Raw genomic sequence first — 230686 nt, forward strand, 5'->3', positions numbered from 1 at the left:
TAACCGTCTGAGAGGAACTGATTTTTCCCCGAAAAACGGAAAAAAGTTGTACTTGTTACCGTAAATTCTCCAATGTGTTGTATGCTGAACAATGAGGATTAACATCCCTACCATTCTGGGTCATACAACAAACAAATGAGTATCAGTGAGATGGCGGCAACAATGCACTTCTCGACGGAATCCCGTCTTGTTGCTCCTCCTGCGACTCAAGCCGATCCCAACTCGATCCGCCACCTCAACGACCTGATCTTCTATCTGGGTCAACAGGCATCGAGTTTTCGACTTCCCCCTGATTTAACGGTTCTGTCTCAATTTCCCCCCGGCGTACAGCAAGAGGTTAAAAACACCTTTGGCAGTTACGGGAGACTCTGCGAGGTTGTCCGTGAAATGATCTTACACCTGAGTCAACCCCACGCGATCGCCGATTACTGTCTGTCGAGTAAGATTGGTAAAAAGCTCCCCAACGCCCTCTACGTTCACGTTAGCGCCCTCCATCAACTCGATCCAGCACTGCGCCTCTACGAGTCTTGGAGTCGGCAAATTTTAGGCAGTCTCGACGGAATCACCCTGGTCAAATTTCATCTTCACAAATCGGTTGTTTCCTACCTATCCTACCCCAACTTTGACGACGATCCCCATCCGGCGTTAACGGCGAGTTTGTTGGTGAACATCCAAACCAACCATCTCAAAAGTCACGACTATTGCGATAGCGATAACCCCCCCATTCTTCACCGCAAAGAAACCTTTGTCACCCGAGACTATCCTCACTATAAAAAATTTGCCCGGTTGACGCAAGCCGAAGAACAACTCGGACTGTTAACCAAACTGAATTTATCTGAAAACTTATCGGACACCGAAGCCTCATTTTCACGCGAAGAAAGACGGATCTATCGCACCATTGGCACCCGGGAAGGATGGAGACAACATCTGGCCCGACAGGGGGTAGAAATTCGCGATCATCGCATTGTTTCCCTGGAAAGAAATCAAGAAAATTCATTAGAATCTTTCCCCATTCCCAAGATCGAACGCCACAAAGCGGCCTTAGTTCGTCGTTCCCTTTCCCGTCCGGTGAAGTTGGCGTTAGAAGCGGGTTTATTCTCAGAAAATACAACTTTTTTTGATTATGGCTGCGGCTACGGAGGGGACATTCAACGCATGGGAGAACTGGGCTATGAAAGTTCGGGTTGGGACCCTTACTATTCGCCCGATACACCTTTAAAAAAAGCCGAGATTGTCAACCTGGGTTATATCATTAATGTGATCGAATGTCAACAGGAGCGACGCCAAGCATTGGTGAAAGCCTGGGAGCTAACGGAAGGGGTTTTGATTGTGGCGGCTCAAATTTTAATTGACGATCGCGATCGGGGAATTGTTGCCTATGGAGATGGAATTATTACCAATCGGAATACCTTTCAGAAATATTATGAACAAGAAGAACTGAAAACCTATATCGATCAGGTGTTGGAGGTCGATGCTATCCCCATTGATGTCGGGATTTATTTTGTTTTCCGGGACGAAACTCAAGCGGAAAGTTTCCGGGCTTCTCGGTTTCGGTCGCGGTTAACTTCTCCAAAAATTTGTACGCCGATTAAACGGTTTGAAGACTATGAAAACTTATTGCAACCGCTGATTAAATTTGTTAGCGATCGCGGACGACTGCCGGTGGCGGGTGAACTTTTAGGCGAAGGGGAAATTCTGGGGGAATTTGGGACATTTAAAAAAGCATTTAAGGTGATTTTGCAGGCGACCGATCCCGAAGAATGGGAAAAAGTAGCCGATCGGCGTCGCCAGGATTTTCTAGTCTATTTAGCTTTGAGTCAGTTTAGTCGCCGTCCGAAACTTTCGCAACTTTCAGAAGTCGTCCGCAATGACATTAAAGGATTGTTTGGCAGTTACAAGAAAGCTTGTGTTTTAGCAGATGTTATGTTATATAGTATGGGAAAGGAAGAAGTGATCGCCGACTGTTGTTCAAATAGTCCGATCGGTCAAAAGTATTCTCACTCTCTCTGGGTCCATCTTTCCGCCTTGGAAAAACTCGATCCCCTGCTGCGATTATATGAAGGGTGTGCAAACCGAACTCTAGGTCGGCCGGCCGGAGCAACTTTAGTTAAGTTTCACATCAAAACACCTAAAATTACCTACCTTTTTTATCCGGATTTTGATACCGATCCCCATCCGGCATTGCACACTCAAATGGAAATCGACTTACGCGATCTCCATGTGACCTATCAGAGTTATGATGGGCCTAATCCACCCATTTTGCATTGCAAGCAAGCCTATGTAACGCCGGACTATCGGGGTTACGAAAAGTTTGCCAAACTGACTCGTCAAGAGCAAGACTGGGGACTATTAGATGATTTTCGGGCGATTCAAACCCGCCAAGGGTGGCTGAAATGCCTGGAGGAACACTGTGCAGAAATTAAAGGTCATCGGGTTTACTGGCGTAGCGATGCCGATCCTTACCGTCGGAAATTAATAGAATCTGCCCGTCGCGCCCGTCGAAAACCGCACTGATCAATCATATATTTTACCGAAAAAAGAGGTGATGGATTCGTCAGAATTGAGACGGAAATGTTTTCAGTGGAACTGTAAGATTCTATAGCAGGTTCTCCTGAATCGAATCTTAATTTCAAAATTTTACTCATTCCTCAAACAAAATTATCATGGAAACTCAAACACTTCTCGCTCACTACGCCCACGGTAAGAGAGATTTCCAGGAGGCTTTTCTAATTGGAATTAAACTCGTTGGCATCAATTTAAGCGGATCGAACCTGAGTGGCGCAAACCTGATCAGTGCCGATCTTTCCAATGCCAACTTGAGCCAAACCAACCTCATCGGTATCAATCTAACGAATTCTACCCTGAGTCAAGCCAACCTGATCGGTGCCGATCTCACAGACGCTTACCTCAGCGAAGCCAACCTCACCCGCGCGGATCTCAGCGACGCCAAACTCCTGAATGCTTACCTGAAAGACGCCAACTTCACCCACGCTCAACTGGTGAATACCAACCTGACCCACGCCAACCTCAGCGGTGCCAAACTGACCCACGCCAACCTCAGCGGCGCCAACCTGTTGAATACGGTGTTAACGGGAGTAAACCTGACCGGTGCCAACCTGAGCGGAGCCAACCTGACCGGCGTAGAACTGTGTGAAGTCAACCTCAGCGGCACCCAAATTGACGATACCACCCAACTGAGCGAAAAATGGCGTTTGGTGCAGAAAATTGTCACCCAAGGCGCGAAGGGGTGGGATTTGAGTCATGTAGACTTAAGCTGTGCGAGCTTAGTCGGCGTTAACTTCACCGATGCCGATCTGACCGGCGCGAACCTCGCCGGAACCCATCTCAGGAGCGTCGATCTCAGCAATGCTAAGGTCAAAGATGCCAGCTTCATCGCCTGTACGGGCTTATCAAAATCAACAAAATTGGCTCTCAAAGAACAAGGCGCCCTTGTAGACGATGATTTTACCCCCGTCAATCTCAAAGTTAGCTAAACCCGGTCTGCAAGGCTTGTAAGTCCCGCCAAGCCCGAATCACATTTCCCTGCATCAAAGCAGAAATTCCCCTTAACGCTCGGAATTCACTTTGATCGGGGTTTAATTTAATTGCGGTTTGAATGGCTTTTTCAGCCCTCTGGGGATGGATTGCATACAGATGCACAAAAGCCAGATAAGCATAGCCGTTGGGATTTTGGGGATCGAGTTGGGTGACTTTTTCTAAGGCGGCGATCGCACCGGGTGCATCTTGCTGTAAAACATTTGCTAAGGCCAAAGCATAGGCATAATCTATATTTTCCGGTGAGGTTTGTAAGCGATAACTTAAGGCTTTTTCGGCTTGGACGGTATAATCTTGGATCGGATCGTATTGGTTAATGCGTCCAACTTCATCGAACACGGGTTCGAGTCCGGGTATTCCTTGAGGTAAATTCAACGCCAACTGACGCAGTTGAGAAACTAAATCCAATTCTGGGGCGGGTAAAATCGCGGCTAGGGGGTCGATTTCAATCGTCACGGGTGGGGAAGCGATCGCATAGGTTTCCCCGGTTTCTCGGTTCAAATAGGTGGCTTCGAGACGATAAACTCCGGGTATAATATCTGTCGGCGGTAACATTCCCATGCGTTCAAGAACTTGAAAGCCGGTTTGTTGTTGCTTGTCTGTGACTGTACCCGGATGCAACGTCCCCATTGCGATCGCGTGATCGTGCAACCACTCAGACGAACCCTTTACCGTTGTAGGGGTTTGCAATTTCCAAGTTAAGATCACCAACCCCGACTGAAGCTGTTGCCAAGATCCAGACCAAACATAAATAATCGGGATGGGTGCATTTGGCGGCACCTTTGGCGATACAATCACTTGAGAGAGTTTAACCTTTTCTGTAGCATCGGGTTGGGGAGAAACTTCAATATAAGGCGTCTGACGATGATAAAGATTTAAAACGGTATTATCGGGTAATAGCCAGCGCTTGTGTAACTGAAATTGTCGCCCCTGTTCAACTTCGCGAACAATAGCAACTTGCGCTTCATTGATGCGTTCAACCATCCCCTGTTTACCGGTTTTGGTGACAAACCAAGACAGCGATAAGGAGTCCTGACCGACGTGTTCGACGCGGGTTCCAACTTGGCGCCCGTAAACCTGTTCATCCCGCAGAGCGCCGTAATAATTGAGATTATGTTGGTTGACGTCTGGTGTTGAGGGTAACACGCCTAGAGTAGATTGTAAATAGGGTTCGGTTTGTATAATTTCATCGATGACTTGTTCGTGGGGAAATGGCAAACCCAAATGAGCAATGCGATCGCCTCCGGGACTGAGAAAAGCCGCCATTCGCCTTCCCCAAACGCCACCAATCGGCCACAAATTCAGTATCATTAAAATAATGGCTAAACTGAGGGTAATTCTTCTGACTATTTTTCCCCAACGTTGGGGCCATAACGTTAAACCGTAGGCGAGAAAAATCGCAGAAACGGGTAATAAAGGTAAACTGTAGCGAAAGTCTTTGTTGATATTGAGCGAACACAAAAAATAGCCCCCGATCCAAAAGACCGCCAACCAACGCAAGGCGGATAAGTTGAGCGGTTTTGAGTAAAATTTTGGATAGAAAAGATAGAGGAGAAACCCAACCGTTGGAATAATTAACCACAGCCAAGAGATATGATAGGGGAGTAAATTCCAGTAATAGATCCAAGCGTCTAAGGTATTTAAAGCCGGATCGCCTTCCGCTATAGCAGAGTCAAGGGTTGCACGTTTTCCCGAAGTTAGCATTAATAACCAGTTGGTTGTCGCCCAAGGGGTTAAAATGAGAACGGATAATAATAAGCTAACGCTCAACTGAATTAAGCTTTTCCAACGTTTATGTTTGAGACTCTCTACACTCACCCAAACCAGGGGAACAAACAGGAAAAATAACGCCGTTTGTTTGACCAATAGCGCCAAGCCAAAGGATACCCCAAAAGCGATCGCCCAAAACCATTTTTTTTGGCTATATTTCCACTGAGTTAGACAACAAAAACTCAAGGCTACCATGACGGTAGTTGGATAGTCGGTTAAGTATTGCAGACGATAAACGTAGAGTCCGGGTAACAATGCGGCTATTATACAGGCCCAGAGTGCAATTTGTCGGTTAAACAGTCGAACGGCGATCGCGTAGACCGAAGCGAGTAAAATACCGCTAAAGAGTAAATGGACGAGAGTACCTTCTGCGGTACCGGTTCCAAACAGGTTGTAGAAGGGTACCGTCAGAATGTAGGTTAGGGGGGGAACTTTCGGAGATAGCATCCACAACTGTTCCCACCACCCGGAAGAAAACCACTGAGGATGTTGTAGCGCCCGCCAATAGTTTAACGAATTTGTCAGGTAGTCCGCCTGATCCCAAGCCGGAACCGAGCGATCGAAAGCAAACCAAAGGCGATCGCTTATTCCAGTTAACAGCCAAATGAGCAATAATGCGACTAAGCTGCTGAATTTGTTTTTGTCTGTCACCAACTCTCACCTCTATCGGTTATTTCTCAGATGCTACACTTTAGCTGAATTCATCGTCTAGTCTGGGGTGGCGTCGGGATGATCGCAGAGGGAAAAAAATTTTTTGTCAAACTACTTGCATAATTCCAAAATGATCTGCTATTCTAGTTAGGCAGTGAAAGAAAGCCGGGATAGCTCAGTTGGTAGAGCAGAGGACTGAAAATCCTTGTGTCGGGAGTTCAAATCTCCCTCCTGGCATTAAATCTATTACCTAATCCTAACCGGGTTTAAAGCTAAAAACTCAAGCTTGAGTTATTCACTTTTACCCATTTGTTACCCACTCTCAACCCAAGTAGAGAAATGGGTGAAAACCAAAAAACCCCTAGAAGTTTATGCCTCTAGGGGTTGAATTTATGACTTACTAAAGTTAGTTCAATCTCTATGGAATCCTTTTTCTAAAAGAATTGGAAACAATTTTAAGATGAACTCGAAAAAATTTGACGGAGGCGATCGCAAGCTTGTTCAATTTTTTCAAGACTACCCGGATTAATTAAACCGTAGTAGTCAAACGAATAAACTTGTTTATTGGTCGTCGCTTGCAATTTTCCCCAAAACGGATCGTTTTGAAACTGTTCTAAAATGCCCTCATTCGCCGGATCGATCACCAAAATTACATCGGGATTGACTTGCAGTAGCTTTTCGGCAGAAAGCGTAACATACCCGCCAATTGGACTGGTTCCCTGTAAATCTGCGGTCAAATTGTTAATATTAAACTGTTGCAAAAAATCTCCCGCCCAACTTTGTTTATTCGGAGAAAGAATGGGCTGACGGCTGACCAAAACTAAAGCGGTTTTTTCTGATTTTGGGGTGGGAGACAGACAAGATTGATACCGTTGCAGTAAAGGCTGAGGATCGGCATTTAAACGCTTGGCTAAATCTTGAGTAATCTCTTGCAAAGATTGCCAGCTATTAACCTCAACTAAGCGGGTCGAAATCCCTATTTCTTCGAGTCGTTTCCCGACCTGATCGTGGAACCCAACCGCCCCTAAAACCAAGTCGGGTTTAAGGGCAATAACTTTTTCTAAATTTGGGGGAGTGCGGCCGCTGCTGACGGTTTCTAAGTCCTGAAAATCTGGGTTTTGACTCAACAATTGACTTCCGGGAATTCCCACTAATTTTTCCGGCGATAACTTGTGAGTAACGTCGGCCATCAGCGAAGAAAGAGCGACCACCCGTTCCGCCGAATTTGGCGATGAATTAGCATCTGAAACCGGAGGATTATTGGCGGACGTACAGGCGATTAAAATTAAGCAGAAAACCCAAATTAATCCTTGTTTAAAAACTCTTGTCAACATCGGAATTTTTATGGTATTGTAGAAGTAATTTGAGCAGAAAGGGGACAAATTTGCAGGCCGACGGGCGTTTCTAAGATTGTCACCTCGACCTCAAAAGCCGACCTTAAATTAGCCGGAGTCAGAATGTCTTCCGGTGTTCCAACCGCCAAAAGTTCACCGCCACGCAAGAGCGCAAGGCGATCGCTGTATCGGGCGGCTAAATTAATATCGTGGAGTACGGTAATAATGGCTAAATTTTGCTTTTGGTTGAGGGATTTCAGCAAATCCAAAAGTTGAAGTTGATAGTGAATATCCAGATAAGTTGTCGGTTCATCCAACAGTAAAACTTTGGGATTTTGAGCCAAAGCCAACGCCAAAAATACCCGCTGTTTTTCCCCTCCAGATAACTCTGAAACCGGACGGTTTCTAAAGGAAATTATCCCCGTTTCCGCCATCGCAATTTCAACTTTTTCTTTCCCGGTTGCATCGAGTTCCCATTCCCACCAATTTTGATAGGGCGCACGTCCCAAACTGACCAATTGATAGACCGTTAAACCGGGAGGAACGGTTTGCTGTTGGGGTAATATTGCCAGTTGACGGGCAACAGCTTGAATGGGTTGATGATGAATGGCTTTCCCATCCAGTAAAACCACCCCCTGTTGGGGCAATAAAATCCGACTCATCAGCCGCAATAGGGTCGATTTTCCCGAACCATTTGCCCCCAATAAACTGAGCCATTCTCCCTGTTCCAAAGCGAGATTAACCGCTTTAACAATCAGACTTTTGCCATATCCGCCCGATAGATTTTCTATTTTTAATGGCACGGGTTAAACTCCTCCCATTCCCGAACGGCGATAAAGCAACCAAATAAACACGGGAGACCCCAAAAAAGCGGTAACAATTCCCACCGGAAGTTCAACCGTTCCCAAACGAGATAATAAATCTGCAAAAGCCAAAACAAACGCTCCGCCAACCGCAGAAAACGGCAGTACAACTCGGTAGTCGGTGCCAACCAATAACCTGACCCCGTGAGGCACAATTAACCCCACAAAACCAATTAACCCCGCCATGCTCACCGCTCCTGCGGCTAACAACGCGGCAGTTGCTCCAATTAAAGCTCTAGCCCGCAGGGGAGAAAGACCCAAACCAACGGATAAATCATCCCCCAAATTGAGCAAATTAATCGAAGAAGCCAGCAAACAACTAAAAATTAGGGCAATTAAAACATAAGGTCCGGCAATTTGAACTTCTTGCCATCCCCGTCCGTTTAAACTCCCCACCAGCCAAGTTAACGCCGACTGAACCCGACCATCGTCGCTAATTAATAATAAAGCAGATTGAAGCGCTCCAAATAAAGCGCTGACCGCCACACCGCCCAAAAGCAAACGTTCGACGGAAAGGGTTGAACCTTGGCGGGCCAGCAAATAAACAAATAAGGTGGTCAGCATCGCCCCCAACCAAGCGCCCAGAGGAACCCATTGCTGCCAAAACCCCAAACTCAACAGAGTAACGGCCACCAACCCCGCCCCGGCCGAAATTCCCAACAGAAAGGGACTCGCCAAACCGTTGCGTAACATTCCCTGCATCAAGGCGCCGGATGCTCCCAAAGCCGCACCCACAACCAAGGCGGCAATGACGCGGGGTAAACGCAACTCCCAGATAATGGTTTGATTGACTTCGCTACCCCGATGGAGAATGGCTTGCCAGAGTTCGGGGCCATTGATGCTGACGCTTCCCTGAGACAGAGATAAGCCAATGATAGCGACCAAAGCCAGACTCATTAACAAAGCAGTCCACCCGGTTCGGCGGCTGAAAAATCCTTGAGGAGATGGTTTTACTGTTCTCGGTTGCCAATCATCCACAGAATACAGTCCCTTAAATCTAGTAACTCTTATTCTGACGAACATTCTACCCTGGCGGAGGCAAGTCAAGGACTTTTTTGAGGGGTAGAATCGTTGGCAGGCGATCGCGGAACTTAACACGAATTTGCCGCATGGATAGTGACGATCGCGCCAAATAAGAATATCTTGGAATTTGATATCTAAAAAACTATCAATTCCCAAGGATAAAGCCAGATTACGGGTGCGCGAACGGCTTGGCAAAAAGGCAAACCGATAGAGGTTGAGGGTACGACGAAACCCTTTTCCCCTTTCCCTTTCCCCAAAAATTCACGAGGTTGTCATGGCTGGTTTAAGTGATTGGCACCGGAGAAATAATCAATATTTGGCGGCGGCGCTGAAATGGCTGCGGTTGCGTTTGGTTGGGTTGGCGGAATCGGTGAAGGGGAATGTTGACGATAGCCAACAGAATTTTAACTGGCGCGAAGAAATAGAGCAAGCCCAGACAGAAATGGAAGCGGCGGCGGGGAAGTTGACGCCGGCTTTGATATTATTGAGTCAACGGTTGGGATTGTCGGAATTTGAGCAGTGGGTGTTGCTGCTGTGTGCGGCGATGGAGTTTGATACCCGCATTCCCCAACTTTGCGCCGAGGCTCAAGATAACCCCCACCGACCTTATCCGACGTTGGCGCTGGCGATGGCTTGCTTTGAGAACCCGGAATGGGGTGCGGTTTTGCCGGAACGTCCCCTGCGCTACTGGCGGTTGATCGAGATTCATCAGGTGGGGAATCAACCCCTGACGGCGAGCGCTTTGCGAGCAGATGAGCGGATTGTTAACTATTTGAAAGGATTGAATTATCTCGATGACCGCTTGGCGGCGTTGGTGTCTCCCGTCGAACCGAGTCAGGGAGGAACGGGAGAGGGGATTTTACCCTTGCCGGCTTCCGGGCGCGAGGTGGTCGAGGCGATCGCGTGGCAGATTAAAACGGCCGTCGAGGAGGGGGAGTTTCCGGTTTGGCAGTTGACGGGAATTGACAAGCAAAGTAAGATTAGCATAGTTTTGGAAATTTGTCAAGGGTTGGGGCTGCGTTTGTACCGGTTGCCGTTGGAGTTGTTGCCGACGCAGGGGACGGAGTTGGAAACGTTGGCGCGGCTTTGGCAGCGGGAAAGTTTGTTGTTGCCTTTGGCTTTGTATGTGGACGTGCAGGGGTGGGATGAGGCGAATCCGGGGGGAATGGCGGCGTTGCGGCGGTTTTTGAGTCGCAGTCAGGGGATTTTCTTTTTGGACGTGCGGGAGAGTGGGTTGGCGCTGGAACGGCGGACGGTGACGTTTGAGGTGGCGAAGCCGACGCCTGGGGAGCAGCGGGAGGCTTGGGAGCGGGTTTTGGAAGAGGGGGAAGGGGGAAAGGGGAAAGGGGAAAGGGAAGAGGTGCGGGGGATTGCGAGGCAACTGGCGAGTCAATTTAACTTGAATTTGGTGGATATTTGGCAGATAGCAGGAAAAGGGGAAAGGGGAAAGGGGAAGGGGGAAAGGGAAGGGTTGACAGAGCGATTGTGGGAGGGGTGTTTGGCTTGTACTCGTCCGCAGTTGGATGCGCTGGCGCAACGGTTGGAGGTGAAGGCGAGTTGGGATGATATTGTGTTGCCGGAGGAGGAGTTGGGGTTGCTGCGACAAATTGCGGACCAGGTGCGGCATCGGGGGGTGGTGTATGACGAGTGGGGGTTTCGGGAACGGATGAATCGGGGGTTGGGGGTGACGGCGTTGTTTGCGGGGGAAAGCGGGACGGGGAAGACGATGGCGGCGGAGGTGATAGCGAAGGATTTGCGGTTGAATTTGTACCGGATTGATTTGTCGGGGGTGGTGAGCAAGTATATCGGGGAAACGGAGAAGAATTTACGCAGGTTGTTTGATGCGGCGGAAGATGGGGGGGCGATTTTGTTTTTTGATGAGGCGGATGCGTTATTTGGGAAGCGGAGTGAGGTGAAGGACAGCCATGACCGCTATGCCAATATTGAGATTAATTATTTGTTGCAGCGGTTGGAAGCGTTTCGCGGGTTGGCGATTTTGGCGACCAATATTAAGAGCGCTTTGGATGGGGCGTTTGTGCGGCGGTTGCGGTTTATGGTGGATTTTCCCTTTCCGGGGGTGAAGGAACGCCTGCGGATGTGGGAGAAGGTGTTTCCGCAACGAGCGCCGATAGAGGAATTGGATTGGAATCGATTGGCTCAGTTTAATTTAACGGGGGCGAATATCCATAATATCGCGTTGAATGCGGCGTTTTTGGCGGCGAAGGCGGGGACTCCGGTAACGATGGAGTGGGTGTTGGCGGCGGCGAGGACGGAGTTTCGCAAGATGGGGAGGATGATTAATGAGGCGGATTTTCGGGTTTCGGCGGAGACGGGGGGGAGGGGATGAAATTAGAAATTCAGATTGAACGGTTGATTTTGTCGGGTGTGGATGTATCATCGAGTCAAAGGGTGAAGTTACAGGCGGCGATAGAGGCGGAGTTGGCCCGGTTGGTGAGGGTCAACGGGTTGCCCGAGCATCTACAAACGGGCGGGACGATTCCCCAGTTGCCTGCGAACTTGAGTTTGACGAATTCTAGCAATCCGATGCAGTTGGGGCGGGAAATTGCCCAAGCGATTTATGGAGGGATGAGTTTATGAGTGGTCGGCAAGTGGGTCGGGTTAATGGGCAGTCGAAGGGTGAGACTCCTTTGAGTAGTGGGGTTTTACAGCGTGCGGCGGTGCGTGCGGTGGCACAGAAGGAGGAGGAAGCGACTCAGGAGGTGGAGTCGGGAGGGTTGAACCCGTCGCGGTTTGTGCATGATTTTAGTATGGTGCCGATTGATAGAGCGGGTTTGCCAAAGGAAGTATCACAAACTCCCAACCAAACCGGATTACCCGATGATCTCAAAGCAGGAGTCGAAAATCTATCGGGGTATTCTTTAGATAATGTCAGAGTTCATTATAATTCGCCCAAACCAGCCCAATTACAGGCTTTAGCTTATACGCAAGGGACAGAGATTCATGTCGCACCCGGACAAGAGAAACATTTACCCCATGAAGCATGGCACGTTGTTCAGCAGATGCAGGGAAGGGTGAAACCGACGATGCAAATGAAGGGGGTACAGGTTAATGATGATCAGGGGTTGGAGAAGGAAGCGAATGTGATAGGAGCAAAAGTCGCACATTGTACTTCTGGAGATATTTCTTCGATAAGTAATTCTGCACAATTGTTTGGCATGAATCTGGCTGATAATGAAAGTATGGTTGTTCAACGACATACAATAATGCAGCCCGGGTATGCCACTGGAGATATGTTTGGAATTGTTGCTGCTTTAATTGATGATGATAATGCTCATGTCGTGATTGCAGGTGGCCGTGGTCCAGTTCATGACCCTACAGATAAAGCCCTATCAATTCAAGAATTTTATTTAGATTCCGGAATAGATGGAGCAAGAATCCATTTAATTCAAGTTGATGATGTACGGAGCGCAGGAGCAGATTTGAGAAAAGAAGCGTTAAGAATTGAGCAACAAGTTCTTGGCAACTCAAAATCAACTAGCAAAATCAAAAAAGAAGATATCAAATCAGTAACAGGTGGGACAGATTACGTTGCAGAAAAATTCTCGGATAAAATGCGTCAAAAATTAAAAAAAGCATGGGATATAAACGAATCTAAGGATAATGAAATAGAAATATGGTTGACGGAGAAGGGAGTACCGACGAAAGGGAGTAATGTAGCTGTCTTATGGTCTCGATTTAGCGGTAAAAAAGGAGATATTCACCTAGAACATGATTCCAGCTATACAGGTATTGAACAAATTGCAGTAGAAGCTGCTCAAAAATATGATGCGGTTATCATAGCAGGGGATAGGGGCTACACACCGGGAAAAGGGCAAAAATATGATGGAATTGCTAACAAGATTAACACCAAACTTAATGCCGGAAAGGTCTTCAACCTTACAGAGTTCTGGACAGAAGATTCGGATGCTTTGCGGGCATGGGGAGGAAACACCCGTTTTGGACAATTCAAGCTTTATGATTTTCTCCACCGAAACTTTCAGGAAGTAAAACACCTAGGATTTAGAAGCGGGAACCTGGAAGCAATGGCTATGTTAGGTTATCAAGTCAGGTATATGGAAGAACCAGATAGCGAAGGAGGTGAAAGAATGACTGCTTGGCATCATCATGCTCAAGGTAGAACAAAAGCAGGTGGAAAGGCAAGCGGGTATGAACGACTAGGAGTATTTGAACCACCAACAAGATCAGGGAAACACTTAAAAAAACAACCACAATTCGATAGGAGACCTGATTGGGCTCCTGGAAGAAAACTAGGTGTTGATAAGCCAATAGAAATCAGTTCTCTTCCAAAAGGTTTTAATGAAAGGGATCTCCAAGCAATACTAGAGTATTTAAGGCCTGAGAAGGAGAAAGGAATTGTCTCGACAATAGAACCGTCACGAGAACCACTTCTCAAAGCACCTGAAATACGGAGAGCAATTGCTAATGCCTTGAATTTCATGGGACTTCCCTTAACGAAGGGTTCACTTAAAGATGTGGATAAAACCTTTAAAAAACTGGCTCTTGAATATCATCCCGATAAACCCGGTGGTGATCAAGACAAATTTGTTTTACTCAATCAAGCTAAAAGTATTCTTAAAGGTGACTTTTCATCTATTTCAGGATTCAATACAAAAATCTTGGCAATTACTAATTGAAGTGCGATCGCCTGATCTTGTAGTTTGATCGCCCGATCTTGTAGGTTGGGTAGAAGAACGAAACCCAACATTATATACTCCCATCAAATATGTTGATTTGTTGGGTTTCACTATCGTTCTACCCAACCTACCCTTTATTCCTTGCCAATATCGTCATTAAAAATTAACCTTTCCTCAGCCCCCCACATCAAATCATAAACTCCCTGCTTCCACATAACGGTGAAAACTCGAATATTGCCAATCTTTCGGCGCAAAAACTAATCCATGATGGACGGGATTATAGTAAGTATATTCCAAATGATTGACAAAATCTCGCTCATCACAAATTTGATGCTCCCAAAATCGACGTTGCCAAATCGCTTTTTCTCCCTTTTGTTGTCGAGATGAGGTCATTTTTCCTTGATAAAAAACATGACATTTACGACTAAAATAGCTTTTGATTAACCGCCAACGAGTTGAAAAATTGGCGTCATTTTCGGGTAACGTCCAATACAATGGAGATGCTCTGGCAGAATGGCGATCGCATCAATTTTAAAGGGATGTTGTTTCATCACATACCGAAAAGCTTCCCTGAGTCAATCTATATTTTCAGATACACCCAAAATCGGACGACGGTGGTGGGAAACAAGGGTAAAAAAATAAGTTTCCCCAGGTTTTTTTGCCCGACGATATTGCATAATCTTTTGATTGGGTAGCACCGAAGATAGAATGCGATCGCCATCTTTAACCCACTGCATAACGAGAAAATTGGCGTTTAAAAGCGGAATGAAAACCGAGAACAATATCTGTTGTTGGTACACCCATCTCAACTAATCTTTCTGCAACCAAATCTTCCGTACCGTTATATTGAATCCAGATTTTGCCCTCTTGAATATCAAAGTGCATCACGGGGCCAAAAACCCGCTTATCTCCTTGCCAACCCACATAGGCGAGTTGATAATGGTCACGTTCGGTATCAAATATTAACTCCGCTTTGACTGTATCAGTAGGGGTAGCAATTTGGGCGTGTTCGGTCAAAATTTGCTGAATAAATTGTCGATACTGTTCTACTTTATCCATTGCTTTATCTCCTCCTGTTTAGGATCGTAAATCATCAGCTTGACTTGGAAACGTTTCAGAGAACGTTGAATAAAGGAAAGCTGAAAAAAATCCTGATAGGTTTCCACAGGAATGGCTAAATAAACAATTCTATCGGGTTCTTGTTCTTCAATTGCTTGGCAATAGTTAAGATATTGCCCCAATGCAGTATGAAAGGCACTAATATCTGAGTCTCCAATAAAGCTTTTAATTTCTACAGCTATTTTTTCTGACTCCCGTTCGGCTGCGATCATACTTTCTGCTGCCAAATCAATTTGTAATTTGACAGCTTCACTAATCCGAATCGTTAGAGGATCATGGGTAATATTCCATCTGTCTTTAATTAAAGCATTTTTAACTTGTTGATGGAAAACATCTTTAGCCATTGTCAACCTCTTTTACTGGACTGGCGCACTAGCACAGGCTTCGCTGCCGATAGAAAAGGTAATTGTAATTCTAGCTGACGAGCGGTGGATTACGACAAGGTTAACACACCCTACTGAACCGACACACCTTAAATGGTGGATTGCTAGATTGCCATAACAGCCTGGGTTTTAGCCGCCTAACTCACCCTACACGAAAGCACATTTTTAGCCGTGTCGGTCCACTACAGTTAATCGGTTTGTTATGCGATCGCCAACCTATTCTACTATTGGTGCGTTATGCAATGCCTTCACACCCAACGGCTACGGCGATCGCGAGTTCCCCATCCCAAAAATAACCCAAAAAACCGTAATTTTCTGTAAACTTCAACCCGGAACCCGCCGGCGTGTTAGATAATAAAAAGTAGATTTTGGAAAATCGCCCTATGTTGCTGAAAATCTTTGTCTATGTCGTTGTTATTCCCGCCATCTTCGCCTTTATTTTGGGCCTGCTGGCTAACGTTTTTAAAACTATAGAAAATGGCAGCACCCTGAAAAAAACTCAAACTGCTGATTCGACTAATTCAGGAAACGCTTAGTTTTTGAACGGCACCCCAACCCCTATCAAAAAAACAGCCTGACTTGCTACCAACTCTTGAGAACCCATCATTGATTTGATTGAGTTTCTTCAGCAGAAGGCTGTTCCTGAGACTTTAGTAAAAAAGGAAACCGATTTCCCAACGGAATTTGTAACTGCTTTTCAACGATTTTAAGAAGGTTAATTTGATCCGGAAAGGATTCCGGTAATAAATTCGCCCGTTTCAGCAATTTTTGCGCCCAGTTGAATAACAGCACAAATGGAGTTACTAGGCTGATAATCAAACCGTAGGAAACTCCCGCCGCGATTTGCGACTCCGTTTTAGTACGATTAGCCCATACCCAATCCCAAAGACCCCATCCATTTCGGAAGCTAACGATCCAGATCCAGACTACCAGGCTGGCACCCAAAAGTCCGAGTAGAATAAAAAGCCAAATTAATTTCGCAACCAGTGAAAAGAATTGGCCAATTGAATAGGCATAAACGGTGGTTTCATCTACGGTTAAGTAACGCCCTAGACTGCTTGTTGAACAGTAAGAAGTAAGAGTGTTTGATTTGTTTGTCATAGGTGGTGAATTGTTCTCTCATTCTTTTTATCAAAGTTTAACATCAAGAAAGGGATTTCATGCAATTCTTAAAGCCAAGTCCGCAATTATTAAAAAGTGTAAATAAATTATAAATACCCTTCATAATTAACCCACCTCAGCTTTTAACGTAGTATCATTCATAAGCATAGAAATCAGGAATTGCATCGCCTCGTCATCCGATAATCTGGCCATAAATTAATACTTGAGTTGAGGATAACAAGACATCCTCAAGGAGGCCTTTGTTTTGACATCTTTTCCGGGTTCGCCCAAATCACTGAAGGGAGCAATTGTTGCGGTCGATTTAACCACTCGGCAAATGGTTAGTTCAATTGCCTTCCAGTACAATCCAGATACGATTACACGCTCCCTCGACCCCCAAATGTCAGAAGGAAACGGGGCAAAAGCGGAGGCGTTATACATCAAAGGAGCGCCTAGAGAAAGCATTCAACTCGATATCGAACTTGATGCCACCGACCAACTTGAAAAAGGAGAGAAAACAGCGGTCGAATTCGGCATTTATCCCCAACTATCGGCTTTGGAATGTTTGGTTTATCCCACAAGCATTCAGATGGTGACTAATCTGTTGCAAGCTAAGATTGGCCGGATCGAAATTGGGTTTCCAGAGGCACCTTTAACTTTGCTCGTTTGGGGTTATAAAAGGGTGCTACCCGTTCAGTTAACTAATTACAGTATTACTGAAGAAGCTTACGACGTTAACCTCAATCCGATTATGGCTAAAGTCTCTTTAAGCTTGCGAGTTCTAAACTATAGTGATTTGCCGTGGAATAGGGGTGCCAAGCTGTTCCTCGCCCATCATATCACTAAAGAACTTATGGCAAATAAAGCGACTCTTAGCAGTCTCGGTTCATTGGGCGGATCGCTAATCAATTGACATCTTAATTGTTTGCTGTTATGTTCGATTCAAACAGTCGCTATTACAATCTAGAAACGGCCGATTACATCGCCGCCGACGGACGAAAAATTTCCTACATACGCCGTCGCTTTCTTCCCCAAGGAAAAACAATGCCATTGGCGCAAGAAGTTACCTTTGTAGAAGGTGATCGCTTAGACTTAATTGCCTATAAAACCCTCGGCGATTCCGAGGAATTTTGGCAAATTTGTGATGCCAACAACACCATGAACCCCACCGAACTCACTTCGGAAATCGGGGAAACGATCCGGATTCCCATCCCGCAGGTTTAAAGGAATTACCATGCCTTTTGGAATTACCCTAACCTTATTAATCGGTAAAAACACGCCCCGCCCCGCTCCCGGTTATCTGATGGAAGCGTTCAAAAGTGTGGAAGTCACCCACAGCGATGAGGGATATTCGGGTTTTCAAATTACTTTCCAAGTCGGCAGGGCAGGTAAGGAGAGTTTGCTAGATTATAAACTGATTAAAGATCCCCTGTTTGCCGTTTTTAACCGGGTTATTTTAATCGTGAATTTGGGCGCAAAAGCAAAAGTTTTGATGGATGGGATCATTACCCACCAGGAGTTTTCACCCAGCTTTACACCGGGAAATTCAACCTTTACAATTACGGGTGAAGATGTTAGCGTGATGATGGATTTAGAAGAAAAATCCGTTGAACATACTGCCCAAGATGAAGCGACTATTGCCCGGGTGATTATTGGAAATTATTCTAAATTCGGTTTAATTCCTAAAGTGACTAAACCACCTTTTCGAGATCAACCCACTAAAAACGAACGCATTCCATCCCAACAGGGTACGGATTTAGAATATCTCAAAACGATTGCACGGCGCTTTGCTTACGTTTTTTATGTGACTCCGGGGCCGGCATCGGGTCAAAATACAGCCTATTGGGGACCACCGCAACGGAAAGATAAACCGCAAAAAGCGTTAACCGTAAATATGGAGTCTTTTACCAATGTAGATTCGATTAGTTTTCAGAACAATGCTTTATCTGCAACTGCGGTTAAAGGAAGCGTTCAGGATCGCAAAACCAACAAAATCCGACCTTTACAAGAAAATAGCAGCGATCGCCCTTCTTTGGCCGCCCAACCTTCCCTAAGCAAACAAGCTTATCGACGAATACAAATGTATCGCGAAACCGGTCGGGAAACGGCACAAGCAGATGCACGAATTCAAGCGCTCGCCGACCGATCAGTAGACAAGGTAATAACAGTCACAGGAGAATTAAATACCCTGCGTTACGGCGCTCTTTTACAAGCTAGAAAATTAGTCGGTTTGCGGGGTGTTGGTGCGACTTATGACGGTCTTTATTACGTCAAAAGCGTTACCCATAAAATCAGTCAGGGGGAATACACACAAAACTTCACCATCACCCGCGATGGTATCGGAACAACCGTACAAATACTACCAGTATGACAGAATTTTTCGGCAAATATCGGGGCAAAGTTACGGGCAATAAAGACCCTTTAAATTTGGGTCGAATTCAGGTCAGCGTTCCGGCAATTTTTGGTGAGGGTCGCCAAAGTTGGGCGATGCCTTGCACGCCTTATGCGGGTAAAGATGTGGGTTTTTTTACGATTCCGCCGCTTGATACTAATGTTTGGGTAGAATTTGAAGGCGGCGATCCGGATTATCCCATCTGGAGCGGTTGTTTTTGGGGCGAAAACGAACTCCCTCAAAATGCTAAAGTTGACGAACCTGCCAAGGTGCAAGTTTTTAAAACGGATGGAATTACGATTACTTTGAGCAATTTGGGCGGCAACAAAGGATTAACCGTTGAAGTGAATAAACCCGTCGTGGATAAACCGTTAAAAATGGTTTTTAATGCGGACGGTATTGAACTCAATAATAATAATAAAACCGTTGCCAAACTGATGGCGGAAACGATAGAATTAAAAAGCGGACAATCATCGACCGTAACGATTGCTTCCGATAGTATTCAACTTAAAGAAAGTTCGATAGAAATCAAACTCACCGCCAATAGTATCGAAATGAATTGCAATCCGGCAACCTTGAAGTTATCAACGTCTTCGGGAGTTGAAATCGCCAATTCTCCGGCGACGGCGAAGGTGAGTTCTTCCGGCGTTGAATTGAGCAGTACCCCCGGCAAGATCAAGATTGCACCATCGGGAATTGAACTCAATTATCCGATCGCAAATATTAAACTTTCTCCGGTGGGTGTGAATGTAAATAACGGGGCTTTAGAAGTAACTTAAGGAGAAATAAATGCCAGGTTTTTTATTAAATATTGGTTCTACTGTGATTTGCGCTCACGGGGGACAGGCAAAACCGACGGTACCCAATCCCAGAGTGAGAGTCATGGGAATGCCCGTGACCACCCAAGGCCCACCTTATGCGATCGCCGGTTGCGTCAATCCTCCCCCACCCGCGAACGTTGGCCCTTGCATCCTCGGCAATTGGATCGTCGCAGCAATGCGAGTAAAAGTGATGGGAATGCCCGTATTACTGCAAGATAGTCAAGCCATTTGCGTCCCCACCGGAACGCCGCTAACCGTACTTCTAGCCCAACTTCGGGTTAAGGGAATGTAATGGATATTAACTACCCCTTCCGAATTGATGGACGCGGACGAATTGCAGAAGCCGATAGCGAAATGCACATTCGTCAATTAATCGAACAGGTACTCCTGACATCGCCAGGGGAAAGAGTTAATCGCCCGGATTTTGGCAGCGGGTTGCAACAACTTTTATTTTCACCCAATAACAGCGAATTAGCAGCAGCAACTCAGTTTTTAGTACAGGGTGCATTGGAGGAATGGTTGGGCGATTTGATCGAGGTAGAAGCCATCGATATTGAACCTGTAGAATCGAAATTAGAAGTAACAGTTCAATACGTTGTGCGACGCAACCAGCAACGACAAATAGCGCAGTTCTCCCGTGAGGTTTGAGCCATGAATGTGCAGTACCGTTGTCAAAATGAACGCCGACGAAAACTGATCCAAAATCGGCCCAACGGATTCCCCCGCTTGAATGGGATTGATTACCTTGAAATCGGTGGCGATCGCCAAACGTTAATCGTTTATTTTATCCATCCTCCGGCAGATTTAAAAGCAGAAAATATTCTGATAACTGGGGGAACTCGCTTGGAAAATCTGCAAGTTGAATCTGTTAGTTATTCTGAGAATGAATTAACGGTGCGAGTGGATAGGGCGGGCGATTATTCCACCTATACTCTACGTTTGGTGAAATCTTCCCCATCGCCAACTCCGCCGGCAGGTTTTGACCCGCTACTTTCTCAAATTGATTTTTCTTTTTGGGCGGATGAAATCAGCGAATTTGACTGCAAAGAACCCGAACCATTACCGGAAAAAGAACTGCCTCCACCCGTTATTGATTACTTGGCAAAAGATTATGCGAGTTTCCGGCGATTAATGTTGGACCGACTGGCGGTAACGATACCCCAATGGCAGGAACGGAATCCGGCAGATTTAGGGATTATGCTGGTAGAAATATTGGCTCACGCTGCCGATTATTTGAGTTATTATCAAGATGCAGTCGCAACGGAAGCTTATTTAGGAACTGCACGGAAACGGGTTTCTGTGCGTCGTCACGCTCGCTTGCTGGACTACTTAATGCACGAGGGTTGCAATGCCCGTGCTTGGGTAGCACTTGAAGTTGAAAATAATAAAAATAATGATCTAGACGGAGTTAAATTATTAGGGGCTTGCCCGGAAGAAAATCGTCCGGGAGTGCAATTTTTAACCCAAACAAATTTTTCCAATAGCGTAGTTGATCGCGAACAATTTAACGCCGCTTTAAACGCCGGCGCACAAGTATTTGAATCCCTGCATGATATTACCCTTTATCACTGTTTAAATACGATTCACTTCTACACTTGGGATAGCAAGCAATTCTGTTTGTTGCGGGGTTCAACTCAAGCGACTTTACAGGATACAACAGAACAAGATACAACAGAACAATTCGTTTCAAAATGGCTAAAACCCGGCAATATACTGGTGTTTGAAGAAGTGCTGGGAAGGGAGACAGGCAAAAAAAGAGATGCTAACCCAAACAATCGCCATGCCGTGCGTTTAACCAAAGTAGAAAGCGCTATAGATCCTTTGAATAACAAAAAAATCGTTGAGATAACATGGCACGTTGCAGACGCTTTACCCTTCGATTTATATATTTCTAATATCAACTCGGAAGATCAAGTAATTGAGAAGATCAGTGTGGCGAGGGGTAATGTGGTTTTGGTGGATGCGGGGCGATCGCTTCCCCCGGAAAATCTCCTCGAAAATCCGGGTTGGGAACGGTTAAGACCCCGCTTAAAAAAAGGCGCTTTAACTCAACAAGGTTACGTGCAGAATCGTCAAAGACAATGGATGATTTTCGATCCGAATGCTTCTGCAAGTGAGGCGATGCAATGGCAACTGAGAAATGCGCGTCCGGCGATCGCACTTTGGGAAAATCAACCCCCAAATATTGATCGAGAAGCGGGCGTTAGTTGGCAATATCAAGGGGATTTATTAGTTAGCGATCGCTTTGCCCGCGATTTTGTCGTAGAAACGGAAGATGACGGGCGGGTTTACCTTCGTTTTGGGGATGGTATTTTAGGCAAAAAACCGCAACAAAATCATCCTTTATACGCTTGTTATCGGGTCGGAAATGGACGTGGGGGTAATGTGGGTGCAGATGCGATCGTCAGCATTTTTATTCAACCTGAAAATCTCAAAACAGAAGATCGCCCCAAGATTATAAATGTTCAAAAAGCAATTAAAACTGTTCGTAATCCAATACCTGCAAAAGGCGGAACTGAACCCGAATCAATTGAACAAGTTCGCCTTTATGCACCGCAAGCATTTCGAGAACAAAAACGCGCCGTTACAGAAGCGGACTATGCTGCTGCTGCCGAACAGTATCCCGGCGTACAAAAAGCCATAGCAACCCGACGCTGGACGGGCAGTTGGCACACGATTTTTATCACTGTAGACCGAGAGGGAGGACGGGCAGTTGATGAAGAATTTAAACGCAATTTACTCGACTTTTTAGAACAATTTCGACTCGCCGGACACGATCTTGAAATTGATAGCCCTCGCTTCGTTCCTTTGGATATGGCGATGACGGTACAAGTTCAACCCAATTATTTCCGCAGTAACGTTAAAAAAGCGCTGTTAGATGCTTTCAGCAATCGAGTTTTAGCCAACGATCAATTAGGATTTTTTAATAGCGATCGCTTGAGTTTCGGCGAATCGATTTATGTCAGTCAAGTGATTGCAGCCGCCGTGCAAGTCTCGGGAGTGGAATCGGTAAAAGTCACCCGTTTTCAACGGTGGGGCGAACCCTCTAACCGGGAAGTAGAAATCGGAAAAATACAGTTTGAACGGTTAGAAATTGCCCGCTTATACAATATTCCCAATCAACCCGAAAACGGCAGAATAGAATTCAATTTGGAGGGCGGTTTATGAACCCTGGAAATAATACCCCGAAAAAACCAGAAAATCGCCCCGGCTTGCCAGAAATCGCTTATCGAATTTCTAATTATGCAAGTTTTCGCCGTCGGTTGCTGAGTCTTTTACCGAGTATATTGCCTTCTCAGGAAACATCAAAATCGGCACCTTTGGCGAAGCTAACCACGCGGTTAGATGACGATCCGGCGATCGCACTTTTGGATGCTTGGGCAATCGTTGCGGAGGTGTTAACTTTTTATCAAGAACGAATTGCCAATGAGGGCTATTTACGCACAGCAACCGAACGATTATCGGTGCTAGAATTGGCAAGGGCGATCGGTTATGAACTCAAACCCGGTGTAGCAGCCAGCACATTTCTTACCTTTACTGTTGAAGATGCGCCCGGTTCTCCCAAAGAAGCAACAATTCCCAAAGGTACGCAAATAATGAGCGTTCCCGGTAAAGATGAGTTACCCCAAACTTTTGAAACAACTGAAGAATTCACCGCACACGTCGATTGGAATATCATAAAACCCCGTCCCAGTCGCCCCCAAAATATTACTATTAATACTCGTCAACTTTATCTCAATGGTATTAGTAATCAGTTGAAAGCCGGGGATTATTTACTGTTAGTTGATGAAGAGCCGGAAATTCACACTTATCTGCTGCCTATAACCGATGTCAAAGAAGATACCCAAGCGGGATATACCCTGGTAAAATGGGAAGAATATCTAAATCCTCCAGAAACTCCGCTACGCAATCCAAAAGTATTTGCATTTCGGCAAAAAGCCAATCTTTTCGGTTACAATGCGCCGGCTTGGGAAGACATGACTGCTGAGGTGAAATTGGCTGCAATTGAAGCCAAAAATGTCTCGGTTCAATGGGGTGTTTTTAAGTCCTCAGACAATGGCACAGAATGGCAGTCTGTTAGTAAAGGTTTACCAAATGCAGACATCCTTTGTTTGACAATTTGGGATGGTATTCTCTTTGCTGGTACTGCGGGTAAAGGAATTTATCGATCTAAAGATAACGGTAATAATTGGGAACCCGTCAATAATGGTTTAACAAATCTGAATATTCAAACGCTTTATACAAATCCTGAAAATTCGAGAAATCCTTTGTTTGCGGGTACTCCTGGGGGCGGTGTTTTTCGTTCCAAAGATGGCGGAGAAACTTGGGTTCCAATTAATATTGGTTCCGTTAAAATCCAGCAAATAACACCTCAAACTAATGAAAATTCACAGGCAAACTTAGTATCCATTAATACAAGTTTACCCAACACGATTGTCCGTTCAGTGCTTACTTATAATGACTATATATTTGTCGGCACAGATGACGGTATTTTTCTCTCAACCAATCAGGGAAAAGATTGGGAAGCAAAAAATTTATCTAACAGAACAGTCTATTCTCTCCTAATTGAACCTGATTGTTTTATAGGAACAGCTAAAATCAAAAGCTCTTCCGAAGCTACAATCACCGTATCCGATACAAAATTCAGTCGTTCTCCGCAAGTTGGTGATGTTATTAGAGCAGGCAAAAAAGTTAGAAAGATTGTTGAGATATCTGGTACTGATAAATACTCATTTATACTTGATGCCGAGTTTGATTCTTCCGTAACCGTGGGAACAACTATTTTTTATTTAGGAAAGCGTCTCTTTGCTGGAACAGATAGAGGTGTTTATTGTAGTCCAGATTTTGGAAATAGCTGGAATGAATGTAAAAATACTGCTCTCGATCAAAAAACTGTTTATTCATTAGTTAGTTATCGCTCAAATGCAAATAAAAATTTTATCTTTGCCGGAACGAATACAGGTGTTTATCGTTCGTTAAACTGCGGAGACAGTTGGGAAGTTATCAACGATAGTACGCTGTCAGGCTGTACTGTTTATTCACTAGCAACCTATGAATATTCTGGTAATCGTTATCTCTTTGCTGCCACCAATAAAGGCATCTTTTTCTCAACCAACAGTAATGCTGAAAGTGGCGTTAATTGGACTTTAGTTGATCGGAATCTATCAACACAAAATTTCACCGCTCTTGCTTTGAAAACATTGCCAACCCAGAAAAAAATATTTGCAGGTAGTAAGTTTGCTGGTTTTATATCATCAGCAGTCACAACCGATGATACAACAGATGGAATTGAAAGAAGGAGAAGAGAAGAAATAAGAGACTGGCCCGGCTTTCAAATTACCGATCCGAAACTGATCGATTTTGATACCCTATATCCCCAAGTTCTAAAAGATAGTTGGTTTGTAGTCTTTGATGATCGCAATTCTGAATCCGATCAAAAGAAAGACACCCCCAAGTTTTTTGCTTCCAAAGTTGAGAATATTTCAACGATTTCGCGCCGGGATTTTGGCTTGAATGCAAAAATTACTCGTATTCAACTAAATACGCCTGTTAATCCAAAATATTTTGGGCTACGAAGTGCGATCGCCCTGGTTCGTAGCGAGGAATTAGAGTTAGCTAAAGAATTGCTTACCGTAAGCGATCGCCAACAGGAAATTTTTCAAGATCCAATTCAAGACAAAACGATTTTACTCAACGATTTTGTGCAAGGATTGCAACCCAATCAAACGTTAATTGTCAGTGGTCAACGCATTAGAATTCAGTTAAGGAAAGATTTAGAGCTTGTCAATGATTTTAGTAACAAATCAGTAAAGGGGGGAGAGGTGCTGCAACTGTTGGAACCCCCTTTAGTACAAGACTCACAAACCCGGTGGAAGCTGATGGACAAAGATGGCTTTCAAGGAGATTTAACAACAGTATCTTCCGAAGATATAACCTTACTTTCAGCGGGTGAAGATAGTGAGTTTGTCGGCGAAGTTGTTCAAATTCAATCTCCTCCCACCGACCAACAAAAACCCGTTTTAACTCTGCAAGAACCGCTCAAAAATGCCTACGACCCAACAACAGTAAAAATTTATGCCAATGTAGTACAAGCAACTCACGGCGAAACCATTGAAGAAGTGCTGGGAAGTGGAGATGGTAATATAACCAATCAACGTTTTACCCTGAAAAAACCTCCCCTGACTTATGTTTCGAGAAAAACCGCAAGCGGAGCGGATAGCACTTTAGAAGTGCGAGTTAACGGCGTACTTTGGCAAGAAGTCCCCTCCCTCTATTCCCTAACTGCACAAGACCAAAGTTATATGATCCGAATAGAAAATGATGGTACAACAAGTGTTACTTTTGGTGATGGAATTCAAGGTTCCCGACTGCCAACCGGTGAGGAAAATATCACCGCAACCTATCGCAGTGGTATCGGTCTTGATGGCAATTTGGGTGTCGATCGCTTAAGCCTGCTGAAAACCCGTCCCCTGGGAATTCTAGAGGTAACAAATCCCGTTCCCGCGACGGGAGCATCTGCACCGGAATCACTAGAGGAAGCTCGCACTAAAGCGCCTTCAACCGTGCGAACATTAGATCGAATTGTATCGCTGTCAGACTTTGAAGATTTTGTGCGGGGTTTTGCGGGAATTGGAAAAGCTCAAGCGGTTGAACTTTGGCACGAAGAAACGCAGTTAGTACACATTACAATCGCGGCTGTAAATGGTGCGGAAGTTCTCCGAGAATCCAATCTTTACACCAACTTAATAGAAGCGATAGACTTGGCTAGAGATCCCCTACAAAAAGTGCAGGTTGATTCCTACGATCGCCTATTGTTCAACTTAGAAGCTAAATTGCTGCTAGACCGTCGCTACGAAGCAGAAGCGATTAAAAACAAAGTACATACCGCTCTCAACAGCAATTTTGCCTTTGATCGGCGACAATTTGCACAAGCAGTAACAGCATCAGAAGTTGTTGCAATTATTCAAAATATTGAAGGGATAGTTGCAGTCGATCTCGATGCACTTTATCAAGTGGGCAGCAGCAAGGCTTTAGAACAATCCCTGACGGCTTTACCGGCCCGTTCCGATCCTCTAAACAATCAGGTGCATCCGGCTCAATTATTATTGCTTAATCCTGCTGGTATCCAACTTACAATAGTTCCTACTTTATGAACTCTTCTTCTAGCGATCGCTTATATAAATTACTACCCGCAATTTATCAGTTGCGAGATACAGCAGAAGGCGAACCTTTGCGGATGTTACTCGCTTTGATCGAGCAAGAATTTTTGACGATAGAAGGCGATATTTCCGATTTATATGAGAATTGGTTTATTGAAACTTGTTCCGAGTGGGCGGTTCCTTACATTGGCGATTTGCTAGATGTACATCAATTTTATGCCGATCATTCCCAAGTTTACGGACAGCAAGAACGACGCGCTTATGTTGCCAATACCATAGCCTATCGACGACGAAAAGGAACAACTCCGGTATTGGAACAATTAACCCAAGATGTAACCGGATGGCGATCGCGTGCGGTAGAATTTGCTCGATTAGTTGCAACCACCCAAAACATAAATCATATTCGTTTTAACAGCACAACCGTCAATTTACGAGCGAATAATCAATTGGAACAAATTGGCACTCCTTTTGAACAACAAGCTGCTTACACAACAGATATTCGTGTCGCCAGTCAGGGGGGGCGTTATAACGTTGCCAATATTGGTTTGTTTATCTATAGATTGCGAAGTTATCCAATTAATCGCAGCACAGCCCGTGCTATTTTTCAATCTGAGACTAATTTAACCAGACGTTGCTACACATTTAATCCTTTGGGTTTGGATGCGCCATTATTTAACCAACCCCGAAGAAAGACGGATATCTTAACCCTGGCTGAAGAAATTAATTTACCGGGAATATTGCGGCGCGTTCCACTGGCAAACGAACTCAAACAACGCCGTCAATATCGCTTACAAGGAAAATTATTAGAAGGAATTCGCTATTTTGATAACGACCCCGTATTTCAAATCTTTGTTAACGGTCAGCCCGAGCCAATTCCCCCGGAAGAAATCCTCATTTGCAGTTTAGAAAATCAAGAGGAAAATCAAGCTTGGAACATTCCCGTTCAGGAATTTGATCGGAATAATGATGACCCTCCGTTACCTGCAAAAGTTGTCGCAGTAGACCCCGAGTTAGGTCGAATCGCTTTTCTGAATCAACCCGAACCGGATCGGGTAGAAGTGAGCTATTGTTATGGGTTTATTGACGATATTGGTGGCGGTTATTACGGGCGAAATAATCTGAGTATTTCTACATCAAATCCGGAAAATAATTCCGCTTTATTTGGGGAGATTAAACCAGGCAATTTAGCCGGGGCTAATCCTTTGGAAACTGCGATTGAAACCTGGAACAAAACCGTTGAAGCGTGGCAAAAACTGAAGGAATTGACTCATATTCCTTTGGCTAAAATTCGGATTCCAAGCGTCCAAGTTTTACGGCGAGATTCAGAAAAAAAACGCCCCGAATTTCAGCCGGGTATTATTAGCGGTTTGAGAGCGATTGTTCAATCGGGAGGCTTAAAAGTTATTGTTACCCCCGGTCGGGCTGTCGATCGCCAAGGAAGGCTGATTCTTTTGGAAAAAAACTATACAGTTAATCTCCAAAAATTCAACCTCGCCCAAGATGTGAAAGGATGGTTAGTGATTTTTTATCGTCCCCCTTCTGAGAAGCAAGTAACCGAACCGGAGCAAGTACCAATTGAGTTTATTTCGGAAAGTGCCTTCGAGGAATTCCCTCGCGGAACGTTTATTCCGCTGATTCATATTGCGCTAAATCCTCAACAGCAAAAACCACAGTTTGACGAGAAGATTCGCCAATGTTTTCAATTTCAGCCGGGAATTTTGCAGGGATTAGAAGTTAAGCTAAAACCCGGAAAATTAGAAGCGATAATTACAGCAGGAACGGTTGTCGATGAACGGGGGCGATCGCTAACTATTCCCAACAACTTTTCGATTAATTTAAGTTTGGCTCGCGGTCAAACTCAACACCTGGTTTTTCAGAAAACAACACGCCGGAAAAAGCGGTGGGAAGTTGAGGCGTTTAACGGGGAAGATTCCCCAAGAGAATTTCACTCAAATTGCTTTTATTTGGAAACTGTAGAACTTGTCAAAAATTCCGATGAAAAAACTCATATTCAGTCGCAGTTAAAGGAAGTAAACGGGAAAAAAATTTCAGACCGGATTACAATCAACGGTTTAAACGTTAGGTTGGTGAATGCCGAAGGATCTATCATTGCTGTTTCTCCCGGAATGTTGCTCAATAAATGGGGAAAAACAATCTGTTTAGAAAAAGAAATTCAGTTCGATCTCAGCGCCTATTCGGGTCAAACGCTAATTTTATTTATTTCCGACCAAAGCCAACCCGGATTACCTCTTTCTCCTGTTAATCCAAAAGGGCGAGGATGGCAACATTTAGGAATTGTGCCTGAAGAACCTGACACCAAAACGGCTACTATTTTAATCGCAGATAACTGCACCTACGAAGGGGATTTGTCTATTATCGTACCCGATGAAAAACACCTTCAGATTATCGCTGCTGATGGTTGTCGTCCTCATTTACAGGGTAATTTATCAGTGCGGGGAATTGCGATATCTGACGATACAAAACCGGGCGAACTAACTTTAAATGGACTATTACTAGAAGGTAAAATTACAGTTTTGGCGGGGAATTTGAAACGGTTAAATATTAAACATTGTACTCTTGTTCCAGAGGATGGCGGGCTTTATGTAGAACCCGGATCGCTTCCTTCCGTTGATGCTAACATCGGGGAAGGGTTCGATGCGATCGCCCTGACCAAATATTCCTTAAATTGGGTTTGGCAGTCCATTCGCCGGGATGTGGGGTTAAGCAATATTTCCCCAGAATTTAACCCAACTCAACTGCTACAACCTGCGACTCAACAACTACAAAATCGAGTTTCGCAGGTTTGGCAAAGCCTCCAGCGTTGGCGGTGTCCCCAAAAATTAGAACCGGCAACCGTTGGAGAAATTACTACAACTCAATGGGATAACGCCTGTTTAGAAATTGTACTCGATCAGAGTATTTGCGGCCCCATTTTCCTCAACAATAGGGTTCCAAAATTGACAATTACTAACAGCATTATCGACAAAGAATTAACCAAATCGGAAGAACAAGAACCGCAAGTTATTTTAGCTCCCGGTAGCGAAGTTGAAATTAAAACTAGCACAGTTTTTGGCATGATAACCGTTCGCAATTTAGAAGCCAGCAACAGTATCTTTACCGACAAAGTAATTGTATTGCGGCATCAAAATGGCTGCATTCGCTTTTCATATCTGCCCGACAAATCCGACACGCCACGCCGCTATCGATGCCAACCCGATATGGCGTTAAAAGGTGAAAGTTTGATATCAATTAATCGAGGACAGCCGAATCTTGCAGAAACAGGGCTGATTCTAGAGCGCTTAAAACCGAAGTTTACTTCAACGATATACGGTCAGCCAAACTATGCCCAACTTAGTCAAACTACTGCCGAAGAAATTCGTACAGGTGCAGAAGATGAAGCCGAAATGGGAGTATTTAATTCTCTAAAACAGCCCCAACGAGAGGCCAATTTACGGGCGAGTCTAGAAGACAATTTACGATTGGGTTTAAAAGCCGAAATTTTTTATATTAATTAAGGAGAAACTTAAATGAAAGGCGATTTTACTAGATTCACATTTCAACCGGAAAAGCATTATACAAGCGTCCGAATGCAGCAAGGTCGCCTGCAACTTGATTCCGATTGGAATGAACAGGTCGATATTCAAAATCATTTACGCCAAACTCAAACCGTTGATTTTATTGGTACAGATAGTGGTGTTCCGACCAGTCAGGGAGATTCAAAAAATCCCTATCGAGATAGCTTCAAGATTACTGTTATAAGAAGTGATAGTGAAAGTGATAGTGAAAGTGATAGTGATAATGATTTAGCGCTCGCTCCCGGACGACTCTATGTTAGTGGTACTCTATGCGAATTAGAAGGAACATTATTCGACTTCAACATTGTGCCAGAAAATTCTGATTCTTGCAATAAAATTAAAGTATCTACTCTGAAGGTTGATGGTCGAAATCTAGAAAAAGACCAGTGGGTTGCAATTGATACAAATCCTAAAAATTTTTTCAGAATTACCAATGTTGATCTTGAAAAGTTGGAGTTGCAGCTAAGTAGCAAAATAACAGAGTCGTCTGGAAAAATGCGTCGTATATTAACTTACAAGACTCAACCCGATTATCCTAATCCCGATAATGGTAGAGCCTTAGAAAATGGTATTTATCTGGCTTACATTGATGTTTGGCAACGAAATATCACAACGATTGAAGATCCTAAACTTCGGGAAGTTGCGTTAATTAACACCCCAGACACAACAACTCGCACCCAGACTGTTTGGCAGTTGAAACTTTATGATCCTATTGAAAAATATTTTGAGCAACTAATTGAAGGTGTCGTCATCACGTTAGAAGAGAGAGAAAAACTATTATTAGCCTTGAAAAAAATGATCGTAACCCGGTCAAAAAATACTGTCAATGGTGGGCAACTTTTGGAGCTATTTAACCCCGAAAAATTTCAAACAAACGGGGGTAAAGATCGAGTCTTAAAAAAGTGGACTTTGTTGCTCAAAAAAATAACGGATTACCAGAATGACTCGGCTTCTTTCATTAAGGAAGAATGGGCAAATTTTCTAGCCGAACACAAAAGTCGTCTAGCCTACATGAATGCCTGTGCTGGATTATGTGGTTCTGCTGGTGCCACATCTAATGACAGAGGTTATCAACGGTTAGAAAATCAACTATATCGGGTTGAAATTCACGATTCTGGTAAAGTCGCTGGAGAGAACAATACTGAAAAAACAGCTACATTTAAATGGTCTCGTGAAAACGGCAGTATTGTCAGCGCTATTGAAAAGATCGAGGGTAACATCATCACAATTCCCAAGTCTAACCAAGATGCTTGGACGAATTCTCAAACCGGACAATGGCTTGAAATAACTAATGAAGAAATGGAATTGAAGGGAAAACCCGGTGTGATGGTTCGCCTGTTAAGCGCCTCTTATACCAAGATTGAATTCGACCGCTCTAGTATTACGAATGATCGGGACTCGATTCTGTTAAATCCTACTCAATTAAAAGTGCGACGGTGGGAAAATATAACCAAAGAACCTGCGATTTCTACCAAAGCTGACTGGATTATTCTAGAAGCTGGAATCATGGTTAAATTCAATCCCAAATCATACTACGAAACGGGTGACTATTGGCTAATTCCCGCAAGATCTGCAACCAATGATATTGAATGGCCTAATGATCAAGCTGATAAAAAAATACGCCAACCTCTAGAGCAACTTCGCCAAGGAATTCACCATGATTACTGTCCCCTAGCAATAGTGGAAGTTAAAGGAGGTAAATTTGAGTTAAAAGAAGATTTGCGGGTGATTTTTCCGCCATTGATGCGTTGTGCTGACAAGTCCGAAGTTGAAAGTCAATTTTCTGCTGTTAACTCCACTTTAGAAACTAAAGCCAATCAATCGGAAGTTGAAAGTCAATTTTCTGCGGTTAACTCCACTTTGGAAACTAAAGCCAATCAATCGGAAGTTGAAAGTCAATTTTCTGCGGTTAACTCCACTTTAGAAACTAAAGCCAATCGAAACGAGGTTGAGAATCGATTTTCTGCTGTTGAATCCACTTTGGAAACTAAAGCCAATCAATCGGAAGTTGACCGTCAATTTTCTGCTGTTAACTCCACTTTAGAAACTAAAGCCAATCAATCGGAAGTTGACCGTCAATTTTCTGCTGTTAACTCCACTTTAGAAACTAAAGCCAATCAATCGGAAGTTGACCGTCAATTTTCTGCTGTTAACTCCACTTTAGAAACCAAAGCCAATCAATCGGAAGTTGAGAGTCAATTTTCTGCTGTTAACTCCACTCTAGAAACCAAAGCCAATCAATCGGAAGTTGAGAGTCAATTTTCTGATGTTAACTCCATTCTGGAAACCAAAGCCAATCAAAATGGCGATCCTCAACAGGACTTTAACGCCAAAATTATCACGGCCCAAGAAATTAAAGTTAATAAATTAACTCAAAATTCATCAAATACACTCAAAGAAGATATTCAAGACTTATCTAGTCAAGAAGTAGCAGCCATCCTCAGATCTCTAAATCCAGTTAAATTTATCTACAAAGAAGATGAAACACAAACAATTAATGCTGGTTTTATTGCGGACAATACACCCGACTTACTAACGGCTAATGACAAACAAGCGATTAAAGTTGTTGATATTGTTGCCGTTCTTACCAAGGCCGTTCAAGATAACCGAAAAACATTGGCAGATTTGGTAAAAATTGTCAAAAAACAGCAAGCTGAAATCGCTACTTTGAAGCAAAAAATAAAAACCTTAGAGGAGAAAACTGAGCAATGATCAAAAGATACCGAATTCACCGTTCTCCCATTCAAGGGTGCTGTTATTAGCAAATCCATTAACTTTCAAATTCAATACGAAGTTTTCATTCTGACCGCCCTTGACCCGTCTAAACTCGCGCTAAAACAAGGAGTTAATAATGCCGATCACGCCTACTTATCCCGGTGTTTACATTGAAGAAATTCCCAGTGGTGTTCGCACGATTACTGGTGTTGCAACCTCTATTACTGCTTTTATTGGTCGCGCTCTCAAAGGCAAGGTAGATGAACCGATACGCATTCAAAACTTTGGGGATTTCGTGCGTCAATTTGGGGGATTGTGGAATAAAAGCACCATGAGTTATGCGGTGCAACAGTATTTTATTAATGGCGGTCAAGATGCCATTATTGTTCGCGTTCATAAGGATGCAAAAAGTGCAAAAATCAGCTTCAAACCCGTTCCAGCCAGTGGTGGATCTAACGCTAGTAATCAAACGCCAAATCTAGAACTAGAAGCAGCTAGTCCGGGTCAATGGGGTAATGCGCTACGAGCAAAGGTTGACCATAACACTCGCAAAAGTGGCAATAATGAAGAAGATGCTAAATTATTTAACTTAACGGTTCAGCAATTAGAAGCGCCCGGTTCCGATCAAGTTGCTGCGGTTGAAACTCTCCGTAATCTTTCCATCGATCCCGATTCTGCCCGCTTTTACAAAAAAGTAATTGAACAAGAATCAAACTTAGTTAATGTTCCAGAAGACGCTTCAGATATCACCGCTCGTCCTAATGAAACTGACGACTTTGTTAATGCTAGCAATAATACAGGTAGTGACGGTGAAGATATCACCGATGCGGAGATTTCTGATGAGGGGTTGAAAGCCGATCGCAAAGGACTTTATGCCTTAGATAAAGCTGATTTATTTAATCTACTCTGCATTCCTCCGCTAACGCGATCGCAGGATATTGGACTTGATACAACTGTGGCAAAGGCAGCGAAATATTGCAAGGATAAGCGGGCTTTTTTGATTGTAGACCCACCTTCAACTTGGAATAAAATTCCCGATGCTGTCGCCGGTGTCGATAGTCTTCGCAGTGCGATCGGAGCCGATCTTTCCACCAATGCAGCAGTTTATTTCCCCCGCTTAAAAATGGCCGATTTGCTCAAGGAAAACCGCACGGAGGAGTTTGTTCCCTGCGGCGCAATTGCTGGAATTTTTGCTCGCACTGACTCCCAACGAGGAGTTTGGAAAGCGCCTGCCGGCATAGAAGCATCGGTTGTAGGAGTACGAGAACTTTCCTACAAAATGACTGATGGTGAAAACGGTCAATTAAATCCTTTAGGGGTGAATTGTATCAGAAATTTCCCTGTCTACGGCAACGTTACTTGGGGATCTAGAACGTTAGCAGGTGCCGATCAACTTGCTTCCGAGTGGAAGTATGTTCCCGTTCGTCGCTTGGCGCTTTACTTGGAAGAAAGCCTTTATCGCGGCACTCAATGGGTCGTATTCGAGCCAAATGACGAGCCTTTATGGTCACAAATTCGGCTCAATATTGGCGCCTTTATGAACAACCTCTTTAAGCAGGGAGCATTTCAAGGCAAAACTCCCAAAGAAGCTTACTTTGTTAAATGCGATAGCGAAACCACGACTCAATATGACATTGATCGGGGTATCGTCAATATCGTCATTGGTTTTGCTCCGCTAAAACCCGCCGAATTTGTTATTCTCAAATTCCAACAAATGACCCGCGAAAGTGCCGCTTAATCTTTGAATAAAAACGAATTAAAACAACTACAATCGGGAGAAAATTATGGCTCAATTTAGCGTAAATGCACAGCGTTTCGACCCCTACAAAAACTTTAAATTTCGGGTCAAATGGGATGGCAAGTATGTCGCCGGTGTCAGCAAAGTAGGCGCCTTGAAACGCACAACCGAAGTCGTCAGTCATCGCGAAGGCGGAGATCCCAGCAGCCAGCGCCACTCGCCCGGCGCCACGAAATATGAACCGATCATGCTCGAACGAGGCGTTACCCACGATAAAGAGTTTGAACAATGGGCGAATAAAGTTTGGAATTATGGCTCGGGTTTGGGCGCCGAGGTGTCCTTGAAAGACTTTCGCAAAGACATTATTATTGAACTGATGAACGAAGCCGGACAGGTGGCGATCGCTTACAAAGTTTATCGCTGTTGGGTATCTGAATTTACCGCCATGCCCGAACTCGATGCCAATGCCAATGCGGTTGCTATCCAGAGTATTCAACTGCAAAATGAAGGTTGGGAACGCGACTATGACGTAACCGAACCCACAGAACCGAGTTTCCTAGAACCGAGCTAATTTATGCGTCCCTTATCTGCCGATCGCATTCTGCAAATCTGGGAAATTGGTCAGAGTCAGCATCCTGTCCATCGGGCGCTGACTCTCCTGGCTTTTGCTTGCCCGGATCGAACCGCCAAAGAATTGGCATCCCTCAGTATTGGACAGCGAGATGCGTATCTGTTGACTCTGCGAGAAATGACTTTCGGTTCCAAGCTCAATGCTTTTGCCGAGTGTCCCCAGTGCGGCGAACAATTAGAATTTACCATGAATGTGGCCGATATTCGCATTGTTGAACCCCTAAAACCGCAAGTTCAGCAATATTCTCTGATCGCCGAAGGAGTTGAGTTGCTCTTTCGTTTACCCAACAGCAGCGATCTGGCTACCATTTTGGAATATCAAGATGTCGATGCAGCCAACTTGCAGCTTATACAACGCTGTCTGTTACAAATGAGTCGCGAGGGAGTTGCTGTTGATTATAGCGAATTGCCATCGGGTGCGATCGAACAACTCGCATCGAAAATGGCAGAGTGCGACCCCCAAGCCGAAGTGTTATTCGACCTCAACTGTCCGGCTTGCAGTCATTCCTGGCAGGTGCTTTTCGATATCGTTACATTTTTCTGGAAAGAATTGAGTGTGGAAGCCAAACGTTTACTTCGGGAAGTTCACCAACTGGCAAGGTTTTATGGGTGGCGAGAAGCCGATATTTTATCGATGAGTGCAGTTCGACGACAATTTTATTTGGATATGGTTTCCGATGGATAACTTTATCACTCGACTGGTAAAACGCACTTTGGGGTTAACGCCTGTGGTGCAACCGATGATCGCCTCTCTGTTTGCTCCAACAGAGGTCGTTTTAGATAGCTATTCATCAGGATTTGAGGTTGAAAATAACACGAAATATCTTTTCTCGGGCGGGGAAAGTTCGTCAAGTTTATCGCCCGATAATCTGCCCGTCCGCTCGCCAATTTCTCTCTCAGAATCAACATCAAGCTTCTCTGAAAATAGAATATATTCTCTATCAACTTTGGAGCAAGTTGTTGAAGCCGGTAAAAATCAGGAAACGGTCGATTTTCAGGCGTTCAACATCAATCAATCCGATGCAAATCTATCAATTGTTGCCCCAAGCGATCGCCAGATAAACTCTACCCAGAATCAACTTAATGTTGACGAAATTACCGATAAAAAAAATGTAGAATTTGAAACGGCATCATCTCCCGATTCTTCCCTATCTCCAGAAGTAATCTCATCTCAAATTTCGCCCAAATCCTTATCAAAACAGACCGATATAGGGGAAGTCAAACAGAGCGATAAAGCAAACAATTCCCCCGCCGATGGATTTGATATCGAGTTGACCTCGAACTTTAATCAAAACCCATCTAAGTTTTCCCCAAACCCCAACCCAACATTATCTAATAGACAGCCAAATGCTTTTAATGTTGTTTCTTCAAGTGATTTAAAACCCGCAACGCCAAATCAAATAAACTCCGAAAAAATATTGGAGCGAGTTGAACCTTTAGTTAAGCAGGAAATAGAAATTAAACCCCAAATATCTCCCGATCCTCCCCTATCCCAAGAAATTATATCATCTCCAATTTTACCCGAATCCTTATCAAAACAGACCGATATAGGGGAAATAAGACGAAGCGATCAAGCCAACAATTCCCCCGCAGATGGATTTGAGATCGAGTTGACCTCGAACTTTAATCAAAACCCATCTAAGTTTTCTCCAAACCCCAACCCAACATTATCTAATAAACAGGAAAATGCTTTTAATATTGTTCGTTCAAATGATTTAGAACCCGCAACGCCAAATCAAATCAACTCCGAAAACATATTGGAGCGAGTTGAACCTTTAGTTCTGGAAAAAATTGAAACCAAACCTAAAATTACAACTCATTCATCGAATGTAAAAATAGGGGAATCGCAGTTAGAAACTAATCCTCAAAACAAAAATATCCCCGCCGAAACCCACAGCAATAATTTATCCCAAAGACAAAACCCGCTCGGTCGAATAAAATCCCTAGTTGTTCGCATTTTTCAGACGCAACAGCCGGGAAACAATATTCTATCATCGCCACAGGATCGAGTAGAACTTCCAACAAATTCATTGCCATCAAACCTTAACGAACAAAGCAAATTAAGCGATACACCGGCTCAAGTTTATCCCGTGCAACCCCCAGAATATGGGGCAATTAAAGCCGATAAAAATATCGAAGAATCAACCCGAGAAACTGGGCGCTTAAAATCTAATAATTCCGTTAATGTATCCCCGGATATTTCTCCCGTTGTTTATCAAGATAATCCCGATATAAACGAACAAGTAAAAAGACGAAACATATTTAATCCACAAATAACAGAACTGCCCCTGGTGGATTCTGAAGCCGTGAAAAAAGTTCGGCATTATGAAAATTTTGGACTCAATCCAGTTGAATCTATAAACGATAATGAAGTCAGATCATCAGCCGAATCAATAGGACAGACTCCCAATATAAATCGGGATAAAAATCATGCAAATGCCAATAAATTAATTATTAATAACCCGGATAATATCATTGTACCCCCAACCAACTCAAATCCCGATAAAATTCAGATATCCTCAGAAAATCGGTTAGACAATAAAGGTATTTTACACCAACAAAAAACTCCATTATTTACACCGCAATCAAATCAAATTTGGAATGAATCTCAATCTATTGAACGTCAAAAAAATAACCCGACTCCCGTTTCATCTACTCCTCAGTTAGACCAACCTTTAACTTTACCATCAAAGCAACGGCATTTGATAAAATTAGGGGAAAATGTCAGTTCAGAGCAACAGGAAAATCAAACTGTAGAGAATAAAGAAAGACCAGAAATTAAACCGGATGTCAACCGTATTGCAAATCAGTCTATCTCTCGGATAACTCCTATGATAGTTAATTCAAAGCCAAGAGTTAATCGGCGCTTGGAATCGGAACCCCAAATCAGTTCTGAACTGTTAAAATTGGATGATAGACGAGAACAAAATCGGGAATTAATTTCTCTCACCAGGCGAGTGCTTTCAGTCTTATCTGAGTCTTCCTCCAAACAATTAAGCGTTGAGCCGAGCGCCAATAAGTTGGGAGAATTTAGGCAATTAAACTCGGGAAATCGGCGAGAAATTTTCAACTCAGATCGAACCGCTTTGCAAAAGATATCGGACACAGAAATGACAATTCAAATAACCATTGGTCGCCTTGAAGTGAGAGCCAAAAATCCAGCAGCTTCCCCGAATTCTCGGAGTAAATCAACTCAACGGGAGCCAAAACTTTCTCTACAAGATTATCTAAAACAACGTCAGGGGGAAAAGTGATGAGTAACTCATTAGCGATCGCAGCAGTAACGCAGACCCTACGCAACCTAATCTTCAGAGGAATTGCCTCGGAATTGGGCAGTGGTAGCGTGACAGCACGTCCGCCAGATAAGGCGCGGGATAATGGCGACAGTGGGAATCAAATTAATATTTTTCTCTACCAAACTTCTCCGAATGCAGCTTGGCGGAATCAAGATTTAAGAAATCGGGTAAAACCGGGCGAAACAGGTCAACCCCCGCTGGCATTAAATCTTTATTATTTAATTACGGCTTACGGACAAGATAATGAGGATATTTTAAGTCATCGCTTGTTAGGAACGGCAATGCGAGTATTGCACGACCATTGTATTCTGAATCCGGGCGAGATTAAAAATGCTTTGGAAACCAGCGATTTGCAAAATCAAATTGAGCGGGTTCGGATCACTCCCATAACATTATCTTTGGAAGAATTATCTAAGTTGTGGAGTTGTTTTCAAACTCAGTATCGCATTTCTGCGGCTTATGAAGTTTCTGTTATTTTGATTGAAAGCGATCGGCCGGTGAAAGCACCTTTGCCGGTGTTAACTCGCGGCAGTGAAGATCAGGGAATTATTGCACAAACAAATCTTACTCCTCCTTTTCCGACGTTAGAAACAGTCGAACCTCCCGATCGGCAACCCGGGGTGCGTTTGGGTGAAGTTTTAACACTGAGGGGGCATCATTTGGATAGCGAAGATAACAAAGTCTATGTTATTTTTATGCAAGCACGTTTTGCCGAATCCATTAAAGTCGAATTATCGGCAGGGACAGCAACCGAATTAAAGATTTTTATATCCGATCAAGCCGGTATCTGGCCGCCAGGAAAAGAACCCAGTAGTTGGCCAATTGGAATTTATACAATAGCGGTGCAAGTCAAGCGAGATGAAAAAGAATATACCAGTAATGCCTTACCATTCTCGCTGGTACCTCGTATTAATTTAGATAACTTAGCCCTTGATAAAAATTTATTGACGCTAACTTCTCAACCCCCAGTGCAGTCCGGACAGAAGGTCGTATTATTGCTTGGCGATCGCGAACTTTTTCCCCAGTTTGATGAAGATCCCAATCTCGCGAATAAAATGAAGTTTAATATTAAAGGAATTCCCGCCGGCGAGTATTTTTTACGTCTGCGTGTAGATGGGATAGACAGTTTATTAATAGACAGATCTAAGACATTACCTGTTTTTGACAAAAGTCAAAAGGTGAAAATCCCAGAATCTTTATAGCCAGCAGTTAATGAAACAATTTTCCCTCAACTTAGAACTGAACCGTGGCGGGAATTCTCATAATGTCTATGATTGGTTCGTTTTTTGATCTAAAAATAATTCTTCTGATCTTTGAGGGATGCTGGTGGTAGATTTGTGGTTTTTATCCACTTTAGCCGCCAGTTATTAAGTGCTTTCAAATCAATTTTTTCCGAATTTTCCTGCTTCATTTTGCAAATGAATAAAAAAATCGCTCACCTGAATGAGCGACGAAAAAACATTAATTAGTTTTTTTATTAATTTTTTTTGAGTCCAGGGGAGAAAGGCACGAATAACCTGCATTTTTTGGGAGTTAATCGAATGGAATTCAATGGAAATCAATCTCTGCTAAACCTTCACCTTTGATAAGGTGGTAAAATATTGTTTAGCAATAATTTCAGGAGTCAACTTGGCTTCTAAATATTGACGGCCAGCATCACCCATTCGGTGAGCTAATTCAGGTTCAGAAGCGAGTAAACGAATAAACTGAGCCAGTTGAGTTCCCTCTCCATTATCAAATGCAACGCCACATTTTGCTTCGGCAAGCAGTTGACGTAAATAGGAATGAGACTCACAAACTACGGCTACCGGAGAGCCGGCCGCTAAAATGCCATAAAATTTACTCGGCGCAACAATTCCTTCCATTCCGGCAGTTACACTCACTAAAGACAGGTCACAAGCGGTTAGAGAATAGGGAAGAACTGCTTTGTCTTGATAGGGCAAGAATACACAGTTATTTAATCCTAATTCTCGCACTTTCTTGATGCAACTTTCTCGCTTTGCTCCGCCACCGATGAAGACAAATTGAATGGGTTCATCTCGCAATTCGATAGCAGCTTCCATAATGGTATTCATGTCATGGCATCGGCCCATATTACCGGAATAAAGGACTGTAAATTTTTCCAGTAAGTTAAATTCACGGGCGAACCAATTCTCATTTTTATCGAGGGGTTTAATAAAGTTGGGATCTGCCCAGTTTTGAATGACAGTTATTTTCTCCTCGATTTCCGGAGATTTAGCTGCAATTCTGTCTTTCATCGTTGAACTAAGAACGATAATGGCATCGGCTTTTTTCCAAACTTTACAGTTAATCCAATCCCAAAATTTTACCAAGGGATTTTGGCGGGAAACCACACCTAATTCAACGGCGACATCGGGATATAAGTCATACAATAAACAAATGTAACGCTGACCAAAACAGAGATGGGCTAGATAACCCAAAATGGTTAAATACGGGGGTGCTGTTGTCAGCACTAAAATTTGAGAACGGTTAACACTTCTGAGCAAATGTAAACCGGCTCTAAAACAAAAAAACAATCCATTTAAAGCTTTACCTCTAATTCTTTTCGACCAAATCTGTGTGGTTCGGGTTCGTTGAATATGTACTCCTTTATCAATTTGTTTTTGAGGAGCCTTGTTATTTTTAAATGCGTATCCGGGCTGTCCAGTAAATATTTTTACTTGCATTCCTAAGGATTGCAATTGAGCGGCAAGTTCTGCAATAAGCTGGCCTGTTGCTGCATAATCGGGAGGATAAAACTGAGTAATAATTGACAGTTCACTCAGTTGAGGGTTAGGAAAAATTGTAGATGTTTCTGAGGATGTATACTGTTCAACTGATACAGTTTCTACTTTTCCCAGATGTGTATTAGGCATTGCAGCTTCCTTTAGCATAACTAAAATTCCAGATAGATTGAGCTAATTTGATGGCATTCAATCGTTAATCCTTTTTACAAAAGCTTTAAATAACATCCGGAATTTTAAAGGTGTTATGAAGTTTTTTTTCGGAATAATTTTAAACGGCACAAAATCAGCTTTATGTAAACTGTGGATAAAGCTGAAAGTTAGATCTTAAATCTGTTGGTTTTTAGGTGAGCATCCCCGAAAATATTAAGAGTTGAAATAAATTCCTATCCCCGGAGAGAAACTTAATCTTTATCTCATAATTTTGACATCGAGATCGGACCGGAAAAACACAACTGTAATTCGGCCTAAGGATAGGGACTGTAAATTTTTGATCTGGTAATTCCTCCCCCGTAAATTTGAACAGAAAAGTGGTTGAACCGATAATTAATCATCTGAATTTACCGTTTGTTCTAGTTGTAGCAAACGGCGATTAAAAATGTGAGGAAAGATAGAATACCCCGGTCAAATAGATAGCTATTTCATCAATTTGTGCCATGCTTGGAATGAGACTGCGTTCACTCAGTTAAATCACAAGCCCAAGCAATTGTTTTGACTTGGGACGATCATAGTATTTTTTCTGGAAAAAGTAACGGGGATTTTTGTAAAATTTACCGGGTTTTCTGTAAAGTAGTTGTAAAACCCGGTGATCATATACAAAAAAAACCTCTAACCTCATTTTTAGGGGTTGGCGGTGTCTGAGGAGGATATCTGTAGCAATAATTCAGTAAAATTCTTAAATCAAAGTGAAATATAAATGCTTAGAACCAACTGAACTTAGCCTTTATGTTCTGCTATATATCGACTCATATAAACCAGTAATCCGGTTGATCCTATCCCTGAAAATAGCTGGGGTCTGGGTTCCCTGGGTGTATGGATTTAAACCTCGGAGTCACTGCTACCCGAGGATTAAGGCTCGCTCCAGTTCGCCCTGTCACCACCCACAGAATCGAACGTCCCACATCCCGCCAGATCCGCAAGGAAGACTCTTTTTGTTGTCTAGAAGCGACGGCTACCGGGGTAAAGGTGATTCCTTGACTCCCGAGGACGATGGTGGCGATCGCCTGGGAGCGAGGGAGATGAAAATCTGAAGTAATCAAATAAATATGTTGGATATTCCGTTGTTTGAACTCACCGACCATCGAGGTAAAATTTGTTACCGTATCCACCGCTAAGTAATCGAGGTGAACCCGACGCTCGGGGATTTTCGCGGCCCGAAAGATATCCATTGCCGGTTCAGGGGGGATTCCAGACGATACCCAAATGTCTAAGTCGGGGTGGTTTTTAGCGAATTGAGCGGTAAACAGTTCTCGATCGGAACCCCCGCCCAAAGTGAAAATTGCTTGAGGTTGTGGGGCTTGATAGTGAGCGATCGCGAGTTGGACTGGAATAATGCTGATCGGAAACAGAAGTAGAATTGAGCCGGCCCAGATCATCCAATGGTTGGGTAATTTTTTGCGCTGAAACCAGTTCATAGATTGTAAATTTTACTATTATAGTAACCGATGTTAAGTTAGATTGGGGAGTTACACAGATTCAGGGTTCGGTATCTGTCGATCAGGAGAGGACAAATTTATCTGATCTGAGTTAAATTTTGGACTTGACTTTGAAAATAAGGAGGTTTTTTAAAGCCAGTTTATTATTTTTTTACAAAAATAATAAGATTACGTAAAATTGCCTGGATTTGTCCTGAGAACCCTTTCAATTGCTGTAAACTGAACTAGACGAACTTGAGTGCAGGATTGAATCTATACTCATCAAAAGAGAGAGCATGGATGTTCTCAACAAATCCAAATTGATCTGTAGGACATAAGACTCTCCCCCTCCTTCTGAGTCACCCCAAAAGAATTTCTTTTGGAAAGCTCCAAAGTTTGGATTCAACTCATGGAGAAATCAATTTCATGTTCAATCCCATAGCCCATATCTATAACTCAAAACTCATCCCAGGGCTGGCTAGTTTTTTGATCACTGCCACCCTGTTTGGATTGGAGAGTTCGGCTCAAGCTATCGTCCTGAATGGTGGTTTTGAGAGCGGTGATTTCTCTGGTGGATGGATTCCCATTGGCAACAGTAGCATTGTTACAAATGCCTATGGTGTAACGCCCACTGAGGGAGAGTTTCAGGCTTTAATTACAACTAAAAGCGGCTCCGTTTCTGATACCTGCTCACAATTTAATCTCGTCTGTTTGGAAAGGTTTCTAGACTTGCCATCCGGGAGTTTAGACACCTTAGTACCGGAAGGAGTAGTGGAAGGTTCAGCTATCAAACGTTCCTTGACCGTTCGAGCAGGAGAAACCCTAAGTTTTTCTTGGAATTTTCTTTCCAATGAAACTTTATTTGATGACGATCCCACTACATATAATGACTTGGCTTTTATCTCAATTGGTACGGTCGAAAAAATCGCTGATACTTTTGACTTAGTACGGTCATCGAACACCCGTTTTGACACGGAAAGTGGATATCGAAGCTTTTCCTACACCTTTACCCAAGGGGGAACCTATCTGTTAGGAATAGGGGTTCTCGATGCGGAGGATAGTAATGATTTTTTCCCCTCCGGCTTGCTGGTTGACAATGTAGAAATTCAATCTGTTCCTGAACCGATGACGATTTGGGGTTCTCTAGTTGCATTAGGAGTCGGCGCACTTCTTAAAAAGCGGCATTCTCAAGACGAAAACTCTGATTAAATGTCATCGATCCAAGAATAGTTTTCCCGAAGCGATCGCTTTGATTGTCCAACGGTTGAAGCGATCGTTCTTTTTGGAATAAAATCCAGCTTTACAAAACCCCCCCTTTTGTAAAGCCAAAGGCCAGAGTCTCTTTATAAATCCCCTAGAAATGTAAAAATCAAAGGTTGATTTCTAAAGATTTTTGAAAGCCTTGTCAATGCAAGTCACTGAAGTGACAGTTGATGGCACTTGAGTCACCCCCCGGCGAAAAGTATTATTTGAAACAACAAACATCTCAGTATGCCCGGGGGGATCGTCCTAGACCCGGAATGGCAGGTTGTTACTCGGGCCGTCGGACCGGCCATCAGGACTTTGATTGCAGGACTAGACTTCAATGAATTTCTATCCATTTCCAAGTTCCCCATAATTATTAAAAATATATTTAGATTGAAAATCACCCCAGCGTCAAATCAAACAAATACACAATTCCTCAAACTTTACAAAAGGGGGGGTTTTTTAAAGTTATACCTGACTTCAGTAGAAAAAACATGAAGATTCTGTAAAGCCACTGGGGAAAATCCGGAGAAGTATTCAGAGTTTGGAAAAGGGGAGTAATGATTTGGCTCCGTAAATATACGGTTAAGTTGAATCAGCAACTTGACCTCTGACTCTCAGAAGTATTCAGAGTTTGAAAAAGAGGAGTAATGATCTGGCTCGGTGAGTACACGGTAGGGTAGAGCCATAAACACAACAAGTTAAGGATTAAGTTGACTACTGGAGCCAGTCATCACAAGTTTTTGAAAAAAAGGGAACACTACCGAAGTTTGAGCCTTGAAACCCAGCCCGATTTGAAATCACAAAAAAAAGTCGTGATTTCATCGATGATATCGTTATTGTGATTGCCCTTTCTATTGTCCAAAAGCATTTCCTGGGGAATTCGTGTTATGACAATTACATCTGTTCTAAAAACATTATCAGTCGCCACTACAGCAGCCATTGCCATCGCTTTTTCTGTGGGAGAAGCAGCACAGGCTGTTTTTTTCGACTTTACACGTCCCGGCGAACCTGTTAATTTCTTGAGTGAGCTAACGTTTTCATCTCCAACAGGAATAACAGTAACAGCAACTGGCGCTACTCTAGGCGGGAATTCAAGAAATATTAATCAAAGCCAGTTCGGTTTGGGAGTTGGAAATCTAAGTCCAATTGAGGTGAATGGTAGTTTAGGAATCGCCAACGACGAGATTTTACGTCTTGACTTTGATTCATCTAAAATCAAGGTCAATGAAGTTCTGTTTAGTTTAGTGAGTGGGGATGATAACGCCTCTTTCCGTTTAGATGAGGATAATAGTAAAGTATTACTCGAACAACTGCTAGATACTTCTGGTATTTTTAGCTTTTCTGGAACCGCTCTCGAAAATATATTTGCTAATGTCGTTGAGATTGGCGCTTTAGAACCTACTGATTCCTTCTTTGTTGCTGGAATTGATGTTTCACCTATTCCCGAACCCTTTACCATCTTCGGTTCATTGTCTGCTCTCGGTGTTGGAACTCTGATGAAAAAACAACACGACAAGCGTCAAAAAAAAGTCAAATCTGATGCCTAGTTGATTGTCGAAATCACCTTGAATAACCCCTTCATTCTCTCTCAATGAGGGGGTTTTCTTGACCTAACTGCCGAAGGCTATGAACGCAATTTCTCCTGTTTTATTCCAACGCATCAAAACCTCTCCGTTCTGGCTTTTAACCATTGGTTCCGGCTTGATGGCGATTCATTTGACGTTAGTGTGGAGAGCAGACAATCCCAATACACTCGGCACCAGCATATTATTTTGGTCTGCTGTCGCTTCAATGATTTGGCAAAGGCGCTATGACTTGAAACTCGAAAGCGGAATGTTGGCGAGTCTGATTGGTTTTTTGCTAATTGCTGTCATTTTGATTAGAATTTATTCTATTCCTTTGGGTGGAAATTTCTTTGATTTAATTCCGGTTTTGTCTGGTTTAGGATTGGGGTTACTCGCCTCGGGATTTAGGGGATTAAAACAATATTGGACGGAGTTAGTCGCCCTGTTTTTTATCGGCGCTCCTCGCCTGTTAGAACCCTGGATAGTTGATATTTCACCAATTACAGCAAAATTTTCGGCGTTTGTGTTGTGGTACTCTGGTTTTGATGCCAAACTCAACGGAGTATATATCAGCTTACCGACAGGAACGGTGGAAGTATATCCGGGTTGTTCGGGTATCGAAACCATGATTCATTTGTTGGGTTTAGCACTGCTATTTCTGTTGATGTTTCCGACCCATTGGATACAGAAAATTTTGGTGCCAATTGTGGCTTTTAGTCTGGGATTTATTGTCAATGGTTTTCGGGTGATGTTATTGGCTATTTTAGTGGCACAAAACAATACAGAAGCCTTTGACTATTGGCATCATCGAGATGGTTCCTTTGTTTTTTCCATTGTGGCGGTGTTGCTGTTTGGGCTGTTTTGCTGGTTTTTATTACAACAGAATGACCGCGAACCCCAACAGACAATGGAGGGTTATGAGTTATGAAGATGTGGCATCAACTGCGAACTCCTTTGTTAGCTTTTACGGGTAGCTTTGTCATTGTAGTTTTAGCCCGAGTTGTGCTTGCATCTTCTACTCAAACTCTCAGCAAAACAACGATTGATTTACCCGACTCAGTACCGTTATCTGAGTGGAATAGCGCGAGTTATACTCTTGAAAAACCCGAGGAAGAATCCTTATTTAAGCCGCCAGACCAACGCTATCAATATATTCAGAATGATCTTCTGACTCTGAATATTGAAATGCGCTATCTTCCCGGAGGAGATGTAGAGAGGCTTGTTGAAAAATACCAGCTTTCCCCATCATTTCCTCTAGTACGTCAACAAGAAAACGTTGGTTTTTATGGGCTGTTCGTTGCTGAAAAACGAGCTTATCTCAGCGCTTGTATTAACCCCAAGGGAATTAGTACCTTTACCCGCAAACAATACAGTCAAAATCAGTCGATTTATACTCTAGAATGGAATCGCTTGCTTCCCTGGTTTTTGGGACAAAAACAACTGCGACAACGGGGTTGTTTGTGGGCGAATTTATCTATTCCTCTAGAAGAGGATTCTCCAGAAGCAGCTTATCAAGTCTTAGAGAAAGCTTGGTTTTCTTGGTATGGTTGGTGGTCTGCTAATTTTCCCCGTTTAAATTGAGATTGTTTATCATCTCATTTAGTCAACTTTTGATTTAATTTATTTTGACTAGCCATGACTCAAGTTGATAGTTCTTCTTCTCATCAATCTGTAGAAGTATTACGGCGTTTTAATATCAGTCTTCTACGTTCAATTAATCTCGTGCGATGGGTCGGATATGGATTTTTAGTTTTGAGTTTATTTGACTTAATTGATATCTTGTATCCGCCTGACTTTATGAATCCGTCTTGGGAATTGCAAACGATGGGACAGTTAGTTGAACGAGTGGCGGTTCCTCTCCTGGCTTTTGTCTTAATCTTTTTTGGTGAACGCAATTCCCGAGATCGTTGGGAAATTCCGGTTTTAAATTTTTTATCTTGGTTTGCTTTAGTCTATGGAATTATATTTTTATTATTGATTCCACTTGGGCTATTTAATACCTTGAGAATTGATCGCCAAGCTAATCAACAACTCTCGACTCAGGTGAATCAAGTTAAAACTCAGATTCAACAGGTTCAAGACCAACTGAAAACGGTGAATAATCCGGCAGAAATGGAAGATTTATTAAGTCGGATTAATCCTCAAGCTGGTACACCAGAGATTGAAAGTTTTCAGCAATTTGAAGACATCAAAACTCGTCTATCAACGGTGGTCGCCAATAGCGATCAACAAATTACAACCCGAGCGAAAGAAGCCCGTAGCACCCAACGTCAAAATCTGCTTAAACGTTCGATTAAATGGAATTTAGGTGCTTTGATTACCAGCGCTTTATTTATTACGATTTGGAAAGGGACAGTCTGGGCTAGACAAAAATGGTAAGTTCAAGATTTAAGGACAATAAAATTGACTAAGTTTTAGATTTTGTCCGCTGGTTTTTAGAAAATTAATCTCGACGCTCAAACAACTGTATCAGTTTTTAAGCAGGTAGCGATCGCCATCAGTTTAGATGGGGATTGCTACCCTTGATAAAGTCGATAAAACTTCAAGATTATTGGCGATTTTCCAATAACCGAATTGAAAGCCAAAGTTCGGCTAAAGTCCGCTGAAAAGCATAATAAAAACCAGCCCGACCCTCGAAAATACCCCCTTTGAAAATTAAGCAATAAAAAAGGACAATAAAGGGAGCAAAAATTATTTTTTGTCGGATGCGGTCGCTCAAACTTAATTCTGATGCAGGTGTTTCTAAAAGTTTTTTTGCTTCGATAATCATGTAGCGATCTTGCGCCCATAACCAACGACTCAGAGATTTGCGATCGTCGTGATCGATACAAGAAGATAACATTCCTGAGTTTCCCTTGACTTGCAATAATTGCGTGTGTCCATCATCAATATAGATGGCTTTTTCTCGTTTAAATAAAACCTCACGAGGGGGAAGTATTGTTCCCCGTAACGGTTGACCAAAAACACAGTATCTAAACCGTACAAAATAACTATCGAATTGAGTATTAACAGGTATTTTTTTGAGTTCCTCTATCAGTTCATCTGTTAACCGATAGTCAGCATCGAGAGACAATACCCATTCTGATGTGACTTTTTCCAAGCCATAGTTCCATTGATTAGTATGAGTATCAAACTCCCGTTGAAATATCTCAACTTGAGGATAAGACTTGAAAATTTCTAAGGTTGAGTCGGTACTGTAGCTGTCAATAACTACAATTCGTTTCGCCCAAGTCAATTGTTTAAGTGTGCGATAGATGTTGGGAGATTCGTTGTAAGTGAGAATCAAAGGTGTTATTTTTTCTAGCATAAACTTGTGCCTAAATTTAGGTTATTTGTTTAAAATATGTGACGGGAAAATTAGATCATTTAAAAAAGCAAAGCTAAACCTTTATATTGTTTAGTAATTGTGCAAAATCATCAAGATAGATATTTGCAATCTTTTCATAGCTATAATTCTGTGCTTTTTGAGCCACATTTAACCCAATTTCAAGCGTTTTTTCCCAATCGGTAATAGCTGCGGTGAATGTTTCCGCGAGATTTTCAACGGCTCGATCGCTACGATGATCGAAAAAATAGCCATCAATCCCTTCTTGAATATAGTCTTCAAAACAAGCAAGATTAGAAACAACAGGAACTAAACCTGTCGCCATAGCTTCGAGAGGAGCAACGGGAAAAGCTTCTCCTTTTTCCGCGAGGGAAGGGTAGCAAAATAAGTCGGCAGAACGATAAGTATCAGCGAGTTTATAAGGATCAAAAATCGCATCTAAAAAATCAATCGGTAAACCTTCAGCTTTGGTCTTAAGTATGCGGAAATATTCTTCTCCTCCGCCTCCTTGAGTTCCTTTGAACGGGCCGACGATTTTTAAGCGAACTTGGGGAATTTTCTCAACTAAAATTTTGAAAGCATCTATAAGAAGATGAATTCCTTTTTCGGGATGAACTCGACCCACATATAAAATTGTTTTTTCCTCTCGATGAACTTGGGGAGAAGTCGGAGGCGAAAAAATAGAAGTATCAATCGGATTTGGAATAATTCGCATTCGTGGAATAGCAGCAGGATCTTCTTGGGAAATTCCCTCTTGAATAACCCGAGATAAAGCCACAAACCGAGTTACACCCGCATACAAACCCAAGCGATATTGACCTTTGGGAAAGCGACCCGCATGAATGACAATTTTACCCGCATCGGGACGAAAAACCGAGGCAAAAAAAGGCAACCAAAAATCATTAATAATTAAAATATCTGCCGAGGGTAAAGTTGGAAATGTGGTCAGACCATAAGCAAAATCTTTAACTAAATCTAGGTAAATATTGGTGCTTTGAGGAAGCCCGCCTCGACGAATATAGGTGACTTTATTCCTGATTTCGTGATTCGGTTGACCCGGATAGGATCGACAGAGAATTTTAACTTGATGACCTTGAGTTGCAAAAGATTCTGCTAAACCTTGCCAAATTCTTCCTGTTGAACCGCCTTGTAGGGGAGGAACAGGAAGCCAAGGGCCTGTAACAATATTAATTCGCATGAAATTTGGTCAGTTTAGGATAACTTGAAATCGCGGAAATCTTCATGTTATAATCCCTTCTTCCAGCGTTAGATTTAATATCCGGAACGATTGATGATTTAATGTTAATAAAAATCAACGCTACTCGGACGATCCCCCTCCCCTAATATCCAGTGATAAACTTTTGACATTTCCTCAGCAATTACACCCCAAGAATATTTTTGTTCGACCATTATTCGTCCTCGAAATCCCATTTCTTGACGTTCGCGATCCGACAATTGAATTGCTTCGATTAGAGCTTCTTTTAAAGCATTTTGGTGATCGTCAATCCACCAACCACAACGATATTCAACTAAATCTTTCCAAGGCGCACCTTTAGTTGTAATGGCAGGAACACCATAAGCAAGGGACTCAGCGATAGCAATTCCAAAGTTTTCTGAATGAGTGGGGAGGACAAATAAATCAGATTGACTGAGAGCGGCGACTTTCAATTCCCCTGAAAGCATTCCGGTAAATGTCACCTGTTTTGTTAATCCTAATTGACTGGTTAAAGATTGAAGTTTTGCCCGGTAGCCAATTAAATCAGGCCCGGCAATAATCAGATGCCATTGGGGAAATTGATTGATTAATGATTGCCAAACATACAGGAGATTATCTATTCCTTTTTTGGGATGGAGTCGCGATAAAAAGAGTAATATTTTTTTATCTTCTAGTTCGGGAAAGGCTTGATTTAAGACTTGGCGATCGGGTAAATTATACAAGGATGGAATGGTGATTCCATTGGGAATTAATGCGATGGGTTGTTTATAACCGAGTCGGCGAATTGACCGAACTTCTTCCTCGGAAGTAGCATGAAAAGCTGTAGCACTGTTGAGATTTTTTCGTTCATATAAAATCAAAGCTAACCATTTTTTATACCAACTATTTCTCAGCGACCATGACTCTAACATTCCTCGGGGAGAAATCACTAAAGGTAATCGATTGACAAGAGCAGCTTTACGAGCATAAATATTTGGAAACATCCATAAACCATGATTATGAATTAGATCAATTTCAGTAGAAGCAAGTTGTTCAAGATGTTGGTAAGCACTGGGTTGAAAACCTCGTAGATATCGAGCAATTACAGTGGCATTGTAGCTATGTAGTTGAACTCCATTTGTAGTCACTTGCTCCCCGACTTTTTGATAGTTTAAGGTGAACAAGTGAGGAAATATTTGCTTTTCGGATAAGGCTTGAGTGAGATGGGTTACTGAATAAGCTGGCCCTCCAACTTCTTCATTAATACTGGCAACAACATGACAGATATGAGGATAACGGTTTTGAGGTTTGATCGCTAGTTTTTGAGACATTTAAGACGCTCCTGTATTTATCTAGGGTTACAAAAATTATTTATCGATTGATTTAAGCGGGCTTTAAACTGCTCAAATCCGTATATTTCAATGACTCTCTTTCGTAAATTTTCGGGTTGATACATCAGGGAAAGTGGATAGGTGCGCTGTAAAATTTTAACTAATGTTTGAGCAATTTCTTTGCTATCATCGGGATTAACTAAAGCCCCTAATTCACCCTGACATAAAGCATCAGTTGCACCATCTAAATTTCCTCCGATAACGGGTTTACCACAGGCTAAAGCTTCTAAAAAAACAATACCAAATCCTTCAAGTTTGCTCGGCATTGCAAACACATCACAAAGATTATAATGATCGCAAAGTTCTGAATCGGGAACGAATCCGGCTAGGGTAACACAATCTTGAAGCTGTTTTTGAGCAATTGCTTTTTCTAATCGAGGTCGGTCGTCTCCTTTTCCCGCAATAATATAATGAATGTTAGGTATAACTTGACGGATTTGCGGTAAGATTTCTAGAATTTTGTCATATCCTCGATAGGATTCCTGACTGACTAAACGATTAACAGTTAATAGAATTGGCTGTTCGGGTTGGAGTTGGTATCGCTCTAATAGATAGGAAGGTTTGCTGGAAATTTTAAATCGATTGCTGTCGAATGTATTCGGTAAAAGTGATAGTTTTTTAGGGTTTAAATTTTGTTCTTGAATTAAGCGGTCGCGTGTATAGTTACTAACACAGAGAATTTTATCGGCATTATGGAGTGCTTTTTGTAGGGAAGGACGTTGAATATTCCATGCTTCTATTCCGTGTGCGATCGCCCAATAGGGAATACCTGTTAGTTGTTTTAAATAGTCAGCAGCTACGGTAAAATTTAGATGGGTGCTAATAATCAGATCGGGATGTTTTAAAATTCCACCTGCAAGTATTTGACTGCCAAAAATAGCAGTTCGCACTTTTACTGGCCATTTGCCGGCAAAGTGAAACTGAGTATTGCTCAGAGGAGTAAATCCAGTAGAAATCTGAGTGTCATGTTTTAAAAAGAGATCATATTTAACTGAATTTTTAATCTGTTGTAAGGCTTCTAAAAAAAAGGATGAGTAAACTTGAATCCCTCCTTTGAATTCAAACATATTCGGCAACCACAGATGAATTTTATTAAGACCAAGGACTTTTGACATAGTTTTTTGGTATTTTAACGGTAATAATTTAGCTGTTGTTGATCAACTTGTAGGATCTAAAAATGTATACAATTTGGAGGATCATATCCTCGAAAAATCCACTGATAGACTTGAGACATTTGTTGAGCAATTGAGTCCCAAGAATATTTAGTTTTTACTAAATCTCTTCCTCTTAAACCCATTGCTTCACGTTCTCGATCGGACAGTTGCATCGCCTCAGTTAAAGCGCCTGCAAGTTGAGATCGCGTGTTTTCAATCCACCAACCACAGTCATAGGTTAATAAGTCTTCCCAGGGCGCACCTTTAGTTGTAATGACTGGAACTCCATAGGCTAAAGCTTCAGCGATCGCAATACCAAAATTTTCAGAATAGGTTGGTAATACGAATAAATTAGCATTAGATAATGCAATCTTTTTTTTCTGTGCAGAGAGCATACCTGTAAATGTTACGCGCTCCTGAAGACACAACTCTGCGGCTAAGATTTCTAACTTTTTTTGATATCCTAATGTATCGGGGCCGGCGATAACTAAATGCCAATCGTCGAATATTCCTGAAATTATTTTCCAAGTTAATATCAAATTTTCTAAGCCTTTTTTCGGATGAATTCTGGACATAAAAAGCAACCATTTTTTATCTTTCAATTCAGAAAAATCTTGAACGAGTCTTTCTCGCTCAGATTTAAGTATTTGATTTTCTACTTCGACTCCATTGGGAATAATAGCAATAGGTTGTTTGAAGCCCAAACTGCGAATTGCTAAAAATTCTTCAAAAGAGGTTGCATGAAAAACGGTAGCACTTGACAAATTTTTCGATTCATACAATAACCAAGCTATACATTTCTTGAAATGATTAAATTTTAAAGACCAAGAATTCAGCATTCCATGAGTTGAAATGACCAGGGGTAAATGATATTTAAGAGCAGATTGACGTGCATAAAGATTGGGAAACATCCATAAACCATGATTGTGAATTAAATCCAATTCGCTTGCAGCTAATTCCCCCAGCGCCCGACTCGCTAAAGGATGAAATCCTCGAATATAGCGAGTAATTCGGTTAGCATGATAGCTATGAAGTTTAACTCCCGAGGCTGTAACTTGTTGACCACATTCCTGATAATCTAGGGTAAATAAGTAAGAACAGATTCCCTGATTGGCAAGAACTTCAGCGAGGCTAGTGACCGCAAAAGCAGGGCCGCCTGTATGCTCGTTAATACTTGCAACAACTTGACAAATCCGCAGTGGGTTTGTATGACTTGAAATAAATGGCGATCCACAGTTAATATTATAAAAAAAGGTCATACAAGTTTCAGCAACACTGCACAAGATCGGTAAAGAGTAGATAGTTATAAAATACAGAATTTATTTGATTTTTCCGGAATCAAAACGTTTAGGTGAGGAGATCTTTATATTGGAATTTTTAATATTAACTTTTGTTAATTTTAGCTCAACGTTTGTTATCAATGACTTTTTGATAAATGGTGAGATAATCTCGAATCATATTTTCGGTTGTAAATCTTTGAGCATTAATTAAACCTTGAATAATTATTTGTTGCCGTTTAGGTAGATGAAAAATAATTTGTTCGGGCCGCTTGTTGATGATGAGTGGGATCGATGTATATTGCTGCTTGACCTCCTATTTCGTTGAGAGGAGGACGATTGGATGTAAATACCGGACAACCACAGGCTTGAGCTTCTATAATTGGCCAGCCAAAACCTTCTTGTAAGGAGGGAAAAACTAAAGCGATCGCGCCCGAATAGATCGCACGTAAATCTTCAGGATTGATGTCAACAAGTTCAATGATATTTTGACTTAAGTTATGAGTTTTAATAAATTCCCGCATTTCAGGGGTGAAAGGTTTACCCACCATAACTAAATGAAGTTTTGATAATTTATACTGGGGTAATAACTTCTCAAAAATTGAAAGGACACCCAATCGATTTTTATACCAATGATTCGCCCCGACGTGTAAAATATACTGGGTGTTTTTAGGAATTCCTAAACGTTCTAAATAATATTCAACCTGGGAAGATTGCATTGGGCTGTAGGGATAGTTTAAACCCTGGTAAATTAGGGAAACTGCCTCGGGTTTAATTGAGCAAAGACGTAATAAGTCGCTTTGAGTTTTCTGAGAAACACAAACGACGCTTTGAGCTTGATTCAATCCCTTCAGAATCATTTGCTGTAATTTCTTACCTGTCCAGCGAGTTTTATATTCAGGAAATTCTCCAAAACCCGAACGAATTGCTAATAAATCATGGCAAGTTACGACATGAGGAATATGTTGTAAATATTGGGTGTATATAGCATTTCCATGATCGCAAATATGCACGATATCAGGCCAAGATAAAGCTTGATAAAGTTGTGAGGGAAATAGAACTATTTTATCAATGTAGCCCAACCATTTTTGAATCGGTTTTAAAGTGGATTGAAAGCTTCCTAAGTAGGGTTGAGGACGTAAAACTCGCACCTGATGACCAAATTTAGGTAGAGTGGTAGCCAGCACATTCAAAAATATCTCCATGCTGATAATCGCATCCGGTTGATAGTTTCCAATGAGTAAAATTTTCATTCTGACTCTTTAATTTTTGTCCGGTTAATTTGCTTTTTTTTTAAGTTCCACAGCAGCCGCTTGATTTGAATAATCGCTTCACCTGGTAATAAATTTAGAGCGAAGTTTTTAGCGATTGCTTGGAGCGTTAAAGGTAATAATTTACGCTGTAAAGTGATAATATCTTGAGTGGTCATCGTGGCAACTGATGTATTGGGAAAAGCCGGATAATCAGTTTTGTAACCGAATCCTAAATAATTCATAATTTCGGGAGTCAGACGATCAATAAATTCTGTATTCACTAAGTTTGTTTCCCCATGTCCGATGTTGTTTGCACCAACTTGATCGACTTGAAAGAGTAGAGTTTCTCGACTATAATTGTTATCTTTAAAAGGTTCGGCTCGATGAACAGCATGAATATTACACAGAATTAAACTTCCTTTTTTTAAGGGAAAGCTGATAATATCTTGTTTATAGTTTTCTTGGACAAAATGATCGCTGAGATAAATTTCAGAATCATGTTTATGCGACCAGAGATGAGAGTCTTTAACCAATTGAAAAGGGTTTTTACTGACATCAGAAAGATAAAATAAAAACAGTAGTCCTGGCATATTATGCTTGCTTGATAATTGTCTGCCTGTTTGTCGATTATTGTCCGTATGCCAGGGGCATATGAGATATTTTTTGAGTTTGATAAATACGATGATTGATTAATACATATCTATCTTGAAAGTAGTTTTTACAAATCTCTAAAATTTGAGGTGAGGTGATCAAATCGTAAGCTTTTTTAGATTTTGCCAGACAATGGGTTAAAAATCTCTGATTTTTGGCGAGAACAACACCGACATCGTTTGTATTGATCAAAACTTGATCGAAGTTTACTTCTTGCAGTAATTCATTAATATACTGTTCTGTAAGGGCTTCTTCAAAAACAAAGAAACCTTTTTGTTGGAGAGAGTCAACGATTTCATCTGTCGTGATTTTTTGGAAAGCAGAGGTATACATAGCGTCTCATCTTTAAAACTAGAACATGGAATTTTTTTGGAGTCTACTTAGAGATTAAGTCTTGAGAGAATTGATCGCATCTTTCAGTCCTTGTGTCGCTTGGACATAGCTATAGTTACTGATGATTTTGCGGCTTTCTTCTCCCCAATTTTTTAGAGTTTCACGGTTAGAAAAGGCTTGTTGCAGACAAGTTTTTAAAGCGGAAATATTGCCAGCCTGAAAAATTAATCCGTTGCGGTTGGGGTGAATTAAATCTTGGGCGCATCCAACATGATTGCTAACAAGAACTGGACGGGAAAGACACATGGCTTCATTAATCGCCAGTCCCCAGGTTTCCCAAGCGCCATAACTGGGTAAAACGACGAGATCGGCTACTGCATAGGTTCGCGGCATTTGACTTTGATTTTGAAAAGGGGCAAAATAGATTGATGGGTGATTTGCGGCTTGCGATCGCAATTCATTTTCTAAGGAACCCGCCCCAACAAATAAGAGTGAAACCTGGGGTAAATTAGACTGTATAAAAGCCTGAAGTAAATCAAGCGGTCGTTTTTTGCTTTCAAATTTTCCCGCAAATAAAATAACAGCATGATCTTCGGGAATTTGAAGTTCCTGTTGCCAGAGTTTAGCCTGTTTAAAGGCTTCTTGAGTTTGAGAAAAGAAACGATCATTATCAACTGCATGGGGAGAAAAAAACAAATTTTCTGCTGAAACTCCATGATAAGAGTAGTAGTTATAATTAGCTTTACCTACATATAAACAAGCAGAAAAACGGCGATAGATGAGAGAAATTAATTGACGACGCGCCCATTCTTTAAGGCCTGTTCTGGGTAATATTCTATGGGAGTCACCCCTAAAAATGAGGGGAATTTTACGAGTATCCCAACGGAAAATAAAATTATAAATACTGGCGTAATTATAGCACATTAGCAGTACAATATTCGGCTGATAGCTTTGAACCTTGGTTAAGAGAGAGGGGTTTTTAAATCCCCAAAAATGATGGGTTCCCGGATTGGGACTGTGGTTAGGAACAAATTCATAATTGTATCCTGACAATAAGGGAATGTCCCACTTAATTGATTGTTGAAATCCTTGGTCAATCTGTTGAGTAATGCCAAAAGTCCACAGGTAAAAAACTTTTATTGAAATGTCATTTTCCTGAGCCAAGTAACGAAACCAAGGTGCATAGTATTGAATCGGATGAGTTGTAATAATGGCAATTTTATTCATGTTCAACCTCGTAATCATGATTAGATTCCATCAATTCAAAAACAGGATGTTCGCGATTGGGAATAACTTTCATAAATACAAATGTGATTCCGACTAAAACCATACTTGATTGAAACAGAGAAGCGACATAAACACTAGCTGACCATTCACTTTGAGCAGCAAAACTAATAATTAGAATCGAAAAAAGCGATCGTACTGAGAGAATTGAGGTGTTCATACTCCAGCGAGAAATTTTACCATAAGCCGTTCCGAGAATCATTCCGAGTCCAGCAGTACCAATTAACCCAAAGTTTGCATAAGCTTCCGCTAAAAGCCCCCAAGCGATGGTAGTTCTATAGGTATCTTGATAACTTTGTAGTCCGTAATAAACACTTAAAATATAAGTTCCTTCGTGACTCCGAGGCTTGTTAGGATAGATAACTCTGGGGAGTATCATCTGAGGTAAAATTAGATATGTTTTTCCCATTAAATAGGGATATTCTTCGGGAGATTTTTTCTGAGCTAAAAGCAACATTTGAATTATACTTGAGCGCTCAGAAGGTGAACTTTCTTTTGATCCTTCTTCTTCCTGTTCTTCATGGTTTAAGTTTTCAAAAGAATAACCGATCCACTCGCTGTACCAGGCTGGATACTGCCAGGGTTGTAATGTAAATCCTCCTCGATCAAACCAATATTTTCCTCGCATTTCACCCTTACCATAATGGAGAACAGTTAGACAAGCTAAAACCATCACAATTGTAATTAATGGTATGCGACGACTTCCCAAAATATAAGCAATAAAAGCAACAGAAAAAACCCCAACATTATCTCTGAGAACTAATCCAGCCGCACTACTAATAAAATAGGAAATCATTAAAACAATATAGATTTGTGATTGAACACCTGTTAACTTTTTTTCCCCTTGGCGATAAGATAAAATAAAAACAGCTAATACACTGAGTCCTAAAATTCCTCCTCGAACCAATGCAAATAATCCCCCGCTCAGAGCAAACCATTTCCCCCTAGCATACATTTGAAAGAAAACTGCACCCGCTAGAATTAATAAGAAAAAGTTTTCTCCTTTGTTATCAACAAGAGCGCGATAAGATAGAGGTGGAGGGGGACTCGATTTAACCTGTTTTAACCAAAAAAAAGTTCCGACTGCCAGATGAATAGTAACTGTAATTCCGGCATAAAATTGGCTTTCTGGAGGATAAGTAACGACTAGAGGATGGTTGCTGAGTAGAGGGATTGCATTTGTGTTTAAATGGGTTAAAGCAAAGAAGGGAAAAATGGGCATTCCTAAGGCTTTTCCGGAACACCAAAGATACATCGGATATAGGGATGCAATACTAACGAAAATTGCAGCCAGACTAACGAGGGGATTATTGGTTTGTAAAGACTGAGCATTTTGAACAAAAAATACACCAACCCCAATCCAAAAAGTCTGAAGTAAACGTCGTCTTTCCCAGCGAATGAGTTGGGATTGAGCTTTTTGATAAATATCGATAACTTGATGATATAAGCTCATGGGAATTAAGATGCTGAAAAATCACGTAACACTCGATCAAATACAGCACATTGCTGTCGAGTCATTTCTTGCGCTGTGTAGGGTTTAAAAGCCAACCAATTCGTTTCAGGTTGATATTTTTTTGGAGTCGAAATTAACCAATTTAATTGCTCGGTAACTTGCGGAATTAAATCGCCCGCACCGTGTTGAGAATCAAAAGTAACAACTCGACCTGCTTGACAATTTTTGATAATATCTACAACGGAACTTTGTTGGTGAAATAGAGCTAAAATCGGTTTGCGAGCTAAGATACAAGGATATAATTTAGAAGCCGTATAATCGGGATTATTTGAACCAATCAGTATAATTCCATCGCTATCTACTAAAAGTTGTAATGCTTCAAAATAAGGAATGCGATGAGGATGTTCTTCAACTAAATCATTCACTCCAAATTCTTCTGCTATGGGTTCAACGGTTTTAGTCGCTCGTTCTCCCGAAGCGTAACTGGTGCCAACAAAATGTAACTTGATGGAATTCCAATATTCCGGATGGCGATCGCGTTCGGATTTAACTCCTAAAAATAAAGCTCGTAACGCCAACGCCATATCGCTTCCGCCACGACCAACATAAAGCCAATGACGTTTACCATCATGGGAATTAAAAACAGTTTGCTTAACGTTTAACTGAGGAAGAAACTCAAAATCTTTTTCCGGCGCACCAAAGGGTAAAACCGTAAATTGATCTTCTTTCAGCCACGAATATCGCTCAAGTAACGTTTGGGGATATGCGGGAGAAACGCTAATAATATGGCTGACTTTACCCATCGCAAACGGCTCTAAAGTTTCCGCTAGTCGTTGAGCAAAAGCATACTTAAATTGACCGCCAGGAGGTCGATGGTATCCATATTTTTTCCCATAGTCATTTAACCAAGGATCTTGAAAATCGAGGAGATAAGGAACTTGAAAACGGCGAAACCACAACGGGGCTAATGCCATTGTTATAAAGACCGTTGTAGAGAAATAAATTAAATCTATTTTTTGTGTGCTTAGGATTCGCTGACCTGCGGCAAATAAATAGGGAAGACACCGCCAACCAATATTATTTAATCCTAGCCGACGAGTCTGTTCAACAGGTAACGCATTAATGGGTGTAATTGATAGATTTTCAGGTAGAGTTTGAGTGAGTAGCGGGTCTATAATTCCCTCTACACAGTCGGGGCGTACTGTCAAAATTAGAGGTTCCCAGCCGAATTTTTGAAAATAGGGTAATCCCATTCTAACCCGTTGATGATCGGGCGCATTAATGGGGGGAAAATGAGGACTGATAATCAAAACTTTACGGTTCAAGGCTAATTCCTCTTAAATTTATTTAAAATTTATCCGAGTGAAAGTTTTGATAGAAACTCTCTACGACAGATCACAAAGACTTGCCAATATCTCCGGAAAACTTCATAAATGTTTATATTTTAAATCAGCAATCCATCAGAGTTTGTTCTAAACTTGTACCCACTAAACTGTGATAAAGTTGCTCATATTGGTCTACAATTTTGGAAGCAGAAAAACATTTTTGGGCGCGTTGACGACAATTATAACGGTCAATTTTCGTCAGGTTTTCTACTGCCATACAAGCTTCTTCTATATTGTTAATAAGATAGCCATCAATTCCCGGACGAATAATTTCAGGTAATGCACCTCTCGGACAAGAAATCACAGGTGTTCCACAGGCGAGCGCTTCTGCAAATACAATGCCAAAAGGTTCTTCCCATTCTATCGGAACAATCATCGCCGCCGCCTGACCTAAAAGTTCGTTTTTTTGCTCATCATTGACGGTGCCAACGTATTCAATTCCATTTTTTCCAAGATGGGGGAGAATTTCGTTTTCCCAATAGCTTCCTGCTTCCCCGATGGTGCTGTAGTTTCCTGCAATTAACAGGTTTCGTCCGGTTTTCTGTGCAACTTTGATAGCGGTATGTGCGCCTTTTATCCGTTCAATTCGACTTAGAAATACTAACGGCGCATCGTCAGCAACATGAGGTTTAAAGGTGTATTTTTCAGTTTCAACACAATTGTAAATGGTATGCCAAACGCCTCCGCCTGATCGTCCCTGGCGACAAATATAATCGCTGCAACCTGTAAAAGTAAGATAATTTTCTGCGAGTTTAGCTGCCCATTTAACGGACGATCCTCCTGTAGCCCGTTGATAAGACATGATTTTCGGGAGAGGATATTTTAGCAGGGGTAATAAGTAAAGAACGCGAGAAAAACTATGAAGAATATCGGGTTTAAATTGTTGAACGGCTGACCATAATGTTAGTGTATTTTTTAGGGAATCAAATTTATCTTGAGAACGCAATCCTGGCCAGGGAAAATGATAATGAGCGGGTGAGGTTGAGTTGTGATGAGCTACTAACCCAATGCTATAACCCCGCGATCGCAATTCAGTAATTAATAAATCAATAATGCGTTCAATTCCTCCATAAAGTTTCGGAGGAACCGGAAGTTCGGGATCGGCGCTTATAAGGATTTTCATCAGATTTAATCTTTGAATCCATCAACTAAAATTTACAATAGTTTTTAAGAAAGCCAGTTAAACTCCTTTTATTTTGCTTGAAGAAAGGTTTCCCAGGCTGACAACTTAATATCTGCATAACCTCTCTGTTCTAGAGGAACTTTACCTTGTAAAATTGAATGTTGAATTTGAGGTAATAACTCTAGATAACGGGGAGATTTCGTGGTTGGATGCAGTAACCAAGCGTTCTTTGAGTTCAGATTCAATCTCCAACCTCCAGCCCGACCAACACGCTGAAATATCATAATTTCTGGCGATCTTGGATAACCCCGCTTCAGATATTTTCGGAGTAAAGTTTCTGCTAAAATCTTACCTTGAATTAAGGGTAAGTAAGTCGATAGTTTTTCTATATCAATCAAGTAACAGCGAGTGCTAAACCAGTCATTTTTCCAGCCTCCTGCAACCGGAGTAAATGGTCTACCTTCGTGAAGACTAGGTGCATCTGGAAGTTTTTTTTCTGTACTAAAAGGTGGACTAATTCTAGGGCTAGCTGCGACAGCGTTTGGCGCTTTTTCTATTAAAGAAATCGCTTCAATAGGCCAATCATAATTTAAGGATTGATAGAGCAACATATCTGCATCATAATGCAGTAGATAGCGAGTTTTGCTCATCTCAAAAGCCGCCAGATAAGACATCAGGGCGCAACCCCCGTAGTCATGGGTTTCATTTACCCAGTTTCCTAAATATTTAAGAGCTAGAATGGGTTGCAAAGAATTCCCAGGTTTTAAGTAAACAATTCGATCTATATAGCCCTGAGTTTTAAGTTCTTCAACAATTGCACAAATTTTTTCGACTCGCTGAGAAAATCCGGGTTCAGGAAAACGTCGATTTGGATCAACAATTTTCGTTTTTTGAGGTTTACAACAATCCACAATTGCCAGTATTTCATCTACGTTAGCTCGATGAAATTTAGCGAGAACTGGAACCGTTACGCCCGCATAAGCAACATCACCTGGAGATAAATTGATTTGTAAAGTTAGATTATGCACGATTCTATTTGTACTCAGTCACAATCTTGGATAATTCTAATATCAAGCATAAACTTCAGAATCCGGAAAAATTTTACTCTAATTTTTTCGCTCTCTGAATTCGAGAAAGTTCCGATCTTTGTAAGAGCAAGTTAACTTGTTTTTCCCAACCCAATTTATTTTCATAGGCTTGCAGTGACGCCGCTTTAGCTCTAGCTAACTTTTCCGGATTTTGCAGTAAGTTTTCAATCGCTTCAGCTAAGAGAGTAGGATGATTATCTGTGAGTAACTGACCAATTTCAGGACAGTCCTGAAAAATCTCTTTTTGTCCTGCTGTGTCCGTAGCAATGACAGCTAAACCTGCTTGTAAATATTGAAAAAGTTTATTAGTAATGGTAAGATTTCGGCTAGGAATATCGGCTTGTTCTAGTGCCAAACCAATATCATGTTCAGCAATGCGAGATAATAACTCGGAATTGGGAACAGTTGGATGAATAAAAATGCGATCGCGCCACTCGTCAGTTACTTGCTGTTGTAGCCATTGCTGTGCTGTTTTGGGATAGTCACCCCGCAAATGAATTTCAACAGGGGTTTGCAGATAGGGTAAAGCTTTAAACAAAATTTCTAAGCCTCGTCCCGGCCCTATTGTTTGAGAAAACCAATGCAAAGAAGGAAGTTTTGAGTTGATTTTATCGAGCGTTTTTCCATCGATATAGAAGCGTTCTTTTGCCGGAAATGTATTGTAAATTACTGTCGGTTTGGGTACTTGATAAGCCTCAGAAAAAGCCTCGGCGAGAGCATGAGAAGTGGTCAAACAGTAAATACAGTTTCTAGCTAGACGATGTTCAAATGTTTTTAATTGATGAATGGGTCGAGTTGCACGGGCTGAGGGAAGCAAATCTTCTGAAAACCAATCTTCAAAATCAACTCCCACACAAAAACCTTCATTTAAAAGTTGATTTCCTACCCAAAGTCCACCTTCAGAATGAACGATAGTTAAGTCGGCTTGAGTGTGACGAGCGACTTGCAGCATGGCAGTTGCACCATAGCCTAATAACTCCGGTGAAAATGTGCCAAATCGTTTATATTTTTCTTTGGCAATTCTCGCCTTTATTCTAACTATAATATTCTTGATTTTATGAGTGGGTTGAAAGTCAATAATGGGTAAAAATTGCCATGTTTTTGTAGCTAAAATCAGGCGATCGCGTTCTACCAGTTCGGGATCAAACCAGAAACCTCTCACAGTGACTTCATGTCCGACTGCGGCTAAAGCGTCTGCTTCTTTTTGAGGGCGAGGTGCGGTGCAAAGATGACCACCAATTAAAATTAAAATTTTAGCCATAATTTTTTTTTGAAATAGCTAGATAACACATTGGTTAAGACTAAATTTTTAATCCGAGTTTATTGATAATTTTATCAACTGTTTGACCGACAGTATGCTGTGAAAATACTCGTTTCTGAGCTTGAAAACGCATTTTTTTTCGTCGTTCTGGTTCGGCTTCTAACTTGTGAATTTTATCGACCATTTCTTCAGCAGTACGATAGGTTTCAATTTCTTCACCTAGCTCATAAAGATGTTCTAATCCTTCTGTCCATTCTGTCAAGTAACAAGCTCCCATCATCGGGGCTTCAATATCTCGCATTCGAGAATAAGTATCTGGTTTTGAAAAGGGATATTGATAGCTAGGATAGCGATTAATCCCCAAAGTTATACAACTTTGTTGGATAATCTTGACATATTCCTGAGGATCAGGTTTCGGTTTTACTGCATCTTTAAAATAATCATCAGGTATTCTCCTTTGACGTTTATAGGTTGCTTTTGCATACCAAGCATTGATTCCATTTTTCGTCAAAAAATTGACCTGGTTTACCAGAGTTTTGTAAATGGTTTTTTCCGGTTTTATAACTGTTGAACTCAGAGTTTCAGCTTTATTCCAGGCTGCTCCTCGAATTTCTAAAGAAATACCCAAATTCAAGACTTGAGCTAATAATGCTTCTCGCTGAATATCTCGCGAACCAATGAAACTGACACCGTAGTGTTCTGGATGATCCCACGTTCTTTGTTCGGGTGGAATCCAGACAGGCATAGGAGCATAAACATAGTTTTGTTTGGCTTTTTGATACATTTTTATCGCTTTAAATTCTGGAACCCAGTGTAAATTAAAGTTATAAAATACTTCGGGTATTTTGGTAAACTCTCGAATATTATCACAGAAAAAGTTAACGCAAGGAATTCCTAATTTTTGAATTTCTTTAAGGGCCGTAGGTTCAACTTGTTTCGGAAACAGATAGCTCATAAATAGGTTGATCGGTTTTTTACGATGCTCTTTTTTAATTGCGGAAAGGGTTAAAGACCAAGTGCGATCGCGCCATTTGTTTAAGGCTTTTTTATCTAAATATACTAAACCTTCAGCCCAATCAACGTTTTGAGCTTCAACCCATTCATGTCCCGCTTCTTCTATTCCTTTTTTAAAGTAGTCTTCCCAAAACTGGTAAGCTGGAACTAAGTGATTTTTAAGAGACTGTTGACAGACTAAAAAGATTCGCATTCTAATTCTTTTATCCTATTTTAAGGGTTAATATAAATATCCGAGATGACGATTTTTTTTATCTTATCTTGATAAATACTATCTGTTTATCTTGATGTTTTGAGTTAAAATATTTGTTTTAAATCATTGAAAACTAATTGAATCTTTTTGGCTGATTTCCAACCTACTATTTCAGCTAATATCTGAAACCGAGGCCCGCCAATGGGTTTAATCTCCGATCCTCCTAAAAATTTAACTTTCTCCTCTGCTTTACGAATTAAATCCCGTACATTATTGACATAGTTATTGTAAATAAAACGTTGAAAAGCAGTAGCACAAGCATGACGTGTATAAGAACTATTTTCTATTGCTAAAAGATAGCTGGTGCGAAGTTCTAGAGAGTGAAAAGCTGATTCCCATGCGGTTCGAGATTTAGAAGCGCTTAGACTCCCTGAAATACCAGATCTGTAAAAAACTTTAGCACCTTGACAAAACCTAACGCCCTGACTCGCTAAAACAACCCGACAAAAGTATTCACCATCATCATCTAGAGATAAATTTTCATTCCAAAAACCCGCTTTCTCTGCAATATTACGAGGTACAAGCCACGCTCCAGGGTGCATCATCCACTCTCCTTCCCAAGCACAAACTAACCAGTCAATGGGTGACATATTCTTCCAAAGAGGTTGAGATTTAAACACAGCTTCAGAAGGTGTTTTATAAAATCTTGCCCATTCTCCAGTTGCTACAAATTCAGAGTTGCTATCTCCTAAAAGTTGAATTTGACGCTCTATTTTGTCAGATGCTAAAAGGTCATCAGCATCGAGGTATTGAATAAAATCTCCTTGACTTTCGTGAAACGCTTGATTTCTTGCCGCACTCGCCCCCCTATTTTGCTGATGAATAACTTTAAGATTTTCCGATTCAAAACTCCGCGCAATTGCTAAACTGTTATCTGTTGAACCATCATCAACAATGATAATTTCTAAGTTTTTCCAAGTCTGCGCTAAAGCTGATTCTAAAGTTTCAGCTAGCCATTTTTCGCAGTTATAGCAAGGAATGAGTATAGAGACCAGTGGTTTCATAATGAATCCTCAACATAGAGTTTAAAGTTCACTTATTAGGGATTTTTTTGCTGAAAATTAGTTTCCAAGCGTGGCGAAAATACCAAGGTTTTGAGTCGGCTACATAATGATGTAAAATTCCTTTTTGACTAACAACTTCTTCTTTTGTTGGCTTCACAATGTAGTCTTTCGGGGGAGCAATATCACAAGGTTTACCTGCCATAATCATTGCAGTAAGAGCCTGTTCTTGGTAATAATGAGTTCCTTCTTTTTCAATCAAAATTCGACACCAATATTCTAGCTGTTCCCAGTCAATTTCATCACTCTTTAAGCCACAAATTCCAACGTTCAAGCGTTGAGGAATTTCAGCTTCGGCTAAAGATTTCATTAAAGACTCTGAATAACCGTAGGAAGTCTCTACATCGACCATATGACAGGGTTTATTGGGAGAGTTCAACCAGTCAATTAGAAAGGTTGGAGTTCGGAAGAAAAGCATATCTGAGTCCAACACTAACTTCCACCCAGAAGAACCAATATGAATATCAGTGAGCTTTCGCATATTTGGATAATTTGCACGGCGTTCTCTAAGATAAGGAAATTTACTGATAGGTAAATATTGGTCTAGGCGTTCTTCTATCTCCTTTAAAAAAACTATTTTTGTTATAGGAAATATTCGCTTAATTTGTTCAATATACTTGTTTGCTAAAGTTCCATCATCATAAATGATTGGCCGGATATTACTCGGAGAATAAAGAGCCATTGAGTAAGCACAAAAACAAGTTTGATACCAAAACTTTCGACCGGTTAAAAAGTGAATGTTTAGAGGTGAATCAGGACTCTGTATTTCAATGGGTTGAAGTTGATAAGCTGCTGCTTCCATCTGTTGACGTGCTTGCTCATCTATCGCACGTCTAATTGGATCTCGACGTATATATTTCTGCATCAAACCTTTGGGAGCGTAATAAAGCCGATAAGCGACAACTCCTAAGTGCAGAGATTTAGCAAATTGCTTGAGTGATTTATTCATATATTCCTGATAATTATATTGTTACTAACCGATTGACTAACTCTTTCAATTCAGATTCACTAACTGTTTTAATTTTTGAATAGTTGGGTCTTTGAATCCATCTTAAAATACGTGCAGCATTTTCAACACCCACAACTTTAGCAAGTCGCTGAAAATTTCTTCCACCCAGTCTTGAACATGAAGTTTTAGGTGAATTTATCCAAATATTTAACATCATATTTTCAAAGGTTTGATTAAAGTGAGTTGGTAATCTTCGCCAAGACATAAAAGCACATTCACCAACCTGTTCGCGTACTTTTAGAGTATCTTCAGTTTTTGGACAATTTTTGATAAACACTGACATTAAAGCCAAGGATGCTATTCCTAACTTTTCCCAGTGTTGTGTAAATCTCTCCTCATTATGTTGAGTTCCAATTGTATAATAGCCATCAACCTTAATAATTTTTGCGGGATAAAGTGCTAAATTATAGTAAATCCAAACATCTCCAACTGAGTCAAAAATTTGATGTTCAGGAACCAATGGATTTTCTAAATGCTTTTGAATATAGGAGCGTCGATAAATTGGACTGTGAGGCATTGGCTGCACTTTTAAGTAAAATTCAGTAGCATCTTTCACTGTCGGTAAGGTTCCATGGGGTTGAAAAACTAATGAATCATAGGAACCTATTAATGTTGTAACAGCCTTGTCAGTATAAGAAACATCAGCTTCTTGATTCCGCATTTGACTAATTTGAGAAACAAGTTTATCTGGGTGAATCAGATCATCTGAATCTAGAAATAAGATATACTCTCCATTGGCTTGCTTTAAACCCGTTTTTCTGGCTATAATTGAGCCTTGATTTTCTTGACGAATAAAGTTGATTTGCAAGTGATTAAAGTCGGTTAATTGTTTCGCTAAGGGTTGTTCTGAACCGTCATCAACCACTAAAATTTCAACCTGTAAATTTTGGATTCCTCTGGCTACACTTTCTAATGTATATCTCAATAAATCTACTCGGTTGTAGGCGGGAATAATAATCGATAAGTCTAAAGACATAAAAACGGACTCCTCTAAAATAATAATTTGGCGATCAGTTGACTGATTTATGATTTGTTAACTCACCCAATCCTTCAAAGGTTCCACAAGCACCTTGCCATCGAATGTATGAAGCTGGATCTTTCCAGGGTTTATAACGGAAAAAGGCTTTAATTTTTCGGGGTAAAACTGTCCAACGAGGGATTTTTAGCCAAGGTCGAATTTTATGTGTATCTAATACTTGAATCCAAGAACGTGACATGGCTCGATTTAACTTGGCAAGATAGTTTTTTGAGAGGCGACTGGAGGGAATTAAATGAGTTAATTGAAGTTGAGGAAAATAACCCACACCCCAACCGGCTTCTAAAACTGTTAAAACAATGTCATTATCTTCGCCTGAAATTAGTTTTTTTCCGGTGCGACCTAGTGCAAGTCTGGTTTGACTTTCCGTCACTTGTTGAGCATAAAATTCTGCTGCTTCTCGTCGCAATACCAGTCCCGCACCAATGGGAGAAAAATCAGGATATTGTTTCAATTGCTTTGAGGATTTTAGAGACTGAATTGATGTTTCTTCCCAGTAGCATACTTGAAAGCCATTTCCTAAATCACGCAGCCCTAAAAGTCCGCTAATTTCGGATATCCAAGGCTCGGGTTTAATTTCATATTCGGGTATTGTTCTGCCCCCCCCATGCTCCTAATTTGGGATAATTTGTAAAAATATCAAGTACATTTTTTAGATAATCTGGACTCAGAACATTATCATCATCTGCAAAGACAAATAATTCTGTAAGCGCTTCTTTAAATCCTCGCAATCGAGCAGTTGTTAAGCCTAACTTTTCTTCTCGAACGTGTCTAGCATTTGGATGCCAACTTAAATCAATTTCTGATGAAAGTAGTTGATGACTCGCATTATCAACGAGTAAGAGTTCCCATTGCTCTATCGGTAATGTTTGATATTTTAATGCCTCCAACACTCTACTAATATAATCAGGTCGAGGATTATGTGTACAGATAATTACACTGATAATTGGGTTCATGGCAAAATCACCGAGTAATTTTTAATTGTTTGTTTAGCCATTTGTTCTCGACTAAAAAGCCGTTCAACTCGCAGACGACCCTGTTGACCCATCTGATGACGCAAATCAGCATCACCAGCAAGTTTTAAAATCTTTTCAGCCAAGTCTTTTGAATCACCGGGTTGAGCGAGTAAGCCTGTTACTTTTTCCTCTATCACTTCGGGAATACCTCCTGTTTTACAGCCAATCACAGGTTTTCCATAACTCATGGCTTCCACATAAATTAAACCAAAAGATTCATAACGCGAGGGAGCAACAAATAAGTCACATTCTTGATACATATGATGTAAAGTTTGCGAGTTTACTGTTCCAATAAAATTTACACGATCATTAAAATTTTTACCCCATTTATTTTGCAATTTATGTTGATAATTATAATCTTTATCTTGGCCGACAAGGGTAAAATAAATCTTATTCATTTTTTCTAAAACTAGGGGAATTGCTTCTAGCAAAACATCTATCCCCTTACGATATTCAAAACGGCCTACATAGAGAACATTAATCTTTTTTAAGGGTTGATATGATTTCTCAAACGTTATCTTTTCTGGGAGTTTAATCCCATGAGGAATAATCTTAAATCTATCTTGATTAATTTTAAAGTCATTACAAATTTCATCTCGATGGGCGAGAGTATGAGTGGTTAAGCAATCGCTAAAACGAATCATTAACCCTTCTAAAGCAGATGCTATTTTTATCGCTCTAGAAACAAATTCATAATGATCTCTATTAATTTGTTTGAGTGTTGTTGAAACCCTCGTTACAATTAGGGGACGATTACGTTTGAACAAGTAAGCCAGACAAAGAAAATCATAACTTGTTGTTTCAATCACATCGATATCATGTTTTTTAACAAGTTGGCTTAAAAATTTTTTTGTATGCAGAATCGTCCAAACTTTTTTCAGGATTAATATTTGCGCCCATCTACCTTTAAACCCGGTTTCAATCCAGTTGGGTAACTTAATTGAAATGGGATGAAGATAGATTTTTACCTTCTGGTTTTCTGAAACTTCTGCTAGGATATCATCCTCTGTTAAATTTTGATCGCTGACAAATAAAACATGAACCTGATGACCAAGCTGACTTAATCCATTTGCCAATTCATAAAAATGATTAGCAATTCCACTATTAACTAGATGTCGAGTTGGATAGTGAGGAGTGACAATGCAAATATTGATTACAGAATCACTCTTAAAAGCTTTACCAGTCGTTGTTTTCTTCATAGCCAAGCTGAACTAAAAGTGAACCGTATTTGTCTTTAAAAAACTGTTTATGTTCTTCTTGAAAGTGATTCTTCCAATCTCCAGCAACTCCTTTTCGATTATGAGATTTGACATCTTCTTCTCCGGGTTTTCTGCCTCTTGCATAGCGAGAAAAATCATGTTCATAGACAATATTTAATGCTTGCCAAGCATAAATTTTTGAATTAAAACTCATCTTATTTTTATGAGAAGGATTTATTTTTTTTAAGCCTCGATTGAGAGTTTCGCTAACTAAATAGGATGACATAGATTTAACGGAAATATACGGAGAGTCATCCAGCAAGTCTAAAAATTGCAGAAGGTCTAGAAACTTGTTATAAGGGTTTGCAATCATTTCTTCAAACTTAATTTCTAGGATATTTGGGAGATTATAGTTCCATTCCTGCATTTCTCCAAAGATGTTTAATTCCACTCCATTTACCTTCATATAGGAGAGGTAGTCTATCACAAAAAGTAAGCCTTTTTCCTTGGGTAAGTGTTCTAATTCCTGACGATAATCATTCAACTCCGGCCAATAATGGGTAGAGTGACTATATCGATGAGAGAAATATGCAGAAACAACAATATCTCTAGGATCTCGAATAACGTGAAAGCCTTTTATCTTTTCTAAGATAGGTTTTATAAAGTGAATATTCGCGTTTGTATAACAGATAAAATCTATATTTTCGTTTTGAAGATAGCTATCCAAATCAAAATCGAATAGCTGAGGATTGCTAGCAATCTGACATTTGAGATTAACGAGATAACAAACTTGTTTAATTAAGGTTTCAATCCAAGTTGATCCCGACTTATGATGACCAAAATATGCCAATTTCATGGTATGATTTACTCCGGTTTAGCCGACTTGTAACTAACTTTTTGAATTTGCTGGTTTACCCCTATTCTTAAACCTATTTTTCAAAAAAGACAACCTTTTAAAAATTTTAGGGGGAACCCATTTTTTGAAAAGGGTATAACTACGATATTGAACAAGCAATAAATCAGTGTAAAAATCCGCCTGCTTTTTAAAGGATGAATTAAAATTTATATCCTCGGAAACTGGAATTTCTAAAAAGCTGAGAACATCAACAATATTCTTCTGTTTATTTTGAGCAAGTTCTTCGTAGATAATTATTTGTGGTTCAATATTATTATTTTCAAAGAACTGAAACCACGCCTTCTCATCTTTCTCTATCTGAGAGAGGTAAACCTCTACCGTTCCAGGGCTGATATAAGGATAAGGATTTTTCGGTGAGTTGGAAATATTATCGTATCGATTAAATGAGATTTTGCCCGGATTTTGACTATCCTGATATTTATTCCATCGCTTTGTTTTAATTGAACGAGCTAAGGATATGGCTTGGCGAACTTTGTTCCGGCGAGAAATGAAAATAAACTTGAGATTGGGAAAAACTTCTTTCAACAATTCTAAATCAGACTTTGATGTAGTCTCAGAAGTTTCATGCAATCTTTGCAGAACTTCTTGACAGTTACACCACATTAACTTAACACCACTGACACCATTAGAAGATGCAAATGACTCCAGGGTTTTTTGAAGATATTCTGGATAGTTACTAGAGTCTAACTTACTTTTTTTCTCCCATTCGGCTAGAAAAAACTCTTGAGGCTGACCTACTAATTTGGTATGGCTTAGGAGATCGCAGAGTAGAGTGCTTCCACTTCTCATTGTCGAGCAAATTATGTAAGTTTTTTTCAGATTCATAAGTTTTTACCTGTTCATTATCTTGCTGTCTTTAATTGAACTTAAAATGAGGCTAACCGATCAAGGAAAATTAGATTTAATTATCTGTTCAATTTCGCCAAGATTAACCTCAAAATTAGTATCTTTCTCTTTTTCTTGAGCGCACCAATACAAGTAAGAATGTTTCCGAGACTTTGATAAGTAGTAATAGTGGGGAAAAATAGATTGCATAGGATGTAATTCTAAAAGTTTAATTTTTTCTGAGAAAATGATATTAGTCAATCCCGCACCGTGAACACCGACAACAAACTCTGCATTATAAAACAAATCAATTTGTTCTTCTATTGAGAGGGTTTCAAGTACATATTTTTTGAATCCATATTTTTTTAAAACACTAAAAAATTCATCTTCATTAAGAATGCAGCGTGTAGATTTATCCGTGATTTTTTTTCGCGATATAAAAATGCGATTCTTTTTTTCTCTAAGTTTGTTTGGTCTAACTTTTTCTAGAAACCAATCCAGGTAAGTTGAAGGCAAAAAACCAGCAAAGCGACGGCTTAAATATCCCAAGAAAATCAACCGATCTAATGAGTAGAGCTTCGATTGGTCTACCCAAGTCATTCTAGCATTTTTGGGGAGTAATTTTTCAAGAAAAAAGTTTTCAACTTTTGTTAATTCTGAGTTACATAAAACTTTGATTTCCTTAAGGCTCTGATAACTCTTGTGGTGCAGTGTATAAAGTCTGGGAATATGATCGATTAAAGTGTGATAATAGTTACTACCATTGGCAAAGGTGTGAAACACGGTACAATCACCTTCAATTGTTTCGGGATTGCTGAAATATAGCTTTCTGATATTGACTGACTTCGCAATTTTTTCCTTGGTTTTTACCGTGCTACTAGAATCTACAATTATTTTTTTATACGAACTAAATAATAAATTACTAGCCGGACAATACATGACATTTTTCAAATCAGTTTTATAAACCGTCGGTGTCACGTAATAATTTTGTTTTAAGCCCTGAGATAAATCGTATAAAGGCATCTTTAAAATTTCTGATGTCTCTACTTTCTCGGGCGGTAATACTATTGGACAAGTATTCAAATTTTTCTCTAATTTATCTACAGATGTTAGAGAAATGAAATAAGGGCGTATAGCTTGTTTAAAAGTTGTTAGCATTTGGCTTAGTTACTTGCAACTATAAGAAAATTGAACGGGTAACGGGACAAATCCATTCTGACGCCAGGAAAAATAATTTCCTGAACCATAGATATCTACGGGTGGAATATTAATGATTGCAGCATCTTCTAATTTAAAGATCACTCCCCTTCCCGGCAGACTAACCATGATATTAATCAAATAATCACCTCCCCCTAAATATCGAGTAATATCTTGATATTTAAAAACACAATTCCAGTCCCCTTGAATATTATCTAAAAATGAGTTAGCCATCCTCGGCCAAATATTAGAAACAAGAACTCCATCAGAAGTCGTTATCCGAACGGCTACTGCTAAACGAGAGATTTGTTTTTGAGCATAACCTTTGACTTCTACTTTGAGTGTTGATGTGGTTTCATCATCTTCGATAAAAGCATCAATACTGTGAAGTTCAAGCCCATATTCCTGATTAACAATCTTGCCATTTAACTGAGAGCTAGCCCGACTAATCATCTGGTTTTCATAGGAATCAATAACGTCATCAACTGCTCCGGTTTCCCGTATTTTTCCCCGTTCTAGCCAATAAGCCACATTACACAACTTGCGAACTGCCGCCATTTGGTGGCTAACAAATAATACCGTTCTGCCTTCATTTTCGGTGATGTTTTCCATCTTTCCGAGACACTTATTTTGAAAGGCAATATCCCCAACAGCCAAGACTTCATCAACGATTAAAATCTCGGGTTCTAAATGGGCGGCGACTGCAAAAGCCAGACGAACTCGCATTCCTGAAGAATATTTTTTTACGGGTGTATCGATGTATTTATCAACTTCAGAAAAGGCGACAATTTCATCAAATTTTCGTTTAATTTCTGCCTTGCTCATTCCCAAGATTGCCCCGTTAAGGAAGATATTCTCTCGCCCGGTTAACTCTTGATGAAATCCCGTCCCGACTTCTAATAAACTGGCAACTCTGCCGGAAATTTTTATTCTTCCTGTTGTCGGTTCTGTAATTCGACTCAAAATTTTTAACAGGGTTGATTTCCCCGCCCCGTTATGACCGATAACTCCAACTCTATCCCCTTGTTTGATCTCAAACGAGACATCTTTTAACGCCCAGTATTCTTCACGAATTGGATCGGATTTTTTATTGATAAAAGGGTTAATAACTTTTTGGGCTAAAGACTTGGCTCCCTTTTCCATCTGATCTCGCAGGGTTGCATAAGACTCCTGTTTTTGATGACCGATGATGTATTTTTTGCCCAATTTTTCTACCTGAATAATTGTCTCATACATATGTTTTTAACATGACGATTTTCTAAAATTTTTAGCAAATTAAATGACATCGGCAAAAGTTCGCTCTGTTTTTCGGAAATACCAAACTCCCGTAGCAAATATTAGTAAAACCAATCCAATAGAAAAACTAAATCCCAACCCATAAATTTGAGTTTCTCCGCCAATAATTGCCCAACGAAATCCATCAATCACACCAACTAAAGGATTGAGATAATAATAAAACTTCAAGTCTTCGGGAACAATCGTGCTACTAAATCCGACGGGGGAAATATACTGACCAAACTGAACGACAAACGGCACAACATAGCGAAAATCACGATATTTTACATTTAATGATGCAAACCATAGCCCGCCTCCCACAGCAGCCAAAAATGCAATCAAAATAAATAACGGTAGTGTCAGAATTCGCCAGCTTGGAATAAAGTTATACCAAGCCATTAATCCTAATAAAATAATTCCGGAAACTAAAAAATCAACAAAACTAACAACCACCGCACTCACTGGAACAATCAATCGCGGAAAATAAACCTTAGAAATTAAATTAGCATTCCCGATTAAACTATTACTACAGTTGGTTAGGGAATTGGCAAAAAATTGCCAAGGAAGCATTGCAGCAAAGACTAAAATCGGGTATGGAACGCCTTCCGAGGGTAGTTTTGCGATTTTACCAAACACAATCGTAAATACAACCATCCCTAAGAAAGGTCGAATTAACGCCCAAGCAATCCCGATAACTGTTTGCTTGTAACGGACTAAAATATCCCGCCAAGATAGAAAGTAAAACAACTCTCGGTATCGCCACAAATCTTGCCAATATTGGCGTTCTACACGACCAGACTCAATAATTAACTCGGTAGATTTTTGCGTCATAAAGACTGAGTTAATGAAGATAAACTAAACCGGATTTTCCCAAAAAAACGGGTTTTGTTTCCACTCCTTTTTTCAGAGGAAAACTTGACTATCCGGACTCATCCGGTATAATTTAAGAAATGTAAAAATCTTTTTAATCTATTCAGCTAACTCTTTTCGGCATTCCCGATTATTTAGGGAATGATTAGTAACGGGCAAATTTTGATTCTGAACCTTTCAGGGGAGAGGGAGAAACTTTAATATCGTGCATAACGTCTGACGATTCGCTGTAAGATTCAACCAGTTTTTTTAACAAACTTGGCATCTGTTCAATTTCCTCCTCGGATTCTTCAATGATAGATTCTGAAGCGCTATCAAACTCCGGCTCAACCGCAACAATAATTTCCGCTTTATCTTTTAACGAATTAGCCGCTATCTCCGCATCAATTTGATTATTTTCAGGGGTATAACTTGGCGGATAAACTTCCTCATCTGCCATCACTTCCGACGGGAATTGATACGGTTCAACTAATTTTTGCAGTAACTTCGGTTTGGAATTGATCGCCGAGGGTTGAGAATTAACCCCAGATGCAACCGTTGTTTGAGGGGAATTATCTCTCGAATTGATATAAACTATCGGATTTGAAGATTCGAGATGATTTACCTCGGAAATTTGCCCGGATTGTTCCGCCGGAAAAACCGCCATCACTCGGCGAGGTTCCACCACATATTGAGCCGCCAATTTTGCCGAATTTGCCACCGAAAATTCTGGCATTTTAGCTGATAAATTCTCTCTCGCCTGCGGCAACTGAGGACTCACCCGGATCATCGACTGAGGTTCAACAATATACTGACTCAAAGAAGGATTGATCGCTCGATCTGGGCGATCAATATTATTTCGAGAAATTCCCTCAAAACTATTGCTAATTATCGCATCAGGTGCAATAATATATTCGGAGGCGATCGCTTCACCTTCAAACAAAGGAGGCGGAGCGGGAACCGGCACTAACCCCGATGGAAAATCAGAAACAGACATCGGTTTACGGGTAATTTCTGGCTCCGGTAATTTTTCCATCGCCATCTCCAGGGGTTCGGGCGGCGATCCCTGTTGATCAAAGTTGAGATAGTCGGGGAAATACTCATCGCTGAAATTCCCCATCGGCTTGACATTGAGCCGTTCTGTCCGGGGAAGCGGGCGAGCCTCAGCCACCAAGTTACCAATGTCCAACGGCGACCGTTGCCAAATTTCAGGCTGCTTCGGGACAAAGTTGGAAACATCATCGGCCTTCACCGAAGGGGTCAAATCTTGGGTGAACATCTGTTCCGGGGGAGCAACCGACGGTTCCACGCCATCTGAGGCGGCAATCATTAAATCCTCAGCGTTCATCAGGGGATTTTCTTGGATGCCCAGTTTAATCGGGCCGGTGGTCTGGTTGGGCGGGTTGAGATGCTCGTTGACGGCCATCCCGGTCAGCGTACAGCCGACAGCGGTAGCAACACAGCTTAGGGCGGAATTATTGATCGGACTCATAATCAATTCAATATTTCTATCATCGAAGTAGCAACATTAAGCCCCCCAACTCGAAAATATACGGAAGTTCACTTCCGCACGCTGTCCCAATATACGAGTTATGCTGTCGCGATCCGGATCGATAAACAGTAAATTTTCTCAATCTCCTGATCGGCCACAAACACTTCGTAGATCTACATAGTCTTTCTTGATAATTTTTGATGTTTTAGGGGTGATATCATGTGAGCAAAATCCGCTTTTATTCCCCTTTTTAATTCCCATTTTTTACAGATTTTTTCTTTGTTCAGTCAAGCATCCAAACAACGTTCATGCGGGTTTCTATCCTGACTGTTTTAACTTTGGCAATTTTAACCTCTGAAAGTTCGGGTGTTTATGCCTCCGGTTTAAAAGGGGGTCATCCTCTTTTATTTGCCGCCAAATCTAACCCTTTGCTTTTGCGGAATTATTCGGACTTTCAATCGCAACTCAATTCAACCGGATCAATTCATCACTCAAACTCAATTTTCCTCCATTCTACAAAACCCTTTCGGCGTTAATCCTCTACAACCGGATACCGATGATTAATGGTTTATTTTAACAGTTTATCCTATGGCTACTCCATCCAACTCCGAAAAAATACTTTCATCAAAATCTCAAAAATCCCTAACGCCTCTCCCCTCCCTTTATCAAAATCAAATCAGTTCATCCCCGGAATCAGAAGGAAATGATTTTGGTCAAATTTTGGCAATTATTCAGCGCAGAATTCTGTTAATTACCAGTATTGCTTTTGCGGTGGCGTCGGGGATGACATGGCAAGCCCTTAGAAAACCAGTCGTGTATCAATCCGGTTTTCAACTGTTAGTCGAACCCGTAAAAAGTTCGGATAAACTCGCCGGACTGACAACGAATAGTTACGGCGGTAAAGTTAAAGAAACTTCTTTAGATTATGAGACTCAAATCCAAATTTTAAAAAGTCCCCAACTGATTAATCGAATTATTGAAAATGGCATTTTTCAACAATATCCCGGATTAACTTACGGAGCAATTGTCAGCAGGTTATCAATTTTTAGACAGGGCGAAACCAAAATATTAACCGTTCGTTATCAAGATTCAAATCCGGATCGGGTGAAATTTGTACTCGATCAGTTGGCCGTTGGTTATTTAAGATATTCTCTACAAGAACAACAAACAAATCTCCGCCAAGGGCTGCAATTTGTCGATGAACAATTACCCGAATTAATTAACAGAGTTGACACCCTACAAGCCCGACTCGAAACCTTTCGACAGCAATATAATTTTATCGATCCCAAAACTCAAGCCCAAAAATTATCCGCCCAAGCTGAAAGTTTATCCGCCGAAAAATTTGCAATTCAAAAACAATTGGTTGAAGTTCAAACCCGCTATTCTATTTTACAACAAGAGGAAGGCGCGATCGCCGCTTTAAATGCTTCGGCAAATTATCAACAATTAATCGGTCAAATTCGGCAAATCGAAACTTTAATTGCTTTAGAATCAACCCAGTATCGTTCCAACAGCCCCCCCATTCAAAACTTACTCAATCAACGTCAAAATTTAATGCCCTTATTGCGTCAAGAAGTCCAACAAGTTTTAGGATCTCAAGTCGCCGCCGTCACCAACGAATTATTATTATTACAAGTTCGTTTAAATGCCATCTCTCAAGCCGAAGCCCAAGTCAACCGCCAACTCGAACAAATGCCCACCTTAGACCGTCAATATACCGATTTACAGCGAGATTTAACCATCGCAACCAACAGCCTCAACCGCTTTTTAGAAAAACGAGAATCCCTACAAATAGAAGGCGCTCAAACCGAAGTTCCTTGGCAAGTTTTATCCCCTCCCGCTCGTCCCGGAGCGCCCGCCTCTAACTTAATTAATCAAATAATGACCGGAATTTTTGGCGGTTTGGCTGCGGGGATTGCTTTTGCCTTTTTACTCGAACGTTTCGACAATGTATTCTACTCCGATGAAGACATCAAAGACAAAACCAAATTGCCGATTTTGGGCGTAATTCCCCACAACAAAAAACTCAAAGCTTGGGAGCAAATCCAAAGCGAACAGCAAATGCAGGGCGAACAGTTTAACGCCGATGTCGGGGAATTGAACGAAGCCGAAATTCCCTTTGTTTTGGGCTACAATTTCCTTCCCTTTCTCGAAGCCTTTCGCACCCTTTGTACAAATATTGGTTTTCTCAGTTCCGATACGCCCATTAAATCTTTTACCATCAGTTCTCCGTCTCAAAGTGATGGTAAATCAACCGTAGCCGTGCATTTTGCCCAAGCTGCTGCGGCAATGGGAAATCGCGTTTTATTAGTCGATGCTAACTTACGATTGCCTGAAGTTCACGAACAATTTAATTTAACCAATGAATTCGGACTCAGCAATTTGATTAATACCGATGTCGATGCCGATGAAGTGATACAAAAAGTCCCCCGGTTTGAGAATTTATTTGTGTTAACCGCAGGTCAAATTCCCCCCGATCCCACCAAGTTACTTTCTTCCAATAAAATGAGAAGCTTGATGAAGGTTTTTTGTGCAAACTACGATTGGGTAATTTACGACACCCCGCCCTGTACCGATGTGGTTGATAGTAAAATTTTAGCCCCCCATACCGATGGATTATTGATGGTGGTTCGTTTGAAAAAAACCGATAAAAATTTGCTCAATCAAGCCCTAGAATCTCTCAAATTGTCCCGACATAATGTTTTAGGAGTGGTGGTGAATTCGGCAAAACCCCAACAGAATTTATCCGGTTACTATGCCGCTTCCCCTCAAAAAGAAGCTTGGACGAAAGCCGCTCTCGAACCGGCGACAGAGACTCACACCCCTGAAACGACGGGTAATGGCTAGCGTCGGCCTGCAAATTTCCAAGATGGTTTGAGATCAATCGAAAAATAGCGACTTCATTTGCTACAATCAACAGGGTTGTCTTGCTATTTGATAAGAATATCCTTGAGTCAATCCATCGATCTGCCTAGAGTAGATGAATTTCTAGAAGAACTCGCAGCCATCCAGCAAACAGGTTCTAAGCGAATTGCTGTGCTGGGATCTCGTCATGTTCCCCTAACTCATCAGAACCTCATCGAACTGATGAGCTATGCGCTCGCGTTGGGGGGAAATCACATTATTACATCGGGGGCCACAGGTACAAATTCCGCCGCCATCCGAGGAGCCATGCGAGCCGATCCGAATTTGTTGACGGTCATTTTACCTCAAAGTATGGAACGTCAGCCCAGAGAGTCGCGCCTACAACTTGAACAGGTGATCCATTTGGTGGAAAATCCTAAAGGGGATACTTTATCTCTGGCCGAAGCGAGCGCCTTGTGCAATCAAGAGATTGTTTCTCGATGTCAACAGTTAATTTGTTTTGCGTTTCACGATAGTCACACCTTGCTCACCACCTGTGAGGAAGCAGAAAATCAACGCAAAATTGTGACATTGTTCTATTTTGACTAGACTTTGATGAGATGAGGAAATACGATCAATGGGGATTTTGGAACTGCCAACATCGGCAATTCTAGTTGATGCAATTTTTGTTGCTTTCGTGCTAGTTTATCTGCCATTTTTATTGGTGGCTTACGGTCGATTACAAGCGGGCTACGATATGAGCGCACCTCGCGCTATGTTTGATAAACTGCCCCCCTTTGCTCAACGGGCGACTTGGGCGCACCAAAACTCTTTTGAGGCGTTTATGCTGTTTTCTGCGGCCGCCTTATGCGCCTATGTTACGGGACAAGATTCACAATTAGCAGCCGTCTGTGCGATCGCTTTTGTTGTCGCGAGGCTTCTCTATTCTGTGTTTTATATTTTAAATATTCCCTTAGCCCGTTCCCTCATGTTTGCTGTGGGTTCAACTTGTATCACGATTTTATTTGTTCTCAGTTTGCTCGCGGTTAATCAGTTGGGTTAGTTGGGTTATCGTTATTTCCATTAACCTCACGTTTCTTGATAGACATTCAGTTCAAGGTCTGATTTTTTTGTTCGTTATCAACAATAGATAGTTATGGCTTCTACTTCATCTTTTGATATCGTTAGCGATTTTGACCGTCAAGAATTGGTCAATGCAATTGATCAAGCCATGCGGGAAATTAACAGTCGCTACGACCTCAAAGATACCAATACTACTCTAGAATTGGGTGAGGATGCGATTACCGTTAATACCAGCAGCGAGTTTACTTTGGATGCGGTTCATACGGTTTTACAAACTAAAACTGCCAAACGGAATCTCTCCCTGAAAATCTTTGATTATGGTAAAGTTGAATCGGCCAGTGGAAACCGGGTTCGACAAGAAATTAAGCTGAAACGGGGAATTGATAAAGATATCGCCAAACAAATTACCAAATTGATTAAGGATGAATTTAAAAAGGTTCAGCCTTCTATTCAAGGGGATGCGGTGCGAGTTTCTGCTAAGTCTAAGGATGAATTGCAGGAAATTATTCAGCGGTTGAAGCAAGAAGATTTGCCGGTGGCTTTGCAGTTTACCAATTATCGCTAAATTGTTGAGAAGTTTGGCGGGTTTTGAGGCAATATTTTAATTAATATTCAAGATGAATTCTGCTCATTAACCCGCCCTACTCCACCCGATCCGGCCCGTTATATTCCCAAATCGATTCGTTTTCTTGCTGGTCTAACAGTTCGTTTCCCATCGCGATCGCCAGTTCTCCGAAGGGTTGCCATTGCACGACAGAAACGGCTTTTTCTCCCAGTAATAATAGCGACGGTGCTAATTCATAATTGGGCTGAGATGCTGTTAGTTCTCGCCGCTTGTATTCCCCCAACCAATTCACCCAAATTTCCGGTTTTCCCTGTTCGCCCAACTTCTCAAAAAACTGTTCAATTTCCGCACCTTCCCAACCCAAACTCACCCCTTCTAACACCTGTTGAAAGACTTGTTGATATTCGGCATCACTCAAAGCACGGGTCGGTTTTTCTTGTAGAGTTTCTCCCCATTCTGCGGCAATTTCGCTAACATCTCCACAATCCATTTGACCTAGTTTAATCATTCGTTCAGCCAGTTGTTTTTGAGGTAAAGGAGACTCGATTAATTTTCGCCCAAACCGCTGCAACCAAGACTTAAAAAAACGGTCATTCATCCGGTTTCCCAGATAGTCTAAAACTTGAGTCCGTTCCCATCCTTGCTCAACCCCATCTAACAGGTGCAAAAACAACGCTTCATAACCCGTATCGCTGAGGGGATTAACCGGGGTTGGCGGTTCAACCTCAGACGGTTCGCGGCTTCTAGACCGGGAAGTTCTTCCTCTCAGTCGAGCCAACCAACTTTTTAGCGATCGCCAAATTTTACCGAACATAATACATTTTTCAAAGATTTCTTAGATCACAAAAACCCGATTTCTCCTGCGAAACCGGGTTTTCATTCCCCACTCAAAAGCCTAGAGGTTTGACATCACCTCTTGAGCCGCAGTTAACGTTTTATCGATGTCATCATCGGTGTGAGCCAGAGAAGTAAACCCGGCTTCAAACTGCGAAGGCGCCAGGTAAATTCCATGTTCGAGCATTCCCCGATGGAAGCGGCTAAACTTCGTTAAGTCCGACTTCTTGGCATCCTCGTAGTTATGAACCGGGGCCGGAGGTAAAGAAAAACCCAAACATCCCGCTAATTTGGCCGCCGCAAGCCTCGTGACCCGTTTCTTGGGCAATTTGCAGCAACCCATCGGATAATCTCTTGGTGATGCTGTCGAGATATTCGTAAGTTCCCGGTTTTTGCAACAATTCCAGGGTTTTAATTCCGGCCGTCATCGCCAACGGGTTTCCCGACAGCGTACCCGCTTGATACATCGGCCCCGAAGGCGCCACCAGAGACAGAATATCCCGACGTCCGCCGTAGGCTCCGACCGGCAAACCGCCCCCGATAATTTTACCCAAGGTGGTCAAGTCCGGCGTTACCCCGAAGCGTTCTTGAGCGCCGCCGTAAGCAATGCGGAAACCCGTCATCACTTCGTCAAACACCAATAGGGCATCATTTTCTTGGGTGAGTAGCCGCAACCCTTCCAAAAAGCCGACATCAGGAACAATGAACCCAGAGTTGCCCACAACCGGTTCTAGGATGATTCCCGCAATTTCGCCCGGATTCTCCGCAAACAGTTTTTTCACCGCTTCTAGGTCATTGTAGGGAGCGGTGAGCGTGTTTACGGTCACGGATTTGGGAACCCCCGGAGAGTCCGGTAAACCCAGAGTCGCCACCCCAGAACCCGCTTTCACCAGGAACATATCGGCGTGACCGTGATAGCAGCCCTCGAACTTAATGATTTTTTCCCGCCCGGTAAAGGCTCTCATTAGCCGCAACACCGACATACAGGCTTCGGTTCCCGAGTTGACAAACCGCACCATTTCAATGCTCGGAACCGCTTCGATCACCATCTCGGCTAACACGTTTTCTAAGACGCAAGGCGCCCCGAAACTGGTGCCGTTATCTAAGGCGGCTTTTAAAGCTGAAATTACTTCCGGGTGAGCGTGGCCGCAGATCGCAGGCCCCCAAGTGCCAACATAGTCAATGTATTCGTTCCCGTCGATATCCCAAACGTGGGAACCCAACACGCGATCGAATACAATGGGTTGTCCACCCACAGATTTAAATGCCCTGACCGGAGAACTAACGCCCCCTGGCATGAGCTTCTGAGCGGCTGTAAAAATTTCTTCCGACTTTGTTGTTCTCAATGGAGTTGTTACCACTGTTTATATCTCCTTAAACTCCGGTGTTCGGGTTCTGTAGATGCAACGATTGCAAAGATAGAGGATAATCCTAAATCACAGATAGATTTGACGACAAAATGATATTTTATACAGGTTAGGTGTTCTTCGTTACACTTGCTCTATTTATGTCTGCGTCAAAATCCCTTTCACTGAGCCAGTTGATCCCAATTGATAAAATTCGTTACAACCCACAAGGATTGATCCCCGCCATTATCCAAGATGGTTTGGAGGGTCGGGTCCTCACGTTGGTCTGGATGAGTCCCGACTCTTTACAGAAGACTTGGGACGATCAACGAGTTTATGATTATCAGGGTTCTGTTGTTGAACTTGGATCGGATCTGGCGATCGCCGGATTGCGATATGACCCGGTTAGTGAATCTTTATTAATTTTAGTCGAGTCTGAGTCGATTGCAGAACAATCCGGCTTTGATGCAATACCGGGTAATCTTTTGTCAGAGGTTTTTCAGGTGATTTGCGATCGCCGCGATCATCCCAAAGAAGATTCTTACACTTGCAAGCTGTTATCGGGGGGAGATAATAAAATTCTGAAAAAAATCGGGGAAGAATCGGCAGAAGTCGTGATGGCGTGTAAGGATAATGATACAGAGGCGATCGCTTCGGAAGTGGCGGATTTGTTTTATCACACTTTAGTTGCAATTGCTTATCACCGAGCCGATCTGCGTGATGTTTACCGCAAGTTAGCTCAACGTCGTCGATAGGTTTTTCTTCGGTTTGGGTGTCGGGAGTGTCAATCTACTTCAAAAGGCAGTTATGCAGGAGCCAGGAGGCTTGAAGAAATCCCCGAATACAATTGTTGATTTGCGTAACCCTTCATCAAGGAATTTTGAGATGATCAATGAGATCCCCGAATCTCGCTCCGTTCGTCTGACCATTCGCTATATTAACGGGCAATCGGATTGTTTTGAGTTTGATTCTCCCCAAGAGGAAAAAGCCCGGTTAGCCAGTTATATTGAACGGGTTTTGAGTTCAAAAGAATTGATGTTAGAACTCGGCGATCGCTTGTTGGTGATTCCGATGGAAAATGTACAAATCATAGAATTATCTCCGGTGCCTTTAAAATTACCGGACACTGTAATTCGCCATGTTCGTCAAGTCAATTTTTAAACAAGGCAGAAGATTGAGGGCAGAGGGCAGAAGTTTAGGAGAAGTTGTTTTTCCTTGAAGTTCTCTGCCTGTTGAATAGCTGCCTGACAAGGGTTTTCCCTTGTTCAAACTCCAGAAAATAGTTTCTTCCTGTACGCTCCGCCTTCTTGAAGGGTACTTGTTTACTCCTAAACACCTGATGATGGATAATCTCAATTGGTTGAATAATATTGATGAACTTCCCGAACAGGGTTGGGGTCTAAAAATTCTCTTTCCCATCGCCGATGAGTTGAGTTACACTCGCACTCCCGATGACCGTCAAAACTGTTTAAAACTGGTCAAAAATTATGACTCATCCTCGGAAACATCATCCGATAAAAACAATGGTGTTCCGATTGGGGAACGCTTAACTGAACCGATTAAGCAATTGAAAAATAGCTTATTATCCGCCTCCGAAAAATCGGAACGTTCCCCCAAGGCTTTGAAAACAATTAAACTACAAGTTAATAGCGATCTCGCTGTTTTAGAAGAGGTTTTAGCCTGGTATCAACAGTTAGAAAATCAACCCATTCCCAAACCCATTTGGTGCCAGTGTCAAATCGCTTTAGCCGAAGGATTTACCAATGCTGTTAATCACGCTCATAAAAATCTACCCTGTACCACTCCCATTAATTTACAAGTGACTCTCTTTAACGAATCTCTGGAAATTTATATTTGGGATTATGGTCCCCCCTTTGATTTACAAGCAGAATTCAACAAAACTACGCCGAATTAAATTCATAATCTCGGCTCAAAAAATGCAAGTTTCTTTGTTGTTGTCTCCAACAGTTCAAAAGAGACTTGCATCACCTGGGTTTGTTATTTGAAGTGAGTTCTAAAGATGAATACAGCCTCAATCATAAAAAATGTTGAAACGGTTAATTTAAAACTACAAAATAACTCGACTTGGACAAGCCTCAACAACACACCAACCCATCGGTTAGTTTTTTACAAGCACCAAGAGTACAGGTGACTTCTCCCCTACCCTAAGTTAACAGTTGAGCGTTGTCTTTCAGACAAAAAATCGTCATAGGGATTATTGGTAATTGAAAGTTTAGATGATAATCAATTGAAAATGTTAGCGGAATTTCAATCCCTCATAGGGATTATTGCCAATTGGAAGGTGGAAAGCTTTGTGAATTTTTTATCGTACTTGTCGGAGATCGTTTCAATCCCTCATAGGGATTATTGATAATTGGAAGTTAAAGAAGCGCCAGATTGACACCAATTCTAAGCCGGTTTCAATCCCTCATAGGGATTATTGATAATTGGAAGAAGAGGAAAACTAATGGCAACAAAAATTCAGTGGTTTCAATCCCTCATAGGGATTATTGATAATTGGAAGTTAATAGTAGCCATCCCTCTCTTTCTGCTGCTTCTGTTTCAATCCCTCATAGGGATTATTGATAATTGGAAGGCGGTATTTTTTAAGATTAGTTGTTTGGGGAATTTTGTTTCAATCCCTCATAGGGATTATTGATAATTGGAAGTATTCATCAAATCCCAGAGTGTGTAGAATTGGGTGAATTCAAGTTTCAATCCCTCATAGGGATTATTGATAATTGGAAGTAATCAAATATAGGTTACAATAGATTAAACAAGTTTCAATCCCTCATAGGGATTATTGATAATTGGAAGCAAAAAAAGGGGGGAGCCAACCTTGATTTACCCCTGAGTTTCAATCCCTCATAGGGATTATTGATAATTGGAAGCGCACATATCGTTTCACCGATTGTGCTGTCTCCAAGTCAACCTGTTTCAATCCCTCATAGGGATTATTGATAATTGGAAGTAATTCAGAGCGTCAATAGAATCATCGAATTCTTTGTTTCAATCCCTCATAGGGATTATTGATAATTGGAAGCTATATCGGGTTCTGAAAGCCAAGAATCGACAACCGGTTTCAATCCCTCATAGGGATTATTGATAATTGGAAGTTGACATCCCTTCTTGCCCGGTTGACCGGGTAGTTAATCGTTTCAATCCCTCATAGGGATTATTGATAATTGGAAGCCTTTTCAAATCTCAAAAGCTACTACGAGCGGCTATCGTTTCAATCCCTCATAGGGATTATTGATAATTGGAAGTTAGAAACTGTTGGGCGATCGCTAACTCGGAGTTTGTTTCAATCCCTCATAGGGATTATTGATAATTGGAAGTTGCATCGGCCTGTTCGTCTGGCATACGCGACTAGACTTTTGTTTCAATCCCTCATAGGGATTATTGATAATTGGAAGCAAACAGTTGACTAACTTCTCTTAACTCGGCCTGTTCGGTTTCAATCCCTCATAGGGATTATTGATAATTGGAAGTCTTACCAAAAGACCAGGCAACCACCAATAGGCTAGTTTCAATCCCTCATAGGGATTATTGATAATTGGAAGACCCGGACGCTTTTCGATATTTGTGTGCGTTACTTGTTTCAATCCCTCATAGGGATTATTGATAATTGGAAGAACGGGACAGAGGTCATAAAAGTTCATAATCTGGTTTCAATCCCTCATAGGGATTATTGATAATTGGAAGTCTTAAGATTGGGTTATATCAATGGATATCAGGAGTTTCAATCCCTCATAGGGATTATTGATAATTGGAAGGATGATGTTTCTCCTGATTTTGATGGCTGTGCCATTGCGTTTCAATCCCTCATAGGGATTATTGATAATTGGAAGGGAAAGAATCGAATCTTCATCAACATCGTGAGTTTCAATCCCTCATAGGGATTATTGATAATTGGAAGGTTTCTTGGGAGATCGACTCCTGTTTCTTTGACCGGTTTCAATCCCTCATAGGGATTATTGATAATTGGAAGCCGGGTCTGCCGATGGTTGAGGTTCAAGGTTTTGTTTCAATCCCTCATAGGGATTATTGATAATTGGAAGTATTGTTGTTAACGAATATCAGGATGAAAGCTTCGTTTCAATCCCTCATAGGGATTATTGATAATTGGAAGTGATAACGCGATCGCATTCATCCATGATCTCGGAGTTTCAATCCCTCATAGGGATTATTGATAATTGGAAGGTTTATGCTCCTGATGTTGATTCAGGAGTTTTAAGTTTCAATCCCTCATAGGGATTATTGATAATTGGAAGTCATTACTTTTTGACCTCCTTATACTGTTTGCAAGTTTCAATCCCTCATAGGGATTATTGATAATTGGAAGTTTTAGGCGATCGCCATGTGAACTAAAAGCCTGCCGGTTTCAATCCCTCATAGGGATTATTGATAATTGGAAGTCGAAGAGGGATTCGAGTTCGAGGATGAACTTTTCTTGTTTCAATCCCTCATAGGGATTATTGATAATTGGAAGAAAAAATTCAAATGTTTGAATTCAAGCAAATGCGGTTTCAATCCCTCATAGGGATTATTGATAATTGGAAGGGTTTCTCTCATCTGGTCAACTCAGGCAGGTAGCGTTTCAATCCCTCATAGGGATTATTGATAATTGGAAGGAGAGGCAACGGGTAGATTCAGAGATTAATATTCTGTTTCAATCCCTCATAGGGATTATTGATAATTGGAAGTCAGTTCACGAAGGCGTGAACACTGTACATTGAAGTTTCAATCCCTCATAGGGATTATTGATAATTGGAAGATATACCCCACCCAAATACGGGTTACTATTTCCCAGTCCGTTTCAATCCCTCATAGGGATTATTGATAATTGGAAGGATATGCTTTGAGTTGATCAAACAACCTGCTTGTTTCAATCCCTCATAGGGATTATTGATAATTGGAAGAAGGCTCATTTAACTGTTGAAAGTTACTCATTCTGTTTCAATCCCTCATAGGGATTATTGATAATTGGAAGCCGAAGTGATGGAACTTTGCAGAGTTCCATCGGTGTTTCAATCCCTCATAGGGATTATTGATAATTGGAAGGCGGTCGCCCAAGAAGATCACGTTAATTACTGGGTTTCAATCCCTCATAGGGATTATTGATAATTGGAAGGTATCCTTCAGAGTCCGTGTCCTCGGATAGCAGGTTTCAATCCCTCATAGGGATTATTGATAATTGGAAGTAGACCGTAATCCTAATGATATTGTTATCAACTTTGAAGTTTCAATCCCTCATAGGGATTATTGATAATTGGAAGAGGGGGGCTTGTTTTGCACGGAACCTGTCATTAGTTTCAATCCCTCATAGGGATTATTGATAATTGGAAGTCAGTGAATCTACACCTTTTGTTCAAATTGTCCGTTTCAATCCCTCATAGGGATTATTGATAATTGGAAGCTATTTTATCTAAGTTTTGATAGCGTTATAAGTGTTTCAATCCCTCATAGGGATTATTGATAATTGGAAGAAGGAACTATTGAAGATGTTCTTGAGAAGCTGGTTTCAATCCCTCATAGGGATTATTGATAATTGGAAGAGCGAACGGTTGTTGATTTTCCGCCTTGAGAAGTTTCAATCCCTCATAGGGATTATTGATAATTGGAAGCAGCAGCTAAACAGTCAATAAATAGGCTATCTATGTTTCAATCCCTCATAGGGATTATTGATAATTGGAAGCTTTGATGAGATGCTTTGCGATCGCTATGGTCGCCCCGTTTCAATCCCTCATAGGGATTATTGATAATTGGAAGATGCCACAATACCACATTCCTCCGTCCTGGGTTTCGTTTCAATCCCTCATAGGGATTATTGATAATTGGAAGACGGCATTCTTCCCTGGTATGATGGTTGGTGTAGGTTTCAATCCCTCATAGGGATTATTGATAATTGGAAGACCTGATCCTCCTAGTAACCCATGTCAAAGTAGCGTTTCAATCCCTCATAGGGATTATTGATAATTGGAAGTTACATCCTTCATTGCCTGTAGGGTTGCAGCGTTTCAATCCCTCATAGGGATTATTGATAATTGGAAGAGGTGATGAGTCTTGGATTAATGAAGAAGACTATGTTTCAATCCCTCATAGGGATTATTGATAATTGGAAGTTGGAAGGCTCTAGCCAAACAGATGGGGATTTCAATGTCGGGTTTCAATCCCTCATAGGGATTATTGATAATTGGAAGCTTTGGATCGGAGCTATTTACAGTATAGTTCGAAGTTTCAATCCCTCATAGGGATTATTGATAATTGGAAGCTTTTAGTTAAAGTTGGGGGCTTATAATCCGTCGGTTTCAATCCCTCATAGGGATTATTGATAATTGGAAGTTAAAGCTTATGCTTCCACGGCCGGGGCGATCTGGTTTCAATCCCTCATAGGGATTATTGATAATTGGAAGTGCAATAGAACAAGGCGTTATCCCAAGCTTACAAGTTTCAATCCCTCATAGGGATTATTGATAATTGGAAGAAAAGCGTCATTGTCACACCTACATTTTAACTCCTCAGTTTCAATCCCTCATAGGGATTATTGATAATTGGAAGGGTTAGAATCTCAGCGTCTTCTGGGCTTATTGCATTGTTTCAATCCCTCATAGGGATTATTGATAATTGGAAGTTTCGAGTATTTCAATGAGGTTTGGGCATTGGGTCGTTTCAATCCCTCATAGGGATTATTGATAATTGGAAGCAAGCAGCTAACACCGCCCCTCCGATTTCCAATGTTTCAATCCCTCATAGGGATTATTGATAATTGGAAGAAAAACCACAGATTAAATTGTCTAAGATGAGGTTCCGTTTCAATCCCTCATAGGGATTATTGATAATTGGAAGATCATCGGTTAACTCGCTAAGTTTTGACTTGCCAGTTTCAATCCCTCATAGGGATTATTGATAATTGGAAGGTGATGGAAATTCTATCTATATTATTGGCATTCGTGTTTCAATCCCTCATAGGGATTATTGATAATTGGAAGCCTCGATGTCTTCTTCGGAGTAATCGCCGATCAAGTTTCAATCCCTCATAGGGATTATTGATAATTGGAAGTTGATTTCCGAAAGTAGGCGCTCGTTGGTACGGATCGTTTCAATCCCTCATAGGGATTATTGATAATTGGAAGATTAGAAAAGGTATTTTGTAATGGCTAAGAAAAAACCACGTTTCAATCCCTCATAGGGATTATTGATAATTGGAAGTTCATCCAGATGTACTTAAAGCCATGCAGCTTGTGTTTCAATCCCTCATAGGGATTATTGATAATTGGAAGACCACTGTGACATAATCTCCATCGGAATTCCGATGTTTCAATCCCTCATAGGGATTATTGATAATTGGAAGTTAACCACTCTGGAGTCTACGGCATTCTCGGCTCGTTTCAATCCCTCATAGGGATTATTGATAATTGGAAGTTGATCCGTGATTAAATCCCCATCCCCGGTTCGCCCGTTTCAATCCCTCATAGGGATTATTGATAATTGGAAGCGAGCATCTGCTGTTGCCAGTCGGTCGTGTCGAGTTTCAATCCCTCATAGGGATTATTGATAATTGGAAGTCCTTGGCTCTCAACCGCCGCAGATTTCCAAGGGCGTTTCAATCCCTCATAGGGATTATTGATAATTGGAAGAGGAGTAACTGTTTACGGTACTGTGGCAACGTCGTCTGTTTCAATCCCTCATAGGGATTATTGATAATTGGAAGTTGAATGAAAAGTTAGCTGATCGTCCTAAGCTTTTGTTTCAATCCCTCATAGGGATTATTGATAATTGGAAGCGAACCCGCCGAAGATATGACAGATCAAGAAGAGTTTCAATCCCTCATAGGGATTATTGATAATTGGAAGTTTCTCGGATTTGCCCAAAAATTGAACTTGCTGTGTTTCAATCCCTCATAGGGATTATTGATAATTGGAAGTTTTTAAGAAGGAAGGGCGGGTTGACAAAAGTATTGGTTTCAATCCCTCATAGGGATTATTGATAATTGGAAGCGCCTTTGCCTTTAGCCTAAATATGATTGCAGATGTTTCAATCCCTCATAGGGATTATTGATAATTGGAAGACGATGCGGCGAATGGCGGACAGTTTTTGGCAGGAGGGTTTCAATCCCTCATAGGGATTATTGATAATTGGAAGCAAAAGCAATGGCTAAATCAACATCAACAGAAATGTTTCAATCCCTCATAGGGATTATTGATAATTGGAAGAAGATTTTCTCTTCTGTTTGATCTAGCAGTAATTCAATTGGGTTTCAATCCCTCATAGGGATTATTGATAATTGGAAGTATTTTGTCTTCTCAAAGAATTGGAAAAGGTTAGTTTCAATCCCTCATAGGGATTATTGATAATTGGAAGGAGTAGCGATCGCACATTCTCAAACTCCCGCCCCGTTTCAATCCCTCATAGGGATTATTGATAATTGGAAGCATAAACTGTTTGTCCTCGGGGTCGGGATAGAATATTACGTTTCAATCCCTCATAGGGATTATTGATAATTGGAAGCAGATAAAGCGAACTTTTAACGAAACTACTGGCGTTTCAATCCCTCATAGGGATTATTGATAATTGGAAGTATGGTTGTTTGTTTAACCTGTTGCAACCCTGTAGTTTCAATCCCTCATAGGGATTATTGATAATTGGAAGTTTGTCAAAGACTAGGCGATCTTTTAGCCAACTCTCCAATTTTGTTTCAATCCCTCATAGGGATTATTGATAATTGGAAGAAGGATGATCTGCACAGTTCAGGGCTGACCAGTTTCAATCCCTCATAGGGATTATTGATAATTGGAAGGTCCGCATTTGGTTGTGGGAGATCAACCACAATCAAGTTTCAATCCCTCATAGGGATTATTGATAATTGGAAGGCCCGTAGTGAGCCGTTCAAAGTCCGCTCGTGAGTTTCAATCCCTCATAGGGATTATTGATAATTGGAAGTCTCTATTAGCAAAAGGCAAATACAGCGACACATTTTGTTTCAATCCCTCATAGGGATTATTGATAATTGGAAGTCAACCACCTTGATGCTTGGCTTGAATCAATTTGTTTCAATCCCTCATAGGGATTATTGATAATTGGAAGTTGATTTAAATGATGAAGATTCAACTGAATCTCTTTTAGGTTTCAATCCCTCATAGGGATTATTGATAATTGGAAGCCCTTTGCCCGTGTTGATTGCTGTTTTATTTAAAAGTTTCAATCCCTCATAGGGATTATTGATAATTGGAAGCAGCAAAAACTTCAACCGAATTGCTACTCGAAAAATCGTTTCAATCCCTCATAGGGATTATTGATAATTGGAAGTACCTTGGGGAGTCCATGTATCCCCGCCATGAATGTTTCAATCCCTCATAGGGATTATTGATAATTGGAAGCCAAAGGCTTTTTCTTGCTGTTCGCTTGCCATGATTAGTTTCAATCCCTCATAGGGATTATTGATAATTGGAAGGAGAGAATAAGAAAAAGTCGCCTGTAAGGGAAGCCAAGAAGTTTCAATCCCTCATAGGGATTATTGATAATTGGAAGGCGCCTAGCCCTCGAATTACATTTGGAATTGATTTGTTTCAATCCCTCATAGGGATTATTGATAATTGGAAGCGCCCAGATTGATCCGATTAGTGCGATCGCAAAACATGTTTCAATCCCTCATAGGGATTATTGATAATTGGAAGCTTCACCAAAAATCAAGGCATTAAACAATGAACGTTTCAATCCCTCATAGGGATTATTGATAATTGGAAGGTGAATATCTTTCAAGTATCTAAGGGTTTCTTTACGTTTCAATCCCTCATAGGGATTATTGATAATTGGAAGGTAATTGCGGTTGACACCGGATTGATTGATGCTGTTTCAATCCCTCATAGGGATTATTGATAATTGGAAGTTAGATTGGTCGCTTCAAATAGAGTATATACAATGCAACGTTTCAATCCCTCATAGGGATTATTGATAATTGGAAGGACTCTCAAATAGTGACCTAGACTGGCTTAGAGGTTTCAATCCCTCATAGGGATTATTGATAATTGGAAGACGGTTTACTCTTCCCCAGTCCGAAAAATCCAGTTTCAATCCCTCATAGGGATTATTGATAATTGGAAGTTAAGCTGGGGTCAGCTTTGGCTTGAAAGTTACAGTTTCAATCCCTCATAGGGATTATTGATAATTGGAAGGATGATCGTTCCGGTGATCCACTCTCCCTCTACAAGTTTCAATCCCTCATAGGGATTATTGATAATTGGAAGTAGGACGTGTACGGGTTCGGGTAGGTTATGCTGTGTTTCAATCCCTCATAGGGATTATTGATAATTGGAAGTATAAAATTTATCCTTCTACAGCCGGAGCAATCTGGTTTCAATCCCTCATAGGGATTATTGATAATTGGAAGCAATGAATGCTTATCGAAATGCACAGGAAACATGGAACGCTGCAAGTTTCAATCCCTCATAGGGATTATTGATAATTGGAAGACATGAATCACTGTCTGCGCTGCAAGAATATCTTGGTTTCAATCCCTCATAGGGATTATTGATAATTGGAAGAAATTTTAAAAACGATCTTGTTTTCTTTAGGGATGTTTCAATCCCTCATAGGGATTATTGATAATTGGAAGCTGCAATCTGTTTGAGCGCTGCGGTGGCGTTCGCAAATTCGTTTCAATCCCTCATAGGGATTATTGATAATTGGAAGCTTTGGTTTTCGTTTTTTGAATACGAATTTTTAGTTTCAATCCCTCATAGGGATTATTGATAATTGGAAGCGTGGGGTTGGCAGGTTAAGAGGGATTATTATGGCTGTTTCAATCCCTCATAGGGATTATTGATAATTGGAAGCCGAACGATTGGCAGATTCTCTTTACTGAAAGCGACTTTGTTTCAATCCCTCATAGGGATTATTGATAATTGGAAGTGATGTACTCTCCGTATCCCAGGGTTGAGACGGTCCTACTGGTTTCAATCCCTCATAGGGATTATTGATAATTGGAAGCTTTTCCCTTCCACTGGAATCAATTCCAAGTAGTGTTTCAATCCCTCATAGGGATTATTGATAATTGGAAGAAGCTTTTGAGGCTTTCATGGAAGAAAGTTTTGAGTTTCAATCCCTCATAGGGATTATTGATAATTGGAAGATTTTTCCCAATCGAGGTTAGCCTGCATATTGGCACCGGCGTTTCAATCCCTCATAGGGATTATTGATAATTGGAAGACTTTAGAACTGGGTACAAATTGGCAAGTCTTGTAAGCTTGTTTCAATCCCTCATAGGGATTATTGATAATTGGAAGCCCAGGTAGTCGGTGAATGTATTCTCTGATAGTCTGTTTCAATCCCTCATAGGGATTATTGATAATTGGAAGTTCAACTGATTGACCTTTTCTCGCCGCAGTTGGGTTTCAATCCCTCATAGGGATTATTGATAATTGGAAGCTTTGTCGTAATGAGCGGATATTATTTTGATCTTGTTTCAATCCCTCATAGGGATTATTGATAATTGGAAGCAATCAACTCGCCTCTCTTCTCTCTCTGGGCTTTGTTTCAATCCCTCATAGGGATTATTGATAATTGGAAGATTTACTGTCGTCCCCCCTCACCCCATCTTTTTGTTTCAATCCCTCATAGGGATTATTGATAATTGGAAGTTGAATGCCAATAATTGGTAAAGCGGTAGACCATGTTTCAATCCCTCATAGGGATTATTGATAATTGGAAGCTGATAGATATTTCAATCGATTTAAAGGCAGCCAATGTTTCAATCCCTCATAGGGATTATTGATAATTGGAAGATTTTTATTTAAAAGAAAAATTGATAGTTACTCAGTTTCAATCCCTCATAGGGATTATTGATAATTGGAAGAAGAACGCAGTCCCAATGAAGTTTTACCCCATCATGTTTCAATCCCTCATAGGGATTATTGATAATTGGAAGTTTCAACATAAAATGCAAACTGGCTGGCAGAAATTGATGGGACTAGTTTCAATCCCTCATAGGGATTATTGATAATTGGAAGTGTTGACTTATAACGCAAGTCACCATGTTCTGAGTTTCAATCCCTCATAGGGATTATTGATAATTGGAAGCCCGATTATCTGCGTGATGTTTTCTTCTCAGTTGTAGAAGAGTTTCAATCCCTCATAGGGATTATTGATAATTGGAAGTTGGAGCGACTTTGAGCGGTGCCCACAAAATCCTGTTTCAATCCCTCATAGGGATTATTGATAATTGGAAGTATTTTTGCGAACGTTATAACCTTCGCAGTTTACTAGTTTCAATCCCTCATAGGGATTATTGATAATTGGAAGTTAAATAGAATTTGTCGTGCAGCTTCCAACCCTGTTTCAATCCCTCATAGGGATTATTGATAATTGGAAGTTCACATCTACATTCCATTTCCGAGAGCAGTCGGAACTTTTGTTTCAATCCCTCATAGGGATTATTGATAATTGGAAGTGCTTTTGTTCCCTGAGTTTAACCGAGTCCGGCTAGTTTCAATCCCTCATAGGGATTATTGATAATTGGAAGGTTAAGTTCTTCAACTTGTTGCTGTAATTTACCTGTTTCAATCCCTCATAGGGATTATTGATAATTGGAAGGGCAGTTGGCTGAAACCATTGACATATTAGGTTTTCGAGGTTCGTTTGCGCCCAGGTAGGCACAATATCATTATAAACTGCCTGTTCGATCTTGTCAAAAACGCTGAAACCCTTACCAGATGGGGTGCGCCCGCCTTTAGAATTACGAGCGCCGTTCAAATCGTTAGCAGATAGCACTTGTAGCCGTTTTTTCAACTCGCCCCATTTTCACACCCACCCTCGGGCGCACTAAACAAAGAAAATCGAACAATCCCGAGGAGCTTCACCGCCAATGCGTTCAATCTTACCATGACAGCACTCGCAGAGGAAATAAAAGAGAATGCTGTCCGTCTCCGCATCAATTTGTTTATTAAGACGATGGCGCAACTTAGCGTACTGAGTTTTGGTAAGATCGCACTGAAACACACTATACTGAACCCACTGGCCGTAAGACTTCAGAATATTATGAATTTTGGTGCGGCGTTTATCTTCCGAGATATCGTAAGTAATCACAACAAACACAAAACTTTCCTCAACCCAAATCATTAATCAGCAACATCAAAACTTATTTCAAAATCAAAGGCGGATACTTATCGGTTTCTTCCATCAAATATTTAGCCAACAATCGCGCTTGAATTTCAAAAGACTCTTGATAAGTACATTGTTTTTTCAGAACGGGATGCTTGAACTTTGACTGTTTCTTCTGCTCGTATAACCGCAAAAAAGTTTTAAGACCCTCATAAGTTAGAGACACGGCATTACTCAAGGGTTCGGTTACAAAATCGTTCAAACCAAGCAACTTATTATTAATCGCATTAAACACCACCGCATCAACAACAATTGGGCGAAATTCCTCCATTAAATCCAAAGCCAGGGACGGGCGACCGTAGCGTTCGACATGGAGATAGCCAAGATAAGGGTCAAATCCCACAATATTAACCGCACTCTGCACATCATGGCGAAGTAAAGAATAACCCAAACTCAATAGAGAATTAACCGGATCGGTTGGCGGACGGCGATTGCGGAATTGGAAACTAAAGCCAGAATTACTATTGATTAATTCGTTAAAGCAGCCAAAATAAGCCGCACTTCCCGCCCCTTCTAACCCCCGCAAAGAATTAATAGAATCTGTCGAATCTATGGGGGCGATTGCCCGTTCCAACTTGTCAATACTATTCTGTAAATTTAACTCGGTATTTTTCCGACTACGCCGCATTAAAAGATTACGGTAATTCTTCAATTTTCCCCGAACAAAACCCCGAACAACATGAACGGCGTGCGTTGATTCTCCCGACGCAGCCCACTGAGATTTTCGCACAAAAATATTCTTGGTAGATTCCGGTTCCAAACGTCCCAAATACTTCCCCGTTTTCTTCAAAAAACTCAGGGGTATTTTTCGATCCAAAAGTTCGATAACCAGCGCCGGAGAAACCGTAGCGCGACCCAAAATAACGATTCCTTCCACCTTCAGCAAAGGAACATCAATCATTTTTTCCTTACCGACTTTTACAATTAAACGTTCGTCGGTTTTGCCAACAAAAGCATCCTCTTGAATAATGTAAACGGTTCCCATCATTTTTAGCTCCTTATTCTTGTTAAATTTGCTGAAAAATTGGCGTTGAATTAATCTTAAATTCAATTAATCACTTTCTCGATAACCTCCAACTTTTTGAGAAGCTTGGGGTAAACAGCGAGAATAAAGACTACAGCCTTTGCAGCGGGGTTTATAAACAGGTTTTGGCATTATTGCCGTGTTAAATAAAAATTGAACCGCTTCTATGGTGGTGATTGCATTTTCTCGCAAACTTGCAGAAATTTCGACGGGTTGGCGCTGATGGGAATGGGCATAATAAATATAACCAAGGTCTATCGTTTTCCCCGTCATTTCCTCCAAACAAAGCGCCTGGGCGCACACTTGCAACTCGTCATTATCCCATTCTCCCCGCTTTCCGCGTTTGTATTCAACCGGGTAAATTTCTCCCGATTCTAACTCAATTAAATCCGCTTTTCCGATAAGCTGATAGCGTTCATATTTGAGCCAAATCGCTCTAATTTGCCAGGTTTCATCCTTCATATTATCGCTCAAAGTATGAACCCGCTCGTGCAAACTCGTTCCTTCTATCGTATATTCATTCTCCTCAAATTCACCCGCGCAAAACATCCGCCAGCAACGGTGAGGACAATAAGCATATTGGTTGAGTGAAGCAATAGGAATGTAATCTTGATTTGGAAAAGATAAGTTGTTCATCATTTTTATAACTTAAGTAAATTAACTGGACTTTCTATTTTCTATGCCCTGCAACCTCCTTAACATTCCCATCCCCATAGGCGTTTTTCGCCCAACTCCACAATAAAAAGCAAAGTCGGCGAGGGTATTAATTTTTTGAACAATCTCTGGTTCAACATCCCCAAAAAGTCGATAATTAATTTTGCCAACGCAGCCAATAAATTTACTGCGGGAATCGGCAACCATTTCGGTTTTGATGTTAAAATAACTGGGGAAAATCGAAGTAAAATTAAGTTCTCTAAATTCAATCCCACTGTACTTATTCCAGCGATTTAGAAGGCTATTAAAAACTGATTCAGCGGTGGGAAGGGAGGTGTCAAATTTTCCCTGGCGAAAAGCGGCGGGAGTAACAAAAATCAGCGTCATTGAGCGATCGCGATGGTCGGCTTGCTGGTATAATTGAGAGTAGGAACAAGTATTCGCCCAAGGTTGGGTTGATTGGGGCGTTGCCAAAACGCTGGTAATTTTTAAATCGGCCGCTCCCAAATGCCAGGGCTGTTCGGGATTGAGGTTTAACCAAAGGTGAGTTAGCTTACTAAATAAACTCTCATCCAGCAAAGAAATACGCCACCAACAAGCCGTTCCCGCAGAAATGGGTTGAGAATGTTCCCACTGCAAACTTTGTCCGACTCGGCGGTTTTTTGAGCAGGTTTGTAGGGGACTGAGAGTGAAAGATTTTTCGCTTTGAGAGTCATGTAAATAATCCCCCAATTGTTTATCAACCGAACTCACCAGCGTTAGAAATAAGGCGTGTAAATGTCTTCCACTCAGATATTTGGGAGAGATGGGAGACAGGGGAACCAGGTTCAAAACTAAACTGTAAGGCATGGTTTAAGTTTTTAGGTGAACGTGTTAAAATTCAAGCGTCAAACAACATAAAAATCTTCGTCATCAGGAAGTTTGATTCTCACACCATACATGGCAATTGCAACAATTCCTCCTAATCCGGGAAAAAATGTATAATTTTTTTCAGAATCATTGCAAGACACAGAAATTGGGTAAGAACTAATTCCCTGTTTTCTGAGTTGAATAATAATACCTTGATTGGGTGCTGTAGCAATGACTACTCCCGGTAAAAATTGTTTTTCAAGGCACTTCAGCAGGGGAGTTGGACGAATAGCATCGTTCAATCTTCTTTCAATACGGCAATTGGGAAAAGCTGTTAATTTATTGAGTTCAGTATTGTTGAAATATTCTAAACTTTCACGATAGCGAAGATGAAAACTAATTTCATAGCTTGGTTCTGCCCAGTTTGTTAGTTCAATGTAATCATTTTGTTCGACAAATTCATAGAATCGGAATAAATGAAACGGATCTAAAACAGTTTCCTTTGACTCATCTACTAAAAATCCTTTAGGATCGTGAATATTAAGAGATTCAAATAGGCTATTCCTAAATTGAAATACGGGATCATAACAAGCTTTCCAAAACTGAGCAAATTCTTTCAATTCTTCTACAGATTCAGAATGTTCTTGAAAAAAATCTTTGTACTCTTCTATTGTTTTACGTTTTGCTTCCAAGTCTTCCCACTCGTCGGGTGCTGCTAATTTAATATAAGTCTTGACCAATGCTTTACCCCCTTTGATATATTGCCATTTCTTCTGAATATCTTTGAGAGAAGACTTGGCTATATTTTCTGCACCTTGTAAGGCTTTCATCCGATAGCGATAATAATTCCAGTTGTGCTTTCCTCCCAAAATTTGCTGCATGGTTTGATAGAGTTCTTCAATCACTCTAATTTCTGGAAGTTGCCATAATTTGTCCTCTAACTCTAATAAAGGACGAGCAATTTCTAAAAAAGCTTCTGAACGCCAATAGATTTCTAAGAATGGACGTTCTAAACAAGAAAGACTTTCGAGGGTTTGAGTTAAAGCTAGACGCCCTCCAGAACCGTCCAGATTCGTTATTCCTTGTTCCCAAGCTTTATCGGGTAAATAGGCGATGGCTTCCGAAGAAATATCGGTTTGAGATTTTCCAAGAACTCGCCCAACTCGCCCGATTCTTTGCCAAAACGAAAAGCGATCTTTTGCTGAAAAAATTAGCCAATCTAAGTTTTGTCGAGTGGGTGCAGGATCGCGTTCAAAGTTAAACCCTACATCAACCGTACTGGTGGCGAGAATCACTTGTTTTTGTGCCGCAATTTTCCGTTCTTCCTGGGGGGTAGAGCCTGTAATTCTACCAAATTTATTTTGCAAACCTTGAGCTTTTAACCGATTGGCTAAACGGTTGATTAAGTGTTTAGAATCTAAAATTACCGCTCCGTTTTTGTCGGGCTGGTTTTGAAGACGCTGTACAATTTCTTCTGTTAATTCATCAATCCATTGTTCTTGGTCAGGCTGAGGTTTAATTTCCAAATGAACCCGGGTTTGTGAAGGGAGTAAATTAGACTGACTTTCTTCTCCGTTAATTCGCTTAATTCTTACCCCTTGACTTTCGAGGGTTTGCAACGCCATTTCACAGGCTTTTTCTGGAGTGGCGGTCAATAATACTACTTTTCTTCCTTTTTTAAAGAAGCCGAAAATATGGGAGAGTGCAAGATAAAATAGCAAACTCACCAACTGTTTTGCATCATACAAGTGAAACTCGTCAAAAATAATGGTTGCAAACTTGCTGTAAAATTGACTGGCGATATTATTGCGATCTAAAGGATTATAAGCAAAGAAGGTAGCGTAGTAAAAAATATCGGGATTTGTCACCAACAAAATCGGTCTGTTTGCTCCCACTTCGGGGAAAATTGTTGCCGGGTTCCGAAGCAGATTGTAAATTTTTTTTCCAGAACGTTTTCCGACTTGATTGTTGTTCCATGCTTTAATTTCCTTTGCTGAAGCCGACTTAACAACATGAGGTAAACCCGCATCTGCAACAAATTTTTCTAATGCTGCTTTTTGCTGATTAATTAAAGCATTTGTTGGGGCAATATACACGGCGCTTTTGTTCGGTTGATGAAGAAGAACGCTTGAACCAGCATTGGTTTTTCCCGTACCTGTCGGCGCCAAATCAAGAATAATATCACAGTTTCGGGACTGCTCAAATACATCCACTTGATGTTGTAATGCTCGACCCATAAATTGTAATTCTTGAGGCAAGGCCGAACAAGCAGAAATACTTTTGGGTTCGAGGGTAATTGTGAGTTTTTGGCTATCCATTGTTGATGTCTCCGCCGCAAAATTGTGTGTTAGCCGGAACGATGTATTCTCCCGCCTGCCAAGCTTCGCCGTGGAACTGGAGATTTTTAATCAGAGAAGCGGGGGGCATTGCAATTAAATCAAACACAAGTAAACTGATATTTCTGGGAAGGTCTGCCGCATTCAAGTAAGCTTTTGTTTGGTAATTATCGGCGGGTAAATTAACAACCTCCAGCGCTTTCAAAGGGTTAACCCGAACTTTACTCATAAACTTACCCAAACGAATATATTCGGGTAGTTTGCACTCGCCAAATATCAGCGTATGAAAGCGGTTTCCCCGTTCGATCATCCGCAGGCGTCCCGTTTGAGGAAAGTTGCTAGCCCGATAGGTATTGGGTTTTTTTCCTGTACGTTTTAAGGGCAAATCTTCGCGGGCTGTTGCAACTCGGTTATTGGTCATTGCATACCAATAAGAATCAGAAAGTGCGTTGAACCGTTCAAACCGAAATGTTACTTTTTCTTGAGCCGGCCAAGCGGGTAAAATATAACATTGGTTAGCCAAAGGAACCAAGTCTTCTCGATAAGTGGGTCGCCCGGTTTCTTGACCCGTTAAACGGTAAGAAGACTTTGCCAAACCCATCGCATAAGCCAAAGCGTAGTTGCCAATTACACCTTCTGTATAGTAGGTGTCCGACAGTTCTCTAGAGGCAAAAAATACGGGTTCTGCACACCAAATTTCAACCAGTTGAGCCTTTTTAAATGTCGGTTTTTTTTCCAGATTTAACGACAATTCTAGTTGTTTAGCCATCAATTAACTCTCCAAATTTTTCGCAGCTTTTGCTTTTTTTCCGGTACTTTTTTGGGTTTTATTTTCGGTCACGGTTTTACGGAAAGGTTCGTAGGACTGGTCTAACCGTTTTAGAAACTGTTCTTGTTGGTCGATTGACCAGTGTTGATCGACATCTGCAATTAATTCCGTCAATTCTTCCTCGGACAGTTGTATGGAAATTCCCCGCTTATTTACCCAGGTTGAAATCACTTGTTTTGTCATCTTAATTAAATTTCCGGTTTGAACAGGATGCTCGATGGATTCGTTAGAATATTCTTGCATTAAATCATAAATATTTTGAACCAGTTCTAAGGAACTCGGCAGTTCTGTCATCCCTCCAAAAATGCCTAAAATTTCATTTTCCATGCGACCAACTCGACTTGAAACGGCACCATAACGGCTGGTCAAAAGAATATTACCCACGAGATAACGAAATTCATCGGCAGTTACATCTTTGAGGGTTACAATATCTAGAAAATGAACGCCGGGTTTGATGTATTCGCTCGTATTTAAAGCCGTTGATGCTTTACCATTTTCATCGCGCATGGTACCATTTTCATAAATTGCGTTAATCGTGCGATCGCCAATTAATTCTGTACTGGGTAACACGCTAAACGCATCTTCTGTCCAAATTCGACTTTTCTGGGCGCCTTCTCCGCCTGCGGCAAAACCGTAGAGAAAACAATCGATACACATTTCACAAGGTGCGTTTGTATTGAGAGAACAGAAGGAACCGTCTTTATTGGTATGTAGAAGTTCGTACAGTCGCAAAGATTCCCGTCCTTTTCGGCGTTCCGGTGCAATTTGTTTCCGTTTTGTCATCACCAAACGCGAAATAATGCTTGTATTTTTTACGCCGGCTTGAACAAATTCATTACACATCGGTTCCCCCGATCCTTCCGTGCGAAAAATTGTTTCCGATTGAGTTGTTCGCAACACAATTAAACCAATTGTACGCCCTTTAGGAAAGTTTTCGTAAGCGGGAGCAAAAAAAGGATTCAGTTTTTCAATAGACGACATGGTAGTTTTCTCCTATTTGTTAGTTGTTTCAGTTTGATTGGATTGTTTTTCGGGCTGTTGTTTGAGTTCCTGGCGAGCTTCCTGTAAGAAAAACAAGTAAGCCGCTTCCAAGGTTTTTCGATCCGCTAAAATTCGTTCGGGTCGCGAACAATAAATTTCATCAAATATTTTCCGAAGAACATCGTAATATTGTTTTACTTTTTCGTACTTGGTCGCACCAACACCATGTTCTCGAATTCGATCTAAACGTGTATGATATTGTTGAACCAGTGAGGCAAAAACGACATCCCACGATAAATGGGATTTGCGAGAACGAATTGCTGCTATAAATTCTGTAAAAGGTTCAGCCTGTGCTGTTCTGCGAAAAGAACTTCCTCTCAGTTTGGCTTCTTCTGCAATTTTGGCCGCTTCTTTAAGGTATCGAGTTAGACTTTCTTCTTCTGGCATAAGACTCTCCAATAAATCTTTTAAAGGTTGGCGAATTCGATTCCAATTTGATTCTAGGTTGGGTTCATCTTGTTCGCGCAAAATCCAGCGGAGTAAAACATAATATAAATTCAGAGGGCGCTGGGCTGCACGAGCCAAATCATACAGGCAATCATCTCGTTTTTTTGGGCTGGATACGAAAAAGGCAAGCTCTCCTACACACCGCAAACGTTTTAAAATTTCTTCGGCTTTTTCTTGGGGTTGCAGTTCATTTTTCTGAGCGTGACCTTCGCGTTTATACTGTCCATTTCCTAACAAAGATTGCAAGGCTGATGGAATTCCTTCGACCCGGGCATAAATATTATTCCAAGGTTCGATTTCTAAGTTTCCGCTCAATGTAAAAGGAAAATTTAACCCCAAAGATAATTCTAAAGCGAGTCGGAGAGATTTCAACAAAGCAAGAGAAGCATTTACATCGCCCCAAACTAGCGGAATTACAACTGTTGAGTGAATAAAATCGAGACGCTTTGGAAATGCAAAACCCACAACTTTATTCGACTTAAATTCTTTAATATTATCTCGATAAAGTTGCGCTTCGTCAACCGTAACCGTTCCGCCCTCTGGATTGGTTGCAGCCGTTTCCTTTAGAAATTCCCGCCAAATTCTGAGAAGTTCGGGGCTAGAACCTTCAGGGAGAGCAAAATGCAAGTAGAGAGGATCTTGTTTATTTACGTTTGGAAAATTTGCCCCAAGAGCCATTAATTGATAGCTGCGAGCGGCGAGAGAATCCGCCTTTCTTTTGGGTTCGGCGCTAATTCCTCCCGGCAAACGATTAGAGAAAGATTGAACTTTTGTTCCGGGCGGCATATTGTTAGAAATTAAATCTTGAACTTGGTTGGTTGTCGCTCCCAACGAGCAGCGCTTGCGAGGATTGGCATTAATGTAAAAATTCAATTCTTTTGAACCTTCCCAAGTTGTTTTTAGGGGTAAGTTTAGAATCCGATGAACCGCTACAATCATTTCCTCTGGAACGTCGGTTTTTAAATTTTTTGGCTGTTCTCCAACTCGCAACTCGAATGAGTCTTGAATGATATTTGTTACGGCTTCCATCCCTTTTGTAACGGCTTTTGCTGCAAATAAACAGCGTCCATACTGAGGGTTAAACGGTTCGAGTGCCGATCTTTGTGACTCGGAAAGTTCAATTTTACTCCCGATTCTATCCCAAACTTCTTTGGGGGTCAGTCCGGTTTCTCGATAGCTGAGATAGGCGGCTTTTAACCCTTCTGAAATGGCAAATTCTTCGGCGTTGGTAACGGGTAACAGTCCGACAGCAGCAGCTTGATTAACCGCTTCGGTTCCGGCCGCATCGCCATATTTTCTAACGTCGGTGCTGACTTTATCTGTTTTAAAACCTGCTTTTTTCTTTTCGAGTAAAGCTTGAACTTGAATTAATGCTTCGTCTGGGTTCTGCTGAAGGGCTTGATGATTAACTTTGATGCCGTCTTTTGTCGGATGAATTAACTGTTCAATATTGCCTGCAAAAACGCGATTAATTTTTTGATTCCATCGGCAAGCTATTTCTTCTGTAATATCTTTTTCGGGCCATGATTCTCCTTCAAATAACTCTCCATCGGGATAAATGGCAAGGGGATGTAAACCCTGTTCTTGTAAAACTTCCTCGCAGGCGCTTAACAACAGCGCAGTTATATAACCCCGATCTTCTGAAATGCTGACTCGGAATAAACAACTGGGACGAGCAAAAGCAACGGTTAATTCCTTTTGAATCTTACCAATTCGTTGTGCTTCTGGAATTCCCAAATCAAACAAATCGGCTCCAATTAACATGGCCGCATATTTTTCAATCTCCTCATCTTCGGGAAAAAATCGCAAACCATCGCTGGTATTATGACCCGAATGACGTTCAATTAATCGACGGACTAACTCCAAATCTTCTGCCGTTTTTACCAGGCTATCAACGCAAGCTAATTTAAGCTGTTGTTTGAGAAATTCTGGGTCTCTGGCTAATGTTTTTACATTTCGTCCCGCCCGATCTAATTTATTAAGATCGTGAACTGAAGTGGCGGCTAAAATTAGCGATCGCTTGTCTTCTGGAACGTCGGCAATGTGAGTGACTGTTAGTACAAATTGACAAGCTGAGTCTAAGTGTTCTGCCAGGGTTCTACCCGCACGACTACCCCACTGATAATGGGTTGCATGATGTTCGTACAACTTAGGACGAATTTGACTAAAATATTTCTCATCTAGTGTTTCGGGTTTTTTAGATAAAAGCCCAATTGGTTTGATAATCATTCATTTTTCCCCGTTTGAAATTGATTTATTTCACATCTTATTTAACTGTTTCAATCATCTTTTCAATACTGCAAAAATTGCTACTCCAATTATACGGACGCTTGGAAATCCCCTATTCCAGTTCCCCCGCTCCCATCGACTGGGAACTTCGGGACGAGCAACAGAACCTCGCCCCGCTAGGATATACTTATAATTGCACATAAAAATCGATCAGGCAAGTATTTGTAAGTATATTTTGGAAATGGCACGCAAAAAAGAGACGATTACACTGTCAATTCCACCCGGAACCAAGGAAAAGCTAGAGGCGATCGCCCGTCGTTTCCAGATCATGTGGGGCAAAAGTCCCAGTCCATCGGGGCTAATCACGGCGATCGCAGAAGGAGAACTGGAAGTCGGAGAACCTTTTACGCTCAACTCATCCCAGGCGATCGCAGTTCAACAGGCGGTGAAGTTGCTCAAAGATTCGGGTTATCCGGGAGAAGCGCAAGTTCTTTTAAGTTTGTTACTGGCGCGGGGAAACCTGGAAACTCCCCTCCGCCAATCGATTCTACAAGAGGTTGGAACGCCGGAAACTCAAACCTGGCGGGCGTTAGTCGATCATTACAGCGGCATCAAACAGCCGTTTATCATTCTCTACCGCAACGCGACCGGAACCGATTTGGAGTTCACGGTTCGTTACGCCCAGATCTCCTTTCACGAAAAGCGCTATTACTTAGAAATTTGGTGCGACGAGACAGAAGATATCAAAGATACCCCTTTCCCCGAACTCATTCACAATCGCTGTCTTCGCCTAGATCGGATTCAGTCCATCGTTAGAACTCAGGGACAGTGGCGAGAAGAAGGGCTGGATTCGCTAAAAGTGTACTTACACTTTTTCGGGGGAATGGTCAAAGCCTATGAATCTAGGGAAAACGACATCAGCAATGAACTTGTCGGGGAAGTACGGCAAGTGGTACGCCGTGTGTCCAATCCTTTCTGGTTGATTCGGGAAGTATTGCGCTATGGAAAAGATTGTGTTGTGGTTTCCCCCGAAAATGTCCGCCAGCTTGTCAGAAAAGAACTGAAGTTAATGTCTCAAAAGTATGATTCGGACTAAATGGTAAGTTCTCAAAATTCAATGCAATCGGGTCACTATTTCTCCATCAAATGAAGAGAGTTCCATCAAGTTGGAAAAACCGAAAAAACTCTCTCGAAAAACTCAAGGAAGTCATCGGTACACCGCCTTTAAAAGGCGGCGCCTGCATACTGCCTTCCCGAGTCAATCGAGAGGAGTCCAGAAAATTGGTGGCTAAAGTTTACAAGAAAAATGAAAATTTCCGTCAGGATTTATTGCACAATTGGCTTGACTTCTTTGGTTAAACGAGCGCCAATTTTCAACAGGATTCCAGTACACATGACACCAATACTCCTTTTTATGCTTTATACAAACGTGAACTAAGACGGGTCTTTCCTGGCGATCGCAGTTTCTAATAGGATGGGTGCGATGCGGGAATAAATATAGCTTGTTTCAATGTTCCAAAATTAATTCCCTGTTGATCAAAAGTGTATTTTAAGCGACGACGAAATTCACGAGCTACAGCCCATTGAAAATTCGGCTTAGTTTTAATCCAAATTACTAATTCTACACCTAAATCCGTGATGTTGTTAACACCCATTAAGACAACCGGAGTAAAAATAGAGTTTTTCCAGTCGGGTTCATTAGACATTTCTTCGTCCGGCTCAAATACTTTGGGGAACTCATCAAGTAATTCTAACTGGGTTTTAACCCCTGAAACTCTTAATTTTGTCGTGATAAAAACAACAACGTTCCGACTTCAATATTCTCCTCAACTGTGACAATTCCAACCAAACCCTCACGAGATTGAAAGATAGCTTTTCCCGATGAATTGGGTTGAGAATTCACAACACTTAAGACGGTTCCTGGCTTTAATTGGGCTTTTTCTTCGGTTGTTAATCCTCCCAACCAGACTTGGGCTTTATTTCCTTGTATTTCCGTAATCACCGCATTTGCAACGGGACTCGGATTTTCGATAAAATACAGGGGTTGATTTTCGTATCCGCTATCAATTTTAGCTTCATAAAGTGGATTTTGAGTCAATTTTCGCGGAATAATTTCGTTGGTATGGGCGATAATATCTTTCGGCGTTCCCGTGTTTTGCCAGAGATATTGAGTTAATAAATAACTAAAAATACCCACGTGAAAATCAAGAATTTTGACATCTTTAGCCGTTTGACTGGGTTGGGCGGAAGCGAGAACTACACCCTTAGCAACGCCTTTTTGATATCCTTGTACAAACTCTTCGGGAGACATATCAAGACGGGAAAGCCACTGTTCTTGATAGGCTTTTTCTTTGGGCGAAATTTCTATTTTTTCTCCCCCATCTCGCGAACGAACTTGAAAATCTCTAGTTTTTAATCCCGAAAAACAGCTATCAAGAACTGCGGTAAAATATTCGGTTTGTATTGCGGACATCAACAAAAATAAAGTGTGTCCCATAATATCATCAACGGTGCCGCCAACATTCCGATAACCCGCAGGAAGGGAACTATCAACCGGAACAAAAGTTCCATTTAAACCCGTACCGTCAACAATCGGACTTTTCAAAGGAATGGGATTGGGATCGAGAACGCGAGAACCGTGTCCCGAGTAATGAAAAACTGCAACATCACCCGGTTTTGCTTGTTTAATTAAATGTTCTTCAAACGCTTCTAAAATTCCTTGACGGGTTGCTTGTTTATCGGTTAAAATTAAAATATCTTGGGGATTAAATCCGAAACGGTGAATGAGTAAAAGTTGCTGCATTCTTACATCGTTAACGCAGCCGTTTAACGGATCTTTTTGGTATTGATTTATCCCGACTAATAAAGCCAGTTTCCGAGGGGTACTTTGGGCTAATACTTTACCGTAACGGTCGAATTTGGGAAGTAAATTAACAGAATTGAGTCCGAGGGTGGCAAGGGTTGAACCCGCAAATTCAATGAAACGCCGACGAGAAGTCAAAGACATTTTTAAATGTTGTGTTTAAAGATATAGTTAATCCTTTATAAATGAGTTTAGCATAATATTCGCTTAAACACCTCAAATTTAACAGCTTAAAAACAACGATTCACTCCTACTAATTCTCTGTGAAATTGAATTGCTTTGATCCCTCCGCCTGCGGCACCTCCCTTTTTAAGGGAGGCAAGGAATGTGTTGAAAGTCCCCCTTTTACCCCCATTATCAAAGCCCCCAAAATTGGGGGTTTGGGGGCTTTGATAATGGGGGATAAATCACCGGGTTGAAAGTCCGGTTTTCCACTCTCCCTGAAACACAAACGGCGCCCAAAAGAAAGGTGCATTATAATTATCAGACTGAATCATTTCTAACTGAACTTCTCGCATCGCTGTAGCGGGATTTGAACCTGTTTCTAATATTTTTCGATAATAATTTTGCATAAATTATGAAGTTGAATTATCGGCAACCGCCCACAAACTCACGACAATTCGTTCCGCGCCGGCATACATAAATCCCCTCGTTAAACTCACCAATCCTTCGCCGCGAATATCCTGACCAACTCCCGTTTGACAGGCACTTAATACAACCAAATCTGCGGAAAGGGTTAAGTTAAAGATATCATTTAATTGTAAAAATCTGGGTTTTTCTGTTCCCTGTTCATCGTACAGAGAAAACACCAATCCTGATAATTCCGGTTGGGTTTCATTTAACAGTCCGTGAGTCGCAAAGTGAACGATTTGATATTGAGATAAATTAGAATCGGTTGCGGTTTTACGGTTAGCATTAAAATCTAGTGCTAATCGTTCTAAATTATCAGGAACTAACGCTAAAATCGCTTCGGCTTCTTGGCGAGTGTGTTGTAAACGACCAAAAGATTTACCCAGAAAATTTTCTAGGGATTGTCTTAATACGATTTTATTAACATCATTGGTTTCAGTTTTTGTTGATGATGCAATTTGAAAACGGGGGTCATTTTGTTCAAAAACGGGGTCAGCAATAACGGCAACTTTTTTGGGGGCGGGTGTTCGTCCTTGAACTTGTTCTCGGAGAATTGCTAAACTGGAAGCGGAAGGTAAATTCACAATTTCATGTTGAACAATTAACGGTGTATAACTCGCATTTTGACTTACTTTTATCCCCCCTTCCCCCCTTAAAAAGGGGGGTGAGAAAGAGGTTGGGGGAGAGGTCGAATTACCCCCCTCAATCCCCCCTAAAAGGAGGGAAGAATTATCATTTTGACCCCCCTCAATCCCCCCTAAAAGGAGGGAAGAATTATCATTTTGACCCCCCTCAATCCCCCCTGAAAGGAGGGAAGAATTATCGGTTTTCTGACTCCCCTGACTTTCGCTTGAGGTCAGTTTAGCCCCCCTAGCCCCCCAAATTTGGGGGGAACTAATCTTTTCAAAGTCCCCCAGAATACCCCCATTACCCCCATTATTGGGGGTCACGGGTGCCGGGGGATTTAGGGGGCGATAAGTCTTTAACTGAGGGTTGATAGCCCCCCTAGCCCCCCAACTTTGGGGGGAATTAACCTTTTTAAAGTTTTCAAAGTCTCCCATCTTTCCAAGTCCCCCATCTATGAAAGCCCCCATTATTGGGGGTTTGGGGGCCGGGGGATTTAGGGGGCGATAAGTCTTTAACTGAGGGTTGATAGCCCCCCTAGCCCCCCAAATTTGGGGGGAACTAATCTTTTCAAAGTTGTTGAAAGTTCCCTCAATATTAGAAGTTACGGATGCTACTTTTACAGTCTGGAGTGAAGATTCAAAGTCCCCCATTTTTCCAAGTCCCCCATCTATGAAAGCCCCCAGAATTGGGGGTTTGGGGGCATTTAGTGGGCTAGAAACAGGGCTAGAAATCGGTAACGCCGCAAACGGAACGGTTTGTAAAATCCCATCCCCAACGACAACTAACCGTTTATTTCCTAACTGATTCAAAACGGGAGATAATAAAATTTGACTCAACTTTTCACCCGTTGGCGGGACGACAGCCAAAGATTGAATTTCTTGTAAAAAAGATGTTGCTAACGGTTCTATTTCTGAACGTTTGGGGAGTTGATAACTTTTCACTTCCGTTGTACTCACCAACCATAAAAAACTACGTTCAGTTCCCAACGAATAAACTAACAAAACCGTCTCCTCATCGAGAACTTTTTGCTGAATTTCCGAGGCGGTTAACGGTTCGGGATATTGTAAGTTGGCATATTGGGGACTATTGCGTTTGATTTCAACTTCTAGGGTTTGTAACTCCCGCCGAACCGTTTCTATTTCCTGCTTTAATTCCTCAATATCTCTTTCCCCTGGATTCAATTGTCGAGATTGGTCTAATGCATTCAGTCGTTGCAATAACTTCTGTTCTTCTGCCAACAATTGCGGGTCAACCCCTTCTTTAATATTCGCCCCCGACTCCGCCAAAATATCTAATAGACTTCTCGCCCGACCTCGTTCACTGGCGTGTAATGCTTTGGTATCATACCCTTGATTCTGGTTTTGTTCGTGCAACTCCATCAACAAATCGATATAAAATTGATAATAACCATAAACGGTAGAAAAGTAAGAGGTTCGTAAGTCTTGACTAATAATTTTGGTGCGGAGTTCTTCAATAATATTAATCGCTGATTCCATATCGGTTAAGGCTTCGGTGAGGTTGCCTTGACTGCGTTTGAGGAAGGCAAAATTACCGAGAGTGGCCGCTTCCCCCGCTTTATTCCCCACCTGTCGCTGTAGGGGAAGGGATTGGTTGAGGTAATCGAGCGCCCGTTGTTTGTCTCCCAAATAAAAGTAGACACCGCCAATATTATTGAGAGTAGCGCCTTCCCCCACTTTATTCTCTACCTCTCGTGATAGAGGAAGGGATTGGTTGTAGAATTCGAGCGCCTGCTGAGAGTCTCCTAATAAATCAGAAATTCTACCCAGTCCTAACAAACTATTAGCTTGTCCTCTCAAGTTTCCGGCTTGCTGATAAAGTTGTAGCGCCTTTTCCCAAACACCAATTGCCTGTTTATAAGATTCGGCCGTCCCTTGCCGAAACAGTTCAAGTCCCTGTCTATATAATCTTAATGCTTCTACATTGGGGTCTGTTTGGGCGATAACTTCTCCGCGATGCAGGGTTGTGGGTAGAGTTAACAAAGGGAAACCCAAGTTCAACAGAAAAATGCTGTTAACGCTGAGAACCGATAGCCACTGTTGGGGTAGACGCATCAATTGGATTTCCTCACCGCAAGAACCACTCATCTCAAAGTATGTCTGATGTTCGGGAGGTTATGCAAATAGAGACTGGGAACTTTGAGTTTTTGCTCCTCCAAAGTTGGGGGCTGGGGGGCTTGAAACACCTTTCATAATTCTGATGTTCGCGAAGTTATGCAATTGAGTTGTTATGAATTTAGGTTGTGAATTTAGAGCCTATCAACCATTTCATCGTTACTCAAAACCCGACCTCTCAACTTGACTTGTATTACACCCTTGACAGCTTGTAGTCTTATTATGTAGTATGTATACAACAAAAGAATACAAAACGGTGACAGCCCCCAGACTCACCTGCATCTTGAAAATTGCAGAGAATGTGTTTGGCGAGGGTGCAAGACCGCCGTCTCCAAATTTTCATTTTTCAACTTGCACGAAGTGATTTTTCAACTTTTCATAGAACTTTCAAAACCTAATTTACGAGGTGATTTCAATGAGATTATTCAGTTCAAAACCTAAACACATTAACAGCAAACAATTAATCCGAAAAAAGTTTTTTAAAAATCCCAAGTATGAGCGAACATCGTTTGAATGAAATTGTGATTGAACGTTCTCGCAGTGGAACGAGAATCAGCCCGAAAAAAATGACAGGTTTCAAAAAAGAATTAAATAAAATTACTCAAGAAGCCAGTCAGGATGGGCTACTGAGTCCCTATCGAATCAAGTCCAGAAATAGATATAAAACCAAATTCCTCTCGGATCATCTCGGGCCGCTACGTCGATTTCTGCGCTCCAAAGTGGGGCAACCCTGGAATCAGGTTTATAGCGAACTGTGCCAGCGTCTAGACAGCAACAGCATGACGGGGCAGCACGTTTTACACCATGTGTGGGACTACGTTGAACGGCACGTTGAGTTGATCGATGGCGTTCCTTGCCGAACGTCTGGCCGCAGATGGGGTCAACCGCTAGACAGCCGTTGGAGAGATGATTTGTACGTGCATCCAGAGACAGGAATTCTGTGCTTGGCTGAGATCAAACCCTGGAAACGACGGCAACCGAAACCCGAAACCGATGTAGTTATCCTAGATGATTTTCGTCAGTATCACAATATCAAAAACATCTGGTATTTGATTACGTTCAAAGCGTTTCCATGCTCATCTGAAGCATCTGTGAGGGATGTTCTTCGGGGAGTAATTACGGATAGATATGCAACAACCATCAAGGGACAAAGGGTTTATGCTGCTGAAAAAAAGCAGTGCAGTAAAAAAGAAATAAAATTCATTTTTAGTCAGCTTCGTTAATCCTTTTTTGAACGGTTTATGAACTTTAATTTCTCACCCGAATTCTCACTTGATGCCCGAATGGATGAAGCTTACATACTCGCTCAACGGTAGAGCCTTTTCAATTGTTGAAAAAATACTCTAAATAAACGGGTGAGTTACTGGGAAAGTGAAAGCGATCGCAACTTCCACGCCAAGAAGGGGAGAGTTGCTGCGGATTAATGGCCCCTGTAGTATGCCTGTCGCTTTTGTGCTGGCCCACAAGGTTAGTCATTTGTTTGGAGCGGTTGGGGTGTTCGATCCTAAAATGGGAAAATACGTGTGAATTAGTGCAAAGCCGAATCGCGATCGACCGCTTCACAGGAGGCGCTTATCACGGAGCATTGTTTAGCGAACAGCCTATTTTTGGGATTGAAAAAACTGAACAAGAAAAGAAACCCACCAACGTCTAATTTAACTCGAAAAAACAGAATTGAACTTCATCCAAAAGCAAAGGAAGCGATCGCCGAAAGTTGGCGTCAGTTGGGGCGGTTTCTTTGGAATACCCTATTTTCATAGGGGTGTACAATAGAATCATCAATTCAACCGCAAGAATACAACCTAAATTTCTGAGAACGGGTTTTAAAATCTTGCATCTATGTATCATTAAAAGACGAAACAACACATCTAAAAAATGTTTCGTGAAATTTCCTCTGGGGCGTTAGAAGACTTATCCTGTCTCTAGTATTTGGTTGAAAAGATATTTTTTTAAAATCAACAACCGCCGGGCCGTTTCATTCTAGCAAAACAAAAAGCCTAGACCACCTGTTCTTAAGCCATCTTTGAGCTTCAGTAATGGATAAAAATCCTAAAAATCTAAAGAGATTGATTGCTATTGGGGATAAAATCTTGAATTTTTTAATAATTAGCTGTTGATTGGCTTTGGCAAAATATCCTATTGCCCTATACCCCAAATATCCCTGCATGGCTCCCAAAACTACTATTAATAGAACCAACCATAAAGGATGCCTTCTCCCCTGACTGCGGCAGTGCGGAGACTTTTTTGAGTTCTTTAATTAGACTATCCATAGATAAAATTTCAAAAAAACTGGCGATCGCGCAGGGTGCGCGTCAGCGCAATCGCTATCATTTTATATCGTGGGCGATCGCCAGTTTCATTATTAAACTTCAGATTGACCGATGGGAATCCAAAGTGAAGTTTTAGTTTGGCGTTCGCGTAGCGTGCGCGACAGCGCAATCGCTGTTTTTTTCTAAGATTAAAGATCTTCTGTTGAAAAAGGGGACTCCGCTCCAATCGCGATCGCGATCTCCCCAAGGACCGTACAGGCGAACGTAGCTGGTATTCCAGTTGCTATCGCCGCGAGACATCCGTTGAAACTCCAGCAAAGCCGCCTGGTACTCTCGGCCGGCGCCTTCGTAGGCGTGGCTGGTGGCGGGCATATTTTCGAGGGTTTGGGTTTGACGTTCGATCTGTTCGGTTGCTTTGCGGCCGGCGAGTTCCGGGCGGTTGTTCATCGCTTCGGTCCCCACCCCGGCGGCGACAGATTGTAGAATGCTCATGGCGATCATCGCCGACGCTCCACGCCCAAGCCATTCTGCAACTGCGACGCCAGAAAACACTGGTCATTGTTGATGTTGGCGGAATGGTACAACCGGAGAAAATCCCCGTGTTAGAAGCTTGTACCCACTATTTAATTATTAGTTCACGCACAGGAACCGCTTCCGGTTTGGCACGAATTTTGTTCGGAGAGGGGGAATTTAAAACCCGTTGCTGAAATTATTAGCGTTCTCGATAAAACCCAAACATTGCACAAACAAGAACCCTTTCTTCAGATGACTTGTGGGCATCTGTTTGCTCTTTCTAAGTGGGGTTTGAAGAGAAGAAATTCAGCCTCAACTGAAAAATTCAATCCTCCTGACGCAATGCCCGACGTGCCAATTTTGCGTAAGTTTTCACGGTTTCGTAGGGCATTTCCAGGTCAACAGCGATCGCAATCAAATAATCATTGGTTAATTGGATAATACGTTCCGTGAGCGTGCTGTCAGGCGATCGCCCTCTCGAAAAATACTCGCGCCCCGAATCACCTCATTTTTATCGGGTGAGGGAGGTAAACTGCGTTCTTGCAAGACTCTATTGAGGTAACGTTTTTCAATACTCGATTTTAATTTTTGATTTGCCAGTGCGATTAAAAATTGCTATAATGAAATGCTTCCTATTCAACCTGATTTTATTCCCATATATTGGTAAAGTGGCATCATGCCCCGCTCTCTGAAGGTTCACTTGCAATACATAGAAAAGGTCAAGTTGGCTGTCAAGCAAAATGGCTTTGCTAGACAGGTAGATTTGGCTGAAGATTTAGGATTGGCTCGTTCAACTGTAAGCAACTTTCTCAATGGAAAACCTGTAGATTATCTCAACTTCTACGAAATTACTCAGCGTTTGAATTTAGACTTACAAACAATTGCAGATTTTGAAGACAATTCTTTAAATAGTGAGATTTCGATTTCAGATGAGCCTATACAAAGTTCTCTATCTTCCCCATCAAATACAGAAATATCCAATTATATTAATCGTTCTTCAATTGAATCAGACTGTTATAAAACTCTGATAAAACCCGGCTCGCTGATTCGGATTAAAGCCCCCAAGCTAATGGGAAAAACTGCTCTGCTCAACGATATTTTAAATTATGGACAACAAAATAACTATCAAACGGTCTATATAAACTTACAACTTGCAGATGGCACGATTTCCCAGGACTTGAATAAGTTTTTACGCTGGTTTTGTGCGGTGGTTTGTCAGCAACTTAAACTCACCAATAAACTCTCAGAGTATTGGGAAGAAGACTTGGGAAGCAATTATAATTGTAAAATTTATTTTGAACAATATATATTGCCCAAAATCAATATTGCTTTAGTTTTGGGGTTGGATGACCTAGATCGAATTTTCTCTTCATCTCAAATTGCTTCCGATTTTCTAGGACTGTTGCGGGTATTCCATGATGAAGCTAAAAGTTATCCAATCTGGCAAAAATTAAGGTTAGCTATTGCTCATGCAACAGAAGTTTATATTCCCTTAAATATCAATCAATCCCCCTTTAATGTGGGCGTACCCATTGAGTTAGTTGAATTAACTTTTGAGGAGGTACAAGAATTTGCTCAAAAACAGGGATTAAACTTACAAACTGCTGAAATAGAGCAATTGATTAACTTAGTTGGAGGACATCCCTACTTATTACAACGAGCATTTTATCGCCTCGTCCGTCAAGAAATTTCTGTAGTAGAACTGTGCAGAAAAGCAACAACTGAATCGGGAATTTATTGCAATCATTTACGCGGACATTTATTGAATTTACAACAGTATCCCGAGTTAGAAGCGGCTCTGGGGGAAGTTGTTCGTTCCTCTGATGCAGTTAACTTAAACCCCAAACTTGCTTATCAATTAAAAAGTTTAGGTTTAGTTAAATACCAGGGAAATAATGTGGTTCCAAGCTGTGAACTTTATCGTCAGTATTTTGAGCAATACTTAGAGGTAAAATAATGAGTCAAGATCTGAACTCAACTTATGAATATCAAGTCGGAGGAGGTTTATCCACTTCTGCACCCAGTTATGTAATCCGACAAGCAGACGATCAACTGTATGAAGGGTTGAAAGCTGGAAAATTTTGTTACGTGCTTAATTCCCGACAAATGGGTAAATCTAGCCTGCGAGTTCGGACAATGAAAAGACTAGAAGCAGAAAATATTCAATGTGCGGCGATTGATCTTTCTCAGATTAGAAGTCAGGATGTGACGCCGGAAAAGTGGTATAAAGGAGTATTTTATGAACTGGTCAATAAATTAAATCTAGAAACTAAAATTAATCGAAATACCTGGTGGAATCAACTAGAAGATCTGCCAGTTTCTCAAAGAATTTATCGTTTTTTTAGAGAAATTTTATTCTTAAATTGTTCTCACAAAATTGTAATTTTATTCGATGAGATTGACAGCCTTTTAAGTTTTGATTTTTCCCTAGAAGATTTTTTTATTTTAATTCGATCCTGTTACGAAAATCGGGCGGAAGATGCAAACTTTTATCGTTTAAATTTTGCTCTTTTTGGTGTAACAAGTCCCTCCGAATTGATTGTCAATAAAACCCAAACTCCCTTTAATATCGGTCAAGCGATTGAACTTAACGGATTTCAGCCAACAGAAGTTCAACCGTTAGCAGCAGGATTGGTTGGGTATCATCAAAATCCCGAAAAACTCCTGGATAAAATACTATTTTGGACGGGAGGACAACCGTTTATCACTCAAAAATTGTGCCAGCTAATCCGGACCTCTAACTTCGCTTTAGATCGGGGAAAAAATCCAATAGAATCGGTGGATGAATTGGTGCGAACCCGGATTATTGAACAGTGGGAAATTCACGATGAACCCGAACATTTAAAGACCATTCGAGATCGAATCTTATTTAACGAACAGCGTGCCGGTCGATTACTCGGACTCTACCAAAAAATTTTACAGCAAGGGGAAATTTTAGCCGAAGGAACACCCGAACAACTTGAACTTTGTTTATCGGGATTGGTGAAAAGACACCAGGGAAAGCTGAAAGTGTTTAATCCCATTTATGCCGAAATTTTTAATCAAAATTGGGTGCAACAGAGTCTTAGTAACTTGCGACCTTATGCGGAAAATTTTCTTCAGTGGAAGCGTTCAAACGGTGAGGATAAATCTCGACTGTTGCGAGGACAAGCGTTGCAAGAAGCGCTGGCTTGGGCGAAAGATAAAAGTTTAAGCGAAGAAGATTTTAAGTTTTTATCGGAGAGTCAAACTTGGGATAAATTAGAAATTGAAACCACGTTAAAATCAATTCAACTCGCCTTGAAACTTGAACAGGAGTTTACTCGAAAACAGAGAGAAGAAACTGAAGCTTTAAATTCTTCGATTCGTCATATCGGAGACTGGATGAGTTTAATTTTGCAAGGAAATTATCATCAAATTCTGCAAAAGCTTGATCGAATAGAAACCGGAACCGAGGGAATTTTAACAACAATTATTTCATTGGTTCGGCAATTGATAAAAGCCATGAGACAACGAGAAGAATACCTGCGAACAACTCCAACGCCGAGAAGCAAACAAGAGGGAGAAATTTCGGGCGAAGTCACTTCAACACCCCGATCGCTTCCCCCTCGCAACTCTCAACGCAATTCGAGATCAGATCCGTTAAATGAGGAGATAGAAAATAATCAAACCGATCTGCAACGAGAGTTGAATGAACTTGTCAATTCAGATTATATTCAAATGATACAACAAAGAGCCAAAGCATACCATGACTCGTAATCTTTACGCCTTACTGGTTGGGATAGATAACTACCGCGATCCCGTTCCTCCCCTGAAAGGGTGCGTTAATGATGTGATGGCGATCGCAGCATATTTACAACAGCGTATTACTCAACAAGACTATCAACTTCATCTGCAAATTCTCACCGAAGAACAAGCCACTCGTTCAGCAATTATTAATAGTTTTAAAACCTTTCTTACCCAAGCGGAAAGTGAAGATATAGCTTTATTTTATTACAGTGGTCATGGTTCTCAAGAAGAATCTCCGCCAGAATTTTGGGTTGTAGAACCCGATCGCCTCGATGAAACTCTTGTTTGTTGGGATAGTCGAACGGAGAACGGATGGGATCTCGCCGATAAAGAACTCGCCCATTTGATCGCCCAAGTTTCCCAAAAAAATCCTCATTTGGTGATTATTTTGGACTGCTGTCATTCCGCAGGAGGGGCGCGAAGTGAGGAACTAGATTCTACTGTGCGTTGGGTTGCTCCCGATCGACGTCAACGCCCTTTAGAAAGTTTTATTGTTTCTCCGTCTGATACGGTTTCTGTGGCTACTTCTCGCAGTTTAAAACCCACATCTGCACTAACAAAAACGAGTGTAGACGATCACTAACTTTCTGGCAACCTGGGCAGCAAGCTATTTTAGAGCAGGCTTCTACCTCTAAAATTAGAGTTTTTTCAATTTCTTTCTTGGATTTTACTATTACTCCGGGCAATTTGAGAATTTTAGTAAGCTCTCGTTTCATACTTACTTATTTGACAAAGTTTACTAATAGTTTAGCATAACAAGTACCGAAGAACCGAATTACAATCAAAAGGATGGGTTGTGCTAAAATTGGAATGAATCGGAACGGGTTGCCAAAGAAAGTCGAAGGGAATATCCGCCCAAGTTTGATTCCACAGTTGTCGAAAATCAGCTTGAGTTGATAACCCCGAAGCGATCGCCGACCAAGAAAAAGAGCGGTGATGGGAATCAACAAACCGAACAACCACTGCGTCCCTTTGCCCAATTTTCAGGGGAACCTGATGGGCGGTTGCGTGATTAATATTGCCATCCGAACAAAGTTTCATCAATACATCCGTTGTTAGAACTCTTGAGAGTTTAACAAATTGAATTTAAGAGCCAATTAAATTCCCGGAATTTCTAAACGGTGGAGTTTGGATTCTACAAACCTTCAATCTGTCCCACAATTTCCAACTCTCCTTGAGAATTGGCTTTGACGACGACGCTATCAGCTTGGGACAGACCCACCCCGACGAGCGCTTGAATATTCGCAAAATGCGACACCATAATTATGACTCCCGATGTGTTTTGATGGTTTACAATTTGCTGACGAGTTTGGGCAATTTGTTCGGCTTCGTTGGTGCGATCCTCAAAAGTTGAATTTAAGGCGGGAAATTGCTCAACTTCCCCTAAATTCAACAGTTCTGCTGTGTCTAAACAACGACAGTATTGACTTGATAAAACCTGATGAATCGGAATTTGGCGTGCGCGAAAGATTTCACCGATGCGAGTCGCCTGTTCTCGACCCGCTTGTGAGAGGTTGCGTTGGGTCGCACAATTATCGAGTTCAAATCCCGGCGGGTCGCCCGTTCCCGCAACGGTTTGAGCGTGACGCATTGCAACGACGTACCCCCTTCCCTGTCTCATTTGCTCCCAAATATCGGGTGCGGTGTTTTCGGTTGGGGTTGGAGTCGCCGACGAAGTTTCTGACTTTGGTAACGGTGTGGGTTCAGAAGCGGGAGTCCTGGCAATTGGGGAAGAGACTTCGCTTAAGTGGCTCAAATCACGGTGAGAATTGTCGGATGTGCAACTTATTGTAATTACACCACTTAATCCTATTAATAACAAAAATCGGCGGATGGATTTCATCTTAAGTTATGGTTTGGATTGTTGTGACGCTGACAACGTGCTTTATTGTTTGCGCTCTAAGTTTAGACTGAAAACCCCGCCAATTAGCGAAAACCCGTCACCCTCAAAGGAACTCCGTTGGAAGGAGCAAGCGTACCGCCGCGACGCATGGGTTTAATCGGTTGATGACTCGCCAATTCTAAATTGTACTTGGATAAAATTGAAGCGAGAACCAACTTCATTTCCAACATCGCCAAAGCATAACCCAAACACAGCCTCACCCCGCCCCCAAACGGAAGAAACTCGTAGGGACTATATTGACGCTGTAAAAATCTTTCGGGTTGGAATTGTTTGGAATTCGGATATAAATCTTCTCGGTGATGGGTCGAATAAATACAGGGAACGAACGTTGTCCCGGCTGTAAATTGACGGCCCATAATTTCTAAATTTTGGATGGAAATTCGGGCTAAAGCAAATGGTACAATAGGATAAAGTCGCAAGGTTTCCTGACAAACTGCCGTTAAATAGGGAAGGCGAGAAATCTCAATGGGAAACCAAAGCGATCGCACTCACCCCCTCCCATCAACCTCAACCACTACTTTCACACTCTCACCAACTTCCCCGCATCAATGCAAGTCCGTACCCGATAAACCCGCTGCGCGAACCCATTAATGAGTATTGTTCTCGCTGCGGTGACTGGTTAATTATCGGTTATAGTGATGAACAACTGGCAAATGCTCCAGTCTAATAGTTTGTAATGATAGAATTCAATTTAACTTAATCAATGCTCCTTTAACAGTAATAACTCCACGCGCTTGGATATCAATCTTACCTGCTGAGTTCAAGCTAATTCCGGTACGATCCATCCTGAATGTATGACTTGGAGTTTTCACTTCAATATAATTATTTTTATCATCTAATCGTAACTCATGTTTGCCCTTGGTTTTAACTTCGATAGCCTTTTCGGTGTCATTTAACCGAATCTGATGTCCGTCTGTTGTCTGAATATAAACACCCGCTTTACTATTCCCTTGATCTTCTTCTATAAACTGAATTTGATGACCCGTGCGGGTTTTGAATGTTCGCACTCGGACATTACTATTTTGAACGCTTTCAGCGACTCGATTTGGAGGAAGATCTTTACCGTTCCAAACCCCTCCTAAAATGTAAGGACGGTGAATATTTCCATGCTCAAATCCAACTAATACTTCATCATTAATTTCTGGCAAACAGTCAAATCCTCGTCCCTTTCCCGCACCAATTGCTACAACTCTAGCCCAATGACTCGCGTGGGCATTTTCTCCGGTTTTAGGGGTGAGGGTGGGAAACCAAACTTTGACTCGCCCCAACCCTTCGGGATCTTGATTATCGGTGACAATTCCAACTAAAAAAGTTTGTCCGGGTTGAAGACGGGTAGGGGGAGAAAGTGTTGTTAATAAATCGCCTCCGCGCAATCCCCGTACACTAAACTCGGTGGTATATACTCGTTCAAAATAGGTGTGGCGAGTCTCCGTCACGTAGTAGGAACCGCTGTGTTTTCCTAACTCTTCTAATATTACCGTTCGTCCGGGTCGAATGTTAGGATTTCCCTCGGCTTGAGCGTCTGCGTAAACAAATTGTCCGCCCAATTCATCAAATAAAGCTTGGGCGATAGCATCCGCTTCTTTGGGTGTAGAAATGGGTTGATCGATAACATAAACTGTCGGTTTGGTCGGTTTTCCTTTAAATTCAGAAATTGCCACACTCCCTTGACCATTTTGGGTTGTTGTGAGAACATTTTCAGAATTACGAGTCGAAACAATTGGCTTTTTTTGTTTGTAGTCCCAAGCTCTAACATTGACTTCTTTAACCTGTTCGGCGCTGGTAACGCGCACTCGAAAACTACGCAAGTCTGTCAGCCATGTGAGTTTTATTTTTTGAGTCGATGTTGGGCGACGAAAGTTTAATTTTCCATCTTGAACAAACAGTTCAAATCCTATTCTAGCAGCCCGTTCTCGCAAAAATTCCATGTTGGTTTGATTGTTTTGAAAAACGTACTCGTGGGGAATTCCACTCTCATCAATTTGACCGGGTTCTATAACAACTTCAGCCAGAATCTTCTTGACAATATCGCTATCCGTCATTCCTTGAAACGAACGATTCCACCGTCCCCGATGTAAACGATGGGAAATATCATAACCTCGAATTACAATCGGCGCTTGGGATTGTTCCGTGAAATGGGTTTCAATGGCTGTAATTTCTCCTTCTATTAAATATTCTTCTTTTTCTTCGCTAAAGTCTTGAGATTCTGTTGTACTTGAACTAAAACCTATTTTAACTTTTTTGCCAAATTGTAGCAGGTCTTGATGTTTCCACTTTTTTTCCTCTTGACGACCCGGGAAATAGTCATTTCTAATTACAATGGTGAACATTGCGGGTAGATGCAGACTTTCTTCGACAATGATTTGAACTACATCTTCCAAAACCAGCTTCATTTTTTCAGCGGATTGACCTTCAATAGAAACTTTCGGAAGTGCGAGATAATTTCCTGATGTCATAGGAGTTAATTCTTAAAAAGAGTTGTTGATTCGATTGAGATTGGGATGAATTTAAGACCGAATTTGCCGATTATTTTTTGCGTTTCTTATCTTTACGATTATTTAAACTATCATTTTCACGACGAACTGTAGAAACTTGATCGGAGACTTTATCAATTTTATCGTCAACTCGAAGCGACCCGGAAGGCTGAGTATCTTCTACCTCTTTCAGGGTTAAACTATCGATAACTGCTCTCACGGGGGTTCCATCGCTGAGAAACATTGTAAGTTTATAGTTGAGTCGTTCGATAAAGCATCGCCGAAGATAAACTTGATTTCCCCAAATTAACATATAAATTGGCGGACGTTCTTTTCCTTTCGCAAATTCTACAGCTTTCCGAAAGGGTTCAATAAAAGCTGTTACCACGTTAATTCCGGCTTCATAGGTATCAAATAAAATATTATTAATTGTCACTTTGTAGGCTTTGGTGTGCGAAAAGCTGACTTTAGGAATTCCGCGATCTTGACTCCGCGAACCGGGATTATCTGCGGTTTCTACGACCCCCTCAAATACCAATTCTCCGGGGTTAAACATAAAGACGATATCCGGTGCATTATCCTGACATTTTAGAGTGGCTTTAACAAGCTGTGTCATAATAGTCTCCTTGAAAAATCATTAAGAATCTACATTGTTTACCGGGGGATATTACCCGTATAATAAAATCCCAAACGTTCTCGATCTGTCTCTATTTTAAATTGTAATAGTTGATAAACTTTTCGGGTGAGTATTTGTAATTTATAATTGACTAATGAAACCGTCGATCCGGTTTGGGTTTGAAGCTGTCCGACCGGAGATGTATTTGAGGAAAATGCGGATGCTTTTACGGGATTTGTTTGACTGATAGTATCCACCCAAGCTAGAGAACCATCAGTTTTGAAATGATGACTTTCTCGTTCTCTTTCTAACTTTTGTCGCAATAAATTATAAACTTTTCGCGCTAACATTTCCAACTGTTCCTCATCAATTAAAACGGGTTCTTCGCGTTCTCCCATTACTTTTTCCGCTTGGGTTGGGGAACTTGAAACCGATGCTGGACTATCTGGAATAGATTCTTTTTGTTCTCTTGTAATCAATTTTGAACTCTCTGAAGTCAATTGAGAATTAGATGAGGGGTTGAAGTTCTCATAATCGATAAGTTCCGTCAGATTTGACCATGACTTTTGTACATTGTCTGTTGCTGGAACACTTTCGGCGCTGAGATTAAATTGACTTGACCAAGGTTCTGGTATTTCATCATTTTGAAAATCAGTTTTCTCGGGTGAAGGTTCTGAAGTTTTTGGAGATACAATCAAATCTGATTGTTGAATTAAAGGTGAATGGGATTGTATCAGATTTAGATTGGTTAAGTTTTCGGAATTCACACTCGGTTGAATTGGAAAGGCTTGATTTTCTGGAGTTGAATCAATAGATTGTGTAGAACTAAAATTAGAAATAGGTTGAGAAATATCGCCTGACCATTTGGGTTGAACGACGGGTAAATTATCGGATTTATTGTTTATTGATTGGCTTTCTGAGTCTTCGGGTGTTTGCGGAGAAAGTTTTTTATCAGAAATCGTGGTGAGAATTCGAGATTGAGTTTGAATTAATTGTTCACCCAAGCGAGGATGAAGTTCTGAAAGCGGGTTATTTTGCAGGTTTTCTTCTGGGGAAGGGTGAGTTTCAGATTCTTCTGTACTTTCATAAATATTGCGGTTAATATTCGCTTCTGATGTAGATTCTAACTCGGAGTCATCATCGACAAATCTATTAATTATAGAGATGGGTTTTTGGGGAGTTTCTGAACCCGATAAACTCTCTTGAAAAGTGAACAAATTCTCTGAATTTTCTACAGTTTGGGATAACATTAATTGTGCAGTTTGAATCAGAGGCGATCCCACTTTTAACATTCCCTGTCGTCCCAACGTTTCGGGAGGACGTAAATAATCATTTAAACCCAAAGGAGATGTAGACATTGTTAATTCACCTTTCGCTAATTCAACTCAAAAAAATGGCAATTTTAGAATTTATCTCCTTTTCTTGCTTGTATTAGAATTGGTTTGACTGGCTTGATTAAAAGGTTTTGTTCCAACGTTGGTTAAGTCACTCGCAAAATAGCCTAAATTACCGCGAGTTAATGGACTGGACGGATTAAATCCTCCTGTTTGCTGTCCCAAACTCCCTCCTTTATTAATTGTCAAACCTTCGTAGGCTAAGGTTAATTCTTCAATCGCAACGGTATTAGAGTCGGCTTGAAAAGAGGGTGCTTTCCAACCAACCGGAACCGAACCAATCAGCGTCCAAGATTGCATGGTTTCCCCTTCTTGATTGAACAGTAACAGGGTAACGTTTAAACGGGTTTTTTTGGGTTCTCGCAAAACTTTTTCTATCCAATTTAAAAAGGTTAAATCATTTGTAATTCCTCGCTTTAAGGTGACTTCTGTAAATTCGGCTTGTCCTAAAATAATCCGTTGTTGATCGTTGACACCCCCTTCATTGTAGGTTTCTCGCTTGATATTTATCCCCAAACCCGAACACTCGCTAAAACAAGCTGAAATCTGGCTATCAATTTCTACATAAAATCGATTCGCCGTCACATAATTGAGTTCGTAAGCTGAGGGATCTTGACGATTCATTTTCATTATAAAAGTCTCCGTGAGTTGCAATTGCGATCGCGTTGATTGCGAAGATCTTCTTTCATCAGTTCATAAACTCTATCACAAATTTTTCGCAGTAACATCGGATCGTTAGTGACCTTTTCAATTAATTTAGCTTCCAAATCTTTTTCGGACATTTTGATTAATTATCCTCCCGACTTTGCTTTAACTCTCGAATCGGAATTAATCCCGCAGAATGTAACAAATGTTGTCCTTCGTCGGTTTTCATTAGATTAGAAAACACCTGACCCGCAGAATCTTTTCCGCCTTCTTTTTGATAAATCACAGCAATTGCGTATCCCAAAGGATAATTTCCTTGTTCAAAAACTTTAGGATTGGGTTTGTAGCTTCCTTTATCCATACATAAATCGGTTTCTGGTGTGATCGAATTGCCATTATTCTGTATAATAGGCTGCACTGCTGTCAGTTTCCCTTCTCCGACAATTGCTAAAGGATAGACAGAACACTGGTTAAACACTTTGCTAAACAAATCAATCCCAATCGTTGCTTGACCTCCTTGTTCAAATTCGGCTAAAGCAATTGCTTGTCCTTTAGTATATCCTGTTTGTGTGCAAGCTTTTTTATCTTCATCAATAAGATTTCTAAAGTTATCGATTTCTGCTTCATTTTTCCAGGCTAAATTTTCAAAAAGTGAAGTCACCAGAAAAACTTCTTCGGGATTTTTATTACAAATTGAAATCCGTTTGATAGTTTGGTTGGGTGAATTATTAATTCCCAAATCTTTCAAGGTTAAGGGTTGATCGGAATAGAGTTGCTTGAGAGAGTCCAGAGAAATTTTACCCGAAAGTAATTTGGGTAAACTTCCCTCTCGCTGAACATCACTGAAAGCAACATAAGCGAGTAAAGCGTCATAAGCAATGATTTCTACTTCTAATTGTTCGCTGTCTTGTAATAACTGAAGTTCATTTCCCAACAGAGAAGTGACAATAAACTGAGAATTTTTTAAAGCGGATAAAATCCGATTTTCTAAGCGTTCTTTTTTTTGTTCCTCTGTTTCTGTATTGTTTCCTTCACGAATAAAAGAAAATAAATTTGGAGGTTGCAGATTTAAGGAAATTTGAGACGGGTTCAACTGGTTGGCTAAAAATTGATTGCCACCGTAGCCAACGGAAGTTTTGAGGGCGGTTTTCCATCGTTGATCGGCTGAATAATTAATACTTTTATTGAGCAAAATTGAGGGAATATTAACTTGAGCGAACTGAGAGGTATCGGAGTTTTTATTAAAGACAATATTGGCAGGATTTGGAGGTGTTGAACCCGATAAAAATCTCCTAATTCCTATAATTAATATTCCCAAACTAACCAAGGTTGCCAGTAGAAGAATTAGAGGAATAGTCCAAGAACGTTGAGATTTTGACCGGGGTTGCTGTTCGCTGTCAACAAAAATAGGATTGGCTGAAATCGGTTCTAATGGATGATCTAAACGTAATTTTAACAACTCTCGATGAGCATCCGAAGCTCTTTTAAATTCACCCGAATATAATCTTAAAATAAAGTTCTTGAGTTCGGGATGACAATATTGATGCCACTGGAAATCTTGATCGGGCATCTCCTGTTTTCCTCCGGATAAAAGATAGCTAACTCGACCCAAATCTACGAGATCTTGTTGAAAGGCTTTTTTTGAGAGAGACGGGTGATTAACTTCTGATTCTAAAGAATCTAGTAAATTTTCCCACAGTGCAATGCGACTAACATAGATAGAAAATTGTTCGTCTTCTTCATCAAAGGGAGATTGAGTTTCATTGTGAACGATCAGTATACTGTCTAAATTTAGGTTTCCATGACCGATTCCCGTTCGCATATTTTGAGACAAACGAACTTCATAACAGTTGTGTAAAAACTGCAAGCTTTGCAACACTTGTTTGAGAATTTTACTCACCTGAGTCGGCGTTAAAGGTTGATGTCGCCGTTGCAAATCTTCTCGTAAACTCCAACTTTTGGGAATTTGTTCAACAATTAAATACCAACGAATATCCTGGGGATTATCCTCATAGAAATCTTTAATAATATCAATCGGTGTCAGCAAACGAAACTCTTTAACTTTTCCGTTCTGATGGTTAACTTCCGCCAGGTAATCCGAATCACTTTGGGTCAAATATTCTTGAATTAACACCCGTTGTTTTTGCTGTAAAATTGGAGTCGCTTCATACTGACGAATCCGATCCGAATGACTCAAACACTGACCAATTTCATAACGCCGACCAAAGCGATCGCGAATTTCGTAACCTTGAACGAGAACTTTTTGGGTTCTGTCTTTGCGACGTCGCCGAGAACGTTCTGTTACAATCGGTCGGTCTAAAGTTGCGGGTTGAATGCGAGTTTGTACGCCCCCTCTTTCTCGGTTAATTCTTGGTTCTACTTGAAAAGAATGCTGTGATTGTTGGGAAACAGGAGTTTCTTTTTTTTCTTTGTTACCATCGCTTCCTCCTATTTCTACCCCTTCATAAATTTGCTGCGCCCGACGCCGAACGATCCGACGAATATTAGCTTCTGGATGAGAAACAAAGTTCAAAATTTCTCGCCCTCTAGCCCTGACCGTGTTGACCAATTCTGATAGTCTCATGGCAATCGCTCCTGATAACAAATCATCAATCTATCTCGGCATTCTTCGGGTCATTTTAATTAAATTTCTTAGCACGATTTCTCGCTCTCTACGGGCAATCATATACTCCGGATCTAACTCCAACGCTTGTTCAAAAATAGCCAAAGCATCTTGATAGCGACCCAAACGAGAAAGGGCGATTCCTTTTGCAGTAATTACCCCCACATTATCGGGGCTGAGGGCGTCAGCTTGGGTGTAGGCATTTAAAGCCCCTCGATATTGCTTCAATTCTAGTAAAATTAATCCTTGATTGTGCCAAGCCTCAAAAGATTGGGGATTCAACTGAACCGCTTCCTGAGTGGCGACCAAAGCCTCTGTTAACAGTTGGGAATCTCGCAAGCGCCACAAAACAACGGCTTGATTGGCCAAAATACTGGCTTTGAGGATGCGATCGTTCGGAGTCAGATCGCCCGAGAGCGCCTGTTCGTAAGCCTTTCGTGCGGCTTGATAGAGTTCTCTGGCCTCCTCATCCCGTCGCTGTAGACTCAGCAATTGACCGTACTCGCTGAGAATGCGACCGTGATTGTACCAACCCTGAGGGTAGCGGGGATCGAGCTTAACCGCCTCACGGGTCGATAGAAGCGCCTGTTCGTAGTTGATTTCTGCAAATTCATACTGCTGTTCGGCTTGCTGGAGTTGGCCCAAATGCCACAGCATCACCCCCCGGTTGTTCCAGGCGGCGCTGTAGTCTTCCTCCAGAGTAATGGCGCGATCGGCGCTGGCCAAAGCATCGTTATACTGTTTTAATCCCGCCAAAGCTGTACTGCGTTGATTCCAGGCTTTCGCCGGACGAGTATCGCCCCAATTTTGATCGCCAGAAAGGGCGGCTTCACAGGCGCTTAGGGCTTGTTGATATTGTTCGAGTTGATTGAGAACTTCGCACTGGTTTGCGAGCGCCAAAGAATAGTTCGGTTGAATCTGAACCGCCCGACTGTAGGAGGTTAACGCTTGAGCCGTTTTTCCTAAAGTTTGTAGAGCAATACCCTGTTTTGTCCAAGCTTCGGCATTGTTGGGATTTTCAGACAAAATTTGTTCGTAGAAACTGACTAAATTTTGAAATTGTTCGGCGAGTTCTTCGGCTTCTTTTGGGTTATTAACCCGGAGCGGATTTGATGGGGGAATTTCTTGACGGATAACGAGCAAATATTCTAAAGCTTGAGCGGAGGTACTGATGCCCCAATTTTCGTTCACGGCGATCGCCAATTCGCAACTTTCACGGGCTTCTTGATAACGTTCTAATTCTATCAATATACCACATTTTTTGGTCAAAATCAAGGAAGAATTGGGCGCAAATCTCAGGGCTTGATCGTAGGAATTGATCGCGGCTTCTAGGCTTTGAAGTTTTCGGGATTCTGCCGCATCAACTTGTCCTAAATCTTGCAGTTCTGTTGTTTCTAAGCGTCCCAACTCTCGCACGGCGATCGCTCTTTGTGTCCAAGCATCGGCCGGACTGCTCCGCCCCCAAATTCCATCAATTTTCAGGGCTTCTTCGCAAGATGAAATCGCTTGTTCATACTGTTCTAATTCTAAAAATATTTCGCATTTTTGCAATAAAACTTGAGAATATTTCGGTTCTCGCTGCAAGACATAATTATAGGAAACTAAAGCTTGAGGATATTGTTTCAACTGTTGCAATGAACGGCTCAAACTCATCCAGATTTCTGTATTTTCTCGTTTGGGTTTCAGTTCAATCACTCGTTGACAGGCCGCCACCGCTTCGGCGTATCGTTCCGTCTGTTCGAGGGTGGAGCAAAGTTCTTCCCAAAATTCTACTTTATCGTAATCAAAATTAGTTAAAGGAAGTTCGGGAACAGTATCGGGTTTCGCTTGCGGTGCGGGGGGAAATTGCGGTTGAGGAGGATTCGGAAACGAAGGCGGGGGCGGAGGTTGAGGAATTTGGGGGATTTGAGGGACTTCTGGAGGCGAGGGAAGCGATCGGGGAATATTGATTAATCCTTGGGCGAAATTGAGTTGAGAATTTGAAATTTCCCGTCGTTTGAATGCACCCGTTGCTTGAACTGCGGTTTGAATACAGAACCCGAGTCCAATGCTAACAATACCTATCCATCGCAATGTTGATTTTATCCTCATTAATATTTTCCCGAATCCTGTTAACTGTGATACATTTAATTAAATTTAAGTTTATTTTAACCTTTTGCTACAGAAAAATTAAAATCTCTTAAATAAAAACCATAATAACGATAAAATCAACTAAAATGCAGCCATGTTATTATACTACAGTTGAATTTCTTCAGTTTCAAGTATTTGTCTAGACAAAAAATACCAACGCACCGTTCACTCTAAGAGGAGAACAACAAGATGGGGACTGGGCTATGAAACAGAATCTTTACAAAAGTCAAATAATAACTGTGATTGCGATCGTCCTGGGAATAGTATTGGGGTTAGCAGTACCCGTCTCGTCTGAAATTTCTAGAGTGGTGAAAAAATTACAGCAAAATGGAGAATGTCGGCGTTGTGATTTGGAAGAAGCCGATTTGAGCGGTTTATTTCTGCAAAATGTTGATCTTAGTAAAGCGAAACTCCGAGGTGCAAATCTCCGAGGTACAAACCTGACCAAAGCTAACTTAGAGCGAGCCGATTTGCGGGATGCTGACCTGCGAGACGCCAACCTAAAAGATGCTGATTTAAGTCGAGCAAAATTAGAGGGAGCCGATCTCAGAAATACTCAACTCAATGAAGAACAACTCGATCCAAAATGGCGTTTGGTTTGGCAAATTGTCAATCATTCAGAACCTTGGACGCAAGACTTAAGCGGGCAAAATTTAGCAGGTGCGAATTTAGAAAATGTTAACTTCACTCAAACTCAACTGGTGGGAACAAATTTGGAAGAAGCCAACCTCAAAAATGCCAATCTTTCTAACGTTAATCTCTCCCATGCGAAACTGCGGCGAGCTAATTTATTTATGGCAAACTTAAGCCACAGTAATTTAAGTTATGCTGACTTAAATTACACGGATTTAAGCTATGCAAATTTAAGCCACGCTAACCTTAGTTTTGCAAATTTGAGCCGTTCTAATGTTAACTATGCTGACCTCAGCCATACCAACTTACAAGGCGCGAATTTAGATAAAGTCGATCTCGAAAATGCCGACTTAAAAAATTCAAATTTAGAAACGACCACAGTTAAACCATGAGCGATCAATCTTTCCCGACTCCCTCTCCAAATCCTCTTGATCGTCTTCATGTTACGGACGGTTTAATGATTAATGCTCAACGATGGCGTTTAGCACATACCTATTCTCGGAAACGGCAAAATTTACATTATCAATCGCTGAATCAACCGGGAATTGTTTGCGGGTTGGGCGTGCATCCTACAAGCGCTCCTGCGGGTGTACAGTCAAAATTTCAAACCGGATGGTTAATGGTAAAACCGGGAATTGCGATCGATGGCGAGGGAAATCCAATTATTATTGATCGTCCGATGGAATTTAGAATTACTGACCCCAAACCCTCAAAAACTGAACCGATTATTGTTTATTTGGTGGTCAGTTATGTTGACCCGGAAGAACTCAGTTTGAGAAATGATAATGATGTTGTTCGAGAAACCTTTCGGATCGACCAAAAAACCGATCCACCCAGTCATTTAGAAGTAGAAATTTGTCGGATAAATCTGCAACCGGGAACCGTTCAAATTTGTCAACCCGATGAGGTTTTATTTCCTCAAGTTAATGAATTAGATTTACGCTATCGAATTGCAGCGCGATCGCGTCCTCAAATTGTAATCAAAACGGCGATGTTATCCCCTCAAGCTTCTCAAGGAATGATGTCAGAAGCCGAAGGAAAATATTGTCAAGAAAATCTTGGTTTTCTGATGCACTCCGTAGAGTCGCTTGACCCGAGAATGCAAGGAATTTCAGAAATAGAGCAAATTTACTTCATAGGAAATGAGGATTTTGATCTGCTGTATTTAACCGAACAACAAACTCGCGAATTGGACAACAATCAGTTAGAAATGTTAGGCGGTTATCTCGAAACAGGACGAACCGTATTAATTGAAATTCCGATTGATGACGACCTCAACCAAAACTTTAAAGAATTAACAGATTGGGCAAAAGAAGAATTTAATATTAATTTTATGGATTGGGATTTGTTAGATAGAAATCATTTAATAAAAATCCATCCGTTTCTATTTGCCATTCCTCCTACTATTAATTATGAACCCATAGAACTGTTTTTGGGAGGAGGAATGATCCTGATAATTGGTAGCTTATCAAAAGCATGGGGAATTAACGAACATACCCTTCCCCGAACCGAGATTAGAACGGCTCAAGAATTTGGAATTAACTTACTTTATTTTGCCTGGTACAGACGACATCAAACTCAATTGTTAGAGGTGGTTTCGGAATAAATAACCAGTTTTTATGCCTTCAGTGATTCTCAAACTCACTTAATTTAACAAATCATATGATAGATTTTATTAGATTAGAAGTTGAACCAAAGTACATTAAATTACAGCAAGGTTCGCAGCGTTCTTTATCCTTTAAAGCTTATGTTACCAACTACAGCCAGGATTTTTATAGTTTTTATTTAGAGTTAATTGTACCCGGACTCGATCCGGGGTCAAATATTAAATGGTACAGCACAGAACCTCAAGTCGCCGCCAAGAAACCGCCGGGTGCAACAACAGAATTTACCGTTAATATTCATCGTTCTCCCCGTCCGGGTTATGAAAATCCATTAGATTTAACCGTCAGAGCAATTGCCATAGAAAATCCCGAACTTTTCGCCACAGAAACCCTAAATTTAAAGCTAGAAGCACCTCTAAAACCGCTAACTTTATCAATTCTCACTCCCAGAGATGGATTAAAAGGATATCCCGGCGAAATTATTGAAATTCCCGTGATTGTCTCCAATTTTAGTCAAGATTCAATGGCGGTAAATTTGACGTTCAAAGGAGAAGAACAACTCGATAAAAGTTGGATGATTCACGGAACCGAAAAGCGAATTCCAGAACTTAATCCCGGCGAACCTCAATCGGTGATCTTTGAGTGTAAACCTCCAGAAGAAGGTAAAGCATTGAGTCAAACGTACAGCTTTAGAATCATGGCTAAAGCAAATCGACCGATTAATCCCGAACCCGAAGTTGCGGGAACACTTGAAGTTTTACCGAAGGGAACTGTGAATTGGGAATGCGATCCGGTGGAGCAAGTTTTGTCCGGTGTTCGATGGAATAATAGTGTTAATTATACCATTAAATTAGAAAATTGGAGTAACAGGACTCAAGATATTGATTTTGATATTATTGAAAGAGCTAAAAGACCGCATCATCTTAGTGTTTGGTCAGTGCAAGGACAAGAACAACAACTTTTTGTTGAATCCGACCAACAGCAATCTCACTATATTTATACCGGGTTAAATTTTGAGACAATTTATCCCCAAGAGTCGGGATTACAACAACTTAAAATTAGTCACGCTCGCTCTTGGTTGGGGATTGGCAGTCAACTGAAATTTAAACTTAAACCTCATTTATTCCATCCAGATTATGACTCTCCCGAAACGCCAGTTTTTCCCAAGCCTGAAACCCAAACCATTACTTTAGATGTTAAACCAATTATTCCATTTTGGTTGCAGCTACTCGCCTTATTGTTAATGCTTTTATTGGGTGGATTGTGGTGGTTACTCAGGCCGAAAAATCATCATACTGATCCGGTGAATTCCGTTGCTTTTGATGGGAAAGCCAATACAGTGATTAGCGGTTCAAGCGATCGCAGTATTCGCTATTGGCAAGTGGAAGGAAATCTCTTTTATCCCCCAGAAGTGATTACCGATGAAAATGAAAAAGCGGTGCGTGTCGTGCGTTTTTTGCCGAAAGATAATCAACAAGTTGCCGCAGGTTTAGAGACGGGAGAAATTAATCTTTGGAATGTCACGAATAAACAGAGACAAGGAACACTTTACATTGATGAAAGTAGAAATGACCGAGTTTTTGGCTTAGAATTTACCAAGGATTCCCGATATTTATTGAGCGCACATGGAAGCGGAATGGTAAGGGTTTGGGATTTAGCCGCAATTGACTCCGGCTTAAATTTATCAGAAAATCGACAGACTCGTAAACGTCAACAAGAGTCTGGACTTGAACCCCTTGCAGAAACTTATGATCTCTACGAAAATAACCGAATAATTGGTCGAGAATTAATTTTCAACAAACCCTTTTCATTGCTAACCTTAGCCATTAGCGAAGCTCGAAATCAACCGAGATTGGTCTTTTTTGCAGGTCAGTATAATAAGCTGGCGATTTGGGAAAATTGGGAAAACTGGCAGAACTGGCAAGAATTTGACAATAATTACTACTATGATAATTATTATGATTTTACCAGTTATAATGATTTTCTACAGCAACAAACCCAACAATCTGCAACCCGCAATAAGCTATATTATCTACCTTATACTTGGGAGAATAAACCGGACAATTTGGAGAATAATTTGAGCAACCAATATGATTACATTACCAGCCTATCAACCCACGAAGAAATTGATGATACTAACCTCCCCAATTTGTTAGCCAGTGCAGACACGGAGGGATATATTACGCTGTGGAACCTCGATAAAATTCGTCAATGTATTGAACAGTCGCCCGGACGTGGTGAGACTCTTAACTGTTCAGAAAATATGATGATAGAACAGTGGAATGATGGTCATAAAAGCCAGCCCGTTCGGACAGTTGCGTTGAGTCAAAATGGCTGCTATCTTGCGAGTACCGGAGACGATGGACGAGTGATGCTATGGTCATTAAATCCCGATGGAACACGAGCAAATGAAAAGGGAAAAGTCGCGGCTCAATTTCCGGGGATTAGACTCAATAGCGTTGATATTAAAACGTTTGATGATGAAATTCGCCTCACCTTTGATGGAGAAAATCATCATGTGAATATCAAGAAAATGAAAATAAAAAATATGGCAAACTGTATGAATGAACGAAGAACCCGTTAGTTAGTTTTATTAAACTGGAGATATTATGCAATCAACCCGTACACCGATTTTTATTCAAGAAGATCAGGCTCAAACAAGCCTCAACATTTGGCGAGGTTTGACCGAAAAATATCGCTTAACAGTTACCAACTCCGACAACCAAGAATTATTAATTGTCGTTTGGATAAAAGCCAATGACGCTCGTTCAAAGCCGATAGAAAGATGGTGTACAATTATAGATGATAAATCATCGGTTAATAACCGTCTCCGACTGAAGCCAGATGAATCTATCTCAATTGAGCTTCAATTTGAAGTTCCGCAACAAGCCGCACCGGGAACTTATTACTATACAATATTTGCGGAAGCTCCCGAACAATATCCCGATCAAGTTTTTCGCCGTCCCCAACAACTTCGAGTTCGTTTAGATCGGGAAACAATCTGGGACTACGAACCCGAATTTATCCTTCCTTTTACCAATCCGAATAAACCCTATGAACTGCAAGCGGGAGAAGAAGTAGAAATTCCCATTCAAGTCAAAAATCGCTCCAAATTAGTGGATAGATTTTACATTATTTGTCCCGATTTAGAACCGGATTGGTATGAGGTTCGTTATCCAGAAGTGAATACCAATTTACCGGGATTAATTCGAGAAACAGACGGACTTGAACTCAACCCCGAAGATCCCCCCGGAGAGATTCAATTAATCTTGCATCCGCCTAAATATACCCCCGCAGGAAACTATTTTCCCACAATTCAACTCATTTCAAAAAATAATGAATCTCAGCTTCTCATTCGAGTCTTTTATTTGCTGATTTTACCCGAATACAAATTACAATGTACCCTGCAACCCGCAAAAAATAAAGTCAAACACGGCGAAACAGATTTTGAAATCGCATTAACCAACGAAGGCAATACCAAACGTTATCTAACTCTAGCAACCAACTTTATTCGGCAAGAAAAACTGTGGAATTACTCTTTTTCGCCGCATTCAGATGTTAGACTATTTCCCAGTAAAACAAAAACGATAACTCTACAAGTTCAGCGTAAAGGTTGGGGATGGCGTCGTTTAATTCCCAGACCCGCTTTAGAACTTCCCTTTGAGATTGAGATAGAAGACGCTCAAAACTTACCTTTAGACCGCGAATCCCTTCAGGGAACATTAATTTGGGATAAAAGTCCTTGGTGGCATTTGTGGCTGTTGATTTTATTGGCATTTTGTATTCTAGCGGGAACTGCATTTGCGATTTGGTGGAATTACTTCAAAATGCCGCCTTTACCTAAAATTAGCGAATTTAGTACCCTAAAACCAACCCCAAAATATAACGAAGGTGAACCGATTAAAATTGAGTGGGAAGTCAGCCACCCTCAACAATTAGATAAACTTGTTTTAACTCGTATTGATAGCCAAGGAAGCCGCGAATTAAAAAACTATCCATTTTTAAACGGAAAACCGAATTTTTCTGATGAAGTCCGCAAAAACTCCGAACCTTGTCAACTGAATGAAGACGAAAAAATGACTCGTTGCAGCTTAACTCTGGCTCCCCCTTCTCCCAATAAATACACACTAGAAATCGAAACGTTTCCCAAACCGATTAATGAGCTATTTAGAAAGCGTTCATCAAATGAGGCTTCTGATTCCAGTCGAACTGATACAATAGAAATTATCCCAAAACCTCAACCTACACTCTCTCAAATTGAAGAAATAACATCTCCAAAATCAACCTATTCAAAAGTTCAACAAGAAGAAATAGTTCTTCAGTTTGAACTCAAAAATCAGAGTCAACTCGCTCAACTTGATGTTATTACCGAGGGAAGCGATCAAGTCATTAGAACTGCTTCTTATGTAAAAGACTTAGAAAACACTCAACTCAAACCCAAAGATACAAGAAATACTTGGGGTGATTTAGTTTGTGAAGTCGGAGAACAACCGGAAGACTTAAGCTGTCAGTGGAGCTTAAATACTCGTTTGATTGAACCGGGAAATTATACCTTCAAAGTCGCGGTTTATTCTTTATCCAATCCGAAAGAACCCTCGGATTCTCAAGGGTTAAAAAATACCATCGTTGTGCAACCGGAACCTTTACCCGAACTCGAACAATTTACAGTCTCAAAAGCGGTTTATGAAGAAGCTCAAAAAGAACCCATAAAGTTCAACTGGGTGATTCAAAATCCCAACCCGGTTCAAGAATTCGTTATAACTGCTCAAAGTCAAACGGGTTCAACTCAAGAAATTCAACGCTATCAATACCCCAGTCAAGTTAGTCAATTCTGTTCAATTCCCGCAACTCTCGGTGTACCGCTTGTTTGTCGGGATGTTCCAACAACAACTTTACCCCCCGGAGAATATACGTTTCAGCTAGAAGTTATTCCTAAAAAATCGGAAGAAACTGCTAATATTACCCGCACTTCACCCCCTGTTAAAGTTAGACCCACACCGATTGAAATTGAATTTCAAGTAAACGATCAATCGATTACTCAACCCGTAGAAAATTATCCACTAATTGCGATTAGTAAAGGAGGCACTCCCGTTTTTCTTCAGTTAGCCTGGAAAGTCGAAGGCGGCGAGGGAATTCAAGTCGAATTAAACCCCTTAGTTGGTGCCGTAGAACCCGAAGGTTCAATGACTTATACGATTAGTGAAGCTCCCCTTGCCGAAACCATTACGTTGCAAGTTACCAATAGTTTAGGCGAACAAGAAACCCGCTCAATTGTCATTCAAACCTACGAGTCCAACAGTTCTAGTCCGAGTCAGTTTTCTTTACCCAAAACGGGAGAATTGGAAACACCAGAATCCGAACTTATTCAACCTTTACCCTCCGAACCCAGCCGTTTAGAACCCCTAGAAATTCCACCTCAACCCGATTAATTGTAGGGTAGTAGGTTGGGTTGAAGAATGAAACCCAACAAACCAATCTTTAATGTTGGGTTTCACTTTCGTTCTACCCAACCTACTTTTGCTACTTTTGCGCTCATTGTGTTAACTTTAATGTTGGGTTTCCTTTGTCAACCCAACCTACTTTTGCTACTTTTGCGCTCATTGTGTTAACTTTAATGTTGGGTTTCCTTTGTCAACCCAACCTACTTTTGCTACTTTTGCGCTCATTGTGTTAACTTTAATGTTGGGTTTCCTTTGTCAACCCAACCTACTTTGATGTTGGGTTTCCTTTGTCAACCCAACCTACTTTGATGTTGGGTTTCCTTTGTCAACCCAACCTACTTTTTTGAGGGAAATATGCGATACCGTCGTGCAAAAATTAACGGGGGAACTTACTTTTTTACTGTTGTCACCTATCAACGGCGTAAAATCCTTTGCGAACCTGATAACATAGCACTTCTGCGGGAAGCTTTTCGCTATGTTATGGGAAATCATCCCTTTACAATTGATGCTATAGTCATTCTCCCCGATCATTTGCATTCTATCTGGACATTACCTGAAAATGATTCCGATTTTTCAACTCGTTGGCGGCTGATTAAAAGTGAATTTAGCCGTCGATGTGACTCCAAATATAAACAAAAATCTTCCTTATCCCGACAACGAAAAAATGAACAAGCCATTTGGCAAAGGCGATTTTGGGAACATTGTATTCGAGATGACAAAGACTTGATTCAACACATCGATTATATTCATTATAATCCGGTTAAACATGGCTTGGTTAAGTCTCCTAAAGACTGGCAATATTCTAGCTTTCATCGGTTTGTAAAAAATGGTTTGCTAACATTGAATTGGGGTGAAAATGAAGAAATTTACTTGATTGAAGGGATTGGGTTTGAATAGAATTATATTAAGTTTTGGGTTTCCTTCGTCAACCCAACCTACATAATATTAAGTTCGTAGGTGGAAAAGGCGGGTTTATATTGTTCAATAATTTCTCGCACCAACGGTTCATCAATCTGATTTGGAAAGTCAACTCGCAAGCGAACAATAAAGTGATAAGCACGTCCTCCTCCAAGCATCGAATCTTGATTAATATGAGTTCCTCCGAGAACAAACCCCCGATTAAAATCTTCCCAAATACTAATATGTTTCTCGGCTTCCGATAAGTCTTCATCTAAAGGTAAACCCGTAAAAAGATGCAGATAAAACCGCAAACCTTTACGAGTTCCATGCCAACGATAAAGGATAATTGCATTGCGAATGAGGCGGCGCTGAATATCAAGAGGCCAGCGAGAATTCATTTTCCAACCCACCCATTGTGCTAAAAAAGGAAGAAGCGCTTCCGGTGCCGTTAGCGGGTCGAGATAGGCCCATAAATTATCGGTGGTTTGAATGGCTGGGTCATAGGTTTCTTCAAGTATTTTCAAGAAACGACTGAGAAAATCCGTTTCACTGTAAATAACAGGTAAAAAGTCCAGATATTCTATTCTAGGAGCAATTTTTAAGTCAAAAACTTGATAGCCAATTAAGCGATAATTGGGAGGGTTACTGTAAACAAAAACTTGGGCAAAATAATTAATTTCTAGTTGACTCTGTTCCGAAGTTAAGGCGGTTTGTTCTTCAAAAAAACTTTGCGGAAATTCAAACTCAATTTCTATTTCTTGCTGTTGTTGAGGCGCAATTGTCAGTTGATAGCTGAACCCCCGAACGTCTTGGGGTTGAGTAACACCATTATTAACGCTTTGCTGATACCATTGACACCAATTTTGATTAATTTTGGGTTCTATTTCTAGCTGTAAATTTAGCGTTAGGGGTTGTTCGGATTGATTTTCTAATTTCAGGATAATTTCACTCGGTTCTCCCGGATAAACCCTAATGGTTGTTTTTCTTGTATCTTCGGTTTGACGACGAGATAACGCCAACTTTTCTAAACTCCCACCATCGGGAAGCTGCATGGCGGTAAGTCGAAGATAAAGGGTTGGACGAGAGTTGGCTTGAGTCATCCAATTTAAGAATAAAATGAATTCATAGTGCAAGCGTCTCGCTTGCTTACATTCAAAGAAAACTTACCGAATTTTAATCATCAAGTTTAATTATCCAGTATAAACTTAATCTTGTGAGCGGTTTTTCGTTCCTCGTTCTCCTCTCGATTATCCCAAGAACAAACAACCCCAAATTCCCCCGGATAAATAACAGGTTCTGGTATGGGCGCAACAATCCAATTCGGGCGATCTTGTGGACGAATTCCCCTCAATTCCAACGATTTTAAATAACGAACGTGAGGAATTTCCTGATAAAATTTTTGACAATAGGCGACAACATCCGACGGATAAACAGGATGTCCTAACGGCCAGCCCTGACCGCCTGTTCCGCCCGTAATCGGATTGAGAAACCGATACAAAAGTTGCAGAAATTGAGAACGAATATATTCGCGATCGCCATCCCGCCCAACCAAAACAACAGCCTCAACTTTCACCCCAATATATTTAGGTTCTCGCAGCAATATTTGCACCCCCAACGGTTTGCGATCATCCAAATAATTTTTAATCTTTTTAGTCAGTTCATCATCGAGCCTTAATTCTTCGGGAGATAAACCCCGGTTCACATCTTGAATCTCCGCCTTTGGTATCGTTAAAATACACACCTGACCCGGCTTAATGGCATCCGGTTCGGTCCAACGTTTACCCATTTCCATGTTCGCATCCAAACAGTGGGCGCGAGCCACATCCGCACCCGGAACTCGCATCGCGTGGTATTCAAAATCATCCCGAATAATCGCCCGTTGACTCGATCGCAACAGTCCGGGTACGCGCAAAACCGCCTTTTCCAACGACTCCGGTTCCGTTCCTCCCGTCGCCGCTTCGTAGTTAATCACCCCCTTGACGTAGGGGATCGCCGATCGCAATACCGTTAACGTTTCCGCCTCAACATTTCCCCTCGTCCCTCCCCCCGTGCGGTAAGCCTTCATATAAATTTCCGCTCCCGGTGGCGGCACCCGGCCATACTGACGCTCTTGGGCCTTTCCTTCCGTCTCAACGTTAGCCGGAGACAGCGCATCCGCAGAGGCTTCGGTGCCGGTAAACTGGGTTTGCAGGCGGTCTTGGGTTTGAAAACGGGTTCGCGCCTGGGTTTGTAACCTCAATTGAGTCGGTTCTCGAATCAGCGGGCCAAACTGAACCACACCCGTTTGGGAGTCAATTAAATAATGGGGATCGTTCGCCCCAGAATCGGCAAAATCGGGGACTTCCAGCCAACGTTCGCGGGGTTTGCGATCGCCGGGGGGCTGAATTTCAATATATTCATTATCCTGTCGTTGGAGAACCGGTTTTCCCTGCAATTCAAACACCTGACCCGCTTTACCGTTGCTCACCCCCAACAGTTCATCGCCCACCCAAACGCATTGCGTCGCCTCAACGGTTCCGCCAATGGCCCGCACCGACAGACCAAAAATTAAAGGAGAACTGCTGTAACCGTATTCTTGCTCATCATTATCTCGCAAATATCGATAAATACAACGAATCCAACGACCCCGATATTGAGTTCCTAAATCATCCTCCGGCCAACGATTTGGGAGGTGCAAAATCACATCCGCTCCCTGTTCGGGATTGGGGCCTTCTTGGGTAATTTCTGCAAAACTAAATCCATCGGTGCGATCGTCATTTTCCTGTCGCAAAGTCGAAACCCATTCTCGACCGTTCCAGGCTTCCCACTCTCGGGGGGGATTTTTCGGATCAATTCCCGTTGCGGTGGCGGCTTGTCCTTTAAAAGTAATCGCGATAATATTACCTTCAATGCTATTTTCTTCGCCCGTTGGTTTGGGTTCAATCACCAGATAAAAACAATTTCCCCGTTGCGGCGACTGTTCAAAAATCGGCGTGCGAATAGTTGTCAGCCATTCCCCGTTTTCTTGGCGACTCCAAAACGATCGCGGTCGCGGAAAAATTGCCTCCAAACTCTCATTGCTCAGATTTTCATTATAGTCATATTCTGTCGCTTTCAAAAAACATTTAATCCGGGGAATTCCGATTAATAACTTTCGATCCGTGCTGAAAATAATCGCCTCTTCGGTTTCCGTGCGTTCGGTTGCCACCTCCGTTCCCGCCGGAATTGGAAAGGGTATATTTTGAGCTTTTGTCAGTTCAAAAGTAATTAGTGTTCGCGCCGCAGCAGGTGGCTGTAGACGAATCCCCAACATCTCCAAAAATACAATATAATTTCGGACCGGAACTTGATTGAACCGATACAACATCTGATCGGTTAGCCAGGAAAACAGTTCGATCATCGTAATTCCCGGATCGCTCGGATTGTGGTTCGTCCATTCGGGACAATAGCGGGGAATCCGAAGCAAACATTCCTGCACTAAATCTTCAAATTTGCGATCGTCTAGATTCGGTTTGGGTAAATTCGGCAGAAAATCAAAATTCACCATACTGCTAATTTTAAAAGTTAATACGGAGCGCTATTATTGAACAGTTGGTTCGAGGTAAAATGGATAAACCAAACTGCGAGTTTCAAAACTATTTTTGGGTTGATAGATAATATCCAGTTCTACCATACCTCTAATTGGGTCTGGGTTGGTTCGTACCTCTCGCAAAATAATCCGGGGTTCCCACATTTTCAGCGCTTCTTCGACGTAGAGACGCAGGAGTAAAAGGGTTTCGCGGTTGAGCGGCGCAAACACCAACTCCGACAAACGGGAGCCAAAATCGGGCCGGTAGACCCGTTCCCCGAGGTCGGTACTCAGGATAATCCAGATAGACTCCTCGATGTTGCGAGTTGACGAACTCAGCAGCACCCCTCCGGTGACGTTCGTTTGACCGGGAAATGCGATCCCCGATCCGATATAATCTGGGGGTTGATTGTTGTCTGCAAGTGGCATTTGGGTTTTTGATCAGCTTGAAATACCTGCCGATGCTGATTATCCTAAAATGTCGGCTTGAAGACCCTCGGTTTCACCGTGCGCTCCGGAAAAGCCGACCAGTAAACAAACCGCACAGCAACAAGATTTTAGCATCTTTTCGGTCATCCGTTCACCGCAAGCGAAAAGGCGGTGACGGAGGATGACTCGCGACCCTTCGTCAAACTAGAAAACTCTGTGCTAAATTATATTTAGGCTAGTGAGGTTGGCATAAATGTTAGTTTTGGAGTTCAAGGTTAGGGCTAAAAAAACATCAGTACACAGCCATAGACGAGGCAATACGCACGGCTCAGTTTGTCCAGAATAAATGCTTGCGTTTTTGGATGGATAACGAAAAAGTTAATAAGTATGACCTTAATAAATATTGTCGTGTATTAGCCCATGACTTTGACTTTGCTAACAAATTGAATTCACAAGCTAGACAGTCTAGTGCCGAAAGAACGTGGTCAGCTATATCTCGTTTTTACGAGAATTGTAAACGTAAGATTACTGGTAAAAAAGGGTTCCCAAAGTTCAAGAAAAATTGCCGTTCTGTAGAATATAAAACTACCGGGTGGAAATTAGATTTAACTACCAGAAAAGCTATTACGTTTACCGATAAAAATAATATCGGTAGATTAAAACTGGTTGGAACTTACGACTTAAACTTTTACCCAATTTCGTCCATTAAAAGAATTAGATTAGTTCGTCGAGCGGATGGTTACTATTGTCAGTTCATTCTCTCAGTTGATGTCAAAATAGATACCTCACCAGCCAATAGCGTCATTGGCTTAGATGTAGGATTAGAATCATTTTACACTGACCAGAATGGCAACAAAATTAATAACCCTAGATTTTTAAGAAAAGGGGAAAAGCAACTTCAAAGACTTCAAAGAAGACTGTCTAGAAAAAAGAAAGGGTCTTCTAATAGAAAAAAAGCACGGGCAAGATTAGCTAAAGCTCACCTTAAAATAAGTAGGCAACGTAAAGATTTTGCTGTGAAGTTAGCAAGATGCGTAATTCACTCTAACGATGTGATAGCCTATGAAGATTTAAAGATTAAGAACTTGGTTAAAAATCATTGTTTAGCTAAATCGATTAATGATGCTGCGTGGTATCAATTTCGTCATTGGCTTGAGTATTTGGGAGAAAAACACGGCAAGATAACTATTGCTATACCACCTCAATTTACCAGTCAAAACTGTTATAACTGTGGGGAGAAAGTCAAAAAATCTCTCTCAACAAGGACTCATTTTTGTGCTTGTGGTTGTCAGTTAGATCGTGACGAAAATGCAGCCCGTAACATCTTGAAACTTGGATTAAGTACCGTAGGGCATTCGGGAACTAGGCTACAAGATAGCCTAAACGCTTTGGGAGAGGATACCTCTACTTTTTCAGAAGAAGTTCTGTCTTAGCAAGTAACCTCTGTGAACAAAGAATCCCTCGCTTTCAGCGACGGGAGTGTCAAATTAAGCTAGAGTTACGATAAGCGAACGTATTTTTGTGTTAATTTAACCTTAAGTTTCTGGGAGCGGCTATGAATCCGATTGACAAATCGCAGCATTTTCACGCCATCTACAAGCGAACCGAGGAATTAATCGAATTGGGTGGCAGTCGTTTGTCCCAAGAAACGGTGGAGTCAATTTTATCAATTGCCAGGGTAATTACAGAAATTGGGAAAGATTGCGATCGCTTTCGAGCCGAAATTCAACAGCAGTTAGAACCCCGAGCCAAAGCTGTCAGTCAAACCGAAACGTTAGATAAAGTTCAAGAACAATTGAGCCGAATTATCGAAATTTCTCAAGGCGGAGATCGACCCGCAAAAACCGTTGAAGATTTAATTTCATCCGTTGGTAAATGGCGGGAAAATTTTGTTACCGTGCTGCATAAAATTGAAGTCGCCGAACAGGAAGCACGGGTAAAAGAAAAGCGGTTAAATCTCGATCTGGAATTAAAAGAACTGCAAAATACCGTTCTCAACAGTTCGTATAATAATGCTCAGAAATTGGAAATCTTAAAAGAGTTGCTGACCTTAGAAAATCAGCTTCAATCGTTACAACACTCCTTTCAGGGTGCGGCAAATTGGAAAGATTTAGAACGAGAAATTAATCAACTGGCGGAGCAGTTAAAAGCCGTACAAACCGAATTATAAACCGATTTAGACCCTCAAAAAATTACAAGTGAGTAGGTTGGGTAGAGGAACGAAACCCAACATTACAACCCATTTTACTCGCCTTCGATATTGGCGATCGCATCAACAGCAGATGACTCTCCCGAAACAACCGCCAAAATTCCCGGCAAATACTCATCCATCATCATTACATTCGTATAAACTAACGATTGAATCAAAGCCGAACTGAGCGTATCTCCTTCGACATCAATAGAAGTTTTGAAGCGAATTTCCCCATCGATAAAATCCAGTTCAAAATTACCGATAATCGTGCCATAATTTGCTCTGGAAATAAATTCTGCGATCGCCTGCCGTTTGTCTTCGGGAGCATTAACCGAACAAATCGAATAAAAAACAAACTGTTTTTGTGCTTCCCTAACTTTAGCGTAACAGTCCCAAGTTCCGTTTTTTCCTTGAAAAGCCGAACGCAAAGCCAAATCCCCTTGAATTTTAGTAAACGGCCAATCATCTTCGGTAAAAAAGTTGAGAACGGTTTGAAACATAGAAGGGTTCAAAGAAGATTTTGAGGTGAGTTCTTGAAAAAAGTTAGACAGTGTTCCGACGGTTTCATCGGCAAATTCTTGCACCGCACTATCCAAACTTCCCCCAACAACATCGGTAAAAAAGCGGGTAATATTTTCCGATAATTCTTCCTCGGAAACCGAATTACCATTTAAAGTCTGAGGACTGACATAAGACCAAAACGTGCGATAGCCAATTTCTCCCGAATTTTGCTGTTGTTTAACCGACAAAGCCAACCAATTTTCAGTTTCTAACAAAGTGAAAGGATGATTAGTTTCAGAGGGAATATAGCTGTCCGGTGAGGATGCTTGCTGTTGACTGAGGTTAGACAGATAAAAAGCCGCTTCTTCGGCGTTGGTCGCCTGTGGTCGAAGCAGGGGAAGTCTATCGGGTTTGAGAGTGGCTTCGATATGGATATCGAGTTCCGGTTGGAAGTGGCTATTGGTTAAAGGAGTCCGAACTTCTGGCTTGAGGTTGAACAGTGCTTCGCTGTCAATTCGGTGGTAGAGTTCGGGAGTAACCGGAAAACTCAGGCGACACTCGATAATTTCCCCATCCTGTTGAATTAGGGTAACAGTTGCATTCTGAAGGTGAACGGGGGAGTTGGAATCAGACCAAAGTTGCAAGGGATTGATCGAAGCAACAGACTGAATTAGCATACCCATGATGGTTGAGATTGAATGACCGATAAAGATTGGCGATCGCTTATCAAAAGTAGGTTGGGTTGAGGTACGAAACCCAACATTATTAGGTAATGCTTGACAAGCGAATCGCGAACTTCCACTTTTTTAAGGATGTAAACTCACGGTGTTGGGTTTCGCTTTGGTATTAAATCGATAAGTCTCCTCAAAACTACTAATTCGCTCAACCCAACCTACAGGCTTCCACTTTTTTTAAGGATGTAAACTCACGGCGTTGGGTTTCGCTTTGCTATTGAATTGATCGGGTTTTACAAAACTATTGATTCGCTCAACCCAACCTACAGGCGATCGCATTGTTAGTCTTCGGGATTATCGTAAACATGGGTTGTCAGTCCCCGACGTTCCAACCCTTCTAGAATATTGTGAACCTCAATTAACTCCCGGTTTTCAGGTTTGCGAAGCCATTCGGTTAGTGCTTCGACAACAATATCGCTCAACGTCCAGTCTCGACCTGCATCTTTAAATGGCGCGATCGCACGGACTAGAAAATCAATATCCTGGGGAAGTTGCGCCCTAAACTGTACTGTCTTCGTCTTCATTGCTGCATAGCAGAGCTACTAAGCAATCCTGACACATAGCAAGGTCTAAAGCCAACTATTGCTATTTTGTTGTTTTGCTGTTTTGCTGTAAAATGGGATCGGTTCAACAAAATTTCCACAGAGGCTCAACTGATGGTTACACTCACCGATGATGAAGTCGCCTTGATCAAGTCCATCCTGATCGCACTCAGGAAAATCAAGGTTCGGGACATCGATCAGGCGTTGGTCATGTTATCGAAAGGGGAAACGCCTAAAACCAAACTCGGTAAACGGAGGTTAGAAAAATGATTGTTTTGACAGACGAACAGGCTAATGCAGTTCATCGGTTGCTAACTTGTGTTCTGCTCAACGAATCCTATCAAATCTCGGACGTAGAAGACGCTCTCGTTTGGATATCACCGGAAAACCGACAGATTCTTTGTCCATTTGATTCGTTGTGGTCAAAAAATTTGGCTCAAGAAATTGTTCGGGAGTTGAGAAATCGACCCTAAACTGTTGACAGGTTTGAAAAATGGCTTGTGTTGGTAATATTTATAGGGGTTGGGTCGAGCGAAAGCAACACCCAACTTACTTCATTAATATACCAGGCGATCGCTTATCAAAAGTAGGTTGGGTTTCGTACCTCAACCCAACATTATTAGGTAATGCTTGACTGGCGAATCGCGAACTTCCACTTTTTTTAAGGATGTAAACTCACAGTGTTGGGTTTCGCTTTGCTATTGAATTGATTGGGTTTTACAAAACTATTGATTCGCTCAACCCAACCTACAAGTGAATCGCGAACTTCCACTTTTTTTAAGGATGTAAACTCACGGCGTTGGGTTTCGCTTTGCTATTGAATTGATTGGGTTGTCCAAAACTATTGATTCGCTCAACCCAACCTACAACTTTTTCTAAGTGTTGGGTTTGACTTTGATCTTAAATTGATTAGTCTTTTCTAAGCCATTGATTTATTCAACCCAACCTACAACTTTTTTTAAGTAATTAAGCGGACATGATCTAACTCTCCCAAGAGAACTATTAAACAGGAATTACACGTTACCAAAAAGCCCTTCTTTTCACTATTTTGGCTCGTCTTCTGACTGTTGATGAGTTTTTAACTTCAAAAATCCATCAGTAAATGAGGAGCTTTTCCGCTTACTAAAAGATTCTGCGATCGCATCTTGTGCTGATTTTCTATACTGCTGTTTTCTTTTTTCCTCCAACTGTTTTTCTTTGTCTACAAATAAATCTTTGCTAATCGATTTAATCATTTCATCAATTTTTTCTCCAACTGTATCAGGTGACTGATTAATTTGGTCTGCAAAATCCTGTAGTTTAGCTACAATTTCCCTCAGATAAACCTCAAGGTTTGAGGAAGACAATATTTCTCCCAATTGGTCAGGTAGTTCTTCCATTTCCTCGCCGACTTTGATTCCTTGAAGTTCTAGCTTCTCCCGCCAGGAACGCATACGCGCACGGGCTTCCTCGACTTTTGCGGGGTTTGTAGAGGTTGATTCACCTAATAATTGTTTCAGTTCGGTATAGACATTCTGAAAAGCTGTTTGGGCTGTTTCCGGATTATTTTGAAGTTCTTCGTAAGAGACACCTAGAAGTGAAGAAATCAGGGTTTGGGCTGATTGAGATTTTTCTGATGATGGGGTAGGATTTGATGAAACGTCTTGTGATGTTTGTGTGGAGAATGCCATGAAATTTGAGAAGGCATTTTTAGCTTCCTCAAAAGCTTGGTTCATTTCAGTTTGGAGATAAGCTTTGGCTTCTGATTCTGAAATTTCAAAGGAAGTTAGTGCAGTGGCATCAACTTGCTTTTCACTGCCGTTGAGTGTAAAAAGGATAAAATCTCCATTGGGAAGTTCTCGATCGTTGGGAATGAGAAAGTAATGAGAACGGGTAGAATCAGTCCACAATGTTAATTTATTTTGGCTGCTCATAGTAATTTAAGTAATTTCATTAGGTAAAGTTTGCAGTTATTGGCGTGGATAATTTAACGAGATGAACGACGAGAGATCGCATTCTCTACATCTTCTTTCAAAACAGGTATTCCTAATGTTTTTAGATGTTGAAGAGTTGCTAGAGTCGCTTCTCCTTCACCATCTCCCAAGGCATTTGCTAGTTCTCTCAACATTCGTTGATTCTGGGGATAATTAGAAATCAATTGATTTGCGTAAGTTGCGGCTGTGTCATCGTCAAGGCGTGCTAATGGAATTAGTAAGCAGGCGACTTGAAATGCTAGATCGAACTCTAAAGGTGTATGTTGTTGTAGTGTTGCTATGCTGGCTTCAATAGCTGCAATAATTTCGTTTTTTACAGCTATTGTTATTTCTTTCTCCCTGAGAGTAGCTAATGCTAAAGTCCGACCAAAATAATACAGATGATACACGCCGAGGAGTGCCTTGGTTGCAGCTATCTGCCATTGCTTGAGTGTCGGGTATTCTTCACAGTAGTAGCTTGTCTTTAGCGCGTCAGCAAGCATTTCAAAGGCAGAGTCACTTCCCGATATTCGCTCGTATGCTACAGGTGAATTTTTCCACGGAACTTCTTCAGAATTAGAAGCCCAATCTATGAGCGTTTGGAAGCCAGAAGGATGTCCCCAGGAAGTCAGCATGACGCAGGCTAGCAGTCGATGATATGGTTCACCTGAATTGAGCAGATCTACAAGTGCTGGAATACGGTCTTCGTAACCTCCGTCAAGACCGTCATCGATTATATCTTGAAGTTGTTCTTGCTTGCCTTCACGATCTGTGAAGAGTAATTCTTCTGTAGCATTTAACGATTGCATCAAAACTGCCTCCTTAGTTTTAGCTTCCTGTTGAATAACTCTGCTCTAACTTCAAATTGTTACTCCCGATCCACATATTGCTGGTGCAATGGATCGCTCGTGTAGGATCTGGCTCTTTGAGAGTTATAGATTTGTCCCTCTGGTTGTAAATTATTTGGATCTCTATACCATGTTTCTGCCTCGTTCCTACTTATAGCCCATATCTGTGCGTCGTCTTCGACCGTGAAAGTATCCCCATCAGCATTATTATTTATGTGATCTCGCCACTGAGTTATGTGACCAATCGTTGCAATGTCTTCACCTGGCCGTGCATCTTTCTTTCGTGGCAAATACTGTCTTTGATTGTTAGGTCCGACTATACATTCATATTCCCTGCGTTGATGTTGTTGATTCGGTTGGTGACGAGAATTCTGCCAATAGTTGTCCTCAAAATCATCTCCCCAAGCGGGGCGTGAGATTCCATCCCACAACTGTGTTCCTTCGATATCTTGCTGATAGGGTTGCCGTTGCAGGTTTCTTCTTGGCGGCTGTACTCCTAATTCGTTTAATTCTGTTGTGCGCCTTGTCGCTCCCCGAGTTCTTGATTGACGGTCAACCGTACCCTGTGTGCTGCTCAAGGTACTCATTCTGGTTGCTGTTCGGTTACTTCTTCGTTGTTGACCACCAGGTGGAATGCAATATCCTTTGCCAGAAAAGCGACACCACGTACCATCCTCTTTTTGCTTCCATTCGTGGTCGTTGGGCAGTTTAATCTCTTCAACAAATTCTCCTTCATTTATCGACCTGCTTTCCGCTTTTCCTGCCAATTCAAGTTCTGTATTGAGTTCTTCTGATGTCAGTTCATCACCTCGCTTAGGAGCAGTGTTCTTCAAAATCTCCTGTTCTTTTGTGGTCATCGGTAAGTCACTGTCTGACTTCAAACCATGAGGTGTGCCTGCATCTGCATCCGGTTGGGTATTACTGGGTTTATCTACCCCCGAACGAGTGCCGCTTGGCAATTCACTTTCAGGCGTTTTCACTTGCGTTCCAGGGGCTTTAACGTCTGTATCAGGAGCTTTGGCTGAATAAGGCCCGTTGAGATAGGTTGGTGGAATAGTACCTTTGACGAGATACTCGCCGTCGCGTGTTGTGTTGTAGTATGCCAACAACCTACGCTCAAGTTTGCTAGCTTTCTTTTTGCTGATCTTTAATGAAGCGACATACTCAGGAATTCCCTGTGGACCCTTGGCAATGGCGGCATTAATATCTACTGTGGCAATTTGATCGATTTCACTCTTGATCGCACTGGAGATCTGTTCGGGGGTGAGGATCTCAACATCCTTGAGTTGACCGGATTGGATATCTGCTCGCAACTGTGGTAAATCGAGTTCAACTTCTGAATCTCCGTATGTCTTGGCAACACCACCCTTTTCGGTGAGGAAGGAAGTGTAGGGACTATCCCCTTTAGCTGGATCGCTGCCGTAAACGTGTTCTAGAGGAGTTGCCGAACCCTTGGGATTTGCGGGAACCAGCGAACCATCTTCAGCAACATGGGATTTCGGCTTGCCTTTATGATTAACCAGGGCAGCGAAATCGTTATCCTGGCGGATAATACGAACGGCTTCCTTCGCTTCTTGAAGTTTTTCTTGAGGGTTAGATGTTTGTTCGGTTTTTGGATCTACATCCATTTCTTGACAATCTGAGCAGCGAACTACTCGACCATCTTTGAGAACTTTGATTTCATGTCCATCAGGCATTTGCTCTTTAGCAACTACACCTGGCTCGACTTCTGGCTCATCTTTATGGGTGGTACGTCCATTCGGTGTATCGATTTCAGGTGGTTTCACCTGTGTCTCAGGCACTTTGACTTCTGTTTGGGGAGACTTAACAGAGGTTTCAGGTGCTTTGCCTCCTGTTTCAGGTGCCTTAACTTCTGTTTCAGGACTCTTACTGCTAGGCATATTCACATCAAGATCCCGAGTTGGGGGAGCATCAACTCCACCACCAAAGCCACTCTTGATCTTATTGCCGAGTGAAGTACCCAACTGTTCCCCGACTTGGGACGATTGAGTTTGCATTCCCTCAATGTTTTGACCAAATTTACCAAGTTTATTCAGATTTTCAGTAGAAATATGGACTGCCGCACCAATACCTGCACCAATGAGAACACCTTCGAGGGTAATAGGATTGCCAACTGCCAAGTCACCAGCAATAGTTCCTGCCACATCAAATCCTACATCAATTCCAAATTTAGCGGTCGATTGAGTCAGTCCAGTACCCAGTTTGCCTGCTGCACCCAATACATTTCCTAATGCACCACCAGCACCACCGAGCGCACCACCAATTGCTCCAGCAAGGACAGCTTTACCAATATCCTCAAAGATGGGCTTACCATCAATCAGGTTGTTGCCCATCTGCACCACTGCACCTGCTGCGGCACCAACGATTGCCCCACCAACCACCATGCCAATTCCACTGGCTACTGCGGCACTTGCGCCCAATGCTCCAGCAACTGCTCCCACTGCACCAATAGCGACGGGTGCGACAACGATTGCAACTGCAATGACTGCAACAACTAGGAGCGCCTTAGCGATTCCCTTCAAGACCTTAACCCCGCGTGGTTCCTCTTTCGCTGCTGCTTCTTCAGCATATTTATCGATATCTGCTTCCATCTGGTCGAACGCACCCCGCAGTCCTTCTTCTAGCTCACTCACGCCCTTTTCAATACCACTTTCCAAATTTTGGTTAACTTCCTCGAAAGTGGTTTCAATTCCTTGAGTTACCTCATTAAAACCTTGAACAGCGGAGTTGGTGATGTCTGTAACTGTGGTTGAGAATGCTTCTTGAGTCTGATTGAAGTAGTCTGTGGCACCTTGATTGAGATTGGTCAGGGTTGTCTTGGCTGCTTCGACAACAGTCATTGACTCTTGAAGCCCAGTTTGAGCGAGGGTACTGACCCCACTTACGACTTGCTGTCCTCCCTGGGCGATGCCTTGTTCTGATGCTGCAATGCCTTGTTCTGTTTGCTGCTGTACCTTCGTCACAGAATTGTCAAATTGTCCAAGGACTTCTGCTAAAGCTGCACTCAACTCGTCTGGGTTTGGTGCGGGTATTCCTTGAAGTTGGGCTTGAGATTCTTGTAGTGCATTTTGAAGACTGGTAGCGGCTTGGTTGACTCCATCTTGTAAGGAGGCGATCGCTTTTTGAGCATCTCGGTCAATGACTGATATTTGGCGTTCACCATAACCTGCTAAAAGTTGCAGTTGACTGGCTTGCTGTTGGTCTAAGGATTGTAATGTTGCTTGCAAGCTTTCATTGGCTGCTTCAGTTAAGCTCGTTTGTGTTTCTTCTACTTGAGACAGAACCTGCTGTTCGGCTGTATCTAAGCTTTCTAGGCTAGCCTGATGGTGATTTTTCAGAGTTTCACGAGATTGATCTGCGATTTGCAGTACCGTTTCAATGTCTTTTGATTTGCCTTCTTGGACTTGATCGGCTTGTTTGTTGGCTTCGTCGATCAGACCTTGTTTATATTCTTTTCCAACTTCTCTGGCTGCATTGGCTCTAGCTCTATTGCGGTTATCTGTTAGCGGGCCATCCCAGAAGTTATCATCTTTACCTGTAATCTTAGACTCGTATTCTTTTGCTCTTTCTTCGGCTCTAGCTAGAGCTTCATCACCGATCCGCGCACCTGCATCACGGTATTTTTCGCCTGCTTGATTGTAAACTTCTTCGATGTGGGTTGTTTGGTTATCGACCTTTTCATCGAGTGTTTGTAGTGCTGTGTTCTGTTCTGAATCAATTTCTTGGCGAGCATTCGCAGTGGTTTGAGGAATTGCTGCTGCTGTTGCTTGATATTTGGCTTGAATTTGCGCGATCGCAGCTTGTGCTTCACTTTGAGCTTGTGAGCGCAATTGTACAATTTGAGCTGTGACAACGGCTTTTTGTTGCTCAACTGCTGCCATTACACCTGCTTTAGCATTCTCGGCGGCGGCTAAGATGCGTTCTGGAATTGATTCTCCTAATCCTGTAATTGTCTGTACTCGTTCTGCTGCTTGGGCGAGGAAGTCACTTGCTTGTGCATCTGCTTGAGCGCGCTGCTGTTCTAGGAGTGCTGAATTGCCACTTGGATCGGCTTTTCTGGCAATGACTGTCCCTTTTTCTCCCTCACCCGTTGCTTGGGGTTCTGGTAAGGCAAATTTAATACCCATTGAGGCTAACTGTGTTACCTCTGCATTCGTTGATTCTAATTTTGTTGTGGCTTTCTGGGCATCAGCGACGCTTTGTTCTTTTTCGGCTTCTGTTTCAGGGTTGGTTGCTTTTTTATTGCCTTCTCCTTCTAGGTTCGAGCTTGCTTTTTCGCGATCGGCAGTCGCTTCTTTAAGGGCTTGTGCTTCTGGTACATCTTTTAATGTTTTACCTCCTTTCTCAGCACCTTTGCCTGTTCCTTCTTTACCTTTAGTCTGATTTCCCCCCTGAGCTTTGTTCTCTTTTGCTTGGGCTTTTTGAGGTAACTGAACCTCTTGCTTCGGGTCTACTGCTTGTAGAGCTTCTTTTGTTGGGTTAGTGTCTTTTTCCTGTTGCGGTTGTAAACCTCTTTGACTAGCTTGGGGTGCATTTTCATTCTTTGCAGGAGAGGACTGCTTTGCTTCTGTTTCAGGACTGTTGTTCGGTTTTGTTTTTGTTTGAGTTCCACCTGCTGTATCGACGACTTGGGTTTCCTCGTTGTTTGGTGAGTCTGTTTGGGTAGAGTTGGCTTTATCTTTATCTTCAGATGGGGTTTGCTGTTTCGTTTGAACTAAGCCCTTCTGCTGTGAATCATTGCCATGAGTACAATTTTGTGTTCCTGGACACATCTGTACGGCTGGGGAGTTCGTTTGAAGCTCGACTTCACCTAATTCTGCGCTTAACTGAGACTCAATGCTACTACTCCCCGAACTTGACGCGCCGCCCCCTTCACTCGGAGGAGTCGAACCCGAACTTGCTGGAGTTTGCTCTGAGGGCGCTGTTTCGCCTCCTGTGGCTTCGGGGAGGTCGGACGTACCCCCCTCAACGGTGGACGGTGTGGGAACGGTTTGAACGGCTTCTGATGATGTCTCCTCCCGCCTTTGAATGGTGGGTTCGGCCAACGGAGTCATACTCTTCATTTGAACTTTGTTGGCTTTGGAAGACTTTTTATTGTTGGAATTATTGTTTGATTTTGCAGTTTTTCCGCCCGTTTGTTGGATGGTGTGGGTCAGTTCGTGGGCTAATAGTTCCTGACCTTTACCCGAACTCGGATCGTATTTTCCTGAGTTGAAATAGATATCGTTTCCGTGCGTAAACGCTTGCGCTCCCAGTTCTTGGTTCATCTGGGCGGCTTGGGAGTCGGTATGAACTCGCACCTCACTAAAATCCGCCCCAAACCGAGATTCCATGAAGGATCGAGTATCTTCGGGTAGGAGACTTCCTCCCCCTTTTTCGCTAGCTAACCTATTCTCTAAACTGGGTGTTACTTGTGCTTTTCCTGCTTTATTATCTCGAACGGACTTGAGGTTTACCGAACTCTCTAACCGTCTTTGAACTGAGGTAATTGATTGGGCGATGGGTTGCTTTTGAACGGTGGATTCTTCTTTTTCAACATCCTGAGACTGAGGTGTATTTTCCTCTGTTTTTGTCTCCGGCATTGTCATTACTTTGGCGGCAACGTTATCCGCTTCTTGTTCGTATTTGTCTCCCGGTTGACCAACGGTTAATTTAGTTTGAACTTCACTATTTTTCTGTTCTTCTTCGGGAGTTGATTGTTTTTGAACGGTTTCTTCTTCAGGTTTTTGTGAGGATTCTTGTTGTTGAACTGTTTCTTCTTCCGGTTTTTGTGAGGATTCTTGTTGTTGAATGGTTGAATCTAATTGAGTCTGAACTTCCGTATCTTTTTGTTCTTCTTCGGGAGATTCTTGCTGTTGAATTGTCTCTTCTTCTGGCTTTTGCTCAGATTCTTGTTGTTGAATAGTCGAATCTAATTGAGTCTGAACGTCTGTATCTTTCTGTTCTTCTTCGGGAGTTGATTGTTTTTGAACGGTTTCTTCTTCTGGCTTTTGCTCAGATTCTTGTTGTTGAATTGTCGAATCTAATTTACTTTGAACTTCCGTATCTTTCTGTTCTTCTTCGGGAGATGATTGCTGTTGAATTGTTTCTTCTTCTGGCTTTTGTTCGGATTCTTGTGATTGAATGGTCGAATCTAATTGAGTCTGAACTTCCGTATCTTTCTGTTCTTCTAAATCTTGAGACTGAGTATCTGTAGCGGCTTCCTTCTGAACTTTCGACTCTTCTATTTCATTCTCCGTTACCCCCTGACGTTGAACCTCTGGCTGCGTATTTCCCCAAGCCATTTTTGCCGTTGGATTGCCCGTCCGTTCTGCCCGTTGTAGAATTGTTTGTAAGTCAGGCTGTTGGGCTTTTTGTTGAACGGGTTCGGCAAAGGGACGGTTGGCGAACCGACTCGTTTGCACGGGTGGTGAAGTCGTCGGAGATTGGCTTTTTTGCCGCGAGATAAACTTTTGAGTCATGTTTCGCTTCGCTGTTGATTTCAGCCTTTTTCATAGTTTGCCACAATTTCACGCGATCGCCACAAAATTTCTAGACAAATTTTTCAGTTGAATTAGAAATCAAAATAGAACCCTTCTCGCCGGACTTTACCCCGGAGGAATAATCCCCAGAGGATGTTTTCCAGTTGACAACAGATCCCAGGAAAAAGTAATAAGATTTGTTGAGATTCAAGTCTTAACCTAACACAAATTAATCAAATCAACCGCCAATTAAAACCGTCGGACAACCGAGTGTAATTGTATTTACAGAAACAGTTTCTTGAATCATATCTCCCTGGCGACAGGCGGGTAAACCGTTGATTAAAACCGTCGAACTGCCATTAATAACCACACCGTTTGCATGGGGCGGTGGACTGGGAGGAACTAACAGCATTTCGCAAAGATGCTGATCGACAGAACCCATTATTTTGACTGCTTTAGAAATTCCTTTTTCCATCTCTTTTAAAGCGTCGGCGGCGAGGACAGGATTGCTGGTACTTGTTGCTGCGGTAAACTTATTAACAGATATCATAACTTCTGTCATTGCTTTTGCCAATTGTGCGGCACCTGCGGGGTTTAATCCTCGCCATGCGGGTTTACCTCCAATGAAAACATTAGGACTTCCCAAACCGGGTTTTAGAACCGTACCGTGTGCTGTCATATCTCCCAACCGTGCCGCAGGTTTACCGACCATAAATCCTCCTTTTATTTCAGGTAAAATGTGATAACTAAACCCAACCTCTGATTTCGGTTTCTGTTAGGGGTTGCTCTAGTTTAGCATATTCGCTCTCTGTTGCTTTTAATAAATGTGTCATTGCAATCGGTTTACCTTCGTCGGCTGCTAAAAATGCGGCATTGAGGGCAATATTGCGGATATTTCCTCCCGATATATTCAACTTTGCAAGTTTCTTAATATTCAAGTCTTCTGTGGGCGTATCTTTGGGGAAAATTCGCCGCCAAATTTCGGCCCGTTGGTTAATATCCGGCAGGGGAAACTTGACAACAAACCGAATTCTTCGCATAAATGCCGTATCGATGGAATCTTTTAAATTTGTTGTTAAAATTGCCAATCCTTGATAAGCTTCCATGCGTTGCAACAGATAACTTACTTCTAAATTAGCATAGCGATCGCGACTATCTTTTACTTCGCTTCGTTTCCCAAATAATGAATCTGCTTCGTCAAAAAGTAAAATCACACCTCCGGTTTCTGCCGCATCAAAAACCCGCCTTAAATTCTTCTCGGTTTCGCCAATATATTTGCTAACAACTGTACTCAAATCTATTTTATAGAGATCTAACTTTAATTCACCCGCCAAAACCTCAGCCGCCATTGTTTTTCCGGTGCCGCTTGCCCCCGCAAATAAAGCGCTAATTCCCAATCCCCTGGCGCCTTTTTTAGCAAATCCCCAACGTTCATAAACGGTCATTCGCTGTCGAACATGGCTGGAAATCGTTTGAAGAATATGTTGTTGAGTTTGGGGTAAAACTAAATCTTCCCAACTCGCAGAAGCTTCAATTCTTTGGGCTAATTCATCCAATTTGGGTCGCGCCTGAATTCTACAAATATTCCAAAGATTGTCAGAATTCATGGTATAATTTTCTTGGGATTTAATTTGAAAACAGGCGGCTTGAATATCGGTGGAACTGAGATTAAATTGAGAAACCAATTGATCGACAAATCCATTTGTACTTTCTGCGGATTTTCCCAGCGCTTGGTTCCAAAGTTCTCGCTGTTCGTTTGAGGTGGGTTTGTTCACATCAAAGGTGATTATCGGGCGATATTGTGGCGGTTGTCTATCCTGAGAAGTGATAATGAGAGGGGTAGAAATTTGTTCGAGAATTAACGCGATAGCATTTTCTTTGGCGGTGTCTATTGTATCGGTTTGATCGGCATCTAATAATAAAACCGCTCGGCTTAAAATTGCCTCCCGTTCCCAAAGTTCTATAAACTGATGCAAGTCGTTTAAACTGGTGGGAATGGCATGGGTAGAAAGGCTAAAAAGATTGAATCCCAACCGATGACAAACTTGAGTTGCTATTGCTCGTTTTCCCACCCGTTCGTTACCACAAAGTTGAATAACGGGTAATTCTAATTTTTCAATTTCTAGAGAAGGTTTCTCTGCTTTTATCCAAGTTTCGGTAATCGTTTCAGCTAATTTTTGATGAGATTCTACGAAGGTTTGGCTAACCGAAACCAACTTAACGATGCCAACTAACCGCTTATCTAACTGATGGGTTCCGACGAGATAATGCAGAATTCTTTCATCAATTCTTAACGGACTATTTGCCAAAGAATTTCCCGCCCCCACTTCGATTAAATTCCACCGTCTCAGGGGAGATTCCGGCGCGATCGCTTTCCAGTTTGGCTTTTCAAAAAGGGTTTGTGCTAAACTAAATGTGGGATAACTATGTTGAGAATCAATTTGAGCCGCAGCGCACAATGAAGACCAGATTGGATCGAGTTCCATTCCCAAACAGAGTAATAAAATTTCCCGTTCAAAGTCGGATAAATTAAAATGTTTGCCAAGTTGATCGAGGGCGAAAGGTTTATCTAAATTTTGGGAATTAATTTGCTGTGTTGGCTGATTTTCCTCCTCAAAGGTTTGATTTTGAAGGTAGGAAATCTGACGGTTTAAAGCTTGACGAACTTGGTTCAAAGCTATCATTAAAACCTGGGCGTTGGCGGTGTACCAGTCGGGGAAGTCAGGAGAATTCATAGGACGTGTAGAATAGGGCCTGAATATCTATCATTATCCACAGTTAAGAGACTTTCTGCACCATCAATTTGCACTCTCACCAGATAGTCTCCGAGTTTGACATTTTCCAGTGAAAACGTCAAAGTATGACTGTTGCGAGTTCGTCGTTTTGCAGAAAAAATGTAGGATTGTGAGTTTTGATCGGAGATACCATTGAGTAATAAAAATGCTCGCTGTTTGAATCCAACTCTCAAATCTACCTGAATTTCTATCTCTCCCGAGTAGAGATTATCTTCTATTTCTTCTAAATCTATCTCCTCCGAATTAATCGTAATTGTCGGACGCAAAATCAAAGGAATAACGTTCGATTCGAGGGTTCGATTTGAATTTGAACTTAAACGATCTCGAATGAAATGCACCACCTGCAAACCCTGTAATCCCGCTCTCAAACTGTTGAATTCTTGAGAAGATAAAGCAGAAATTTGTAGGGTAATTTGAGTATCGGTGATGTCTTGAGGAACGACTCGGGCGCCTCCAATATGAATCCGGGTTTGCTCTCCGAGAAGTTGTTTTCCTAGAATATTTAAAGTGCTGTTTGCGGTGATGGGTTGGTTGATTCCGTTTGAGGGTTCAATCTGTTCGATTGTTGGTTGATTTGGAACTGCATAAAATTGACGCGATCGCACGGGTAAGGGTGCTTTTCCGGGTTTTCTTCCCTCAATTAAAACGGCTGTGGCTTGAAAGCCAAAGGAGAGAGAATAGGGAAGTTGAAAAAAGATTGACCAAAGACGGGATAATTCTTCTGTGGTCATCGGAACCGGAATAAACTGCACCAATTGTACTTGTTCATCTAGAGTTGATGGAGCCAGAAAAGGGAAAGAATTGCTGTTAACAACTCGGTCGATCATTTCCGGCGTAATAATCGGTTGATCGACTATGGTTTGAATCGCACTCCCTAACAAACGCTGCGGTTCGAGTTCTTGTTCGTTGCCATAAAAGGTTAATAAATAATACAAATCCAGTCCGGCTTGAGCCTGTTTAATTAGATTATCTTTGGGACGGCGAGTGCGTAAATCTGCATTCCGCCATGCGGGATTAGGAGAAGCTTGATAGAGAAAAATATTAATCCCGGTATCGGGAACCCCACTCCCCGCATTGTCAGGACGAATTGTTGTTACTCTGGCCCCGGGAACATCATTGGCGATGCCTGTCTGTAACATTTGCTGCAAAATAGCGGTAACGGTAGCGATCGCCAGATAATTACTCATGGGTTTTGCAGTGTGCGCTTCGGTTTGACAAAAGAATATCGAAAATCAGTCATAAACTTCGGAAAATCATAACTTAATCCTTCGATCGCATTGGAAATAAATCTTAAACAAAATTAACTTAAACTTTACTAAATTTCTACAATAATTATTTCATTTTTTGATCGAATCGATCTATCATTAAGTCACTTAAAGTTTACTGACACAATTGCACACAATTGAAGACTCGTTAAGGAGACTTCCTCATGGCTCGTCTAGATTACTTTGCGCCGGGTGTATACGTCGAAGAGATAGAGCGAGGTAGTCGCCCCATCCAAGGGGTAACTATGAATGTCGCAGGATTTGTTGGGTTTACCGAAGATATTCGCGGGGATGCCCAACTGTTTGAACCTCAACTGATCACAGACTGGACTCAGTATCTAGAATACTTTGGAAAACCCGGTTCCGACGGGTTTACCGATTTTGGGGCTTATCTGCCTTTTGCGGTGAGGGGATGGTTTGATAATGGCGGGGGTCGCTGCTGGGTCGTGAGTATCGGCACCCAACTTCCCCACACAGCCGGGAAAAAGCCCCAGGTGGAGGAAAATCTCACCACTACAAGCATTACAACCGTCAGTCAACGGCCCTCCCTCGCCTTTCGGATGAAGCCGGAACAGGTGGAAAACGGACGGATTAACGTCATCGTCGAACCGGACGAACCCCGGCCCTCGGATAACCCCGACGAGGAACCTTTTGATACCGGCGAATATTTCAAAGTCACTTTGAGACAGGGCGAAGATATTCTCTCGACTCACAGACATTTGTCGATGAGTCCGGAACCGGAAGCGGGAACATTTGTGGAGACGGCGTTTCAAGAGTCTCCTTTTTTAGAAATAGAAATTAAAGCCACAGAAGGACTGCCTTTGTCTCGTCGTCCGGCGAATGGAATTTATGAAATTAGTACGCCTCCTGAAGTGTATCCGACCGATCAGCTTTACCGCAAAACTTACGGTGGGCGCAACAATCGGACGGGGATTCAAGGGTTATTTGAAATTGATGAGGTGGCGATTATTGCCTGTCCGGATTTAATGTTAGCTTATCAGCAGGGTTTGTTGAATTTAGAACAGGTTCACAGCCTCATGGAAATGATGATGACGAACTGCGAAAATTCGGCACCGAGTCCTCCTTTTCGGATGGTTGTATTGGACCCGCCTCCTGTTAAAGTTAGGAGAGGAAATAGCCCGGTTTCTCCCGAACAAAATAAACCCCAAGATGTTGCCGAATGGCTGAATCAATTCGGCCGGCGTTCTCAATTTTCGGCGTTATATTATCCCTGGCTGAAAGTTCCCAATCCCCGAGATAATGGCAAGGGAATTTATGTTCCTCCCTGCGGTCATATGATGGGAATTTGGAGTCAAACTGATGAAACCAGAGGGGTATACAAAGCACCCGCTAATGTGACGCCGCGTGGGGTGATTGGTTTGGCTTATGATACGAACTTCCGCGAACAAGAATTACTGAACCCCAAAGGAATTAATTGTGTTCGCAAGTTTCCCAACCGAGGAATTCAAGTTTGGGGCGCCCGAACTTTGGTTGAACCGGATAATGTTTTGTGGCGTTATATTAGTGTTCGTCGTTTGATGAGCTACATTGAAAAATCAATTGAACTGGGAACGCAATGGGTTGTTTTTGAACCGAATGATGAAGATCTTTGGGCGCGAGTTCGACGAACGGTTAATAACTTTCTCGAACGAATTTGGCGGGAAGGTGCGCTGTTTGGAAGTTCTCCCGAAGAAGCTTTTTATGTTAAGTGCGATGGAGATCTTAATACAGAAGAAACCATGAGACTGGGGATATTGTACATTGAAGTTGGGGTTCGTCCGGTTCGTCCGGCTGAGTTTGTTGTTTTTCGAGTTAGTCAATGGGCGCCCAATCAATAATAATTGATCGGGTTGAATTTTGGCTTTGGATTGATCGTTCACAAATTGCGTTAAGGGGTTAAAAAAATGGCTGAACTTCTGACGGCTTGTAAGTTTTATTTCGAGGCTGATGGAGTCACGGAAAAACAAATTTTAGAAGTTGGGGGTTTATCTGTTGAGTCTCCCGTAGCGGGAGATGCGGGGGTTTTGGGTTCATCAAAGGGCGGTACAAAAACTCGCCAAGCCACTCCCACGAGCGAAAAGTTTTCTAAAGTAACGGTCAAGGTTGTTGCGACAACGGATAAAGATCTTTATATCTGGTATAAAGATTGTAATACCAATGATGGCGGCGCTTCCACTTGGAATAGCAACCGCAAAGCCGCATCAGTTACGGCTTACGATCAGGCGGGTGGTATGCAAGCGCGTTGGGAAATTAAAAATGCTTATCCCTGCAAGTATGAAGGCCCCAAATTTGCCGCAGGGGATACAAATATGGCAAATGAAACGTTAGAATTGGTTCACGAAGGTATTGAACGAGTGCAATAGTTAATTGAGCAGATTATTCATTGAATAAATAACAATGGCAACATTTCCCGAACTGCTCACTGCTTCTCGATTTTATCTCGAACTCAAACTCGAAGGAAGTCAGGAACCCGTTGATGCGACGTTTCTCGAATGTCGGGGGTTTAAACGCACTCAGGAGGTCATCGAATTTTGTGAGGTTACACCCCAACAATGGGGAAGTAAACCCGCTAAATATGGTCGGGTGATTCGCACAAAAGTTCCCGGTAATTCTAAGACGGAAAATATTATTTTGCGGCGAGGAATGACCAATTCAAAAACGCTTTGGAAGTGGTTCAATGCTGTTGAAGAAGGGAACTGGGCGAAACAGTTGCGCGATGGTTCTCTAACAATATACAATCAATCAGGTCAAGAACAAGCTCGGTTTCAATTTAGAGGCGCCTGGCCAACTCGTTACAGTGCGATGGATGTCAGCGCAGGCAGTAGCGAGATCGAAATTGAGGAATTAGAATTAGCTGTTGAAACCTTGACGCGAAGTCTATAGATTCTAATGTTGCAAACCGAGTTTGAGTTTACTTTACCCAAAGGTTATTTAGACACTGATGGCAATGTTCATCGCATTGGGATGATGCGTTTGGCAAAAGCAATTGATGAAATTGTTCCCCTGCGCGACCCCCGCGTGAAGTCAAATCCCGCTTATGCGACGGTGTTAATTTTGTCGAGAGTTGTGACTCGTCTCGGTGCGTTAGAGGAGGTGAATTCTGCTATTATTGAGAACTTATATGCCTGTGATTTGGACTTTTTAATTAAGTTTTATCGCCAGATTAATGAATTAGAATAAAGTCATTTAAGCTTTCAAAACTTACAATAAATATCCCAATTTTGTACGACAAATCATTATAATTAAGAAAAATCTAAAATTTGGCATGACCAGTTCAAACTTACCCCCAACTGAATTTAACTTTACACTACCCAAAGGCTTAATTGACGAACAAGGAGAAGTTCATCGCCTGGGTGTGATGCGGTTGGCAACGGCAAAAGACGAAATCTTTGTTGAGAAAAATACTCGCGCACAGGTAGAGCCGATATATGGTGTTTTAGTTCGATTATCAAGGGTTATTACTCAGTTGGGGACTTTATCCTCGGTGACTCCAGAAATATTAGAGAATTTGTTTACTCTCGATCTGGCTTATTTGCGCGAGTTTTACAATCGAATTAATCAACAAAATCACGCCTATTTTGTGGTAAAATGTCCCCAATGTAATGATGAGTTTAGAGTAGATTTAGCTTTGTCGGGGGAGTCGTAAGCTACCCCCCAGAACAACTCCGTGAGGAGGTAGCTTGTATTGCATTTCATTTTCACTGGTCTTTAGAAGATATTTTGAATTTAGAACATTCTAGCCGTCGAGAGTGGGTCACAGAAATTCAAAAATTCAACCCAAACTTATAATTGGAATTTAGACTAAGGCTTGAGTATTAAGTCAATATTTGAGATACATTTCAGTTCAAATTTGAGGAATTTTCCACAAAAATCTGGGTTAATTTTGGAATTTTTTAGCTTTCTATTTGCTTTCAAAACTGAAGTTACCCCCTGTAAATGTACTCGCGCCGCACCTAAAATTCTTGTGGTATAATGGTTGCAGCGATCAGTGTCCGGGGATCTGTACCCATGTAACTCTAGACAGAATACAGCGATCGCAGTACAATGCAGAAAAAAGTGATCGCCTAGAAAATCCGCTTCGGCCGTCACGCATCACAGATGTACCCAGTAAGGGAAATTTCGCGCATGGCGCTCTACTCCCTTCAGAAAGGGATTCCGTAACTTTTTCTCAGGGGAACTTCAGTCAAGAATAATGAAGGTTAAATCTTCAATGCTGGCCCATCGCAAGCAACTACAAAAAAGGGAGTAAAAGAAGATACAAATATTTCTACTAACTTCTTATTTGACAATAATTTTGTGGCTTTGATAAATTTTAATTTTTTGTAAGAGGAATGCGGTCATAAATTGAACACACTCCTCTTTTTTATTGAAAAGCCTAAGCTTTCCTTTTCATTAGCTCAACACACTTATCAAGCTTTGATTTCTGACTCTCAAACAAAAAGAGTCTTTTGTCAAGGCAGATAAACTACTTGAGCGATATGTTTGCTGTGTTTTCAACTATTCCGACATAAACCAGTCGGCGGGGTGTTCTGTGTCTAATTATAGCAAGTTCATTAAGATTACTTGGTACGACAACAGGGAGAATAAGTAATTTAACTCGTATCCCGGTTGAGCATTCAAGTGCAAAATAACTCAGGTGATTAACCCGAAAATTATTGGGATATTGCCTTGACAAAAAAGCGATAATACTAATATACTACATCTATTCGTTTTTGATTTGGAGGCTTATCAAATGTTGGATTGATTAACCCATCAAGCACATAAAGTTTTTGAACGACTTGTATTAAGGAAACATTCACCATGAAAAAGAAGAAGAAAAAGCAGAACTCTGTTGAACAGAACTCTGTTGAACTTTGCTTTCACAAATATAAACACCAAGCAGAGCGAGCCTGTAAATATTATCAGGTTATCCCTCGTTACCACACCCCTAAAAACCTTCCGAGCGCTATCCAGGAAAAAGTTAACGATACAATTAACGGCCTGTCCGAGAACCCCAAACCTCCGCAAAGTAAGAAGCGAAAGGGACATCAAAATATTCAGGAACATCCCATTGGTAAGTCTTATCGGCTGATTTACGAAGTTTTTCAGCAATATAAAATCGTTGTAGTTTACTGGTTCGGACATCATCAGGAAGATTTTCACAAACCCAAGTTTGAAGAAGGGTTGAGAAATCAACAGAGGAAGTGGCGTCAAAAACTTGAACCCTAAGTTGCGATCTGATCGTTCCTCCCCACCCCCTCTTTTGATCCCCCCTAGCCCCCCTTAAAAAGGGGGGAATAAGATTAGGGAATGGGTTTAAAAGTCCCCCTTTCCAAGGGGGATTTAGGGGGATCGTGTCCCCCTTTTCAAGATGAATTTAGGGCGATAAGTCCCCCTTTCTAAGGGAAATTTGGGGCGATAAGTCCCCCTTTCCAAGGGGGATTTAGGGGGATCTTTCAAAAACTCGACATTGGAAGAGGGTATTTCCACTGCCAGTTAAAATAAATATAACGGATTAAAATCGGAATCCAAGGAAATTCTAGAATGTCCTACACGGTTATCACGTTTGCACCCGTTCAGGGTTTCATCGAAAATTCTCGCAAACTCAGAGACTTGTACGGAAGTTCATTTATCTTATCGTACCTCGCCAAAGTTCTCTGCGAAGACACCCAACGATATTTTAAATACGACAAAGAGACATCTCCTAAAGAAAACGATCCGGTTATTTCTCCTGCTGTTATCAACGTTACTCAAGGGACGCCGAACCAAATTATCATCCGGGGAAAATATCCCGAAGATGAAGCCAAACGGGTTTTTAATGATGCGTGGCGAACTCTTGTTATCTGCTGTCGGGAAGAAATAGAAAGCCGGGTTCCCAATCAAAACTATAATTGGAACCGGGTTTGGAACGCTTGGGCGAATTATAGTTGGGAATTCTTCTATTTTTGCGGTGGAGAAACCATTACAGACGCCCGACAAAAATTAAATGAAATTAAGCGATCGCGAAATTGGGTTGGTATTAATTGGATCGGGGAAAGTTCAACATTATCGGGTAGCGATGAAATTGCATGGCCCGGAATGACCGATCAATTTAACCCGAAAAAAGACAGTATTCGCGAAGTAAACCAACGCATTGAAACCTTTTATAAACTCCTCAGCAATAAGTTTACCGACGCGATTATTTCGCCCAAAGAACAGCTTAGTATTCCCGAACTGGTAAAACGTTTGGTGGCGTTAGATAAGGTTGCTAAAAAGCTAGAGTTGGAAGAAAACGAATATCCGAGTGTTGAGATTCCGGAAAAAAGCTTTAAAGACATTAGCCGCCAAAATGACAACTCCGAAGAAAATCGCTGGACGGGTTGGTTTCAGGGAGATGGGGATAAAATTGGCGATTATCTCAAAAGTTTGAACAAATCTAACGACCCCAAGAAAGAAGAAGAAATTCTCCATAATTTTAGTTCGGCGATGATGAAATGGGGTGAATATTTCAAACAAGAATTTAAAAAAGAAATTCGGGGTTCTAAATTAAAAGAATCACCGGGTCGAATTATCTACGCGGGGGGCGATGATTTTCTGGGCGTACTTTATCGGGAAAAATCGGAAATTAATCCTAAAGATTGTCTGGAATGGTTTTATGATTTTCCCGAGATTTGGAAGAGACACAAGCAACAAATAACGGTTAGTGTTGGTTTTGTTTGGGCGGCGCCGAACGTTCCCCAAAGGGACGTTTTACAACACTGTCGCGAAGCCGAACAATCCGCCAAAAAATCGGGACGCGATCGCATTGCTTTGAGGATTTTATTTAACAGTGGAAATCATTTAGAGTGGACTTGTCCCTGGTGGTTGTTAGAAAAATTACTCGCAAGTTATCGAGATCGCAACAAACGAGACGGTGAACAAAACTGGACTCATTTGTATAACGATATCGCCGTTTTGGAATCCCGCCATGCGTTTACCCGAGAACAAACAAAAGTAGCAGAAGCACTGTTTAAAGCCTATTTTCCCGAACACTTTTGGAAAGATATTGTCGGTAATGATAACTACGATAAGGCTTTTAATGATTGCAAACCCTTTGGCACGGGAATACTGGGGGAGAAAATAAACTACACTGACAAAAACGGCGAACTTGAACTCGAAAAAGTTCACGAAGCCATCAACAACTGGGTGATCGATCTCGGAAAAGTGGGATTTCACCTGTTTACATTCTCGGATAAAAAATAAAAAAACAAACCCGAAAATACCTTGTAAAACCTGGTAAATTATGCTAGAATATGTAATCATTATTCAACCGTTGGGTCTGCTCTATGGAAGTTCGGGGCGATTCCTCTCCCCCGAAAATTTGGTCGGACGTTCCGGCACACAATTTCCACCCACAGCAGCCACGTTATCCGGTTTATTCGCTTACTACGCACACCAAAATAACAAACCTGAAATTCTCCCCAAGTTGTTATTAGCGGGGCCGTTTTGGGCGACGGAAAATAATCCTCAAAACTTCTATATACCGACTCCGTTTAACTGTTTGGTCAAAGACAATGAGATTAAACATCAAATGTTCTTCGACGGCGAAAACTGGAAGATTTGGGAAGATAACCGACCCCAAATTCCCCCAGATGATAAGTATCAAAAGGGAACTTGGGTGGCAATTAACGACTGGGAAAAATTGCAAAAATCCCCGGCTGAAGAACTCCCAAAAGTTCAAACAAACCCCTGGAAATTTTTACCCCACCTTCACCCGCGTCTCCAAGAACAACAGCGACGGGTGGCGACGGACGCCGACGAAACTCAAGGGAGTTTGTTCTTAGAAAATGCGGTACAACTCGACCCCGACGCCTGCTTAATTTATCTCTCCAATACCCCCATTGCTGAGGGTTGGTATCGGTTTGGAGGCGAAGGACATTTGGTGAATTTACGGTGTGAAAAGTTGGAAAATCCCGGAAAAAATTTGTTAAACCAACCGTTGAAAAAAAGCTTTGCTTTAATTGTTCCTGCGGTTTGGGGGAGTAACCGCCACTCCTATCGCAGTCCGGAATTTGACCCCGCAGCCAACGATTTGGGTTGGCCAGAAAATCAAATTAACAGTCTTCTCACCCAACGTCCTCAACCCTTCCGCTACCGTTTGGGGAAACGAAAAACCAACGATGAACCCATCTCGGAACCTTTTCAAACCCGAACTTTAACAGACAAAAATGAGCGCAATAATCAACCGTCTGGGTTGCTTTCTCGCGGACGTTACGCCGTACCCGCAGGAACCGTTTATGTGTTAGAAAAACCCCTGGAACAAACCTGGTATGACTGGGAGGAAAGTTGGTTTCCTCGTGAGGGTTTTTATTCCCTAAAACGTTGGGGTTGTGGGTTAGCATTGCCGTTAGATGGGGCAATTTTATCTTAGCACAAATTCCGATAACTTTATCAAGCAATATTCACAGAAAAACATTCGCGCAAAACAAAGGAGTCTCAAACCATGTACCAACAATATTACGGCGTTATTGATACTCTCGCACCCCTGCATATTGGGGCGAGTGCGGGAGAAGAAACGGGAAATTTAAACCTGATTTTTCGCGACCAATTCACCCAAACGGGTATTGTTCCGGGGAGTTCAATTCGCGGACGTTTTCGGGCGGATATGCGGTTAGAACGCCTGCAATATAAGCAAGAAAATAACGGCGATGTTCCCCAAGAAATTGACGATAATTTTTGGTACGGACACCAAACAATCGAAGGTAAAACAGACGGGGGAACCACCGAATCAATTATTAAATTTGAATACGCTTCTCTCGTCTGGTTTCCGGTATTTTGTCCGGGTCAGCCTATTGTTTGGATTAGCTGTCCCCGCCTTTTGAAACGGTTTCAATTAATCGCGAATATTAATATCAAAGAGAAAACTCCCGCACCTTACACCGCCTCAAAAACTCTGATGGCGCGACAAGTTGATGTTAATAAAAAGGTATTGTTCTTTAACTTGGGATTCATGGAAATTGAACATGAAGCTGATGAAGACTACCTCAAAAAATGGATTCCTAAAGGCGCGAACCTTTCCCCTTCTAACCTCGTTGTTGTTGATGATAACGATATGTCTCTCCTCCACGATATGGGGTTGTATCGTCAAAGTCGAGTTAAATTGTTGGATGAGGTCAAAAAAGTTGACACCGATAAGGGTGCTTTTTTCAACGTTGAAGCGTTACCGGAAGGGTGTGTTTTGGCGTTTCCTGTCGCCGCTAAAAAGCAGTTTTGGGACAAGGATAATACATTCAAAGATATCGATTGGACTGACGCCCTGAAATACAAGGTTTCCGAGTCGGAAGACGATGATTATAACTGGGAACTTTTAGAACCGGATTGTTATCAAAAAGACCTTTATTTTGGGGGTTTGGAGTCTATCGGTTTTGGTCGCTGTCGGGTCACAATTAATCGGGTAAAAGGAGGAAAGTAATCATGGGTTGGAATTCTTATGGTTTGGATAAAATCGCCCAGGAGTTGGTTTTAAACGCCAAATTGCGCGATTCCGATTCTCTCAATCAATCCTATAAAATGCGGATGGCTGTTGCTTACGGTTTGGAACGTTTCTGGGGAGAACATTTGCGACTTCAGAAAAAAGAACCCGATAAATCTCAATATTGGAAAGAGACTTGGGATGCTTTGGAAGATGTTTTGAAAAAAGCGGGAATTACTTTACCCAATGACCCTGTTAATGCGGACAATACCAAAGCAGTTAAAGCCATGAGTGAACGTTTGTGGAATGAACTTAATCTCGAAAAACAACGAGTTGCTTTGGCTGTTCTTACCCAACTTTGTGATTGTATTGTTTGGTGGACTCAACGGTATAAAGGGAAAGGCTAATTCCACTCAAGAACCCCCACCAACCTCCCCGATCCCCCCTTAATCCCCCCTTAAAAAGGGGGGTTGGAGGAGGCTAATTCCACTCAAGAACCCCCACCAACCTCCCCGATCCCCCCTTAATCCCCCCTTAAAAAGGGGGGTTGGAGGAGGCTAATTGTTCCCTCTCCTCGTAGGAGAGGGTTAGGGAGAGGTCAAAGGAAGGGGTCAATAAATTACTCGAATTTATCTTAATTCAAACAATGGTTGAAATTCCTGACATTAACAACAAAATTCCGATGATGTTTCGGGCGCAAACCGCAGGGCGCTGTCAACTGCAAAGAATCGATACCCAACGCACTAAAAATAAAGAAAAACAAGACGTCGAACTTTGGGCGTCTGAATGGATTGAAAAATCCTATCCTGAGATACCACAATTTGGAAAAGGCGTTCAAACACGCACCTATAAAATTAACTGGCGGTTTGTAACAAGTGGCGGTCAAGATGATGGGATTATTCGCCCAGTTATCGGCGCCTACGGTTGGCCCTACTACCCCGGTAGCAGCATGAAAGGCATTTTTAAAACTGCTTGTACTGACGAACAAAAAGAGCGCTTTTGTGGCGAAGAAATAACCAATAAAACCAACAAAGGTGATTGGAAACCGGGAATTTTGCGGTTTCATGGCGGCTATCCCTCGGGAGAATTTTGGCGAGAAAATTTGGTGGATATTGTTCACCCGCAACAGTCCTGGCAAGTCGGTATGGAAGATAATAAATCTGGGGGTGCTTTTGCCTTGATTTCTCTTTATCAACCCGAGTTAATCTTTGGAATTTCTGCGACTGAAGCGGTTGACTGGGATGAGGTTTGGCAGGTTTGGGAAACGGCGCTTTCAAAAGGGATTGGCTGTCGCGTCAGTACCGGCTACGGACAATTTAATAAGACTTCCGAAAAACCCCTTTATTCCGCACAGTTGAAAGGTCAGGGAATGGCGCCGAAATTGTTGAACGGCGAGGGTGAATTTCGACCCAATATTTTTCGGGGGGCGATTCGGGGTCACGCTTTAAGACTTTTTGGCGGTTTAACTGGTCCAACCCAAGCAATCTACTTAGTTGAAACCCTATTTGGGGGAATTCAAGGTGAGGGAACTGTTGGTTTATTAGCGATGTCTTTTGAGGAAAAATCTCTCACTCTCGATACATTTGGTCAGGGGAGTTATGAAGTTCCCACTTATAATATCGAAGGCAAACTCAACTGGTTTTTAACTCAATCTCTCCCCGAACACCAACAAAAAGCACTCGCCAATTTGATTAAGGCTTTGACTCAGTTTGCGATGGTTTTTGGCGGGTTTGGGAAGTCCTGGCGTCGGGCGGATCATCGTTTATTTTACCCCGATTATTACCAACAAAGCGACCCCAAAGCTTTGATCGGTTGTCACTGGCAATGGACTGGGAAGCGATCGCTAATTACCGACGTAAAAGTTCGTAAAATTGATAAAGTCGGGGCTTTTATTGATGACGTCCGACAGGTGGCGATGGACTGGATGGAACTTCAAGGCGTCGCCCCCTCTCCCGAGGATTTTTGTCAATCTTGGCGGGAAGCGTGGCACCCCGATAACGTCCAGGTTTGGGGGCGGTTGGCGGATGAGGCGGAAGACAGTCGGGCGGTGGGCTGGTTTCACGGGCCATATCGTCGGGGCGATCGCCAATTTCGCATCACTGAAGGGACGATTTATGAGTCTCATCTGACGGGAAAAGTGAGTCAAGTCGGACGGGTTTGGCATCGGATGTATCCCCTTGTGGTTTTGAAGAAAGATCCCAACAATCCCCAAAAACCTATCCCTAAGAATACCCCTCAATTTTTAGAGTTTTTCATCTTTTTTCCCGACCGTTCCGAAGATTCTGACGAGTTACTACACTTTCTCAATTCCGAACAAAAACTGTTTAAAAAGTTGTGGCCCCTAATACCGCTTCGCGGAAGTCAGAAGCGCAAAGTGCGGTCTTGGGGGTTTCCCCCACGCAGCACCTTTGCAAGAGAGTCAGAAGTCAGAAGTCAGAAGTAAATCAGCCTCGGGTTTCGGCCAAATCATCTGTATCTCAACTTTTTAGAAATGGTATAAGTTTGTAGTTGCGAGCGGAGAACTTTTAACACCCCCCTTTTTAAGGGGGGCAGGGGGGGATCTTCTATTTCAGTCACCAGGAATCACTTTGTTCTCCCTAAATCCCCCGAGGAGCGGAGAACTTTTAACACCCCCCTTTTTAAGGCAGGGCTGTTTCATTCTAAAATTTTGCGATCGCGAGGAGCTAAAATTGGAAGCAGTTTCACCCCTTTTTTCTTCAGAACACCTAAAATCTTAGAAAAACATAGCGATCGCCTGACTCAAACGGCTTGTTCCACTCTGATTCTTAAAGGCGGGAATTGAACAATAAAACTGGCGATCGCGCCGGATGTAAAATGATAGCAATCGCCAGTTTTTTCTTAAATTTTATCTATGGATAGTCTAATTAAAGAACTTAAAAAAGTCAAGGACTTTCGCCGCCGCCAGGGCAGAAGGCATCCATTATGGTTGGTGCTATTGATAGTAATTTTGGCAGCGATGCAGGGATACTTAGGGTATAGAGCGATGGGAGATTTTGCCAAAGCCAATCAACAGCTAATTGTTAAAAAATTTAAGATTTCATCCCCAAAAGTTCCATCTTCATCAACCATAAGACGAGTTCTGATGGGAGTAGACTGGTCAAATCTTCAGGACATTTTTAATCAATGGTCTAGTAGTCTATGTGAATCTGATGATTTGAGGGATTGGGTCTGTATTGATGGCAAAAGCTTAGGCAGCACTGTAGACAATTTTGGCAACTCTCATCAAAACTTTGTTTCATTTGTTTCCTTGTACAGTCAAGAATATCAAGTTGTATTGGGATTAAATTGCTTTGAGAACAAACGCTGTTCAGAAATTAAGCAAGTCCAAGAAATCATCGAAGATTTTCCCCTGAAGAATCAAGTATTTACTCTGGATGCTTTGCACTGCCAAAAGCAAACCGTTAAAAAAATTATTGAATCAAAAAATCACTACTTAATCACCGTCAAAAAGAATCAAAAAAAATTGTATCAAGCTCTAGAGTCTGTCGCCCACAATCAAGAGCCTTTGAGTATCAAGATAGAGCAAGATAAAAGTCATGGTCGCCAAATTCAACGCCAAGTAGCTGTCTTCAAGAGTATAGATTCCCTGAAATCTAGTTGGTATGAAATTAAAAGCTTAATCCGAGTTGAAAGATGGGGTAAAAGAGGTAAAAAGGACTATCATCAAGTCGCTTACTACATCAGTAGCGTTTGGGAAAAAGCCGATTATTTTTCTGAAAAAATAAAAGGTCATTGGCAAATTGAAAATCGCTTGCATTGGGTCAAGGATGTGATCTTCAAAGAAGATGATTCTTCTATAGCTCACTTTCAAGCACGAACGAATTTATCGATTCTTCAAACTATTGCAATTAATCTTTTTAGACTTTTAGGCTTTGTGTCAATTACAGAGGGTCAAAGATGGCTTAATAACAGGTGGTCTAGGCTTTGGATTTTGTTAGAATGAAACGGCCCTGCCTTTTTAAGGGGGGCAGGGGGGGATCTTCTATTTCAGTTACCAGCAATCACTTTGTTCTCCCTAAATCCCCCGAGGAGCGGAGAACTTTTAACACCCCCCTTTTTAAGGGGGGCAGGGGGGGATCTTCTATTTTAGTCACCAGCAATCACTTTTTTCTCCCTAAATTCCCCGGAGAGATCCCCCTAAATCCCCCTTAAAAAGGGGGACTTTTTTATCATGCTCACTTCCTGCAACAAACCGATTATTTATCTTTAAATTTTTCCATACAAAAAGAGAAAGAAGAGGCGTTTTTTCCTCTCCTTTTTTGTTGGTTATTTATCCGCTTTAACCCAGGCGGTCGGGATACCAGGGGAGAATTTTTAGAATGCGATCGCAATAGTTTCTCACTCCGAAGCTTGCACCCTGGCGGTCGGAGAATTTTTAGAATGCGATCGCAATAGTTTCTCACTCCGAAGCTTTCACCCCGGCGGTCGGGATACCAGGGGAGAATTTATAGAATGCGATCGCAATAGTTTCTCACTCCGAAGCTTTCACCCCGGCCGTCGGGATACCAGGGGAGAATTTCTAGAATGCGATCGCAATAGTTTCTCACTCCGAAGCTTGCACCCTGGCGGTCGGAGAATTTCTAGAATGCGATCGCAATAGTTTCTCACTCCGAAGCTTTAACCCAGGCGGTCGGGTAGAAAACTGAATATAAACGTTCAGATTTCGATAATGTTTCCAACTAATCCGCTTTAACCCAGGCGGTCGGGTTTATAAAGGGGGCTATTAAAGGCTTCATCCATGAGTTTCCAACTAATCCGCTTTAACCCAGGCGGTCGGGTTGAGTCGGGGGATGTTGTTCTGGATATGGATTCTCCGGTTTCCAACTAATCCGCTTTAACCCAGGCGGTCGGGACAACCACAGCACTAACCCCAGGATATTTGTGAGTTCTAGTTTCCAACTAATCCGCTTTAACCCAGGCGGTCGGGGTTCTTTGATAAACAATCAGTCTCTCGGAGTAGCTTTGTTTCCAACTAATCCGCTTTAACCCAGGCGGTCGGGCGTCGGGCTGGGAACTCGAAAAGACGAAATTAAATTCGCGTTTCCAACTAATCCGCTTTAACCCAGGCGGTCGGGAAGGTTAAGCGAGATCAGCGAATCATCGTTTTCGGGTTTCCAACTAATCCGCTTTAACCCAGGCGGTCGGGCAACCCAATTCTTTTCACGGAACCGAGCAATTCCAGGTTTCCAACTAATCCGCTTTAACCCAGGCGGTCGGGTATTGCATTATTTTTTCTTGACCCGATGGTCGCAAGTTTCCAACTAATCCGCTTTAACCCAGGCGGTCGGGTTCCTGCTCTAGCGTCCATTCTTCTACTGAGGAAAGTTTCCAACTAATCCGCTTTAACCCAGGCGGTCGGGGAGTATTACGTCGAAGAACTGCAAGATAAAGAGGAGGAGTTTCCAACTAATCCGCTTTAACCCAGGCGGTCGGGGATCGCTAAGTTCCAAGAATGGAAGAATCAACAATAGTTTTGTTTCCAACTAATCCGCTTTAACCCAGGCGGTCGGGTTGGGTACAGGAATTCAGAGGAAGAATGCACGTCTTGTTTCCAACTAATCCGCTTTAACCCAGGCGGTCGGGTGGTTACGCTAATTACGAGCGAAAATCTAAAGGACAGTTTCCAACTAATCCGCTTTAACCCAGGCGGTCGGGAAGTCGCCCGCATTCTTCAATCAATTCAAATCGCTAGTTTCCAACTAATCCGCTTTAACCCAGGCGGTCGGGGAGCCTTCCTGGGGCTGAAAGAAGACGAAGTACGAGGTTTCCAACTAATCCGCTTTAACCCAGGCGGTCGGGTTCAGAGGGAAGCTTCTTGTTGACGGCTTTTCGCTGTTTCCAACTAATCCGCTTTAACCCAGGCGGTCGGGTGAAAAAGCAGGAAGAGGGGGATGCGAACGAAAAGGAGTTTCCAACTAATCCGCTTTAACCCAGGCGGTCGGGGGGGATTTGCTGAATTTCGCCGCTTGCTATCGCCTGTTTCCAACTAATCCGCTTTAACCCAGGCGGTCGGGCTTGGTTTGAGTGGAGGGGTGAACGAGCTTACATCGGTTTCCAACTAATCCGCTTTAACCCAGGCGGTCGGGGGCGGGGTTGTAGAACCCATGCACAATCGATATTGTAGACCCGAAAATCGAGGCTGTCAAAAAAACAGACAAAACCCCCCACCTCAACGCAATAGAAAAACGCCGAAACCCAGACCAGCAAAGGCATCGAGGCTCACAACGAGAGAATGCGGGTTTGAACCCAATTTGGTCGAGCCTCGCAAAAAGCAGTCAAAAGCAAAATCAAAGATGGTCCCCCAAGCGATCGCACAGATAGCGACCATCGGGGAGATAGTGACCAAAAATGCGATCGGTGAAAAAACTCAAACCCCATCGTGGGTTAATTCACAAACTCCATCCGAATAAAAGGAGAATAAGATCGCCGATCAGCTTCGGGATCGTCTATTTTAATCTTATTAGAATATTTTGAACCCTCCTGATCTTCACGAATCGCCCTCCAAACCAACAGACGCCAATCCTCGATAGAAACCAAATAGCGATCGGTGGTATTCCCCGGTTTTAGCCAGCGCAAACCATTCCCCATATTGAGATGTTCGGCTTGGCTAAAAGCCAATTTTGAACCCGCAACCCTCGACAAAAACCGGAACGGATCGCAGTTATCCAAAAGCGCCAAATTGTCAAAACAATCGGCGATCGCATTGCGAGACAAAAAAGGAACCAAAGCCGAGGGTTTGCGGATTTCTTCCCAAAACAGAAAACCCAAAGCCGAAAGCGTTACCCCTTCCGAAGAAATTTCTACTAGGGGATCGAACCATTTTCTTTCCAGATAATCAACACTATTTTGCCACTTTTCCAGAGAGATAGAAGATTCCCGATCAATTTCTTCAAACAAAGGTTTATAAGCCTCAAATTGCCCCCGTTTAAACTCCAGAGGAAGCGGGGGAAGTTCCAGTAAAGTGGTCGATTGTTCAAAAATATAATCGCACTTAATCCCTTTCAGCATCCCCAACAGCACCGTATAAGGAACCAAAGCTTTATAGCCCCCCGTCGGATTGAGAATGATATTGCTGGCGTCATAAGATTCTACCTGTTTGAGAATAAATTTCACAAACTCCACCACCCCCGTTTTCCGGAAAGTTTCCGCATCGTAAACCTGAAGCCCCGGAATTTTTTTCACCAAAACCCCGATCCCTTTCCAGTAATATTCCAGATATTTCTTAACCGCCAGAGCGCAGCAATATCCATCGTTTGTATTGGAAGACAGCAAAACAATTTGATCTTCGTTGGTTATCCCAATCCGAACCAGAGAATGGATTTCAGCAGACAAAGAAGACTTCAAATTTTGGTCTTCAGAAACCAGATTTCTGAAGGTAGAAAACAAACATTCTACAGCATCTTCCATACTGTTTTTTTCGTTAACCCAGTTTAAGAGTTCATTGGGTTTAACACCTAGCTTTTTCGCCGCACTCGTACCGACTGAACAGATAATTGTTTTAACCATTGACTGAGGGATTAAATTTTGACAACTCCAGATTAACACCCGCAGGAAGAAGGGTCTTCCAAGTTGGGAAAGTGTTGAATTGTTTTCCCCAACTAACTAAATTTAGAGGAACTTTTTCTGTCTTTTTAACCCGATTAAATTAACCGCAATAACACCTCCGCCAACTTGTTCACCATCGGACGGTTAGAAACATCTTCCCCCCGTTTCAAACCGTGAATACTTCCCCGCAAAATCGGAAATTCCGATTCTAATTTATCCTCAGTTCCGTGCAAATCACTCTCTAAAATTGCGATAACTTTTAAATTCAACTCCCCACAAAAATCCAACCAATCCGCCACCAAGTTCAAATCTCTAGAGATAATAACCGCGTGAGTTGCGTATTGCATAATTAATCGGTTTTTATCATCAATTTTCCCGCCCACATCAACCACCGTTAAAGGTTCTGTAGAATTTCTGACCCATTCCGCCCTTACTTTGGTAAATTCCCAGGTAAAATCACTCTTGTAATTTGCCTTATACCGCTTCGCTTCATTGATATCGCGCCTTGCCGTTTCCGCAAACCACGAACCTTCACCATCAGGACAGGCTGTAATAAAGTAAGGATAAGGGGCTTGACCTTTTCGGTTTAATGCGTGAATCACCTGCTTTAACCCCTCTCGCAAACAAGATTTTCCCGACTGAGGCGGCCCGCACAAAACAACTTTCATTGATTTTTTGTTAATACTATAGAAAAATGTAGTACATTGTATTACTTTTTGTCAACCCCTTTCTCAATCGACACAATCTCCCAGTTTATAGTTAGGGTTATGAGTAATACAAATCACGTATTTCCCCATCTTGGGGTCGAACACTCCAACCGCCCCAAACAAATGACTAACCTTGTGAGCCAGCACAAAAGCGACAGGCATACTACAGGGGCCATTGATTCTTAGTAATTCACCCCCAACCAGTTCTTTGGTTTTAGACATTTCCTCCAAACGGGATACTGCATCCCGCACAATTTGGTCATTTTGCGCCGGGTCAGCGAACCCAACTAGCATAACCCCATCAACCATCTCAATGTTGTACGTTGTCATCTGATGTCTCCTAAGACTGTTGTTTTTATCTTAACCCCCGTTGGAAGATGGTCTTTCCAAAATCTGAGAAAATCCCAACTCGAAACAGGAAGTTTGGTCTTCCGGTACGTGATAAGCTCAAATTACATCAAGTTGGAATTGTTGAATGTTGCAGTTTGAAGCCAGTCCCCAACCCGAACTCTTACAATGGTTAGCCAGAGGTTCTCTCAAACAAAACTTATTAAGAGCAATTCGTTTGTGGGCGTGGCTGCACAGTTTGTATGGCAACAAACAGCACCGTTTGATATTAGATGAACCCTTTACCTTTGCCGACTGGCGCAATCCCTTTTTTAATAAAAATCATCCCCGAGGCGAAACCGTACCGCCCTTACACGATTCCAATTGTGCTTGTGCAAAAACCGTTGCAGAATGGATATTATATCCTGAGTGGAACGTGCGGGAATTTCAATGGCGAAAAACCCTGCAACAACATGATGAAATTTCGAGCAACGAGTTAGATGAATGGTTACAGCAGCGACTTTTTGGAGTCACCCGCCGTTCCCTGCAAACCGATTTGCATATTTTGGCAGAATTGGGATGGTTAAAACGGCAGGAAACCAAATATTATTGGGTGTCATAATTTCCGACATTACCCGTTAGCGAAACCTCAAATTTCTATCAACCCCAAGCGGTTCCCGTTCTCAATCCCGACTTAGAATTAATCGCTCAAAATCTATCTCAACCCCTCAACGGCGTGCAGCGATTTTTTATGGAAGTTGTGTATATTGTTTCTCCTGAAAAACAGGAGCGGGTTGAAGATTGGCAGGAACAACTTAAACTGCTTTGGCAAGAGAATCCCGTGCCGCCCGTGCGATTAATTTATGACAGTTCATCGCTCAAGAAGTGATACAAGAAGCCCAACTTTATTCTGAAAACTGGAGTCAAGAATTATGAAATCAGCAAAATTAACCGAACGTTTTGAACAAGCTTTAGTTTACGCCCATCGCTTGCACATCAATCAAACTCGCAAAGTCGGAAATATCCCTTATATCTCCCATTTGTTGAGCGTTACGGCTTTGGTTTTGGAAGCGGGAGGAACTGAAGATGAGGCAATTTCGGCTTTGCTTCACGATAGTGTGGAAGATCAAGGCGGTGAAAAAACTCGCGAAGAAATTCGTCAACGCTTTGGGGAGTCTGTTGTCAATATTGTTGATGGATGTACCGAGTCAGAAACCTATCCCAAACCCCCTTGGAAGGAACGAAAGTTACGCTATTTAGCCCAAATTGAAACCGCAAGTTCTTCTGTGCAGTTGGTGTCATTAGCGGATAAACTGCATAATGGGCGATCGCTTTTATGGGAATGTCAGCAATTGGGGGATGAAATTTGGAAATTTTTTCCGGTTGGAAAAGCAGAAACGCTGTGGTTTTATGACTCGCTATTGCAAATTTATCAAAAGACTCCCTATCTTAAATTAGTAGAGGAGTTTCGCCAAGTTGTTAACAGTTTGCACTCATTGTTTTTGAGTTGAGCATCAAGTTGAATGAGCAACAGATGAATGACATCATCCGGTTGAGCGGTACGCTCTTGAGAGCGTTTGAGGTGATAACTTGTCCATACCAATTGACTGCACTGCTGTTTTTCAGCAGCATAAACCCTTTGTCCCCTGATGGTTTTCGCGTTTTTATCGGTAATTACTCCCTGAAGAACATTCCTCCCATTATTGGGGGTCACGGGGGCAGGAATTTAGGGGGCTAACAAGGCCAGAGGAGTCAATTCAATAATTGATAATTAATAATGGATAATGGATAAGTAATAATGGATAATGGATAATTAATAATGGATAATGACCTCGATCTAAATGAAGATGATTGATACAGAGGAAATAATGGATAATGGATAATGGATAATGGATAATGGATAAGGAGAGGTCTTCAACCTGATTAATTAATTATCAATTCTCAATTGTCAATTATCCATTGATAAAACAGCCCTCCGTCCCCATTTGCATAACCTCCCGAACATCAGACATACTTTGATATGAGTGGTTCTTGCGGTGAGGAAATCCCATCCATGCGTCTACCCCAACAGTGGCTATGGGAACCGAACGCAGTTTTTTATGGTTGGTGAGTACAACGGAAGTGAAAAGTTATCAACTCCCCAAACGTTCCGAAATAGAAGCGTTAGCAACATCTTTTTTACAAGAAATTCAATCTCTGGCTGTGGTTCCGCCAACGGGAGAAAAGTTGAGTCAAATTTTATTATCTCCCGTTCTCAATCAGTTGGGAAATAAACGGTTAGTTGTCGTTGGGGATGGGATTTTACAAACCGTTCCTTTTGCGGCGTTACCGTTGACCTCTGCCAGTAATTCGACCTCTCCCGACCTCTCCCTAACCCTCTCCTACGAGGATAGGGAAACGGATATTTATTCGGTCTTTTCAGGGGGGACTGAGGGGGGTAATTCGACCTCTCTCGACCTCTCCCTAACCCTCTCCTACTAGGAGAGGGAAACGGATAATTCTTCGGTCTTTTCAGGGGGGATTGAGGGGGGTCAAAATCCTAATTATTCCCTCCTTTCAGGGGGGACTGAGGGGGATAATTTTACCTCACTCCCAACCTCTTTCTCACCCCCCTTTTTAAGGGGGGAAGGGGGGATAAAAGTAAGTAAAAATACGAGTTACAAACCGTTAATTGTTCAACATGAAATTATCACATTACCTTCCGCTTCTAGTTTAGCAATTCTCCGAGAACAAGTTCAAGGACGAACACCCGCCCCGAAAAAAGTTGCTGTTATTGCTGACCCCGTTTTTGAACAAAATGACCCCCGTTTTCAAATTGCATCATCAACACAAACCGAAACCAATGATGTTAATAAAATTGTATTGAGACAATCCCTAAATGATTTTCTGGGTAAATCTTTTGGTCGTTTACAACACACTCGCCAAGAAGCAGAAGCAATTTTAGCGTTGGTTCCCGACAATTTAGAACGATTAGCACTAGATTTTAATGCGAACCGTCAAACCGCAACCGATTCTAATTTATCTCAATATCAAATCGTTCACTTTGCCACCCACGGACTCTTAAATGAAACCCAACCGGAATTATCAGGATTGGTGTTTTCTCTCTACGATGAAACGGGAACAAACAAACCCGGATTTTTACAATTAAATGATATTTTTAATTTCACCCTTTCCGCCGATTTAGTCGTATTAAGTGCGTGTCAAACGGGAGTGGATCAGGATATTCGCGGCGAAGGATTGGTGAGTTTAACGAGGGGTTTTATGTATGCCGGCGCTGAACGAATTGTTGTTAGTTTGTGGGCGGTTGCCGATAATTCTACCTCGGAATTTATGCAAAATTATTATCGAAAAATATTAGAAACGGGTTCAAATCCCGCCACAGCGATGCGAGAAGTTCAGTTAGAAATGATTCAATCTGATAACTACAATGCACCTTTCTTTTGGGCGCCGTTTGTGTTTCACGGAGAATGGAAAACCGGACGTTCAACCCGGTGATTTATCCCCCTAAATCCCCCTAAAACAAGGGGACTTTGAAGCGAATATTGTGCTAAACTAATTTATAGAGGATTAATCCTATCTTTAAACACAAGATTTCAAAATGTCTTTTACTTCTCGTCGGCGTTTCATTGAATTTGCGGGTTCAACCCTTGCCACCCTCGGACTAAATTCTGTTAATTTACTTCCAAAATTCGACCGTTACGGTAAGGTATTAGCCCAAAGTACCCCTCGGAAACTGGCTTTGTTAGTCGGGATTAACCAATACCAAAAAGATCCGTTGAATGGCTGCGTTAACGATGTAAGAATGCAGCAACTTTTACTCATTCACCGTTTCGGGTTTATCCCAAATATATTTTAATTATTACAGATAAACAGGCGACCCGTCAAGGAATTTTAGAAGCTTTTGAATAACATTTAATTAAACAAGCAAAACCCGGTGATGTTGCGGTTTTTCATTACTCGGGACACGGTTCTCGCGTTTTAGATCCCAATCCTATTCCTTGTTGTTTTTGTCAAGACAAAATTAAGAGCTTCGGGGGTTAAACTCCAGTTAGAATAAGTTGATGATTTAAGTTTAAAAGCGTTCAATTCTTGCGGTATTGTCTCGTTAGAGGAGTTTCATCTTGAACGAACGAGTGAAACCCACTTAATTTTTTGTTGATAGGGTCTGAGGATAATCGGGTTTTCTGTTGACGGGGAAGATAGCCAACTGAGTTGAAAACCTGCGGGAATGTTTCCGGGTTGAATGGCTGCTGTTATGGTTAACGTCGTTATAGATTATTTTTAATTTCTGTGCAGTTTTTATAAAATTGGGGAGCGCTTGTCAGGGGTAAAGTTGGCGATCTCCGCGATCGCGCTTCATCCGATTGAAAAAATCAGGGTTCTGGATATGAAAGTGGCTTGCTTACAGCAGAGGTCGAACTTAAATTGGCTTCTTCGGTTGGCTTACTTTATCTTGAATAAGCGATCGCGGAGCGTATTTGAAGCATATCGGGTTGCATCGCTCAATGTATGCGATCGCACTCCGGTGCGTTTTGATGTGCAAATCTCTAACTTCCAATTCCCCGCATAATCGCCTGCAAATATTGAAATTGCTGAGGTGAAATATTGTCTTGGGGATGTTCATCGTGGGAAGTTTTCGGGATTTCCAACGCCAAAGCTTCAACTAAAACCCCTATAACTAAGTTCTATAAACTCGCTCCCAACCCCATAATTTAAAGTTGGGTTTTGCCGAAATAGCAATGCGTCAAGTTTGACGAAGCTTTGATGACTTAGAACCGCAATTGAATCGCAAAGGTTACAATACAAAAATGTTAACTGATTTGTTGGATCTCAAAACCACATTACCAAATTGCAGGTTGATGCAATATTGGGTTTGTCTTCAATTAAATTTCTCAAAAATCAGGTTCTTGAAGCCGTGAGAAAATTATGGCAGATGAAAAGTTCGTCTGTCCCCAAAGATGTCTTCTATAATTTTATTAATCGTCATTGTTAACAACGGTGTGGTTGTAGGATTTCAATTTAATGCGGATTTTTTCATTCATCTGATATTTTCCTAAGTTCCACAAAATAGCGCTGCGATTTGCCCAAACTGAAGCAAGAGTAGCCGCATAAACTAAACTAATGTCGCTGTTAACAGCCCGCTCATAAGCCGCCAGTGCCTCTTGATTTTGCTGGATCGCCCTGAGAATTCCGCCGCGATTAAACCACCCTTGAAAGTAATTTTGATCGAGTGCCAAAGCGCGATCGTTGGCTTGCAGCGCTTCCCGATAGTTTTGCGCTTGCCATAGAATAACACTTTTTGTATTCCAAGCGATCGCCGACTCCGGCTTTAAATTTAAAGCGGTATCAATGGAGGTAATTGCTTCTTCGTAGCGGCTCAATCCCGCCAAAGCTTGTCCTTTTTGTAGGTAAGCATCAGCCGGATCGCTTTCGTACAAATTGCCATCGGTTTGTAAGGCTCCCTCGCAAGCCGTTAGTGCATCTTGATAGTTGCCAATTTTGTTAAAAGCCGCACACAAATTCACCAAAGCTGAGGAATGATTTGGCTCGATTTTGAGTCCGGTTTCCAAAGCTATTTTCGCCCGTTCGTATTGGTTAAACTCGCTCAAACTTATTCCTTGATCGATCCAAGCTACAGCCAAATTTGGATTGATTTACGTCGCCCGTTCAAAGGAACTAATCGCAGCTTATAATCTCGATTTCCTGGCGGTTTTTATACATTAATTTTCGAGGGACAGTGTTTGAGAGAGGGCGCTTTCAGTTTCAGAACAATTCGCCACAACTTCGCTATACATTCCCCAACGACTGAAGGCTAAACCCCGCCAAAACCAAGCTCGTTCGGGAGAACTATCTTCCCAATTTTGATTCACGTTTAAAGCCCGACCGTCAAATTGCACCGAATTCACGGGTTCTTTATAGCCGAAAAAATGATTTTCTGGATTCAACCAAGACAACCATCAAAGCAAGTAAAGTATTCAATAATTGATAATTAATAATGGATAATGGATAATGGATAATTACCTCGATCATTATGTATAGGATTGATAGAGAGGAAGTCATCCGTTCACCGCCGCGATCGGCGGCGGTGCGTGCGGATGACTCGCTTCCCGAATAATTTTTATTTTTTCTCCTTGAAAGGAGAGGTCTTCAACCTCATTAATTAATGAGCAATTATCAATTGTCAATTATCCGATGAATGCTGCTTTTTTGGCTGCCGATGCCAATGAACCTGTAACGATGAAACATCTGCTCAATGCGGCTCATAGCGAAAGTATGAAGATGGAAAAAGCTTTGACCGACACCGAAATTAAAGGATGGGTCAGTCAGAAATAGACTCAAAAATTCGGAAATCAAAAATCTTTCGGGCGATGCAACAATAATAGAAGATGGGTTGGTTTCTGACTTGACCTTTCAATGGTTTGTAGAAGGGCGCGATACAGAAAGACAGGTAGAAGAAAAAGTTCTTCAAGATGTGCTGCAATACTGCCGAGAATATCAATTAGAAAACGAGTCTCGAACGTTTCGCAAGTTGGTAATTACTCATCGAGTTATACCTGATCCTGATGATCGCCGTTTGTTGTCTTCATCAACGATCGTGCTGTAGGGGGGGCTTGGTGGATTGATCGAGGGCGACCACTCCGAGATTGAGTTAAACCCGCCCCGCACCCCATAACAATATTAATCAACCGGACATCATATAAATTGACTGACAATTTTTTTCGCTTTTATTGTCCGATGTCTGCATAATCCCGTTCAAGTTCTACCCATTAGATCGGTAGAGGGGTGAGTTGCCGAACATTTTGGTAAGAACACCACTCGAAAAACACACGCTCAGTCTTCAAGGAAGCCATTATGGAAACCAACAATTCATTGTTTCAACAGACATCAGAGTTAACCGCTAAGGAAGCGGAAAACGCCACCACCCAAGAATTAAATGATTCTGAACTTGATGCGATCGCGGGTGGTATTAAGACTATCATCGCTGAAGGTCCGGCACCCCGCTTTCGGCTCACGATCCCGATGAGCTTTATTAACTACTTGAACTCCTTGTAAAAGTCAGTACACATAAGTTGCTGGTAAGTAACTTTAAGCGTTCTTTGGCGACTGGAATTGAGTATCTTGATTAATTGTTTATTAACAGGATACCGTTCTATACAGTCGCCATTATGTAGGGGCGGGTTCTAAACTATCTCTGACACCCATTACCAAATTTTTTACTAAATTTTACCAACCCGCCCCCAGAATAACATTAATCAACCGCAAACGGTATTAACTGCTAGTTATTGCTAATTTATTGGGGTTGCCAGTTTTCCGAAAAAACAAGAATTAAGCATTTTCTACTTTAACTGTCGCGCCACTAATCGAGCAAATAAACCGCCTCGCTGAAGCAATTGCTCAAACGAACCTATTTCTACTAAACGCCCGGATTCTATCACATAAATTCGGTCTGCATTGCGAATGGTACTGAGGCGATGGGCAATGACAATTCTAGTCGCATTCAACCGCTCTAAACTTTCCGAAACAATCGCTTGGGTGCGGTTATCCAAAGCGCTAGTTGCTTCATCCATTAACACAATTTTGGGCTTTAAAACCATCGCCCGAGCAATTAATAACCTCTGTTTTTGTCCTCCCGAAAGATTCGTTCCTCCCTCGCTAACAACCGTATGTATTCCCATCGGCATTTGCTCAAGATCGACAGCTAAACCCGCCATTTGCGCCGCTTCCCAAGCTTCTTCTAATGTTACCAATGCGCCGCAGGTAATATTATCAAAGACTGAACCCGCATTAATTCGACCATTTTGTAATACCGCGCCTAACTGTCGTCGAACCGCTTGAATATCCAATCCCGCCAAATCTTTATCATCATAATAAATATTACCACTTTCGGGCGTTTCAAATCCTAATAACAGCCGAAATAGTGTTGATTTTCCACTCCCGGACGGGCCGACAATGGCAATAAATTCTCCGGGTTCTGCATGAATCGTGATATCATTTAAAATTAAAGCCCCATTTTCTTGATAGCGAAAAATAACCCGATCCACCGCTATTTTTCCCCTTAACCGACCCGGATCGGCTTTGGTGGGGTCTGATTCTATTGTTCCCTGTAAAATTGGTTTCGCCCGTTCCCAAAGGGGTACAATTCCTAAGATATCAGTCAGGGTATTACTCAAGTCTGTTACGCCGGAAATAAACGTTCCAAATGCCGTATTAAAAGCCAGAAATGTCCCCATATTTAGCCCGGTATTCCCTTGAGTTTTAGCCGCTTCTATGAACACAATCGCCAACCCAAAAATTAGAATAGAACTGAGTAAAGGTAACACTTCATTAAACACCGAAATGCCGTCATTAATTCGTTGAATATTAGCTTTTAATTTGAGGCGCAGGCTGTATTTTTTCGCCCAAGCTGCAAAAGCCCGTTCTTCTGCGGTTGCTACTCGTAATTTTGAGACTCCGTTAATGAGTTCTACGGTGAGTCCGTTAATCTCTCCGTCGGCTGTTTCTTGCTGTCTTTCTTGACGAATTAAAAGCAGACTTGATACCCCGGTAAAAATAACTGCTATTCCCGTTAAACCCACTCCCACTAAGGCAAGTTTCCAGCTATAAAATAACATTAGTCCCAAGTTTAGCAGAGAAAATACTGCATTTAAAAGAGTGCGTTGGGTGGCGCCACTAATTAATTGACGAATTTGGCTAACAGCCATTAATCGAGTTAATAAATCGCCCGATGAATAACAGCGAAAAAAGGCGGGTTTTAACTTCAACATTCTATCCCAAACCGCAGGCTGTAAGGCACTATCCGCAGCATTTTCTACTCGGAGTGACAGAATAGCTTGAGCCATACCAAAGGCAGATTTTCCAATAGTAACGGCGACTAATACTAATCCAATTTGCCACAATAAAAGGCGGTCGCTATCGGGAATTGCATCGTTGACTAAAATCGCCGTTGCTTGGGGTATCGCCATCCCCAACAACGTTGCGATGATTCCCAATACAACGATTTCAATAATATTTTTTTCGTAACCTTTTATGCCAAACTGAAATAATTCCGCAGCGTGATGAATGACTGGCGGTAACGGTCGATAAAACATAAAACTCTCGGGTGAGAGTGTTTGCGCGACTGCTTTTGTTATTCGGGTTCGAGTTCGTTCAACGGGGTCGAATAAAACGTAATGATTTCCTTTTTCTGGTAACAATGCAACGGGTCTTTTATTGGTGTGAATATAAGCTAATAAAGGCCCGTGTTCCTGTTTCCACCAATTGCCGGTTAGTAACACTCTACGGGTGCGAAATTGGGAGGCGCGAGCGATGGCTTCTAACGGATCTTTTAAGCGGCTAAAATCTTCGGATTCCGCCGGAGGATTGATGATAATTCCTGTGGCTCGACCGACCGCACCCGATGCAATGAGTAGGGGTGTTCCTTCTAGAAAAACTTCGGCTTCGCGAGGATGTAAAACCTCTGTTAATTGTTTAAAGGCGGTTTCGGTGACTTTTTTATTCAGATGTTCTCGTTCTTGAAATTGGCGGAAGTTTTCTTCTTTTTTATTGAGTTCTTCCGAGTTTAAATGGTAGAATAAAAAATGATGAAATTGGGCGAGTTTTGATGGGGAAATTTCCGAATTTTTTTGAATTGGACTGTTGAGGGGTAAATCGGGAATTGCCAGTTTTTCCCAATGCTTTACCCAACCCGACAAAAGAGTAAAACTAGAGCGATCGCCCGTTATAATTTGGGTGATAAAATCTTCAATATTTAAAGCGCTTAATTCGGTTTCTTCGAGTGCGATCGCCAGGATTCCCCGTCCATCTTTGGGAGTTGCTCCTAATAGTGCTTCTCCAGAATTTACAGTAAACAAATATCGACGATTCCCTTTGGGTTCTTTGCCTTCAAAAACAGTTGTAAATACGGCTAAAGAACCAGAATTAACTATCCATATGGTTTGGGGTTTGTTCAATAATAGCGGTTGATTTCCTTTAATTCGAGAAATTTCGGGAATCAAATTGACCATTATTTTTCCTTGGTTATTCATAAAATCAATAATTATAAAGCAGAAGTTGCTATTAAAATTAAACAATATTATCGCCAATTAAACGGACATAAATTCCGTCTTCGTGACGCAATTTTTCGTGGGTTCCGCGTTGAACAATTTTACCTTTTTCTAGAACAATAATTTCATCACAATCGCGGATTGTACTGAGGCGGTGAGCAACGACAATGCAAGAACAACCGCGTTTTCGCAAGTTGCGATCGATCATTAATTCCGTTTCCGCATCCAAGGCGCTCGTTGCTTCATCTAACACTAAAACTGCCGGATTTCTAACTAACGCTCTGGCAATTTCAAAACGCTGTCTCTCTCCGCCACTGATGTTCATTCCCCCTTCATTAAGAATAGCATCATATCCCCCCGGCAGATTTAAAATAGTATTGTGAATTGTGGCATCCAAACAAGCTTTTACTAAATCTTCTTCGGGTATTGTTGCATCCCAAAGCGTCAGATTTTCCCGGACTGTACCCGCAAACAAAAAGATATCTTGCTCGACCATTGCGAGTGAATTGGCGAGAATAGAACGGGGATAATGCGATCGCGAAATACCATCTAATAAAATTTGCCCGTCCCAAGGTTTATAAAGTCCTGTTATCAATTTTGCAACGGTAGATTTTCCCGAACCACTCCCGCCAACTAAAGCGATTCTTTGACCGGGTTTTAAACTCAAACTTAAATTTTCAATTAAGGGAGAATCTAAGCGGTTATAGCCAAAAGTAACATGACGTAATTCAAGATAACCTTGCAGTTGAAAAGAGTCTTGAGTAATCAAAAAATCCGCAACATTATCAGTTTTATTCTGATTAGATTTTAGTTCTCGCTCGACTTCTACATCAATCGGATTTTGCAGTACATCATCAAGTCGGTTTAAATCTGCTTCTAATTCTTGCAGGGTACTACCAAAATTAACAAGATTATTAATTGGGGTTAAAAATTGCTGAGTTAGACTTTGATAGGCGATTAACATTCCAATTGTAAGGCTACCATTCATCACCCGCAAACCCCCAATAATTAAAATACAGGCGGTTGCCAACGTCGTTAAAAATACGGGTAATATTGATAGAATTTGAGTGGGCAATGCTAATTGTTGTTGAGCGTTAAGCATTTGGGCGTAGTAGCCGGAAAACTTAGAAAATAAATCGAATTCTAAACCGCTTGCTTTCACCGTTTCAATGGCTTGAATTCCACCGACTGCAACGCCGCTAACTTTTCCAGTTTCTTGTACAAGTCTGGTGTTTGTCTCAACACGACTGCGGGATAAAGCTTGCAAAGCGAAGAAGTTTAACGCAGCAAAAGCAATCGCCACACTCGTTAATACCCAGTCGTAGAGAAGCATAATTATGGCGTAGAAAACTATCATTATAGAATCGATTACCGTAGTCGCTAATCTCCCCGATAAAACATCTGCAACTTTATCATTTAATTGACTGCGACTGCTAATTTCTCCGGCATATCTTTGGGCATAAAATTCGGCGGGTAAGCGCAGAGTATGCCAAAGAAACTGTCCGGACATCGAAACAGAAAGTTTAAGCATGAGTCGCCGCAGATAAAAAAGTCGTAACCGTGCGAGTAACCCTTGGGTAATCGCAACAAATAACATTCCGAGTATCAATGGACGCAACCAATCTATTCGGTTTTCTACGAGAATTTCATCGATAAAAACTTGGCTAAATGCGGGAATAGCCAAACGGGGAATTGTTAGGAATAATCCGGCAAATAAGCAATAAAATATCGCCCAAAATGAAGGCTTTAAACGGGAGGGTAAAGAGCGGGATATACTCGGTTTTTTGCCCGTTGTTTTAAAGTCCTCTCCCCGTTCAAAAATCAGAACAACACCCGTGTAAGCTTGTCGGAATTCATCTGGCGAAACCGTTCTTCTCCCCGCAGCCGGATCGTTAAGATAAACCCGGTTTTTCCCAAAACCTTCTACAACCAAAAAATGATTAAAATTCCAGAAAACGATATAGGGAGGAATTACATTTTTTAGATCTTCTGTTGTTTTTTTGAATCCTTTTGCATTTAATCCATATAATCTTGCCGCTTTTAAAATATTAGAAGCTTTGCTCCCATCCCGCGAAACTCCACACTCGCGCCGCAGTTCAATTAGGGGTACAATACAGCGATAATAACCGAGGATAATTCCTAACGCTGCCGCACCGCATTCCACCGCTTCCATTTGTAAAACAACGGGAGTACGAACGGGACGGGATTTATATTTTTGCCATAATTTGTAAATCAAAAGAATAGACCTCAATGATTTTCTATTTATCGTTTTATTCTGAGTTTTAACGATTGACTGGTATTTAGTAAATACCCGTTAAAGAGCGAAAAATTGGCATTACATAAGAAATCGGTGCAACTTGTCCGACTTGCACCCGAACTTGAGCGGTAGTACCCGTAGAAATTTGTAAAGGCGGCCCGTTTGAGGAAGACCATTCGTACTCGCTAATATTACTTTTATCTTCTTCTAGTTGCACAAAAACCTGGATGAGCGCCGCATTATTAGAAACACTTTGAGCGAGGTTATTCGCCAAGTTTTCATTGCCGATCACTACGGACATTTCTTGCTTTGTTACCGGAAAAGGTGAAACTTGGGTAACTTGACCAATAATACCTCCGTAGCGTTCCCGTTTAACCACACTTGGTGTTACTTGTACCGTCATACCCGGCTTAATTTGTTTGCCATCTTTATCAGAAAAATAAACAACACTGAGCATTTTTTTATCAGGGTTTTCTGCTTCTATTGACCCCAAAGAATTGCCAACATTGACAAATTGACCCGAAACGGCACTCAGTTCTAAGACTCGACCATCGTATTGACTGATCACTTTGCTATCTTTTGTTAATTGCAGTTCGAGTTGGGCAATTTTGCGTTTAATTTCCTGAATTTCGTTCGTTTTGTTAATCTCCTTTTCTAAATTTTGTTGAACGAGTTTCGCTTTTTCGGCTTCGATTTCTTGCTTTTTGGTTTGGATTTCGTCAATTTGATTCAAAGTTTGTAGATATTCTCGTTCGGCATTGGTTTTTTCAACTTTAATTTGTTGAATGTTATTTTGAATTTCATTAATTTTGTTGAGATTTTGTAAGTATTCTCTATCGGTATTCGTTTTTTGAACTTCGACTTCTTTTAACTGGGTTTCAATATTTGACACTTGCGTTTGAGTATCCAAGAGTTCTCGTTTGGCTTGTAGCAGCACATCTTGACTGATAGCGCTTTCGACTTCAAATAGATAAACACGGTTTTCATATCGTTGTTTTAGGGTTTCTAACATCGAGCTAAAATCTTCTTTTTGCCTTACCAAATTTTGGCGTTTTTGCTCCAGAGCCGCTAACGTTTGTTCGTGCAGTCGGGGTGCAATTTTTTCTCGTTCTAGACTTTCTTCAAGGCTTTGACGTTTTTGCTCCAGCGCCGCTAAGGTTTGTTGATGAAGCAGGGGTGTAACGGACTCTCGACGCAGCCTTTCTTCAAGATCTGTCCGTTGCTGTTCAAGGGTTTTTAATTGGAGTTCGATTTGCTGTTTTTGTAGGCGATTAGTATCTTGATTTTGCCCTTGAAGTTGAGCTAATTTAGCCTTTTCTTGGTCTAATTGTTGCTTGAGATTGGATTGGTCGATGATGCCAATTTCCTCTCCTTTTTTAATTGCATCTCCCGGCTCTATTTTAAGGTTTAAAAGTTGACCCGCACTCGGCGCTTGAAACTGCACGACATGGCGGGGACGAATGAAGACACCTTGACCCGTGACATTTAGGGGTATTCGTCCCATGACGCTCCAAGTCCCCGCAACTATTAATAAAAAACCAATTGTACTGAGGGGCAACCACGCTCTGGGGCTAACCACTTGCATCATTTGGTCCAGGCGATCGCTTGATGATAGGCGATCGAGCGCTTCTTGAGTAAACAATTTATTTTCTTTTGTCTGCATTTGCTCATCCTTTTTTACTTAAACTAACGGAGTAAAAAACCTATAAAACCTATAATAACTTGGGATTAATTGCAATACAAAATTGCAAAAATTATGAACCGAACAGTTTGCTTGAAAAAATGAATTAACTAATATTTATAATAAACCAGCCATTGATCTACAAAATTCAAGATTTTATTAAAAACGGGTAAAGTTGCCTCTCTGGGTAAACTGAAATCTAGTTCTAACTTTGAGGTTAAAACTTTTGTTAATACCTGTTTTTTTCTGGAAATTTTTACAAAAATTTGACGGTTATCTAAGTTAATCATGCTCGGTTTTAGATTGCCAACTAAAAGGTTATCTTCCCTTTGAAGTTTGCGGGTTGTTTGTTCCAAAATCGAGTTTAATAATTCTTGGCAATGGTGCTGAAAACAATCATCCAAAGCGTCTTGAATTCTTTCCAAATCCTGTTCGGAATTGATCGAGTGATTTGGATTGTCTTGATTCCATTCCCCGATAAAATTTTTCAAAATATTTTTCTTGTGTTTTGCCAAATGTCTAGCCACTTGATACTGCTTTTGGAGTTCGGGATACTTACTTTTCATTACTGTGGCAATTTCGCTTTGAGTTAAGTTTAATCCCTGCCAAAGTATCAGCATAATTTGTCCGGCTTCGGGAATAGCGGTAAATAATTTAGAAACAAGTAACTGCACTTGCTGTCTTTCCTCTTCCTGAACCGCAATATCTAAAGGCGTGAGAGTCGGATCGGATATTTTATTGCATTCTTCGAGAGGACAAAACTGCTTTGTTCGGTAATTCCGCGCCGCTTTTATACAAATTGTTAGCATCTCTTGAATTTTGTCTTCGTTAACGACTATTCTTGATAAATCTATCGAAGTTTGCTGATTAAGTCGTTGATTACAATCCTCTGTAATCTGTTTTAAATCTTCTCGATATTGATCGTCGGGTAAGTTCTGATTTTCCACCCTTTTATGAGATTGGTAAAATTTATTGAAACTCTGCCAAGCCAGCCCATATAAATCAATTTCTAATGGCTCAAATCCTTGAGAGCTTAAAGCCAAGTTTAATTCTTTAAAGCTGAGATTTTTTAACAGCCCATAATTTCCAAATTTTTCTATTTTGCTTTCTCTATTTTGCCGATAAATTTTGTTCCTAACAAACCGAAATATTGCTGTTTTTGCATAAGCTATCATCTTGGATTCTGACCGTTCTAAATCAAAGTTTTTTAACAGTTTACCGGGAAGATTGGCAAAGGAAGAAGCGATCTGTAAATATTCTTCTAACGGGTATTTGTGCCGAAGAAATTTGTATTTATAAAAACTCTTTTGAGCCGCCCAAAAACAAGCTTCTTGTAAATAAGCTGATAAATGTCTTGTCGCGATTAAAGTGGATATTTCTAAAGTTTGATCGCGGGTTAAAACGGGCGAACAAGTATGATGGTTCTCTTTGTAAATTCCGAGATATTCCGTTTCTGTATCAGTTTCAGGCGGGGATACTTCTCTAAGCCTTTTTAGAAAGTATCTCGCCCAAAATTCTTCTTTAGCTTCTGGATCTGACTGCACTAGGCGTTTCATCTGTTGTTCTAATTTCGGGTCGGGTTGCCATGTGAATTGGCGATCGCCAAAGCTGAGAAAAGTCGAGAATTTCTGTACTATATCTTCTCGTTTATTCATAAAATTTTCCTGGCAATGACATAAAACCACAGTACCTGGATAAACCCAGAGAGCGTACTAACCCATCGTTTAGTTCTCAACCTATACCAAAGATTAGGTCACAAACTAACCCGGGGTACAGCAACCTGAACTTTAGGCGCTTGTTGTACCTCTTTGCAGTGAACTTCTCCTGTGTCGCCAAAAATTGTTAAGCATAAAGAGAAAATGCTCTATAAATTTTTTGACAGCATAACCATTCACTTGACTGATAGAATAAAACCTAGAATCGGAAAAATCTTTAACCTTCTCTACCAACTTAATGACCCAACTCTGCAAACCCCATTGCACACTTGTGCAATCAAATTGTCACCAGGGGGTAATGGCTTACTCAGTCAATCTTTAATATCTTAAGAAAGTTAAAATCTTTTGAGTATTGAAATTAATAATTTATTCATTTTCTGAATCGTTTCTTAGCCGCCTGAATTAAGATTAGTATTCATTATTCATCACGCACGGAAGAGATCAAATCCAGCAATTTTTCATACTGAAAATTTTTCACACTCACTTCTATCGCCTTTGCCAATGATTGTTCAGTTTCTCGGATTTCATCGATAACGGTTTGCATCTGTTCTAAATCGAGATTTTTAATAGCCTGTTCAAGATTAATCAAAAACTCGAAAGGCAACACAGATAAAGCCGATTTTGTCAAGACATTAACCTCCTGATTATTATTAACAGAAGCTTGATTAACCTCTTCAAAAATAAATTCTACACCGAGATATTTGTGCAGAATATTCAAGATATTTTCTTCCCGAAAGGGTTTCCGAACAAAATCATCGCAGCCACAAGACAAAACGACCGCTTTCTCCTCTTCAAAACTGCTGGCTGTTACCGCGATAATAGCCGTAGCTTGACCATTAATTCTATTTTTAATCTGTTTGGCGGCTTCATATCCGTCCATGACGGGCATTCGCATATCCATAAAAATTAAATGGGGCAAATAGTCCTCCCACATTCTAACCGCTTCTGAGCCGTTACTGGCTTCTAGAAGTTCAAAATCAAAGCCAGAAAGTAGCTTAAGTAGTAGTTGGCGATTATCCCAACGATCATCTACTATTAAAATGCGATAGCGAGGTTGATTGGGTGCAATTCCAATCGCTCTACGAGAGGGTTGTTCTTGTTCGGAATCAGCAAAATCTACAAAGTTAGCTTGAATATCAAATTTGAATAAAGTACCGCTTCCGACTTGAGAGATCACTCCAATTTTACCGCCCATTAACTCGATAAAGTTTCGTGCGATTGTTAATCCTAATCCCGTTCCTTCTTTTGAGTTTTTACCCGTTTTAGTTTGGATAAAAGCTTCAAATAAACTCTCTAATTCATCTTCTGCTATTCCCTCGCCAGTGTCTTCGATTTCAAAAAAGATTTGAGAAGATGACTTGTTGGCTTTCACTCTCACCGAAACACCCCCAACTGAAGTAAACTTAATTGCATTAGAAACTAAATTAATTAAAACTTGACGGAGTTTAGTTTCATCGGTTTGGATATACCGGGGAACGTCTGGACTTTGTTCGATTAATAACTGCAATCCTTTATTTTCTGCGGAGAATTGAAAGATATCTTCGAGGTCATTTAATAGGCGATGAAAATCGAAGTTAGTCTCGTTGAGCGTTGCGCGTCCGGCTTCGAGTTTAGATAAATCTAACACTTGGTTAATGAGAGTGAGCAGGTGTTCTCCATTGCGAGAAATAATCCCCAAATATTCTTGAGATTGTTCGGAGAGTGATGACGAACGGTTCATTAATTGGGAAAAACCCAGAATGGCATTTAGGGGAGTTCGCAATTCATGGCTCATATTAGCGAGGAACGTGCTTTTCGCTTGGTTTGCGGCTTTTGCGGCTTCTTCGGCTCGTTTTCGTTCGAGAATTTCTCGTTGTAATTCTTGGGTGCGTTCGGCGACTTGTTGTTCTAAAGTACGGTTATAATCGGCTAAAAGTTTTTCGGCTTTTTTGCGTTCGGTGATGTCTTGAAAGGCGGCGATCGCATAATTAATTTTACCCCTTTCATCAACAATGGGCGTGCTGGAAACCTCCAAAGACAGAATCTGATCTCCTCCGTGAAACTCCATATCCTCTATTTTGACCGTTTCACCCCTTAAAGAACGAACGATTGGTAGATTTTCAGTGGGGTATAGCTCGTTAGTTCCGGCTTGATACAGTTGGTAAATTTCGGCTAATTGATCAGAACTTGCTTTGGGTATCGTGTAAATTCTACTGAGTTCACGGGCGGTTTGATTCGTATAGGTGATTTGCCCAGTATTATCATGTACAATTACCCCAATTGGCATAGCATCAATAAATTGATTTAAACGATTTTCACGTTCTTTGACTTCGCTATAAAGTTTAGCATTGGCAATGGCGATCGCCGCTTGTCCTGATAATAATTTTAAAACTTCTAATCGTTCGGGCGTAAAGGCTTGGGCTGTTTGTCGATTTTCTAAATAAACTATTGCACTCAGTTGTCCTTGGTTCATCAAAGCGGCACATAAAATTGATTGAGGTTGTATAGTTTTGATATAAAGATCGTTGGTAAACTGACCTTCAGAACTCGCATGATTTAAAACGACTTTATCTTGAGTTCGAGCCACATAACTAACAATAGACTGGGGGAGTTTTTGACAACTTTCAACCGGGATAGATTGTAAAACGGTGACTTCTTCATTTTCGGAGAGACATTCAGCTTCTATCAGTAGTTTTCCTCGCTCCTCTAAGATTAAATAGCCCAGTTGAGCACCCACATTTTCTATCAGAATCTTCATTAATTTTGACAGCAGCTTTTCGAGAATGATTTCGCCAGCAATGGCTTCTGACGCTTTCATTACCGCCGCGATATCTAAGGAAGAATTAGAACGATTTCCGGTTGTTGAGATCGGGTTTGATACTTCTGAATGGGTTCGTTTATTAATGGCAAATAACTGGGGATATTGGGCTTCTAAATGTTTGACTTTTGCTGTTGCACCCCAAAGTTGATAATGATAATGAGCTTCTTGCATATAAGCCTTAGCCGTGAGTTCTTTGCCTTTTGATAAATAAAACTTGGCAGCGAGTTCGTAAGCGAGGGCGGCTTCATTAATATATTCGTTTTCTTTGGCGAGGGAAATTGCGCGATCGTAATAGTCCATTGCTTCAAGAAATTGATCTAAAATTCGTGCTTTTTCAGCCTCTACCAGATAAAATTTATGTAAATAATTCATGGGGGCGTGATCCGCCCAAAGCTGCATTTTATCTTGATTAATATTAACCCGTTTCAGAGTCTTTTCTTGTTCAAAATTTGAAACGTCAGCAAACACACTTAAATGCGCCAGAGAATCATAAAAATGAAATAAAGGTATGGCTACCATTCCTGACACACCATCTAAATAGGGTTCTGCTCTTGTTGAATTTTTAGCAGCTTCATTGTACTTTTCAAATAGAAAACATAACACAAGCGTATTTAGATAATGTAAGAAAATTCCTTGTCGCTCGCTTGATTCTATCAGAAGCGGGAGAAATTTGTCTTCCTTGTAAAACTTTCCGAATAGCCGAGTCGGAGCTTCGGCTTTCTCTAGTAAATTTGAAATAATTTGCAAATACATCGCCAGTCCAATTAAGCATCTTGTATTTTTTAACTTTTTCAGCATTTCATAATAATTTATAGCTTGTTGTTCTAACTGTTTAAGTTCGCTTCCCACCGCAAACGAATTAAAACAATAATCAAATAGAGAGTAACCAATAAACTCTATATTTCCAGTTTCTATAGCACTGTAATAAGCTTGTTTTAAAGTTGATAAGCTTCCCTTAAGATGCTCTTTCCAGTGTAATATATGATTCCCCAAAGTATCTAAAACTATTGCTTGTATATCTTTGGCATTTAATTTTTCTACTAATTTTAAACCCAACTTGCTATATTTATAGCCCGCTTCAATGTTTTCGGTCGTTGTACACAAGATAACTCCATAAGTTGCATAAGCCAAACTCGACTTTGGAGCATTGCCATATTTAATAGATAAATCAATCTGTGTCAGCACAATGGGTACTAACACTTCTGGAATACTTATATAGCCAATCGCTAGCATTTTTGCCAGAATCGACATAGCCGCCAGGGATTTTTCATCAGTCATTTCCGGCAAGTTAATTAAGTGTTCAGTTTCCAAATTTATAGAAAGGCTACTTGAAGAAGATTCTGGCAAGGTGACGCCCAAGAATTGAAGCACTTCTACTCCAACATTTAACGCTTCTTTAAAGTGGTTTCGTATCAAGCAAAATTCAACTTTTAACTCGTAGATTTTCACCCGATCTAGCACGGTTTTAGAATTTTCTAGCACGAGGGTAGCTAGAGTTTCCATCCGATCAAAATCCCCGCAGAGATAAGCGACTTCTGCTGCTTCCTGATACAGGGCTAAAGTAAGTTCATACTGGTGTTGCCAGCTATCATTTGCTAGTAGGGTTATCCCGATATTTAAGTATTCTTGTGCAGCATTAGAAGCCACAGCAGCTTTAGCTTTTTGAGCCGCCATAAGATTTAACTGCGCCAATTGATCTTTCTCTTTTTGATCGCGGATTAACTCACAAGCAAAATTCAGTTGATTAACAATTTCAAAGATTTTTTCTTCTCGCTTTTCTAAAGGAGTATTTTGCAGCAAGATGTTGCCAATTTTTTGATGAACAAATGGTTTTTCTTGTTGGGGAATGAGCAAATAGGCGGCTTGCTGGATTCTGTCGTGAACAAATTTGTAAAATAATGGCTGGCTGTTTGGCAATTTTCCGGCTATTGCTAATTCCACATCGCCCATGTTATGTAGGGGTAAAATTAGATTCTCTGCAATAGCGTTATATAAGCTATCCGCCATCTCTCGCAGGGATTTTTGACAAATAGAAGCCAAGGTTTGCAGTTCAAATTGATTGCCCATACAGGCTGCAATTTTCAGCGTTTCTTGGGTATGATTTGGCAATCTTTTGATTTTCAACACCATCAAGTCAACGACATTATCGGTATAACTCTTTTCTTGTATTTCCTCTAGATTGTAGTTCCATTTTCGAGAATTGCCATCAAAATTCAGCAGCCCCTCAACATAAAGCGAATTGATAAACTCATTCAGAAAAAAAGGATTTCCACCCGTTTTATTAAAAACCAATTCGGCGATATCTCTAACTTCAGATCGGCTTAAATTTAGGGTATCTGAAATCAATTGAGTAACCGTTGGCAATTCTAAAGGTGACAATAAAATCCCGTTAACACTGGCTCCATTTTGGGTAATTTCTTCAAGGGTTAAGCTGAAGGGATGAGCCGCAGAAACTTCGTTATCTCGATAAGCACCAATTAAAAATAAACCCGGCGTTGTCTGGCTCATTAACAGTTCTATTAACTTGAGAGACGCTCCATCAGCCCACTGTAAATCGTCTAAAAATAGGGTGAGAGGACGTGAGGGTTTGACAAAAACTTTAATGAAATTCTGAAACACTAAATTAAAGCGATTTTGACTCTCACTCAGCCCAACTTCTGGAACTTCGGGTTGTTTCCCGATCATTAATTCAACTTCGGGAATAACATCAATAATAATTTGACCATTGTTCCCCAAAGCGGTTAATAACTTTTCTCGCCATTCTATTAGCTGTTCTTCACTTTCGGCCAACAGTTGTTTAACCAATTCTCGAAAAGCACTCACAACGGCGCTGTAGGGAATATTGCGTTGATATTGGTCAAATTTACCCGAAATAAAATAACCCCGTTTTTCAGTAATGGGTTTATAGAGTTCTTGAACAATTGCTGTTTTTCCAATCCCCGAATAACCGGAAATTAAAAACAGTTGACTTGTTTCATAAACTTGTTCAAAGGCTGTCAGCAGGGTTTCTATTTCTCGTTCTCTCCCATAAAGTTTTTGCGGAATTTGAAATTGTTCGGAAAGATCTTGACAACCCAGAGGAAATCTTGATAGGGTTTGAGTAGCAGTTAATTGATTTAAGCAGTTTTCTAAATCGGCTTTGATTCCCCAGGCACTTTGATAACGATCCTCGGCGTTTTTTGCCATCAATTTTATGACAATTTCTGACAAAATCGGAGGAATTTCTGGATTGATTTCTGAGGGCGATAACGCTTTTTTGGCGAGATGACAGTGAACCAACTCCAATACATCCGTGCTATCAAAAGGCAGTTGATGGGTCAGCAGTTCGTAAAAGGTTATTCCCAGGGAATAAAAGTCTGTGCGATAATCTAAACTTCTGTTCATTCGGCCCGTTTGTTCGGGGGAAATATACGGGAGCGTTCCTTCTAATGTATTGGGATTTTTTAGGGTGGGATTTTTTCGTGTAAACTTGCTAGAAATGCCAAAATCAATGAGTTTTAGTTGTTGAGTATCCGGATTAAAAACAATATTTGAGGGGTTAATATCTTTATGGATAATATTGGCGGCGTGAAGCTCTGCTAAACTGTCGGTTATGGCGATCGCAATTGTTAAAAATTCTTCTAAACTCAACGGTTTATGCTGCATCAAAATTTTCAACGATTCCCCACCAAAATCATCCAGAAACATAACGAGAGTATTTTGATAAGGCTGCAAATCATAAGCTTGAATACAGCCCAAAAGATTCAAGGATTTAGTAATTTGATATTCGGTACGATAACGAGCAAGTTCCTGGGGTGTGGGATAATTTTCTTTAAGAATTTTGAGGATAATAGGTTGGTTGTTTGGCTGTCGAATGGCACGATAAACTAAGGAGTTAGCACTTTCGTAGATGCAAGTTTTGACTTCAACACCAGGAACGATAAGCATAGGGAAGCTTTTCTTCCGAAAAGGCAGAGGAGGGTCAATTCGTCGTTAAGTCACAAGACTTATGAAAAAACTTAGATAAATATTGGACTCGTTGGGGCGAACTTAGCATAAATTGCCGCCCTTAGCAAGATGGGTATCACCCCTCGTTAATTGAAATTCATTGGAGAACAGCTATTAAACAATGCTCTCCTGTACTTTTGAGCGGCAAATGAAAAAGTTTGAAGGACTGAATTACAGCGATTTTGATTGACGCTTTCCCGACTGGTAAACCGGAAAATTGCGATCGCAGAATTTTCAATCTTCTACGTTCTTATTATAAGATATCCGGTTGATTAATGCGTGTTATGGGGCGGGGCGGTTTAAACAGTGAACAGTGTTCAGTGAACTGTAATCAGGCGCGCCCCTACGCTTGGAATTATTGATGAATCCGACATGATATAATTTGTTGAGGTTGACGAAATCTACCCGTTTTTGTAGGGTCGTAACCCACTAAAATCACCTCTCCTTTTTGATTGCGTATCCAACCTCTAGCCGGAACAATTCTTCTGGAATCGATGCTCGTATTATTAGAATTATTATCAGATTTTTGAGAGAGTTGTTGACGACGTTGTGGGGAATTATTGACTGGAGGAATTACGGGTTCAATCAGGAGAGATTCTAACTCAACTAATGCTTCAATGGTCGATAAACCTTCGGTGTGATTCGGTGCTATTCCCCGGCGTCCGGTTAGAATAAATTGACTACTTCCTCTCTGTTTGCAAGGGTCTTGAGCAATTAACGCAGCCGGATCGACAACGCTTTGAGGGAGTTCTACTAATCCTTGAGCGGGGTCAATTTCGCTGTTGAGTTCAACGGTTCCGCTAAATTCTGCACCGAGTTCTGATGTGGCAGTAATATCGCTGGCTGAGGTTTGTTGAGTACGGAATTGGGTTCCAAAAATCCCATCGGCATTAATCACAACTTGACCTCCTACTCCGGCTTGAGCATTAGCATAAATATCGCTATTTTCAATCGCAACTAACTGATTACTATTAATGAGAATATTTCCCCCCGTTCCCGTTTCTAACGAATTTGTCGTGATTTTACTCCCCCGACGCAGTTGAATATCGGGCGAATTAAGGGTAATATTTCCTTGAGTTCCCAGTCGGGTTTCTGCTCTCAGACTTGCCTGATTAAGACGAATCGAATTCGCTTCAACCGTTAAATTTCCAGCCTCTCCCGTTCCCGTCGAACTCACATTAACTTCTCCGCCATTGGCAACGGTTAAATTGGGCGTAAAAATGCTTAAATTCCCCGCATCTCCCGTTCCTTCTGCTAAGGTAAATAAACGACTATTTTCTACAGTTGAACCAATGGTATCTGTACCCGTAATTTCCACAGACTCGGAAGCATTAACTGTTACGGTTCCGCCCGAACCCCGTTCATTATTAATAGCGCCTTCTTCGACAAGAGAACCCGCCCCAATTTGCCCCCCATCGCGAATAATTAACCGATTAACATTTAAGTTAACATTACTTCCGCCACCCGTCCCAAAATTATCAGCAGAGATTCTCGCCCCATTTTCAACAATTAATTCCGGGGTATTTATAGTTAGTTCTCCAGCATTCGCAGTCGTAATAATTAAATTACCCGATTCATCTTCAAATGCAGGCTCGGCTGAAACAAAAATTCCGCTTCTTTGAGTTTGCGTAGGTTCGGGTACGGGTGCAGTTCCGCTCAAAATTACTGCATTATTAGCATTAATTGTTAAAATTCCTGCTTGTCCTGTATTGCGAGCCAATGTGCCAATTTGTGCGCCTTCACTAACAATTAATTGATTCGTATTAATCGTTAAATTCCCTCCATTTCCACTTCCTCCCTCACCCACCTGAGCATATAAACCGCTTGCAAAACGACCATCTGCGGTTGAACCAACAACCTCTACTCCTGAAGCATTTATAAATAAATCACCCCCATGACCAAAACCAAACGTGTCCGTTGAAACCTCCGCCCCATTCCTAACAGTTAAACGGTTGGTTTCAAGAATAATATTACCTCCATTTCCCGTTGCTCCCGCTTCCACTCGGGCGAACAAACCACTGGGGTTTTGTCTGTCAGGTGCTTCTCCAATTAAATCAATTGATTCGGTGGCGGCGATCGCCAAGTTTCCCGCTTGACCAAAACCCAAGGTAGTAACAGAAATTTGCGCCCCGTTTGTGAGGGTTAACCGTGTTGTTTCAATGGTAATTGTTCCGCCGCGACCCGTTGCATTCGGACGTACTTCAGCAAATAAACCACCTTGTTGTTCAATCGTTACGGAATCAGAAGCAACGATGAAAATATCTCCACCAATTCCCTCACCCAAAGTAGAGGAAATCATTGCAGAATCACCCGTTAAATTGACTTGTCTACCTTGAATTTTAATCTCTCCGCCTCGCTCTCCACTGGTTTCTATTGAGGCAAAATCAGACAAACGAACATCTTGAAAATTATCAACTCTATTGTAATTTAGAGCAAATCCTTCCGACTGAGAACTAATGCCAATCAAGCTATTTCCGGCTACGCTCCCCAACTCAACCCGCCCTTCTGGAGCCGTTAAAATTCCACCTTCTAAACTGATATCTCCGCCCACAAAAGCTAAGGTTTGTTCGGACGGAACTTGTAAACCTATGGTGGTAATCTCTTGACCGATATCGTCGCTTTTAATGAGAGTAGAACGGGAGCGAATGACAAGAGAACCGGGATTTTCTCGAAACCCCAAGCCAACGGGAATGTTGATTATTAGTAAAGGTGGAGTGTTGGGATTAGTGGCTCTAAATTCTGTTCCGTTGGCAAAAACAACACGGTCTGCACTGGTTGCAAAAAACGAACCGCCAATATCAAGGGAAGCATTTTCTCCAAAAATAATCCCGTTGGGGTTAATCAGAAATAAATTTGCAACGCCGTTAGCTTTTAAAACCCCATTAATCTCAGAAATTGAACGCCCGGTAACGCGAGAAAAAATATTCTGAACCTCAACAGCGTTATTAAAAAAAGCGGTTTCTCCCGTTGGCACAGAAAACCGTTCAAAACTGTGAAATAAAGTATTTCCGCCTCTCGTTCCCCCGTCAATTTGTTGAACATTACCCTGGGGAGTGACAACGGAGTTTTGAGGTAGAGTGTTGTCTGGAATGATTTGTGCAGAAACGGGTATAGAAGATAGTGAAATCCCCAATAAACTAGCTTTAAATAGTCCCAGATAAAACACTCGATTTAAGTTTTGAAACATGACCTCACCCGAAATAATGAATGTTGGCTACAGACGAATTAGCTAAAATTATTGCTTTTTTTAGAGTCATCCAATTTATCCTTCATTAATTTGGCCCAAGGTAGAACGTGCGTCACCTGGGGTCACTTCTCCTAAGAGGACTTTAATTGCATCTGACTTTTTAAAAGTAAACCTGAGAAAATCATTCTCAATGCTTTCTAGAGAGTTGGTTGCTAAATTAGCAATATCAGGTATGAATGATAATTCATCGGTAAACAAAAAGAGTTCTTCTATAACGTTTTCAGTCCCACTTTCTAGGAATTCATAAATGATAATTTCTCCGGGCAAAGATTCGTCAATTTCAACAATCGAATTATTCAACTCATCTATTATTTCTAATTCGTTGATTTGATCTTCTGGAATTAATGTGACTCTCAAATCGACAACTGGGGTAATTTCTGTTGCTACCTCTACTCCAGTAAAGATAGGTTTTCCTTCCTCATCAAAACTAAGAGTAGCACCTTCTTCTAGTTCGGTCTCACCATTAAAATCAATCCGGTCCCCCAAGTTAGCAAGCTGAATACCACTGCCATTATTATAAGTAATAAAGTCTCGAACGGCTTCCGGGAATAAACCTAAGTTTGGATCGCTATCATTTCCATTATCATCAAGAGTTTGATCGACAATAATTTGATCGTCATTTCCGTTATTAGTGAGTAAGAATGTTGTCAGTACAGTCTCTACAATATCTTCATCATCGATATCTTTATAAGAGTAGGCTTGTTCAAAAAGCAGAGGAGGTTCTGCTTTTTCAAGACTAATAAAATTGAAACTAAAGCCCGAGCGTCCTTCACTCGGTTCTAATATCACGTCAATTGCATCTTCCTTATTTACAGTAAAGGCGAGTAAATTCTGCTTGATAATGCTTTCTAGAGAGTTAGTTGCTAGATCGGCAATATCAGATTGATCTGAAAATTCATTGGTGAACAAAACGAGTTCTGCTAAAGGTGGTGTTTCCGTTCCACTTTCAAAAAATTCATAAACAATAATTTGTCCTTGAAATGATTCGTCAACTTTAGTAATAGGATTACCGTCCTCATCAGTAATAGGATTACCAGAAAAATCTGTTTGCTCTAATTCAGTGATAATATCATCTCGTTCAATTAATCTGACTCTCAAATCAACGGCTGGGATAATTTCTGTTTCTATATTCACTCCAGCATCCAGTCCAGTAAAGATAGGCTCTCCCTCCTCATTAAAGCTAAGAGTAACATTGCTACCTTCCTCGAAAAGTTCTGTCTCACCGTCAAAATTAATTGATCGACCTGATGAAGTGACTGATACGCTATTTTTGTAAATAATAAAGTTTTGAATGGCTTCCGGGAATAAACCCAACTCTGTATCACTATCATTGCCATTTTCATCGACGGTTTGATCGACAATAACTTGACCATTACTTCCGACATCAGTCAGGAAAAACGTTGTGAATATCGTCTCATCATCGTTTCCTCTTTGAGAGTAACCGTTAACGCTTCTGCTGTATTCTACATTAATCGTAACGGTAGCAATATTAGAGTTAGATTCTCCGTCGTTAGCAGTGTAGGTGAAGCTATCAACTCCCGAGAATCCGCTATTGGGTGTATAACTAAATGAACCATTTTCATTGAGACTAACGCTACCATTTGCAGGCGAATTAACCAATATTGCAGTTATTGGATCTCCCTCAGCATCGGTATCACCATTGAGAATTCCAACTACAGCATCAACGGTAATTGGTGATTGAAAACCCGTAATGTAGTTGTCATTATCCGCTACTGGCGGTGTATTTGGACGTGGTTCTACATCAATCGTAACGGTAGCAATATTAGAGTTATATTCTCCATCGTTAGCAGTGTAAGTAAAGCTATCAACTCCCGAAAATTCACTATTAGGACTATAACTAAATGAACCATTTTCATTGAGACTAACGCTACCATTTGTAGGCGAATTAACCAATATTGCTGTTAAGGGATTTCTATCAATATCCGTATCACCATTAAGAACACCGGAAACAGCATCAACGGTGATGGGAGATTGAAAACCCGTACTGTAGTTGTCGTTATCAGCAACGGGTGGTGTATTCGGTTGTGGTTCTCGATCGGGTGTCGGTGTCGGGGTTGGAGGCGTTACCGGGTCCGGTGTCGGGGTTGGAGGCGTTACCGGGTCCGGTGTCGGGGTTGGAGGCGTTACCGGGTCCGGTGTTGGGGTTGGAGGCGTTACCGGGTCCGGTGTTGGGGTAAATGCAGGATCGGGTGTCGGTGTCGGGGTTGGAGGCGTTACCGGGTCGGGTGTTGGGGTTGGGGTAACTACAGGGTCGGGTGTTGGCGTTGGGGTAACTACAGGGTCGGGTGTTGGCGTTGGGGTAACTACAGGGTCGGGTGTTGGGGTTGGGGTAACTACAGGGTCGGGTGAGAGAACAACTTCAGGAAACTCTGGTTCTTCAATTTGACGAGGAATTACTTCTTCAGTTTGAGGAGGTTCCACTACATTTGAACTTTCAAGAAATTGGCTAACATTTGCATTTTGAACAAAAGCAATCAAATCGTTATTCTGACTGGAAATTGCAACTCCAAACCCCAATTCATTTAGGACGGTTTCCGCATAAATAACTTGATTATTCCCAACATTAATTTGATCTTCTACAACATTAAAGTCCGTAATGAGGGCAAAATCGTTATTTCCAAAACCGATATAATACAACCGAGATTCATCCCCGAGAACAAATATATCCTGTTCCGAACCGCCAGTTAAAGTATCGATTTCATCTATTCCCGGATTAACAGCATCAACATCAACTCCCCACAAAATATCATTACCGCGATCGCCAAATACTTCATCATTTCCAATACCGCCAATTACCGTATCGTTGGCTTGTCCGCCATACCTTTGATCGTTACCCGCACCCCCCCGTAATAGATCATCTCCCAGATTTCCAAAGACTTGATCCTCACCTTCACCATCCTCGATTATATCAGCTTCTTTCCCCCCAAACAACCAATCCTCTCCACTGTCTCCGAATAAAAGATCGAGGTTCTGATTGCCGAATAAAGTATCATTACCTTCATTACCATTTATAGTATCATTACCCTCAAAGCCAAACAGAGAATCGCCCCCACTAGAACCGGAGATTCTATCATTCCCCGTTAGTGCAAAAATTACATCGGCTTCACCCGTTCCCAGTAGATTATCGTTACCTGGTGTTCCGTTAATCTCTATCATCTTAATCTCCCAATGCTTTTAATAACTGTTAACTTGGATTAGCTTTTGTCGGGTTAAATGACCGGAATTAATAAAATAATTTTTTGAAACCTTAGTCAATTTACAGTCGATTGGAAGCGGAGAACTTAGAGAATGTTACCCCGCTTAAATTCACCTAAACCTTACCAATTCGTTATCAAGATGTCAACAAAATTTACACAAATTTAAAATATAAATTAAAGTTTATATTTTAAAGTTTTCGACCCCCAAATTATCAAGTTTTGTAACAGGAGTAGTTCTTGGTACTCAAACAGATTTCCAGCTTGGCTAACCCTATGCACAGCCCTATTGATTTTATATTTATATGATGTCCGGTTGATTAATTCTGTTATGGGGTGGGGCGGATTATTAGAAATCAAAACCCAAAGTTACTCATTCCAAACGTAAATGAACAGAAACGGGTTGTAAATTGAACTTCATCCGAAAGCCCAAAATGCGATCGCCGAAAGTTGGCGTCAGTTGGGGCGGTTTCTCCCGGATACCCTACCCCTGAACCCCACCAACCTAAGTCAAACTCGTTACGACCTCGACGAACTCCCGTTGGATGTATTTAAGCATGACCAGACGGAATATCAACAACTATACACCCCAGTTGTCCGGGCGTTGCGCTTGTGTGACCAACGTTCGGTGCGGTCAATCCGGCTTGGAAGACCCTATTTCCATAAGGGCGTACAATAAAATCATCAATTCAACCGCAAGAATAAAGCCCAATTTTAGGCATCTAAACAGGTTTTTAAAACTTGCATTTATGTATCATTAAAAGGCGAAACAAAACATCGAATAAATGTTTCGTGAAATTGACTCTGGGGTGTTCAAAGACTTCTCCTGTGTCTAGTATTTGGTTGAAAAGATATTTTTTGAAAACCAACAACGGAGGAAAAATGCACGCAATCATCATAATTTTTGTATTTTTGCTGTTTTTGATTTGGGGAACAAACCCACCGCCACCGCCTCCCCCTCCTTCGGGGCCAAGATGGAGATCGGTCAGACGTTGGACAGGTACAGTTACCGAAGAAATCGCGGAGTAAATACTTGAAATTCAGGGAAAGTATTTGACGGTAAAATCCTTGTTTGTTCCCAAACAATCCTAAATAGATACAACCCAAGGCGTTATCATTAGCGGACCAGGATCGATGTGGCTTTATGGATATTCAATTCAAGAACTCCATCTTTATTACCCCAATATCCCGACATTTATCTGCAACGGGCTAATTGGGATCGAGAAGGAAATAATGTGTTAAAATTGGGCAAATAAATCGATCCGGAAATTTTCAAAGCGGCAAATCAAGGGGGTTTGACCCCAGAGTTCTTCACCTACCACGCCCAAGCCATTCTGCAACTGCGACGCCAGAAAAAACTGGTAATTGTTGATGTTGGCGGAATGGTACAACCGGAGAAAATGCCCGTGTTAGAAGCCTGCACACACTATTTAATTATTAGTTCAAAACCGGAAACGGTACCGGCTTGGCACGAATTTTGTTCGGAGAGGGGAAATTTAAAACCCGTTGCTGAAATTATTAGCGTTTTGGATAAGACCCAAACATTGCACAAACCAGAACCCTTTCTTCAGATGACCTGCGGGCCTTGGATTCGCGGAAATACTTGTTCGGTTCCCGAAGTTTTACTCCAGCGAATTCAAGCTTTAATTAATTCCGCAGCGTCTTGAAATCGTCCAAAATTAACGTTTAATCAAGGGTGAAAACATGACAGATTCTTTACCAGATTTATCCGTTGGCATCGCTTGGTGTTTGGCATGGGGAGAAGAAATTAAGCCCCAGTTCAACCGGGAAATTTTACAGCAAATGCGAAAAGCGATGCTGGAAAATCAACAAATTCCGGAAGAAGTTCAATCCATCGTTGAAGGGGTGAGGGAATTAGAAGATCTAAAATTTCCCGACACTTTAGCCGAGTTAAAAAAATTAACCGAAGACTATTCAAGCCTTTGGAACTCTAAAATCGGTTTAATTTACGGGGGGGCAACCAAAATCAAACAATACGTGTTTGAAGCGTCAAAATTACCGGACGTTCGGGGAGGATCGGCACTATTAGATCGAATTAATTTAGTTGATTTGCCCGCCTTTTTTGGAAAACATCACAAAGACCAAAAATCCGTAAGTATTTCGCAGTGGTTAAGCGAACATTTCCCTGGTTTAGAAGCAGCTTTAATTCGTGAATTAATCATCTATTCAACGGGCGGAAATATCTTAGCGTTTTGTCCGGCTGCATTTGTCGATCACCTCTGTGATGCGATTGAAAAGCGTTATACCTGGGAAACTTTAACCGCTAATTCCTGTGCGGTTGGAGACTGTTTTAAGTTCCTTGAACTTCGTTTAGGTGTCCTTCCAGATACCATCGATGAAAACTGCTTTTGGCTGGAAAAATATCGTCAAAATCGAAATCATCACCTGCTAGAAGCCTATTACAGACAGCCAGATGTTAGCGACCCAAAAGAAGAATTTAAAAACCGCAAAAGCTTTAACGAACTGGTCACAAAACTGGCGATTAAATTCAATCAGCGACGCAGTGGAAATCACACGGAAAACCGTCCGAGTCGCCGTTATCCGCCAATGTTTGAAACCCATCCTTATTTAGTTCGAGATGAAAGCGGTCGGCGTTCAGCCATTGCTAAAATTGATGAAATTGCAAGTCAACCGCTTGTATCAGAAGCATTAGTTCGGAAAAAAATTGTGGGTCAAATTGCTAAAGATGAAACTTTAAAAGATGATTTACCCCCTTGGTTTACAGAACTTGAATTGGGATGGCAACCGACAGGTATTAAAATTAAAAGTTGGGTGGCGGAATTTAAAGACTATCTAGAAAAAGAAGAGAACAGCCAACAGAAGGATAAATATTATTCGGAATGTCGTGATCCTAAATGTTACCAGCCTAAAGAAGCCGGAACTGTTCGAGAATTAGGGAATGTTTGCAACGGTTTTATTGCCTATATCTACGCCGATGGTAATAACATGGGAGGTTATATCCAGAAAGAAGTTAAAACCCCCCAAGATTACCAAAAATTTAGCCAAGATATTTTAAAAGCGACAGAGAAAGCGGTTTATTATGCTTTGTCCGAACATCTTCGACCCCATCAGTTAAAAAACTTAACCGATCCGGATATTGAAAACAAAAATGGAGACTGGATTCATCCCTTTGAAATTATTACGATTGGCGGAGATGATGTTTTTCTAATTGTTCCGGCGAATAAAGCGTTAGAAGTTGCCAAAACATTGGGTGAAGAATTTGAGAAAGAACTGCTGAAAGCAAGCGGTTATAATTCCGATCAAACCTACAGTTCTAAAAAAGTGCATCGTTGTCACGGTGATAATCTTCCAACCGGAAATAATCAATGTGAACTCAGTATGTCAACGGGAGTTTTGATTACCGCTGAAAAAACACCGATTTACTATGCTGAGAAGTTAACCAATCAACTGCTAAAATCTGCTAAAGAACGTGCTAAAGTGTTGCGAAAACAAGGATACTATGGGGGAACCATAGACTTTTTAACTATGAAGTCAGTCACAATGATTGCATCCAGTATTAAAGAGTTTCGAGAACAAGGGTTAACAAAAGAAGTTGGGACACAAAAACTAAGACTCTATGCAGCAGCTTACACTTTACATGAAATTGGAGGACTTTTGAAAGCCGTTCAAGCTTTGCAGGATGCAAATTTTCCACGATCGCAACTTTACCAAATTCGCAGTTTACTTGAACGAGGAAAACGCACCGCAATTCTAAATTATCGTTATTTTAGTTCGCGTTTAACTCAAGGAAAAGATGCACTAAAACAAGACTTTGAAGAGGTTTGGTGTTCGGCGAAAACAAATGATGGAATTATAGCGCCCTGGATGTACGAAGATGGAAAACGCGATCCGGAAAAGCCAGAAAACCCCTATTATGAAACAATTTGGCGGGATTTAGTAGACCTATTTTATTTCAGTGAAAAAACAAATACTGACTCATCAAAACCATCTGAACAAACAACTGAGGCGAATCAATGATATCTCTAGAAAACTTCAATTTATCGATAGAATCCCACACAATTACCGCAACTCTTGACACCGCTTTGTGCGTGGGTGCGGGAGGTTCATCGGGTTCTTTGGCGGATAAACCCATTCTTCGCAATACAGAAGGAAATTTACTCATTCCCGCATCTCAAATTAAAGGTCGTTTGCGACATGAATGCGAGAAAATAACAAGGGGTTTAGGTTGGGGTATTTGTCAATCTCCTACACCGAATACCATGTGTCCTCACCGAGAGGGTTTATCGGAAAACGACAAACAAAAATTTCATCGCGATGAATATAAAATAGATGAAAATTATCACTGTTTAATCTGTCAAATATTCGGAAATCCTAGCTTACCGTCTCGGGTTTTATTTGACGATTTTATTTGTACAGAAGACCCCAAAAATCTGCCGGAAGTGTTGCGTCCAGGCGTAACGATTAACCGCCGTCGTCGAACCGCAGAAGAACAAAAACTTTACTTTTTAGAAACCTCCCCCGTCAACGCCAAATTACAATTCACAGGTCAGATTCATTTCTTACCAAATTGTCGAAATTATGCGAAAATATTAATCGTTGCGGGATTGCATCATATTCAGGCGTTGGGTGGAAGTAAATCCGCAGGGTTGGGTTGGTTAACTTGGGAGTTGGGAGAAGAACTTTCTACAATTTCCGCAGATAATTCAGCTTGGGAGTTTCTCGCCAAAGGAGTACAAAAATGAATCGAATCCAGCTTGAAATCGAAGCGTTATCTCCCCTTGCAATTGGCCGTCATAAACCGGGTGGTTCTCTTAGTGAATCCCAAGATTATATTCCCGGTTCTGTTATCCGAGGTGCGTTTGCTTCAGTCTTGTTAAAACCCAATCAAAACCCCGAACCGAACGATGATTTTCACGCCCTATTCTTGAATGAAAACTCTGCCATTTTTCAAAATGCTTATCCAGCCAATCCACCTAAAAATAATGCAAAAATTGATACAGTTTTAGTCCTTCCTGCAACCGTTCTCAGTTCCAAAGCGAAGCCTGGTTTTAAAGATAAAGGAAATGGGGTGTTTGATACTTTAATTGATCGTTTTTGTGCGGAAGATTATGGTCAACTGTACGATCCAAATTGTCCAAAAGATTATGATCGAGTTGATAATTTTAGCGGATTTTATTGTAAAATATATGATAAGTATCATCCACTCTCAGCGAACAAACGTCTGTTAACGCGAGTTGGAATAAACCGAAAACGGGCTACTGCTGAGGAATCGATTCTCTACAGTATTGAGGTGTTAAACGAATCGCAACCGAAGAATAAAAAACCGTCAATTTATCGGGGTGCGATTGTCGTACCCGATGGAGAACTAGCTGGAAAGTTACTTGGTTTTATTAATAACCACAGCGAATCATTTCGTTTGGGGGGTTCAACTTCGCGGGGGTTAGGGAAAGTTAAAATTCGGGCTGAGTTACGAGAAAATTTAGGTTCAGTTAAGGAGCGAATTAAACAATTTAATGCTAAACTAAAAGAAAGATGGCAAGTCTGGGGAAGTTTTTTTAGTCCGGCATCAAAAAAGTATTTGCAAGAGCGAACCTACTTCACACTCGACCTTCAATCCGATGCCATCTTAACCGAACATTGGCGGCGAACAACCGTTATTTCAGAAGCAATGCTGAAAGAATTTGCAGGAATGGAAGATTCATCTCTTCAGCTAGAAGTCGCCTATAGCAGTTATGACTATCATTCGGGTTGGAATTCAGCTTGGGGGTTAATGAAAGACGTTGAGTTAGTCACGAATAAAGGAGGGGTTTATCTGTTTAGTACAACTCAATATAAAACTTGGTATCCAGCTTTAGAAAAATTAGAAAATAAGGGGGTAGGAGAACGAACAAACGAAGGGTTTGGACAGATACAAATTTGTAATGAGTTTCATTTAGTATTTCGGGAGGAAGCTGTATGACTCTATCAGCAGATCAAAGGACTCAGTTAAAAGTTCAAAAAGCAATTCTGCAAGTTGAAGATCATCTTGTCACCTGGATTCAAGATGCTTTGGATCAAACAAACTACGGAGATTTAGAAGAATCTCAATTTCGGAATTTAGTGCGTGTTGCAGACACCACAGAAAGTCCAGAAGTGATTAAAAACTTTCTTCGCTATCAGGTAGGACGGGATAAAAAATGGGGACGAGGAAACAACTCTCTAGCCGAAAAAATTATTCAAAACATTGACAGTGATATTCGGCAAGCTGCCCAAAAAATTGCCGATGAATGTGAAACCAATCTCAAACCAATTTGGATAGAACTTATTCGCCGCTATTTGGGTTATGGCGCTCGTCATCTCAAGTATTTGCGAGATGGAAAATAACCCGTTATGGACAGCTTACCCGTTTTAAATTTGCTACAAAATTGGCTAATTTATGTACAATATGTTTTTAGTTGCTTCAGGTTGAATTAATATCAATCGGGATAGAATATTATGTTTGACACGTTTAAAAATAGACTCGAAATCACCGGAAAACTGACTACAATTACCGCATTACGCATTAGTGCGGGACGTTCCACCGAACCCATTGGATCGGATTTACCCGTGATTAAAGATGCGTTAGGACAGCCTTTTATTCCGGGTTCTAGCTTCAAAGGAGCATTGCGATCACGTCTTGAAAGTTTCTTGCGAGGAATCTTAGGAAGTAACCGTAAATTAGTGGGAAATCCGAGTATAAATGATGAATGGTCGCTCACTGCTAAAGAATTGGCAGACTTCAAAATGAACGAACTTCAGAATGTGAACTCGCTCGAAAAAGAAAATAAATTACATGATTATATCATCAAAAATACGGACTTAATTTCTAGTTTGTTTGGTTCTCCTTGGATAGCGAGTAAATTTCAAGTCCGAGATTTAACTGTTGATACTAACACTTGGTTTAATCAATATCAAGAACGGGATGGAGTAGCGATAGATAGAGATACAGAAACCGCATCCGAAGGCAAACTTTATGATTATCAAGTCGTACCAGGCGGAACGGATTTTGAGTTTAAAGCAGTTGTAGAAAATGCAGAAAATTGGGAATTGGGTTTATTAATGATTGGTTTGCATCAGTTTGAAACCGAACAAATTCCCTTGGGTGGCGGACGTTCTCGCGGCTTGGGTGTGGTTCGTTTAGATATTGATAAAATGCGTTGGGTTGATGTTGATAATCACCCCGAATTTTTGTTAGAATATCTCCAAAAAATTATCAGAAACGATCCGACTGCCTACGAAGATGCTTCAGACTATAAAGATGAATGGGTTAAAAAGCTGATTGAACATCTCAATACAAAAATACCTCAGCCTACTGACGCTGAAAATGCAGTTGAATAAAACTGAGACTAGAATAAATTAAAATTAATTCAGCCAGTAAAATGCACAAAAAATTAGTCAACCATTGCACAATCAATTTAACGATTATTCCAGACGGGCCGATTTTAATTAAATCGGGAAAAGAAGGCGCAGACCCGACAAAACCCGATATGGAATTTGTGGAAACTTACCACACAGGCGGACGTTCAATTTATCTTCCGGGGAGTTCTTTAAAAGGTGCGATTCGCGCTCACGCTGAACGCATTGTCAGAACTGTTGGACGAGAAACAAACTCCGATAGTTCAAGTTTTCCCTGGGCGAATGATCCGTTAAATGATAAGTATGATTATCTCAAAACTAAAAATCTATCCAGTTGCGATATTTACAAACTTTCTTCTTTCACGGATAAAATGTTTGGAAATACTTCAATAGCCAGTCGAGTTAGAATTGAAGATGCTTACCCAAAAGATAAAACTCAACTCAAAATAGAAGAACGGAACGGTGTCGCAATTGATCGCGTTTTCGGTTCGGTTGCTGTCGGCCCATTTAACTATCAAGTTTGTACATCTGGAGAATTTAAAACTAAAATTCACCTGAAGAATTTTACCCTCGCTCAGTTGGGTTTAATGGGTTTAGTGTTGCGAGACTTGAATGATGGTTGGTTTGGTTTGGGGTTTGCAAAATCTCGCGGCTTGGGGACGGTTTCAGTACAATATAATAAAGCTATTGTTCAGTATCCAGGTTGCATTTTAACGAAGGATAATCAGCCAATTAGCCTTCTCGGAAGTGAGAAAAAATGGAAAAATACAATGTTATTAGGTGCGGGTGAATTTCTGGAGAGTAAAGAAGCAGAATGCTATGGTTTTCCTATACCCGACCATCAAGAAACACCTGTGGCTGCTCAACTAATGGATTTAGGATTTGGGGTAGAATTAACCTTCTCAGGAGAAGAACAGGTGAAAGATTTATTTACTCGCTCAGTTAAAGCTTGGAGAAAACTGTTACAGCCAGGAGGAACCCGATGAGTTTTGTTGGTTCTAAAAAGATTGACTCCGTTGATGAGTTGAAAGAGTTGTTAACTCAAAATGCCAACTCTAGTAGTTATTACTTTCTGCGTTGGGTTGACAAAGTAAGCGGTATTAAAGAATTACGCTCAAATTTTGAACAAAATCCTAGTCCAGAAGGACAGATGTTCAACTCAAAGTTAGAACTGCGTTGGAAACGAAAAGGTTCCGGTTTTGAAGTTTTGCTGTTAACTGAAGGTGATTCTCTACTAGAATTTAAACCTCTTGAGAAGGATTGTGAATGGGAAACGGAAGTGCGAAAAGCTTGTTTATATCAGCAAACTGAAACCCGCTTTCCAAATCGTTTTCACTATCCCGATAATTTGAAGATTGCTCAACGTTATTTCAAAAACAAAGCCACTTCAACTGTACACTTTATCGCTCTAACTATTCAGGATAAACAATGACAAATCGCCCTATCAAAAAGCCAAACCGACCCAACTCACCTAAGCAACCTCCCTCTACAAATTATAATGATGGCGTTAATACTTCCAAACCCTATCGATTAATTTCTTTCCCTGAAAACCGCCCCAATTTGCAGCGACCCGCAGGACATCATAAATTTTTCAAGGATCGAATTCATGGAACTTTAGAACTCAAACTAACCGTTAAAACTGCGGTTCATGTTTCAACGGGTATCGTAGCGATGGGAAGTGATTTGAATACTAGAATTCCCTTAATTAAAACGATGGTTCAAGATGTCGAGCAAAAACTTTCGATTCAAGGAAGTTCGTTAAAAGGGTGCGTTCGAGCCGTTTATGAAGCGATTACAAATAGCACGTTAGCAGTCATTACTCGAAACTATAAAGATAAAATTCCACCCGAACGTTTACCCTGTAGAAATAAAGCTCAACTGTGTCCCGCCAGTCAAGTTTTTGGGGCGTTAGATTGGCAGGGGTTAATAGAATTTAATGATGCAAAATGCGAAAATCATAACTTTGCAACGGGGTTTATGCCGTCTCTTTATCGTCCTCGACCCGACGAACGAACCGCCTATTTTAAAGGGGGTAAAGTTGCAGGACGTAAGTTTTATTATCATACCATTCGAGCCATTGATAAAGGTCAAAATCAAGGAATTTCTGTTCAGCAGGCGGCGAAAGAATATACTTTTATAACTCAAATTCGCTTTAAAAATTTAACATCTGCCGAACTGGGAACTTTATTGATTTCTCTCGGACAAGATGAAAAATATCCAATGGCGTTAAAAGTGGGGGGCGGTAAACCCATCGGAATGGGAACAATGATCGTTGAAATAACCGCAGCAAAGGTTTTAGAAAGTCAGAACGATTTGCTGAATCGCTATTCTAACTTTGAAGCTTCAGAAACCGAAAAAACGGGCGAAGAATTAAAGCAGTTTATTCGAGAAAAGATTCAATCTGCTCACTCTAACTTGATTCAAACTCCCCAACTTCAACAACTCGCTGAAGTTTTACGCTATCCAACAGACCGCGAACCCCCAGAAGGAATGTACTAATGTTTAATACCGACTCCCTAACAGAAAATCAGTGGAAAACTGCTCACGCCATCGCCCAAACTTTAGTTTTAGAAGATGCAGATGTTAATGAACTCAGAAAAGCCATTTCCTATCTCAGAAATTATGTGAGTCCCAATCAATCGGGACGGAAGTTTTTTGACTACCTAAAAACTTTAACTAAAAATGGTCGAAGTATTGGTCACAGCAACAAAACTTCCAGATATTATGAAACAATAGAAACAACTTCTACCGAATACCTCAAAGCCTACGAAGATGATGCAATAGTAATGTTACAGATTCTCGGTTGGGCGGCTCGTTTAATGCAGTATTACAAAAATTCGGGGCCAATTGGAGAAATTTCTCCACCCGTTATTGAGTCCGCACGCCAAGCAGAAATTGCCGAGGCTGTCGCATCGCAAGAGTTTAAAATTGGTCAAGTTTTGGATGCAATTGTCACTCGTATTAAAGGAAATGAGGTAACTTGTCAAATTATGCTAACGACTCAGAAGTTATCACCGAAAGAACCCAAAAAAGCAAGTTCTCTATCTGAAGGGCAAAACGTTCAGGTTGAAATTGTTGCTTTAAAAGAAGATGGTAAAATTAAAAAGGTGAAACTTGCTGATTAAGAGACTCGGATAAAGGTTTGATCTGAAAACAAAGTCTTTTGACGTTACTTTACTTGAACTTAACAGAATTGCAAGATTCATTAGGAATAACGCCAGATCATATGGTACATGATATTGATATTCTATCTGTTTTTTCCCATACAAACAGCCGAACAGACTAATGCTATTTCTTGATATAGCCTTTGTCGTGCAGATGAGGTGAGTAACTTGTAGGGGTGCAAGGCTTGCACCCTTTCATTCGTTAACTGGGATTCAATTTGGCGATCGCGATGTGATTTTCATTTTGGCTGATGTAGGCTTCTACTTTCTTGCGATGCTGAATGGCCTTGACAAAATCCTTCCGTTTTGTTAAGTTAAAATGCTGTAATTTTTCACCCAACAAATCGAACTCTTTCGCCCGCCGATCTTCTCGGGGGCGGCTGTTAGGAAGTTTCGCCAAAAACTCGCCGACTGTTCGCCGGTCTTCCGGGTTTAAACAATTCCAGCGATCGCGTTTAGAAAACTCTTCGACCGCTTGCAGGCGGCGGCGAACGAGTAGATTTTCTCTCCTTGGGATTCTTGGGAATTGAAAGGTTTACAAAATTGCGACATTAATTGATCTAGAAAAGTTTCAATCCCTCCTTGGGATTCTTGGGAATTGAAAGTAAAAATATCGCCTCCCTGTTGATTGTTATTCCGAATAAACTCCTAAGGACTCTATTGGCGTTACCCACATCTTTCGGGTTGAAATTGTTTGCAATTCGGATACAAATCTTCTCGGTGATGGCTCGAATAAATACAATAAACGAACGGGGTACCCGCCGGAAATTGACGACCCCTGATTTATAAATTATAGTTGGAAATTCGGGCAAAAGCAATCGGTAAAATTGGATAAAGTCGCAAGCTTTCCTGAAAAACCGCCGTTAAATAGGGGAGGCGTTCAATAATTGATAATTAATAATTAATAATGGATAATGGATAATGGATAATGGATAATGGATAATGGATAATGGATAATTACCTCGACCATTATGTATAGGATTGATCGGGAGGGAATAATTTTTCTTTTTTCTCCTTGAAAGGAGAGGTCTTCAACCTGATTAATTAATGATCAATTCTCAATTGTCAATTATCCATTGATAAATTTCTATGGGTCGGGATTTTTTACGAAACTCTCAATTTATTGGCTGAGTTTTTATTTGATATCGTATAATTATGACTCTCAAACCTCGCCTAAAAGCGAAGGAAAAACGCCCCAAAATCAGAGCGATTAAAAAATGGGGGGTTCGGCCTCAAATTTCATGTTATGCCGGACATTGAGCGGGTATTTATGAATGGTTTTAGCGGGGGGATTGATCCGCGATCATAAGGTAGTGAAGGAAAGAGTTTGGATGAGATTAAAGCAAATTTTAACCCGATTCCCGTGACAATATTGAAAAATAATCGGGTGAAAATCTCCATTGCTGATCACGGTAAAGAAATGAGTGAAGAGGTTAAAGCCAAAATATTCGGTCGCCTGTTTACCACAAAAGCCGTCGGAAAAGGTACCGGATTGGGGTTGGCGATCGCCAGACAAATTGTAGTAGAAAAACATGGCGGTTCGATTCAGGTTAATTCTATACTAGGAGAAGGAACAAAATTTATTATTACTTTACCTAAAGAAGCCTAAAGAAAAGTTAAATTCTCTTGACATCGAAAACACACAGACTCATCAACCTTGAAACCTCGACGACCATGAACAACCCCACTCAAAACCCCAACCCCAATACAACGATTACAATTCCCAACTATCAAGTCACCGAAACCGTTTATTCTGGGAGTCGGACAATAGTTTATCGGGCTATTCGTACCCCCGATCAATTACCTGTAGTGATCAAGTTGCTGAAAAATCCCTATCCCACCTTCGGGGAACTGGTACAATTTCGCAATCAGTATACTATTGCTAAAAATCTCAACTCACCGCTAATTATCAAAACCTATAGCCTAGAATCCTACCAAAATAGTTATGCCCTTGGTCTTGGAAGATTTTGGAGGAATTTCGCTTCATCAATGGGGAATAAAACGGAAAAAAATGCCCTCATTGACGGAATTTTTGGAAGTGGCAATTACCCTGTGCAACGCCTTAGAAATACTGTATCGCGAACGCATTATTCATAAAGATATAAAACCCAGTAATATTTTAATTAATCCAGAAACCAAACAAGTTAAATTAATCGACTTTAGTATCGCATCTTTACTCCCCCGAGAAACAAAAACTCTGCTCAATCCTAATGTCTTAGAAGGGACACTCTCTTACATTTCTCCAGAACAAACAGGCAGAATGAATCGTGGGATAGACTATCGCACAGACTTCTATTCACTCGGTGTGACCTTCTATGAATTACTCACAGGACAGTTACCTTTTGCATCAAACGACCCAATGGAATTGGTGCATTGTCATATTGCTAAAATGCCTCCCGAGTTAGGTGATAGGGGACAGGGGACAGTTGACAGGGAAGGGATTCCTCCAATTTTATCACATATTGTGATGAAATTAATGGCAAAAAATGCTGAAGACCGCTATCAAAGTGCATTGGGGTTAAAATTTGATCTCGAAAAATGTTTAACTCAACTTCAACAAACTGGGGAAATACAGAGTTTTGAAATCGCACAAAGAGATTTAAGCGATCGCTTTATTATCCCGGACAAACTTTATGGACGAGAAACCGAAGTATCAACCCTGCTTCAAGCATTTGGACGAGTCGCCAATGGTGCATCCGAGCTAATGCTAGTCACGGGCTTTTCAGGAATTGGTAAAACGGCAATTGTCAATGAAGTTCATAAACCCATTGTGCGATCAAAAGGTTATTTTATCAAGGGAAAATACGATCAGTTTCAACGCAACATCCCGTTTTCTGGATTAGTACAAGCATTCCGCGATTTGATGGGGCAATTGCTGAGTGAAAGCGATGCTCAGTTAGAACAGTGGAAAGCAAAAATTCTGTCTGCTTTGGGTGAAAATGGGCAAGTTTTGATCGAGGTAATTCCCGAATTGGAAGCAATTATTGGCACACAACCGGATGCGATCGAACTGACAGGTAGTGCGGCACAAAATCGCTTCAATTTACTGTTTGTGAAGTTTATTCAAGTCTTTGCCACACCAGAGCATCCCTTAGTCATGTTTCTGGACGATTTACAGTGGGCAGATTCAGCATCTCTCAATTTGATCAAGTTATTAATGAGTCAAGCCGAGGGCAGCTATCTGTTGATTATTGGTGCTTACCGCGATAACGAAGTTTTTCCCACTCATCTGCTGATATTAACATTAGAGGAAATCCAAAAAAACAAGGCAACTGTTAATACAATAGCACTCACACCCTTAAGTCAATCAGACGTGAATCATCTGATTGCCGATACTTTCATTTGTCAGTTTGATCGCGCACTGCCGTTAACAGAGTTAGTCTATCAAAAAGCCAAGGGCAATCCGTTTTTCACGACACAGTTTCTCAAGGCATTGTATGAGGATGGATTGATTGCCTTTGACTGGCAAACAGGCTCCTGGCAATGCGATGTTGCACGAGTGCGATTGCTGACACTTAGCGATAATGTCGTCGAATTCATGGCATTACAGCTACAAAAATTATCTCCAGAAACGCAAAACATTTTGAAACTCGCCGCTTGTATTGGCAACCAATTTGATTTAGCAACTCTGGCGATTATTTCCGAACAATCGGAAATAGAAACGGCAACAGCATTGTGGAAAGCTTTGCAAGAAGAATTCATTTTACCGCAGAGCGAAATCTACAAATTTTATCAAAACTCAGAACTCGACACCCAACATTCAACCGCCAACAGTCAACACTGTTACTATAAGTTTCTGCACGATAGAATTCAACAAGCCGCCTACTTTTTAATTCCCGAACAGCAAAGGCAGATTACTCACTTAAAAATAGGTCGCCTGCTCTTAGAAAAAACCGATCCAAAAAACCGGGATGAGAAGATTTTTACCATTCTCAATCAGATTAATTACGGGGTGAATTTACTGCAAGAAGAATCCGAACGCGAATTGATTGCCAGACTCAACTTAAAAGCATCTCAAAAAGCTAAAGCTTCTACAGCTTATGAAGCAGCACTCAAGTATTTGAATACAGGCAAGATGTTGTTATCAAGTGAAAGTTGGGAGACCAACTACAAACTGACACATCATCTTTATACCAGTCTTGCCGAAGCCGAATATCTGAATGGCAACTACAAGCAAGCGGAAGAATTGATTGCTTTTACCCTCAAAAAATCAGCCTCGCTCTTAGATCGCGTACCCGTATATCGCGTTCAATTACAGTTGTACAACGTACAATCTATGTATGATGAAGTTTTTAATGTTGGGCTATTCTGTCTGCAAGAACTGAACGTCAATTTAGAACCCAATCCCCCCCAAAAAGAGGAACTTAAAATTGAGAAGTTAAGCAATCTTCCTCTGATGACCGATCCGTATAAAGAAGCAGCAATGGAATTTTTGATGGCTTTAACCGCTCCTGCTTATGTGCAGCGGCCTGAATTAATGACATCAATTATTAACACCTTTCTGCATCTCTCCATTCGATACGGTAATTCTAAATATTCACCCTATGGTTATTCTCTTTATGGAATGCTTCTTTGTGCGACAATGGAAGATATCGAGGGGGGCTATCAATTGGGTCAAATGTCCGTCGATATCATAGAAAAAGTCGGTGCTAAAATCTGTACGGCGAAGATTTTGAACATCTTTGGAAACTGCATTCGACACTGGAAAAAACTAGCCCGAGAAAATATAGATTTAGCCATTGGCGTACAGGGATTTTTGAGTGGCTTAGAAACGGGAGATATAGAGAATGGGGGATATTCAATCCTTCATTATTGCGTGAGTCTGTTGTTTCTGGGGATGCCGTTGTCAGAACTGGAGAAGAAAGTTAAGGATTATTTACAAAGCCTTACCCAACTCAAACATAAATATGCAACAACCATTCTTGAGATCAATCTTCAGACGATTTTGAACTTCCAGGAAAAGAACTTATTTCATTTGACCTCGCCGGAATACTTGCAAGAAAATGCTCGATTAGAGTCCGAGCTAATCACCACGAAAAATATCACGACCCTGTTTATTTTTTCTGTTCTGTCAGGCTTTTTTGAATACTCAATGGGTCAATATCAAGCGGCCGTTAATCACCTGAAATTAGCAGGAGATCATATTGCCAATGCACCGGGTTTGCTGGCGGTCAGCGAACAGAACTTCTACTATTCACTTGCTTTGCTCGCTCAATATCCGGAATCTTCAGAAAGTCAGCAGATAGAGTGCTTAAAAATAGTGGATGCTAACCAGCAAGTTAGGAAAATTTGGGTTGATCATGCGCCGGAAAATTTTCGACATCAATATGAGCTAATAGAAGCAGAAAAAGCCAGCAAACTCAAGCAAACTTGGCAAGCGGCTGAGTATTACGATCGCGCCATTGCGGGAGCCAAAACCAACGGTTATATTCAAGTAGAAGCATTGGCTAACGAACTGGCGACAAACTTCTATATAGAATGGGATAAACAGCGCATAGCCCAAGAATACATCATTCAAGCCTACTACGCTTATGCTCGTTGGGGAGCAACAGCCAAAGTCGCCGACTTGGAAAAACGCTATCCCCAACTGCTGGCTCCCATATTACAGCAAACCCGTTCGACCCTTTCCACTCGCGAAACGGTCTTCGCCTTGGGAAGTGTTACATCCACATCCGCCACTTCTAACAGCAGTGTTTCTGTGGCTTTGGATTTAGCCGCTATTCTCAAAGCTTCCCAAACGATCTCCAGCGAAATTGAACTCGAAAAACTCCTGTCATCATTACTTTCAATCGTTATCGAAAATGCGGGGGCTGATAAATGCGTGTTAATGTTGATACGAGACAGTCGCCTGTTTATAAAAGGGTTAATGACTGTGGGAACAGAACCAGTGGTATTACAGCGTATTCCTGTTGAAGAAAGTCAGGAGATTCCCTTAAAATTGATCTACAAAGTTAAGCATAATTTGCAGACTGTTGTTTTGGGAGATGGGACAGCAGAACCGAGCTTAACCAACGACCCCTATATTATCCGTCAGCAGCCTAAAAGTATTTTGTGCAGTCCGATTTTATATCAGGGTAAGTTGATGGGCATTTTATATCTAGAAAATAATTTAGCAACGGGAGCGTTTACCAGCGATCGTGTCGAACTGCTCAATTTACTTTGCGCTCAAGCCGCAATTTCTATAGAAAATGCCCGACTTTATGAGCGTTCGCAGCAATATTCCCAACAGTTAGAACAGGCATTACAGAACTTGCAAAATGCCCAATTACAACTTGTCCAAAGTGAAAAAATGTCCGCTTTGGGTAATTTAGTTGCAGGAATCGGCCATGAAATCAATAATCCTTTGGGTTTTATTGCTGGCAGTATCGATCTATTTAAACCTTGTTTTGCCGAGATTATTGAACACTTAAAACTGTATCAAGAAAGCCTCCCCAATCCCGGCGATCAAATCAAAGACCATGCGATAAAAATAGACTTAGAGGGGAGTTTAGAAGACTTACCCGAACTGATTGATTCGATGAAGATGGCTTGCAATCGCCTCATAAATCTTAGCACTTCTCTGCGAACATTTTCACGCGCCGATCAAGATTATCAAGTCCCGTTTAATATCCACGAAGGAATTGATAGCACTTTGTTAATTCTCAAACATCGTCTCAAAGCCAATCCAAAACACCCGGAAATTGAAGTGATTACCCACTACGGTAACTTACCTAAAGTACAATGTTTTCCTGGGCAACTCAATCAGGTCTTTATGAATATTCTCGCCAATGCAATTGATGCCATAGAAGAATCTAATACGGGTCGCTGTTTTGCTGAAATCAAAGCTAATCCTAACCGCATTACCATTCAAACCTTATTAGAAAATCAAAGCGTAAAAATTAGCATAGCCGATAATGGTAACGGGATGAGTGAAGAAGTCAAAGAAAAGATTTTTGAGCATTTATTTACAACGAAACCCGTCGGGAAAGGAACCGGATTGGGGTTGGCGATCGCCAGACAAATTGTAGTAGAAAAACATCAAGGGAGCATCAGCGTTCATTCAGAAATGGGTGTCGGAACAGAATTTACAATCTCCCTACCCGTGAAATCGTCAAATCAAAATCCCAGAAATTATTTAATATAGGAGAAACCAGTTACAAATCTTATAGGTTCGCACATAAGCTGCTAATTTCCGGACAAAAAAATCAGCTATTCTGAAGGCTTTATCTCTACTTTTTAACCTGTAAAGATCTAAAAGTCGCTCGTGAATCGCATTAACTAAAACCGACCCAGAAGATGCGATCGCGATTGTTAGATTGATTCGTGATTTTTACCCAGGGGGGGATTGACTAGGGAAAAGAGAGTTGAAAAACCATCCATCCCAGACTGAAAGCTGTTCCCGTTACAGCAACTAAACTCAAACAAGCTTGTTTGTCATTCCAACCCATTCTCTGTAACTTTTGACGAGTTAAACCCAGAATAACAATAAATAAAATAGCGAAAAACCAGAGTAAAATCATAAGAATAGCCCACAACGGAGCATTTTTTTTCGGAAGATAACCCCCTAAAAATATCGGCCAGGTTTTTCGGAGTACCGCAGTAAATACCACCCCCAAAACCCAAGCATTCGCCAGTAAAATCGCTTCAATTCCTGCGGTTGATAAATGCAAAATTACCGCAATTGTTCCCAACCAAACCCCCCAAGACGCCCCAAACGCCGTAAAAATCCAGCCCACACCCGTATAGCCGAATAACAAGGTCAAAAAATACAACCCAATTTTAGGATTAATTTTAAACAACGGTTTCACAAGACTAAACTCAACCTCACTCAAGATTGTTTCTTTAGTTAAGACCAGTTTAACACCAGGTTAATTTAGGCGATCGCCAGATTAACTTCTTTAAAGATTGGGTACGCAGAGACAAGCATTGACCGGAAAAGTTTAAAAAATTTAAACACTAGAAAAATCCTATCAAAAACTTTGATATAGTTACCCTATCTTTCTAGAAATTTCTATTTAAAAGTAGAGGTATTCGCCATGATTACTCTCAAATCGACTTGGCAACGAACCCTAAGCGCTTCGGTAGCCGCGGTTGCGCTTTCATTCGGTACAATGGGTCAAGCCATTGCGGTTTCTCTCAAAGGTGCCGGCGCCTCTTTTCCCGCACCCTTGTACAAACGTTATTTTGAGGAATTTAACAAAGATACGGGGATTACTGTTAGTTATGATGCCGTTGGAAGCGGCGCCGGAATTCAACAATTTATCGCCAATACCGTTGATTTTGCCGGCACAGACGCCCCTCCAGACCAGTCCCAAATCGATAAAATGTCAAAAGGAGTCGTGCAAGTTCCCACCGCCGGGGGCGCCGTCGCCGTTGTTTTTAACCTTCCGGGTGTCTCCGAGTTGAAACTTCCCCGATCTGCGGTAGCCGATATTTTCATGGGAAAAATCACCCAGTGGAATGACCCCAAAATCGCCAAAGCCAATCCGGGGGCGAATTTGCCAAATTTGCCGATTAAGCCCGTTGTGCGCGAAGATGGAAGCGGTACAACCTATATTTTCACCCGCCACCTCAGCGCCACCAGTCCCCAGTTTCAAAAAACCGTTAACGTTTCTCCCCTTCCCAATTGGCCCGGAAATCCCCTCAAAGGCGCCCAAAATGCGGGAGTTGCCAACCAAGTTAAACAAACGACCGGCGCCATTGGCTACGTTCAAGATACCTTCGCCCGTCAAAATAATCTCCCAACTGCCCAACTGGAAAATTTAGCGGGTCAATTTGTCGCGCCGACGTTTGAAGAAACAAATAAAGCGCTGGAAACTGTGCGGTTTTTGAACGATTTTCGCGCTTCAAATTTACAAGATCCAGAACAAGGTTATCCCATTGTGGGAATTACTTGGATGCTGGTTAAACAAAATTATGATAATCCCCAAAAAGCAGAGGCGGTTAAAAAGATGGTCGGTTGGGTGATGAGTGAAGGTCAGGGGTTCAATCAAGGTTTAGAATATACTCGCATTCCTCAAGCGGTTAGTAATAGTGTTGTTGAAGTTGTACAGCAAAGAGTTGCGGCCAATTAATAGGGAGAAAATTCGCTTTGTTTTCCGGCTTCTTCCCGTGCAACTTCCTGATTTCGACGATAAAGAGAAGCTCGATTTTGAGCGGTAGCATAGCGGGAAAATTCGGCGGAAACTCCTTCCATTAATTCTGCGGCTTCCTCCCAGGTTTCTGCAATTTCTGACCATTCTTGATCGGTTTGTGCCACTTCTCCTGCGGCTACGGCTTGTTGGGCGAGTCGAACGGCTTGAGAGAATTTTTCTTGATCGCTTAGTTCGTTTCCGGGGGTTGGTATTGGCGTCGGTGTTTCTGCGGGAATGGATGAGATGTCTTCGGGGCTGGAATTTTGTAAACTCAGCCATTGATAGACGCCGAAACTGACTAATAACGCCGCCAAACTGACCGCCATTCCGCCCACTAATCCCCGATTAAATTGTTGATTTTGATCGGGGTCATTTGTCGCGTCTATTCTCGGGTTTTGCCAAGTTTGGGCGGACATTTTGCTGTCTTGAATCATCCCGAGAATTTGTTGCGGGAGGGGCGGTTTTTTGAGTATAATATCTTCAGACCACAGCAGTTGAGTATTCGGGTTGCGGTTAATTTCTTCAAACCAAAGCAGTTGTTGGTTTTGTAAAATACGGCTATTAATTCTCACTCGCTGGATATTTCGAGGGGAAATAGATTCTAAAATATTCTCAATTTGGGGTACAAGAGTCCAGCGTTCAAGCTGTTCGGGTTGCGTCGCTTCACACAACAGTTGTAGCACGCCATCGACAAATATTCCTCGCGTTTTTATTCCCCTTTCTGCGAGTTGGGAGTTGAGAACTTGAACAAGGGCGACTATATTTCCTTGATGAGCTTGTTTTCTAATATCATCCGTTGAAGTAGACATTTTTGTTGGTTATGACTCACTCGCGAGGGGTTAAACAAGGTCAGAGACGAGAATAATACTATAATACATGAAAGTAGATGTCTAATTATCCTTGATTAACAATATATATGAAAATTTTACTTGTAGAAGATGAACCGGATTTAGGTGCAGCCATTAAACGCACGTTAACTCAAAACAGTTATATTGTTGACTGGGTAATGAATGGTGAAGAAGCGTGCGTTTATCTCGACAGTCAATGGACCGATTATACCCTCACCATATTTGATTGGTTGCTCCCCGGAATTTCGGGGCTTCAACTTTGTCAGATGTTGCGACAAAAAGGAAGTTCTATTCCCGTTTTGATGCTCACCGCCAAAGATACAGAAGCCGATAAAATTTTGGGTTTAGATGCGGGTGCGGATGATTATCTCGTTAAACCCTTTGGAATGGGAGAGTTATTGGCAAGATTGAGAGCCTTGTTACGGCGATCGCCCCAGTTAAAATCCGAACAATTAAAAGTCGGAAATCTTATTCTTGATTATCGCCTTTATACCCTATCTTGTCAAGAGCAAAATGGCAAGATTCAAACCCTTAACCTGACGAATAAAGAGTTTCAATTGCTCGATCATTTTCTGCGACATCCCGAACAGATTATTACTCGCGATCGCCTGTTAAATCAACTTTGGGAAGTGGGTTCGGAACCGGAAAGTAATGTGGTTGCGGCTCAAATTCGCTTGCTGCGTCGCAAACTTGCAGAAATTGGATGTGATCGTTATATTGAAACGGTTTACGGACTCGGATATCGGTTTTCTATCCCCAAAACATGAAACAAAATCAACTCTTTCAACAAACCCGTTGGCGTCTCGCGAGTTGGTATGCGGGAGTGATGGGAATTCTGTTAAGTTTATCGGGTTTGGGAGTGTATGAAGCCATCGTTCACGCCCATAAAATCACCGTTGATCGCGAAATAGAAGCCGTCGCCGGAACGTTACATGATAGCCTAGAAACGGTCTTAAAAACTCCCGAACAATTTGAGCCGGATGTTTGGCGGATTTTACCGGATTTATGTGTAATTGAACCGGAAAATGATTGTCAAAATAATGCGGAATCAACTCCGGTTAATCACAGCCATTTTTATCCGTATCCCCTCCATCAATATAAAATTTTAAGTCGAAATTATTACTCGATTCGACTGTTAGATTCTTCGGAAAATTTAATCGCCGTATCCGGTTCGGCATTGCCAAACTTACCGTTAAATTTCACTTCTGAACCTTGGCAAACTTTACAAGACCGTCGGGGAAATCGCTACTTATTTTATTCGACTTCATTACATACCCGGAATAATCAAATTTGGGGGCGGTTGCAATTGGGGCGCTCTCTACAAGATTTCGATCAATATTTGGCGAATGTTCGTTTAATTATGGGTTTGGGGTTGCCTTTAAGTTTAATTGGTGTAGCGATCGCCAGTTGGAAATTAGCCGAAATTGCCATGCAGCCTATTTATAAATCTTACCAACAAATTCAACAATTTACAGCCGATGCCGCCCACGAATTACGAACCCCTTTAGCGGCGATTCGAGCCACCGTAGAAACCACTTTAAATCAGGAAAATTTGAGCGAAAATCAAGCCCGAGAAACCCTAGAAGTTGTCGAGCGTCAAAATAGTCGCCTGTCTGAATTGGTACAGGATTTGTTGTGGCTGTCTCGCCTGGAACAAAACAGAATATCAGCTTCTCAGAATCCCTGCTGTATTAATGATTTAATTGCCGATACCGAAGAAGAACTCGCCGCTTTAGCCATTCAGTCTCAAGTTACCCTAACAACAGAAATACGGGTAAAAAAATCGGTTATCGTTAAAGGAAACGAAGCCCAACTTTATCGGGTAATTTTTAATTTGGCAATTAATGCAATACAATATACTTTACCCAGTGGAAAAATTACAATTCTTTTAGAAAGTAGTTTAAATTCTGCTATAATTCAAGTAAAAGATACCGGAATTGGAATTCCTCCGGAAGAACAAAGCAAAATTTTTGATAGATTTTATCGAATTAATAGCGACCGCTCTCGAACGACTGGGGGATCGGGTTTGGGATTGGCAATTGTGCGGGCAATTATTCAAGCTCATCAGGGTACAATTGAAGTCGAAAGTCAAACCGGAAAAGGGAGCATTTTCACCGTCAAATTGCCGTTAAAAACGTAATTAAATTCATCGCCTATTCGTGGGAATGTCCGTTACCCGATTCTCCGTGACCGTGAGATTCTGTTTTTTCGGGAAGCAAAAACTGCATTTCATCCCTAACCTCCGTATGCCGAATTATTCCGCCTTGAAATCC

Annotated in this window: 173 protein-coding genes, 1 tRNA gene, 7 pseudogenes and 2 CRISPR repeat arrays (1 of these 183 running past the window's edge); of the genes and pseudogenes, 91 read left to right on the top strand and 90 right to left on the bottom strand. The window is 41.5% G+C overall.

The window, feature by feature from the left end; all coding sequences use genetic code 11:
* The first annotated feature begins 135 nt into the window (after positions 1 to 135).
* Both ACL6C3_RS12335 and ACL6C3_RS12340 read left to right on the top strand, forming a co-directional pair.
* Entirely contained in the window at positions 136 to 2514 is a 2379-nt protein-coding gene (locus tag ACL6C3_RS12335) for a DNA phosphorothioation-associated putative methyltransferase (RefSeq protein ID WP_413167456.1), read from the top strand.
* Between the two features lie 149 nt (positions 2515 to 2663).
* Positions 2664 to 3494 carry a pentapeptide repeat-containing protein gene (locus tag ACL6C3_RS12340; RefSeq protein ID WP_413167457.1) on the top strand — a complete coding sequence of 277 codons (831 nt, stop codon included), beginning with the start codon at positions 2664 to 2666 and terminating at the stop codon, positions 3492 to 3494.
* Here ACL6C3_RS12340 and ACL6C3_RS12345 read toward each other — a convergent pair.
* Positions 3487 to 5976, bottom strand: a complete 2490-nt coding sequence (locus ACL6C3_RS12345; protein WP_413167458.1) for a phospholipid carrier-dependent glycosyltransferase — start codon at positions 5974 to 5976, stop codon at positions 3487 to 3489. The genes ACL6C3_RS12340 and ACL6C3_RS12345 overlap by 8 nt on opposite strands.
* A 164-nt stretch (positions 5977 to 6140) precedes the next feature.
* Here ACL6C3_RS12345 and ACL6C3_RS12350 point away from each other — a divergent pair.
* Positions 6141 to 6213: transfer RNA gene (locus ACL6C3_RS12350), tRNA-Phe, on the top strand.
* Between the two features lie 218 nt (positions 6214 to 6431).
* Here ACL6C3_RS12350 and ACL6C3_RS12355 read toward each other — a convergent pair.
* From ACL6C3_RS12355 to ACL6C3_RS12365, 3 genes are read right to left on the bottom strand one after another with little or no spacing between them, the layout of a single operon-like run.
* Positions 6432 to 7310 carry an ABC transporter substrate-binding protein gene (locus ACL6C3_RS12355; RefSeq protein ID WP_413167459.1) on the bottom strand — a complete coding sequence of 293 codons (879 nt, stop codon included), beginning with the start codon at positions 7308 to 7310 and terminating at the stop codon, positions 6432 to 6434.
* A gap of 8 nt (positions 7311 to 7318) precedes the next feature.
* Complete coding sequence (locus ACL6C3_RS12360; RefSeq protein ID WP_413167460.1) at positions 7319 to 8113, bottom strand: ABC transporter ATP-binding protein; 795 nt, start codon at positions 8111 to 8113, stop codon at positions 7319 to 7321.
* 3 nt (positions 8114 to 8116) lie between these two features.
* On the bottom strand, positions 8117 to 9151 hold the full coding sequence (locus tag ACL6C3_RS12365; RefSeq protein WP_413167461.1) for a FecCD family ABC transporter permease: 1035 nt from the start codon (positions 9149 to 9151) through the stop codon (positions 8117 to 8119).
* 319 nt (positions 9152 to 9470) lie between these two features.
* Here ACL6C3_RS12365 and ACL6C3_RS12370 point away from each other — a divergent pair, with 319 nt between their 5' ends.
* Genes ACL6C3_RS12370 through ACL6C3_RS12380 form a run of 3 tightly spaced genes read left to right on the top strand, consistent with a single transcriptional unit; the run spans position 9471 to position 13851 of the window.
* A complete protein-coding gene (locus ACL6C3_RS12370; protein WP_413167462.1) occupies positions 9471 to 11543 on the top strand; it encodes an ATP-binding protein in 2073 nt (690 codons plus the stop codon).
* Positions 11540 to 11794, top strand: coding sequence for a hypothetical protein (locus ACL6C3_RS12375; RefSeq protein ID WP_413167463.1), 255 nt, complete (start codon positions 11540 to 11542; stop codon positions 11792 to 11794). Before ACL6C3_RS12370 ends, ACL6C3_RS12375 begins: the two co-directional genes overlap by 4 nt.
* Positions 11791 to 13851, top strand: coding sequence for a DUF4157 domain-containing protein (locus ACL6C3_RS12380; RefSeq protein ID WP_413167464.1), 2061 nt, complete (start codon positions 11791 to 11793; stop codon positions 13849 to 13851). The genes ACL6C3_RS12375 and ACL6C3_RS12380 overlap by 4 nt, the downstream gene beginning before the upstream one ends.
* 192 nt (positions 13852 to 14043) lie before the next feature.
* Here the strand turns inward: ACL6C3_RS12380 and ACL6C3_RS12385 are convergent, their stop codons facing one another.
* The 4 genes from ACL6C3_RS12385 to ACL6C3_RS12400 all read right to left on the bottom strand — a co-directional run bounded on the left by ACL6C3_RS12385 (position 14044) and on the right by ACL6C3_RS12400 (position 15314).
* On the bottom strand, positions 14044 to 14292 hold the full coding sequence (locus ACL6C3_RS12385) for an REP-associated tyrosine transposase (RefSeq protein WP_413168313.1): 249 nt from the start codon (positions 14290 to 14292) through the stop codon (positions 14044 to 14046).
* A 134-nt stretch (positions 14293 to 14426) separates the two neighbouring features.
* On the bottom strand, positions 14427 to 14588 hold the full coding sequence (locus ACL6C3_RS12390; RefSeq protein ID WP_413167465.1) for a hypothetical protein: 162 nt from the start codon (positions 14586 to 14588) through the stop codon (positions 14427 to 14429).
* A complete protein-coding gene (locus ACL6C3_RS12395; protein WP_413167466.1) occupies positions 14575 to 14910 on the bottom strand; it encodes a XisI protein in 336 nt (111 codons plus the stop codon). The genes ACL6C3_RS12390 and ACL6C3_RS12395 overlap by 14 nt, the downstream gene beginning before the upstream one ends.
* Entirely contained in the window at positions 14898 to 15314 is a 417-nt protein-coding gene (locus tag ACL6C3_RS12400; protein WP_413167467.1) for a XisH family protein, read from the bottom strand. The genes ACL6C3_RS12395 and ACL6C3_RS12400 overlap by 13 nt, the downstream gene beginning before the upstream one ends.
* Positions 15315 to 15555: 241 nt before the next feature.
* Between ACL6C3_RS12400 and ACL6C3_RS12405 the strand changes: the two genes are divergently transcribed.
* A complete protein-coding gene (locus tag ACL6C3_RS12405) occupies positions 15556 to 15708 on the top strand; it encodes a hypothetical protein (protein ID WP_413167468.1) in 153 nt (50 codons plus the stop codon).
* Between the two features lie 28 nt (positions 15709 to 15736).
* Positions 15737 to 15889: a hypothetical protein gene (locus ACL6C3_RS12410; RefSeq protein ID WP_413167469.1), complete on the top strand. Its 153-nt coding sequence runs from the start codon at positions 15737 to 15739 to the stop codon at positions 15887 to 15889.
* Between the two features lie 67 nt (positions 15890 to 15956).
* Here ACL6C3_RS12410 and ACL6C3_RS12415 read toward each other — a convergent pair whose 3' ends face one another.
* Positions 15957 to 16454, bottom strand: coding sequence for a hypothetical protein (locus ACL6C3_RS12415; protein ID WP_413167470.1), 498 nt, complete (start codon positions 16452 to 16454; stop codon positions 15957 to 15959).
* A 265-nt stretch (positions 16455 to 16719) separates the two neighbouring features.
* Between ACL6C3_RS12415 and ACL6C3_RS12420 the strand changes: the two genes are divergently transcribed.
* The 15 genes from ACL6C3_RS12420 (at position 16720) to ACL6C3_RS12490 (ending at position 39983) form a co-directional block, all read left to right on the top strand.
* Positions 16720 to 17367 (top strand): hypothetical protein, encoded by a 648-nt coding sequence (locus ACL6C3_RS12420; RefSeq protein ID WP_413167471.1) that lies wholly within the window; start codon positions 16720 to 16722, stop codon positions 17365 to 17367.
* A 20-nt stretch (positions 17368 to 17387) separates the two neighbouring features.
* Positions 17388 to 17678, top strand: coding sequence for a LysM domain-containing protein (locus ACL6C3_RS12425; RefSeq protein WP_413167472.1), 291 nt, complete (start codon positions 17388 to 17390; stop codon positions 17676 to 17678).
* A 10-nt stretch (positions 17679 to 17688) separates the two neighbouring features.
* The gene (locus ACL6C3_RS12430; protein ID WP_413167473.1) at positions 17689 to 18825 is read left to right on the top strand and encodes a phage late control D family protein; all 1137 of its coding nucleotides are present in this window, start codon (positions 17689 to 17691) and stop codon (positions 18823 to 18825) included.
* Positions 18822 to 19625 carry a phage baseplate assembly protein V gene (locus tag ACL6C3_RS12435; protein WP_413167474.1) on the top strand — a complete coding sequence of 268 codons (804 nt, stop codon included), beginning with the start codon at positions 18822 to 18824 and terminating at the stop codon, positions 19623 to 19625. The genes ACL6C3_RS12430 and ACL6C3_RS12435 overlap by 4 nt, the downstream gene beginning before the upstream one ends.
* A gap of 10 nt (positions 19626 to 19635) precedes the next feature.
* Complete coding sequence (locus ACL6C3_RS12440; protein WP_413167475.1) at positions 19636 to 19959, top strand: hypothetical protein; 324 nt, start codon at positions 19636 to 19638, stop codon at positions 19957 to 19959.
* Entirely contained in the window at positions 19959 to 20315 is a 357-nt protein-coding gene (locus tag ACL6C3_RS12445; RefSeq protein ID WP_413167476.1) for a GPW/gp25 family protein, read from the top strand. The genes ACL6C3_RS12440 and ACL6C3_RS12445 overlap by 1 nt, the downstream gene beginning before the upstream one ends.
* A 3-nt stretch (positions 20316 to 20318) precedes the next feature.
* Positions 20319 to 22835 (top strand): baseplate J/gp47 family protein, encoded by a 2517-nt coding sequence (locus tag ACL6C3_RS12450; RefSeq protein WP_413167477.1) that lies wholly within the window; start codon positions 20319 to 20321, stop codon positions 22833 to 22835.
* Positions 22832 to 26821: a putative baseplate assembly protein gene (locus ACL6C3_RS12455; protein WP_413167478.1), complete on the top strand. Its 3990-nt coding sequence runs from the start codon at positions 22832 to 22834 to the stop codon at positions 26819 to 26821. Before ACL6C3_RS12450 ends, ACL6C3_RS12455 begins: the two co-directional genes overlap by 4 nt.
* Complete coding sequence (locus ACL6C3_RS12460) at positions 26818 to 30342, top strand: hypothetical protein (RefSeq protein WP_413167479.1); 3525 nt, start codon at positions 26818 to 26820, stop codon at positions 30340 to 30342. The genes ACL6C3_RS12455 and ACL6C3_RS12460 overlap by 4 nt, the downstream gene beginning before the upstream one ends.
* A 12-nt stretch (positions 30343 to 30354) precedes the next feature.
* Positions 30355 to 33114, top strand: a complete 2760-nt coding sequence (locus tag ACL6C3_RS12465) for a DUF6519 domain-containing protein (protein WP_413167480.1) — start codon at positions 30355 to 30357, stop codon at positions 33112 to 33114.
* A 139-nt stretch (positions 33115 to 33253) separates the two neighbouring features.
* Complete coding sequence (locus tag ACL6C3_RS12470) at positions 33254 to 34855, top strand: phage tail sheath family protein (RefSeq protein WP_413167481.1); 1602 nt, start codon at positions 33254 to 33256, stop codon at positions 34853 to 34855.
* 46 nt (positions 34856 to 34901) lie between these two features.
* Positions 34902 to 35426 carry a phage tail protein gene (locus tag ACL6C3_RS12475; RefSeq protein WP_413167482.1) on the top strand — a complete coding sequence of 175 codons (525 nt, stop codon included), beginning with the start codon at positions 34902 to 34904 and terminating at the stop codon, positions 35424 to 35426.
* 3 nt (positions 35427 to 35429) lie between these two features.
* Positions 35430 to 36170 carry a hypothetical protein gene (locus ACL6C3_RS12480; protein ID WP_413167483.1) on the top strand — a complete coding sequence of 247 codons (741 nt, stop codon included), beginning with the start codon at positions 35430 to 35432 and terminating at the stop codon, positions 36168 to 36170.
* A complete protein-coding gene (locus ACL6C3_RS12485; protein WP_413167484.1) occupies positions 36163 to 38739 on the top strand; it encodes a hypothetical protein in 2577 nt (858 codons plus the stop codon). The genes ACL6C3_RS12480 and ACL6C3_RS12485 overlap by 8 nt, the downstream gene beginning before the upstream one ends.
* Complete coding sequence (locus ACL6C3_RS12490) at positions 38739 to 39983, top strand: DUF4255 domain-containing protein (protein WP_413167485.1); 1245 nt, start codon at positions 38739 to 38741, stop codon at positions 39981 to 39983. The genes ACL6C3_RS12485 and ACL6C3_RS12490 overlap by 1 nt, the downstream gene beginning before the upstream one ends.
* A 366-nt stretch (positions 39984 to 40349) precedes the next feature.
* On the opposite strand, the gene ACL6C3_RS12495 is transcribed toward ACL6C3_RS12490, so the two are convergent.
* Both ACL6C3_RS12495 and ACL6C3_RS12500 read right to left on the bottom strand, forming a co-directional pair.
* Positions 40350 to 41657 carry a glycosyltransferase family 4 protein gene (locus tag ACL6C3_RS12495; RefSeq protein ID WP_413167486.1) on the bottom strand — a complete coding sequence of 436 codons (1308 nt, stop codon included), beginning with the start codon at positions 41655 to 41657 and terminating at the stop codon, positions 40350 to 40352.
* A gap of 860 nt (positions 41658 to 42517) precedes the next feature.
* Positions 42518 to 43159 carry a YdcF family protein gene (locus tag ACL6C3_RS12500; RefSeq protein ID WP_413167487.1) on the bottom strand — a complete coding sequence of 214 codons (642 nt, stop codon included), beginning with the start codon at positions 43157 to 43159 and terminating at the stop codon, positions 42518 to 42520.
* A gap of 396 nt (positions 43160 to 43555) precedes the next feature.
* On the opposite strand from ACL6C3_RS12500, the gene ACL6C3_RS12505 reads away from it, so the two are divergent.
* The 5 genes from ACL6C3_RS12505 to ACL6C3_RS12525 all read left to right on the top strand — a co-directional run bounded on the left by ACL6C3_RS12505 (position 43556) and on the right by ACL6C3_RS12525 (position 48351).
* Positions 43556 to 44368 (top strand): PEP-CTERM sorting domain-containing protein, encoded by an 813-nt coding sequence (locus ACL6C3_RS12505; protein ID WP_413167488.1) that lies wholly within the window; start codon positions 43556 to 43558, stop codon positions 44366 to 44368.
* Positions 44369 to 45294: 926 nt separating this feature from the next.
* Entirely contained in the window at positions 45295 to 45954 is a 660-nt protein-coding gene (locus ACL6C3_RS12510; RefSeq protein WP_413167489.1) for a PEP-CTERM sorting domain-containing protein, read from the top strand.
* 79 nt (positions 45955 to 46033) lie between these two features.
* Positions 46034 to 46900 carry a cyanoexosortase A gene (crtA, locus tag ACL6C3_RS12515; protein ID WP_413167490.1) on the top strand — a complete coding sequence of 289 codons (867 nt, stop codon included), beginning with the start codon at positions 46034 to 46036 and terminating at the stop codon, positions 46898 to 46900.
* On the top strand, positions 46897 to 47553 hold the full coding sequence (locus ACL6C3_RS12520; protein WP_413167491.1) for a cyanoexosortase A system-associated protein: 657 nt from the start codon (positions 46897 to 46899) through the stop codon (positions 47551 to 47553). Before crtA ends, ACL6C3_RS12520 begins: the two co-directional genes overlap by 4 nt.
* A gap of 54 nt (positions 47554 to 47607) precedes the next feature.
* Positions 47608 to 48351, top strand: a complete 744-nt coding sequence (locus ACL6C3_RS12525; protein WP_413167492.1) for an HpsJ family protein — start codon at positions 47608 to 47610, stop codon at positions 48349 to 48351.
* Between the two features lie 169 nt (positions 48352 to 48520).
* Here ACL6C3_RS12525 and ACL6C3_RS12530 read toward each other — a convergent pair whose 3' ends face one another.
* From ACL6C3_RS12530 to ACL6C3_RS12660, 27 genes are all read right to left on the bottom strand, one after another.
* Positions 48521 to 49279: a glycosyltransferase family 2 protein gene (locus tag ACL6C3_RS12530; RefSeq protein ID WP_413167493.1), complete on the bottom strand. Its 759-nt coding sequence runs from the start codon at positions 49277 to 49279 to the stop codon at positions 48521 to 48523.
* Positions 49280 to 49352: 73 nt separating this feature from the next.
* Positions 49353 to 50495, bottom strand: coding sequence for a glycosyltransferase family 4 protein (locus tag ACL6C3_RS12535; RefSeq protein ID WP_413167494.1), 1143 nt, complete (start codon positions 50493 to 50495; stop codon positions 49353 to 49355).
* Positions 50496 to 50599: 104 nt separating this feature from the next.
* Positions 50600 to 51823 carry a glycosyltransferase gene (locus ACL6C3_RS12540; protein WP_413167495.1) on the bottom strand — a complete coding sequence of 408 codons (1224 nt, stop codon included), beginning with the start codon at positions 51821 to 51823 and terminating at the stop codon, positions 50600 to 50602.
* Positions 51824 to 51840: 17 nt separating this feature from the next.
* Positions 51841 to 52998, bottom strand: coding sequence for a glycosyltransferase (locus ACL6C3_RS12545; RefSeq protein ID WP_413167496.1), 1158 nt, complete (start codon positions 52996 to 52998; stop codon positions 51841 to 51843).
* Between the two features lie 56 nt (positions 52999 to 53054).
* A complete protein-coding gene (locus tag ACL6C3_RS12550; protein WP_413167497.1) occupies positions 53055 to 54296 on the bottom strand; it encodes a glycosyltransferase in 1242 nt (413 codons plus the stop codon).
* Positions 54297 to 54553: 257 nt separating this feature from the next.
* A complete protein-coding gene (locus ACL6C3_RS12555) occupies positions 54554 to 55567 on the bottom strand; it encodes a glycosyltransferase family 4 protein (RefSeq protein ID WP_413167498.1) in 1014 nt (337 codons plus the stop codon).
* The gene (locus ACL6C3_RS12560; protein ID WP_413167499.1) at positions 55564 to 56157 is read right to left on the bottom strand and encodes a hypothetical protein; all 594 of its coding nucleotides are present in this window, start codon (positions 56155 to 56157) and stop codon (positions 55564 to 55566) included. The genes ACL6C3_RS12555 and ACL6C3_RS12560 overlap by 4 nt, the downstream gene beginning before the upstream one ends.
* A gap of 37 nt (positions 56158 to 56194) precedes the next feature.
* On the bottom strand, positions 56195 to 56551 hold the full coding sequence (locus tag ACL6C3_RS12565; protein ID WP_413167500.1) for a hypothetical protein: 357 nt from the start codon (positions 56549 to 56551) through the stop codon (positions 56195 to 56197).
* 54 nt (positions 56552 to 56605) lie between these two features.
* The gene (locus ACL6C3_RS12570) at positions 56606 to 57778 is read right to left on the bottom strand and encodes a glycosyltransferase family 4 protein (RefSeq protein WP_413167501.1); all 1173 of its coding nucleotides are present in this window, start codon (positions 57776 to 57778) and stop codon (positions 56606 to 56608) included.
* On the bottom strand, positions 57771 to 59288 hold the full coding sequence (locus ACL6C3_RS12575) for a hypothetical protein (protein ID WP_413167502.1): 1518 nt from the start codon (positions 59286 to 59288) through the stop codon (positions 57771 to 57773). Before ACL6C3_RS12575 ends, ACL6C3_RS12570 begins: the two co-directional genes overlap by 8 nt.
* A 5-nt stretch (positions 59289 to 59293) precedes the next feature.
* Positions 59294 to 60613: a hypothetical protein gene (locus ACL6C3_RS12580; RefSeq protein WP_413167503.1), complete on the bottom strand. Its 1320-nt coding sequence runs from the start codon at positions 60611 to 60613 to the stop codon at positions 59294 to 59296.
* A 124-nt stretch (positions 60614 to 60737) separates the two neighbouring features.
* On the bottom strand, positions 60738 to 61796 hold the full coding sequence (locus ACL6C3_RS12585; RefSeq protein WP_413167504.1) for a glycosyltransferase: 1059 nt from the start codon (positions 61794 to 61796) through the stop codon (positions 60738 to 60740).
* A gap of 68 nt (positions 61797 to 61864) precedes the next feature.
* A complete protein-coding gene (locus ACL6C3_RS12590; RefSeq protein WP_413167505.1) occupies positions 61865 to 62824 on the bottom strand; it encodes a hypothetical protein in 960 nt (319 codons plus the stop codon).
* Positions 62825 to 62897: 73 nt separating this feature from the next.
* Positions 62898 to 64145 (bottom strand): glycosyltransferase, encoded by a 1248-nt coding sequence (locus ACL6C3_RS12595; protein ID WP_413167506.1) that lies wholly within the window; start codon positions 64143 to 64145, stop codon positions 62898 to 62900.
* A 40-nt stretch (positions 64146 to 64185) separates the two neighbouring features.
* A complete protein-coding gene (locus ACL6C3_RS12600) occupies positions 64186 to 65352 on the bottom strand; it encodes a glycosyltransferase (RefSeq protein WP_413167507.1) in 1167 nt (388 codons plus the stop codon).
* Between the two features lie 104 nt (positions 65353 to 65456).
* Positions 65457 to 66416, bottom strand: coding sequence for a glycosyltransferase family 2 protein (locus ACL6C3_RS12605; protein ID WP_413167508.1), 960 nt, complete (start codon positions 66414 to 66416; stop codon positions 65457 to 65459).
* A gap of 28 nt (positions 66417 to 66444) precedes the next feature.
* Complete coding sequence (locus tag ACL6C3_RS12610; protein ID WP_413167509.1) at positions 66445 to 67422, bottom strand: glycosyl transferase; 978 nt, start codon at positions 67420 to 67422, stop codon at positions 66445 to 66447.
* Between the two features lie 13 nt (positions 67423 to 67435).
* Entirely contained in the window at positions 67436 to 68458 is a 1023-nt protein-coding gene (locus tag ACL6C3_RS12615) for a glycosyltransferase family 2 protein (RefSeq protein ID WP_413167510.1), read from the bottom strand.
* Between the two features lie 34 nt (positions 68459 to 68492).
* Positions 68493 to 68972, bottom strand: coding sequence for a hypothetical protein (locus tag ACL6C3_RS12620; RefSeq protein ID WP_413167511.1), 480 nt, complete (start codon positions 68970 to 68972; stop codon positions 68493 to 68495).
* 124 nt (positions 68973 to 69096) lie between these two features.
* Positions 69097 to 69474, bottom strand: coding sequence for a glycosyltransferase family A protein (locus tag ACL6C3_RS12625; protein WP_413167512.1), 378 nt, complete (start codon positions 69472 to 69474; stop codon positions 69097 to 69099).
* A complete protein-coding gene (locus ACL6C3_RS12630; protein WP_413167513.1) occupies positions 69471 to 70733 on the bottom strand; it encodes a glycosyltransferase family 4 protein in 1263 nt (420 codons plus the stop codon). The genes ACL6C3_RS12625 and ACL6C3_RS12630 overlap by 4 nt, the downstream gene beginning before the upstream one ends.
* Positions 70711 to 71589, bottom strand: a complete 879-nt coding sequence (locus ACL6C3_RS12635; protein ID WP_413167514.1) for a sulfotransferase domain-containing protein — start codon at positions 71587 to 71589, stop codon at positions 70711 to 70713. The genes ACL6C3_RS12630 and ACL6C3_RS12635 overlap by 23 nt, the downstream gene beginning before the upstream one ends.
* 33 nt (positions 71590 to 71622) lie before the next feature.
* Complete coding sequence (locus ACL6C3_RS12640) at positions 71623 to 72474, bottom strand: Stf0 family sulfotransferase (RefSeq protein WP_413167515.1); 852 nt, start codon at positions 72472 to 72474, stop codon at positions 71623 to 71625.
* Between the two features lie 60 nt (positions 72475 to 72534).
* A complete protein-coding gene (locus tag ACL6C3_RS12645; RefSeq protein WP_413167516.1) occupies positions 72535 to 73632 on the bottom strand; it encodes a glycosyltransferase family 61 protein in 1098 nt (365 codons plus the stop codon).
* A 9-nt stretch (positions 73633 to 73641) separates the two neighbouring features.
* Positions 73642 to 74907 carry an ABC transporter ATP-binding protein gene (locus ACL6C3_RS12650; RefSeq protein ID WP_413167517.1) on the bottom strand — a complete coding sequence of 422 codons (1266 nt, stop codon included), beginning with the start codon at positions 74905 to 74907 and terminating at the stop codon, positions 73642 to 73644.
* 39 nt (positions 74908 to 74946) lie between these two features.
* The gene (locus ACL6C3_RS12655) at positions 74947 to 75777 is read right to left on the bottom strand and encodes an ABC transporter permease (protein WP_413167518.1); all 831 of its coding nucleotides are present in this window, start codon (positions 75775 to 75777) and stop codon (positions 74947 to 74949) included.
* 184 nt (positions 75778 to 75961) lie between these two features.
* On the bottom strand, positions 75962 to 77287 hold the full coding sequence (locus ACL6C3_RS12660; protein ID WP_413167519.1) for a hypothetical protein: 1326 nt from the start codon (positions 77285 to 77287) through the stop codon (positions 75962 to 75964).
* A gap of 308 nt (positions 77288 to 77595) precedes the next feature.
* Between ACL6C3_RS12660 and ACL6C3_RS12665 the strand changes: the two genes are divergently transcribed.
* The 5 genes from ACL6C3_RS12665 to ACL6C3_RS12685 all read left to right on the top strand — a co-directional run bounded on the left by ACL6C3_RS12665 (position 77596) and on the right by ACL6C3_RS12685 (position 81779).
* Positions 77596 to 77823 (top strand): hypothetical protein, encoded by a 228-nt coding sequence (locus ACL6C3_RS12665; RefSeq protein WP_413167520.1) that lies wholly within the window; start codon positions 77596 to 77598, stop codon positions 77821 to 77823.
* Positions 77824 to 77875: 52 nt separating this feature from the next.
* Positions 77876 to 80134, top strand: coding sequence for a GumC family protein (locus ACL6C3_RS12670; protein WP_413167521.1), 2259 nt, complete (start codon positions 77876 to 77878; stop codon positions 80132 to 80134).
* 102 nt (positions 80135 to 80236) lie between these two features.
* Positions 80237 to 80740, top strand: coding sequence for a DNA recombination-mediator protein A (locus tag ACL6C3_RS12675; protein WP_413167522.1), 504 nt, complete (start codon positions 80237 to 80239; stop codon positions 80738 to 80740).
* Positions 80741 to 80768: 28 nt separating this feature from the next.
* Positions 80769 to 81194, top strand: coding sequence for an MAPEG family protein (locus ACL6C3_RS12680; RefSeq protein ID WP_413167523.1), 426 nt, complete (start codon positions 80769 to 80771; stop codon positions 81192 to 81194).
* Positions 81195 to 81287: 93 nt separating this feature from the next.
* Positions 81288 to 81779 (top strand): YajQ family cyclic di-GMP-binding protein, encoded by a 492-nt coding sequence (locus ACL6C3_RS12685; RefSeq protein WP_413167524.1) that lies wholly within the window; start codon positions 81288 to 81290, stop codon positions 81777 to 81779.
* A 76-nt stretch (positions 81780 to 81855) separates the two neighbouring features.
* On the opposite strand, the gene ACL6C3_RS12690 is transcribed toward ACL6C3_RS12685, so the two are convergent.
* Together ACL6C3_RS12690 and hemL are read right to left on the bottom strand one after the other, a co-directional pair.
* The gene (locus ACL6C3_RS12690; RefSeq protein WP_413167525.1) at positions 81856 to 82593 is read right to left on the bottom strand and encodes a hypothetical protein; all 738 of its coding nucleotides are present in this window, start codon (positions 82591 to 82593) and stop codon (positions 81856 to 81858) included.
* Positions 82594 to 82674: 81 nt separating this feature from the next.
* Positions 82675 to 83974, bottom strand: a pseudogene (gene hemL, locus ACL6C3_RS12695) (glutamate-1-semialdehyde 2,1-aminomutase).
* A 146-nt stretch (positions 83975 to 84120) separates the two neighbouring features.
* Between hemL and hisE the strand changes: the two are divergent.
* The 3 genes from hisE (at position 84121) to ACL6C3_RS12710 (ending at position 85874) form a co-directional block, all read left to right on the top strand.
* A complete protein-coding gene (gene hisE, locus ACL6C3_RS12700; protein ID WP_413167526.1) occupies positions 84121 to 84714 on the top strand; it encodes a phosphoribosyl-ATP diphosphatase in 594 nt (197 codons plus the stop codon).
* A gap of 130 nt (positions 84715 to 84844) precedes the next feature.
* A complete protein-coding gene (locus ACL6C3_RS12705; RefSeq protein WP_413167527.1) occupies positions 84845 to 85120 on the top strand; it encodes a hypothetical protein in 276 nt (91 codons plus the stop codon).
* Positions 85121 to 85298: 178 nt separating this feature from the next.
* Positions 85299 to 85874, top strand: coding sequence for an ATP-binding protein (locus ACL6C3_RS12710; protein ID WP_413167528.1), 576 nt, complete (start codon positions 85299 to 85301; stop codon positions 85872 to 85874).
* A 350-nt stretch (positions 85875 to 86224) separates the two neighbouring features.
* Positions 86225 to 96550: direct repeats of the CRISPR family, unit length 37 nt; unit sequence GTTTCAATCCCTCATAGGGATTATTGATAATTGGAAG.
* A 228-nt stretch (positions 96551 to 96778) separates the two neighbouring features.
* On the opposite strand, the gene cas2 is transcribed toward ACL6C3_RS12710, so the two are convergent.
* The 8 genes from cas2 to ACL6C3_RS12750 all read right to left on the bottom strand — a co-directional run bounded on the left by cas2 (position 96779) and on the right by ACL6C3_RS12750 (position 106526).
* Entirely contained in the window at positions 96779 to 97051 is a 273-nt protein-coding gene (gene cas2, locus ACL6C3_RS12715; RefSeq protein WP_413167529.1) for a CRISPR-associated endonuclease Cas2, read from the bottom strand.
* Positions 97052 to 97094: 43 nt separating this feature from the next.
* Complete coding sequence (gene cas1d, locus ACL6C3_RS12720) at positions 97095 to 98102, bottom strand: type I-D CRISPR-associated endonuclease Cas1d (protein ID WP_413168315.1); 1008 nt, start codon at positions 98100 to 98102, stop codon at positions 97095 to 97097.
* A gap of 66 nt (positions 98103 to 98168) precedes the next feature.
* Positions 98169 to 98780: a CRISPR-associated protein Cas4 gene (gene cas4 / locus ACL6C3_RS12725; protein WP_413167530.1), complete on the bottom strand. Its 612-nt coding sequence runs from the start codon at positions 98778 to 98780 to the stop codon at positions 98169 to 98171.
* A gap of 18 nt (positions 98781 to 98798) precedes the next feature.
* Positions 98799 to 99644, bottom strand: a complete 846-nt coding sequence (gene cas6, locus ACL6C3_RS12730) for a CRISPR-associated endoribonuclease Cas6 (RefSeq protein WP_413167531.1) — start codon at positions 99642 to 99644, stop codon at positions 98799 to 98801.
* A 38-nt stretch (positions 99645 to 99682) separates the two neighbouring features.
* Complete coding sequence (gene cas3, locus ACL6C3_RS12735; RefSeq protein WP_413167532.1) at positions 99683 to 101962, bottom strand: type I-D CRISPR-associated helicase Cas3'; 2280 nt, start codon at positions 101960 to 101962, stop codon at positions 99683 to 99685.
* The gene (cas5d, locus tag ACL6C3_RS12740) at positions 101955 to 102749 is read right to left on the bottom strand and encodes a type I-D CRISPR-associated protein Cas5/Csc1 (RefSeq protein ID WP_413167533.1); all 795 of its coding nucleotides are present in this window, start codon (positions 102747 to 102749) and stop codon (positions 101955 to 101957) included. Before cas5d ends, cas3 begins: the two co-directional genes overlap by 8 nt.
* Positions 102750 to 102752: 3 nt before the next feature.
* The gene (gene cas7d / locus ACL6C3_RS12745; RefSeq protein ID WP_413167534.1) at positions 102753 to 103790 is read right to left on the bottom strand and encodes a type I-D CRISPR-associated protein Cas7/Csc2; all 1038 of its coding nucleotides are present in this window, start codon (positions 103788 to 103790) and stop codon (positions 102753 to 102755) included.
* 12 nt (positions 103791 to 103802) lie between these two features.
* Positions 103803 to 106526: a CRISPR-associated protein Csc3 gene (locus ACL6C3_RS12750; RefSeq protein WP_413167535.1), complete on the bottom strand. Its 2724-nt coding sequence runs from the start codon at positions 106524 to 106526 to the stop codon at positions 103803 to 103805.
* A gap of 241 nt (positions 106527 to 106767) precedes the next feature.
* Between ACL6C3_RS12750 and ACL6C3_RS12755 the strand changes: the two genes are divergently transcribed.
* Both ACL6C3_RS12755 and ACL6C3_RS12760 read left to right on the top strand, forming a co-directional pair.
* Positions 106768 to 107622 carry a helix-turn-helix transcriptional regulator gene (locus ACL6C3_RS12755; protein ID WP_413167536.1) on the top strand — a complete coding sequence of 285 codons (855 nt, stop codon included), beginning with the start codon at positions 106768 to 106770 and terminating at the stop codon, positions 107620 to 107622.
* A gap of 50 nt (positions 107623 to 107672) precedes the next feature.
* Positions 107673 to 107885 (top strand): hypothetical protein, encoded by a 213-nt coding sequence (locus tag ACL6C3_RS12760; protein WP_413167537.1) that lies wholly within the window; start codon positions 107673 to 107675, stop codon positions 107883 to 107885.
* Between the two features lie 107 nt (positions 107886 to 107992).
* Here the strand turns inward: ACL6C3_RS12760 and ACL6C3_RS12765 are convergent, their stop codons facing one another.
* From ACL6C3_RS12765 to ACL6C3_RS12775, 3 genes and pseudogenes are all read right to left on the bottom strand, one after another.
* Positions 107993 to 108232 (bottom strand): hypothetical protein, encoded by a 240-nt coding sequence (locus ACL6C3_RS12765; RefSeq protein WP_413167538.1) that lies wholly within the window; start codon positions 108230 to 108232, stop codon positions 107993 to 107995.
* A 71-nt stretch (positions 108233 to 108303) separates the two neighbouring features.
* On the bottom strand, positions 108304 to 109533 hold the full coding sequence (locus ACL6C3_RS12770) for a caspase family protein (RefSeq protein ID WP_413167539.1): 1230 nt from the start codon (positions 109531 to 109533) through the stop codon (positions 108304 to 108306).
* Between the two features lie 263 nt (positions 109534 to 109796).
* Positions 109797 to 112751: pseudogene (locus tag ACL6C3_RS12775) on the bottom strand (CHAT domain-containing protein).
* Positions 112752 to 113272: 521 nt separating this feature from the next.
* On the opposite strand from ACL6C3_RS12775, the gene ACL6C3_RS12780 reads away from it, so the two are divergent.
* Both ACL6C3_RS12780 and ACL6C3_RS12785 read left to right on the top strand, forming a co-directional pair.
* Complete coding sequence (locus ACL6C3_RS12780; RefSeq protein ID WP_413167540.1) at positions 113273 to 114001, top strand: hypothetical protein; 729 nt, start codon at positions 113273 to 113275, stop codon at positions 113999 to 114001.
* Positions 114002 to 114309: 308 nt separating this feature from the next.
* The gene (locus tag ACL6C3_RS12785) at positions 114310 to 114432 is read left to right on the top strand and encodes a hypothetical protein (protein ID WP_413167541.1); all 123 of its coding nucleotides are present in this window, start codon (positions 114310 to 114312) and stop codon (positions 114430 to 114432) included.
* Between the two features lie 748 nt (positions 114433 to 115180).
* Here the strand turns inward: ACL6C3_RS12785 and ACL6C3_RS12790 are convergent.
* Positions 115181 to 115600, bottom strand: a complete 420-nt coding sequence (locus tag ACL6C3_RS12790) for a hypothetical protein (RefSeq protein ID WP_413167543.1) — start codon at positions 115598 to 115600, stop codon at positions 115181 to 115183.
* 637 nt (positions 115601 to 116237) lie between these two features.
* Here ACL6C3_RS12790 and ACL6C3_RS12795 point away from each other — a divergent pair.
* From ACL6C3_RS12795 to ACL6C3_RS12805, 3 genes are read left to right on the top strand one after another with little or no spacing between them, the layout of a single operon-like run.
* A complete protein-coding gene (locus tag ACL6C3_RS12795) occupies positions 116238 to 117518 on the top strand; it encodes an AAA-like domain-containing protein (RefSeq protein ID WP_413167544.1) in 1281 nt (426 codons plus the stop codon).
* Positions 117518 to 119299 carry an AAA-like domain-containing protein gene (locus ACL6C3_RS12800; RefSeq protein ID WP_413167545.1) on the top strand — a complete coding sequence of 594 codons (1782 nt, stop codon included), beginning with the start codon at positions 117518 to 117520 and terminating at the stop codon, positions 119297 to 119299. The genes ACL6C3_RS12795 and ACL6C3_RS12800 overlap by 1 nt, the downstream gene beginning before the upstream one ends.
* Complete coding sequence (locus tag ACL6C3_RS12805; protein WP_413167546.1) at positions 119289 to 119912, top strand: caspase family protein; 624 nt, start codon at positions 119289 to 119291, stop codon at positions 119910 to 119912. The genes ACL6C3_RS12800 and ACL6C3_RS12805 overlap by 11 nt, the downstream gene beginning before the upstream one ends.
* Positions 119913 to 120076: 164 nt before the next feature.
* On the opposite strand, the gene ACL6C3_RS12810 is transcribed toward ACL6C3_RS12805, so the two are convergent.
* The 10 genes from ACL6C3_RS12810 to ACL6C3_RS12855 form a co-directional block, all read right to left on the bottom strand.
* On the bottom strand, positions 120077 to 120370 hold the full coding sequence (locus tag ACL6C3_RS12810; RefSeq protein ID WP_413167547.1) for a hypothetical protein: 294 nt from the start codon (positions 120368 to 120370) through the stop codon (positions 120077 to 120079).
* A gap of 94 nt (positions 120371 to 120464) precedes the next feature.
* The gene (locus ACL6C3_RS12815) at positions 120465 to 121172 is read right to left on the bottom strand and encodes a histidine phosphatase family protein (RefSeq protein ID WP_413167548.1); all 708 of its coding nucleotides are present in this window, start codon (positions 121170 to 121172) and stop codon (positions 120465 to 120467) included.
* A gap of 83 nt (positions 121173 to 121255) precedes the next feature.
* Positions 121256 to 121720, bottom strand: coding sequence for a cytochrome P450 (locus tag ACL6C3_RS12820; RefSeq protein ID WP_413167549.1), 465 nt, complete (start codon positions 121718 to 121720; stop codon positions 121256 to 121258).
* Positions 121721 to 121918: 198 nt separating this feature from the next.
* Entirely contained in the window at positions 121919 to 123688 is a 1770-nt protein-coding gene (locus ACL6C3_RS12825; protein ID WP_413167550.1) for a VgrG-related protein, read from the bottom strand.
* Between the two features lie 70 nt (positions 123689 to 123758).
* Positions 123759 to 124322 carry a hypothetical protein gene (locus ACL6C3_RS12830; protein WP_413167551.1) on the bottom strand — a complete coding sequence of 188 codons (564 nt, stop codon included), beginning with the start codon at positions 124320 to 124322 and terminating at the stop codon, positions 123759 to 123761.
* Positions 124323 to 124360: 38 nt separating this feature from the next.
* Complete coding sequence (locus tag ACL6C3_RS12835; RefSeq protein WP_413167552.1) at positions 124361 to 125680, bottom strand: hypothetical protein; 1320 nt, start codon at positions 125678 to 125680, stop codon at positions 124361 to 124363.
* Positions 125681 to 125731: 51 nt separating this feature from the next.
* A complete protein-coding gene (locus ACL6C3_RS12840) occupies positions 125732 to 126346 on the bottom strand; it encodes a phage tail protein (RefSeq protein ID WP_413167553.1) in 615 nt (204 codons plus the stop codon).
* Complete coding sequence (locus ACL6C3_RS12845) at positions 126346 to 126498, bottom strand: hypothetical protein (protein ID WP_413167554.1); 153 nt, start codon at positions 126496 to 126498, stop codon at positions 126346 to 126348. The genes ACL6C3_RS12840 and ACL6C3_RS12845 overlap by 1 nt, the downstream gene beginning before the upstream one ends.
* A 5-nt stretch (positions 126499 to 126503) precedes the next feature.
* Complete coding sequence (locus ACL6C3_RS12850) at positions 126504 to 128945, bottom strand: hypothetical protein (protein WP_413167555.1); 2442 nt, start codon at positions 128943 to 128945, stop codon at positions 126504 to 126506.
* Positions 128946 to 128975: 30 nt separating this feature from the next.
* Positions 128976 to 131075: a tetratricopeptide repeat protein gene (locus tag ACL6C3_RS12855; RefSeq protein WP_413167556.1), complete on the bottom strand. Its 2100-nt coding sequence runs from the start codon at positions 131073 to 131075 to the stop codon at positions 128976 to 128978.
* Positions 131076 to 131317: 242 nt separating this feature from the next.
* Between ACL6C3_RS12855 and ACL6C3_RS12860 the strand changes: the two genes are divergently transcribed.
* From ACL6C3_RS12860 to ACL6C3_RS12880, 5 genes are all read left to right on the top strand, one after another.
* Positions 131318 to 132139: a pentapeptide repeat-containing protein gene (locus tag ACL6C3_RS12860; protein ID WP_413167557.1), complete on the top strand. Its 822-nt coding sequence runs from the start codon at positions 131318 to 131320 to the stop codon at positions 132137 to 132139.
* Positions 132136 to 133353, top strand: a complete 1218-nt coding sequence (locus tag ACL6C3_RS12865) for a hypothetical protein (protein ID WP_413167558.1) — start codon at positions 132136 to 132138, stop codon at positions 133351 to 133353. Before ACL6C3_RS12860 ends, ACL6C3_RS12865 begins: the two co-directional genes overlap by 4 nt.
* A 56-nt stretch (positions 133354 to 133409) precedes the next feature.
* Complete coding sequence (locus tag ACL6C3_RS12870; protein WP_413167559.1) at positions 133410 to 135935, top strand: hypothetical protein; 2526 nt, start codon at positions 133410 to 133412, stop codon at positions 135933 to 135935.
* 25 nt (positions 135936 to 135960) lie between these two features.
* Positions 135961 to 138780, top strand: coding sequence for a hypothetical protein (locus ACL6C3_RS12875; RefSeq protein WP_413167560.1), 2820 nt, complete (start codon positions 135961 to 135963; stop codon positions 138778 to 138780).
* A 366-nt stretch (positions 138781 to 139146) separates the two neighbouring features.
* A complete protein-coding gene (locus ACL6C3_RS12880; protein ID WP_413167561.1) occupies positions 139147 to 139689 on the top strand; it encodes an REP-associated tyrosine transposase in 543 nt (180 codons plus the stop codon).
* A 38-nt stretch (positions 139690 to 139727) separates the two neighbouring features.
* Here the strand turns inward: ACL6C3_RS12880 and ACL6C3_RS12885 are convergent, their stop codons facing one another.
* From ACL6C3_RS12885 to ACL6C3_RS12895, 3 genes are all read right to left on the bottom strand, one after another.
* Complete coding sequence (locus ACL6C3_RS12885) at positions 139728 to 140792, bottom strand: phage tail protein (RefSeq protein ID WP_413167562.1); 1065 nt, start codon at positions 140790 to 140792, stop codon at positions 139728 to 139730.
* Positions 140793 to 140878: 86 nt separating this feature from the next.
* Positions 140879 to 143218, bottom strand: coding sequence for a putative baseplate assembly protein (locus ACL6C3_RS12890; protein ID WP_413167563.1), 2340 nt, complete (start codon positions 143216 to 143218; stop codon positions 140879 to 140881).
* A gap of 33 nt (positions 143219 to 143251) precedes the next feature.
* A complete protein-coding gene (locus tag ACL6C3_RS12895; protein WP_046277814.1) occupies positions 143252 to 143668 on the bottom strand; it encodes a GPW/gp25 family protein in 417 nt (138 codons plus the stop codon).
* A gap of 253 nt (positions 143669 to 143921) precedes the next feature.
* On the opposite strand from ACL6C3_RS12895, the pseudogene ACL6C3_RS12900 reads away from it, so the two are divergent.
* Together ACL6C3_RS12900 and ACL6C3_RS12905 are read left to right on the top strand one after the other, a co-directional pair.
* Positions 143922 to 145101: pseudogene (locus ACL6C3_RS12900) on the top strand (RNA-guided endonuclease InsQ/TnpB family protein).
* 122 nt (positions 145102 to 145223) lie between these two features.
* Positions 145224 to 145838 carry a hypothetical protein gene (locus ACL6C3_RS12905; RefSeq protein ID WP_413167564.1) on the top strand — a complete coding sequence of 205 codons (615 nt, stop codon included), beginning with the start codon at positions 145224 to 145226 and terminating at the stop codon, positions 145836 to 145838.
* 74 nt (positions 145839 to 145912) lie between these two features.
* On the opposite strand, the gene ACL6C3_RS12910 is transcribed toward ACL6C3_RS12905, so the two are convergent.
* Both ACL6C3_RS12910 and ACL6C3_RS12915 read right to left on the bottom strand, forming a co-directional pair.
* Positions 145913 to 147043, bottom strand: coding sequence for a YbjN domain-containing protein (locus tag ACL6C3_RS12910; RefSeq protein ID WP_413167565.1), 1131 nt, complete (start codon positions 147041 to 147043; stop codon positions 145913 to 145915).
* A gap of 332 nt (positions 147044 to 147375) precedes the next feature.
* On the bottom strand, positions 147376 to 147618 hold the full coding sequence (locus ACL6C3_RS12915) for a hypothetical protein (RefSeq protein WP_413167567.1): 243 nt from the start codon (positions 147616 to 147618) through the stop codon (positions 147376 to 147378).
* Between the two features lie 132 nt (positions 147619 to 147750).
* Here ACL6C3_RS12915 and ACL6C3_RS12920 point away from each other — a divergent pair, with 132 nt between their 5' ends.
* Both ACL6C3_RS12920 and ACL6C3_RS12925 read left to right on the top strand, forming a co-directional pair.
* On the top strand, positions 147751 to 147906 hold the full coding sequence (locus tag ACL6C3_RS12920; protein WP_413167568.1) for a hypothetical protein: 156 nt from the start codon (positions 147751 to 147753) through the stop codon (positions 147904 to 147906).
* Positions 147903 to 148109: a hypothetical protein gene (locus ACL6C3_RS12925; protein ID WP_323273102.1), complete on the top strand. Its 207-nt coding sequence runs from the start codon at positions 147903 to 147905 to the stop codon at positions 148107 to 148109. The genes ACL6C3_RS12920 and ACL6C3_RS12925 overlap by 4 nt, the downstream gene beginning before the upstream one ends.
* 570 nt (positions 148110 to 148679) lie before the next feature.
* On the opposite strand, the gene ACL6C3_RS12930 is transcribed toward ACL6C3_RS12925, so the two are convergent.
* From ACL6C3_RS12930 to ACL6C3_RS12955, 6 genes are all read right to left on the bottom strand, one after another.
* Positions 148680 to 149549: a hypothetical protein gene (locus ACL6C3_RS12930; RefSeq protein WP_413167570.1), complete on the bottom strand. Its 870-nt coding sequence runs from the start codon at positions 149547 to 149549 to the stop codon at positions 148680 to 148682.
* A gap of 53 nt (positions 149550 to 149602) precedes the next feature.
* Positions 149603 to 150397 carry a hypothetical protein gene (locus tag ACL6C3_RS12935; RefSeq protein WP_413167571.1) on the bottom strand — a complete coding sequence of 265 codons (795 nt, stop codon included), beginning with the start codon at positions 150395 to 150397 and terminating at the stop codon, positions 149603 to 149605.
* A gap of 59 nt (positions 150398 to 150456) precedes the next feature.
* A complete protein-coding gene (locus ACL6C3_RS12940) occupies positions 150457 to 156918 on the bottom strand; it encodes a DUF4157 domain-containing protein (protein ID WP_413167572.1) in 6462 nt (2153 codons plus the stop codon).
* A gap of 238 nt (positions 156919 to 157156) precedes the next feature.
* Positions 157157 to 157630: a PAAR domain-containing protein gene (locus ACL6C3_RS12945; protein WP_413167573.1), complete on the bottom strand. Its 474-nt coding sequence runs from the start codon at positions 157628 to 157630 to the stop codon at positions 157157 to 157159.
* Between the two features lie 34 nt (positions 157631 to 157664).
* Entirely contained in the window at positions 157665 to 159653 is a 1989-nt protein-coding gene (locus tag ACL6C3_RS12950) for an ATP-binding protein (RefSeq protein WP_413167575.1), read from the bottom strand.
* On the bottom strand, positions 159650 to 160900 hold the full coding sequence (locus ACL6C3_RS12955; protein ID WP_413167576.1) for a DUF4255 domain-containing protein: 1251 nt from the start codon (positions 160898 to 160900) through the stop codon (positions 159650 to 159652). Before ACL6C3_RS12955 ends, ACL6C3_RS12950 begins: the two co-directional genes overlap by 4 nt.
* Before the next feature lie 242 nt (positions 160901 to 161142).
* Here ACL6C3_RS12955 and ACL6C3_RS12960 point away from each other — a divergent pair, with 242 nt between their 5' ends.
* The 13 genes and pseudogenes from ACL6C3_RS12960 to ACL6C3_RS13020 all read left to right on the top strand — a co-directional run bounded on the left by ACL6C3_RS12960 (position 161143) and on the right by ACL6C3_RS13020 (position 174351).
* Entirely contained in the window at positions 161143 to 162816 is a 1674-nt protein-coding gene (locus tag ACL6C3_RS12960) for a phage tail sheath family protein (RefSeq protein ID WP_413167578.1), read from the top strand.
* A gap of 66 nt (positions 162817 to 162882) precedes the next feature.
* The gene (locus tag ACL6C3_RS12965; RefSeq protein WP_413167580.1) at positions 162883 to 163341 is read left to right on the top strand and encodes a phage tail protein; all 459 of its coding nucleotides are present in this window, start codon (positions 162883 to 162885) and stop codon (positions 163339 to 163341) included.
* Positions 163342 to 163375: 34 nt separating this feature from the next.
* Positions 163376 to 163861: a phage tail protein gene (locus ACL6C3_RS12970; protein WP_413167581.1), complete on the top strand. Its 486-nt coding sequence runs from the start codon at positions 163376 to 163378 to the stop codon at positions 163859 to 163861.
* 6 nt (positions 163862 to 163867) lie between these two features.
* Positions 163868 to 164158 carry a hypothetical protein gene (locus ACL6C3_RS12975; protein ID WP_413167582.1) on the top strand — a complete coding sequence of 97 codons (291 nt, stop codon included), beginning with the start codon at positions 163868 to 163870 and terminating at the stop codon, positions 164156 to 164158.
* Positions 164159 to 164243: 85 nt separating this feature from the next.
* Entirely contained in the window at positions 164244 to 164624 is a 381-nt protein-coding gene (locus ACL6C3_RS12980; RefSeq protein ID WP_413167583.1) for a phage tail assembly protein, read from the top strand.
* A gap of 14 nt (positions 164625 to 164638) precedes the next feature.
* A pseudogene (locus ACL6C3_RS12985) lies at positions 164639 to 164767 on the top strand (DUF6760 family protein); the annotation flags it as partial.
* Between the two features lie 1011 nt (positions 164768 to 165778).
* Positions 165779 to 166186 (top strand): type II toxin-antitoxin system RelE family toxin, encoded by a 408-nt coding sequence (locus tag ACL6C3_RS12990; protein ID WP_413167584.1) that lies wholly within the window; start codon positions 165779 to 165781, stop codon positions 166184 to 166186.
* Positions 166187 to 166501: 315 nt separating this feature from the next.
* Positions 166502 to 168178: a Cas10/Cmr2 second palm domain-containing protein gene (locus ACL6C3_RS12995; protein WP_413167585.1), complete on the top strand. Its 1677-nt coding sequence runs from the start codon at positions 166502 to 166504 to the stop codon at positions 168176 to 168178.
* A 40-nt stretch (positions 168179 to 168218) separates the two neighbouring features.
* A complete protein-coding gene (locus ACL6C3_RS13000; protein WP_413167586.1) occupies positions 168219 to 169346 on the top strand; it encodes a type III-B CRISPR module-associated Cmr3 family protein in 1128 nt (375 codons plus the stop codon).
* A gap of 72 nt (positions 169347 to 169418) precedes the next feature.
* The gene (locus tag ACL6C3_RS13005) at positions 169419 to 170387 is read left to right on the top strand and encodes an RAMP superfamily CRISPR-associated protein (protein WP_413167587.1); all 969 of its coding nucleotides are present in this window, start codon (positions 169419 to 169421) and stop codon (positions 170385 to 170387) included.
* 2 nt (positions 170388 to 170389) lie between these two features.
* On the top strand, positions 170390 to 170794 hold the full coding sequence (locus ACL6C3_RS13010) for a hypothetical protein (protein WP_413167588.1): 405 nt from the start codon (positions 170390 to 170392) through the stop codon (positions 170792 to 170794).
* A 239-nt stretch (positions 170795 to 171033) separates the two neighbouring features.
* Positions 171034 to 172830, top strand: a complete 1797-nt coding sequence (locus tag ACL6C3_RS13015) for an RAMP superfamily protein (RefSeq protein ID WP_413167589.1) — start codon at positions 171034 to 171036, stop codon at positions 172828 to 172830.
* Positions 172831 to 173259: 429 nt separating this feature from the next.
* Positions 173260 to 174351 carry an ISAs1 family transposase gene (locus ACL6C3_RS13020; RefSeq protein ID WP_413160293.1) on the top strand — a complete coding sequence of 364 codons (1092 nt, stop codon included), beginning with the start codon at positions 173260 to 173262 and terminating at the stop codon, positions 174349 to 174351.
* A gap of 656 nt (positions 174352 to 175007) precedes the next feature.
* Positions 175008 to 176494: a CRISPR direct-repeat array (repeat unit 36 nt; unit sequence GTTTCCAACTAATCCGCTTTAACCCAGGCGGTCGGG).
* 298 nt (positions 176495 to 176792) lie between these two features.
* Here the strand turns inward: ACL6C3_RS13020 and ACL6C3_RS13025 are convergent.
* From ACL6C3_RS13025 to ACL6C3_RS13035, 3 genes are all read right to left on the bottom strand, one after another.
* A complete protein-coding gene (locus ACL6C3_RS13025) occupies positions 176793 to 177914 on the bottom strand; it encodes a putative CRISPR-associated protein (protein WP_413167590.1) in 1122 nt (373 codons plus the stop codon).
* Positions 177915 to 178048: 134 nt separating this feature from the next.
* Entirely contained in the window at positions 178049 to 178621 is a 573-nt protein-coding gene (locus ACL6C3_RS13030; protein ID WP_413167591.1) for a hypothetical protein, read from the bottom strand.
* 63 nt (positions 178622 to 178684) lie between these two features.
* Positions 178685 to 178990: a CRISPR-associated protein Csx3 gene (locus ACL6C3_RS13035; protein ID WP_413167592.1), complete on the bottom strand. Its 306-nt coding sequence runs from the start codon at positions 178988 to 178990 to the stop codon at positions 178685 to 178687.
* 145 nt (positions 178991 to 179135) lie between these two features.
* On the opposite strand from ACL6C3_RS13035, the gene ACL6C3_RS13040 reads away from it, so the two are divergent.
* The 6 genes and pseudogenes from ACL6C3_RS13040 (at position 179136) to ACL6C3_RS13065 (ending at position 182843) form a co-directional block, all read left to right on the top strand.
* The gene (locus ACL6C3_RS13040) at positions 179136 to 179609 is read left to right on the top strand and encodes a hypothetical protein (RefSeq protein ID WP_413167593.1); all 474 of its coding nucleotides are present in this window, start codon (positions 179136 to 179138) and stop codon (positions 179607 to 179609) included.
* A gap of 129 nt (positions 179610 to 179738) precedes the next feature.
* On the top strand, positions 179739 to 179876 hold the full coding sequence (locus tag ACL6C3_RS13045; RefSeq protein ID WP_413167594.1) for a hypothetical protein: 138 nt from the start codon (positions 179739 to 179741) through the stop codon (positions 179874 to 179876).
* Positions 179877 to 179919: 43 nt separating this feature from the next.
* Positions 179920 to 180498, top strand: a complete 579-nt coding sequence (locus ACL6C3_RS13050; protein WP_413167595.1) for an HD domain-containing protein — start codon at positions 179920 to 179922, stop codon at positions 180496 to 180498.
* A gap of 706 nt (positions 180499 to 181204) precedes the next feature.
* Positions 181205 to 181330: pseudogene (locus ACL6C3_RS13055) on the top strand (CHAT domain-containing protein); the annotation flags it as partial.
* Positions 181331 to 181621: 291 nt separating this feature from the next.
* Positions 181622 to 182482 carry a CHAT domain-containing protein gene (locus tag ACL6C3_RS13060; protein WP_413168316.1) on the top strand — a complete coding sequence of 287 codons (861 nt, stop codon included), beginning with the start codon at positions 181622 to 181624 and terminating at the stop codon, positions 182480 to 182482.
* 103 nt (positions 182483 to 182585) lie between these two features.
* Positions 182586 to 182843, top strand: a complete 258-nt coding sequence (locus ACL6C3_RS13065; RefSeq protein ID WP_413167596.1) for a caspase family protein — start codon at positions 182586 to 182588, stop codon at positions 182841 to 182843.
* Between the two features lie 1120 nt (positions 182844 to 183963).
* Here ACL6C3_RS13065 and ACL6C3_RS13070 read toward each other — a convergent pair.
* Together ACL6C3_RS13070 and ACL6C3_RS13075 are read right to left on the bottom strand one after the other, a co-directional pair.
* Entirely contained in the window at positions 183964 to 184629 is a 666-nt protein-coding gene (locus tag ACL6C3_RS13070) for a tetratricopeptide repeat protein (protein ID WP_413167598.1), read from the bottom strand.
* A gap of 78 nt (positions 184630 to 184707) precedes the next feature.
* The gene (locus ACL6C3_RS13075) at positions 184708 to 184941 is read right to left on the bottom strand and encodes a hypothetical protein (protein ID WP_413167599.1); all 234 of its coding nucleotides are present in this window, start codon (positions 184939 to 184941) and stop codon (positions 184708 to 184710) included.
* 238 nt (positions 184942 to 185179) lie between these two features.
* Here ACL6C3_RS13075 and ACL6C3_RS13080 point away from each other — a divergent pair, with 238 nt between their 5' ends.
* From ACL6C3_RS13080 to ACL6C3_RS13090, 3 genes are all read left to right on the top strand, one after another.
* On the top strand, positions 185180 to 185320 hold the full coding sequence (locus tag ACL6C3_RS13080; protein WP_413167600.1) for a hypothetical protein: 141 nt from the start codon (positions 185180 to 185182) through the stop codon (positions 185318 to 185320).
* A gap of 58 nt (positions 185321 to 185378) precedes the next feature.
* Positions 185379 to 185591 carry a hypothetical protein gene (locus ACL6C3_RS13085; RefSeq protein WP_413167601.1) on the top strand — a complete coding sequence of 71 codons (213 nt, stop codon included), beginning with the start codon at positions 185379 to 185381 and terminating at the stop codon, positions 185589 to 185591.
* A gap of 248 nt (positions 185592 to 185839) precedes the next feature.
* The gene (locus ACL6C3_RS13090; RefSeq protein ID WP_413167602.1) at positions 185840 to 186040 is read left to right on the top strand and encodes a hypothetical protein; all 201 of its coding nucleotides are present in this window, start codon (positions 185840 to 185842) and stop codon (positions 186038 to 186040) included.
* A 284-nt stretch (positions 186041 to 186324) separates the two neighbouring features.
* On the opposite strand, the gene ACL6C3_RS13095 is transcribed toward ACL6C3_RS13090, so the two are convergent.
* The 7 genes from ACL6C3_RS13095 to ACL6C3_RS13125 form a co-directional block, all read right to left on the bottom strand.
* Complete coding sequence (locus ACL6C3_RS13095) at positions 186325 to 189012, bottom strand: NHLP bacteriocin export ABC transporter permease/ATPase subunit (protein ID WP_413167603.1); 2688 nt, start codon at positions 189010 to 189012, stop codon at positions 186325 to 186327.
* A 37-nt stretch (positions 189013 to 189049) separates the two neighbouring features.
* Positions 189050 to 191266: an NHLP family bacteriocin export ABC transporter peptidase/permease/ATPase subunit gene (locus tag ACL6C3_RS13100; RefSeq protein ID WP_413167604.1), complete on the bottom strand. Its 2217-nt coding sequence runs from the start codon at positions 191264 to 191266 to the stop codon at positions 189050 to 189052.
* Positions 191267 to 191330: 64 nt separating this feature from the next.
* Positions 191331 to 192950 (bottom strand): NHLP bacteriocin system secretion protein, encoded by a 1620-nt coding sequence (locus ACL6C3_RS13105; RefSeq protein WP_413167605.1) that lies wholly within the window; start codon positions 192948 to 192950, stop codon positions 191331 to 191333.
* Positions 192951 to 193078: 128 nt separating this feature from the next.
* On the bottom strand, positions 193079 to 194623 hold the full coding sequence (locus tag ACL6C3_RS13110) for a hypothetical protein (RefSeq protein ID WP_413167606.1): 1545 nt from the start codon (positions 194621 to 194623) through the stop codon (positions 193079 to 193081).
* Positions 194624 to 195101: 478 nt separating this feature from the next.
* Positions 195102 to 201410 carry an AAA family ATPase gene (locus ACL6C3_RS13115; protein WP_413167608.1) on the bottom strand — a complete coding sequence of 2103 codons (6309 nt, stop codon included), beginning with the start codon at positions 201408 to 201410 and terminating at the stop codon, positions 195102 to 195104.
* Between the two features lie 415 nt (positions 201411 to 201825).
* Positions 201826 to 204657 carry a filamentous hemagglutinin N-terminal domain-containing protein gene (locus tag ACL6C3_RS13120; RefSeq protein WP_413167609.1) on the bottom strand — a complete coding sequence of 944 codons (2832 nt, stop codon included), beginning with the start codon at positions 204655 to 204657 and terminating at the stop codon, positions 201826 to 201828.
* 75 nt (positions 204658 to 204732) lie between these two features.
* Complete coding sequence (locus tag ACL6C3_RS13125) at positions 204733 to 207894, bottom strand: Ig-like domain-containing protein (protein ID WP_413167610.1); 3162 nt, start codon at positions 207892 to 207894, stop codon at positions 204733 to 204735.
* A gap of 920 nt (positions 207895 to 208814) precedes the next feature.
* Between ACL6C3_RS13125 and ACL6C3_RS13130 the strand changes: the two genes are divergently transcribed.
* The 12 genes from ACL6C3_RS13130 to ACL6C3_RS13185 all read left to right on the top strand — a co-directional run bounded on the left by ACL6C3_RS13130 (position 208815) and on the right by ACL6C3_RS13185 (position 218413).
* The gene (locus ACL6C3_RS13130; protein WP_413167611.1) at positions 208815 to 208961 is read left to right on the top strand and encodes a hypothetical protein; all 147 of its coding nucleotides are present in this window, start codon (positions 208815 to 208817) and stop codon (positions 208959 to 208961) included.
* An 87-nt stretch (positions 208962 to 209048) separates the two neighbouring features.
* Positions 209049 to 209174, top strand: coding sequence for a hypothetical protein (locus tag ACL6C3_RS13135; RefSeq protein WP_413168318.1), 126 nt, complete (start codon positions 209049 to 209051; stop codon positions 209172 to 209174).
* A gap of 53 nt (positions 209175 to 209227) precedes the next feature.
* Positions 209228 to 209599 (top strand): hypothetical protein, encoded by a 372-nt coding sequence (locus ACL6C3_RS13140; protein ID WP_413167612.1) that lies wholly within the window; start codon positions 209228 to 209230, stop codon positions 209597 to 209599.
* Positions 209600 to 209636: 37 nt separating this feature from the next.
* Positions 209637 to 211931: a type III-B CRISPR-associated protein Cas10/Cmr2 gene (gene cas10, locus ACL6C3_RS13145; protein WP_413167613.1), complete on the top strand. Its 2295-nt coding sequence runs from the start codon at positions 209637 to 209639 to the stop codon at positions 211929 to 211931.
* On the top strand, positions 211928 to 212656 hold the full coding sequence (locus ACL6C3_RS13150) for an RAMP superfamily CRISPR-associated protein (RefSeq protein ID WP_413167614.1): 729 nt from the start codon (positions 211928 to 211930) through the stop codon (positions 212654 to 212656). The genes cas10 and ACL6C3_RS13150 overlap by 4 nt, the downstream gene beginning before the upstream one ends.
* Positions 212653 to 213873, top strand: a complete 1221-nt coding sequence (gene csx10 / locus ACL6C3_RS13155) for a CRISPR-associated RAMP protein Csx10 (protein ID WP_413167616.1) — start codon at positions 212653 to 212655, stop codon at positions 213871 to 213873. The genes ACL6C3_RS13150 and csx10 overlap by 4 nt, the downstream gene beginning before the upstream one ends.
* Positions 213870 to 214277: a hypothetical protein gene (locus ACL6C3_RS13160; protein ID WP_413167617.1), complete on the top strand. Its 408-nt coding sequence runs from the start codon at positions 213870 to 213872 to the stop codon at positions 214275 to 214277. The genes csx10 and ACL6C3_RS13160 overlap by 4 nt, the downstream gene beginning before the upstream one ends.
* 111 nt (positions 214278 to 214388) lie before the next feature.
* On the top strand, positions 214389 to 215270 hold the full coding sequence (gene csx7 / locus ACL6C3_RS13165) for a CRISPR-associated RAMP protein Csx7 (protein WP_413167618.1): 882 nt from the start codon (positions 214389 to 214391) through the stop codon (positions 215268 to 215270).
* 41 nt (positions 215271 to 215311) lie between these two features.
* On the top strand, positions 215312 to 216274 hold the full coding sequence (locus ACL6C3_RS13170; RefSeq protein ID WP_413167619.1) for an RAMP superfamily CRISPR-associated protein: 963 nt from the start codon (positions 215312 to 215314) through the stop codon (positions 216272 to 216274).
* On the top strand, positions 216271 to 216720 hold the full coding sequence (locus ACL6C3_RS13175) for a hypothetical protein (protein ID WP_413167620.1): 450 nt from the start codon (positions 216271 to 216273) through the stop codon (positions 216718 to 216720). The genes ACL6C3_RS13170 and ACL6C3_RS13175 overlap by 4 nt, the downstream gene beginning before the upstream one ends.
* The gene (locus ACL6C3_RS13180; protein ID WP_413167621.1) at positions 216717 to 217787 is read left to right on the top strand and encodes an RAMP superfamily CRISPR-associated protein; all 1071 of its coding nucleotides are present in this window, start codon (positions 216717 to 216719) and stop codon (positions 217785 to 217787) included. Before ACL6C3_RS13175 ends, ACL6C3_RS13180 begins: the two co-directional genes overlap by 4 nt.
* Positions 217787 to 218413, top strand: a complete 627-nt coding sequence (locus tag ACL6C3_RS13185) for a hypothetical protein (protein WP_413167622.1) — start codon at positions 217787 to 217789, stop codon at positions 218411 to 218413. The genes ACL6C3_RS13180 and ACL6C3_RS13185 overlap by 1 nt, the downstream gene beginning before the upstream one ends.
* Before the next feature lie 241 nt (positions 218414 to 218654).
* On the opposite strand, the gene ACL6C3_RS13190 is transcribed toward ACL6C3_RS13185, so the two are convergent.
* Together ACL6C3_RS13190 and ACL6C3_RS13195 are read right to left on the bottom strand one after the other, a co-directional pair.
* Complete coding sequence (locus tag ACL6C3_RS13190) at positions 218655 to 218852, bottom strand: hypothetical protein (protein ID WP_413167624.1); 198 nt, start codon at positions 218850 to 218852, stop codon at positions 218655 to 218657.
* A 266-nt stretch (positions 218853 to 219118) separates the two neighbouring features.
* Positions 219119 to 219295 (bottom strand): annotated as a pseudogene (locus ACL6C3_RS13195) (cytochrome P450).
* A 484-nt stretch (positions 219296 to 219779) separates the two neighbouring features.
* On the opposite strand from ACL6C3_RS13195, the gene ACL6C3_RS13200 reads away from it, so the two are divergent.
* Positions 219780 to 220061, top strand: a complete 282-nt coding sequence (locus ACL6C3_RS13200; protein WP_413167625.1) for a sensor histidine kinase — start codon at positions 219780 to 219782, stop codon at positions 220059 to 220061.
* 65 nt (positions 220062 to 220126) lie between these two features.
* A pseudogene (locus ACL6C3_RS13205) lies at positions 220127 to 225575 on the top strand (AAA family ATPase).
* Between the two features lie 205 nt (positions 225576 to 225780).
* On the opposite strand, the gene ACL6C3_RS13210 reads toward ACL6C3_RS13205, so the two are convergent.
* Positions 225781 to 226239 carry a hypothetical protein gene (locus tag ACL6C3_RS13210; protein ID WP_413167627.1) on the bottom strand — a complete coding sequence of 153 codons (459 nt, stop codon included), beginning with the start codon at positions 226237 to 226239 and terminating at the stop codon, positions 225781 to 225783.
* A gap of 228 nt (positions 226240 to 226467) precedes the next feature.
* Between ACL6C3_RS13210 and pstS the strand changes: the two genes are divergently transcribed.
* Positions 226468 to 227505 carry a phosphate ABC transporter substrate-binding protein PstS gene (pstS, locus tag ACL6C3_RS13215; protein WP_413167628.1) on the top strand — a complete coding sequence of 346 codons (1038 nt, stop codon included), beginning with the start codon at positions 226468 to 226470 and terminating at the stop codon, positions 227503 to 227505.
* On the opposite strand, the gene ACL6C3_RS13220 is transcribed toward pstS, so the two are convergent.
* Positions 227502 to 228374 carry a hypothetical protein gene (locus ACL6C3_RS13220; protein ID WP_413167629.1) on the bottom strand — a complete coding sequence of 291 codons (873 nt, stop codon included), beginning with the start codon at positions 228372 to 228374 and terminating at the stop codon, positions 227502 to 227504. The genes pstS and ACL6C3_RS13220 overlap by 4 nt on opposite strands.
* 107 nt (positions 228375 to 228481) lie before the next feature.
* On the opposite strand from ACL6C3_RS13220, the gene rppA reads away from it, so the two are divergent.
* Both rppA and rppB read left to right on the top strand, forming a co-directional pair.
* Positions 228482 to 229180, top strand: a complete 699-nt coding sequence (gene rppA / locus ACL6C3_RS13225; protein WP_413167630.1) for a two-component system response regulator RppA — start codon at positions 228482 to 228484, stop codon at positions 229178 to 229180.
* Entirely contained in the window at positions 229177 to 230553 is a 1377-nt protein-coding gene (gene rppB, locus ACL6C3_RS13230; protein ID WP_413167631.1) for a two-component system sensor histidine kinase RppB, read from the top strand. Before rppA ends, rppB begins: the two co-directional genes overlap by 4 nt.
* A 13-nt stretch (positions 230554 to 230566) precedes the next feature.
* Here rppB and ACL6C3_RS13235 read toward each other — a convergent pair whose 3' ends face one another.
* Positions 230567 to 230686 carry the end of a hypothetical protein gene (locus ACL6C3_RS13235; RefSeq protein WP_413167633.1) on the bottom strand. The gene runs 402 nt beyond the window's last position, so only the last 120 of its 522 coding nucleotides appear in the window; its start codon lies off the right edge, out of view — the gene reads right to left on this strand; its stop codon occupies positions 230567 to 230569.

Origin of the sequence: Capilliphycus salinus ALCB114379 (assembly GCF_047276495.1) — a bacterium.
GTDB lineage: Bacteria > Cyanobacteriota > Cyanobacteriia > Cyanobacteriales > Microcoleaceae > Capilliphycus > Capilliphycus salinus.

Excerpts from the sequence above, each read along its gene's own strand:
- ACL6C3_RS12535 (WP_413167494.1), bottom strand. The coding sequence starts at position 50,495 with ATGCGAATTAATATTGTTACAGGCCCTTGGCTTCCTGTTCCTCCCCTA.
- ACL6C3_RS12640 (WP_413167515.1), bottom strand. The coding sequence starts at position 72,474 with ATGAATCTGAAAAAAACTTACATAATTTGCTCGACAATGAGAAGTGGA.
- rppB (WP_413167631.1), top strand. The coding sequence starts at position 229,177 with ATGAAACAAAATCAACTCTTTCAACAAACCCGTTGGCGTCTCGCGAGT.
- ACL6C3_RS12770 (WP_413167539.1), bottom strand. The coding sequence starts at position 109,533 with ATGTCTTTGACTTCTCGTCGGCGTTTCATTGAATTTGCGGGTTCAACC.
- ACL6C3_RS13010 (WP_413167588.1), top strand. The coding sequence starts at position 170,390 with ATGGGTTGGAATTCTTATGGTTTGGATAAAATCGCCCAGGAGTTGGTT.
- ACL6C3_RS12810 (WP_413167547.1), bottom strand. The coding sequence starts at position 120,370 with ATGAAACTTTGTTCGGATGGCAATATTAATCACGCAACCGCCCATCAG.
- ACL6C3_RS12530 (WP_413167493.1), bottom strand. The coding sequence starts at position 49,279 with ATGCTAGAAAAAATAACACCTTTGATTCTCACTTACAACGAATCTCCC.
- ACL6C3_RS12370 (WP_413167462.1), top strand. The coding sequence starts at position 9,471 with ATGGCTGGTTTAAGTGATTGGCACCGGAGAAATAATCAATATTTGGCG.
- ACL6C3_RS12405 (WP_413167468.1), top strand. The coding sequence starts at position 15,556 with ATGCGATCGCCAACCTATTCTACTATTGGTGCGTTATGCAATGCCTTC.
- ACL6C3_RS13130 (WP_413167611.1), top strand. The coding sequence starts at position 208,815 with ATGCACGCAATCATCATAATTTTTGTATTTTTGCTGTTTTTGATTTGG.
- ACL6C3_RS12990 (WP_413167584.1), top strand. The coding sequence starts at position 165,779 with ATGAAAAAGAAGAAGAAAAAGCAGAACTCTGTTGAACAGAACTCTGTT.
- ACL6C3_RS13035 (WP_413167592.1), bottom strand. The coding sequence starts at position 178,990 with ATGACAACGTACAACATTGAGATGGTTGATGGGGTTATGCTAGTTGGG.
- ACL6C3_RS12995 (WP_413167585.1), top strand. The coding sequence starts at position 166,502 with ATGTCCTACACGGTTATCACGTTTGCACCCGTTCAGGGTTTCATCGAA.
- ACL6C3_RS12880 (WP_413167561.1), top strand. The coding sequence starts at position 139,147 with ATGCGATACCGTCGTGCAAAAATTAACGGGGGAACTTACTTTTTTACT.
- cas6 (WP_413167531.1), bottom strand. The coding sequence starts at position 99,644 with ATGCCTTACAGTTTAGTTTTGAACCTGGTTCCCCTGTCTCCCATCTCT.
- ACL6C3_RS12380 (WP_413167464.1), top strand. The coding sequence starts at position 11,791 with ATGAGTGGTCGGCAAGTGGGTCGGGTTAATGGGCAGTCGAAGGGTGAG.
- ACL6C3_RS12520 (WP_413167491.1), top strand. The coding sequence starts at position 46,897 with ATGAAGATGTGGCATCAACTGCGAACTCCTTTGTTAGCTTTTACGGGT.
- ACL6C3_RS13150 (WP_413167614.1), top strand. The coding sequence starts at position 211,928 with ATGATATCTCTAGAAAACTTCAATTTATCGATAGAATCCCACACAATT.
- ACL6C3_RS12605 (WP_413167508.1), bottom strand. The coding sequence starts at position 66,416 with ATGAAACCACTGGTCTCTATACTCATTCCTTGCTATAACTGCGAAAAA.
- ACL6C3_RS12410 (WP_413167469.1), top strand. The coding sequence starts at position 15,737 with ATGTTGCTGAAAATCTTTGTCTATGTCGTTGTTATTCCCGCCATCTTC.
- ACL6C3_RS12495 (WP_413167486.1), bottom strand. The coding sequence starts at position 41,657 with ATGCCTAATACACATCTGGGAAAAGTAGAAACTGTATCAGTTGAACAG.
- ACL6C3_RS12435 (WP_413167474.1), top strand. The coding sequence starts at position 18,822 with ATGACAGAATTTTTCGGCAAATATCGGGGCAAAGTTACGGGCAATAAA.
- ACL6C3_RS12465 (WP_413167480.1), top strand. The coding sequence starts at position 30,355 with ATGAAAGGCGATTTTACTAGATTCACATTTCAACCGGAAAAGCATTAT.
- ACL6C3_RS12860 (WP_413167557.1), top strand. The coding sequence starts at position 131,318 with ATGAAACAGAATCTTTACAAAAGTCAAATAATAACTGTGATTGCGATC.
- ACL6C3_RS13025 (WP_413167590.1), bottom strand. The coding sequence starts at position 177,914 with ATGGTTAAAACAATTATCTGTTCAGTCGGTACGAGTGCGGCGAAAAAG.
- ACL6C3_RS12965 (WP_413167580.1), top strand. The coding sequence starts at position 162,883 with ATGGCTGAACTTCTGACGGCTTGTAAGTTTTATTTCGAGGCTGATGGA.
- ACL6C3_RS12540 (WP_413167495.1), bottom strand. The coding sequence starts at position 51,823 with ATGTCTCAAAAACTAGCGATCAAACCTCAAAACCGTTATCCTCATATC.
- ACL6C3_RS12870 (WP_413167559.1), top strand. The coding sequence starts at position 133,410 with ATGATAGATTTTATTAGATTAGAAGTTGAACCAAAGTACATTAAATTA.
- ACL6C3_RS12915 (WP_413167567.1), bottom strand. The coding sequence starts at position 147,618 with ATGAAGACGAAGACAGTACAGTTTAGGGCGCAACTTCCCCAGGATATT.
- ACL6C3_RS12400 (WP_413167467.1), bottom strand. The coding sequence starts at position 15,314 with ATGGCTAAAGATGTTTTCCATCAACAAGTTAAAAATGCTTTAATTAAA.
- ACL6C3_RS12940 (WP_413167572.1), bottom strand. The coding sequence starts at position 156,918 with ATGACTCAAAAGTTTATCTCGCGGCAAAAAAGCCAATCTCCGACGACT.
- ACL6C3_RS12840 (WP_413167553.1), bottom strand. The coding sequence starts at position 126,346 with ATGAAAATGAATCGTCAAGATCCCTCAGCTTACGAACTCAATTATGTG.
- pstS (WP_413167628.1), top strand. The coding sequence starts at position 226,468 with ATGATTACTCTCAAATCGACTTGGCAACGAACCCTAAGCGCTTCGGTA.
- cas5d (WP_413167533.1), bottom strand. The coding sequence starts at position 102,749 with ATGGCTAAACAACTAGAATTGTCGTTAAATCTGGAAAAAAAACCGACA.
- ACL6C3_RS13050 (WP_413167595.1), top strand. The coding sequence starts at position 179,920 with ATGAAATCAGCAAAATTAACCGAACGTTTTGAACAAGCTTTAGTTTAC.
- ACL6C3_RS12835 (WP_413167552.1), bottom strand. The coding sequence starts at position 125,680 with ATGTCTACATCTCCTTTGGGTTTAAATGATTATTTACGTCCTCCCGAA.
- ACL6C3_RS12895 (WP_046277814.1), bottom strand. The coding sequence starts at position 143,668 with ATGCCACTTGCAGACAACAATCAACCCCCAGATTATATCGGATCGGGG.
- ACL6C3_RS12445 (WP_413167476.1), top strand. The coding sequence starts at position 19,959 with ATGGATATTAACTACCCCTTCCGAATTGATGGACGCGGACGAATTGCA.
- ACL6C3_RS12930 (WP_413167570.1), bottom strand. The coding sequence starts at position 149,549 with ATGAGCAGCCAAAATAAATTAACATTGTGGACTGATTCTACCCGTTCT.
- ACL6C3_RS12665 (WP_413167520.1), top strand. The coding sequence starts at position 77,596 with ATGCGGGTTTCTATCCTGACTGTTTTAACTTTGGCAATTTTAACCTCT.
- ACL6C3_RS12550 (WP_413167497.1), bottom strand. The coding sequence starts at position 54,296 with ATGACCTTTTTTTATAATATTAACTGTGGATCGCCATTTATTTCAAGT.
- ACL6C3_RS12500 (WP_413167487.1), bottom strand. The coding sequence starts at position 43,159 with ATGAACTGGTTTCAGCGCAAAAAATTACCCAACCATTGGATGATCTGG.
- ACL6C3_RS12450 (WP_413167477.1), top strand. The coding sequence starts at position 20,319 with ATGAATGTGCAGTACCGTTGTCAAAATGAACGCCGACGAAAACTGATC.
- ACL6C3_RS12975 (WP_413167582.1), top strand. The coding sequence starts at position 163,868 with ATGTTGCAAACCGAGTTTGAGTTTACTTTACCCAAAGGTTATTTAGAC.
- ACL6C3_RS12480 (WP_413167483.1), top strand. The coding sequence starts at position 35,430 with ATGCGTCCCTTATCTGCCGATCGCATTCTGCAAATCTGGGAAATTGGT.
- ACL6C3_RS13040 (WP_413167593.1), top strand. The coding sequence starts at position 179,136 with ATGTTGCAGTTTGAAGCCAGTCCCCAACCCGAACTCTTACAATGGTTA.
- hisE (WP_413167526.1), top strand. The coding sequence starts at position 84,121 with ATGTCTGCGTCAAAATCCCTTTCACTGAGCCAGTTGATCCCAATTGAT.
- ACL6C3_RS13080 (WP_413167600.1), top strand. The coding sequence starts at position 185,180 with ATGAATGCTGCTTTTTTGGCTGCCGATGCCAATGAACCTGTAACGATG.
- ACL6C3_RS13000 (WP_413167586.1), top strand. The coding sequence starts at position 168,219 with ATGCTAGAATATGTAATCATTATTCAACCGTTGGGTCTGCTCTATGGA.
- ACL6C3_RS12950 (WP_413167575.1), bottom strand. The coding sequence starts at position 159,653 with ATGAATTCTCCTGACTTCCCCGACTGGTACACCGCCAACGCCCAGGTT.
- ACL6C3_RS12485 (WP_413167484.1), top strand. The coding sequence starts at position 36,163 with ATGGATAACTTTATCACTCGACTGGTAAAACGCACTTTGGGGTTAACG.
- ACL6C3_RS13175 (WP_413167620.1), top strand. The coding sequence starts at position 216,271 with ATGAGTTTTGTTGGTTCTAAAAAGATTGACTCCGTTGATGAGTTGAAA.
- ACL6C3_RS12855 (WP_413167556.1), bottom strand. The coding sequence starts at position 131,075 with ATGAGGATAAAATCAACATTGCGATGGATAGGTATTGTTAGCATTGGA.
- cas10 (WP_413167613.1), top strand. The coding sequence starts at position 209,637 with ATGACAGATTCTTTACCAGATTTATCCGTTGGCATCGCTTGGTGTTTG.
- crtA (WP_413167490.1), top strand. The coding sequence starts at position 46,034 with ATGAACGCAATTTCTCCTGTTTTATTCCAACGCATCAAAACCTCTCCG.
- ACL6C3_RS12750 (WP_413167535.1), bottom strand. The coding sequence starts at position 106,526 with ATGATTATCAAACCAATTGGGCTTTTATCTAAAAAACCCGAAACACTA.
- ACL6C3_RS12430 (WP_413167473.1), top strand. The coding sequence starts at position 17,689 with ATGCCTTTTGGAATTACCCTAACCTTATTAATCGGTAAAAACACGCCC.
- ACL6C3_RS12510 (WP_413167489.1), top strand. The coding sequence starts at position 45,295 with ATGACAATTACATCTGTTCTAAAAACATTATCAGTCGCCACTACAGCA.
- ACL6C3_RS12525 (WP_413167492.1), top strand. The coding sequence starts at position 47,608 with ATGACTCAAGTTGATAGTTCTTCTTCTCATCAATCTGTAGAAGTATTA.
- ACL6C3_RS13095 (WP_413167603.1), bottom strand. The coding sequence starts at position 189,012 with ATGAATAACCAAGGAAAAATAATGGTCAATTTGATTCCCGAAATTTCT.
- ACL6C3_RS12970 (WP_413167581.1), top strand. The coding sequence starts at position 163,376 with ATGGCAACATTTCCCGAACTGCTCACTGCTTCTCGATTTTATCTCGAA.
- ACL6C3_RS12425 (WP_413167472.1), top strand. The coding sequence starts at position 17,388 with ATGTTCGATTCAAACAGTCGCTATTACAATCTAGAAACGGCCGATTAC.
- ACL6C3_RS12415 (WP_413167470.1), bottom strand. The coding sequence starts at position 16,454 with ATGACAAACAAATCAAACACTCTTACTTCTTACTGTTCAACAAGCAGT.
- csx10 (WP_413167616.1), top strand. The coding sequence starts at position 212,653 with ATGAATCGAATCCAGCTTGAAATCGAAGCGTTATCTCCCCTTGCAATT.
- ACL6C3_RS12850 (WP_413167555.1), bottom strand. The coding sequence starts at position 128,945 with ATGAGACTATCAGAATTGGTCAACACGGTCAGGGCTAGAGGGCGAGAA.
- ACL6C3_RS12560 (WP_413167499.1), bottom strand. The coding sequence starts at position 56,157 with ATGCCAGGACTACTGTTTTTATTTTATCTTTCTGATGTCAGTAAAAAC.
- ACL6C3_RS12845 (WP_413167554.1), bottom strand. The coding sequence starts at position 126,498 with ATGTCCGAAAAAGATTTGGAAGCTAAATTAATTGAAAAGGTCACTAAC.
- ACL6C3_RS12335 (WP_413167456.1), top strand. The coding sequence starts at position 136 with ATGAGTATCAGTGAGATGGCGGCAACAATGCACTTCTCGACGGAATCC.
- ACL6C3_RS12765 (WP_413167538.1), bottom strand. The coding sequence starts at position 108,232 with ATGTCTAATGAACCCGACTGGAAAAACTCTATTTTTACTCCGGTTGTC.
- ACL6C3_RS12555 (WP_413167498.1), bottom strand. The coding sequence starts at position 55,567 with ATGAAAATTTTACTCATTGGAAACTATCAACCGGATGCGATTATCAGC.
- ACL6C3_RS13015 (WP_413167589.1), top strand. The coding sequence starts at position 171,034 with ATGGTTGAAATTCCTGACATTAACAACAAAATTCCGATGATGTTTCGG.
- ACL6C3_RS12635 (WP_413167514.1), bottom strand. The coding sequence starts at position 71,589 with ATGAAATTGGCATATTTTGGTCATCATAAGTCGGGATCAACTTGGATT.
- ACL6C3_RS12625 (WP_413167512.1), bottom strand. The coding sequence starts at position 69,474 with ATGAACCCAATTATCAGTGTAATTATCTGTACACATAATCCTCGACCT.
- ACL6C3_RS13045 (WP_413167594.1), top strand. The coding sequence starts at position 179,739 with ATGGAAGTTGTGTATATTGTTTCTCCTGAAAAACAGGAGCGGGTTGAA.
- ACL6C3_RS12795 (WP_413167544.1), top strand. The coding sequence starts at position 116,238 with ATGCCCCGCTCTCTGAAGGTTCACTTGCAATACATAGAAAAGGTCAAG.
- ACL6C3_RS12885 (WP_413167562.1), bottom strand. The coding sequence starts at position 140,792 with ATGACTCAAGCCAACTCTCGTCCAACCCTTTATCTTCGACTTACCGCC.
- ACL6C3_RS12440 (WP_413167475.1), top strand. The coding sequence starts at position 19,636 with ATGCCAGGTTTTTTATTAAATATTGGTTCTACTGTGATTTGCGCTCAC.
- ACL6C3_RS12710 (WP_413167528.1), top strand. The coding sequence starts at position 85,299 with ATGATGGATAATCTCAATTGGTTGAATAATATTGATGAACTTCCCGAA.
- ACL6C3_RS12875 (WP_413167560.1), top strand. The coding sequence starts at position 135,961 with ATGCAATCAACCCGTACACCGATTTTTATTCAAGAAGATCAGGCTCAA.
- ACL6C3_RS12570 (WP_413167501.1), bottom strand. The coding sequence starts at position 57,778 with ATGAATAAAATTGCCATTATTACAACTCATCCGATTCAATACTATGCA.
- ACL6C3_RS12690 (WP_413167525.1), bottom strand. The coding sequence starts at position 82,593 with ATGTTCGGTAAAATTTGGCGATCGCTAAAAAGTTGGTTGGCTCGACTG.
- cas7d (WP_413167534.1), bottom strand. The coding sequence starts at position 103,790 with ATGTCGTCTATTGAAAAACTGAATCCTTTTTTTGCTCCCGCTTACGAA.
- ACL6C3_RS12680 (WP_413167523.1), top strand. The coding sequence starts at position 80,769 with ATGGGGATTTTGGAACTGCCAACATCGGCAATTCTAGTTGATGCAATT.
- ACL6C3_RS13030 (WP_413167591.1), bottom strand. The coding sequence starts at position 178,621 with ATGAAAGTTGTTTTGTGCGGGCCGCCTCAGTCGGGAAAATCTTGTTTG.
- ACL6C3_RS12585 (WP_413167504.1), bottom strand. The coding sequence starts at position 61,796 with ATGAAAATCCTTATAAGCGCCGATCCCGAACTTCCGGTTCCTCCGAAA.
- ACL6C3_RS12760 (WP_413167537.1), top strand. The coding sequence starts at position 107,673 with ATGAAGAGAGTTCCATCAAGTTGGAAAAACCGAAAAAACTCTCTCGAA.
- cas3 (WP_413167532.1), bottom strand. The coding sequence starts at position 101,962 with ATGGATAGCCAAAAACTCACAATTACCCTCGAACCCAAAAGTATTTCT.
- ACL6C3_RS12910 (WP_413167565.1), bottom strand. The coding sequence starts at position 147,043 with ATGGGTATGCTAATTCAGTCTGTTGCTTCGATCAATCCCTTGCAACTT.
- ACL6C3_RS12645 (WP_413167516.1), bottom strand. The coding sequence starts at position 73,632 with ATGCTAACAACTTTTAAACAAGCTATACGCCCTTATTTCATTTCTCTA.
- ACL6C3_RS12610 (WP_413167509.1), bottom strand. The coding sequence starts at position 67,422 with ATGAATAAATCACTCAAGCAATTTGCTAAATCTCTGCACTTAGGAGTT.
- ACL6C3_RS13180 (WP_413167621.1), top strand. The coding sequence starts at position 216,717 with ATGACAAATCGCCCTATCAAAAAGCCAAACCGACCCAACTCACCTAAG.
- ACL6C3_RS12475 (WP_413167482.1), top strand. The coding sequence starts at position 34,902 with ATGGCTCAATTTAGCGTAAATGCACAGCGTTTCGACCCCTACAAAAAC.
- ACL6C3_RS13105 (WP_413167605.1), bottom strand. The coding sequence starts at position 192,950 with ATGCAGACAAAAGAAAATAAATTGTTTACTCAAGAAGCGCTCGATCGC.
- rppA (WP_413167630.1), top strand. The coding sequence starts at position 228,482 with ATGAAAATTTTACTTGTAGAAGATGAACCGGATTTAGGTGCAGCCATT.
- ACL6C3_RS13220 (WP_413167629.1), bottom strand. The coding sequence starts at position 228,374 with ATGTCTACTTCAACGGATGATATTAGAAAACAAGCTCATCAAGGAAAT.
- ACL6C3_RS12490 (WP_413167485.1), top strand. The coding sequence starts at position 38,739 with ATGAGTAACTCATTAGCGATCGCAGCAGTAACGCAGACCCTACGCAAC.
- ACL6C3_RS12935 (WP_413167571.1), bottom strand. The coding sequence starts at position 150,397 with ATGCAATCGTTAAATGCTACAGAAGAATTACTCTTCACAGATCGTGAA.
- ACL6C3_RS12565 (WP_413167500.1), bottom strand. The coding sequence starts at position 56,551 with ATGTATACCTCTGCTTTCCAAAAAATCACGACAGATGAAATCGTTGAC.
- ACL6C3_RS12600 (WP_413167507.1), bottom strand. The coding sequence starts at position 65,352 with ATGCGAATCTTTTTAGTCTGTCAACAGTCTCTTAAAAATCACTTAGTT.
- ACL6C3_RS13110 (WP_413167606.1), bottom strand. The coding sequence starts at position 194,623 with ATGAATAAACGAGAAGATATAGTACAGAAATTCTCGACTTTTCTCAGC.
- ACL6C3_RS12470 (WP_413167481.1), top strand. The coding sequence starts at position 33,254 with ATGCCGATCACGCCTACTTATCCCGGTGTTTACATTGAAGAAATTCCC.
- ACL6C3_RS12455 (WP_413167478.1), top strand. The coding sequence starts at position 22,832 with ATGAACCCTGGAAATAATACCCCGAAAAAACCAGAAAATCGCCCCGGC.
- ACL6C3_RS12805 (WP_413167546.1), top strand. The coding sequence starts at position 119,289 with ATGACTCGTAATCTTTACGCCTTACTGGTTGGGATAGATAACTACCGC.
- ACL6C3_RS13185 (WP_413167622.1), top strand. The coding sequence starts at position 217,787 with ATGTTTAATACCGACTCCCTAACAGAAAATCAGTGGAAAACTGCTCAC.
- ACL6C3_RS12780 (WP_413167540.1), top strand. The coding sequence starts at position 113,273 with ATGAGCGAACATCGTTTGAATGAAATTGTGATTGAACGTTCTCGCAGT.
- ACL6C3_RS13090 (WP_413167602.1), top strand. The coding sequence starts at position 185,840 with ATGGAAACCAACAATTCATTGTTTCAACAGACATCAGAGTTAACCGCT.
- ACL6C3_RS12460 (WP_413167479.1), top strand. The coding sequence starts at position 26,818 with ATGAACTCTTCTTCTAGCGATCGCTTATATAAATTACTACCCGCAATT.
- cas1d (WP_413168315.1), bottom strand. The coding sequence starts at position 98,102 with ATGGGAACCGTTTACATTATTCAAGAGGATGCTTTTGTTGGCAAAACC.
- ACL6C3_RS12390 (WP_413167465.1), bottom strand. The coding sequence starts at position 14,588 with ATGCAGTGGGTTAAAGATGGCGATCGCATTCTATCTTCGGTGCTACCC.
- ACL6C3_RS12825 (WP_413167550.1), bottom strand. The coding sequence starts at position 123,688 with ATGACATCAGGAAATTATCTCGCACTTCCGAAAGTTTCTATTGAAGGT.
- ACL6C3_RS12355 (WP_413167459.1), bottom strand. The coding sequence starts at position 7,310 with ATGTTGACAAGAGTTTTTAAACAAGGATTAATTTGGGTTTTCTGCTTA.
- ACL6C3_RS13065 (WP_413167596.1), top strand. The coding sequence starts at position 182,586 with ATGTCTTTTACTTCTCGTCGGCGTTTCATTGAATTTGCGGGTTCAACC.
- ACL6C3_RS12685 (WP_413167524.1), top strand. The coding sequence starts at position 81,288 with ATGGCTTCTACTTCATCTTTTGATATCGTTAGCGATTTTGACCGTCAA.
- ACL6C3_RS12945 (WP_413167573.1), bottom strand. The coding sequence starts at position 157,630 with ATGGTCGGTAAACCTGCGGCACGGTTGGGAGATATGACAGCACACGGT.
- ACL6C3_RS12925 (WP_323273102.1), top strand. The coding sequence starts at position 147,903 with ATGATTGTTTTGACAGACGAACAGGCTAATGCAGTTCATCGGTTGCTA.
- ACL6C3_RS13125 (WP_413167610.1), bottom strand. The coding sequence starts at position 207,894 with ATGATAGAGATTAACGGAACACCAGGTAACGATAATCTACTGGGAACG.
- ACL6C3_RS12670 (WP_413167521.1), top strand. The coding sequence starts at position 77,876 with ATGGCTACTCCATCCAACTCCGAAAAAATACTTTCATCAAAATCTCAA.
- ACL6C3_RS12920 (WP_413167568.1), top strand. The coding sequence starts at position 147,751 with ATGGTTACACTCACCGATGATGAAGTCGCCTTGATCAAGTCCATCCTG.
- ACL6C3_RS12615 (WP_413167510.1), bottom strand. The coding sequence starts at position 68,458 with ATGTCTTTAGACTTATCGATTATTATTCCCGCCTACAACCGAGTAGAT.
- ACL6C3_RS12545 (WP_413167496.1), bottom strand. The coding sequence starts at position 52,998 with ATGTCAAAAGTCCTTGGTCTTAATAAAATTCATCTGTGGTTGCCGAAT.
- ACL6C3_RS12655 (WP_413167518.1), bottom strand. The coding sequence starts at position 75,777 with ATGACGCAAAAATCTACCGAGTTAATTATTGAGTCTGGTCGTGTAGAA.
- ACL6C3_RS12865 (WP_413167558.1), top strand. The coding sequence starts at position 132,136 with ATGAGCGATCAATCTTTCCCGACTCCCTCTCCAAATCCTCTTGATCGT.
- ACL6C3_RS12815 (WP_413167548.1), bottom strand. The coding sequence starts at position 121,172 with ATGAAATCCATCCGCCGATTTTTGTTATTAATAGGATTAAGTGGTGTA.
- ACL6C3_RS13005 (WP_413167587.1), top strand. The coding sequence starts at position 169,419 with ATGTACCAACAATATTACGGCGTTATTGATACTCTCGCACCCCTGCAT.
- cas4 (WP_413167530.1), bottom strand. The coding sequence starts at position 98,780 with ATGATGAACAACTTATCTTTTCCAAATCAAGATTACATTCCTATTGCT.
- ACL6C3_RS12395 (WP_413167466.1), bottom strand. The coding sequence starts at position 14,910 with ATGGATAAAGTAGAACAGTATCGACAATTTATTCAGCAAATTTTGACC.
- ACL6C3_RS12630 (WP_413167513.1), bottom strand. The coding sequence starts at position 70,733 with ATGAAGAAAACAACGACTGGTAAAGCTTTTAAGAGTGATTCTGTAATC.
- ACL6C3_RS12375 (WP_413167463.1), top strand. The coding sequence starts at position 11,540 with ATGAAATTAGAAATTCAGATTGAACGGTTGATTTTGTCGGGTGTGGAT.
- ACL6C3_RS12660 (WP_413167519.1), bottom strand. The coding sequence starts at position 77,287 with ATGAGTCCGATCAATAATTCCGCCCTAAGCTGTGTTGCTACCGCTGTC.
- ACL6C3_RS12905 (WP_413167564.1), top strand. The coding sequence starts at position 145,224 with ATGAATCCGATTGACAAATCGCAGCATTTTCACGCCATCTACAAGCGA.
- ACL6C3_RS12705 (WP_413167527.1), top strand. The coding sequence starts at position 84,845 with ATGATCAATGAGATCCCCGAATCTCGCTCCGTTCGTCTGACCATTCGC.
- ACL6C3_RS12340 (WP_413167457.1), top strand. The coding sequence starts at position 2,664 with ATGGAAACTCAAACACTTCTCGCTCACTACGCCCACGGTAAGAGAGAT.
- ACL6C3_RS13170 (WP_413167619.1), top strand. The coding sequence starts at position 215,312 with ATGCACAAAAAATTAGTCAACCATTGCACAATCAATTTAACGATTATT.
- ACL6C3_RS13160 (WP_413167617.1), top strand. The coding sequence starts at position 213,870 with ATGACTCTATCAGCAGATCAAAGGACTCAGTTAAAAGTTCAAAAAGCA.
- ACL6C3_RS12595 (WP_413167506.1), bottom strand. The coding sequence starts at position 64,145 with ATGGCTAAAATTTTAATTTTAATTGGTGGTCATCTTTGCACCGCACCT.
- ACL6C3_RS12980 (WP_413167583.1), top strand. The coding sequence starts at position 164,244 with ATGACCAGTTCAAACTTACCCCCAACTGAATTTAACTTTACACTACCC.
- ACL6C3_RS12890 (WP_413167563.1), bottom strand. The coding sequence starts at position 143,218 with ATGGTGAATTTTGATTTTCTGCCGAATTTACCCAAACCGAATCTAGAC.
- ACL6C3_RS13115 (WP_413167608.1), bottom strand. The coding sequence starts at position 201,410 with ATGCTTATCGTTCCTGGTGTTGAAGTCAAAACTTGCATCTACGAAAGT.
- ACL6C3_RS13120 (WP_413167609.1), bottom strand. The coding sequence starts at position 204,657 with ATGTTTCAAAACTTAAATCGAGTGTTTTATCTGGGACTATTTAAAGCT.
- csx7 (WP_413167618.1), top strand. The coding sequence starts at position 214,389 with ATGTTTGACACGTTTAAAAATAGACTCGAAATCACCGGAAAACTGACT.
- ACL6C3_RS12755 (WP_413167536.1), top strand. The coding sequence starts at position 106,768 with ATGGCACGCAAAAAAGAGACGATTACACTGTCAATTCCACCCGGAACC.
- ACL6C3_RS12960 (WP_413167578.1), top strand. The coding sequence starts at position 161,143 with ATGGCTCGTCTAGATTACTTTGCGCCGGGTGTATACGTCGAAGAGATA.
- ACL6C3_RS12575 (WP_413167502.1), bottom strand. The coding sequence starts at position 59,288 with ATGAGCTTATATCATCAAGTTATCGATATTTATCAAAAAGCTCAATCC.
- ACL6C3_RS12800 (WP_413167545.1), top strand. The coding sequence starts at position 117,518 with ATGAGTCAAGATCTGAACTCAACTTATGAATATCAAGTCGGAGGAGGT.
- ACL6C3_RS12830 (WP_413167551.1), bottom strand. The coding sequence starts at position 124,322 with ATGACACAGCTTGTTAAAGCCACTCTAAAATGTCAGGATAATGCACCG.
- ACL6C3_RS13020 (WP_413160293.1), top strand. The coding sequence starts at position 173,260 with ATGGATAGTCTAATTAAAGAACTTAAAAAAGTCAAGGACTTTCGCCGC.
- ACL6C3_RS12650 (WP_413167517.1), bottom strand. The coding sequence starts at position 74,907 with ATGTATGAGACAATTATTCAGGTAGAAAAATTGGGCAAAAAATACATC.
- ACL6C3_RS12955 (WP_413167576.1), bottom strand. The coding sequence starts at position 160,900 with ATGAGTAATTATCTGGCGATCGCTACCGTTACCGCTATTTTGCAGCAA.